Here is a 230,686-nt window from a genome sequence, read left to right as displayed (position 1 = left end):
AAATTATTACCGAATATTATCGTTTGGAAGAAGAAGACAACTATTACAGCATTCTTCCAACTGCTACGCAGTATGCAAGAAATGCGGTGTTTAGCGGACTTACGCCTTTAGAAATGGAGCGACGCTTTCCTGATCAATGGCTGAACGACAACGACGAAGGCGGAAAAAACATGCACGAAGAGGTATTTCTGGCAGATCAAATCAAACGCGTTTTCAGAAAAGATATCAAACATTCGTACACCAAAATTCTTACGCACGAACAAAGCAAAGATGTTCTCGAAAACTTGAACAATTTGATGAACAATGATCTTAATGTATTGGTGTACAACTTCGTTGATATGTTGTCTCATGCACGCACCGATATGGCCATGATCCGTGAATTAGCAAACGACGATGCCGCGTACCGTTCCTTGACATTGTCGTGGTTTGAGCATTCGCCGTTGTTGGATGTGCTAAAATGGTTGGCGCAGCAAAATGTGCGTGTTATTGTCACTACGGATCACGGTACAATCCGCGTAAAAAAACCAAGCAAAATCGTCGGCGACCGCAACACAAACACCAATTTACGTTATAAACAAGGTAAGAACTTAAACTACCAAGAGAAAGACGTTTTTGTGGTAAAAAACCCGCATGATGCGCAGTTGCCAAAGCTCAACATCAGTTCGGTGTATACTTTTGCGAAAGAAGATGCCTATTTCGTTTATCCAAACAACTATAATCAATTTGTGCATCATTTCTACGGCACGTTTCAGCACGGTGGTATATCGCTGGAAGAAATGGTAATCCCTTTCGCGGTCTACAGTCCGAAATAGCTAAATTTGCACATGGAATATTTGGTAGAAAACTTGTCCGAATTGGGTCGAACTGCCGACGAAATCGTCGAACAGATCAGGAAAGATCGCGTAATATTATTCTACGGCGACATGGGCGCGGGCAAAACCACGCTGATAAAAGAAATTTGTCGCGCGCTCGGTGTTTCAGACAATACATCGAGCCCTACATTTTCCATCGTCAACGAATATGACAGCGAAAATGGTTCGATTTACCATTTCGATTTCTACCGTCTTCGCGATGAGCAAGAAGCTTTTGATTTGGGATATGAAGAATATTTATATTCGGGAAATTATTGCTTTATTGAGTGGCCCGATAAGATTTCTAACTTATTACCAACAAATTACCGCAGCATTCGCATTGAAATACGCGCTCCGGAAAGCCGGAATATAACATTGATTTAAGATTTTTTAACTTTTTTTTGTTTTCGCTGCAACCTCTGTTGCAACTGTGCCGTCTTGTCTATATAAAACCAAGAAAATTGAAACTGACGAATATTGACATCATTTGGGACGGCTGCAAAAAGCAGGAGCGAAAAGCGCAAGCTTCCCTTTATCAATATTTCTCGTCGAAGATGTTTTCAGTTTGCTTGCGTTATGCGAAAGATCATTTGGAAGCGGAGGATATTATGCAACAAGGTTTTGTGAAAGTTTTTACCAAATACGAACTGTTTGAAGGTGCCGGCTCATTGGAAGGCTGGATCAGACGCATCATGGTGAACACGGCTATTGAATTCTATCGCAAACGCAAAACGGTTTTTATGGATTTGGAAGAACAGCACAGTTCGCTAGCAATGGTTAGTAGCTATCACGCCGACCAAACTGGATATAAAGATTTGATGCAGTTGGTTAATGAGCTTCCAATCAATTATCGTACGGTGTTCAACCTGTATGCGATTGAAGGTTTTTCGCACAAAGAAATCGCCGAAAACCTTTCCATTACGGAAACGAATTCCAAATCACAGCTTTCGAGGGCAAGAAGCTGGTTGAAAGAACGCTTAGTTCAGTTAGATAAAATGAGTTTATAGGAGAAGGAGGAATGGATATGAAAGAGCAGGATATTGACAAATTATTTCGGGAAGGATTGGAAAATCACCCAAGCGAACCAAGTACAGCGCTTTGGGACAAAATTGCGAAGCAATTGGATGAAGAACAAACTCCAGTTCACACATTGCCGAAAGAAAAAAATGGCCATTGGTGGCGCTACGCAACGGCAGCATGTGCACTGATTGCCGTTGGACTGTTTGCATATCTTCGTCAAGAAAACATCAAGCATTCGGAATCAACCAAACATATTGCGCAAGTAAGTTCAATAGAAAATATTTCCTCAGAAGATTCAGAAAGTACAACCGCAGGTAACGTATTAAAAGAGGACAAGTTGGCTGATGATGCGAGCGAAAGCGAAGTTAAAGGACCTAAAATCATTGCGACATTTGATCAACAAGAAGATGTACGTATTATGGCAAGCACAATTTCACCACGAAACGACGTAAAGAAAGTGCTAGTATCAGAACCTGCTCTAGCGGAGGAATTAGTAAATACGGAACCCGTAGAAATACCAACCGTACGGTCAGCGCAAATGACACAACTCGCTTCCGTGGACATGCCAACGCGCTACGTGACTGAGGTTGATCCCATCAAACCGATTATCGAACCGTTCGAGGAGGAGGAAGACATGATGATCGCAGGCACAGTTCGCAAAGCGACGTCGCAAGTATTCAAAAAGATTATTAACGTAGTAAGCGAAAACACCACCGGCCAAATAGCGAAAGATATATTTGTCACGAAAGATGAAGAGGGGTCGCTAAGGCTGGAAGTAGGCAACCTATTTGCTAAAAACCGCACGAAGAAACGCAGATAAAATAAGACAACATAATCATATCATCCAGATGAAAACATACCTACATAAATTCGTTACCGGAGCAGCTCTGGTATTCGCAATCGGCACAACAACCCACGCTCAAACGCAAGACACGATAGAAACGCAAAACGATTCTACCAAAAAAGTGAGCGTTGATAATTTCACCTTAGGAAAAAGCGACAGCAACGACGATAAGAAAAAAATTAAATATCCACGCGTATTTGGTGGCATCACATTCTCCCGAGTAGATTGGGGATTCTCCCGACCAATGGATAACGGGAGCTTCACATTCACCGGGGAAAATCAATTCCTGTCCTACGGCAGAGCCTCCAACTTCGGCTTCGATGTAGCTCAATTTGGAGTGCGCTTGAATGATAATTTCAAGATTTATACCGCAGCTGGTGTCGAATGGAACTATATGCGCTTAAAAAACAATGTCCTGTTAAATCAAGACGAAACTCCGCTCAATTATACCATAATGGATCCGAGCGTAGCGACATACAAGAAGAATGTTTTAACGTCCACTTACTTACGTGTTCCAATCGCTTTCGAATGGCGTAGCAAAAAGATCAGCGGTAAAGATCGCGTTCATATCGTGGCAGGCCCTATGTTAGGTATATTGTTGAAAGGTTCGCAACGCCTTCGCAGCGATCAATTAGGCAAACAAAGCTTTCGCGACACGTATAATTTACAATCCTTTCAGTACGGTGCCCATTTGCGTGTAGGATTCGGAGATATTGGCATATTTGCTAAATATTACATGAACGACATGTTTGAGCAATCTCCAAATCAGAAAGGCGTCAGAAATTTTGCCTTCGGTCTGACCTTAATCAATTAGTCGAACGCTTTCCTCAATCAAAACCGTATTTTTGTGCCGGAAACATAAACGTTTCCGGCATTTTAGTTTTATGAAAACAGCTTCTTCCTGTCAATTCGTTCCTCAAGATGTGCAGCAGCACGGTTTACCGCTCATTCATGTGCAAGACGTTTCGTGCGTTTTTGAAGGTAAAGAAGATGTAAAAGCGGTCGACAACGTAAGTACCGGGATAGAAGAAAATAAGATCACTGCAATTATCGGCGCGTCTGGCTCTGGGAAAAGTACATTGTTAAAACTAATTTATGGCTTAATTGAACCATCGACCGGCGAAGTGCGCTATCGCGGTTGGTTAGTTCCGACGAGGAAAGACAAATTGATACCCGGACATGATGCCATGAAAATGGTTTCCCAAAGTTTCGATGATTTGAATTTGTATGCCAAAGTTTGGGATAACGTTGCTTCGCAATTATCCAACATCAATCTCACTTACAAAAAAGAGAAGACGGAAGAAACGCTTCAGAAACTTCAAATCTCGCACCTTGCTCAAAAACGTGTTGCCGATTTAAGCGGCGGTGAACGACAACGCGTTGCCATATCGCGCGCTTTGGTCAATGACCCGGAAGTATTGTTGATGGATGAACCTTTCAACCAAGTAGACGCTGCGTTTCGCGATGCGTTGCAACATGACATTAAGCAAATTGTAGCAGAAACCGGATTGACAGTAATTTTAGTTTCGCACGATCCTGCGGAAGTTTTGGCAATGGCCGATCGTTTAATTGTAATGAAAGATGGACAGATTATCGACCAAGGAGAGCCGAAGCAGGTTTATTTCCATCCACAGCATGCTTATACAGCGCAATTGCTGGCTAAAAGCAACATTCTATCCAAAGAAGAAGCCGAAGTTTTAGGAGTTACTTTAGAAAACAAGACGGAAACTGCACAGATTGCCGTTCATCAAGAAGATGTTTCTTTGAATAAAAGTGATAATTCATCATTCCGAATATTGGACATCAAGTTCCGTGGGATGCATTATGAATACATTGCCGGAAATGACGATGTGAGCGTTCGAGCAGTACATTTTGGCAAACCAAATATGGCCATTGGCGATTCCGTAGATATACAAATCGGTCGGCATATCTCATTCAAAGCATAAACGAAATAATGTTTTATCTGCACATACCTTTCTGCAAACAAGCTTGTCATTATTGCGATTTTCATTTTAGCACCAGATTGCAAGATAAAGCACAAATGGTAGAAGCTCTGCTGCAAGAAATTACATTGCGCGCAGATTATCTGGAAGATAAAAATGTTCCATCCATTTACTTTGGCGGAGGAACACCATCTTTGTTGGATGCTTCAGATATCGATCGAATCATCCAACAAATTGCCAAGCACTTCAACATTGCCGCGAATGCAGAAATCACATTAGAAGCTAATCCGGACGACGTCAACCCCAAGAAAATTTTTGAATTGCGCACTACGCCGATCAACCGATTTAGTATTGGCATACAATCTTTTTTTGAAGAAGATCTTCGTTGGATGAATCGAGCGCACAATGCAGACGAAGCCAACGCGGTTATCAAGCGCGTCCAAGATGCCGGTTACTTCAATTTAACTTGTGATCTTATCTACGGATATCCGCTTCTAAGCAATGAAAAATGGGACAGCAACATCCAAACGCTTCTCAATTATGGCATTCCGCATATATCGGCCTACGCCATGACGGTGGAAGAACGAACCGCGTTGCATCACCAAATTTCAAAAGGGAAATCAAAACCGATGGACGAAGCGCAAAGTGCAGATCAGATGGCGATGCTTATTTCGAAACTTCGTGAAAACGGATTTGAGCATTACGAGATTTCTAATTTCGCGAAAGATGGTCATTACGCGAAGCATAATACCAGTTATTGGAATGGCACGCATTATTTAGGAATCGGCCCATCGGCGCATTCCTTCAATGGAGTTTCGAGGTCGTGGAATAAGAGTAATAATACATTGTATATGCGCGGGATCGCGGATGGTGAACCCGTTTTGGAAACGGAAGTGCTATCGATTGAAGATCGCATGAACGAATATATCATGACGAGCTTACGTACGATGTGGGGAATACAGCTACCACGCGTAATTGAGCTTTTCGGCGAGGGGACGGCATCCTATATGTTGGCACAAAGTGAGCCATTCATCCGCACCGGAAATATCATTCACGAAAATAACACGTTGCGATTGTCGGCAAGCGGCATTCAGCTCGCCGACCGCATCAGTAGCGAATTGTTTATGGTTTCATGATTTTTGTTGTTGGAGGAAGGTTTAGAAGTGGATAATGTTAAGATAGGTTGATAAACCTTATCGCGAACCTGATTGATGAAGGAGTGGCCGCGCCATCTTGTGTTTTGCAAACTTCTAAAATAGTCTGACGATCAAGTTGTTGTACCTCCGCATGATGACGAAATTGGTTTCTGTCTAGAAATCTTTACGAATCAACGCCTTTATAACTTTACGCCATAACAATTTTACCCCTCAACAACTTATCACACCCCATCTCGCAAATGCCCCTGCAAGGTTTGCTGCTTCAACGACAATCGCTTATTCGCTTTATATACTTTTACCGCAGATAAGAAGTACACCAATAGCAGGGGACCAAAAACCAATCCCAATAAACCAAAAAGCGGAATACCAATAATAACGCCGACAACCGTGATGATTGGATGAATATCCCCCAGTCGCTTCGCGATGATAAAGCGAAGCACATTATCAATATTGATTACGAGTCCAAAGCCCCATATCAACAATCCGATTGGTTGCCATGTTAAACCTTGCGAAAACATGATTATTGCGGCTGGAACAAAAATTAACGGTGGTCCAAGTAATGGGATAAAAGATAGAATAGCGGTAATTACGCCCCAAAAGAATGGATCGGAAGCTCCGAATATGTAGAACCCAATAGTGAGGCAAGCGCCTTGAACTAAGGCAATCAGCGTTTGCCCGATCACATTGGCATAAGTAACATTCTTAAATTCTTCCGCAAAAATGGCTGCACTGCCCTCATCAAAAGGAAGGTAGAATCTTAAGCCTTGCTCAAAGCCCTTATATCCTACAAAAAGAAAATACAGAATAAAGTACATGACTGTAATCTCTAAAAACAAATTTGCAGCCCCGCCAAGGGTGTTTGTAAGTAATCCTCCCACATAAGAGGTACTCGATTCCAATTGCTTTTCTATAAAATCCGGCTGCCCAAGTTTATCTCCAGCAAACTCTTTCACTGCAGTTACAAGGTTATTGATCCATTCAGGATTTTGTTGTAACTCAATAGCTTTGGTGAAAAGCATCTTACCGATACCATAAAACGGTAAAACGATTATAAATATGGAAAGTATGATAATAGTTATAGCAGAAACTGCTTTGGGCCAGCACCACTTTTCGATAAAAAATATATTTAGCTTTCTGAATAACGTGTACATAAGCATCGTCCCGAGAAATGCCCCAAATAACCCGCGAGTGGCGTACAAAATGATACCACCAAGCACTAGAACAATAATAAGGATGATGATATTTCGTTCCTTTTGAGAGAAAACTGGGTTATCCATGTCAAGCTAAAATTATGATTTGATACCGCTAAAACAGTTTTTTAAAATTTTGGTTTTCGTTTATTCAAAAATGCGTCAACGCCTTCTTTAAAATCTGGCGTGCCGAAACCATCCCCAAATGCCTGCATTTCTGTGGAAAATCCATCCTCCGATTTACTCAAACCTGCATTAACAGCTTTAATAGCTGCGGCAATCGCATTCGAAGATTTACCGTACATCTTTTCTAGCAACTCCATCGCTTTAGAAATAAGATCAGTTTGTTCCACAACATAGTTCACCAATCCCCAGTTTAAAGCATCCTGCGCATGGATCATTTCCCCCGTGAGAATCATTTCCATTGCTTTCCCTTTTCCTACCAGCTGTGCCAAACGTTGCGTCCCACCATAACCGGGTATCAAACCCAAAGAAACTTCCGGTAAACCTAATTTAGCCTGTTGATTCGCGACACGAAAATGACAGGCTAAGGCAAGTTCCAACCCGCCACCTAATGCAAAACCATTTATAGCTGCAATCACGGGTTTAGGAAATGCTTCGATACGATTCATCACGCCATGTCCCCATTTAGCCAACGCCAAACCTTCTTCTTGACTGTAATGCATGAACTCTTTAATATCCGCACCAGCAACGAAAGCCTTTTCTCCAGCTCCTGTAATGATCACGCCGCGAACGCTTTCATCGTTCAACAGTTCGTTCTGAAAAGCGTGATCGATATCTTCTAACGTTTCCCGGTTTAATGCATTTAGATTTTTCGGACGGTTAATCTCCAGTAAAGCGGTGTGATCGTTTACCTGGATTTGAATGTTGTTATACATAACTAAAAGGTTTTTAGAAGTTGACAGATAGCGAAACGCGATAACGATCGCGACTAATATCCGGATAATTCCGATGCGTCAAACGCCTCACATATTCTACACGAAGAATGCGCAATATATTGTCGATACCGACAGAAGCTTCCCAATATGGATTTCCATACAGGCTACGCGTTAGCGGAAGCCCATCTTGGTTAACATCAAATTCCAGCACGCGATTACTCCGCGCCGGATCATTTTGGGCGCTCATTCTGCCATAAAACATTTGTGCGCCCCAAATCTCCCGAAGCTTCAAGCGCTTCAACAACGGAATCTTATTAAAGATAAAACCATTCAGCGCATGCTGGAAGCCAAACTTGACATATTGATCTGCTGCAAACTCCATGCTGTTCATCAAATCGTATCTAATTTCGTGCCGACCTTCGAGCAAAGGCTGCACTACATTGGGCATATGTAAAAGCGTATAAGGTAACACGCCCCAGATTTTTCCGCCCGTAAGCGTCATATCGGCGAAACCAAATTGGTTTAAGAAAAATCTTTTGGACGCCGAAGCTTTTAGCATATCGTAATCGTATGGCGCATCCCAAAAACCTTTTATTCCTTTGTTGTATTGGAGCGTAAAAACTGGATGGCGTTCAATGACAGTACTTCGAGTTAAGTTTCGATAATAGAATTTCTCATACGGCGCCCAGCGTAACTCTACCTGTGCATCGTTGGTATTGATATCTCGAACTGCCACAAGTGGATCGCCGGAATTTCTCAATACGAAATCGCCAACGGTACGTCGTTTTGTATGCGTGAAAGCAGTAGAAAGTGATACATGATTGCCAAATTCAACCACATGTTTTAACCGATAAGCGTCGGTCATAAACCATTTAGTTGGTCTATTTTTCCGAAACGATTGGAAAAAACTATCGCCGCGAAGAAAGCTCGGCTGGCGGCCCGGATCAAGAATATCGTGTTGAATGGACGCTTCTACGTAATGCGCCGGAAAAGTGGCAATGTTCTCTCCATCCAGCGAAACCGCTGTACTCAAATAATATTTAAGTTCTTGATCGCGCGATCCATACGCAAGATAACCTTCCATATACATCTTCTCGGACAGCATGGGCGTTGTACGTCCCCCGAGCCGAACTCGGCTACCTTCGATGTTATTTTGACTATAGGTATATTCCAACGGACCGAGTTCCACTTCATTCAAACTATAATAACCTTGCGCAATTAAATATCCGAGCGCTAAGGTAGATCGAAAAGCTTTGCTATCCTGCAACCGAACGAAGTTCTCGTACGTATTGCGCTCGAAAACAGACAAAGGGACAGGACGGTTGGGAATAAATCTGCCATTCGCTTCAGGCAAAACTTCTATCGGCGCACCGTTAAAAACACCGTCCTCAATTTCACTTTGCAAATCGTAATTGTCATGAATACTGATTCGCTCTCCATACATAGTTTGGTTACGACTTGATCCAAACGACACACCCACGCGTGTGCTATCCAACAACATAGCTCCGCCGTCATAACGCGAAAAATCAAACTGAATATCCATTCCCCGAATCCAATTGATATTGGCAGATGGACCGAGATGCAAAGAAGCTTGCTTCACAGCATAGCGACCATCTAAAGCAACCTGAAGCTTTCCACTAAACAGTAAATCCTTTTCGTTGCGAGGCACAAATTCCAGCTCCACGAAACTTCCTTGTTCGTTCGTAATCGTATCAACGATATAATATTTGTAGTACACTTTTCCGTTGTCGGCAATTGGACTCAGGATTAATTTATCCAACATGAAAACACTTTCATCGTAGATATCAACCTGTTGAAAGATATAATTAATGTAAGATTGGATATTTGGATTGTTGACGTACCTCGGATCTAACTCCGTTTTGACTTGATGTTCAATACGCTTTTTCGAACGCGATGGATTGGTTTGGTTATAAACCTTCGCTAGATTTTCTTCTTGATAAATCCCGAGCAACTTATGTCCGGGAAGTGTAATTGAGTCCAAATGATCAACAGGGAAACTTGCTAAGGAGAGCGTGCGTTTTAGCGCGTTGGGCGGATCCACCACACCGATTTTAAGCTTGTCATATTGATCAAATTGTAATCGAGCCGTTCCTTTTAACCTGTTTTGAGATTTGTATGAGATAACGGAATCAATCAGTTCCACCGCAGCATTGCCTCGGTTTCTGTACTTCCGACGCACTTCGATAGAAACGCCACCAATGACCGTTCCCTGAGTTTCTAAGGAAATCAAATTCGGTGAATGTTCTTCAATGGTAGTTTTTACCGTCCCATATCCTATCAAACTAACTTCGATATCTGCTTGCGGGCGATCGAAGACAAGAACAAACTTACCCTCTGAATTGGAAGAAGTGCCAACATTACTTCCCACGACGTAGACGGAAGCGCCACGAAGTGGAATGCCTGTATCACCATCCTTAATGAAACCTTGAATCCGATGTTGACCGATTGCGGTCGATGCAAATAAGAACGTTAGTAAAGCAAGGTATATATATTGAATCGCTAAAGCCCCGTTAGTCATGTTACTGATGTACTCACACGTATAAAGATACAATTTGTTCGCAGAGTAAACCCATCGATGGTAAAAAACTTAACAAAAGCTCGCACGATAGATCCACGATCCTTCGCTTTCTTTCTACAAAAGATTAATCATAATATCTGGATAAACACCAATGACAAACGTCAACAATACCGAAATAGCGAAAACGATTTGAAAATTGAGCGGCACGCTGATGGCTGCTTGCTCCGATTTCATATCATTCGATTTGAAGTACATATGCACAACCACCCTCAAATAGTAGAAAACTCCGATAACCGCATTTATCGCAGCGAGAACTAGTAAAGTAGTATGGTAACTTTCCATCGCTCGCCCAAACATCATAAATTTTCCAACAAAACCGGCGGTTAATGGAATTCCCGCTAACGACAACATAGCTATCGTCACGACAAAAGCTAGAAAAGGATTTCTTTTGCCCAAACCGTTGAACGATTCAAATTGATCCGTTCCGACTTGCCGTTTCACTAACATCAACGCAGCGAAAGCCACCACCGAAGCTAAGGAATACGCAAAACCGTAAGTCAGAATTGCCGAGGCAGACATACTGCCGATCGACAGAATCGCGAAGAGCATATACCCAGCGTGTGCAATGCTGGAATACGCAAGCATCCGTTTGAAACTAGATTGAACCAATGCCGAAATATTTCCGACAAACAACGTTACAATCACAATCGTCAGTAACACCGGTTCCCAGAATCCATCCAACGGCACCAAAACGGTAGCGAACAAACGTAAAAATCCTGCGAAGGAAGCAACTTTTACTACGGTACTCATGTATGCTGTAATTAAAATGGGCGAACCTTCATAGACATCGGGCGTCCAAAAATGAAAGGGCGCTGCGCCAATTTTAAAACACAAGCCCACCAAGAGCAATAATATTCCTCCGAAGAACAATGGCGATATTTCTTGATCCGGCGTATTTCGTACGTAAAGCTGAAGCTGGCTCAAATCGAAGCTTCCGGTTGCTCCGTAAAGTAAGGTAATTCCAAACAGCAAAAATCCGGTGGAAAACGCACCCATGATAAAATATTTCAGTGCGGCTTCATTGGATGCACGGTCGCGTTTGCGAATTCCGGCAAGGATGTATAACGCGACCGACATTACCTCAATACCGATAAATAGAATGGCGAAATTATGGTAGGCACAAACCAAAAGCGCGCCCACTAACGAAAAGATGATCAACGCATAATATTCCGCGACGTGCTCACTAATCGCTTTGAAATATGCCTTCGACAAGGATAGGACTAATCCTGTTACGACAATGCAAAGCACGGAAAAGGCGATCGCATATCGATCGAAGAATACCATTCCGCTATATTGCGGTGTAGCGATTTTGCTCCACCCGAACAGTTCAAAACCCAAAGCTGCGGCCAACCCCAATAACGCAACGGGCAGCAAAGCTTTTTTCGCATTGTAAAGTCCCAAATACAACAGCAAGATGGCAAGTAAAGAAAGCGTGATAATTGCACCCATAATCAAATTTCGTATTTAGCTAAGCTGTTCTAAGAGTAAACTGTTGAATTAATTCTATTACGCTTGGTTCGGATAAACGCAGTAAATAGTTAGGGAAAACGCCAATAAACAAAATAGCTGCGACAAGTAATCCCAAAAGAAAAACGCTTCCTAACTTGATATCCACAACATTTTCGTTGGAGGCGCTGACTTCGCCAAGCATTGCTTTTTGGTAAAATCTTAACATATAAACTGCTCCCAAAATCAAGGTTAATCCACCAAAAACTGCATACCAAACCCCATACTGCCCAGCACCAAACAATCCTTTCAACAACAAAAACTCACCTACAAAACCGTGTGTAAGCGGTAAGCCGACTGCTCCCATTACAATAATCAAAAGCGCAATGGCTAATTTTGGCATTCGCGAAGCAAGACCTCCTAGTTCTTTCAAACTTCTTGTTCCGACTTGTCGTTCTATCAAATCAATGGCAAAAAATAACCCCACGGCTGAAATTCCGTGATTTACCATTTGTATCATCGCTCCCTGCATACCTTCGGCATTCAATGCAAACACACCGCCAGCGATTAATCCTACGTGTGCAATGGAAGAATATGCGATCAATCGCTTTGCATCATCTTGCTTAAAAGCAATAATAGAAGCGTAAACAATGCCGATTATACATAATATCATAGCTAAAGTGCCGTAAGCCGATACACCAAACGGCGCAATGGGGAGAAGCCAACGCAACAAACCGAAGATTCCCATTTTCAGCATAATTCCCGACAATAACATCGTTCCTGCGGCTGGCGCTTGTGTGTACGTATCCGGTTGCCAAGTATGAAAAGGAATAATAGGAATTTTAATGGCGAAAGCCAGAAAGAACGCCCAAAACAACCAGCGTTGCGCATCTTCACTCAAATTCAAACTGGCGAATGTAGCCCACTCGAAACTCTTATTTGGTGTTTGCTGATAGAGATACAAGATGCCAATTAGCATGAGAATACTTCCGGCAAATGTGTAAATGAAAAATTTTAGGTTCGTCGCAATGCGATCTCCGCTACCCCAAAGTGCGCAAATAAAATAAATCGGAATTAAAGCAATTTCCCAACCTACGTAAAACGCAAAAGCATCCAGCGCCATGAAAACTAACAGCAAACCTACCTGCATAAAAGAAATCAATGCATAGAAATTTCCTTTGAAACGCTTTCGATCGACCGTTGCAATGATAAACGGAATCAGACCATTGGTCAACAAAACTAATGGCAAACTAATACCATCCAATCCAATATGGAATTGTACACGCAACCGTTCCATCCAAACCCATACTTGTTCAAATTGCATTCCGCCTTGCGGATCGAAGCGTAACAAAAAGGGGATGGTTAAAGCCAAAGTCAATAGCGATGAACCCAACGCAATCCACTTAGCTATCGATGAGCGAACAAATGCCAAAAGTACGGCTGCGATTAAAGGAAAAAGTAACAGCAAAAATAGGTTGTCCATGGATTCTTAGGTTATCTTTCTATTAATTGCACAATAAAACCATAAAGCATAATTCCGGCGACGCCGAGCACCATCATAAACAAATAAAATCCTACGTAGCCCGTTTGCAACTGACGAATCGCTCTACCGGCAGACAGAAATGTTTGCCCAACCCCGTTTACCAAGCCGTCAACGCCCTTTCTATCTATCTGCTTGAACACATTTGAAATAGATTGAAATGGTCGAACTACAATGAAATGATAAAATTCGTCGATGTATAATTTGTTGTACGATAAGCGATATAACAAACCGCTATTCGCGGAAGTTGCTTCTGAAGAACGAGGTGATGTGGATTTTCCGTAGCGCATGTAAGCAAAGACCGCCATGCCGACCGCCGCGACGGTAGAAACGCCCATCAACACATATTCTGTACTATGTTCCATGTGAAATGGTTTAGAAACAGCCGCGGAATCCGCAAAAACTGGATCTAAGAAACTCGCCAGCCAATGGTTTCCATGCAATGCTTCCGGAATATTCAGCAATCCGCCGACGACGGATAATATTGCTAAAACAACCAAAGCAGTTGTCATTGGCCACGGCGATTCATGCAAATGATTTTTCTGCTCTTCGCTTCCGCGAAACGTTCCTGAAAAAGTCATAAAAAGCAGCCGAAACATATAAAATGCGGTCATCAGTGCGCCAAGCAATCCCAATCCCCAATACAGCGGATTTTGAAAAAACGCGTGCGCTAAAATTTCGTCTTTAGAGAAAAAGCCGGAAAACGGTGGAATACCCGCTATGGCGATCGTTCCAAGCAACATCGTACCAAAAGTTATTGGCAATGTCTTTCTCAGTCCGCCCATTTGTCGCATATCTTGCTCATCGCTCATGGCATGGATCACCGATCCCGCTCCGAGAAATAATAGCGCTTTGAAAAAAGCGTGCGTAAGAACATGGAAAAATGCTCCAGTAAAAGCACCAACTCCAAGTCCCAAAAACATATAACCCAATTGGGAAACGGTAGAATATGCCAATACTTTTTTGATATCATTTTGCGTAAGCGCGATAAATGCGGCGATTAAAGCTGTTGCAACGCCAATGATGGCAATCACCTGCATCGTGACAGGGGACAAGGTGAACATGATATTCGAACGCGCAATCATATAAATTCCGGCAGTTACCATCGTTGCCGCGTGGATTAATGCGGATACGGGCGTTGGCCCTGCCATCGCATCCGGCAACCAGGTGAATAGCGGAATCTGTGCAGATTTACCTGTGGCAGCAACGAAAAGTAACATTGTGATCACCAACAAAGTAGCATCCCCCGAAATCATCGTTTTAGCTTGCCCCAATACGCCATCAAATTCCAACGTACCAAACGTGGCGATCATAAAAAACAGCGCAATCAGGAATCCCAAATCTCCAATCCGATTCATCACGAAGGCTTTCTTCGCTGCTTTCGCATAATTCACATTCTTATACCAAAATCCAATCAACAAATACGAGCACAATCCGACACCTTCCCAACCAATAAACATCACCAAATAATTGGATCCCAATACCAGCAACAACATGAAAAAGATAAATAGATTGAGGTAGCTAAAATATTTGGCAAAACCTGGATCGGATTTCATGTAAGCGGTCGAATACAAATGAATCAGGAAACCAATTCCAGTGATGATTAACAACATGATCGCACTCAGTGGATCAATCAAGAAACGCAACGAAACTTGAAAGTCCGCTACCGAAAACCATGTAAACAAATCTTGCACGATGATCCCAGAATCTCCCATCGATCGACTGGCGTGAACATCTGAAAAAAGCAAACAGCTTGCAATGAAAGCCGCAAGAACGGAACCGCATCCAATCGCAGCTACGGCAAAACGAGGTAATATATTTCGTAGCGCGCCGATAATCGCAAAGCCAAGCAACGGGAGTAAAGGCACTATCCAAATCAGTTCGTTCATAAGCGGTTTATATTGTTCAAAGCAAATTAATTCTCGGTCAGTTCAATGCTGTGGGTTAAGTGCTTTTACTAAAGCCGGAGTTTCGTAAAAGATTCAATATCTATTGATTTTGTATTTCTATATACCATAATCACGATGGCTAATCCGATAGCAACCTCCGCAGCAGCTAATGCCATAATGAAAAACACGAATACTTGTCCAGCGGGATCGCCTCGATAAGCGGAGAATGCGGCCAACAACAGATTCACCGAGTTCAACATCAGCTCAATCGACATCATGATGATGATTACGTTTCTTCGTGTTAACACACCAATTACGCCGATCGCGAAAATGGTGCTGCAAAAAATCAGGTAATGTTGCAAAGGAATTCCCTGCAATTGCGCCATCATATTATCCATGTTGCTTTTTCACTCCTTTCTCGTGCTTAGCCAGCAGGACAGCGCCCACCATGGCAGTTAATAATAAAATGGACGACAACTCGAACGGTAACAAAAACTCACCAAACAGCACTTTTCCTAAATTCTCCACCAAACCAATATTTTCGTGCGGCTTGATAAACGCATCGCCTTGTTCTACGGCTCGAAAAGCGCCGAGAAAAGTCGCCAACAAACACATACCCGCAATGGCGCCCATCACCTTGACTAATGGTGATTTCATCGGTTCGACATCCTTATTCAAATTGAGTAACATCAATACGAAGAGAAACAAAACCATGATGGCTCCCATATATACAATGAAATTGACTACCGCCAAAAACTGCGCATTCAGCATAATGTAATGCACGGTGAACGTGAAAAAAGTGATCACCAAATACAAAACGCTATGCACTGGATTCTTCGTGAAAATCGTCATCAGCGAAAAGATGACCGATAGAAATGCTACCAAATAAAAGAAAGACATCGGCTAGGTAATTTGATTGTTAGCAAGTTTTGTAATATCGAATTTGGGTTCCACCAATTTATCTTTGCCGTAAATAAAATCCTTACGCAAATAATCAGCAGTCACGTGTGGACCATCCAAATAAATGGCTTCTTTCGGACAAGCTTCTTCGCAAAGTCCACAGAAAATACAGCGTAACATGTTGATCTCATAAACCGAAGCATATTTCTCCTCGCGGTACAAATGCTCTTCGCCTTTCGTACGCTCTGCAGATGTCATCGTGATCGCTTCTGCAGGACAAGATAAAGCGCAAAGTCCGCAGGCTGTACAACGTTCACGCCCTTGCTCATCGCGTTTTAATGAATGCTGTCCGCGAAAGTTCTTTGAATACGGACGGATTTCCTCCGGATATTTTACCGTTGGTATTTTCTTAAAGAAATGGCGCAAGGTAATGGACAATCCCTTTCCAATGGCAGGCAAATAAATGCGCTCCCAAAAATTCATGGGCTTTTGCTCCAATACTTTTTTCCTATTTGATAACGACTGCATACTCGAAGCTCCTTTCTAAAAAAACGTATCCTTAATCAGTATAATAATTCCGGTTAACACGATGTTGGCGATGGCCAATGGAATTAACTTCTTCCAACCCAAACGCATCAACTGATCGTAGCGGAAGCGCGGCAATGTCCATCTGATCCACATAAAGAAAAAGATGAACGCAAATATTTTGGCGAAGAACACGAACACACCGATGATAGTGATCCAGTTTTCGGAAAGTCCAAGATCGTACATGAATGGAAAATTGTAGCCTCCGAAATAAAGCGCAGACATAAGCGCCGAAGAAACAAACATATTGATGTATTCGGAAAACATATACAATCCCAATTTCATGGAAGAATATTCCGTGTGATAACCACCTACCAACTCCGTTTCACACTCGGGCAAATCGAATGGCACGCGATTACATTCTGCAAACGCACAAACAATGAAGATTAAAAATCCCAAAGGTTGCGCCCAAATATTCCAATTGACAAAGCCGGATTGTTGCGCAACGATTTCTCCGATGGATAACGTGCCCGTAACCATCAGCAAAGCAATCAGCGATAATCCCAAACCGATCTCGTAGCTAATACTTTGCGACGCAGCGCGGATAGCGCCCATCAAGGAGAACTTATTGTTAGATGCCCATCCGCCCAGCATAATGCCGTAAACGCCTAAAGCAATAACGCCAAAAATGTATAGCACGCCGATATTCACATCTGCAACTTGCAGCGTAACGATCGTATCGCCGAAGGTCAAATTTTGTCCCCACGGAATGACAGCGGAGCTGATGCAAGCCGTAATGATGGCGATTACCGGTCCGATAATGAATAAGCCTTTGTGCGCTCCTGCCGGAATAATTTCTTCTTTGAAGAAAAACTTCCCACCATCAGCCAATGGCTGCAGCAAACCGAAAACACCAGCGCGGTCGGGACCGTGTCGATCCTGCATGAATCCGGCAATTTTTCGCTCTGCCAACGTGGAATACATCGCAATCACGAGCGTGATGGTGAACACCGCCACGACCAATATTAATTTTTCTAAAAGAAAAGCTGTCTCCATCATATCGGCTTACTTAAGTTTCTCTGTTCTTGCCAATTGTTCCCAATTCGCTTCGCGCAATGTCGGACTATCTTTGATCACCGGAGGCGGAATAAACTGCGTATAATGATTGGACGCAATGACCGATTCCTGGCTGATTTTCGTTGGATCTTCCAAAGTCCAATCGTCGGTTTTCTTCTTATCAAATCGACAGGTGTTGCAGATAAAATCTTCCACCTCATCATATTCATCTTTCCGAGCAGTAACACGCAATACATCGCCACCTTTGTACCATAAAGTCACCTTTCCAGAACAAGATGGACAATCACGATGTGCGTTCACCGGCTTGGTAAACCAAACTCGATTCTTGAAACGGAATGTTTTGTCAGTCAGCGCACCAACTGGACAAACATCAATCACATTTCCTATATAATCGTTGTCCAATGCATTTTCAATGAACGTCGAAATCTCCGCATGATCGCCTCGATATAAAATGCCGTGCTCCCGATTGTCGGTCAATTGGTTGGCGACATAAACGCAGCGATAACATAAAATACAACGATTCATGTGCAGTTGAATCTGATCGCCAATATCAATACGTTCGAATGTTCGACGGGGAAAGGCATAACGCGTTTGTTCCGATCCGTGTTCGTAACCCAAATCCTGCAACTTGCATTCTCCTGCTTGATCACAAACCGGACAATCCAAAGGATGGTTAATCAACAACATTTCTACCACGCTCTTTCTGGCATCCACCACATCAGGGGAAGTGATATTTTGCACTTCCATGCCGTCCATCACAGTCGTTCGGCACGAAGCGACCAATTTCGGCATGGGGCGAGGGTCCTTTTCAGAACCTTTCGTTACCTTCACTAGGCAAGTACGACATTTTCCGCCACTGCCTTCCAACTTCGAATAATAGCACATAGCAGGCGGCACAATATCTCCACCAATTTGTCGAGCAGCGTTTAAGATCGTTGTTCCCGGATCGACATCGACCGAGATACCATCTATACTTACTTTAAATTTTTGAATTTCTTCTGCCATCACCGTTTGCTTTGCTTTATTACTCCGTTACGACTTCTAAAGGATCTGCGTAATGCGCCAATCCGTAATTGCTATGTTGCGCAATTTGCGCATGGTTGACATGCCATTCAAATTCATCTCTGAAATGTCGAATCGCTGCCGCAACCGGCCAGGCTGCCGCATCGCCCAACGGGCAAATTGTATTTCCTTCAATCTTTCGTTGAATATCCCACAATAAATCAATATCCTCCATACGACCTTGTCCGTGCTCAATGTTATAAAGCACTTTTTCCATCCAACCCGTACCTTCGCGACAAGGCGAACATTGTCCGCAACTTTCGTGGCGATAGAAACGCGTAAAATTCAACGTGTTTCTGACGATGCATTGATCTTCATCAAACGCAATAAATCCGCCTGATCCCATCATCGTACCCGATTGGAATCCCCCTTCGGAAAGCGATTCGTAGGTCATCAATCTGGCGTCGCCGTTTAACGTCTTCAAGATTAAGTTCGCTGGAAGAATGGGTACGGATGAACCTCCGGCAACAACAGCTTTTAGTTTTTTACCTCCGGCAATTCCTCCACAGTATTCATCGGAATAGATGAATTCCTCCACCGGCAATCCCAATTCAATTTCGTACACACCAGGTTTTACTAAATTTCCGCTCGCAGAAATCAGCTTCGTACCTGTACTTCTTTCGATCCCGATCTTTGCATATTCTTCGCCACCGTCGTTGATTATCGGTACCGTTGCCGCAATGGATTCCACATTGTTCACCACGGTCGGGCAACCATATAATCCAGCTATCGCCGGAAACGGTGGCTTTATACGCGGATTGCCGCGCTTACCTTCCAACGATTCCAATAATGCAGTTTCTTCACCGCAGATGTATGCACCGCCACCCGGCTGAACATACAGCTCCAAATCAAAGCCGGAACCCAGAATATTTTTACCCAAATAGCCAGCAGCTTTTGCTTCGGCAATGGCTTTCTCTAATATTCGAATTTGAGGCATCATCTCGCCACGTACGTAAATGAAGGAAGTATTTGCGCCCAACGCAAAGCTGGAAACGATCATTCCTTCTATCAATGCGTGCGGAATGTGCGTCATTAGATAACGGTCTTTAAAAGTTCCTGGCTCGGATTCATCGGCGTTGCAAACCAAGTAACGTGGCACGCCTTCCGGCTTCGCCAAGAAGCTCCATTTCATTCCCGTCGGAAATCCCGCTCCGCCTCGTCCGCGTAAACCGGATTTTTTCACTTCCTCCACCACATCATCCGGACTCATCGCTTTCAATGCCTTTTCCACAGCTCGATATCCGCCCTGCGCTTTGTAAACCGAATAGCTTTGGATACCCGGCACGTCAATATGTGTTAGCAATAGCTTTCGTCCCATCGTATTAATCCTTAGTTTGTGCTTCGTTGCGAAGATTCCCTATTAATTCATCTAAGCTTTCCGTTGTTAATTTCTCGTAAAACGTGTAGCTAGGGCCAATCTGCAAGACAGGGCCGAACCCGCAGGCAGCTAGACATTCTACGCCTCGCCACGAGAACAATCCGTCAGCAGAAACTTCTCCTTCCTTAACGCCCAATCGATTTTCCAAATGATCCATGATCTTTTCTGCACCAACCAAGCAGCAAGGCCCCGTTCTGCACACTTCTAACATATATTTGCCTTGAGGCTGTAGGAAAAACATCGTGTAAAATGTAGCTACTTCGTAAACCTCAATCGACTGAATGCCTAAATAAGCGGCAACTTTATCCATGGCATCTACGCTCAACCAACCGAAAACGGCCTGCACTTCATGCAAAACCGGCAGCAGCGCTGATTTTTGCCGACCTTCCGGATAGCGCGACACGATTTCGCCAAACTTGCTGAGCAGCTCCGGTGAAAAATCCACGATCATATTTTCTTTAACGCTAAGCATCTAATTCTCCCGCAATTACGTTTAAACTACTCATGTTAATAATGGCATCAGAAATCAGCATTCCACTGCTCATCGGCGCGAACATCTGATAATTGATGAAAGACGGCCGACGGAAATGCAAACGATACGGCGTGCGACCACCATCGTGGATTAGATAAAATCCCAATTCTCCGTTGGCTCCCTCCACCGCATGATATACCTCCGACTTTGGTGTTTCCCACTCACCCATCACAATTTTAAAGTGATAGATTAAGGCTTCCATATTTGTGTAAACCTGTTCTTTCGGTGGAAGGTAAAACTCGGGGACATCCGCGTGGAAAATTCCTTTGGGCTCTCCTTTAATCTTTTCTAAAGCTTGTCCGATGATGCGCATGGATTGCCACATCTCCTCATTGCGGACCATAAAGCGATCGTACACATCACCGTTTGTTCCTACCGGAATATCAAATTCAAATTCTTCGTACGAACAATAAGGCGACATAACCCGCACATCATAATCCACTCCTGTGGCACGAAGAATCGGGCCGCTCCAGCTATAATTCAGCGCTTGCTCCGGCGTGACAGCAGCCACATTTGAAGTTCGTTCGATAAAGATTCTATTACGCGTAAACAAGGATTGGAACTCTGTTAACACCGGTGGGAATCGCTTAAGAAACTCCTCAATTTTAGCGAAAGCGATCTTGTTAAAATCCCGTTCAAAGCCACCAATGCGTCCAATGTTCGTGGTTAAACGTGCGCCACAGATTTCTTCAAATATTTCATATATAAATTCACGCTCTTGCATGACATAAAGGAACCCCGAAAACGCTCCCGTATCTACTCCCAAAATACCATTACAAATAATATGGTCGGCAATACGAGCGAGCTCCATCACGATAACGCGCATATACTGCACACGTTTTGGAATCTCGATTTCTAACAACTTTTCCACCGTCATGTGCCAGCCCATGTTATTGATGGGCGCAGAACAGTAGTTCAATCGATCTGTTAACGGGGTAATTTGGTAGAAAGGACGATGTTCGGCAATTTTTTCAAAAGCACGATGTATATAGCCAATGGTGGAAACGCCGCTTATGATGCGCTCACCGTCGATTTGGAGCACATTTTGAAACACACCATGCGTGGCAGGGTGCGTAGGTCCGAGGTTGAGCGTGGTTAACTCTTCTTCGGGATCGTGTTCTCCAAAGACTGGGCTATTGGAGGTCAATTCAGTGATCGGCTTGCTCATACGTTATCGCTTCATAATAAATGGACGCTAGCGCCCGAAGTAAAAATCTCTCTTATCTACCCGATTAGGATCTTCCAAAGGATATTCCCTTCGCATTGGGAACACTTCCAGCTCATCCATATTCAGGATTCTTCGCAAATCAGGATGGCCTTCAAATTGAATTCCGAAAAAATCATACGTTTCTCTCTCCATCCAATTCGCTCCAGCCCACAGAACCGTAGCCGATGGTATTTTCGGATCGGCAACCAAAATATTTGCCTTTATTCGTATCCGGACATTTTCCAGCAAATTATGCAAATGGTAAACCACAGAAAATGTATTCTCCCCTTCCGGATAATGCACTGCCGTGATATCCGTTAAATAGGTAAATCCAAGTTGTTCTTTGGCAAAACCCAACACGTCGATAATCGTCGTAGCACCAGTGTAGAAGGTCAATAAACCATAGGGCTCCGTCGGATGGATAATTCCATCCCCAAATCGTTCCTTCAGCTGGCTTAATATATGTTGATTATCCATGTTATCCGTTTTCTGTGGGTATGCCGTATCGCTCTAGCAACGCTTTGTATTCCGGCGTATTTCTGCGGTTCAACGATTCATTTTTCACAATATCCTGTAATCGCATAACACCATCAAGAATAGCTTCCGGCCGCGGAGGACATCCGGGCACGTAAACATCCACTGGAATGATTTCATCTATTCCTTGTAATACCGAATAGGTATCGAAAATTCCGCCGCTTGATGCGCAAGCTCCAACAGCAATCACCCACCGTGGCTCGGCCATTTGTATGTAAACCTGCCTTAATACCGGCGCCATCTTCTTAGCGATTGTTCCCATCACCAACAGCATATCCGCCTGACGAGGCGAAAAGCTCGGACGCTCAGCACCGAATCTGGCCAAATCATAGGTTGATCCCATCGTCGCCATGAATTCAATTCCGCAGCACGATGTAGCAAACGGCAGAGGCCATAAAGAATTAGCTCTTGCCAATCCGACCGCTTTATCCAAAGTAGTAGCAAAAAATCCAGAACCTTCCACGCCAGGTGGCCGATCCGCTAATGTTATCTGACTCATCGTTTAAACTCCTTCCAGCATTTCAAATATTGTCAATCGCCTTTCGCGATAGCCAACATGAAACTATAATCGATTGGGCTTATTCCCAATCGAGTGCTTTCTTTTTAATGATATAAATAAAGCCAAGCAGTAATAAGCCCATGAATATGAACATCTCAATTAAGCCTTCCCAACCCATAGCCCGGAAATTAACCGCCCATGGATACATGAATATGACCTCGATATCGAAAATCACGAACAAAATCGCTACTAAAAAATACTTGATGGAAAATGGTTGCCGAGCATTACCTACCACTTCAACACCAGATTCGAAAGCCGTAAGCTTATCCGATGTACGAACTTTGGGTCCGAGCAAATGCGTGCCAATAATGGTGACAACGCCGAAGCCGGTAGCGACAGCGAGTTGTATCAAAATAGGGACATAGTCAAATGGCGTGTTTTCCATTGGCAATCCTGTATTTATAATCGGGTTAGAATTATCTTATCTTCTCTATACCAAATATATAAAAATAAAGCGCAAAAAAAAAGGGCTGATTTAAATATCAGCCCTTTTCGGATTTTTTTGCTTTTAAAGCTTACATCTGACTAACGAAAGCGTTTGCTGTTTCGTTTTCAGGATCGATTTCCAATGATTTCTCAAAGTAACCTTTTGCTTTAGCCATATCGCCTTTGAAGTACGTGTGGTAACCTAAATAGTTATAAGCATCTACCAAGTATCCTTTTTGCGTATCTTCCAATTCAGTTTCTGCAGTCAACAAAGTAACTAACTCCTCAAATGTAGGAACGAATAAACCTTGGTGTTCCTCAGGATTGAACTGTAAGTTATCCAATGCTAACTCGGAAAGACCTTTGAAGTAGATTGCGTTGATTTTATATTTCTCAATAGCCTCTTTTTTCGTAGAACCAATTACAATATCAAAAGCTTTGATTGCTTTTTCCAAGTATGGTCTTGCTTTCTCTAAGTTTGCTAAACCTTTATCTTCCGGCTCGCCGCCTTCTCCGATGTACAATTTAGAACCTTCTGTATATGCAGTAGTACCTAAATAGTAGTTTGAATCGAAGTAGTAATCAGATTCTGGGTTTGCAGCTGGAATAGCGAAGATCTTCATAGCGATATCTTGCTCACCGTCTTGGTATTTCGCGAAAGCTGTTTCAGCAATTTCGGAATCCAAATCCTCGTCTTCACCTTGTTTTTCAACCGCCTTTTTCAATAACTCTGTACCTTTTGCTTCGTCACCAGTAGAAACTGCGGACAAACCTGCGATTAAATAATCTCGGCCGATCAAACGCGTTTCTTCTACTTCTGCAAACAACTTGTTCATCGCCTCTGTTGCTTTTGCGTAATCTTTATCCTGCAAGAAAGCGATGTAACCAATATAACGGTATACTTTTGGATCAACTCCCGGGATTGCAGTTAAACGCTCAGCGACCGTTTTCAACTCTTCGTAGTTACCCGTGTATACCAAGAAATCGGCATAACGAACTTGCGCATCGATCGATTGGTCACCAGAAACTTCCAAGTATTTCTTGTAAGCATCCATACCTTTTTGGTTGATCTCACGATAGTCTTCTTCCGCTGCTTTCAACGAAGAATAGTAGTAAGTTTCCGCCAATTCACGATAAAGTGGAGCATACGTAGGGTTTTCAGCGATTAAGTTATTCAAATCTTCTAGAACCACATCGTAAGCTTGTGCCCAACGTGAAATTACAGCTTGTCCGATTTTCGGTGCAATTAAACTTTCATCTAAGCTTAATGCATCACGGTAGCTGATATATGCTTGGTTACTTTCTCGCAAGCCAGCATACGCATCACCCATTGCGTTAGGAATCATTGGATCCTTTTCGTTTTTCGCTTTAGCTTGTGTTAAATACTCAAGCGCTTTTGTGTAATCCGGTTTAGGCGCAGCGATGTACGCGCGACCTGCGAAATACAATGGCAAATAATCCTTCTTGCCTAAGTTAGAAGTTGCTTGTGTAAATTTGCTTTCTGCAGCAGAAGAATCTCCTTTTTGCAAATCCACGGCACCAAGACCAACATTATTCAAAACATCCTTAGGATTGCTCTGCGCTCCTTGTTGAAAAACAATCTGCGCTGAATCCACCTTATCATTCACCAAATGAATTTGACCTAGATAAAAGTAGTTTTCGGCATCCTTAGGCTTTTTTTGAATCAATTCTTGCAATATGCCTTTTGCTTTATCATATTGCTCCACTTGCATTGCTTCCTGTGCATCTTTCAACTTTTGTGCACTGGCACTGCCTGCAACACCGGCCATTAACAGTCCTAAAAATAATTGTCTCTTTGTCATAATCTATTTCTAATTCTTGTTGTTTACGTATTAAAAATTTGCTTCATCACGAATAATCAACTCACGTCCAGGCATCGTAGCCGGAAGAAGTCCGTATTTAAGTACAACGCGTTGACCTCGATCTCCGGTAAGGAAGGCAGAAAAGCCAATTCCTAAGCCCATGTTCGGTTGGTAATTCAATACATATACCTCTTGTTTTAGCGGATATGTATCGTCTCCCAATGTCGTTTGCGTTGGACGATAAGCCGCTTCGTTCGCTGACTTGCTGACGCTCAATATACGAATTTTATCTTTGGCTTTTAATGAGTCTCTCATCGCCAGATATTGATTGTATGATAAAACGCCAATGCCCTTCTTATTGTTTGCTAAAGCAGTCAGCACTTCTTTCGCAGAGCGCAATTCGCTCACATTCGTGCCACTGACCTTATTAACGTTACTTACTTCTTGCAAAGTACGTATCGTACTCGAATTAATATTATCTACCAATAATTTTTGTTCTCCTTTTTCAGAACCATTTAGCAAATTGCTTATTCTATCGAAATTGATCGTAGAATCCGAAACACTGCTGGATACCGCAAAAACTACCGCATCGAAAGCAATTGGAAAAATCTTCGGTTTAATCGAGCGTTGCTCAAAACCTTTTGCTTCTTCCGCCGTCAATTTACGCTTTAAGATAGCAACCTGACCTTCGCCACGCAATAAACGATTAATCGCAGGACGTTCGAGGTCGGTAATTAATTCCACTTGAGAATTTGTGTACGATGATTTGAACACATCCATTTGTTGATTCAACAAATCAGTAACCGTCTCGTCAGCAATCACCGTCATATTCCCGGTAAGAATATCATTGCTCGTTGCATCGTTCGCTTGTCCATTTCCATCGGAGCTATTGCCACAAGATGAAAGGATGCCAACAGCGCATGCACACATAATCAATATATTCAAATATTTTGCCATCTATTATATAAGATTAGAAAAATAAAAAAAGGATTAATATTAATTCTTAAAATTATTCGACCAAAGCCTAGCAAATCGTAAAAATGAATAAACGATCAGCAAACCTCCGAATAGCTTTCTATAGGTAGGTGCGATTTGCATGGGAAGTTCCTCCCAAAAGATAACTACTAGCCCAAGTGCGAAATAAAACACGAACATGGCCAGTCCTAAAATAGACAGAAATCGCTGTGTGGGCGATTTCCGTCTGTAATTTGATATACGTCGATTGTCCGACATTTCTCTTGTATTATAATTATTGTTGTAAGTTCAACGAGATAGGCAATCTATACTGAACACGTACCGGACGACCATTTTGAATACCTGGTTTCCATTTTTTCGAACGTTTCAATAAGTTCACACCCGCTTGACCAGTACCATATCCAAGATCTTTCAACACCTTGATATCTGTTAATGAACCGTCTTTCTCTACTACGAAAGTCAATTCTACAGCACCTTTTACTCCGGCATCAATCGCTCCTGATGGATATTGGAAGCTCGTTTCTACATACTTACGGAATGCTGCCATACCTCCTGGGTACTCAGGCTCCACAGCCACAGATGTAAAGATCTTATTTGGATCTGCATCTCCATCTGGGTCACCTTTTGTACTACCTGTAATAGCACCTTCCACTTTTTTCGGACCGAATTCTCCTGTTGGCACACCAGATGCTCCTGGCGTTCCTTTCAATGTTAAACGAGCTGGAGTAGCATTTTTCTCTTTAATTTCTTCCTGAGAAACTACCTCTTCTTTAACATCTCTGGAATCAACAACTTTTGGTTCCGGGAAACGAATCAAATCCTCTGCAGGTGGCTCTTCCGCAATTTTTTGCGGCGGAGTTTCCTCGATTTCAAGAGGCTCTTCTTCCTCTTCCTCTTCAGGTTCAGGGATTTCCAAATCCTCCAGTGTTACCTCTGTATATTCTACTACCTCTTCCGGTTGCCCTTCTGGAAAGTAGCTAAATCCGAATACCTTTGGTGCGCTGATAATCGCTACAATCACAACTACTGCCAGCAAACCGATATTGGTTGCTTTGGAAGCGTTCTTGCGTAGTTCGTACGCGCCGTACTCTTTGTTTCTGTTCTCGAAGACGACATCTAGCCATTCATTCTTGAACAAATCTAATTTAGATCCAAACATATCTTTCTATTTATTCGGGATTAGTTCTCGTTATAGACTTGGTTCGATTTAAGCACTTCAACTTCTTCTGCTTTAATCTTCGAAATCATAAAACGTTTCACATCCACGATTTTCATTTCATCTAAAATATCGACGAGATTCCGTTGTACAGATCGATCGCTTGGACGAATTACTACGATTAGATCCTTTCCACCCGATGCTTTAGGCACTTGCGCCTTTTTCTCGATCAACACTTTACGGATGCCTTCCGCGCTGTAGTCGATCACTGTTGGAGGTGTAATTGGACTGGCTAACTGACCGTAGTACCATACTATCTTGTTATCAGAACCTAACAACAAAGTGATAGAACGGTTATCTGCGATTTCGATCTCCGGATTTTGCTCGTTTTGATCTTTGTTCTTGTCCGGCATAGCTACATCCATCGCCTGAGGCGTATTTAGGGATGTGGTCAACATGAAGAACGTGATCAATAAGAACGCTAGATCCACCATGGCGGTCAAATCGACCCGTCCACCGTTTTTCTTTGATCTTACTTTGCCGCCTTTTTTGCCGCCGCCGGAATCTTGATTTAATTCTGCCATTTTCCTATTTTCTTATTCCGCTCTTAAACCCGTAATAAAACTAAACTTGTTTTGTTTTTGGTTTCTAAGCGACTCAATGATCAAATTCATTACTGCGTACTTTTCTTCCGCATCTGCTTTGATAGCTACCTGCATCGGACCTGGATTCACGAAGTTTTTATCTTCTGCTTCACGATCACGATTGATTTTAACCGTAGCTAAACGCGCCTGCTGCACCCAGTGGTAAAGTTCATTGGACACATTCTCTGTAGAATCTACAGGAATTCCTGGCTGAACGTCTACTTTCTGTTGTTCTTTCGGTAACGATAGCAACTGTCTCAAGTTACGAATCGGCACACCGAAATCCTCAGAAGCAGCAAACTTCTCATATTCTTCTTCAGAAAAATTGACGCTATACTTGGCACTCATGTTCTTCAGAGTCTCGCGACGAACCGCCGGAGTTTTTAGTCCGAAGAAGATTTTACCACCGTCACCCACTGTGATCATACCAATGTTGTCACCAACAAGTTTTTCTTTCACAGTAGAAGCTGGAGTATCCACTTCCAAAGTTTCTGGTTGACGAGCCGTGGCTGTCAATACGAAGAAAGTAAGAAGTAGGAAAGCCACATCACACATGGCCGTCATATCAATGACGGTACTTGCTCTTTTTACTTTTGCTTTTGCCATTTCTTTTCTTCTTTAAAATTACTTACTCAACCCGCTACATATATATGATGCTCTATTATCTTCGATTCCATAAAAGAATGTGAAAATAATTCGATCATATCTTACTTATGGTTTGCAGCGTAAGTTTGAACGATAGAGAAACCAGCCTCATCGATCGAGTAAGTCAATGTATCGATTTTAGAAGTCAAGATGTTATAGAAAATGATCGCGATAGTAGATGTACCGATACCAGTTGCTGTATTGATTAGGGCCTCAGAGATACCATTCGCCAATTTAGCTGAATCTGGAGTACCACCTGTTGCTAATGCAGAGAAGGCCTTGATCATACCTGTTACTGTACCCAATAGACCAGATAATGTACCGATAGATACCAACGTAGCGATAACAGTTAAGTTTTTCTCCAACATTGGCATTTCTAATGTAGTAGCTTCTTCGATTTCTTTTTGGATCGCTAATACTGATTTTTCTGCGTCTAATCCTGGATTAGCTTGAACATCTTTGTATTTCAATAAACCAGCTTTGATTACGTTTGCTACAGAACCTTTTTGTTTATCACACTCAGCGATTGCTGCGTCGATGTTTTGTGCTCTAAGTAAGCCTTGTACTTTACGTACGAAGTTACCAACGTTTCCTGTACCGGAAGCTTTACCGATAACGATGAAGCGCTCAATAGAGAATACCCATACCATAAGGAATAAACCAAGGAGAACAGGTACGATAACCCCAGCGTGATAAACCATACCATAATAGTTACCAGGCAAAGGTTGGTTTGCTGGATCATTATCAACGAAGTTGCTAGGAGCCCCCATTACAAATTGATAAACCAAATAACCAATTACCAAACATATGATAATCGCTAAACTTGCAAATAGATTACCCGAATTTCCGCCTTCTTGTTTAGCAGCGGTTGTTGTTTTTGGTGCGTTTGCCATTTTTACTAATTTTTAGATTTTACTGTTGTTAATTATTATAGTTTAATTCAAAATTTTCGTGTGAAACAAGCTAAATTTTGAGCTTCCTTCAAAACAAATATACTATTTTATGATAAAAATAAAATTTCTGTCATAGAATTCCATGAAATCACTTCCGTTTGTCCGTTGCGAAATATTTCAGCAGATCTCTTTCCGTATTCAATCATATTTCAACAACCAAAATAGACCGATTTTGATTTTGGTTTTGCAATGAAAGGCAAATTTTTTCGGTTATGCAAATTATCAAATTATTAAATATAAAAAATAAGTAAGTGTTTACTCAGTTGTTCTGCACTTTCTAATCACGTGCTATCTATAACGTTAGATAGAAAATACTATTGTGTTTAAACAAATATAATTAGCCACCAAAGCCTTTAACTTTGTAGTTATCAGCGGTTAATAAATCGATCACTTTTTGTTTGAAGTCACCTTGTATCAGAATTTCTCCATCTTTTACGCCTCCTCCCACGCCACATCGCTGTTTTAATTTCTTTGCAAGCGCTTCCAAATCCGTTTCAAGGCCTTTGTAACCTTGAACAACCGTTACTACCTTTCCTTTCCTCGCCTTTTTATCTAATCCAACACGCAATTGTTGCTGTTGATTGGGTAAGGTTTCCTGCGCAGCGAGCTCGCCGAATGGCGTATAGTTAAAATCATCCGCCGTAGAATAAACCACACCATCGTATAATTGTTTCTTCTGCTTAGCCATATATTATATACTAACAAATTATCTTTAAAGATTTCTCCTTTACCGAAAAATGCAACGGTGACTCCAAGTTTAATGGTTCGCCATCGACATGCACCGGACCAACCTCGTCCGAATCGATACTAACTTCCCTACCGGGAATGATTTCCACATACTCAGATTGATCTACCGACTTATTAAATAAATGGAAAACCATCATAGGTAATAAGTACAGTGGAAATTTATGTACAATACACACATCAATCAATCCATCGGTTACCGACGCATTTGGCGCGATATACGCGTTATTACCATATTGCGGCGAATTGGCCACACTAATCATAAATGCTTCCCTATCGTACGATTTACCATCAATTTGCAATCGATACTTCTTCGCTCTATAGGATCCTAAGAGATTCATCACTGTTCGTAGGTATCCAATAGGCCCACGGATGGTATCTGTTGCAAACTTATCACTCACGGAAGCGTCAAATCCTACACCGGCCACGTTAAAAAAGAAACGCCCGTTAACCATCCCCGTATCTACGGTCATCATATCGAAGCGATTGATGCGACGGATAGCGCCTGCTTCATGCAATGGGATACCCAAATATAGCGCTAAGCCGTTTCCCGAACCTTCCGGAATGATTCCAAGCGGCGTATCGGTTCCAGCCAATGCAGAACCGATTTCGTTGATTGTTCCATCGCCACCGACCGCAACCACCACATCATATGCATTTGCAATGGCTTGCTTCGCCAAATCATACGCGTGACCAGCATGATCAGTTTGTTGAAACGTAGGTTCAAATTTATTGAGATCCAACGTATCTAAAATCTGCTTCTTAAAAGCCGTCTTACGCTTTCCACCAGAAATAGGGTTGATAACAAACAGAATCTTCTTTTTCGCGTTCATTGTCGATAATTACGAATCATAAAGATAAGCGATTTTTATTGCCATCATAATCAATAATTCGAACGAATCCGAATTTGGATTTCACAAATACAATAAAGAGTCGTAGTTTTGCCCCAACAAAAAAGTGGATTGATTTGTGTTTTTATCCCGTCCGGGATAGACAAAGAGATTGCAACCACAGAAAAAAAGTGCTAAAACCATTCATGTAAATGCTTTAACACATTGTTTGCATTCTCCACAAATCGTTGATTATTTAAAGTTAAGTAAACTTATGGGATATTTTTTTACATCCGAATCTGTTTCGGAAGGACACCCAGACAAAATTGCCGATCAGATATCAGATGCTTTAATCGACAACTTTCTTGCCTGGGATCAGGATGCTAAGGTCGCAATAGAAACGCTGGTAACTACCGGTCAAGTTATATTAGCAGGTGAAGTGAAGTCGAATATTTACTTGGATGTGCAGAAGATTACTCGCCAAGTTATACAACGCATTGGCTACACCAAATCGGAGTACATGTTTGAGGCAAATTCTTGTGGCGTACTTTCAGCGATTCACGAGCAATCGAGCGAAATTAATCAAGGTGTAGAACGCCAAAGTAAGCAAGACCAGGGTGCGGGCGACCAGGGAATTATGTTTGGTTACGCGAGTAACGAGACAGAAAACTATATGCCTTTGGCACTGGATTTATCGCATCGCTTGTTGTATGAGTTAGCGGAATTGCGTCGTGAGAATAAAGAAATCACCTATTTACGCCCTGACGCAAAAGCGCAGGTAACGTTGGAATATGACGACAACAACAAACCCCTACGCATTGACACCATCGTTGTTTCGACACAACACGATGATTTTGATGCTGATGAGCAAGCGATGCAACAACGTATCAAAAAAGACATTGTGGAGATTTTGATTCCACGTGTTCAAGCGCAGCTTAAAGCGGAGTTACAACCGTTGTTTAATAACGACATTAAATACCACATCAATCCAACCGGAAAGTTTGTGATTGGTGGCCCGCATGGTGATACCGGATTAACAGGACGAAAAATCATCGTAGATACGTATGGCGGAAAAGGTGCGCACGGTGGCGGCGCATTCTCCGGAAAAGATCCATCAAAAGTAGATCGTTCGGCGGCTTACGCGACGCGGCATATTGCAAAAAACCTAGTTGCCGCTGGAGTTGCTGACGAAATTTTGGTGCAAATTTCGTATGCGATTGGTGTGAAAGATCCAATGGGAATCTACGTAAATACGTACGGCACAAGTAAGGTTTCCATTTCTGACGGCGAGATTGCTAAAAAGATTGCCGAGTTGTTCGATATGACTCCTTATGGCATCGAAACGCGCCTAGGATTACGCAATCCGATTTACTTGGAAACAGCTGCGTATGGGCACATGGGACGTACACCTGTTACAATTTCCAAAACTTTTGAGAACAGCATGGGCGAAACAAAAACCGTGGAGGTCGATTTGTTTACTTGGGAGAAACTAGATTACGAAGATAAAGTAAAAGCTGCTTTTGGTTTGTAGAAACTACTGGTAGGATAAAATAAGAAAGGCTTTACCGATGTGGTAAAGCCTTTCTTATTTTATAAGGTTGTGAAATAAAAACATATTTTGCCCTCGAGCCGGGCTGGCTCCTTCTTTTTTTCCGAAAAAAAGAAGGCAAAAAACTCGTCGCTGATCGTATTGGCACAACGTCCGTGCATCCCACTGCTATTGCCAATCCGATAAGGCGACCATGGCTGTATATGGAAGGTTTCCGCCAAACTATGCCGCCGAATCAAAATCTACAAACTTGCTGACGACGTTGCTGCTTGACGATTTACTTTCTTCACCAAACCTTGCAATACATTGCCTGGACCAACTTCTACGAAGTTTTCTGCGCCATCTGCTAACATATTTTCTACCGTTTGCGTCCAACGTACCGCACCTGTCAATTGTGCAATTAAATTCGCTTTGATCTCCGCAGGGTCAGTATATGCTTTTGCATCCACGTTTTGATAGATTGGACAAATTGGCGCTTGGATATTGGTAGCTTCGATCGCTTTCTGCAACTCCAATTTAGCAGGCTCCATCAATGGCGAGTGAAATGCTCCACCTACGTTCAATTTTAATGCGCGCTTTGCGCCAGCTTCTGTCAACAACACGCATGCTTTATCAATTCCTTCTATCGATCCGGAAATCACCAGTTGTCCCGGACAATTATAGTTTGCTGGCACAACCACATCCTCAATTTCCGAACAGATACGCTCTACAACCTGATCTTCCAATCCCAAGATCGCTGCCATCGTCGATGGCTGTAATTCGCAAGCTGCTTGCATCGCATTGGCACGCTGAGAAACCAATAACAAACCATCTTCGAACGATAATGCACCCGCTGCTACCAACGCCGAGAATTCACCTAAGGAATGTCCAGCAACCATCGAAGGTTGGAAACTATCGCCCAAGGATTTTGCTAATAATACGGAATGCAAAAATATCGCAGGTTGAGTTACCTTCGTTTGTTTCAAATCTTCATCCGTTCCGGAGAACATCAAATCTGTAATGCGAAAACCTAAAAGTTCGTTCGCCTTTTCAAATAATGCTTTCGTGCTTTCGTCGTGTTGGTACAACTCCTGTCCCATTCCCACAAATTGGGCACCCTGACCCGGAAAAATATATGCTGTCTTCATACTAAAATTAATTTATCATCATCTATATCAAACATCGCCTACGCGACGATTGATTCGGAGCTGGAAAGTTACCAATCCAAGCTAAAGTTCTAAAGCAAATTGTTCATTTTAATCTTCCGGAAAGAAGGAAAGCGAGCTCATTCGGTTCTCGGCAAACAAGTCGGATGCAATTTCGTGCACATCCGTTGTTGAGACAGCATCGATCTTATGAAACACATCCTCCAGCGTGATAATTGCTCCATAATCCAGAATGTTTTTAGTTTCTGCGATAATTACGCTCATACGATTTTCTTCTGCAAGTGCGATTTGCCCTTTAAACTTGTGCTTCGCCTTGTTCAACGTTGCTTCGGAGATAGGTTTGATCATTAGCTTATCTAACTCCTTTCGAACCAAACGTTTTGCGCGCGCCATTTTCTCTTCATCCGTTCCTAGGTAGATACTGAATATTCCGGTATCTGCATACATAACATAACTGGATTCGATGGTATATGCAATCCCGTGTTTCTCGCGAATCGACAGGTTCAAAATCGAACTCATCCCGATACCGCCCAGCATATTGTTCAGCAACATTAACGCAGTTTTGCGAGAATCATGGATTCCAAACGCGGGAATACCAAGCGCGTAATGCACCTGATTGATTGGTTTATGCACCACACGGTGAATAGGGCTCGGCAATTCGGGCAGCGAAGAATTCTTCGGACGCTTTTCGCGAAGCGGAAAGGTAAATAATTTACCCACCATACGTTCGATTTCCTTCGGGGTATAATCCCCGGAAATCCCAATAGCTATATCTTCCGCCGTATAATTCTGCGCAATGAAATCTTGAACATCCTGCCGACTGATCGACAGTAAATCCTTTTCTAAGCCTAAAATATTATGTCCTAAACCAGTTCCTGCAAACAATAGATCGTCAAAATCATCCATGATAGATTCTTCCGGACTATCTAAATACGAAGCCATTTCATCTAAAATAACACCTTTTTCTTTGGTCATTTCCGATTCCGGAAACGTTGAATGAAAGGTAATATCTTCAAACAAATCCAGCGCACGATTTAAATAAGGCTTCAATACGGATGCGTGAATGCAAGTATATTCTTTAGTGGTGTAGGCATTTAGATCACCACCGACGGATTCCAATCTGTTCAAAATTTGATTGGTATTGCGTCGATCTGTTTGCTTGAAGAGCAAATGCTCAATGAAATGCGCCATGCCAAATTTGCCATCTTGCTCATCGCGGGATCCTACGTTGACAATCAAACAGGTATGCGTAATGGTCGACGCTTGTCGATTCAACAACACACGAATCCCGTTTTCCAATCGTATTAAATGATAACCCATACTTTGCTTTGCTAAGAAGTGCTTGCAAATGTACGATTATAAATACATTTGGCGACACGGATTACATGCGCGGACGACGCATACCCCCTGGGAAACTGTTATTTTCTTCTGGGGCGCCTAAAGCGAACTTTTGGAAGCGGAATGTGAACGACAGCAAGAAATAACGGGCTAAACGATTCGACTGTGTGTCGGTAATAATTTCGCCAACCGAACGATTCAAATTAATTTGTTGATTCAAAATATCAAATCCCTGCAAACGCAACGCTCCGCGCTGACCTTTTAGAAAACGATGTTCTACGTAGCTGTTGATGATAAATGGATTTGCATTATTTGCGTAACCGCTATTGAAAGATTTTGATAAATCCGCGCCGAAAATCGTATTTGGACCCAGATTTACGGAACCAATCAATGATGGTGCAATTGTCGTAATATTAGGTGCTGCAAATTCCGGCAGGGAAGCATTCGTAATATTATAGGTAAAACGTACGCCGGGATTGATCTCCAGATTCTCTGATGGTGTATAGCGGAAGAACAAACTCTGTGTAAGGATAATGTTGTTTGCAATATTCTTGCGGTAATCGTTAATAGTAGCCAGAGAATCCGTTGCCAAATAAGAAACGTTTTTATTGTAGTTCGCGCCACCCATATACATAATGTTATAGGTTTTGTCCTTGATGGATCTGCCGAAATGGTAGAATGTATTCACACTGTAAACAGGATCCGTTTCATTAATGTAATCCACATTTTGGTATATTCCTTCTCCCGGACGATTAAAGCGCTTGTTTAAAGAAACGATGCGATCGTTTACCAATTCTCCGCGAAGCACGGCGAAGAAGGTTTTTCCTTTTTGGAAATCACCCGAGCGCACACGGAATTGCAACTGATGTCTGAACTCCGGATCGAGATTTGGATTACCAGTCGTCGTCATTAAATTTCTGGTCACTTCGAAAGGTAAAATCTGCGTAACGGTTGGCTCGGTTGCTCTACCCGAATAATTAACCGTAATGTTCGATTGTCTGGAAAACTTGTATTCGAAACGAGCAATCGGAATAAAATTGAAGTTTCTACGATTGATAATTGCTTGATCGTTCATGCTGAACGCATCGCCATTCAGCAAAGATGGCTGAACCGCCGCTCCAAATGAATACTTCACCTTTTCGTTTTCGAACATATAACTCGCGCCAGCGCGATGCGTAGTGAAGGAATAATCGTACGCGTAATTGTAATTGGAGCCCGGCAAACCATCGATTGGATTGTTTTCTCGATCGATTGCCCGCTGCTGATCGGTGTTATCGTAATCACTTTTGTTGAAATCGTAAGTAATCTCGATCTTGCTTTTATCGGTCAATGGTTCTGTGTACGAGAATGCCGCTCCGCCATTTCGACTTTTGTTCTGCACATCTTGGATAACCTGTTGATAGACTTCCGTTGCCGGCACCGATTGGTTTGTTGGATCGTACACTGCCCGATCCAAAGCTTCTTGCAACTCCCGATCGGTTACCGAATTATCAATATTAAAATTCACGAAGAAATTTCTTCCACGATCGTTCAGCTTTCTGTTATACAAACCCGAAAAATTATAGCGCGGCGCACTCGAATTGGACAGCGTGGTTTGCAACTGATTGTTATCCAATAAAGAATCGCGAAACAAAATGGAGGTAGCTAGATTGTTGGTTTCATTATTATTGAACCCAAACTGAGGCGTTAGTTTGATGTAATCTTTCGGACTGATGTTCCATTCGATATTCGTTTCAAAACGGTGGTTAGCACGAACATTATTATTGTCTGATGTAATTTCTTCGGTTTGATTTAGGCCAATGTAATCCCGAAATGTATTCGAAATGGTATTATTATCGTTATGCTCGAACGAATAACTTCCGTAAACTTTTAGCTTATCGCTAAAATCGTGTCGGATATTCACGCCGATAGATCCCGTTTTGGTAATACCTTCTTGGTTATTGCCAAACATACCAGCTCCAGGCCGTCCGGCTCCTCCAGCACGCATCCGCGCACCACCGCCCATCGTTTGGAAATCAAATAGGGAAGCATTTAGATTGTTCAAGTTTCCCAGTACGGATACCTGCGATTTGTTCGTCATGCCCATCACCATAGCCGTGGTTTGAAAACGATCTTCCGTACCACCGCCGACCCGCAAAGTGGTCATCCATCCGCTATTGTATTTTGGATCGATCTGAATATTGAGCACCTTTTCTGAATCGCCTGAACGATTCCCTGTAATATTGGCCATATCTCCATAGTCATCCACAACTTGAATCTTATCGATGATATTTGCCGGAAGATTCTTGGTCGCCGTCTTCACATCTCCACCAAAAAAATCCTTGCCGTTGATTCGTACGCGCGTTACCGCTTCTCCTTGCGCAGTGACGTTTCCATCTTTATCCACTTCCACACCTTGCAACCTCTTCAATGCATCTTCCGCGACAGCTCCTTCGCGCAATTTCAAACCCTGGGCTGAGTATTCAACTGTATCTCCTTTCACTTGCACCGTTAATACACCAGACACCACTACTTCTTCAATCAGATTGTCGTTGACATCCAAAACGAAACTTGGAATAAACATCTTATCCTGTCCAGCTGGAAAATCAAAATCTTTGACATACGTGTCAAATCCTAAGCTGCTCACCGTGATTTTAAAGCGCTGTGCTTTCACTTGACCAAAACTGTAAATTCCGGCGGGAGATGAAGTAATTTCCATGGAATCCTGATCGGATGTCAGTTTTACAGTTGCCCCAGAAATAGGTCGTGATTCAGTATCGCGCAACATACCTTGCACGGTTTTGCCCGCTTGTCCGTAAGCGAATGATCCAAACAGCAAAGAGATGCTGACGTAAATGATCTTGAATGGAGATATCATAAAATATTTTCTTCTTATCGTATTGGTAGTTGGTCTACTACCCAAATTTCTGTTTTGCCCGAATACGGTGATTTTGGCACTCTGCTAGTCGGCATCCGGCGGTTTGCGTAGGGATTCTGCGCGGAAGATTGCCGCGCCATTACTTTCTGCATGTGCGTCCAACGATTTTGTATGCCGACTTGAATAGCAACGGGATTATTTTTTGTCTCCAGATGCTTTAATGGAATGACCGATTCGTAAATCAATTGATCCTGCTCGTTCATTTTTACGATCGCTCGGATGCCGTAGTTATTGTTCAACGACAACAGGCCATTGACGATTCTAGGAAATGCTTTTACGCCGAAACCACGCGTACGTTTTAGCAATTCATCGCGCACATAAGTTGATGAAAGTTCCCTTTCTTCCGTCAATGCTCGGATCGTCTCCGCATCTGGCACCGGAAAAAGCAGCTGCATGCCATCCTTTTTCTTACCATCCGCATTGATCATTACCGAAATACCATGTACGGCAGCTTCCAATTGCAATTCTGGATTCGAAATGCTCACCACGACATACAGGTTTTCGTGATCGTGCCCAATAGCGTACGACCAAATCGGATTAGTTGGATCTATTTCCTGCAAAGCAGAAGTCGGCCAATCGGACAATTGTCCGTCGGCTTCAATATGGATATTCTGAATAAATGATGGTGCGCTCATTTTCTTCTGAGCAACAACGCAACCAGCTAATAAAATCAGTATGGCACTTGCTACAAACCTCTTCATGGTGTACTTGCAGTAATTATTGCACAAAAGAATGCATTCCTAATGTAAATAAGTGTAAATAGGATTCTATCACATAGAAGTTACATAAATCCGTAGCTTTGCGGGGCATGAAAGAAGGAACGATAAAGCTATTATCTTATTATCAGCAGGAACTGCGCGAAGCAGGCTGCGATGAAGCAGGAAGAGGATGTTTGGCGGGGCCGGTTTTTGCTGCGGCGGTTGTTTTTCCGTTGGATTACTACAACCCGATTCTGAACGATTCGAAAAAGCTTTCCGAAAAGAAGCGCATGGCATTGCGTCCGATTATTGAGCAGGAAGCGCTGGATTTTGCTGTTGCTTCCGTATCCGCCGAAGAAATTGATAAAATTAATATCCATCAGGCTTCCTATTTGGCCATGCACCGCGCTTTGGATCAACTCCATATTCCGGCAGATTACCTGATTATCGATGGAAACAAATTTGTGCCCTATCAAACCGTGCCTTATACCTGCGTGGTAAAAGGCGATGGAAAATATCTTTCGATTGCGGCAGCTTCTATTTTGGCAAAAACCTATCGCGATGAGTACATGGATAATTTAGCGTTGGAATATCCAGAATACGATTGGTTGAGCAACAAAGGTTATCCAACCGTTAAGCATCGGAAGGCGATTATGGAATTGGGGATTACGCCACATCATAGAAAAACCTTCAGAGTAACCGATCCGCAGCTTCGATTATTCTAAAGGTTTTTATAATCTGCTTCGTCGTAAAGCGAAGCGAAATTTATTTTGTTTCTATTTGCCTACCGGATGTGCTTTCGGCGTATTTTGCTTTTTTCTGTATTGGAAGAATAGCGCAGCGCCAATTCCCAAAACCATCAGCACAGAGAATATCAAAGATAATGTTGTGCTGATCTTCATCGATTGCGGAGCGAACACAAATTCTACGGTATGATTTCCGCCTGGAAGTTGCAATGCTCTTAACAAATAATCGGCACGAATAATTGGCACTTCTTCCCCATCCACGTATGCTTTCCAACCTTTATCGTAATAAACCTCCGAGAACACCGCGAATGCATCGCGCGGAGCGGTGTATTCATAACGCATCGTATCTGGATGGTAGGAAACCAAATTGATATCGGAATTGCTACTATTGCCCAACTGCGTCGCTTTGATTTTATCTTCAAAAGCTTTGCTTACGAACGCTTCTTTACGCGGATTGAAGCTATCCAAAGCATTCATTTCCTCGTTATCATCTTTTACGATCGTGATTTTATCAACAAACCAAGCATTTCCGGCAGCAGAACTGCGGCGTTGAATACGCTCCGAGCCTGATTTTTGATCTTGCGTAATGACATAGCGCACGTTGAACATATCCAACACGTCTTCGTTGATCGCACCATTAAATTGATGTTCCAAAATTTCTTGGAAACGCATCAGCTTCGCAGCATGATAACCGCCCAAGCTTTTGTGGTAATAGGATTGGCGTGCATCTTGGAAAGGACTGGTCGACAAATCGAATACACGGTACGATGGATCTTTATCCATTAAGATCAAATCATCCACTTCACGTTTCGGCATGTGATCTTGTACCGCCGTTGGCGACATGAAAGAATCATTATTTAAATAACGTTTATCTACGGTCCAAAGATCCGCCAACGTCACCAAACCAACTACCGCCAACATAACAGTTAACGAAGCCTTTTTCTTCACGAAGAACCAAATTGCTCCAAATGTTAGCACAACGATCAGCAAGGAGCGCCACGCATCTGCACTAGCAATCGCAGCACGATCTTTTAATAAAGCGTTTACCAATTCATTACCCATGGCAGCATCGCCAACTTGCTGTTGATAGGTTGCTACCAATTGTTGGTGCGTAGATGAACGGAAATTCAAGAACAAATCCGGGATTAATGCGACCAACAAACATAATGCAGCGACCGAACCACCCACATACAGTAATTTCTTATCTAGGTTTTTCACTTCGGTTGGTCGACTTATCAACTGATCCACGGCCATAATCGCCAATATTGGAATCAACACGGAAGGAATAACTAAAATCGATTCTACTGCACGGAACTTGTTGTACATCGGGAAATAATCGAAGAACAAATCCGAAATAAATGGCAGATGCTTACCGAATGCTAAAAAAATGGTCAAAACGGTTGCTGAAACTAACCACCATTTGTATTTATTTTGAACGATAACAATACCTAGGATAAACAAAAAGATAATTCCAGCACCGAAGTACCACGGACCAGATGTGAACATCTTCTCACCCCAATACGTTTGCATCGACTGTGCAAATTGTGCCGCTTGCTCGTCCGTTGCGTTTAAGCTTTTAACGAATTTCGCGACATGCGAATCGCCGTCCAACACACCACCGGAACGTCCGCCGTAAGCATTTGGAATCAATAATGTTAAGTTTTCGCCAACACCTTGCGACCAGCCATAAGCATATTCCTTACTCAAACCCGAATCAGAGCTTCCTCCTTGTTCCGTGCTGGTGATATTTGCCTTACCGCGCGTTGTTAACTTGCTATATTCGTAGGTAGGGAATAGCACGGTGGCATTCACCATCACCGCCACTAAAACGGCACCTAACTGTACCGCAGAGTTTTGCACAAACTTCTTGACTTGCTTGTCGCGAATCGCATAGTACAATTCAAAACCTACAAGCACCAACAAGGCGATAAACAAATAGTAAGTAACCTGAATATGGTTGGTGCGGATTTCCAATGCCATGAAGAGCGCGAGCAACGATCCTCCCCAAAGCCAAGAACCCCGATAACATAAAATAATCGAACCTATAATTGGCGCCATATAAGCTATGGCGTATGCTTTATTCATGTGTCCGGCCTCAATATAAATCATATTGTAGGAGGAGAATGCCAAAGCAACCGCACCGACGGCGGCAAGCCAAGGTTTCACGCGAAGTACGCTGAACAGAAAATAACCGCCCAATAAGTACAACAGTAGAATGTCTGACGGTGGAGGAAATACCGCGCGTAAGGCTTTAGAAATGTATGTAGTTACGTTCGCTTCGTGACCTAACCAAATTTGGTAAACAGGCATTCCGCCGAACATAGAGTTTGTCCAAAGTGGCGCATCGCCGTCCTTCTCTTTGAAATCGAACATCTCCTTTTGTCCGCCTGCCGCTTGCACAACATCAGATTGCGCCAATGTTTTACCTTGCCAAACTGGCGTAAAATAGAAAAATACGAGTACGATTAATATTGCTATAATTGTGAGGTGGGAGGCATTCTCCTTAAACCAAGTCTTCATGCGCACTTTTGGATTAAATACTGATTAAGCGTCAAAAATATAGAAATAATTTAAAATACAAGGAAGTATTTCCCGCTATTCCCCTTTCCGAATCAGACGCATAATATCCGACATTTCGCCAAATAGTACCAATAAATCATCTGCTTGCAACACCGTACTCGACTTCGCAATGCCGGACGCTTCCCGCTTTATAGTTAGTCGGCCGTCTTCCATCATTTCCTGATCGCGCAATGTGGTCAACACAATTACCTTAAACTGATTTGTCAAGTTTGCTTCTTGTAGTGAGCGGCCAACGTACTTTGGTGGCACTTTAGTTTCTATAATACTGTATTTGTCAGACACCTTAAACGAATCAACAATATCCATATTGTCCAAACGCATGGCTAATCGATGTGCTGTTTCCTCTTCCGGCATCACGTATTCGGCAATATCCATGGCTTCCAAAACCGTTTTCTGTAAATCCGAAATTATACGGCCGATTATACGTTTCACGTGGAGCTGCTTCAGCAACGCTGTCGTTAACAAAGAAGCGCCACCATCTTCGCCGATCGCAACAATGACCGCATCACAGTCTTTTAACGGGAGCGAACGAACTGATTCTCGATCGGTAGTATCCATACAGATGGTATGTGTAACACGGTCTTTCAGCTGCTCGACGAGTGTTAAATTTACATCTACGCCAATTACTTCGTGTCCCATTTCCGTAAGCTGCACCGCCAACGATCTGCCGAAATGGCCTAATCCTAACACAATATATTTCATATGTAAGTTTTTTGTTTTTTAATGGCACTATCAAATGCGAAGACTATCATCGTTCGGGTTTGTGTTTTGCAATCCCGGACATTTCGTTAAAACATCATTTTCTCTGAAGGATATATATAACTTTTCTTGGTCGAGTCCTTAATAAATGCGACAAGCAAGGTCAGCATACCAACTCGGCCGACGAACATTGTCGTCATCACCACCATCTTCCCTGCTGTACTCAAATCTGGCGTGATTCCCAAACTTAATCCGGAAGTTGTATACGCGGAGATCGATTCAAAAAGCAATGCTGTCGTGTCTAAATTTCCGTCGGTAACATTAAGGAAAATGAAACAAAGTAGGATGCTTAATATCGATAATAAGATAATTGCAAAAGCTTTGCTAACCGACTCCGGCAAAATTCTTCGTCCAAATATCTCAATGGATTCCTTGCCTCTGGCCAAGGCGACGATATTTAATAAGGCCAACGCAACGGAAGTCACTTTAACGCCACCTCCAGTTGATCCCGGTGATGATCCGACCCACATTAATGTAACTGCCATAATTAATGTCGGCATGGATAGCATGCCTACGCCCACCGTTTCAAATCCAGCCGTTCGTGAAGAATTGGCCATAAAAAATGCCGTCGTCAATTTACCGGAAAAGGATGAGTCCGCCGCCAACGTATTATTATATTCAAGCAGAAAGAAAGACACTGTTGCTAGAGCAATAATAATCGCGTTACAATAAATGACAAATTTGTAAGAAAAAGAAAAGTTGTGCGCTTTGTATTTTACGCGGCGGCGATGAAAAAAACGATCTACGCCAGCGTGCCACGTTTTGATCAGGTAGGTATAAAAGTTGTGTATAGCACCAAACCCCAACGTTCCGCAGATAAACATGCTGGATAATGCCAGCTGGAAACCATAATTAAACCGATAAACATTCGCACCCATTCCGCCTTCGATGAGCGTGAAACCCGAGTTGCAGAAGCCTGATATAGCATGGAAGACCGCAAAAAACAAGCGCTGCCCTACATGTTCGAAATTCGCGCCGTCCAATGCGAAGAACAACATTATGGCCCCAATAGCTTCCAGCAAAAAAGTCATGAAGATAATCATCAACAATGTCCGAATCACTTCGTTAAGCTTGTTTTCGCCAAGTACTTCACCGAACATGAGCTGGTTTTTGAAAGAAAATCCACCCGAGAAAAAATAGCCGAAGAAACCAGTAAACGTCATGATTCCTAAACCGCCAATTTGAATCAGCAACAAAACTACGAGCTGACCAAAGAATGTAAATTCGGAAGCAATATTGGTCACCTGCAAACCCGTAATACAGACAGCGCTTGTTGACATAAAGAATGCATCGATAAAATCTAAAGGTGCTTCGATGGAGGTTTGTGGCAACATCAATAAAACGGTACCCAAAAGAATCAACGCCAGAAAGCTGATGACAAAGAAAATGGTGGGATTAAAATATAATTTATCTAAAAACAGGCTGTTTTTAGATAGTTGAATCAGGAAAACCAAGGCAACGCCAAGAAATATCCATTCGTCGCGGACAAAGAAATAATCCATGCCTTCCCAGCCGATGTGCCGCGCAAACAACACCAAAAGCATATAAAGGCAAACAAACATGCCCGAATAGCTGGATCCATCAAAACGCTTTTTTACCAAAAATGCGCCGATCGTGCGCAACATTTCGACAGCAAATAAAATGTAGAAAATAACGGTTCCGGCTTGCCGCATGAAGTACGTCAAATCCGTGGCTCGCACAAAACCGACGTGCAACAAAATGAGCACAACGCCAAACATGCTGGTGTAAAACTGGATGCGATCCAGTAGTTGCACTTTGTGCTTCAGTAAATAGGGAACAGCACCAAACATAACTTTGCGGAAAAGCGCCGAAAATTATACGCCGTTACTAGCCGTCAGGATAACAGGTTTTCCTCCAGTCACTAAAATGGTATGTTCGTGCTGTGCCATATAACCACCTTTGTTGCCGACCATTGTCCAACCATCTTTCAGCGTGATAGCTTCCGAAGAATCCGTGGAAATAAACGTTTCAATCGCTACCGTTGTGTTCTTTTTGAAGCGTTCCCGATTGAATCGATCACGGAAATTAGCGATTTCATGTGGCGCTTCGTGCAAACTGCGTCCAACGCCATGTCCGGTCAAGTTCTTAATAACGCGATAGCCACGCTTTTTCGCTTCGCTTTCCATCCATTCACCCACATCTGCGATGCGAACGCCACCGCTGATGCGTGAGATGGCACCATGCAATATCTCACGTGAAGCAATCAATAGGTTATCGTATTCCGATGCAACGTTCCCAACGACAAAGGAGCTTCCATTATCTGACCAAAAACCATTCAGCTCCGCTGAAACATCAATATTAATAAGCTGTCCTTCCTCGAGAATTCTTGTTTCGGAAGGAATACCATGACAAAATTCGTTGTCCACGCTGATGCAAGTAAAGCCCGGAAATCCATAGGTTTTGTAGGGCGCCGAAGCTGCCCCAAAAGATTCCAATATATCGCGACCATAGTCGTCCAGCGTTTTTGTTGACATACCGGGCTTCGCAAAAGCCACCATTTCTTTAAGCGTGTGGGCAACCACCTCGCTTATTTTCTTCATCCCTTCCAGTTCTTGCTCGTTTGTGATCGACATATTTAATCTTTCGCTTTTTCTTTCTTACTTTTCTTTTTGGAGGATTTTTCCTGTTTGTCTTTATTGTCCTTCTTATCCTTTTTGCTAAAAAGATTTTTGACAAATCCTCCCGTCTGCTGTGCAGCTTCCTTCGTCTGTTCGGCAACACGTTGGGTGCGCATCCCAGCCTTCGTTAGCTTAGCCTCACGCTCGGCGCTAATCCCTGCTGTCTGCTTGATACCATCCAACAAGCTTTGCCAAAGCGTTTTCCAAAACGAGTGCTGCGGATCTCGCTTATATTTAACATAAGCTTTATGGTAAACCTCATTAGCATCGGGGTTGCTATCATTGATAAGTACCTGATTGACCAAGAAAGAAACAATTCGCTTGTGCCATCTTTTACCATTTTCGTCCTCTCGACTCAAAAGGCTTATTTTAAGATCATCATAGTCAAACCGGAAATCTCCCCAATTTCGATAATCTGTTCCAGCCATGTCAAAGGTAATCTTTCTAATATTTCCCGAAGAAATTTCCACATTTAACAAAGGCGTCAGGATACGATTAAACGCTGTTGCTTTTGTAGGACCGAGACTTCCTTTATACGTATGCGCTCCGTTTTTGCTTAGCATATCGAACCCGAAAATCACATGTAAATTACCGGCATTCATAATCCGCGCATGGAGATCAGCACGCATGAACTTATCATTCTGTAATGTGGCGCTATCATTGGTTACATTCGTAATAATTCCGCGTGCACCATCGAAAGTAATAACACCCTCTTTGTCGAATTTTTTGCTGAATTCCCCATAAAGTACGTTTACTCCATCCAAACGCACGGTATCAATCAACAGGTTTTGCTTTAATTTCATAATCTGCTGATGCGGAGCCTTTCCGATTTTTGTACCCGGACGAGGTGGATAGCGCTTGTCCATATAAAGCGAAACGGATCCGCGTTGCAAGTGCGCATTGCGTGCGCGGATTTTGTTATTTTCAATTAGCTGCACGAAGTCCAAACCATCTAGCTTGATGGAATCCAATTTTAGATCTGCCATCGTAACGTTTTGTCCTTTTTGTTTGAAAAACGCTGATTTACTCATTTTTGGCGCGAAAGAAACCTTGCTAATCACAAGGTTTTGCTTGCGCGAATTGACTTTCAATCGATCGAATTTTGCGCGATAAAATCCGTCGGGAAGATCGTATTCGAAGCCCGGCAAATCCACGTCAATTTCGCTGGTATAAAACAAGCGCGTGGAATCTTTATCGGATTTCTCGTCAATACGAACATCCGCAATACGCAATTGGATACTATCCAATCCCATAACCGATTTTTTGCCATCAGCGATCTTGGTGTGCGTAAACTTAATATTGCTGAAATTAATTTGATCGACTTTGATGGATGAAAGATCTTCTTTGATTTGCTCGTACAACGTTTTTGGTTCTTCGTTGCTGACCGTATCATTGTAAGCATGATGCTCACTGATGAGATGTATTTTGGGCGATGCCAATTCTAGGGACTTTACGCTCAAACCTTTACCCAAAATCGCATTCAACACATTAACACGACGTACTTTCAGCTCGTCCAAAACAATGTAGAAACGGTTGTTGGGTGCTTTCTTGGTTGCTACCAAGTTCTCGTAAACCGCACTATCGGCTACCAAACGAGCCTTTTTTAATGTCACGTTTCCAAGCAGCAAATTTAGGTCTAGAGCGTCATACTCTAGCGTGTAAAGGCTGTCCGAAGAAGTGTAAATTACTTCCTTCAATTTCTTTTCAATAATAGGCTTGTAATTGTTGCTTAAGTACCAAGCAGCGATCGACAGCAGCAACAGCAATCCTCCAAGGATGCCGAGTATCCATTTCCAAATAGGTTTCATCATTCGTCTCCGATCAAATATGCCATAAATTCTTCTCTTTAACAAAGAAGAACAACCTATGTTTTGGCATTACATTTTCTTTTATAAATGCTTAGTGCCTAGAATCTTCGTTATGATACATACTGAGGTAACTTTCATAACGGGATAGTTCAATATCGCCCTCTTCAACAGCATCGATAATTGCGCAACCCGGCTCGTTGACATGGCGGCAATTATTGAAACGACACTGGTTTAAGCGCTCACGCATTTCTGGGAAGAAGTGCGACAATTCCTGTGGCTCGATATCCACAATGCCCAACTCGCGAATTCCTGGGGTATCGATCAGGTTTCCACCGAACGGTAATGGTAACATTTCCGCAAACGTGGTAGTATGCTTTCCTTTGTCGGACCAAGAAGAAATCTGTCCGGTTTTTAAGCTTACGTTGGGAATCAACGCATTGATTAAGGTCGATTTTCCAACACCGGAATGTCCTGAAACCAAGGTAATTTTATCTTGCAGCATTGCTCTCAGTTCATCCAAACCTGTTTGCTCTAGTGCGGAAACGCTTAAGCAGGTGTAACCAATGTTGGTGTAAACGGATTGATATTCTTGTAGGATTTCTAAACCTTCGTCGCTAAACAAATCCAGTTTATTGAACACCAACACGGCCGGAATGCTATAAGCTTCCGCCGTCACCAAGAAACGATCAATAAAGCCCATAGATGTTGGTGGAGAAGCCAACGTGACAACGAGCAGCGCTAAATCCAAATTAGCACCAATGATTTGGGTCTGTTTGGATAAATTAATGGAACGACGAATGATATAGTTTCTACGCGGTTCTAAAGTCGTGATAACCGCCACGCCTTCTTCCTGCTCCAGCTCAATCGTGACGCGATCACCAACGGCAATAGGATTCGTGGTTTTAATTCCTTTGGTTCTAAACTTCCCTTTAATACGGCACTCGTACCGCTGCTGATCATCTCCTAGCACCTGATACCAACTTCCCGTCGATTTAGTGACCAATCCTGCTATGCTGCCGCGACTCATTCTTTTCTGCTCTCCGTTTGCTATAAAACACAAATCTACGAAAAGCGACGATACCGCGAGCACCAACCATGCAAAAGCCCGATCCGCTAAAAAATAAAAAAGTATATTTGCTACACATCGATTTACAACTATTTTGGCATGAGCAATCCGAAAAACAACGATAAAAAATTATTCCTTTTGGACGGTATGGCATTGATTTATCGCGCCTATTTTGCGTTGAATAAAGCACCGCGATTAACTTCTTACGGGTTAAATACTGGTGCAATTATGGGATTCACCAACACCTTGTTGGACGTGCTCAAAAATCAACAGCCGTCGCACATTGCCGTTGTTTTCGATACCGACGCACCGACGCAACGTCATATTGATTTCGAAAGCTACAAAGCACATCGCGAAAAAATGCCGGAAGATTTATCCGCAGCCATTCCATACATCTTCCGCCTGATTGAAGGTTTCGATATTCCGATCATCACCAAAGATGGATACGAAGCCGACGATATTATCGGAACGCTGGCCAAGAAAGCGGAACAAAAAGGTTACACTGTATATTGTATGACGCCCGACAAAGATTTCGGACAATTGGTTTCGGAAAACATCTTTATTTATAAACCTGCGCGCATGGGCAACGGTGCAGAAACGCTCGGTGTACCGGAAATTTTAGAAAAATGGGAAATCAAAAATGTGCTGCAAGTTATTGACATTCTTGGCTTATGGGGTGATGCAGTAGATAATATTCCGGGAATTCCGGGAATTGGGGAAAAGACAGCAAAAAAATTGATCCAAGAATATGATAGCATCGAAGGATTGATTTCAAATACGGATAAGCTAAAAGGTAAACAGAAAGAAAATGTCGAGAATTTTGCGGAGCAGGGATTGATTTCGAAAAAGTTAGCTACCATATTGCTTGACGTGCCGGTGGATTTGGAGGAAGATAAACTAATCTACGACAAGCCAAACAAGGAACTGCTAGAACCACTATTTTCGGAATTGGAATTCCGCACGTTGGGTAAACGCGTTTTTGGCGAAGATTTTACCATTACCGATGCCAACGGGACGAAAAGTTCTGGACAAATGGATTTATTTCAAACAGATAAATCTGGTTTCCCCGATATGCCAAAGGCGGATGATTTGCCAAAAGCACCAGAACACAGCATCAACACCATCAAGCACGATTATCAGCTCGTGGATACGGAGGAAAAACAGTCCGAATTGATTAAGCTTTTGGAAAAAGCTGAAGAATTTGCTTTCGATACGGAATCCACTAGCTTAGATGCGCTGACCGCAGAAATCGTCGGCATGTCGTTCGCCTTGCAGAAAAACGTAGCTTATTATGTTACGACGCCAGCGAATCGCGATGAAGCGCTAGCAATTTTAGAGAAATTCCGCGCGGTTCTGGAAAATCCAAATATTACCAAAATCGGTCAAAACATTAAATACGATATCCTTCTGCTATCGCAATATGGCATCCAGCTTCAAGGAGAATTGTTCGATACGATGTTAGCACATTATCTTATTGATCCAGACACACGCCACGGAATGGATGTTTTAGCAGAAACCTATTTGGGTTACACGCCGGTTTCTATTACCGAACTGATTGGACCGAAAGGCAAAAAGCAAGGCACCATGCGCGATGTAGAATTGGAGCAAATTAAGGAGTACGCTAGCGAAGACGCCGATATTACATTGCAATTAAAAGAAATATTTCAACCACTACTGGAAGAAAGCGCTACCGAAAGGCTAGCGAAAGAAGTAGAATTCCCGTTGGTTTATGTGCTTTCTGCAATTGAAAGAAATGGTGTAAAAATCGATACCGATGCGCTGAAAGCTATATCCACCAATCTCGAAAAAGATATCGCTCGTTTAGAAAAGTCGATCTACGAAAAGGCGGGCGTAACGTTCAATATTGCGTCGCCGAAACAGCTTGGCGAAGTACTTTTTGACAAGCTAAAGCTTGATCCAAAGGCGAAGAAAACCAAAACGGGACAATATAAAACCGGCGAAGATGTCCTGCTAGCGTTAGCGGATAAATCGGATATCGTGCAGGAAATTCTAGATTTCCGCCAGATGCAAAAACTGAAATCGACCTACGTTGATGCACTTCCAGCATTAATCAACAAGGAAACCGGGCTCATTCACACTTCATACAACCAAGCGGTTGCGGCCACAGGACGTTTGAGCTCTACCAATCCGAACCTACAGAATATTCCAATTCGTACCGAGCGCGGCCGCGAAGTGCGCAAAGCATTTATTCCGCGCGACAAAAATCATGTTTTGCTTTCGGCCGATTATTCACAAATTGAGCTTCGCTTAATGGCGGAATTAAGTAAGGATAAAAATATGATCGAAGCTTTTCAGCAAAACTTAGATATTCACCGCGCAACAGCAGCGCGTGTTTACGGCTTAGAACTGGACGAAGTAACATCCGATCAACGTCGTAACGCGAAGGCAGTCAACTTCGGAATTATTTATGGTCAATCGGCCTTCGGCTTATCTCAAAACCTAAATATTTCCAGAAAAGAAGCTGCGGAAATTATCGATCAATATTTCACACAATACAGTGGAATCCGCGATTACATGTCGCAGACGATCGAAAGCGCGAAAGAAAACGGTTACGTGGAAACAATTCTAAAACGCAGACGTTATCTACGCGATATCAATTCAGCAAATATGACTGTTCGTGGTTTCGCAGAGCGAAATGCCATCAATGCGCCGATTCAAGGTTCTGCAGCAGATATGATCAAAGTGGCTATGATCCACATTCATCAAGATATTGTAGAAAAGCAATTGAAAGGCAAAATGATTATGCAGGTGCATGATGAATTGGTGTTCGACGTACCAAAAGAGGAAGTCGGAGCGTTTAAAGAAATCATCAGTCACCGCATGAAAACGGCTATCAAAATGGAAATTCCATTGGAAGTAGAAATCGGCGAGGGCAGTAATTGGTTAGAAGCGCATTAAACTCAATAAACACAACATCTAAATAGGAATTTCAAACCACGCACTACATGTTGTCAAAAAAGTACTTTAAGACGTTTTTCGGTTCGTTCATAATTGCTGTATTAGCGATCTGCACGAACGTTGCTTTCGCGCAGGATTCCACGAGGAACGTTTTCTTTGAAAAAATAAATGATACGGAATCTCGATTCTTTTTCGACCAGAACTATTATCTAGTCGATAAAAATTGTGAATTCAAATCGATAGAACGCGTTGCAAAATTTGACAAAATTAATAATCATTTCGAAGGTAACTTCGTGGATGTTGCAGCCGATGGCAGAAGATTGCTGACCGGTAGTTATGCAAATGGATTGAAAGATGGAAGGTTCGTTGCTTACCATCCTAATCAACAGATTAAGTGGGAAGTAACATTCAAAGAGAATAAGCCGACTGGTTTTTGGAACTACTATTACCCCGACGGACGGCCATTGTTAAGCGTTTCTTTTCACGATTCGACATCAGCACGCATCGTTTCCCTTTGGGACGAACGTGGAAAATTGCGTGTAAAACAGGGAAATGGGAAGTATGATTTCAGAAATCCCATTGACGGATATTCCCAATATGGATTTTCTTTCTATTCCATGCGAGGAAAAATAAAAGACGGCGTCCCCGATGGCGCTTGGCAAGTATATTTCGAAAATCCGCAAGCGAAGCAATCGGAATACGCCGCAGACGAAACCTATCGCGATGGGATTTTCTTGATTGGTAACAATTATTTCGAGGATGCGGAATACACAGCGCCCATATTTTCCATTTTGCCTTACGATACATTCTATCGAGCGGATGCCTTGGTTTTCAAACCTTGTACATTTGACGACTTTGCCGGTTTTACCTATTATTTATCTGAATATTTCAAAGCTGCATTCCAAGCTGTTCGCGTTAACACACCAGTGAATAATGATTTTGCTTTCGAAGTTTTGGTTCGAAAAGATGGATCTGCTAGACGAGCGAAAGTTATTAGCGAATTGCCTGAAGAAATTCATAATGGATTTCAACGCGTCGTTCAATCTATTGAGTATTTCATACCTTCATTTAAAGATGGCGATTATATCGATGATCAATTGACCGTTCGCGGAAAAGTTTTGTCGGGAGCAGACGGACAGCTCTTATTTCAAACGAATCGCATAGAACGTAAATTCGAACAAGATAAATAAGACAAAAAGATTACTTTTGCGGGTATTAATCATTTTAGCATCATGAAATTTCATAAGGAAGGGTACACGAGTTTAGCATTAGTATTATTATTCTGCTTCGCTATCAATGCGATTGCCGACTTTTACGACGCGCCAACTTATGTGAAATGGTTCTTGTATGCATTATCTGCTTTCTTATTTATTACGATTTTACAATTCTTTCGTAGTCCAAACCGCAGTATCATTCAGGATGCTGGCACGGTGCTTTGTCCAGCCGATGGAAAAGTGGTCGTTATTGAAGAAACAGAAGAAAACGAATATTTTAAAGACAAACGTTTGCAGGTTTCTATCTTCATGTCGCCTGTAAATGTGCATATTAACCGTAGTCCAATATCTGGAATCGTATCCTTTTTCAAATATCATCCAGGAAAGTTTTTAGTAGCTTGGCATCCGAAATCTTCTACGGATAACGAGCGTACTACGATTGTTGTTAAGCAGGAAAACGGTACGGAAGTACTATTTCGTCAAATTGCCGGCGCATTGGCTCGACGTATCGTATGGTATGTGAAAGAAAATGATGCGGTAGAACAAGGTGCTGAATTCGGATTTATCAAGTTCGGATCACGTGTCGATCTATTTTTACCTTTAGGTACGCAGATTGATGTTAAAATTGGAGACAAGGTAGTTGGTGGAAAGACCACAATTGCTCGCCTTTAACAATTTCTTAATACACAAGCTGTATCTTTGAAGTCATAAACTGAAAACCTAATGACTTTTAGACAAATATCCTTCTACATTTCTGCTTGTTTTGCATTAGTCGTTTTTGGGATATTGCTATTCTTCCTGCAGGAGTGGAAGCGTGCCGCAATGGCTGGTGCGGTATTTTTCGTTGTCAGCTATCTAATAATTAGTACCATTCTAGAAAAAACGATCAATGATCGGATCCATAACTTATATAAGTTAATCACCAATCTAAAACTGGGTAAAGACCTCAAAGAAGCATTAGGGCCATACCGTCCTGAAAATCCCATCGCGGAGGCCGAACAGGAAGTTTCCGCTTGGGCAAACCAAAAGATATCGGAGATCGGCCGACTAAAAGACCAAGCGAAATTCCGCAAAGAATTTCTCTCCAATACACTACACGAGTTTAAAACCCCGCTTTTTGCAGTCCAGGGCTATATTGAATCGTTGCAAGACGGCATGCTGGAGGATGACCCCGCAATGGCTATGAATTTCTTGACTAAAGCGTCGCGAAACATTGATCGGCTAAGTTATTTAATCAATGATTTGGATGAAATTGGCAAGTTGGAATCCGGAGCCGTGGTACTCAATATCGAACGGTTTGATATTAATGATTTGATCAATGATACCATCGAATATTTAGAAGATAGATCTTCAACTGCTAATATTAAGCTGAAAATGGCCAACAAAACCACGCAGCAAATTTTTGTGAAAGCGGACAAGAAAAAGATTCAGCAGGTGTTAATCAACTTGGTTGAAAATTCTATTAAGTATGGAAAAAGTGGTGGAACCACTACAATTCGCACTAGTCCTCTTTTCGAACAAATATTGGTAGAAGTTACGGACAATGGCCATGGCATCGAAGAAAAGAATCTCGCGCGCGTGTTCGAACGCTTTTACCGAACGGATAAAAGTCGCTCTAGAGATATCGGTGGTTCCGGATTAGGTTTGTCTATTGTGAAACACATCGTGGAAGCACATCAGCAAAGTGTTCACGTACGTAGTACGGAGGGTATTGGCACAACGTTTTCATTTACACTGCAAAAAGCAAAAACAGCTGCAGGATAAAAAGAAGTAAACTTAACATTAACTTAACATTAGCAACATACTTTTGTAAGCTCAAAACATATTATATTATGGCATTAGGTAATATCTTCAATTTTTTCGTTCCAAAGGACAAAAAATTCTTTCCTCTTTTCGAACAAGCAGGTTCTAACCTGATCGAAATGGCTAAAGTGCTTAACGAAGCAGTAAACACTACTGATGAGGTAAAGCGCAAAGAATTGACAAAACGAATCGAAGACCTAGAACATCGCGGCGACGACATTACGCACCAAATTCACTTAGAATTAGGGAAAAATTTTATCACACCATTCGACCGCGAGGACATTCACTCTTTGGCAAGTTCATTAGATGACGTTGCGGATTATATACATGGTGCATCCAACCGCATGGATATGTATAAGGTAACACAGCCAACTCAAGCTATGAAAGAATTGGCGGAGCTATTGGTAGAGGCTACCGAGCACGTAGCTAAAGCTGTTTATGAACTGAAAGATATCAAAAACATCCGAAACATTACCGATTCCTGCGTTCGTATCAACAGCGTGGAGAACAAAGCGGATTATATTTTTGAAAAAGCAGTAGCAGAACTTTTCGAGTTTGAAAAAGATGCTATCATCTTAATCAAACACAAGGAAGTATTATCTTCTATGGAGACCGCTACAGATAAATGTGAGGATGTATCCAATGTACTGGAAAGTATATTGGTTAAAAACGCATAATACATATGATTACAACACTATTAGTCGTCGTTGTCATATTGGCTATTGCATTTGATTACATCAATGGCTTTCATGATGCAGCGAACTCGATCGCAACAATTGTTTCTACCAAGGTATTAACACCATTTGTTGCTGTACTTTGGGCTGCCCTATTTAACTTTGCAGCTTACTTCTATTTTACCGATCATAAGGTGGCAAACACCATTGCGAAAACGGTATTAGAAGAATATATCACGCTAGAAGTAATCTTCGCTGGCTTGGTAGCAGCTATTGCTTGGAATTTATTTACATGGTATTATGGTATCCCATCTAGCTCATCTCACACATTGATTGGAGGATTCGCAGGCTCAGGAATGGCATACGCCGTAATTCAAGGCATCAATCCGTTAGAAGCGATCAACTTAGGAGCAACTGTTAAAATCATTTCCTTTATCGTATTGGCCCCTGTCATAGGTATGACAATCTCGATTATCATCACATTGATTATTATAAATCTAGCGAGGAAATCACGTCCGGCTGTTGCAGAAAAATGGTTTAAAATATTCCAACTGATTTCTTCTGGCGCATTAAGTTTCGCACATGGGGGTAATGATGCGCAGAAAGTAATGGGTATTATTGCTACGGCGTTAATTGCACAGAATGTTATTGGTAGTTTCGAGGAGATGCCAGAGTGGGTTCCTTTATCGTGTTACGTAGCTATTGCAGCCGGAACAATGAGTGGAGGTTGGAAGATTGTTAAAACAATGGGAACAAAGATTACGAAGGTAACTCCGTTGGAAGGTGTGAGTGCTGAAAGTGCTGGTGCATTAACACTAGGGATTACCGAGCATTTCGGAATTCCTGCGTCTACTACCCATACCATTACTGGTGCGATTATCGGAGTAGGTGTCGTAAAGCGTGTTTCGGCAGTTCGCTGGGGAGTTACAATCAGTTTGCTTTGGGCGTGGGTATTAACGATCCCAGTAAGCGCCGTTCTTGGTGGCATAACATTTGCAATCATACATTATATCGTGTAGTTAGTATAGTGGATTCATTTATACTATCTATGGGGAAATATTTTTTGGCTAAAATTTGGAAAGATGATTAGGAATACCGTATTTTTACGCCAAAGCACCGATTGTAAACGAATTAGTGCACATTTTGCTAAGGATAAAAAAGTTGGCATCATTGTTGTACAAGTGTTGGGCAATTGGGATTAAAAAGAAACAATTTAAAAATTCAATAACCTTAAAAACAAGAGTATGAACTATTCTACAATTAAAAAAACAGCTGTTGCAGCTTCTCTAGTAGCCGCTTTCGGTTTTGCTGAGGTTGCACAAGCTCAACAACCAACTGTATTCGGTGGAAGATCTCAATACAGAACTTGGTCTATCGGTGTACACGGTGGTATCACTGCTCCTAACGTATTAACTGGTGGTTCTAACGCTTTCGGTCAGAAAGTTGGATACTTCCAAAATAAAGTAGGTGAGTACTATGGTTTAACTATTCGCAAGCAATTCTCTCACCTATTCGGTTTAGAATTGGAAGGTAACCGTGGTCGTATCAAAACTTACAACCACAATGTATCAGGTCCTGCTTCTGAGAACCAATTCGGTGCTCAATCTGCAGAGGTTAACGTTGACTGGTCTGGTAGCTTAAACGGTGTTTTCCAATTGGGAACTATCGATTTCTTGAGAAGAGAAAATGCAGTTAACTTCTTCGCGAAAGTTGGTTTCGGTGTATTGGCTTCAAATCCTGTACAATACGGAAACAATGAGTTCACTGGAACTCCAGTTTGGAATAACGAAGGAAACTGGGGTTCTGAGATCTTCGGAGACAGAACTGCTACTGGTGACCGCAAAAACAAATTAACTGGTTTTATCCCAGTTGGTGTTGGTGCTAAATTCAAATTATCTGAAGTTGTTGCCTTGAACTTAGGTTACACAATGAACTTCACGGATGATAACAGATTCTACGGACCAGCTAGAACTGACTACAAAGGACGTTTCTCTACTGTAACTGGTGGTTTAGAGTTCACTCTAGGATCACGCGACAAAGAAAACTTAACTTTTGCTAACCCAGTTGCTGCTCTTTACGATGAGTTGAAAGACAACACTTTGAGAAACGAAGTTGAGGCATTGAAACAACGCGTATCTACTTTAGAAGGTACTGTTGACCTATTGAGCAAAGACTCTGATGGTGACGGTGTATCTGACAAATTCGATAAATGTCCTAACACTCCTGCTGGTGAGCAAGTTGATGGTGCTGGATGTCCTATCAAATTCCCTGAGCCTCAAGTTGTAAACAACGTAGCAACTGGTTCTTACGCAGCTCCGATTCAATTCGAATTCGATAGCTCTGTTTTGAAAACTGAATCTTACTCTACATTAGATAGATTAGCTAAAGAATTGCGTGATAACAATGGTTCTGTAACTTTAGATGGTTACGCTTCTGCAGAAGGTAGTGAGGCTTATAACCAAAACCTTTCTCAAGACCGTGCTAACGCAGTAAAACAATACTTAGTAAACGCTGGTGTTGCTGCTGCTAAAGTTTCAGCTAACGGTAAAGGTGAGTCTAACCCAGTAGCATCTAATGATACTGAAGCTGGACGTGTTCAAAACCGTCGTGTTGAGATCAAAAAATAATTAACGCTTAGCGTTGATTATCAACATAAGAAAAGCCGACTCTATCGAGTCGGCTTTTTCGTGTTTAATGATATCGCCTGTTAAACAATAGCACTGATTTGTAGTCCAATGTGTAAATGTGGAAAACAATAAGGTAAAATTAAATGGCAAAAGGTTTATCTTCATTAAAGAAATAGCCGCTATTGGCATTTATCAACCATAAGGAGATACGGTACTATGGAAGAAAATTTCGATTTTGGTTCTCCAGAAGAACAGAAGCATTCGGTAGACAGGTACGAAGAAATGCTTCGCAATGAAGACCAGTATTTCTTTGACACAGTCGCATTTGAGGGCATTATTGAATACTACATCGGCAAGAATGATCCAGTGAAGGCATTGCAGGTAGCCGAATTTGCACTCAATCAGCATCCTTTTGAAACAAACTTTTTCATTCGGAAAGCGCAGTTATTGTTAAGCATGCAACAACTTTCGCTTGCATTGGAAGCGTTAGAAAAAGCAGAACTGCTCGAACCATCGGAAGCGGAGATCTATTTAATAAAAGGGGCGGTTTACGCTTCGTTAGGAGATCAAGATGAAGCGGAACTCAACTTTTACCGCGCATTGGATTTAAGCGATAGCAAGGATGACATTTATTTCCAGATTGGACAAATGCATCAATCCAATAACGATCTAACGAAAGCGATTCAATTTTTTAAGAAAACGCTCAGCTTAAATAACGAAAATTCCGACGCGCTTTACGCTATCGCGGAATGTTATGATCGTTTGGATCGTTTGGAGGAGAGCATCGCTTTCTATCACAAATACATTGACAGCGATCCATATTCTTATGTTGCTTGGTACAACTTGGGAAATGCATTACATCATTTAGGCAAATTTGAAGAAGCGATTGACGCTTACGATTACGCCATCTTGATTCAGGAAAACTTTTCTCCGGCATATCTAGACAAAGGCAACGCATTAGTGAACTTGGAGCGATATCGCGAAGCTATCGAGGTATTCAAACATACATTTGAGTTTGAAAGTCCGCGCGCTGAAACATTCTGTGCAATTGGCGAGTGTTATGAAAAGCTCGATAAGATGACCAAAGCGCGGGAATACTACGAAAAGTCGGTAAAATTGGATGCTATGCACGCCGACGCTTGGTTTGGCATCGGCGTCACGCTGGATTCGGAAACGCGCTATTTTGAGTCATTGTACTACTATAAAAAAGCACTTGAAATTGACGACGAAAATCCAGATTATTGGTTTGCAATTGCAGATGCACGCTACAAGTTACATCAAATCGAAGAATCCGAATTCGCATACTCTAAAGTTGTTGAACTTAATCCAACTGACGCAGAAGCATGGCTAGATTATTCATCGCTTTTGTTTGAACAAGGTAAGTTGGATGAAGCCATCGAAGCCATGGCGGAAGGCATCAAATGCAATCCAGATGACGCCTTATTGTATTACCGCACAGTAGCTTATTTAATTGCAAAAGGAAATCTGAACGAAGCCTTGAACTTCTTGGATATCGCCCTAACGAAAGATCCAGACAAAGCGTATGTGATTTTCGAATACTTACCACAATTGCAAGGAAATCAAGTTATTTTGGATTTGATTAAGAAATACACCGGATAGCAAAATATTTAGATGAAGAAACTCGGACTGATTGGATTCCCATTGGGGCATTCATTCTCCAAAAAATATTATGTGCAAAAAATGGCCGAGGAAGCCATTGAAGGAGTCGATTACGACCTTTATCCTATTGAGAATATTACCCATTTTCCCAATTTGTATTTGGATTCGGAAAATGGATTATCCGGCTGCAACGTTACCATTCCGTACAAACAAGCCGTTATCTCTTATTTGGATGAATTATCTGAAGAAGCGCAGTTCATTGGCGCGGTAAACTGTATTACCATCGAAAGAAAAGGTGACGGAAGCTCGTTCTTGAAAGGGTATAACACCGATGCATTTGGCTTCGAACAATCTTTGCTTCCATTGCTAAAACCCACATTACATACACATGCTTTAGTGCTTGGAAACGGCGGCGCTGCAAAGGCCGTATTATTTGTGTTGAAGAAGCTCGGAATACATACGCAATTGGTTAGCAGAATAGCATCCGTTGACGCAATAGCTTACGAGGAAATCACTCCAGAAATAATCGCGAAACACCGATTGATTGTGAATTGCACGCCATTGGGTACATTTCCAAATGTCGACGTTTGCCCGCCTATTCCATATTCTGCGATCACTTCCGATCATTACTTATACGATTTGATCTATAATCCGGATGAGACGTTGTTTCTGAAGAAAGGACACAAACAGGGCGCAGCAACCAAAAATGGATATGAAATGCTGGTGCTTCAAGCTGACAAAAATTGGGCGATTTGGCTCGCGGAAAATAATTCCTATTTTTGAAGATGATAGCAATCCAGTCGCTGACTTACAATCCGTATCAAGAGAACACATATATCGTTTACAATGAGCAGAAAGAATGCATTATTGTAGATCCCGGAATGCATAATACGCAAGAAGAAAAACATTTTTTGCAGTTTATTCAAGATAATGACTTCACGCCTGTCGCTTTGTTAAACACACATTGCCACGTTGATCATGTGCTTGGTAACAAGTTTATTTACGACACCTACGGATTTTTGGCTCAATTTCATGAAGATGAAATACCTGTTTTGCTAGAAGTACAGAATTATGCGCCGCAAATGGGCTTCCATTATACAGCAGCGCCAATTGCAGAAACATTTCTTAAAGACGGCGACTTCATTACCTTCGGCGATGAGCAATTGGAGGTAATATTAGCTCCCGGACATGCTCCAGGACATATTTGTTTCTATTCCGCTTCTCATAACTTTTTGATAGGCGGCGACGTATTGTTCCGAAATAGTATTGGCCGGACAGATCTACCTGGCGGAAATCATCAACAACTTCTAGATAGCATCGCTCAACGCTTGTATACATTACCAGACGAAACCATAGTTTATCCCGGCCACGGACCAAGCACCACGATCGGGTTCGAAAAGAATAGCAATCCTTTTGTAAGAGGTTAAAAACAAATGAAGCTTCCACTGTTCTTTGCCGGGAGATATTTATTCTCCAAAAAATCCGTTAACGCGATCAATATTATCTCTTCGATAAGTGTGATTGGCGTTTTGGTAAGCAGTGCAGCTTTAGTGATTGTGCTTTCTTTCTACAATGGAATGGAGCAATTCATTCTGTCGCAATACAGTGTTTTTTCACCTGATTTACGGATTGATCCCGAAGCTGGAAAAGTATTCGATGCAAACGGAGAAACGTTTAAAAAGATCCGAAAAGATCAAGCTATCAAATCCTACAGCGAAATTCTGGAAGACCGTATCCTCGTTCAATATGGCAATCAGCAATTCGTGGGACGAATAAAGGGCATAGAACAAGAGAGCTTGCATACACAGATTACCGAGGATATGTTGCTATTCGGTGATTACAAGGTGCAAGCAGACAGCGTTAATTATGCGATCATTGGCGCGCAAGTTCAGGCAAATCTTCAGATATCATACAAAGAATTTGATAACTCGATTGCGCTCTACATTCCGAAAAAAACTATTAATCCGCAGCGAAGCAATTTGAATCCAATGGATGAAATCAACGTGCGTCGGATCAACCCAACCGGCGTTCTAAAATTTCAGCCCGGATTTGACGATTTAGTAATCACATCGTTGGATTTCGCAAAGGATTTGTTAAGCGAACCCTCAAAAATTTCAGCAGTAGAATTGTATCTCGAAGATCCAAATGCAGTTAATCAGGTTCAACGAAGGTTGCAAAAAGAATTAGGAGAAGATTTTATCGTAAAAGATCGTCAGCAGCAAAACCCAACACTTTATAAGACGGTCAGTTCGGAGAAATGGATTGTCTTCTTTATTGTCACAATTATTGGCGTTATAGCGATTTTCAATATCATTGGATCACTTACTATGTTGGTGATAGACAAAAAGAAAGATATTCAAATATTGAAAAGCTTCGGTGCGGATGCAAACTTAATTCAGCGGATTTTTTTCTTTGAAGGTGTGCTGATTGCTTTATTGGGTAGCGTGATCGGTATTGGAATTGGGATCACGTTCTGTCTCCTACAAATGCAATATGGAATTGTTAGAACAGGCGGACAAACTTTGTTTGATGCGTATCCGGTAGAAGTGCGTTATATGGACTTTGTATTGATTTTCTTTACCGTTATGCTGACATCCGTTATTATATCGTACGCCGCGTCGAAGGTAAGCATCAAAAAGTTCGGTTCAGTAAATATTCACGAAGAATAAACAAATGACACCTCAATCGCACATTTCGTTTTGCGATTCCTAGATTTTCTACGCAGAAATATTGAACAAATATGATTAGTATTTCAACCGCTGGCGACTGAAATCGCCTCGTTTGATTTGGTTGATTAATTGTCCCCAAGCAAACGGATTTAAAAATGGGGTTGTAGCATTTTGACGCATTCCACGATTGTACATTTGCACATCATTCATACGGTTATTAAAACTACCAATCTCCTCCGCACGTCGTGGCAAAATGTTGGATAGTGCCGCTAAAGCTTCTGGAGACAGATTTCTTCGCGCATTCAATAGCTCATCAGTTCCTTCACCCAACGACAAAAAGGCAGCGGTAAATTCTTCCACACTTGCCCAAGGCAAAGGAGGTCCGACAGTTACAATAGGAAGCTCTTCTACCAAACTTTCCATTTCTACGCTGACACTATATTTATCGCCAGAAACATTCGGGATCGTAATTTCAAATGGCTTGTAGCCAATAGATGAAAACTTAATCAGATCACCTTTGTGCGCTACAAATGTGAAATAACCTTCATGATTTGCGATAAAAAGCTGATCACCAAAGCTAGAATTGATGATGGTTACATAAGGCACTTCTATTTCCGTTCCAGTCGCAGTGATAACGCCCGAAAATTGTACAATTTCTTTTTTTTGCGCGAACGCTTGTTGCACACCAGAAAGCATGCACATAAAAAGGATGATGTAGGAAATACCTCTAGTCATAAGCACAAAAATAAACAAACGCCGAAATAGGCGCTGTTAAAATGTGTTAACCTGAAATTATATCGGATTGACTATAATTGATTGGGTGTGATTGCATTGGGATCATTCATATCCGTCAAGTTAATTGCTTCCACAGATACAATTTCCGGAACCGCCTTTTTAATTGCTTGCTCCAAACCCGCTTTAAACGTCATGATACTCATCGCGCAATTAGCACATGTACCCAACAATTTCAGTTTAACAACGTTATCCGGAGTAATTTCTTCGATGCTAACATTTCCACCATCCGTTTCCAGATATGGACGAATAGTATCTAATGCTTGCTCAACTCTTTCTTGTAATGTCATTTACTCTAAATTATTAAAATACGGGATAAAGGTAATCAATATTATTCAAATCGTTTGGGGTTCGCCTGATATTTAAACACTGCAATGACTAAACAATTATCGGAGTTAAAGAATGTTAAATGCGTGATTCCTAAACGCTTCCTAGCATATATTAAATTACCTTAGTTTCGAAAAATAAATTGATTATTCGTACGGATTAAAGTATCTTTGCAAAATGTTTTCACATAAACGTATTTGGGTTTTCGCTTGTGGATTGGCCGCGGTGTTGAGTTTAGGCGCTTGTAAAAGTCGCTTTGAAAAGTTGCGTGCTAGTAACAATATTCAAAACAAATACTTGGAAGCAGTGAAGTATTATGAGGCTGGAAAGTACACGAAAGCTTCGATTCTGTTTACGGACTTGTTGACGCGTTACCGTGCTAGCGCAGAGGCGGAAGATTTGAACTATTATACGGCATACACATCCTACCGTATGAAAGATTATATTTCTGCGCGTTTTCACTTCAAAAATTTTGCACAGAATTATCCAAACAGCGCTCGTGCCGAAGAATGTCGCTTCATGTCGGCATATTGCTTTTATTTGGATTCCCCGCGTACTAATTTAGATCAGGAAAACACGTACAAAGCGATTGACGAGATGCAGCTTTTCGTGAATCTTTATCCGCAATCGGAACGTACGGAGGAAGCAAATGATTTGATCCAAAAGCTTCGCGATAAATTGGAGAAGAAATCTTTCGACAACGCGAAATTGTATTACAATATGGGGCAGCCTGCAGATTACCGCGCCGCTGTTATCGCTTTTGAAAGTATGTTGCGCGAATTTCCTGACACGAAATATGCGGAAGAAGCAGAATACTTGATCGTAAGATCACAATATATGTTCGCTGAAAATAGCGCTTTCTTCCGTCAGGAAGAACGTTATAATGATGCCATTGATTTCTACCAAAGTTTCGTTCAAAACTACCCGGAAAGCAAATACGTTAAAGAATTAGATGTATTGCGCCGTAGCGCTGAACGCAAAATTCTTCTAGCGGTAAAACAAACGGATCAAATGAATGAAGCTCGAAAGCAACATGAGGAAGAGCTTGGTATTTCGGGTGCTGCAGGAGCGGCAAATGGTACTGCAACCAACGGTGAACAAACACAACAATAACTAGAAAATCTTTTTGAACTATGAGTCATAACCCTACTAACGTCCCTAATTCTACAGTAACGCGCGATTTGCGTGAGTTGGATCACGGCACAGACAATATTTATGAATCTATCGTGATTATGAGCAAACGCGCTAATCAGATTTCGGTAGATATCAAGGAGGAATTGAGCGGTAAATTGGCAGAATTTGCTACAAGCAGCGACAATTTAGAAGAAGTGTTCGAAAATAGAGAGCAAATCGAAATCTCTAAACATTACGAACGTCTTCCTAAGCCGAGCTTAATCGCTGTTGATGATTTCTTACACGATAAAGTTTATTTCAGAAATCCAGCTAAGGAGCAGGATTAATCATCCATGTCCTTGCTAAGCAAGCATATTATTTTGGGCGTATGCGGCAGTATTGCCGCATACAAATCAGCCCTACTCATCCGCTTACTCGTACAGGCAGGAGCTAAGGTTCAAGTCATTATGACGCCTGACTCGACCGAGTTTATTACACCCCTTACCCTTTCTACGCTATCAAAACAACCAGTTCTCGTCGATTACTTCGACAAGAAAACAGGAAGTTGGAACAACCATGTTCAACTGGGATTGGATGCGGATTTCATGGTTATTGCTCCCGCATCTGCTAATACCTTGGCTAAGTTGGCCAATGGTCTTTGCGACAACCTACTTACAGCTACTTATCTTTCTGCAAAATGTCCGGTTTACATTGCTCCGGCAATGGATTTGGATATGTGGAAACATCCATCGACACAACGTAACATCGATCTATTAAAATCGTATGGAAACAGCATTATCCCTCCGGGAAATGGCGAATTGGCGAGCGGTTTATCGGGTGAAGGGAGATTAGCGGAACCAGAAGAAATCGTCGCGTATTTGTTAGATAAGTGGAATGGCGCGAGCGAAGCGAAACCGTTAATCGGTAAAAAAGCTTTAGTAACGGCTGGCCCAACCTATGAAGCGATTGATCCTGTTCGATTTATTGGGAACCATTCGAGCGGAAAAATGGGTTATGCGATAGCGAATCGCCTACATAAACTTGGTGCAGAGGTTACTTTAGTTTCAGGCCCTTCGCACGAAACAGTCCCGAATGGAGTTACTATCGTTCGAGTTACATCAGCAGAAGAAATGCTAAACGCTTGTTTATCGTCATTTTCCGAAAGTGATATCGCCGTCATGAGCGCAGCAGTTGCAGATTACACGCCCGCAGAATATGCCGACCAAAAGATCAAAAAGAATGATGATGCGTTGAGTATTTCCTTAAAACGCACGACAGACATTTTAGCAACTTTAGGTCAGCAGAAAAAAGTACACCAAACACTTGTTGGATTCGCGTTGGAAACGAACAATGAATTGGAAAACGCGCAAAGTAAATTACAGCGCAAGAATTTGGATTTTATCGTTTTAAATTCCATGAAAGATGCTGGCGCTGGTTTTTCAACAAATACCAACCTGATTACGATTATTCACCGAAATGGTGAAACGCAACATTTTGACTTAAAAAGTAAAGATGAGGTAGCAAAAGACATTTGTCAGCAAATCCTGCTACATCAGGAGTCTTTGTAAACCGAGTGGATTAACCACTTTGTATCAATTTCAATATTGACTGCGTCGTCGTACATCCTAGCAGAGACGAGATAGCGCCTTGTCAATCCAAAGAGCTTCTTTGCGATCCCGAGGAGCGAGTGGTGCAGCAATCTCACGACTTCTCAATTCAACGACTTACAACTTAACACATTCACAACTCAACAACTTTACCTCCTAACAAAGAAACCTTACAAATTAGCGATCCGTAATTCCTTCGGATAATAGTTGTTAATACGATTTGGCAATGCTTTTACCCAACCTAAATTGATGCCTTCGTAACGCACCAATAACCAACCCGTTTTACCAGAATTATTAACCGCTGCGTCCAAATTGTCTTTTCGCAAATACTGCAAAGCGCTTTCTAAATCAACGTCGATTGCAGGAATATCTTTACGCACGTGCATGCTCAGCGCAAGATCATGCGATGGAATCAATTCACGACCAGTCCATTTGCCGACGGCAGTTCCTGCATTTTTTAGATATAAAACTCTTTGCAAAGCTTCCAACTCCAACGCGTATGCTTTCGGGAAGGCGTGCAGCTGATCTTGATGCAGAAAGGCATACAATCCTTCATCATTGATCCATTTCTGCAACTCGTCTTTCGGCGCAGCATTCTTTTCCGTCTTAATTCTTTTTCGATTGAAACTGGATTGATCTGCCTTCTTTTGAAGGATGGCAAAGAAAAATCCTTCACCTTTTATTTCATGCGGATAAAACCGAAATGTTTGTGCATTTGATTTTGGCGTTTGGCTGCGAGTGATTTTCCATTCAGCTCGAACATCCAAATCAATGCCCTTCATGTCAAACTCTTCAGACAGCCAATCCACGATTTCTTCATTTTCTTCTCGGGAATAAGAGCAAGTGGAGTAAAACAGATAGCCGTCCGTTTTTAAAGCCTCAATAGAATCTGCCAGTATCCGCTTTTGTCTTTCCGCGCAAAGCTTCACATTGGCTTCCGACCATTCGTCGATCGCATCGTGATCTTTCCGAAACATGCCCGATCCAGAACAAGGCGCATCGACCACCATCAAATCAAAAAATCCAGGCAAACGACCAAAAGAAACGGGATCATTATTTGTTACTACAACATTCGCTCCGCCCCATTTCATCATGTTTTCTGCCAAGATATTTGCTCGCGATTTGATGATTTCATTGGACACCAACAAAGAATCGTCGGAAAGATAGGATTGTAGCAACGTGGACTTTCCGCCTGGCGCTGCGCACATATCTAAAGCGATTAGTGCTTTCTTATCAAGCTGTAACTGCTGAATCGCATAAGCCAAAAACATCGAACTCGCTTCCTGCGAATAATACGCTCCTGCGTGGTAAAGCGGATCCAAGGTATAAACTGGACGTTTTTTCAGAAAATATCCTCGATCGCACCACGGAATTGATTCGGCTTGCGGAAATAGGGCTTGTGGATTTTTAAGTTTTGCCGGATTAATTCGAACTGAAGAAATCTTTTGTTCTTGCTCGTGAACCTGCAAGAAGGCTTGCATATTAAACTCAGGCTCTTTGTTCAGACGCTCGATTAATGCGTTGGGCAGAAAGTTGCTCATACATCAAAGTTAGGGTAAAAAAATGCAAATCGTAAATATTGGATTATCTTTGAAAGATGAAGGATTTCAAGAAATATTATATTGTTGCCGCTACGCCGGATGAAGTTTATCTAGCGCTTACAACGGAAACTACGATTCGCTTGTGGACGGGAGATTTCGTACAAATCGATCCAAAACCCGAAGGCGAATTTTCCTTTTGGGACGGTGCGATCACAGGCAAGTTTATCAGTTTAGATCCCGGCCAAAAAATTGTGCAAGAATGGTATTTTGGGGAACAAGAACAACCTTCTATCGTCACAATGAAATTGCATGCGCATAAAAAAGGAACATCTTTCGAAGTGCAACACGTGAATATTCCCGAGGAAGCTTATGATGAGATCGTCGAAGGTTGGAATGATGTATATATGCAAAGCCTGATTGAATTTTACGACGATGAGGATGCTATTTAGCGTCGTTTAAGGTTTCATAGATCGCATCTTGAATTCTGCTTCGAATATTCAAATCATATAGCTTGTTAGATACATCAGGGTAGACGCGATTTGACAGGAAGATGTAAACAAGTTGATGCTTCGGATCGATCCAAAGGCATGTTCCAGTGAAACCCGTGTGCCCGTAAACTGATTCGTTGGCAAAACGCGATGGATAAGCTTTGCTAGCATCCAAATCATACCGATCGAAGCCCAAACCGCGACGACTGCTTTTCGATTGTCGAGAAGTGAACAAATCGACCGTCGCCGGATTAAAATAGCGCACTCCGCCATATGTTCCGCGATTTAATAACATTTGCCCGTAAATCGCTAGATCAGTCGCGGAAGCGAATAATCCGGCATGGCCGGCAACGCCGTTGGCCATCGCAGCACCTTGATCGTGCACAAATCCTTGGATCAATTCCTTCCGAAAAACGGTATCGTTTTCTGTCGGTACTATTTTGGTTTTCGGAAAGCGTTTCCTAGGATTGTAACCAATGGTTTGCATACCAATTCGCTTGTAAAGCCAATCCTCCAAATACACATCAATCGGTTTTCCAGTTACTGTTTCCGCCACTTCCTTCATCGCATACATGCTGATATCCGAATACACATATTGTCCCGCGTTACGAATTGGCGACGCCAACATACGCGGCCACATAATATTTTCGTAGTAACCGTTCTTCAAAAATGCCTGATCAGCCAGTTGAACTTGATGTGTGGATGATCGAGTGCGCGAAATATCCCCAGTTTTCAAAGCTCGATAAAAAGGAATATATGGTTCGAATCCGCCTTCGTGCAGTAACACTGTTCTCAAAGTTGTTTTTGCCTTGTTTGTGTTTTTCGCTGCCGGAAGATAGAACCCCAACGTACTATCCAATTGGATTTTATGTTGTTCATACAAATGCATGATCAACGGTGTCGTCGCAGAAATTTTGGAAACCGAAGCGAGATCGAAAATATCATCCTTATCGGTTCTTTCTTTGTTATCGTAGGTATGAAAACCATATGATTTTTCCAGCAGCACGCGCCCACTTTTCACCACCATAACCACTAATCCGGGTGTAGCGTGCTCATTAATCGCCTCATTGGCAACAGCATCAATTTTCCGCGTCATTTTACTGATATCCAACCCGATCGGTTGCTCATTTCCATCCGCATATTGCAATCGCGTTTGCGAACGTTTATTGGATCCTTGCGTAATGGCCATTCCGCCAAAAACCGACATCGCTAAATCTCGTTGTGCAATCGAATTGGTGTTTTGGTTCTTCAGGTAAATCATGTTGGATGTCAATCCTGCCGAAAAGCCAAATCGCGAATCGCCCAATTCACAAAAGATCACTTTTTTACCTTTCGATGCAGCATTTCGCATTCGCTCCCAAAAATCCGCTTTAAATTCTGCGCGTTCACCAATGATAATCAAAACGTTAGTATTTGAAATGCCTTTTCGATAATTGGACAAATCATACGACGACACAGGCGCATAGCGCGAAATCTGTTCCTGGAAAGCAGCATATTTTTTTTGTGAGGTACTAATCAGAGCTATTTTTGCATCCCCCAAATCGGCAATCGGCAAAAAATTATCCTTGTCAGCAATCAACTCCGTTCGATTAACGAAATATGCAGAAGATTGCGCCATAACGGATTGGGCATAAGCAAATAGTGCGCAAAGGATTAAAAATTTTGTCTTCATAGCTAAATCGATTTGAATAATTTTCGTGGCTTACTCGACTGATGCAACAACAAGATAAGCATATTGTGTGGCTTTCTGCACATTGCATATCAGGTCGTTTTTGGCTAAATTTGATGTAATGCCTGAATCCATTGAAAATAAAACGGTCTTTTCCTTACTCGAGGTTTCTCGTAGTATACAGAAGACAATTAGCGAGCGCTATCAAAGTTTGTATTGGATCAAGGCCGAGATCAACAAGCTTAACCATTATACCCATTCCGGACATTGTTATCCCGAACTCGTTGAAAAGCAAAACGGCAAAATTGTTGCGGAAATGCGTTCTATTTTATGGAAAAGCGATTTCAACCGAATCAATAAGCAATTCATAGAACTCCTTCAGGAACCGTTGCGCGATGGAATTACGGTACTTTTTCAAGCTGGAGTTTCCTACGATCCGATGTATGGATTCAGTTTACGCATTGTAGACATTGATCCGGCGTTCGTTTTGGGCGAATTGGAAAAAGAGAAAAAAGAAAGTATTCGAAAATTGCACGACGAGGGCATTTTCTACCAAAATAAGCAATTGCCTATAGCGCGCTTGCCCAAACGATTAGCCATTATCTCCGTAGAAACCAGCAAGGGCTTGTCGGATTTCTATCAAATAATCCAAAGAAATCCGTGGGGTTATCGTTTGGAAACCACCTTGTTTCCAGCGCTTTTACAGGGCGACAAATCTATTGCTTCGATCATTCGGCAGCTGGCAAACATTGCGGAACGTGCAGATGGTTACGATGCTGTTGCGATTATCCGTGGCGGTGGAGGAGAAGTTGGGCTTTCCAGTTACAACAATTATCAATTGGCGAAGGCGATTTGCATTTTTCCACTGCCTGTTCTAACCGGAATCGGGCATTCGACCAATGAAACCGTTTCCGAATTGGTGTCGTTTAAAAATGCGATCACGCCGAGCGAACTGGCGGATTTTCTATTGCAACGTTTTCACGATTTTGCCGTTCCGGTAGATCGCCTTCAAGAACGATTGGTCAAAGCGGCACAACACCATTTTGATCGAGAAAATCAGAAACTGCAACAATTCGGACAGCTTTTAAGTTGGAAAAGTGAAGGCTATTTACAACGTTATCAGCAACTGCTGACTGACTTCCAACAGCGCGTGCAACGATCTAGCCATCAGGTTATCAACCACCAAAAAATAACGTTGCAACATTTGGAAAAACTAGTGCAACTTTCCGATCCGAAGCATTTATTACAGCGTGGGTTTAGCATCACGCGCATTAATGGGAAAGCTATAAAAGGAACAGCTGCACTTAAAATTGGCGATATCATACAAACGGAGCTATTGGATGGTGGCATAAGTAGCACCATAAACGACATAACAGATGGAAAATAATTATACCTACGAAGATGCCTTCGCGGAGCTACAGCGGATCGTTTCCGACATGGAATCGGGCGAAATTGATATTGATACCTTATCCGAAAAAATAAAACGCGCTTCGGAATTGATCAATATTTGTAAAGCAAAACTTACGCATACAGAAGCAGAAGTACAAATACTGCTTGCAAACTTAAGTTCCGAACAGCCAAGTGATTCCGACGAGGAACCAACTGCCGATTTTGAGGACGACGAACAAGAAGACGACGACGAGTAAAAGCAAAAATTAGGGAGTTTTTGCGTAATTTTGCAACCTATGCAAAAGAAGTCCACATACGACGCACAATCCCATATTTTAATCAAAGGCGCTCGGGTTAACAACCTGAAAAACATTGATGTTGATATTCCAAAAAACAAGCTGGTAGTGATTACTGGCATGTCGGGTTCGGGAAAATCATCGTTGGCATTTGATACATTGTATGCCGAAGGGCAGCGTCGTTACGTAGAAAGTTTGTCGTCGTACGCTCGACAGTTTATGGGGCGGATGAACAAACCGGAGGTGGATTACATCAAAGGCATCGCGCCAGCGATCGCCATTGAGCAAAAAGTAATCACCAGCAATCCACGTTCTACGGTAGGAACTTCTACAGAAATTTATGATTACTTAAAGTTGCTTTTCGCTCGGATCGGAAGGACTTATTCGCCCGTTTCTGGCAAGGAAGTAACAAAAGATTCGGTGTCTTCCATTGTTTCGGACTTAACGCAACATCCTCAAGATAGCACGTTTACGATCTTCTGTCCACTCATTCCGTTAAATGGTAGAAAACTGAAAGAAGAACTTTCTTTGCTTTTGCAGAAAGGCTTTGTGCGCGTTTACTACAAAGAAGAAATGCAAAAAATCGAAGCGATGTTGGAAGACAGCAGCATAAAAAATGCTTCGTTTAGCGCGGAAGATGTGGAAATCGTGATCGATCGCATTCGATGGGATGGGGAAGAGGACACGATCAACAGAATGGCGGATTCCATACAGACTGCTTTCTTCGAAGGAAAGGGGAGCTGTTCGGTAGATATCGACGGTTCACGTGAAACATATTCTGACAAGTTCGAATTGGATGGCATCACATTCGAAGAACCTTCTCCCAATTTTTTCAGTTTCAATAATCCGTATGGCGCTTGCAAACGCTGTGAAGGTTATGGAAAAGTAATTGGAATCGATCCGGACTTGGTCGTTCCCGATAAAAGTAAATCGGTTTACGATGGAGCTATTGCACCTTGGCGTGGAGAAAAAATGGGCACTTGGCTAGATAAATTAGTCAAGACAGCTATCAAGTTTGATTTTCCCATTCATCGTTCCTATAATGAGCTAACGAAAGCACAACAGCAGCTTTTGTGGACGGGAAATAAATATTTTCAAGGATTGAATGATTTCTTCAAGGAATTAGAAGAGCAAACCTATAAAATTCAATATCGCGTGATGCTATCGCGTTACCGCGGAAAAACAGATTGTCCGGAATGTCATGGTTCTCGGTTGCGCAAAGATGCTACTTATGTAAAAATCAACGGCGCATCCATTACCGATATCGTATTGTTGCCGATTGATGAAGCTTTGGCTTTCTTCAACGGGTTAACATTGACTGAACAAGAACAAAAAATTGCAAAACGTTTGTTGGCAGAAATTAGCAATCGCGTGCAATTCCTCTGCGACGTCGGTTTACGATATTTAACGCTTAATCGCTTAAGCAATACATTATCCGGAGGAGAATCACAACGGATTAATTTGGCTACTTCTTTAGGCAGTTCCTTAGTTGGTTCGATCTACGTGCTGGATGAGCCGAGCATTGGTTTACATCCGCGTGATACGCAACGATTAATTGGTGTATTGAAATCGCTTCGCGATGTCGGCAATACGGTCATCGTTGTAGAACATGAGCAGGAGATGATGGAAGCGGCTGATTACCTTATTGACATTGGTCCGGAAGCCGGAATTAATGGTGGTGAATTGGTTTTTGCAGGAAACTACGAGCAGATCATACAAGACAAAAACAGCTTAACCGGGAAATATTTAGGTGGAACGATGGGAATTTCTGTTCCCAAATCGCGCCGAAAATGGTCCGATTCTATTCGCGTTTTGGGTGCTCGCGAAAATAACTTACGGGGCATTCAAGTGGATTTTCCATTAAACGTATTTACGGTGGTAACTGGAGTTTCCGGTTCCGGAAAAACATCGCTAGTAAAACGCATTTTATATCCAGCGCTTCAAAAAGTTTTAGGGAATTATACGGGAGAACAAACGGGTTTATTCGATGGCATCGAAGGTAGTACCGACCGCATCGAACAAGTGGAAATGGTCGATCAAAATCCGATCGGACGTTCTTCGCGCTCCAATCCAGTTACTTATGTGAAAGCTTGGGACGAAATTCGGGCACTTTATGCCAATTTACCTGCTGCGAAAGCGGGCGGATTGAAACCGGCAGCATTCTCTTTTAACGTGGAAGGCGGGCGTTGCGATGTTTGTCAGGGCGACGGCGAAGTAAAGATCGAGATGCAATTTATGGCAGATATCGTATTGCCGTGTGAAGCTTGTGGCGGAAAGCGCTTCAAGCAACATGTGCTGGATGTGCGCTATAAAGAGAAAGACGTTTCCGAAATTCTCGACTTGAGCATTGATGAAGCATTGGTGTTCTTTGCCGATCAGCCGAAGATTTTGGCGAAGCTACAACCTTTGCAGGATGTTGGTTTGGGTTATGTGAAATTGGGGCAGTCTTCAAGCACGTTATCGGGAGGTGAAGCGCAGCGTATCAAACTGGCATCCTTCCTGATTAAAGGAAGCAATCAGAAAAAAACGATGTTCATCTTTGATGAGCCGACCACAGGATTGCATTTTCATGATATCCAGAAGCTTTTGAAATCATTTGATGCATTGATCGCGTTGGGCAATACGATCTTGGTGATCGAACACAATATGGATATGATCAAATCGGCAGATTGGGTGATTGATATTGGTCCGGAAGGCGGACAACTCGGTGGACAATTGGTCTTCGCAGGAACGCCGGAGAAGTTGGCAGAATGTAAAGAATCGTACACAGGACAGTTTCTAAAAGACCATTTGCCAAAGGCATAAACGTCTATAGCCGTTTAGAGCAATAAATTTTTTGTAAATTTGTTTACATTATAGATCAGGCACGCAGATATGCTTTCGAAGAAAACTAAATATGCCATCAAGGCACTCATGCTTTTGGGAAGAAATTACGGGAAAGATCCGATGCAAATCATCAAGATTGCAGAGGAAGAACGCATCCCAAAAAAATTCTTAGAGCAAATCTTGTTGGAGATGCGAAATGCAGGTATGTTGTACTCCAAGAAAGGTGCAGGCGGCGGTTATAGTTTAAATAAAGCGCCCGAGGATATTTACCTTTCTCAGGTAATGCGACTGATCGATGGTCCAATCGCTTTGTTGCCTTGCGTGAGTTTGAACTTCTATCGTTCTTGCGAAGAATGTTTAGAAGAGCGCGTTTGTGGTATTCGCGATACATTTATGGATGTGCGAAATGCCATGCTACAAATCTTAAATGATACGAGTATCGCTGCTTTAATCAATAAAGAGAAAGAGTTGGACTTAGATACGCCTGACGAAATCGTACCTAAAGAGCAAAAGTAATTAGCGAAGCGTTTACCGATTTATAGTTCTTGCATCAACTGCTCGAATGCCATTCCTCGCGAACCTTTTAGTAAAATAAAACAATCTTTAAGTTTTTGCGAAGCTAAAAAAGCTTTAGCTTCCGATGTGCTGGCAAAAAAATAATTCGCTTCAGCTCCCTCAACAGCAATATCTTTCTGCTGATAAAACGCTTTCCCGACGAACAGACGTACTGGTGCATCTATTTGTGAAGCACGCTGAATCAACTTTTGATGCTCTGTAGCACTTTCGTCGCCCATTTCAAACATATCTCCCAAAATCAGCACCTTACGTTCGGCCGTAACCACTTCCATATTATCCAATGCAGCCGCCATACTGCTCGCGTTCGCATTATAGAAGTCGGCAATAACTGTATTGTTTTCCGTTTTGGCAACCTGCGAACGATTATTTTGTGGTTGATAAGCTTCTAAACCGCTATTGATTTGTTCCGGCGATAAGCCTAATGTCAAACCGATAGCAACCGCAGCAAGTATGTTTTCCGTGTTATACGATCCGGTAAGTTGCGTTTTTATTGCAGAGTAAGTTCCTCGATTCACGCGCCACTCAATTTGTAAATAGGGATCAGCCGCAATTAATTGTCCATTGACATCACAATCTTCCGAGAATCCGTAACGCAAAACTTGTTGGAAGTTTTTGCCTTTGGTCATGCCGACCAAATGTGGATTATCTGATTGGATGAATAATGTCCCATCATGCTCAGCCAAGTAGGTGTACAATTCGCCTTTGGCTGTTTTTACACCTTCGAACGATCCGAAACCTTCCAAATGTGCTTTGCCTACGTTGGTAATCAACCCTAAAGTTGGTTGCGCCAAACCACTCAACATGGCAATTTCACCAACATGATTTGCTCCCATTTCAATAATCGCCACTTCCACCGAAGAATCTATGCTCAGCAGCGTGAGCGGCACGCCGATGTGATTATTTAGGTTGCCTTTAGTAGCTAATGTTTGGTATTTCTGAGAAAGAACAGCATAAATCAATTCCTTCGTCGTCGTTTTACCATTCGTTCCCGTTATGCCGATTACCGGAATATGCAGTTGCTGACGGTGGTGCTTCGCCAATTCTTGCAACGCAGTCAATACATCTTCCACCAAAATATACTTCTCGCTTACTTCGGCATATTCCTTTTCGTCGATCACGACATATGCCGCGCCGGCTTCCAAAGCTTGCTTCGCGAATGCATTTCCATTAAAATTTGCGCCTTTCAATGCAAAGAAAATACTGTTGGGAGCAATGTTGCGTGTATCCGTACTGATTTTCGGAAATTGCTGAAAAATGGAATAAAGTTTTTCGATTTGCATGTTCGGCATTTGTTTGAACCAAAAATACAGAAAAATATGATCTCGCCTAAGCTTGAAAAATTTCTGCAATCATGCATCGCGCACTACCACCACCATACTTTTCAATCGTGTACAACGGCGATTGAACAATATCTCCATATTCCGATAGTTGCTCCTTTTGTTTTTCCGTGAAATGCTTGAATGCCTGTTCGCTCATGACGATCAATGATTGTTCTCCATTTTTACTGCGCAAGGCAAGGATATTTCCGCAAAAGTGATTCATCTGATCTTCGGTAATCGCCATGATTTCACGACCGCTCGACCGCAATGATTCTTCTACCAATTCACGCTGATTTTTATCTTTAATGCTATCTAGACAAATTACCGCAAACTGATCCGCAATAGCCATCATCACATTGGTATGATAAATAGGCAAGGGCTCACCATCCACATTTTGCAAAGCTTCAAACACAAGAGATTTATAACCTAAATCTTCACAAAAGCGATCTACCAGTGTTTGCGTAGCTCGTGGAGATAGTGAACAATATGCAATTTTATTGACTCGATCTAAGACCAAAACGCCCGTTCCTTCTAAAAACAACTGTTGTTCCTCGTAAATCGAATAATCGATAATCCGCTCGAACTCAATGCGCAATTTTTGAAGCTCGCCGAGCACATTGAGCTTTCGCTCTCGCCTGCGATTTTCTGCAAACATCGGATAAAGCACCGCTTTGCTTCCATGAAATGAAATAACATTGTTTGGAAAAATGCTATCCGGTGTGTCAAGTTCTCCTGAATCTTGCACAACGATTACGCGAATACCGTTGTTTTCCAATGCTTCAACAAAAGCATTGAACTCCGTCAGTGCCAATTCCTGCGTATTATTGGCCGTGTCTTCCTCGGTTTGAAAATAATTATTTACGGCAGTATCCTCATTCTTTCTGAAATGGGATGGCTTTACCATCAAAATGGTGTCGGTTGATTGTCTCATAGGTTTACTCGCGATAAAGTGGCAACGTAGAACAGCGCAATAATCCTTCCTGTTTTCCAATTTCGTGGTAAGGAATTTCCTCGACTTGAAATCCTTGCTCGCGAAGCCAAAGGTTCAATCTCGTAAAGCGCTGTTCGGAAACAACAACCTCGGGAGAAATAGAAAAGACATTGCTATACATTTGGTACATCTCCTCGGCGGTGATCCGAAACAAATTTTCTTCTCCAAATAAATCGACCAAATAACGGCATTCCTCCTGATCTCTAAATCCACCTTCGAAGATGATAGCTTTATCGTATCCAACAGGCTGAAAACAACAGTCTAAATGCAATGCGTTGGCTCGCGCATCCGTCATGGATTTGATTAAATCGAAGGATTTCACTTTTTTATTCGGGAAGAGTTCACGCATGAAATCGATAGCTTGCAGGTTTGTTCGCGCGGTATTCAATTCGCTGTAATCATCGCCGGAATATGTTCCGATAAACAGATGATCATTCCAAACTAGCACATCGCCACCTTCCACATGCACTTCTTCCGGTGGAAAGATGACTTTCGCCGGATCGATTTGCTCAACGATATGTTGGATAGCAGTCCACTCATCTGCCCGATCGGGTAGAATATTGGCTTTGATAAATAGATCGTCGACCGCAAAACCTATGTCTCGCGTAAAAATCTGATTCATGTTTTCCACCAACTCCGGCCGCAAAACCTGCACATCGTGTCTTTCAAGCACAGCACGAAAAGCCTCCATTTCAGACACCATATCCGCTTCTTTCGGATAAGTTCCTGCTTTGATGTGTTCCAAGGATTTTGGATCGTATGCTTCATCCTGTGTTGGCGTTGCGCCGTTGGAAACGGCCGTTCCCAAGATGACAGATTTTAATTTACTGGTTTCGTTTCGGACAGATATTTTCATCATAACAGCTCCTTGTAAAGGTTCGGGTTCCATCTAAATTTAAGGAAATTTATTGGGAGTTATTGGAATTGGGTCTACCATACGTGGGATCAATCGGTTGCGTTAATTATCTAATAATTTCTTTAGAACGAACGAGGATGCAAAGATCGATTTAACTTTCTATTCGGGCGATGTTTTGTTTCTGATATAATGAACAGTTTGATCTAACCAATCTGCTCCAAAAGCGTCCAACGGAATCTCCGGCTGTATGCCGACGTTTTCGTAAGCAAGGTGTTTTTTCAAACCCTTCATATCCGTCGGGTAAAAAACGAAACGACCGCTAGGCAAAGTGATTTCCTTGCCATAATTACTTCCGTAGGTCAGCATTCCGCGCGTAGTTTCTCCAAGCGAGACGACATTCTTCTTTCCTTTAAGCGCTAAGATAAATTGTTCCGCATTGCTAACCGTACTGCTATTTTGCAGGATGAATAGTTGTCCGCTATATTGCTTTAAAAAAGCCAGAAATTGCTTCGATGTTTTGTATCCACCTCCACTATTGCCTCGAAGATCGACAATAAGATTTTGTGCAGTTATTTCCGAACGAACATTACTTAAAAACCGCGTAGCGATGCCAATATTTCTATAGTTGGATTTAAAGCTACCCAACCTTAAATACCCTATTTCTTCGCCCAACTTTCGGTACTCGTAATCTTCTTTTCCAAAATGTTTGGGTGCATAGGCCTTCTCAGATACCTTCACGTAACTAGAATTGCCTAATTTACCATTTATCAGTCTCACTCCTCGATTTAGATAAAATACGAAAGGAGGATTCGTTAAATGGATAACATCTGAAGCTCCATCCTTACCTTTCATCAAAATTAGTTCTAATTGACCAGATCGCTTATTTCGAAAATGGTATATGCTTTCATCTTTAATGACACATAAAAACGTATCCTTTTTTAACCGATGGATATAAATGCCCTCTAATTCATCATCATTATTCGTCGCGTAATTTCGAATTAATTCAGAACGATTGGAATCAATACTTGGATACTGAAATTCAAGATTTGATCCCGGCTTAACCCAAAAACCTAAATGGTTGTCTTTAATCGGATAAATTAATTGCGCCAATTTTTTATAAGCTTCCAAATCATCGGCTGTTTGAAGTTCTTTCCGAAGTTTTAAATAAAGCTTACGATATGATCTACTTCCCTTCAATTGAGCTTTGTAGGAAGGCATTTTCCGAATTTCCTTATACAGAAAATCTAAATCGCTAACGTTGTCCGCTTCCTGCGCCGAAAGATTGACTATTGCAACGAAACAAAAGATGATGGTTAATAACACATTCAGCATTGATAAGATATAATTTCCTCAAAAAAACACATATTTGTCTTTGATAACTCCATTTATGTGCAAATTATTCTAAAAATTCTTTTTCGTCATCTTTCAAAATTTTCAAAAGAAAAACGAGTTGCCATGGCACAACGCTCTATTTTTTCTTGTCGCTTGTACAGATTTCGCACTTATGAGCCTATTCTTCTCTATTGATGCACTGGAGGATTTTTTAAAAGGCACCGATTTACCCAAGGGAGGCGGAAAAAGCAGATTTACCGCAATATTTGCTTTGATCTCAATCATAGTTTGGTACACATTTTCATTCATTCTAGTGCACAAGATGAAGGTTTCTAAGATAGATGGAACGAGCCCATATTTCAGTTATGTCCCGAGCAAAAGAGCTAAGATCGTAGTTTATTCTATAATTGCGATCACGCTATTCAGTCCAATAATTATAGTAACTCTATTAACAAATAAATAATGGCGCATTTTTCCTGTAAAAAATCTTTTAGAGAATGATGCTCAAACTGTATAAACTCCCCAGCAAAACCTGCTCTATAGAATTACTTATCATTATGTGATTCTTTATTTAAATGTCCTGAGTCATAAAACACCTAGCCCCGATTTGATTACAAGCTTCAGGGATTTGCAAACATTCCAGCGATTCACTTTCCTGAAATTTGAATCATGGAAAAGAAACACATTTTACTAGGTCAACAAGGTTTGGCTGTGCCTCCGATCGGATTGGGCTGCATGGGCATGACCGGGTTCGAAGATGGACATATGTACGGACCGGCAGATGAACAAGAAGCGATCGCTACGATACATCGATCATTGGAATTGGGCGGCAATTTTTTGGATACCGCCGATCTTTACGGTCCATTCAAAAACGAGCAGCTTATCGCGAAAGCAATAGAAGGAAAACGTGATCAATACATTTTAGCAACCAAATTCGGTTGGGAAATCGACGACAATGATAAAGTAACTTGGGCGATCAATGGTAAAAAGGAATACGTTAAAAAATCATTAGAGCGTTCGTTGAAGAATCTTAAGACCGATTTCATTGATTTGTATTACCTACATCGTCTTGACAAAAGTACGCCGATTGAGGAAACGGTAGAAGCAATGGCGGAACTAGTCAAAGAAGGAAAAGTTGGTTATATCGGCTTGTCGGAAGTTTCTCCTGAAACCGTGAAACGCGCGCACGCGATCCATCCAATAAGTGCTGTTCAAAGCGAATATTCCTTGTTTGAGAGAACGGTGGAAGAGCGTGGATTATTGACAACTCTTAAAGAGTTGGGCATTGGTTTCGTGGCATATTCCCCGTTGGGACGTGGATTTCTATCAGGTGACATTAAAAGCGTAAACGATTTGCCGGAAAAGGACTTTCGCCGAGCAATACCGCGCTTTCAAGGCGATATGTTCAACAAGAATCTTGAGTTGGTGAAAGCTATTGAGAAAATGGCTGCCGAAAAGAATATCACATCATCGCAATTAGCGTTAGCTTGGATCGTCAGCAAAGGTATCGTACCAATTCCCGGCACAAAACGCAGAAAATATTTGGAGCAAAATCTTGCCGCAGCTGACGTTAAATTATCCGAATCCGATCTTGCCTTGTTGGAAAGTATTGTGCCTTTGGGCACCGACACTGGAGCGCCGTACGACGAATTCAGTATGGGACTAATTGATTAAATTTGTTTATGAACTCCATCAATTCTATATCCGAATTTCACAAGCTGCTGTCTTTGCCGGAGCCAAACCATCCGCTCGTGAGCGTTATCAATTTAGAAGATAGTGTCTTTTCCGAATCGGATATTTGGAAGAGTTTTGTCAACCGATTTTACTGTGTGGCACTCAAGCGCGATGCAAAAGGTAAAATCAGGTATGGGCAGCAACATTATGATTACGATAAAGGTGTTCTGAGTTTTACAGCACCTAATCAAGTACAACAACTGGATCTGCAAACCATGGAATGCGGATCCGGTTATTTGCTAATTTTTCATCCGGATTTTCTACTGCAACATGCGCTAGCGAACAGCATTCATCAATATGGCTTCTTTGATTATGCCGTTCATGAAGCGCTGCATTTATCCGCGGAGGAAGAAGCCGATTTGATTGAAATTCTTCACAAGATTGACAAGGAATGTCGACATATTGACAAGCATACGCAGGATATTATTTTGACGCATATTGAAAGCTTATTAAAATACTCTGATCGATTCTATGAACGTCAATTTTTTACCCGAAAAGGAAATAATTCGGCATTGCTCGAACGATTCGAACAATTGATTGATAATTACTTCAAAAGTGATGTGAAAGCATTATTAACCGTTCAGTACATCGCATCAGAAATGAATCTTTCACCGAATTACTTAAGTGATATGCTTCGTGTACACACCGGTCAAAATACCCAGCAACACATTCACGAAAAATTGATCGCGAAAGCGAAAGAAAAACTATCTACCACGAATCTTTCGATCAGCGAAATTGCTTACGCGCTCGGCTTCGAGCATGCGCAATCGTTCAGCACTTTGTTTAAAAAGAAAACTAGTTTATCGCCATTAGCATTTCGTCAGGCTTTTAACTAACCAAAGCAGATCATTGTTTCTTTTGTAGATTCACTTGATCGCTGCGTATTTTCAAGTTTTCCTGTTGCGCACTTGTCCCTAACAAACCAGCTGAAAAGATGCTCAAATAGTTACGTACAACAAATGACAGAGGTCACTCTTTTTTCGCGAATAAAAATCGTATTTTTGCGGTCGAAAACGCTAGGTAAAACAGGTGTTTCAAAAAACTGCTAACTGAGCAGGTTTATAGATGTGTAAAAGAACAAGTTAAGCGCAAACATGAGCAACATATTTTACAGTGAAAAATTTGAAGATCGTCACAATGGGCCACGTGCTACAGAAGTAGACGAGATGTTACAATTTTTAGGGGTTTCTTCTTTGGATGAATTGATCGAACAGACCGTTCCGGCGCCGATCGTTCGACCAGACATGAAGCTACCGAAAGCCCTTAGCGAAGTCGCGTATCTAGAGCGTGTGAAAAATATTGCTGAGAAAAATAAAGTTTTCAAATCTTTCATCGGGCAAGGTTACTATAATGTCGTTCTTCCAGGTGTTATTCAGCGTAACGTTTTTGAAAATCCAGGATGGTACACGCAGTATACACCGTATCAGGCGGAAATTGCACAAGGTCGTTTGCAAGCATTGCTAAACTTCCAAACCATGGTTTCTGACCTAACCGGAATGGAAATCGTGAACGCCTCGTTATTGGACGAAGCGACTGCTGCGGCAGAAGCGATGTTCATGTTGTACAGCGCACGCAAAAACAAACAAGCAAATACATTCTTAGTTAGCGAGGATATATTCCCTCAAACGCTGGACGTTTTGCGCACACGCGCAACGCCATTTGGCATTGAAATTCGCGTAACGAATGTGACTACGGAAAGCTTAACAGAAGATATTTTTGCTTTATTGCTTCAATATCCTGCGGCATCAGGTGCTGTAAGCGATTACAAAGCTTTGGTCGAAGCTGCTGCGGAAAAAAACATTACCACTGCGGTTGCTGCGGACTTACTTTCATTAGCGCTGTTAACTCCTCCGGGAGAATGGGGAGCTGATGTCGTTGTGGGTAACAGCCAACGTTTCGGCGTACCGATGGGCTTCGGTGGTCCACACGCAGCATATTTTGCTACGAAAGACGCTTTCAAACGTTCTATTCCAGGTCGTATTATCGGTGTAACTTCCGACGCAAGTGGAAAATATGCTCTTCGTATGGCATTGCAAACGCGCGAACAGCACATTCGTCGTGATAAAGCTTCCTCGAATATCTGTACAGCGCAAGCACTTTTGGCGATCATGGCTTCTTTCTACGCTGTTTACCATGGTCCGAAAGGAATTAAAAATATCGCTTCGCGTATTCACGATCTAACGCGTTTGGCAGATCAAGCGATTCAAAGCTTAGGATATGTACAAACGAATGAATCGTACTTTGATACATTGCGTTTTCACGTTGCAGGACAAGCTGGTAATTTGAAAAGCGAAGCGTTGAACAACGAGTTGAACTTCTTCTACGAAGAAGAATTTGTCAGCCTTTCTATCGACGAAACAACCACTTTCGAAGACATTAAAACGATCGTCAAGGTATTTGCGAAAATCAAAGGTTTGTCGGTTAACGAGGTGGATTTAGATCCATTCGTTGATCAATTGACTGACGTGATTCCATCTGATTTAGTTCGTCAATCAGCATATTTAACGCATCCAATCTTTAATAGCTACCATTCTGAAAGTGAAATGTTACGCTACATCAAATCATTGGAAGCAAAAGATCTTTCGCTTTGTCATTCGATGATTCCGTTGGGATCATGTACGATGAAATTGAATGCTACCTCAGAAATGATTCCGGTTACTTGGGCGCGTTTCGGCAGCTTACATCCATTTGCGCCAGCGGATCAAACTTCTGGATATATGCAATTGTTGGATGAGTTGAATCAATGGTTGGCAGAAATTACAGGTTTTGCTAAAATGTCCTTCCAACCGAATTCAGGCGCTCAAGGTGAATATGCTGGATTGATGGTTATTCAAGCTTATTTGGAAAGCAAAGGACAAGCGCACCGCAACATTTGTTTGATTCCCGCTTCGGCACACGGAACAAACCCAGCTTCGGCTTCGATGGCTGGATTAAAAGTTGTTGTTGTAAAATGTGATGAGCGCGGAAATATCGATGTGGCAGATTTGAAAGCGAAAGCAGAAGAACACAGCGATAATTTGCATTCTTTGATGGTGACTTATCCGTCAACGCACGGCGTGTTCGAAGAGCCTATTATCGAAATCTGTAAAATCATCCACGAGCACGGCGGACAAGTTTATATGGACGGCGCAAACATGAACGCACAAGTTGGATTGACTAGCCCGGGCTTTATTGGCGCAGATGTTTGTCACTTAAACTTGCACAAAACATTCTGTATTCCTCACGGCGGTGGTGGTCCTGGTATGGGCCCGATCGGCGTTGCCGAACATTTGGTGCCATTCTTACCAAATCATACGGTTGTTCCCGTTTCTGGCAAAGAAGGAATCAGCGCTGTTTCTGCAGCTCCTTTCGGGTCGACTTCCATCTTAGTTATTCCTCACGCATACATCGCGATGATGGGTGGCGACGGATTAACGACAGCAACTAAAACGGCTATTCTAAATGCAAACTACATCAAAGCGCGTTTGGAAGGCCACTATCCAGTATTATACGCTGGTGCAAACGGCCGTTGTGCGCACGAAATGATTTTGGATTGTCGTGGCTTTAAAAATATAGGCATTGAGGTTGCAGATATCGCAAAACGCTTGATGGACTACAGTTTCCACGCACCAACTGTTTCTTTCCCGGTTGCGGGCACTTTGATGGTTGAGCCGACTGAATCAGAATCAAAAGCCGAGTTAGACCGTTTCTGCGATGCATTGATTGCTATTCGTCAGGAAATTGCTGCGGTAGAAGCTGGAGAAGTGGATGCTAAAAACAACTTGTTGAAAAATGCACCGCACACCGCGCAGGTGGTTATCGACGATGCATGGGAAAGACCATACAGCCGTCAAGAAGCTGCTTACCCATTAGCATACTTACGTGAGAACAAATTTTGGCCTTCGGTTAGCCGCGTGAACGAATCGCAAGGTGACCGTACATTAATCTGTTCTTGTCCTCCAATTGAGGCGTACGAAGAAGTCGAAGCATAAGCTGAGGTTTATCGTTATATTGAAAAATGGGTTTGCTTTTCGGCAAACCCATTTTTTATGGTTTCATGTGAAACCACTACTTTTCAAACTTTTCTTGATAAAAGTTTGGCAAACCACGAAGTGCTCAGCGAAGCTAAATCAAGACTGGGGAAAGGAAAGTTTTCAACCAGAATTTATACGATTAAGAAATTCCGTCATTCCGAACCCTAGAATCGAAGTGTGAAGCAATCCAATGACATCACGAAATTACAACCATATCAACACCAGCAATTAGGTTGCCGCGTCGTTCCTCCTCGCAATGACGGCTTTAGTGCCGTGATTATAAAAAAAACAGCTTTACTAATCAACAACTTCACAGCTTTACAAACCTATTAACCTCATCCATATCAACTCCAATAATTAGACTACCGCGTCGTTCCTCCTCGCAATGACGGCTTTAGTGCCGTGATTATAAAAAAACAGCTACGCAAATCAACAACCTCAAGCTTATCAACTCCATAAACTCTCATTAACCTTATAAACTTCCCAACATCTTCACGTACTAACCCAATCCACAATAAAATCCCTACTTTTGCAGCATGGCTTCGGGAAAACTTTATTTGATACCAGTACCATTGGCAGAAGGTGCGGAAAAAGCATCTTACACGATCTTACATCAGGATATTATCCAATCCGTAGACGAATATATTGTGGAAAATGAGAAAACAGCTCGTCGCTTTTTAAAGCAGGCTGGAATTAAAACTCCGCAAAGCGATTTAGTTATTCATGACTATGGAAAGCACGTCAGAGATAAAGTAAACTACAATGAACTTTTCCAAAATTTGATAGCTGGAAAAGATGTTGGTTTGATGTCCGACGCAGGCTGTCCTGGCGTTGCAGATCCAGGCGCTGTAATTGTCGCAGAAGCTCATAAACGTGGTATCCACGTTTGCCCTTTAGTCGGACCAAGTTCTATTCTGCTTGCTTTGATGGCATCCGGATTTAATGGTCAGCAGTTTACATTCTGGGGCTATCTGCCGATCGATAAAGCTGCGCGAAGCCAAAAGATCAAAAGTTTGGAATCAGCGTCAGCGAAAGAACACGTCAGCCAAATCTTTATCGAAACACCTTTCCGTAATAATCAATTGCTGGAAGAGCTGCTTCGCACCTGCAAACCAACAACGAAGATTTGCGTAGCATGTAACCTGACCGCGGATGATGAATTGATTATTTCCCAAACTGTGGAACATTGGAAGCGCCGAAAACCGATTGACATCCACAAAAAACCAACTATTTTTCTGTTATATGCTTCTTAATATGCGTACATTTAAAAAGATCGTCTAAATAGTATAGCAACAACATTACATAAATAGCAAAGAATGTCCGAATTATCTCCTGAGTTAATGGCCGAAATGCAGCGCCTGACCATATACGTGATGCTGACAATTCTCGGCGTCTGGATATGGTTTGCGTATAGCGTCCGCCAAACATTACTGACAATTAAATCGGAAAATCGCTCCATGCTACCCAATCAAGCGTGGTTTTTGGCTGTACCGCTATTCAATATTTTTTGGAACTTCGAAGTTGCGAAACGGTTATCGTATTCCTTCAACAATGAATTCTTCGACCGCAAAGTTGCTGTGGAAGAAATGCCAAGTTTGAATGTAGGAAATCGATATGCTTGGTCGTTTTTAATTTATAATATTCCCTTTTTCCCGGACTTCATTCGGTTGTTGGCATTCATTCTTTGCCTCACTTATTTTATATCTTATTGGTACAAAATTTCACAATTCAAGAATTTGATTTTAGATCACGAAACGTGGAAAATGGACAAGCTAAATAAGAAAACAGATGACAATTAAGGAATTAACAAACTATTTAGAGCAAATCGCTCCATTGAGTTACCAAGAATCGTATGACAACTCTGGCTTGATTGTAGGAAACTCAAATGACGAAGTTCACCGCGCATTAATTTCTTTAGATTGCACGGAAGATGTCGTCGATGAAGCGATTGCAAAAGGTTGTGACATTATTATTTCACATCATCCCATCGTTTTCAAAGGTTTGAAACGATTTACGGGAAGCAATTACGTGGAGCGGACGGTAATGAAAGCGATTCAAAATGGCATCGCATTATACGCCATCCACACAAATTTAGACAATGTTTTAGGTGGCGTAAATTCGAAGATTGCTGAAAAGTTAGGTTTGGAAAGCGTTTCTATACTTTCTCCCAAGAAAGGGATCCTTAAGAAGCTTGCCGTTTTTGTTCCACGGACGCATGTTGAGGAAGTTCGGCAAGCTATATTTGATGCAGGTGCCGGTCATGTAGGCGAGTATGACGAGTGCAGTTACAATACAGCCGGTTACGGAACGTTCCGTCCGCTAGAAAATGCAAACCCAACGATTGGTGAAGTTGGCGCGCAAGAGCGCGTGGAGGAAACGAAGATTGAAGTTGTTTATCCAGCTTATCGCGAGCGTCAAATTTTAGTGGCCATGTTTTCAGCGCATCCATACGAAGAAGTCGCTTATGATATCATCGCTTTAGAGAATCTTGTTTCGAGCATTGGCGCTGGCGCCATTGGAAATCTTCCAGAAGCGATGAATCCGAAAGCATTTTTGGGTTACCTGAAAGATCGATTGAACGTGCAAGTGATTCGTCATACACATTTGCTTGATAAACCTATTCAACGCATAGCGGTTTGTGGCGGTTCCGGCGGTCAATTTTTACGCGAAGCGAAACAATCTGGCGCAGATGTATTTATAACGGCGGACTATAAATACCACGAGTTTTTCGATGCCGAAGATGATCTTATTATTGCGGACATTGGGCACTACGAAAGTGAACAATTTACGCAGGAATTATTGTTGGAAATAATTCAGAAAAAATTTGCTAACTTTGCTGTCCTGTTGACTGAAACAGAGACAAATCCGATAAAGTACTTTATTTAATGGAACAAACTGTAGAACAAAAACTAAAAGCTTTATGGGCATGGCAATCGATCCATACCAAAGTTGATAAAATTCGCCAGGTTAGGGGAGAACTGCCTATCGAGGTTGCTGATCTTGAAGATGAAATTGCCGGTTTGGAAACACGCAACGAAAAAATTCGTAGCGAGTTGGACGAATTGGAAGATTCTATTGTATCGCGTAAAAATATGATCAAAGATGCGCAAGCAGCGATCAAAAAATACGAAGCGCAACTAAACGAAGTAAAAAACAATCGTGAGTACGATGCAATCACGAAAGAAATCGAGCTACAAGGCTTAGAAATCCAAGTTTGTGAAAAACGCATTCGCGAAGCAGAATACGAAATCAACAACAAAACCGAGCTTTACGAAACTACCGAAGGCAACGTGAACTACAGCAAAGGGGAGTTGGATGTGAAGAAACAAGAATTGGAGAACATCACTTCTGAAACTCAAAAAGAAGAAGATGGCCTTTTAAAACAAGCAGAAGCTTCCGAGAGTAACATCGAAGAGCGTTTGTTGAAAGTTTCTAATAAATTGCGCAACTCGTTCCGTAATGGTTTAGCAATCGTTTCTATCGATCGCGATGCTTGTTCAGGTTGTCACAACAAAATTCCTGCGCAAATGCAGTCAGAAATCAGACAACGCAAGAAAATATTGGTATGCGAACACTGTGGTCGTATCCTTGTTGACGAAGAAATCGCTTCGGAAGAAGCGTAGTCAAAAACACTCATTTTTTTAAAAGTCCTCAATTTTCCCTTGAGGACTTTTTCTTTTTGTAGTAACCCCACTACAAAAAAAAATACTCTCCATTATTTGGTGTTTAAACACCTAAAATTCAGCTATGTTTGCGCGTCATAAAGGATATACTGTTATGTATTCTTTGAATAAACAATTAAAATAATGGCAACACCAAACCGCCTTGACTACATCGCACCTAAAGTAGATGTGATGATTATTGAGCTCGATTACAGCATAGCCGCTGGTTCAGTAAAAGTAGATGTTTACCCAACGTCCGATCAGGACATGCAACACGTTTGGGAAGACTCTATCGAAGATCAACAAGAAGTTTATTGGTAAAAGATCAATGTCAACTATTATGAAAATTAGAATTCATATTTACTTCGCACTTCTTTCTTCATTGCTTATCGCCTGCGATAAAAACTATCTTCAGGAGAATACATCAATTAATATCAATATTATCGGCTTAGAACTTTTTGAAGAAAACCTAAACAACCAAAATAATAATACCACAGCGCATCGTTCTGCAACAAGCGACCCAAAACTGATCAATTTAAGCAGCACTACCCTGGAGATTCCGTGGGGTGAAGGATTAGGCGTTTCATTAACTCTATCTCCGACCGGACAAGGAAGTGATTATCATTCCAACGTTCGCAATACAACTACAGAACAGAGGGCTTCGACTGCGTCTGAAACACATCCTTCCGTATCTAAACTAGAAAATGGAATCAAATATCGCTTATTAATATATGATGCCGAAGAGACTAAAATGATTGACACCATTTTCACGGTGGGTCAGGCCTCGAATAACATCTCCACGCTAAATGGCGGGGAAACATACACTTTTGTTTTATACTCTATAATGAGCAAGGAAAACGTTCCATCTGCTCCATCAAACAAACTTTCGGCGTCCCTATTTGATAACATATCTGGTGATATGGATTTCATCTATTTCAAAAAAACGATTACACTGGAGTCAGGGAGAAACGATCTGAATGCGGTGATGAAACATCAATTTAGTCAAATCACTACCAATATTAATGCTACCGAAATCGGACAAGTGCAAAAGGTTTTGGCAAGAATAAGCGATCATTATGTAAATCCTAAAATAGCGGTTTCAACTGGACAAGTAGCGGATTATGGGACTAAAGCATTTAACGGAAAACTCCTACCGTTCCCATTGGAGCCGAGCTCAAACGCTACAAGCAACCCTGTGATCATCTGTAATAATGGATCTAGTGCTAGTACGTTGACCCTAGACGAAATTACTATAAATGGCATCACTAAGCGCGGAATTAGTATTCCAAACATTCCATTGACGCCGGGCGTTAAATACACCTTAACTCTTAACGTAAAGACATTTACTCCAGATGAGGATCCGGGTATCGAATTAGGGAATACCATTTATGCTCCTGGAAATCTGTTGTACGACTGGGAAACCGACACCTATCGCTTTTCAGGATCTGGTCGAGGTAGCTATTGGTTCAAAGACTACATCAAAGCTAGAAGAACAGATTTAGATAGTAAAGGCTGGGGGGAGAATAATCAGCGGCCACGATTTGAGCTCAACGGCGGATCTGGTGATCCGTGTACAAAGGTGTCACCGGAAAATAGTTGGCGTCTGCCAAATAGATCCGAAATGGAAAATATTCGCACGGCGACTGAGCCACAAGCAAAAGGTCATCCCGGGCCAAATGTATATGCCCCACTACGTTACGTAGAAGAAAATTATGAAGGCACGGGTAGGCATGGAATGTTTTTCGGAACACAGGTAAAGCCGAATCAAGCGGAGAATTATCTATTTATATCGTTTGAAGGAATATACAATGACAATAGTAATCCCAACGATGTAAACACCACCGCTTGGTATATGTTAAAAAATGGAAATGCTTTTGAAAGTATGCAGATTGGACCAAATATTTATACGTTCGGTTTTCAACCACTTGACGACAATGTAGCGCTTTCGATTAGGTGTGTGAAAGCAGATTAAAAACTGACATAGTGACCAAAAGTTTCTGAAATTTGGGAACAGGAAAAACAAATAATTATCTAGCATGCTGCCTAACGGAATTAGTTGGGCGCATGTATAGATTCTGCTAAAAGCTGAACAGCATCCTCCAAACTACAGTCTTTCAATACGACATCCTTTTTACCGTCTAATAGGTAAAAGGTAGGCGAAGCCTTTAGGTCGTATAGATTGTGCCCGATAATCGACTTATCGAGATTGATGCCATTTACGCAATAGCTAGGAATATATGGCTGATATTCTTCCCAAGATTTCTGATCGGCTGTAGCATATATAGCTAAGATGGCCACATCACCACGCTCCACCCATGATTTCACCTCGGGAGTAGCATGCAATTTATCGATAGCGTCCGCACATCCTCCACAGCCTGGCTCATAGAAAAACAATAGCGTAGGAATCTCGATTTGGCTATACAAATCATTTTTCGTTCCGTCTGGCGTTTGATAGGAAAAATTTGCCGCTTTAGATCCCGGATTGTTTCTTTTCAACAAATTCAATCTTTCCGAAAATCTCGCCCGCTCATACTCTTCAAATAAATTCGATTTGGAAACAAATGCTAACACAGGAAAGTAAAGCATTTCATTGTACATTGGCGAATTCGGATCGTACAGGTATCTTTCAAAATTGTCTAATAGGTATTTTAATGCAGTCGGCGTCTTGGAAGCTCTATCGAACGTATTGTTAATCGCTTCCACATAATTGGAATATTCGCTTCGTTGCGCAAGATCTAAAAAGTCGACAACAGCCTGCTCGCCGACATCTGGTGTTTGAAAGTTGGTCGTATCGCTAAAATCGTACGCTTCCCAGTAATTTAAAATTGTTGGAACCTGGTCACTTTCTTTTGCACGCTCACCGCAACCCATCAATGAAGTAGCCAGTACAAAAATCCAAACGATAGCCGATTTTACCATAATATGCTGTTAGGCAATCAATAATTATCTATTTCCAAATAATGAGGCAAATAAGCCACCCTTCTTTCCATACCCGCTTTTTTGCACTCCCCGTAAGTTGTATAAAACGGAAACAATGTCTTTCTCTCCATGCCGCATGGCGACGATAGCTTTATAAATAGAACCCCAATCTGGTAGCCCGCCCAAATTCCGATCATCAATGAATAAATCAGCAGTCAATTTACGAGATGCGGTACTGATTTCTTCTTCTGGAAAATTAGCATTGTGCGCGTAGAAAGTCAATCCTTTCGAAGCACAATAGTCGATGGCTTCCTGAAGTAATTCACCCTCACGCACGGTCCACAAAATTAACGTATGTCTCTCCTGATGAAGCTTTAGCAAAACTTCGATCGCAAAAGGAATAGGTTTACCAATCTTAGGGTAACGATGCTCGACAATTGTTCCATCAAAATCGACTGCTATGATCATGTTTTAATCTTTCGGTTCGAACAAATATAGCATTTTCTGCACGCTGTTAAATCGTTGGCGCTTCTCTCCGCACGCAACGTACATTCATAAACCAGGATTGAATCAAACTTCCTCCCAACGCACCGATTGATAAAATGCTTACTGCACTAGGAGATACGTCGTTGTGAGGACCGTAAAGTGCTGAGTTTGGAACCCGAAAAGCGTTATAATAGTATGCTCCCAAATTAACAAGACTTCCTTCGATTACTCGAGAATTTGACCAGAGATAAACTTGAGTGCCTCTTCCAATAGGTGTTCCTTGAATCCTAACAAGCTGTCCCAGCAATTCAATTTGTGTACCATAGCCATTCATGTTAAAACGAAGCCTATTCGTCCCGTAAGGATCAACGGTTCCCTCTGCGGTGTATTCCAAATAACCCAAAGATGACTGCGGAACAACATGATAAGTAGCCAACGATGAGGGCGTCGTTGTTAATGCGACCGGAGAAGCGCCTAATGTATTGAAGTCATTTATATTGGCCTGTCTCCAAATGCTCAGCCCATCCCTAGGGCGGGAAGTTGGATAGACTTGCGAACATGGATCATCGTTTACGCCATACCAAAAAGGGGAATTTGATCGAAATGGAAAAAAGGATTCCCGAGAATCATCGTGCCGCGTAGTACTTCTAAAGCGATGTGGTTCGTTGGATATTGGCACACCTTGCGGAGTTGATTTATAGTACAAATTACTCCTTGCCCAGGCCACATTCCCTATACGCAAGGCAGATTCAATTAAATCTATTTTGGCATTGTAGGTTTGTCCTGAATTGATCTGCACGTTGGGAAAGCTAAATGTTTGGTTGACGTTTGAGAATATCCGCGTTATATTAGCATCCTCCATCCAAGTGGTAATGGATCTAAGCTGTACACCGACTGCATTTACATTTACAGGTGTCGCAGAATACAGGTACAAAACCTTTCGATTCAGTGCGTTATCCGCAGCATTTTTGAAACGGCTTAGTGAAAATTGTGCCGGCAAGGTATAAGCCTGCGACGAAATAATCGCAGAATCTCTTAATCGAAATCGACCTCTTGTAAATCCTAACTGAGAAGGGTTGACAATGCTTACATTCAGATCTCTGATGCTGTCGGCAAATAATCCGCGCGTATCTACCTCTACCGCAAGGCGAGCCACTTTATGGTTAAAGTTAATACGAAGGGGGTGTACGCCCGCCGTGGAAATGGTAACTCTACCTGTTGCGTAGATAAATTCAGAATTCTCTCCTGTGGTCACGTCGGCATTACTGCTTAAGTCCGTTAGTGGAGGAATATCTGCTGTCGAGTTGTAGGAATAAGCAACCCATCGATAAGTATCTCCACGAACGACATCAATTTGTTGTGTGGTATCCGTAGGAGAGCTCGTTGAAGACCTAAGCATTTTTTGACGCCAAAACACTTCGCCTTGTGCGCCGATTTTATACAGCACAAGCCTAAATTTAACTCCGACCGGCATAGGCTTTGATACTGCAGCCTTCGAATCATTTATTCTCTTTGCGCTAGCTAATGCACGCACCCCAGACTCCGTCGCTTGCTCAGGCAACACCGAAGTAATCGCATCAAATGCTTTACCTTCTGCATATTCCTGACTAATCGCATCGTTCATCGAATTATTAACTGATTTAGATAGTCCTGCCTTATGAAACTCAGCAGATGCACGAGCAATCGGTTCCGCATCAGTAAGCGAATTCTCGCTAATGCCGACTTGCACAGTTAGCATCGTAATGTTTTCCGGATGAACTTCTTCTGTAGAAGACCGCTTTTGACATCCGAATATCATTGGCACAAATAACAAATAGGTGGCTAAGCGCGATGGATTCCTACCAACTCGACGCAAAATGAACATATTTTCCATGACATTATTTCTTAATTGATTTACAAGTCAAAAGATTCATAATGCTCTGCGCGGATCTCCCACTCGGTAATGGTAGGCTGGTTAGCCATATCGTTACTTGGAGATACGGTGGCTGAGGATGCCGCAATTGGATGCTCAATCTCTACATAGCATACGTGTAGAATTGGCGGAACGTAGGTACACAATTCATTTCTCATAAAAGGTAAATTAGCAAACACTATCAATTCAGAATTATATCAAATGGAATGAAATAACTCTAATCACAATTCCTCATAGGTGTGTCAAACATCTGTTAATATGCATGTTACAACATTTAACGCGCATGACAGTAGCATTTAAAAATAGATAGATAACAAAACATCATCAAGAAAATATATGCGTAAATTTGAAAATTTGACAAATGTTTACCAATAGTTAACAACATTCATTTTACAAGGAAAAATTGTTTGCGAAAAAGCAAAATAGCCGAATAAAAATACACGGTCGCGATGCGGATATATCGAATTATTAAATACTTACGCACATAAACACGGGTTTACAATACTATTATTTAATAGAAAATAACTAGCTTGTAAATAATCCAGAGAGCGCTGCAAAAAAGATGCATACTCACATTTAAAATTATGCGATGTAGCTTAGCATCTACAAATAGTACATAAATAGAAGCGGAAGATCTTTGCTTCTGCTGGACTTTGTAATTTTGCTTTAGGATATCGCTGTCACCGCCTTATATTTGTGCTGACATAAATACTCAAAAGATCGTTTGCAAGGAACGTAACTTAAAATGAAGATACTCGTAGTCGTCACAGCATTTATGGTCGCCTTTGTGCTAGGTCGTATGTTGCTACCATATGTGTTGTTGGTTAGTTACAGAAAACGACTATTCGACCCAATAGACATCCGTAAAACACATACACAACTGGTTTCCCGTTTAGGCGGAGTGACTTTTGTTCCTATACAGTGTGTTTTGATGGTCATGACACTTATTTTATGTTACAAGAATGGATTAGTCGATTTTAACTTGGAGGTGTTTGAGATTTATCCTATGATCATGGGGCTTGTTTGCGGCTTAGTTGTCCTCTTCATTGTTGGAATATCTGACGATCTAATCGGAGTAAGTCCGCGCACTAAGCTGTACATGCAAATTTTGGTTGCAGGCTTTTTGCCGCTATCCGGAGTGTGGATAAACGATTTCTATGGTGTCTTTTTCATCACACAAATTCCTTTTTGGGTAGGCATTCCGCTTACCGTTTTCGTTACCGTTTTAATAATCAATGCCATTAATCTGATCGACGGTATTGACGGCTTATGTTCAGGATTGGTTTTGGTAGGATGCCTCGTGTTAGGAACACTATTTATGATAGATAATGCTTGGCTACACGCGTTATTTGCTTTTATCACCGCTGGCTTACTATTGCCCTTTTTTCACTACAATGTATTTGGAATTTCTCGCAAAAGGCGTAAAATCTTCATGGGTGATGCTGGAAGTTTAACTTTAGGGCTTTCCATGTCTTTCCTAGCCGTAAGCTACGCCATGAATAATGAACACATCAAACCTTTCTCTGAAGGCGCTGTCGTTGTAGCATTTACCGTCTTATTTGTTCCCGTTATGGACGTAGCGCGTGTAATGATGGTAAGAATTCGATTGGGTACTCCATTATTTAAACCTGACCGAAGTCATATACATCACAAACTACTAGATACGGGCATGTCGCACCAAAAAGCCATGATAACCATTATATCGCTTGCCGGCTTTTTTTGTATATTTAATGCAGTGGCCGTGCAACTGATTAGCAACAATATTGTATTAGCTGCAGATTTAGTCTTGTGGGGCATATTTCACACAATCGTCGACAAGGCGATCAAAAGAAAGGAATCGCCTCAGGTTGAGTCTAGCTATAAGAAAAACAATGAAACAAATCGTGTAGCAACAGATCGTTTGAAGTGAGTTCAAGCATGAAAATAAAACAGTTTAATTAACCTTTCTGAATGAAAATTGCAATTATTGGAGGATCAGGCTTCGTCGGAACAAACTTGTTAAACCTTTTGAGTAAGGATCAAGATTTTACGACTATAAACATCGATATCAATCCGAGTGTCGTTCATTCCGAGCTTACCGTAGTGGGCGATGTGCTCAATCAGCCTTCTTTAGAAAAAAACTTGGCGGGTGTAGATGCTGTAGTTTTGTTAGCGGCGGAGCACCGAGATGATGTATCTCCGATTTCGCTTTATTATGATGTAAATGTGCAGGGTATGCGTAATGTATTGCAAGCCATGCATAGCCAAGGTGTTAAACGAATTATTTTCACAAGTTCTGTCGCCATCTATGGTTTGGATAAAGATAATCCGGGCGAAAGCTTTCCAGCCGATCCATTCAATCATTATGGAAAAAGCAAATGGCAAGCCGAACAGGTGCTGCAAGACTGGTATAAAGACCATTCGGACTGGTCAATTCGCGTTGTGCGGCCAACAGTCGTTTTTGGGGAAGGGAACCGGGGAAATGTGTACAATTTGCTCAAACAAATTGCCTCAGGAAGATTTATGCTAATCGGCAAAGGAAATAATCAAAAATCCATGTCGTACATTGGAAATATAGCGGCATTCTTGCGCTATCTAACAACAGACGTACAACCGGGTGTAGAAATCTTTAATTACGTTGATAAGCCTGATTTTACGACTAAAGACTTAGTGCGCCAAACTAGCGCCGTACTTGGCAAAAAAATCCCTACTACAAGCATCCCATATTGGTTGGGAATGTTGGGCGGATATGGGTTTGACGTACTTGCTTTTCTAACCAGAAGAAAATTGAGCATCAGTTCGGTTCGTGTTAAGAAGTTCTGCGCGGTAACAAAATACGATTCAACGAAGGCCATGAATTCGGGCTTTAAACCGCCATATACCATGCAAGAAGGATTGCAAAGAACGCTTTCATCAGAGTTCGGAAAATAAATTATCATAAGTACTATTTTAATAGCATGTTCAAAGCTTTCATCCGCAAATACTTTAAAAACTTCACTTACTTTTATCAGTATTTGCGGCATCGTATTTTCGTAGTCATTCTGTTGACCTTTCTTTTTGGCGCAATGGATGGACTTGGCTTGAGCATGTTCTTACCCTTATTTCAGATCGCCGCAAACAAGGAAAGTGGAGAGGCAACAGCAGCAGTAGAGGATAATTTTTTGACGAACTTCTTTACTAGCGTAGGTATCGAATTCTCGTTGCTCAATATGCTTATTCTTATGGTAGCCTTTTTCTCGTTTAAGGGTTTGTTTTATTACATCAAATCCATCAACGATGCTAAAGTTTCGCGGTACTTTATCGTTTCTACGCGTAAAAATCTACTAGAGAAATTTTCGCGCTTATCCTTCCGTTATTTTATTAAGTCTGACGTTGGCGCTATTCAAAACTTGATGACCAACGAGATTAACAACTTATTGTATGCTTTTCGTGATTATCTAATTATTATCCAAAAAGGGGTGATGGTTATTGTGTACATGATCTTCGCATTCGCTATGAACGCGGAATTCGCCATATTGATTATTTTGGGAGGTTTGCTCTTCAACTTTATTTTTCAGTGGCTTTATAAAATTACCATGTCTGCATCGAGAAAGCTCGTAAAAGAAAGTAACAATTACCAAGGCACTATCATACAGCTGGTATCCAATTTTAAGTACTTGAAAGCGACGGGTTTTGTAAGAGATTACGCGAAACGGGTAACGGGAAATATCGAATCTATTGAATCGGTCAACTACCGTTTGGCAAAAATTGGATCTGTGACCGGGGCAATCCGCGAACCAATATTGATTTTCGTGGTTGCCTCAGTTATATTGCTTCAGGTTTACGTTCGAGATAGCGCATTGAGCACAATTATCGTCAGTTTACTTTTCTTCTATCGCGCACTTACTAATGTGACCGATCTACAAGCACAATACAACTATTTCTTGGGCAAAGTGGGAACAATGGAAAACGTCGCTTCCTTTTCAAAAGATTTAGACGCCAATCGTGAAGTCAATGGAAAGGTAAATTACGAAAAACTACATTCGAGCCTTTCGTTTCAAAACGTAACTTTTGCCTATGGTGATCACCACATCATAAAAGGTATCAATTTAGATATTGCAAAAAATCAAACTGTTGCTTTAGTAGGCGAATCTGGCAGTGGAAAATCTACTATGGTAAATATCCTCGCGGGCCTATTAAATACAAACGGTGGCAAATATTACATCAATGGCGAAAGCTTAGAAAACTTAGATAAATATTCGTTTCAAAAACGGGTTGGCTATATATCTCAAGATACGGTAATATTTAATGCCAGCATATATAATAATGTAACGCTATGGGCAGAGAAAACGCCGGAAAATCTGAAACGTTTTGAGGATGCCATACATCGTGCGCACTTAGCTACGTTCGTGGGTGCGCTGCCCGATAAGTCGGACACATTGCTGGGCAACAATGGAATAAACCTAAGTGGTGGACAAAAACAACGTGTTTCGATCGCTCGTGAATTGTTTAAAGAGGTCGATATTCTTATTTTAGATGAGGCTACCTCGGCGCTAGATTCTGAAACGGAAAAGATAATTCAGGAAAATATTGATGCTCTAAAAGGACAGTTTACTATTATCATTATCGCTCACCGTTTGGCAACGGTTAGAAATGCTGATAAGGTGGTGCTAATGAGCGATGGACAAATTATAGGCAGCGGCGATTTTGAAGAACTGAAAAATTCGTCGTTGAAATTTAAAAAAATGGTGCAACTGCAGGAGTTGTAGGGCTAATTCTTAAACTATTCAAAGGCACAATCAATGTTATCAATTATTATCTCTTCATATAACGCTCAATATTTCGAAGCTTTAGAAAAGAATATATCGAAAACTTGTGGGATTCCCTACGAGATCATAAAAATTCATAATCCTGGCATCTATGGTATTTGTGAAGCTTACAATATTGGGGCAGATAAATCTTCTTTTGAAAATTTAGTGTTCTGCCATGAAGATATAGATTTTTTCACAAACGACTGGGGTAAAATTCTTTTGGAGGAACTTGAATTGCCAAATTGTGGTATTATTGGTTTAGCGGGTGCAAAATATTATCCTAATGCACCGATAGGGTATTGGCAACTGAACACTCAGTCTATGTACAATATCGTTCAAGTTGCTAACGGCAAATCATATCATTACAAAATTAATCAATCGCAACCTGTGGAAGTGTTAGATGGCGTCCTACTAGCAGTGAAAAAGGAAAATTTTTCTAAGTTTAGGTTTAACCAAAACCTTATTGGGTTTCACGCGTATGAAATTGACCTTTCTTGGCGCGCTAGCCAAAGTCTTACAAACTATGTTACCAGCAGAATAACTGTTAAACACTATTCCAATGGGAACCCTGATAAAAATTGGTTTTTATCGCTTTTAGATTTCTCGAATGACCGTCCAGATAGAATACAATATACAGAGATTAACAATAGGCTTGAGGGGTTTGCGTTATACATCTTTTCCCTAAACACTAAGAAACATTTTCCCTCGAAAAGAGATCAAATAAAATTATTGTATAAATATTTTTCCTTTCGATACTTGGGAGTTGTCGGGATTTTTTCATTTATCAAACACTATATCTACCGCACAGCTAGTAACTAAAATAACAGAATATGACCAAAATTAAACCATTAGCTTTCTACTTGCCACAGTATCATCCGATTCCAGAAAACGACAAGTGGTGGGGAAAAGGCTTTACGGAATGGACAAATGTTACTAAAGCTAAACCTCTTTTTTCAGGACACATACAACCTAATCTTCCCGCAGATCTTGGCTTTTATGATTTAAGAGTCTCGGAAGCTCGAGAACAACAGGCTAAAATAGCTAAGGAGTATGGCGTTTACGGCTTCGTCTATTATCACTATTGGTTTGGAAATGGTAAACAGTTGCTCGAAACAGTAGCTAATGAAGTGTTATCTACTAAGAGCCCGAATTTTCCATTCTGCTTTTGCTGGGCGAACGAGAGTTGGACCGGAGTTTGGCATGGATTAAAGGATAAATCTTTAATTAAACAAACTTATCCTAGTGATGAAGATCTGCAAAAACATTATGACTACCTGATAAACTTCTTTCGGGACGATAGGTACATCAAAGTTGAGAACAAACCACTTTTCATAATTTACGATCCGATCGACCTTCACGAACATGGCGACAAATATTTAGAAAAATTAAATAAGCTTGCTCGCAATGATGGTTTTGATGGAATTTATCTAGTAGCAAGCAACCGAAACGAAGACGAGATTGGCTACAAAAAGATGCTTTATGATGGCAAAATATCCCACGCGTTTAACAAATCTTGGGGACGACATCTAGCAAAGACACCAAATATATTTAAGAGACTTATTAGAAAAGCTACTATGACAGTTTTTAAAAATTTTCGAAAACCACAAATAGTAGATGGAAAGAAAATTTTTGCAGAGATGAATTTTGTGAAAGCAGACGTGGAGACCTATCCGATGGTACTCCCAAATTGGGACAATACGCCAAGGAGCGGTATAAACGGGAATGTTATAAAAAATGCTACACCAGAAACCCTCTATCTACAACTGGATAAAGCTAAAAATTTTTTGAAAGAAAGTGAGTTGAAGGAAAATTTTTTGTTTATTAAATCATGGAATGAGTGGGCAGAAGGAAACATTCTGGAACCAAATAGACAACATGGTTTAAAATTTCTAGAAACTCTCCAACAATTTTTATCTAAAGATTAGCTTTTACTAAAATTATTGCTTGCAAGAACTTCGTTGTCATATTGGAATTAGTAAAGATTCCTAATCAATCGTATCTAAATCTTTTAAAAAGTGAACTTTGATATATCAATAATCATCCCAATCCACAATTCAGAATCCTTTTTGGAGGCATGTTTAGAATCTGTAAAGAATCAATCTTATCAGGATTATGAAGTATTATTAATCGACGATGGATCTCAAGATCGCTCCGCTGATATCTGCTCAAGTTATGTCGATAAAGACGAACGATTTAAATACTTTCATCAGAAGAACATGGGTGTGAGTTCAGCGAGGAATCTGGGAATAAAACTATGTAAAGGAGACTACATCGTTTTTATAGATAGTGATGATAGGGTTGAGCGTGTTTATTTGGAGAAGCTTGTTTTGGAAATGTCCTTTCAGAAGGTAGACATGGTTATGCAGTCTTACATTAAACAAGACGACTATGGGGATTGGTCTAAGATTTCTTACAAGAAAGTCGGATACTTCAAGCATGAAGATGCCAAAAACTGGATAGAAAGTTTAATGTCAATCCACACGGGTCCATTTCCGAAATTATTTAAGGCGGAAACGATAAAAAATAATGCTATACTATTTAGAAAAGATATCAATTTTGCGGAAGATTTGATATTCTTATTAGAATTTATGGAATTTGCAACAAGTGGTATTTACGTTTCTGATGTTAGCAATTACTATTATAATAATACACCAAATTCTTTGGGGAACAAATACAAATCGTCCCCTATGAAGCTATTCTATACGCCTTTGCGAGAACTTTTGTTGATTTACCAGAGATCGCTTTACCAATCGAACATTAAAAATCTCCAGTTAGGATCAAGTTTACATCGAAAAACGGTTGATATCTATATGTTTTGGTACAACAATCTTTATGACTCATCATCCTTTAGCGAGCGATATTTTGCTATGAGAGTCTTCCGAAAATTAAATCTTCACATTTTTTTGACTCAAATAAATTCAAAAAATCCGCTTCGTAAATTATACTATCGCCTTTTCGCAGCTAATTTTGTTGGATTAGCATGTTTTGTCGACAACGTCAGGTTTCTACTAGAAAGCCAATTATTTAGGAACAAAAAGCCAACTTTAATCGCGAAGTCACATAGGCAAAAATCGATTTGATCTACATCTGGAATGTTTTAACTTTTTGGCCGCATAATTCCAACTATGAATAACGATTAATTAAGACCTAAATGAACCTATATCAAAAATTTTTGAACAAAATTGACTGGTTATACAATACCTACATGTCATCCAAGACTAAAAATATGGATGGCATACATATAGCTTCATTCGAGGAAACGATAAAATCAGTTGTTAGTGATGGATCGTCATTAACTAGATTCGGGGATGGCGAATTTTCGCTTATGTTGAATGGAGAGTTTCTTCTCCAAAGAGAACGGTCGCTACATTTTCAAAGGGCTGACGTGAAGTTAAAGAACAGACTTCGGGAGATCTTAACTCGAGAGTCTTATGATAATCTCAATATTAAAGTTGCTATTCCAAATGGGTTTATAGTGGATAATAGAACGTTATTAACTGAAACCGCAGCAAGATTTTGGAACGACTTTTTACAAGAAAATGGGTATAAAATTTACAACATTTTGGACAAAAACTATATATATTCGGATGCATCCATCACTCGGTTTTATATGGATTATTGCGATAAAAGTAATAGAACCATCTCGAATAAAGTGAAAAATTTAAGGTTGATTTGGGAAAATACAGATGTTCTTTTTGTTGAGGGAAAAGGCAGTAAGCTGGGGCTTAACAACAATCTATTTGACAATGTTAAATCTATTAATAGAATATTATGCCCCAATAGCGACGCCTTTGACAAATACGAAGAAATCTTTGAAGCCACCAAAAAATTTGGGAGAGACAAACTGATTCTTATTGCATTAGGCCCAACTGCAACGGTTTTGGCCTACGATTTAGCGGTTTGCGGCTTCAGAGCGATAGACCTTGGTCATATTGACATTGAATATGAGTGGTTCAAAATGGGCGCCGATAATAAAATCAGTATTTCGGGAAAGGTGGCGATGGAGGCGGTAGATCCATTACCAAATGACATCTTCGATTTGGACGACACCGACGACTATCAACTGGAAGTACTACAAACAATTGATTAAATAGCTGCAATGATTAAAGTTTTACACGTTGTTACTAGGTTAAATGTTGGCGGATTAACAACTTTTTTGATGAATTACTATAAGCATATAGATCGATCAAGAATAAAATTTGATTTTGTAGCTATAGACACTGGTCAGAAGCATGCATACCACGATCAGTTTGAAAAATTTGGGGGAAAGGTATTTTACATGCCAAGCCAATTTGTTCAACGAGGGACTTTCTTTGTCAAGCTATTGAGGAATGGAAATTATTCCGTAGTTCACTGTCATATAGAAGTGCAATCTGGTATCTATTTACTTTTGGCAAAATTGACAGGTGTTCCTGTGCGCATTTCACACGCCCATTGGTCAAGGGAAAATAATGGGTTTCAAAATAGAGTTCTTAAATTTCTTCTAAATCGTGTAGTTACACTTCGCGCAGGAGCAAGTAATATCGCTATTGAGGCTGTTGTAGGTAAAGACTACTCGACGAACTCGAGAGTCATTCACAATGCGGTAGATTTAGAACATTTCAAGTTTGACGAATCCGTAAGAAAGCATTACAGGAAAAGCTTTAATTTTGGGGACAATATTATCATTGGATTCGTAGGCAGATTGACTCATCAAAAAAACATTCTATTTATAATTGAGATTTTAAATACGTTGGTGAAACAGCGCGATGACATACGCCTTTTAGTTGTAGGCGATGGAGAAGATGGAAGCTTGTTTAAGAAAGAAATCGAGGATCGGGATCTTGCTCCATTCATATATTGGTTAAGGGAGCGAAGTGATATTAATGAATTAATGAATGCAATGGATATCTTATTATTGCCCTCCCACTATGAAGGGCTGCCGTTAGTAGCAGTTGAAGCTCAGGCAGCATCTCTGCACGTTATCGCATCTGAAAATGTTACTCGGCAAGTAAATTTGTCCTCTTTTATTTCGTATGAACCTATTGACATTGGTAGCGAATTTCTTTGGTCGAAAGCAATTGAGTCCATAGGTAAGGATTACTTGCGTCATTCGACAACAGATGTGCTAACAAAAGCAGGATTTAACATAAAAGAAGAAGCTAAAAATCTGCTTAATTTATATGAAAATTTGGTTAACGGTTCTTAACCTGAAAAAACCATTTTTTTTTTATTTGAGAAGCTTTCTACTAGTACAATAAAATACTCGATGAAATTTTTGCAATGTTTAAGAGGTATGCCTTTTATCTGCCGTACGATTCTATGACACCATAATACGATATAAAATGGGACTCAATCTAAAATATATTAAACAAAAGATGAAATTTTACTGCAATTTTTTGCGGGAAAAGACACCTGCATTTATTGGATTGAACCTTATCTCGTGGGGCAATATTCCAGTCAACCGACCATCTACCGTTCCGAAAACGATTTGGTGCTATTGGCATGATCAATCTATTGATTCTCCAACTGTTCAACATTGCATCGAAAGAATGAAAGAGATAAACACAGGGTATAAGGTTATTCTGCTTAACTGGATTTCAGTTAAAAATTATATAAAAGATTTGCCTGAGGGTTTGCAACAATTACAACCTGCACACATTTCAGATTATGTTCGGCTGCTCCTCCTAGAAAGATTTGGTGGGATCTATCTTGATGCCAGTACGTTAATTACACGTAAATTGGACTGGGTAGTTCGCGAATTGGAGAGCTCACAATCTGAAGTTATGTGTTACTATACGGATTTGAATACGGTAGATAAAAGCTACCCGATGATTGAAAATTGGTTTTTAGCGGCAATTCCTAACTCACTATTCATTCAAGATTGGCTTAGAGAATATGAAAAGTGTGTTTTGAGCGATTCGCCTTTAGAGTACTATAGCAACTATTTGAACGAATATTCGTTCCGTTTCTCGCTGAACCCAGCCTATCATATGTGTTACATGTCATCGCAGATCATTATGCGAAATAAACAATCCTACCGCCTTCGCTTAGCTTGCGCGGAGGACGATGGTTTTTTGTATTCTTTAAAAATAAAAGCAAAATGGAGCGACGTATCTATGTCGGAGATTTTACTGATGAACAAGTTTCCGAAAAGTTTACCTAACATGATCAAGATAGTCAACGATAGCCGCCGAAAGCTTGATGACTGTATCAAATCTGGCCTATATCGAAAGTACAGCATATTAGGTAGGATCTGCGATAAAACGTCAAAACAGCATTAAAATAATGAAAGCTGAAGCTCAATTGGCTGAATTGCCGATCGTCATTTCTTTTAACCAGTCGTACATCGTTCCTGCGGCGGTGGTGATCTCGTCCACATTAGATCACCTAAACTCAAATGCGGAAGTGTTATTTTTTTGTTTACTTTCTGAGGACTTGACCGCGTTAGAGAAACAATACATAAGCGAGCTTGGGAACGCTCGTACAACGTTTGTTTTCCACGTTGTCAGTTCATCTTTGTTAGCGAATGTAGATGTGGACCTCAGATATGGGCTTGCCGCATATTACCGAATTTTTCTTCCAGAAATTCTAAATGACTATAAAAAGGTTATTTATTTGGATTGCGATATCGTTGTGCGGAATGATTTGGCCAAAGTATATCACACGATAAAATTAGATGAGCATTATTTAGCCGCAGTATTTGAGGCAATGCTCCCGTTCCAGGTGGCACATTTAGAAGAAATCGGTTGTCCAACAAATAAATATTTCAATTCCGGATTCTTAATCATGAATCTTGAAAAAATGCGCCAAGAAAACGTATCTAGGAAGCTGCTTGGTATTATACAGAGTAGAAAGCTAGAGTTTCCTGATCAGGATGCATTAAACATCATTTGTTCGCACAAAACAATTGGTCTGCCACCTTTTTTTAATAGCATTAGAACATTTTGGTTGCCGCAATATAAGTCAGCATTTCTCAATCTTTATAAGGAAGAAGACTGGAAAGCTGTTCAGGAACATGGGACAGTACATTACACGGGATCTAAACCATGGAATAGCTTCACCATTGAATTTGACGTGTGGTGGAACTATTTCGATCGATTACCTAAAAATGTGAAACAGTATTTTCCCTTTGAGCAAAAATGGCATTTGTTATCGAAGATATATAGGACGCATATGGGTAAACTCATGATTGATGGATCAAGAAGTGTATTCCGTTATTTCAGAAAAAATGGAGAATAGACACGCATACCTGATTCTATCGCACGATAATTTTTCCGTGCTGCAAGCATTGATTTCAGCTTTGGACGATGCTAGAAACGACATCTATATACATTTTGACAAGAAAGTTGCACATCTTCCAACTTTGCAAGTCGCTAATTCTCAAATAATCATCTTAGAAAACCGAATAGATGTACGTTGGGGGCACACAAATATGCTCGAAGCAGAGTTTAATCTTCTTCAATCTGCCATAAGAAAAAATCCGCACTACACACATTACCATATCATCTCAGGAACGCATCTTCCTTTACAAACAAAAGATAATCTCCATTCATTTTTCGAGAAATCGGATATTTCACTTTTCATGAAAATGGAAACCAGTGAAAAGGAGATTGATTTAAAACTTCGCAACTTCAACTTATTTATTAAAAACTTCGCATCGTCGAATGCGACAAAAAAAAGAATAACGCAACTCTTATGGCTTGCCATGATAAAAACACAAAAATGGCTTCATATAAAACGTCATTCCAAAAGTTCTTTTGTAAAAACGTCTCAATGGTGCAGTTTAACCCAGGAAGCTGTGGAGACACTGATTAAAAACCAAGCCAAAATCGCAAGTAAATACCGCTGGACATTTTGTGCTGACGAGTTTTTTGTAGCATCTTCCATTAAGGATTATCTTGGAGCAGAAAAAATATCCTATATCGATAACATGCTGAAATGTGAGTTCGAAGGAACGAGCCCCAAAATTTATACTCTTAAAGACTGGAGCGAATTAAAACAATCGAACTTTCTTTTCGCAAGAAAATTTAGTGAGAACCATTTAGATATTGTAGAAAAAATAACATCTAATCTGATCAAAACCGAACATTACAAACATGGATAAACATATAGTTCCCATCGCTTTTTGTTTCGACGACAATTTAATCATGCCAGCTGGTGTTTGTATTACTTCATTGTTAGAGAATGCGAAAGAAGACACGTTTTATGATATATACATATTGCATGACGACACCTGCAAATATCCTAAAAGCGGATACTTGGAACGGTTGAAACAAAACTATAGTAACTTTCAACTTCAATACCGAAACGTGGGGAATATGTTCCAAAATGCGTTCGAAATCCGTGGTATAACCAAAGCTGCCTATTTTAGATTACTATTGCCAGACGTTGTAACCGAATACGAAAGAATGCTTTACTTCGACGTGGACATCATTTTTAGAAGTGATTTAAGTGAGATTTATGAGAGAACCATTTTAAACGATAATTACGTTGCTGGGGTATCGACTCCGCATTCTGATATCGCTTCGTACATCCAAGACGTGGCGCAAATGCAGGTCGACAAGTATATTTGTTCAGGGAGCATCATTATGAACTTAAAAAAAATGCGTGAAGATAATCTTGTCTCAAGGTTTAAAAATGAAGCAACTAAAGACTGGAAATACCAAGACCAAGATATTCTAAATATGGTATGTAAAGATCGTATTGAAATTTTACCTCCGTGGTTTGGAATGGTTGGAACTATCCATCAAATACTGGCGGACAAGAATCAAACATATTACGATCAAAAAGACGTGCAACAAGCTTTAACGCACGGAATATTGCATTATAATGGTGGAAAACCTTGGAATGAATTCTGCTATAATTTCGATATCTGGTGGGAATATTATCGTAAATCAGTCTTTTTTGACCATATATTCTATCACAATTTTTATCATCGAAAGATGTTTGCTCTCGATGCTTTACCGCTAATGAAGCGTGTAAAATTGCTGGCTAAATATTTTGTGTACGGTACTTACAAAGATAATCGGTCTAACTAGATGATGAAACACGCCTACCTAATTCTTGCGCACAATCAATTTGAAGTTTTGGAGTTTCTAGTAACCGCTTTGGATGACACGCGAAATGATATCTACATTCACTTTGATGCAAAGGTTAAAACCCTGCCTAAGGTGCATGTTAATAAGGCGGGATTATACATTTTGGAGGACAGAACGGATGTTCGTTGGGGAGATATAAGCGTCGTGGAAGCAGAATTGAAGTTATTTGAAAAGGCTCAACAAATTCAAAATTATAGCTATTACCATTTGCTATCCGGGGTAGATATACCGTTAAAATCTCAAGATTACATACATCAATTTTTCGCGAAACATCGTGGAAAAGAGTTTATTGGTTATTCGAAAGGCGATTCGAGCGATCATATAGAAAGAAAGGTGCGGCGCTATCATGCTTTTCCAAGAGATTTTCGCCCATCAAATAGTGCTGGTAACTTGATTAAAAAATCAATTCGCTTTGCCGCGCTTCGATTACAGTTTTTGCTTGGAATCAAGCGAAATCAAAACATAAATTTTAAAAAAGGAACACAGTGGATAAGTTTAACGAATTCATTTGTTTCATATCTATTATCTCAAAAAATAGATATACTAAAGATTTATAAGAATACTTTTTGTGCAGATGAAATTGTTGTGCAAACCGTATGCTGGAATTCTAAATTTAGAGAAGCAATTTTTAATACAGACGATGAAGCATTGGGTAGCCAACGAATGATTCGATGGATTAACAATCAAATCTACGACTGGGAATTGGAAGATTTGAACATTCTTCAATCCTCGAATTTGCTCTTTGCGCGCAAGTTCAATAACCGTGATACGCAATTACTGGAACAACTTACTAACCATATAAGTAATTAACGATGATGGATTCTACGTTGTTGAACGCAAGACAGTCTGAGGTGATAGATATGCTTCGATTTCCGTTAACCCTGTTAGTAGTGTTTATCCATATGTTGCCATTTCAACAGCAAGAACTAACTTCAACACTATCTTTCGACAACCTTTATGTATTCACTACGGAGTTAGTTTCGCATCATATTGGCCGAGTAGCTGTACCATCCTTCTTTCTATTCTCTGGTTATTTTTTATTTATTCAAATCAAAAGTTGGTCTTTGAAAGTCTATTCATCCCTATTAAAAAAACGAGCGAGAACGATACTTGTTCCATACCTGATGTGGAACCTGGTAGCCATTCTTGCTATAGTATTTAAAAACCTAACATTCGAGTACATTAATCTTGGCAGCGATGGTGGAATAGAAGGATTAAAAAAAGCTTCCTTATTTGATATATTCTGGATTACTCCTGTGAATTTTCCATTGTGGTATCTTCGCGATTTAATTGTCATGATTTTATTATCTCCTGTTATCTTTTACTTTTTAAAATACCTGGGGAAGATTGGTTTAGCTGCTTTATTTTTTATTTACATAACTCGGATCGAATCGGATATACCCGGTATAAGTTCAACAGCTTTATTCTTTTTCGGCTTGGGTTCCTATTTCGGTATATACAAAATTAACATGCTAAATTGGTCAATTAATATTGGAAAATGGGCACTATCATTCGCATTTATCTTTCTTCTTATCGCAACATACTACACGGCGCAAGACCAGAATGAGTTTTGGATTCGACTTTATGCCGTTTTTGCGACTGCCGGATTGCTATATTTGGGAAATAAGATTTACGACAAGCCCCATCTTAGAACGAGACTTCTTCAACTTGCAGAAGTTTGTCTTTTCATCTATGTCACGCATCTCATTTATATTCTGAACTGGCTAAAGGGTGGTTTAGAAAAACTTTCCAGCGTAATAACTGGACCTATTTTATTAATCGCCTATTTTGCCATCCCTTTTATTTGTGTGCTCATCATCATAGCTTTATACAAAATGGCAAAACAATATATTCCAAAAGCGTTAGGTATTAGTTTAGGTAATAGAAATTATGCGTAGTAAACAACCCATCGTTAGCATTATAATTCCATTTTACAATGCAAAAAATACACTTGCATTCTGTCTTAAAAGCCTGTCTGACGTTAGCTATAAGAACCTACAATTTATATTTATAGATGATTGTAGTGTAGATAATGGCGCTACACAAGTGGAGGAATTTCTAGCTAAGCAATCAAAAGATAAATCATCGATTTTGATAAGGCATAGCGTCAATATGGGTGTAGCATCTGCACGTAACACAGGGCTGGATCATGCAATTGGCGAATACATACTCTATGTAGATGCGGATGACAAGCTTGCCGCAAACGCCATAGGAAAATTGGTGGATTGTGCATTAACAAATCACGCGGATATCGTGGGTTTCAATTGGTATTTAGAATTTGAAACCAACAAACGTAAAATGCCACAGCCTAAATTTCAATCGCCTCGAGAAGCGCTGGAAAATATGATAAATGGCACGATGCGTTGGAATCTTTGGATTTTTCTAGTTAAGCGTGCGTTGTATGAAGATAACAACATTCGATTTCTTCCGGGAATGAATATGGGAGAAGATCTGATGGTCATGATTAAACTCTTCGCTTCTGCAGAGAATGTGGTCTATGCCGATAAGTATTTTTATCATTATCGACAATCTAATAAGGAATCGTTGACCAAGACCTATTCCGAGGCACATATGCAGCAAGTTTCAGAAAATTTAAATGAAGCGATCGAGTTTTTGAAAGATACTATATATTGGAACGATTTAGCTAAATTTACTCATTATCTGAAATTAAATATAAAACTACCTTTGTTGATCTCGCCAAAATATGCCTCTTATCGACGGTGGCTTACATGGTTCTCCGAATCAAATCGTTATGCAGGAAAAAATCCGAATATATCTTGGAGAACGCGCATGCTCGAACACTGTGCATATAGGCGTTACTTCTTTGCTATCAAACTTTATTATTACGTTGTGATTCGTGTTGTATATGGTATTATTTATAAATAATTAACTATGTTCCGAATTCTGATATATATTGCTTTAGGTGTACTCACGAGCTTCTACGTTTTTCCATTCAGTTTTACATTTATTCCGCAAACGCTGAATACTAAAATTTTGGTTGGTATGCTTGGCGGGGCAATGATGGTATACAACACTATTAAAAAAGAAAAAATTACATTGACGTCCGGCATTTTAGGTGCGATCGCTTTCTCATTTCTTTTTTCCTTAATTTGTTTTATCGCGGCAGATACCAATAGTACAAATGATTATGCTTATGCGACATACACACTAAGTTTAACGATTTGGTTTTTTGGGGCTTACGGTTTATGTAGTTTATATAGGTCTATCCATAGGGAAGTTAATTTTCGCATACTTACTTTCTACGTAGCATCCGTTTGTGCTGGTCAATGTATTATCGCTTTGGCGATCGATAACATCCCTTCTTTTCAGGTTTTTGTAGATTCTTTCGTCGCAATCGATAAAGATTTTTTTGACGAAATAGATCGATTATATGGTATTGGCGCAGCATTAGATCCGGCTGGTGTTCGTTTTTCTGTTGCCTTGATTATGATAGCAGCTGTTCTGAACCACGATCTAAAAACAAGGGCAAACACTTCTTATATATTGTTCTTATTAATATCATTTTTTATTATTACGGTAGTAGGAAATATCATTTCTAGAACCACTATTCTTGGTTTAGCATGTGCTAGTACATATTTTTTGTTTTCGTCTGGTGTCTTTAAAACTAAAATTTCTCAAGAAGCCGTTAAACTCGCAGCGTTGTTCTTTGTTTTTTTAATCCTTGCTGCTACGATAAGCACCTATCTATATCAAACTAATGAAGCATTTCATAATTATATGCGTTTTGCATTTGAAGGCTTTTTTAATTGGGTAGAACAAGGTGAGTGGCGAACAGATTCCACAGATAAATTGAACCGAACTATGTGGATCTGGCCTGAAGATTTTAAAACATGGATGATTGGTAGCGGTTTATTCGATGGATTCTTCTATGGAACCGATATCGGTTATTGCCGATTTATTTTGTATTGCGGCTTGATAGGTTTCAGCGTTTTTGCTACCTTCTTCGTTTATCTTCCACTTTATTTCGCTCGCGGAACGCCAAAATTAACTTTTATGTTCTTGCTGTTGATGGCATTAAGTTTTATGATTTGGGTAAAAGTGGCTACAGATATTTTTCAATTCTATGCGTTGTTTTTCTGTCTAGATCGGTTTTTAGATAATAAGGGGTTTTATCAAAATAGAGCGTATGAAAATCGCGTATTGCGTCCTCGGTACGTTTAATTCTGGTGGAATGGAACGGGTTTTGGCCAACAAAGCCAACTACCTCGTGCAGCGTGGTTATGAGGTTACTATCATAACCACAGACCAAAAAGGTCGAAAGCCATATTTTGCCTTAAATAGTCGTATTCAGCAAATCGACCTCGGCCTCAACTATACTGATGATTTAAAGTTTAACGTTTATACCAAGATTTTCCGTTATCTGGAGAAACAAAAAGCCCACAAAAGGAAATTAAAAGAATTTCTGATGGATCTAAAATATGATATCGTAATCTCCCTTTTCGATCATGATGCTACGATCTTGCCGAAAATAAAAGACGGAAGCAAAAAGATATTAGAAATTCATTTCTCCCGGTTTAAACGTTTGCAATATCAACGAAAGGGGCTGTTAGGGTTTTCAGATAAGATTAGAAGCCAGCGAGATCTGAAGTTGGCAAGGAAGTATGATAAATTTGTCGTGCTAACCGAAGAGGACAAAAGTTATTGGGTAAACGTTCCAAACATTTTGGTAATCGCGAATGCGAATAGTTTCGTACCCGAACGCCAAGCTTCATTAACAAATAAACAAGTTATGGCTGTAGGTCGTCACGATGCACAAAAGAATTTTTCTGACTTGATTAAGGCTTGGAAAATCGTGGCAAAACAGGCGCCAGATTGGACGCTGAAAATATATGGGCATGGACCACAACAGCAGCTTTTGATAAATCAAATTACGGAGTTAGAATTAAAGGATAGCCTAGTGCTTCACCCACCAGTTTCGGATATAGAAACTGCTTATTTGAACAGTTCCATCCTAGCTATGACGTCGAGATACGAAGGTTTGCCGATGGCTCTCTTGGAAGCACAAGCTTGTGGATTACCTATGGTTTCCTATGCTTGTAAATGTGGCCCGAGCGATATTATTCAGGATGGAATAAATGGATTTTTGTTAACCGAAAACGACATTGACGGGATGGCCAAGAAGTTGCTACTTCTTATACGAGATTTCGAACTTCGGGTAACGCTTGGAAGCAATGCGTTTAGACTGTCCCAAAATTTTAGCGAAGATAAAGTAATGAGTAAGTGGATCAATTTGTTCAACGATGTGCTAACATCAAAAACGGATAATCAAGTATTACTAGCCAATTAACTATGAAAAAGACGATCGTAGTTTCCGCGGTAAACTTGGTAGAAGCTGGTACATTAACTATACTTCGAGACTGCTTGTCTTATCTGTCGACTTTAGCTCGCGATCCTGCTTATCGGATAGTTGCAATCGTCCACGACAAAGATTTGGCGTATTTTGAACACATTGAATACATAGAAACGCGCTGGCCGAAGAAGCGTTGGATTAATCGTCTCTGGTACGAATATGTAAGCTTGAAACGTATATCTAAACAGATAGGATTAATTGATTTATGGCTTTCCTTACATGATACAACTCCGAGCGTAACCGCAAAACGAAGAGCAGTGTACTGCCACAATACATACGCATTTTATAAACGTAAAATGCACGATTGGGTGTTTTCTCCAAAAATTGCGATGATTTCCTTTTTTACGAAATGGATTTACCGCACAAACATTCAAAAAAACACTTTTTTAGTAGTACAGCAAGCTTGGTTTCGAAAGGCTATGGCTGATATGTTTGAGTACGACGAGCAACGTATTATCCTCGCTCCACCAAAGCACGAAATAACCGTACCTACAAGCTTACCAGCAGAAGAATCGGATCATATATTTCACTTTGTGTATGCGGCTTCACCGAATAGTCACAAAAACTTCGAAACCCTACTCGGTGCTGCTGCGTATTTGGAAAGCAAAGGCATTACAAATTTCTTGGTGCATATAACGGTAAACGGCACGGAAAATGCCTATGCAAATTGGTTGTACAAGAAATGGGCACATCTCAAATCGGTCGACTTTCACGGTTTTGTCGACCGTGAAAGTCTGTTTAAGCTATATAGAAAAAGCGATTGTTTGGTTTACCCTTCGAAAATAGAAAGCTGGGGATTGCCCATTTCGGAGTTTGCTTTATATGGTAAACCGATGTTGCTTGCGGACCTTCCTTATGCGCATGAGACGGCTTCAGGACATCAAAAAACAGCATTTTTTGAACCTGAAAATACGGTTATGCTAGCCAAGAGAATGGAAGAATTGATTCTCGAAGATACACGCGCATTAAAATCAGTAGAATCCCAAGAATTGCTTGAACCATTTGCACCTAATTGGCAGGTATTATTTAAAAAACTTTTAAATGAGTAAACCACTTAGAGTATTACAAGTCGGGAAATTTTATCCTATTCGTGGTGGGGTTGAGAAAGTGATGTACGATCTTACCATGGGATTATCTCGCAGAGAAATCCATTGCGATATGCTGTGTGCTAGCACAGAAAATTATACTGGTGGGGATGTCGTTCTAAATGCTTTCGGTAGAGTGATTGTAGTTCCGACTCAAATTAAATTGGCGGCCACCATGCTCGCTCCGCAGATGATTTTCAAGCTTCGAAAGATAGCCAAGAGCTACGATATCATACATATTCATCATCCAGATCCGATGGCATGTCTGTCGTTATTTCTATCTGGATTTTCCGGACAAGTGATTTTGCATTGGCACAGCGATATTGTTAAACAAAAGAAGCTATTGATGCTGTATAAGCCCTTGCAAGATTGGCTAATTCGTCGAGCCAATATCATTATCGGAACTTCTCCCGTATATGTGCAAGAGTCGCCTTTTTTGAAAAAAGTACAGCACAAGACAACTTACGTACCAATCGGGATAGAAGCATTAAACCCCGATAAAAAGATTTCTAATTCGCTTAGGAAGAAATACGGCGATAAGAAAATCGTATTTGCTTTAGGGCGACTTGTAGAATACAAAGGTTATACGCATTTAATTAAAGCGATGAGCTTGCTTGATGATTCGTATCAATTGATCATTGGCGGGAAAGGCCCGTTAAAGGAAGATTTGACTAGATTGATTTCTGATTTGAATGTAGAACATCGCGTAGAACTGATCAATTATATATCTGACGAGGAAGTAGCAAGCTACTACGACATTTCTACTCTTTTTTGCCTAAGTTCCACGCAAAAGACAGAAGCTTTTGCTATTGTACAAATTGAGGCCATGTCCTTAGGAAAACCGGTCGTTTGCGCGCATATTGATGGTTCTGGAGTAAGTTGGGTAAACGCGCATGATAAATCCGGTATGGTTGTGGAAAAAGAAAATGCCAATGCATTGGCGGGTGCAATACGAATGATTACTAATGATCAATCGAACTTCGACCGGCTGAGTCGTGGTGCAAAAGATCGATTTAATTCATTGTTTACCGAGGAGGCGATGATAAAGAATACTTTGGAAATTTATAAAAAATTGAGACAGCGCGCTGAATGAAAAGTTGTAGCTAACCGCCTACAAATAATCGCAATTAATCGCCTCTTTTTTACGGTTCATTCGGGTATTTGCTTGTAAAAAATTAGCTTTGTTTAACTTTCGAGACCACTGAAATAATGAATAACACGGGTATAAAAACCATTCCCAACGAATTATTTTTTGAACACGTGATGTCATTGTTGGAAGAAGGGAAAGCGGTAAAGTTCGCGTTGCGCGGTGAGAGTATGAGACCTTTTTTAAAACAAAATGATCTCATAACGGTCAAGCCGATCCGAGAAGTTTCTTTGAAGAAAGGACATATCGTATTAGCGCAATGGAACGCAAAGTTTGTTCTACATCGAATAATACGACTCGAACAAAAAAAGATTTATTTGGCTGGCGACGGCAACCTTTCTCAGATCGAAGAAGTGTCCGAAAATGATGTGATTGCCTTTTTAAGCGAGGTAACTAGAGACGGTCGATCTATCGATTTGTACTCGAAATCAGCATTATTTTATGCTAGTGTATGGTTGCGGTTGCGGTTTTTTCGAAAAGTTTGGCACAAGCTGTTTGGAAGTAAGATATATAAAAGATGAGATTGAGAAAGGAATTGAGATTAAGAAAAGTAGGAAAAGATTATATCATTGTAGAACCGGGCCAAGATAAGGTAGATATGGTAAAGGTATTTACGCTAAATGAATCAGCCGCCTGGCTCTGGGAGCAAGTAGAAGGTGATAATTTTTCCCGCGACGATCTTACCAAGCTCCTATTAGAAAAATATGATGTGGCGCCGGAGAAAGCGTCGGAAGATGTAGAATCGTTAATAGCAGTTTTTCATACTCAAAACTTTTTAGAAGAAAGGGAATAGTCTGCTGTGAAGTCACGCCAAGTATTTTTATCACTTTTAAAGTCTGGATTGTGGAACAGTGCGGTTTCCGATCTACACAATTTCCCTTTGACGGACGTACAATGGCAGGATATTTACATCAAATCTCTGAACCATACCGTAGAAGGTTTGATATATCTAGGTGTCACCAATCTGCCATCGGAATTCATGCCTCCAAGAGCGATATTGCTTCCATGGATCGCTCGCGTTTCCAAGATAGAACAACGCCATGCGTGGATGAACGATAGGGTATCTGAGCAACTTTCTTTTTTTCGATCGCATGGTTTAGATCCGTTTTTACTCAAGGGACAAGGTGTTGGAAGATGTTATGAAAACCCGGAATTACGACTTGCGGGTGATATTGATTGGTGCTTCCCTAATAAAAACGATTATGATAAAGCTAAAAAGGTTTTAACAGAAAGTGGTTTAGATGTGGAAGCTACTGCAGGCTACAGTTCACAAACCATTTGGAGCGGCGCAGAAGTGGAGTTGCACCAACGCATGATTGATATACATAATCCTTTTAAAGATCGGTTTGTAAAAAACTTGATCAATGCACAGGAACCGATAAAGTTTACTGCAGATAATCAACAAATAGACTGGAAATTGCCTTCTCCATTGTTAACACATGTATCCGTTTCTATACACATTTTGAAACATTTACTTTCTTATGGAATAGGACTAAGACAATGGTGCGATGCTGTGCGTATTTGTTATACTTTTTCGGCAGAAATAAACGGATCAAAGTTGCGAGAAGTGTATCGCAAACTCGGTGTGTTAAAGTTTATCAATGTTTATCACGGTGTTTTGGTAAACTATCTAGGCCTACCGGCAGAATATCTGCCATTTCCTTATGATAGACATGCATTTACAGACACGCTTATACATGACGTTTGGGAAGCCGGTAATTTTGGCTTCTCGTTGGAGAAACATGTCGGCGCTGAAGCGAAAAATAGTGGAAAACGAAAAGAAGCGAAACAACGAATTTGGAACAGCTTCGTCAAATATTTGCCCTTCGCACCTGCAGAAGCGCTGTCTTTTCCGTTGGTACAATTTTATTCAAGATTCAACCAATAACAACAGCAGATATGAACAATTTATTCATAAAAAATATCCGCTGGGTAAGCGAATTTGTCTCAGATCGAAAGTTTAATATGTCTTTATTCTTCGTGCATGGGGTTGTAGGTATTGCTTGTTTGCTATCATTTTTGTTTTGGTCTAAAACAACGCTCGATTCAGCAACGAATAGCGAGATTGGAAATTTGGAAGAAGAATCCGAATTTAAACTAGCGGAAGGTCGACCAACTTCGGCATTAGATCAAGCGACCTCCAAAAAATTGATTTCGCAATTACTTTGTGTAGGGAAAAATAAATTTGTGATATTTGTTATGCATGATTTGAAACTAGCCTTTCGTTGCGAACAATCAATCTACCTACAGTAATAGATTTTCAATGAAAAAAAACGAACACACCGCTTGGAAAAGATAACTTCTACATGGTATGCTATTGCTGGTTCCTACTTAGAAATCCAGTGTTCAACGGAGTTTGATTTAGGTAGACTCTTGCCGAGCTTTGCTGATTTTAAGTTAGGCGATGATGCTGTTGTGAAAGGACACCCAATTACGCAAGTAATTGTGACGAAACAAGCTTTTGGAAGATCTTCGAAGGATGCGAAGCTATTAAGCGATATTTCCATTGTATGGGGAAATCGCTTCAAATTTTTTGAGCTTCCTGATGTGTTTGTTACTACAGTAGCAGGTACCTCGAAACAGGAGACTTGGTTTATGGAGAGCGAGAAGGATTTTTCAAAATCTACCATTTATTGGATTGATGATAAGGAAATTTCCGGGGAACTACTTAGCTGGATGATTATGGTCACGTTTGCTCAGTCAGCAGTATTTCATAACACCATCCTTGTACACGCATCTGTGATAGAAAGAGATGGAAAAGGTTATGCATTTTTAGGAAAAAGTGGTACAGGAAAAAGTACGCATAGTAGAATGTGGCAAGCATCTATCCACGGAGCAGAGTTATTAAACGACGATAATCCTGCGGTAAAAATTGAGTCGGATGGATCTGTTAAAATCTATGGAACTCCATGGAGTGGGAAGACTCCTTGTTATCGGAATATGGTTGTAGATCTACAAGCATTAGTACGCTTGAAACAAGCTCCGATAAATCAAATGGAATGGAAATCTGGACAGCAGGCTTTCTTAACACTCTTACCGAGTTGTTCTGCTATACGATGGAATCAAGAGATCTTCGCCAATATGGCAGATATTGTTCAAAACATATCAACAGAAATTCCTGTTGGCGAGCTGTCTTGTTTGCCGAATGGAGAAGCTGCAAAACTTTGTCTAAGTGAAATTGAAAATATAAAATAACAACTTTATGAAAAAACTTTTATTCCTTTTACCAGTAGCTGCCTTTCTACTACTTCACTCATGTATTGTTTCTAAGAAAGTTGTTTATGTTAAAGACATGCAAGAAGGTGTGGATTATCCCGTTGCTGATGCACCTCCAATACGTATTCAAAAAAACGATCGATTGAGCATTACAGTTAGTTCGAAGAATGCAGAACTCGCTGCGCCATTCAATTTGGATATTGGAAGTTATGGATTAGATGCGGCAGGATCCGCTCGTTTAAACGCTTCTGGTCAAACGAATAACACATTCTTGGTCGATAACTATGGTAAAATTGACTATCCAATTATTGGAAAGCTGGATATGGAAGGATTGACTTTGGACGGTGCAAGAGATTTGATTTGGGAAAGTTTAGTAAATCGCAAACTTATATCCGAACCAATCGTCAAAGTAGAATTGATCAATGTAAAAATTACCATGATGGGCGAGGTAGGTTCCATCGGCATTCTAAACATTCCTGATACCAGAGTAACGATATTGGACGCATTGGCACTTTCTGGAGGTTTAACGCCTAACGCGGTGCCGAATTTGGTAAACGTAATTCGGGAGGAGAATGGCATACGTAAAATGTACACGAATGATATACAATCTACTGATCTTTTCAACGCGCCCACATTTTACCTACAGCAAAACGACATTGTTTACGTGCCACCACGAGGTCCAATACCCTCAGCTAGAGAAACATCTACACTTCAGTATCTAGGCTTAATCACAGGTCTAACAGGAACAATCATTTCCATATTAATATTAACTCGATAGATTTTTAATTTCATGGTCAATCATACGAACACACAAAATCTAATAGAAGAAGAAGAAAAGTCAATCAATGTATTGGATTTAACGAAATATCTTTTCTTGCACTGGAAATGGTTTTTATTATCGGTGCTATTTTTCGGAGGATTATATTATTATCAATACAGCAAAACGCCTTTTGTATATAGTAAATCGGCAGTATTGATGATAAAAACGCCTCAAAATAGTAATGCTACAGCACGGTTTACACGTTCTTCTATGGCAAATACGGTTAGTGTCGCCACCGAGATTTTGCAACTACGTTCAAAAGAGTTGATGCGCCAATCCATTGATGCTATTCAGGCAGATGTAAGCTACTATAAGACCGTAGGCCTGCGTAATGTAGAATTGTACAACGATGCTCCCATCAAAGTGCTTTTTTCGAACATTAATCCCGAATCAAGTAGATCATTTACTATTATACCAAAGGATGCATCTTCTGTAGAATTGCATACGTTAGATGAAGGTCATGAACAGAAAAAAAGTATAATACCACTAAATAAATTGGTAAAAACGACTATTGGAGAAGTAACTATCCTACCTACCAATAACTATCGAAAAAATGAAATTGGTCAAGAAATCCACGTTTCTAAAATTCCTCGCGAATCGATGGTTAGCTATTTTCTTTCCAATATAAAAATCAGCCAAATTGAAGAAGATGCTAGTTTATTACGGTTTACCCTAGAAGATTATTCTCCAAAACGCGCCACTGATTTAATTACTACGCTCGTTGATTTGTATAATTTGCAAACCATTGACGAAAAAAATCGAATAGCTGTCAGTACAGAGAACTTCATACGTGAACGTCTTAGCTTGATCGAAGGCGATCTAGGTGCAGTGGAAAAAGATCTCGAGCGCATGAAGGTGGCCAATCAAGGTATGGATGTCAACCAAGCAACGGGTATGTACATCTCTGAAAGCCGACAGTATCTAAGCGCAGGACGTGACTTAGAAACTCAATTAGGTCTGGCGGAGATGATGCGCGACTACATCCAAAATGCCGAAGGACTTATCCCGACAAATATGGGCTTAGTAGATTTAAATATTGATCAATATGTTAATGATTACAATTCGGCATTATTGCGGAAGAATCGTCTTTTGGAAGGGAATAATGAAAATAACCCAATCGTACGCGAGATAGACCAATATTTAGCACTAAATAAAAGTAATATTGAGCGTGCGGTAAACAATGCCATTTCTGGATTAAAAGTTCGTATTCAAAATTCTCAGAAAGATATGAACACAGCGCTTAAAGGTGCGACATCTATGCCCGCAAAACAGCGTCAGGTGCTTGGCGTAGAAAGAAATCAACGTGTAAAAGAAGAACTGTATATTCTATTCTTAAATAAGCGTGAAGAAAATGCACTTAATCAGGCTTTGGCAGACGATAATCTTCGTGTCGTAGATCCTGCATCTGGTAGCGATGCTCCTATAGCTCCAAACAAAATCCGCAAGCTAGCCATTGGGGTAGGTATAGGTTTGGCCATTCCAACCGCAGTATTGCTTCTTATTTTATTCTTAAATACTTCGGTAAGAGACCGTAAAGATATCGAAAAAGCTTTATCGGCGCCATTCTTGGGTGAAATACCATATTCGAAACGCAATAAGAAAGATGTTCACGTAGTGGTCAGAGAACAAGCTACCGACCCGGTAACAGAAACTTTTCGTATACTTCGTACCAATATCGATTTCATGTCAACTGGCAGAAGTAAACAAGTAATCACACTAACATCTTTAAGCGAAGGAGTAGGTAAAACATTTTGTGCTATCAATTTAGCAGCCAGCTTAAGCTTTCTGAAGAAACGTGTTATTTTGCTGGATTTAGACTTACGTAAAGGTACGTTAAGTGAGAAAATAAATGCCACTAAGCCAAAAGGGATTAGTCATTATCTATCGGATTCGAGCGTATCTATCGAAGATATCATTTATGAGAATGAAATTTCTGGGTCCGTAGATGTAATTCCAATTGGTGTAATCGCTCCGAACCCTGTGGAGTTGCTTTTGAGTGAACGATTAGAAACCCTAATACAGCAACTAAAAAACACATACGACTACATTGTAATCGATAATGTTCCTATCGGCGTCGTTGCAGATGCATCTATCATAAACCGAATTTCTGAGTTGACTATATTTGTGGTACGAGCGGGAAAAATGGATAGACGTCAACTACCAGAAATAGAGAATATTTATAAACAAAAACAGCTTAATAATATGGCGGTTGTTCTTAATGGTATTCGGAAAGGTAGCGCTGGATATGGCTACGGATATGGTTATGGTTATGGCTACGGATATGGCTATGGAAAGAAAAAATAATTGCTAAATTAGCAGTATATAACTGTACGACATATGATTAGTCAGATAACAGCAGATGTGAAAATATCGGTAGAATCGATTTATCAGCCAGAATATTCCAATCCAGACAATTTTCATTTTATGTTTGCCTACCGGATCACGATAGAAAATCAGGGTAGCGATACACTACAATTAGTCAGACGTCATTGGGACATATTTGATACTATTGGAGAGCACAAGCAGGTTGATGGCGAAGGCGTAGTAGGCGAACAGCCGATTTTAGAACCTGGTCAAATCCATCAATATGCTTCCGGTTGTAATCTTCGAAGTGACATGGGTTATATGGTCGGGCACTACGAAATGCAACGGCTAATCGACGGAGCAGCAATTGAAGTCATCATTCCACGTTTTAACCTTATTGCGAATTTTCGATTGAACTAAATACGAATGCTAATAGGGTAGGGGGAGCAAATCCTTTTAACACTATATTGACGATTTATTATGTACTTTTGTTGATTGGATAGATACGTCAACAAAAATGTCACAAGCATTAATTCTAGGCGCTAGCGGATTGGTTGGTTTGCATACCACCAAATATCTCTTAGCGGATAATTCCTTTGATAAAATATATGCAGTCAGTCGCCATGGAATTCCCATTCAGCATGAGCGACTGATCCAGATTAAGGCGGATTTTGATACTATAGATAGTCCAATTCGAGATCTTCAAATCGACCATCTCTTCTCTTGTCTTGGATCCACAAAAAGTAAGACACCTAATAAAGAAGATTATAAAAAAGTGGATCACGATTACCCGATCAAAGTCGCTCGCATTCTGAAAGAAAATGGTCTACATTCAGCTTCTATTGTTTCTGCTTTAGGTGCCAATAAGGATAGTATGACATTTTATATGCGACTGAAAGCCATGACTGAACAATCGTTCGAAGAACTTGGTCTCGATCAATTATTCATTATGCAGCCATCATTAATTGTTGGTAATCGAAAAGAAAAGCGACTTGCGGAAAAATTTGCTTCCATTCTATTTAATATTATAAATCCTTTATTATTAGGAGATTACAAGAAATATAGAAGTATAAAAGGATCAGTAATCGCCCGTGCGCTAGTCGAAACTACAAAATTAGATGGTAAAGGAATTTTCCGATTTAACACCCAAGAAATCAAAGAATTAACGTGAGTATAATCAGTACTGAAAAATTAAGCCATTCGTTTCACGATCGCCACTTATTTAATGATCTCCACTTTGGCATGCAGTCTGGAGAACGCATCGCACTTGTTGGAATTAATGGTACCGGTAAATCCACCCTACTTAAAATATTGTCGGGTATTATTCAACCCGATCAGGGAACAGTCGTTACGGAACGAGGTATTCGAGTTGGCTATCTCCCTCAGGAGCCTGACTTTTCTAATCTCAATTCGGTTGAGGATTTCATATACAGCGCTGATAATAAGCAACAGCAACTTATCAAAGAGTATGAGGAGGTATTGAAAAACGATCCTTCTAATGTAGAAAGGATAAACGAGTTAACGGATGAGTTGACGGCATTAAATGTTTGGGAATACGAGTACGCTATAAAAACTATCCTTAACCGTCTGCAGATACACGATTTTAAGAAAGAGATTTCCTCTTTATCCGGAGGGCAGCAGAAACGTTTGGCCTTAGCTAAGCTTCTTATAGACGAACCAGATGTTTACATTCTTGATGAGCCTACTAACCATTTGGACATCGAAACAATCGAGTGGCTAGAAAAACTACTGACTTCAGGAAATAAGACGGTATTACTGGTTTCACACGATAGATACTTCTTGGATCAGGTTTGTCAAGAAATTAGAGAATTAGACAGAGGAAAAGTTTACCAGTATAAAGGTAATTATGCAAATTTTCTGGAAAAGAAAGCTGAACGATTTCAATCCGAAGTAGCGAGCGCAGACAAGGCAAAAAACCTTTGGCGTAAAGAATTGGAATGGATGCGGAGGCAACCTCAAGCTCGAGGTACGAAGTCTAAGTCACGTATTGAAGCATTCTATGATCTAGAAAACAAATCTAAAGGTCCAGCTACCAATCAAAAGTTGGAATTAAAGATCCAAACCTCGAGACAAGGATCAAAAATTTTAGAAATTGAGAATGCGGTAAAATCGTTTGACGGAAATGAAATCGTTTCCAACTTTTCTTATGTTTTTAAGAAAGGGGATAGAATCGGTCTTGCTGGAAGAAATGGAACAGGTAAATCTACCTTTTTGAACTTACTGACAAATTCCATTTCTCCAGATCATGGTCGTATCGATATTGGTGAAACTACTATCATAGGTTATTACAAACAGGGAGGTTTAGATTTTACCGATAACCAACGAGTGATAGACGTAGTCAAAGATATAGCAGAACATATTGACATGGGAAAAGATGGTATCATCACGGCTTCCCAACTTCTAACTTTGTTTCTGTTTCCGCCGGAGAAACAATTTGGTCTAGTATCAAAACTAAGTGGAGGAGAACGCAAACGCCTTCAATTGATGCGAATCCTGATGCTCAATCCGAATTTCCTGATATTGGATGAACCATCCAATGATTTGGACATGGATACGTTAAATGTATTGGAAGATTTTCTCGATAAATTTAAAGGCGTATTGGTTTTGGTTACACACGATCGCTATTTACTAGATAAATTGACCGATCAACTATTTATCTTTGACGGATCTGGCGAGATTCAAATATACAACGGGAATTATGCAGATTTCAAAATTGAGCAATCAGAAATAGAAGCTAGCAAAAATCAAAAAGGGTCGAAAAAGGATTCTACACCGACACCTGTTTCTGAAGTCAAGTCGAAACCAAAAATATCGTACAAAGAAAAATTGGAGTTAGATGGTTTAGATAACCTTATTTCTGATCTAGAAACTAAGATCAATATGCTAACAGAAAAACTTAATAACACTTCGGACCACAAAGAATTATCTGATATAGCGACAGAAATAGATAACATAAAATCAGAACTTGATCAGAAAACAGAACGTTGGCTGGAATTATCAGAATTAATTTAGGGTTTCACGTGAAACATACGTAGAGGTTTCACGTGAAACATAATAAAAGAATATGTTTAATAAATATAATGTAATCGTAGTCGGTGCTGGACATGCGGGATGCGAAGCGGCTGCAGTAGCAGCTAATATGGGTTCAAGCACTTTACTTATTACTATGAATATGGGGGTGATTGCCCAAATGAGCTGTAATCCCGCAATAGGTGGTGTAGCAAAAGGGCAAATCGTACGTGAAATAGACGCGATGGGCGGATATACTGGAATCATCGCCGATAAATCAACTATTCAATTCCGTATGCTCAATAGATCGAAAGGACCAGCAATGTGGAGTCCTAGATCACAAAACGATCGTATGCGTTTTGCGGAAGAATGGAGATGGCAATTAGAGGATATCCCGAACTTAGACATCTGGCAAGACACGGTTAAAGAACTAATAGTAGAAGGAGATCGAGTTAGAGGTGTCATAACATCGCTAGGAATAAAGATAGAATCCGACGCTGTTGTATTAACAAACGGCACATTTCTTAATGGAAAAATACATATTGGTGAAAAGACGTTTGGCGGAGGAAGAACAGGGGAGAAAGCAGCGACAGGTTTGACGGAACAACTTGTTTCATTAGGCTTCGACGCCGGACGAATGAAGACTGGAACGCCGCCGAGAATAGACGGCCGAAGCCTTAATTATTCCAAAATGGAAGAGCAGTGGGGGGATGAAAATCCAGGGCGTTTTTCTTATAGCGACGTAGAACGTAATATGCAACAACGCTGCTGCTGGATTACTTATACGAATCCTGAGGTTCATGAAATTTTAAAAACCGGCTTTGAACAATCTCCCATGTTTACTGGTAGAATAAAAGGCTTGGGGCCACGATACTGTCCTTCCATCGAGGATAAGATAAACCGCTTCTCAGAGCGAGATCGCCACCAAATATTCGTTGAGCCGGAAGGATTTCGTACGGTCGAAATCTATGTTAATGGTTTCTCCACTTCATTACCTGAAGATGTTCAATTAAAAGCTTTGCAATTGATCCCAGGTTTTGAAACTGCGAAAATGTACAGACCTGGCTACGCGATCGAATATGATTATTTTCCGCCGATGCAATTAGATTTGACTTTAGAAACACAACGCATTAAACACTTATTCTTCGCCGGACAAATCAATGGAACTACGGGATACGAGGAAGCGGCTGCCCAAGGATTCATCGCTGGAATAAACGCACATCAACGTATCAATGATGAACACGAATTAATCCTAAAAAGATCTGAATCTTATATTGGTGTTTTGATTGACGACTTAGTTACCAAAGGAACGGATGAGCCCTATCGTATGTTTACCTCGAGAGCAGAACACCGATTATTGCTACGTCAGGATAACGCAGATATCAGGCTAACACCAATAGCTTACAAGCTTGGTTTGGTAGGGGAGGAACGTATGAATCGTGTAGAAAATAAAATTACTGGTTCAGATAAGATAGTTGAGTTTTTGAAAAATACGAGTACTACTCCGGAAGTCATGAATGATGCCATGATCAATTGGGGTTCAACTGCAATAAACCAAAAAACACGACTACATAATATTTTAAGTCGGCCGCAAGTGAATTTAAATGAGCTAGCTCAAGTTGATAGAAACCTGCGATCATTTCTAAATGATTTCGATGTCGAAACTATTGAACAGGCGGAAATAAAAGTGAAGTACGATAGCTATTTTGAGAAAGAGATGGAGATCGTGAAAAAGATGAAAAAAATGGAGGATAAAGAAATACAACCTGACTTTAATTACAATTCCATTACCTCCCTATCTACTGAAGCTAGACAAAAACTTTTAGCTATTAAGCCCAGAACATTAGGTCAGGCATCCCGGATATCCGGTGTATCACCAGCAGATATAAGTATTTTAATGGTACATATAAACTAAATAATTGATAATCAATTATTTAATAATAATCAATATAACGTATTATTTTTAGAATTATGACTACGGAGTCCAAAATAAATCAAAGTTCCTTAAAACGCTTAAAAAGCGTATTAAAAGACAATGTAGCATTATGGTTGTTATTAATAATCGTTTCTCTAAGTTTTCAGCAATGCGCTAACATGAGCCGACCTACTGGAGGCCCTAAGGACTCCTTGCCGCCAAAGGTGCTAGCAGAATTGCCGGCAAACTTTTCAACGAACTTCGATGCAGAACGAATTACAATTACCTTTGATGAATTTGTAAAAACCACTAATCAACAAAAAGAGTTTAGTGTATCGCCAGATTTAGAGCGATCTCCGATATATAAAATACGTAAGCGTAATCTTATCATCGATCTACCAGACAGCCTAGAGGAAAATACTACGTACACGATTAATCTAGGTAAAGGATTAGTAGATTTCAACGAAGGAAACCCAATTCTTAATTACACGTACGTATTCTCTACCGGACCGGAATTGGATTCGTTATCGGTATCAGGCAGCGTTACGAATGGCTACACACAAGGATTTGACAAGGAAAAGGATAAAGACATCAACGTTATTCTTATTCCAACTAGTCGAGATTCCATCTTTGGTAAGAAAAAAGCAAGTATTTTCACCACTGTCGATACCTCGGGTAACTTCAAATTACAAAATTTAAAAGAGGATACCTATCGCATTTATGCCATAAAGGAACAAAATAATGATCGAATCTATAACGCTCCCGAAGAGTGGATTGGATTTTTGCTGGACAGCATCGTGCTTAATAGGGACATATCAGGAATTAAATTGGAACTTAGCAACGGACGGCCAAATAGGTATAGAACGTTGGATCGAAAGATAGAAAGCAGTGGCGTTTTGCTTATGACATTTAATCAGTCGTTGGACGAGCCTAGCATCCGAGTGCTCGATCCGGTCGTTTTAAACGATGAAATTATAAGTAGATACGCTAAGACACAGGATTCCGTGCGATTATATCTTCCTAATTTAGACTTCGATTCACTAAAACTAGAGATAGCAGACAGCAGAGGTATACTAGACACCACTTTGATTAGAAAACCAAGAAATTTGAAATTGGAACGCAGTATTGCTCCTAAATTCAACATAACAAACAAGGTGGATCGCGTCAAACATATCGAAATTACTGCAGCCACTCCGTTCGCAAACATGGATAAGAGCAAAGTCATTTTAATTGAAGACTCAATCCCGCGACGAAATTTCCAATTGCAAGCAGATAGTATAAATCCTGAAATGTTCCATATTCGCTATAATTGGCGGCCAAAACGCGATTATGAATTGAAATTGGAAGAAGGGGCAATGATAGGATTTTTCGAAGAAGTAAATGAAGAGGAATCTATCAAATTTACGATGAATGAAGCAGATAGCTACGGCGATATTTATCTTACTTTTAATGGACTAGATACTGCTCAGCAATACGTTGTGGAACTAATCTCGGAAGATAAAACAAAGACCTTTCAATCGAAGATTCTCCCGAATAGTCATAAAATGCCCTATACGAAATATCCGACCGGAAAATTCTCGATTCGACTGATTTGGGATAAAAATAGAAATGGAAAATGGGATCCTGCTGATGTTTGGACTCTACGTAAACAAGAACCTATTTGGTACTTGAATAGAACATTTACGATTCGTGCTAATTGGGAACAAAATGAGACGATAGACGTGGAGTTTATAGAAAATTAGTTCTACTCTTGTTCCTTAAACCATGAGCTATATAAAACGTAGTTATGGGGCAGCTTATCCAACAGCGCTAACTGCTCATCCGTCAGTGGCTTAATCTTTTTGGCTGGGACGCCAGCATACAAATAGCCCGATTCGCAAACGGTATTTTCTAAAACTACGGCGCCCGCTGCGATGATCACTTTGCTTTGCAGTACTGCCCGATCCATCACAATCGCACCCATTCCAACTAACACATAATCGTGGATTGTGCAGCCATGGACAATCGCATTATGCCCAATGTTCACGTAAGATCCGATATCAGTACCATTTCTTTCATACGTTCCATGAATGGTTACATTATCCTGAATATTGCTATAATCGCCAATCTTGATGTAGTTCACGTCACCACGTACAACGGCATTAAACCAAACAGAGCAATTCGATCCGATGCTCACATTTCCTACTATGGTACAATTTGGAGCTAGAAACGTATCTAAAGCAATTTGTGGCACAGATTCACCAACAGGTAGAATGATAGCTGACATAACGAATATTTAGTAAATAGTATCTTGCAAATGATCGGCGTGATTTGGATAATCTGTCGTGTAATGTAAACCACGGCTTTCTTTCCGCGCCATGGCCGATTTAACCACCAAATAAGCTACCTGAATAACATTTCTGAGTTCACAAAGTTTTACAGACAACCTGGTATTCTTATAGAAAGATTCCGTTTCATCATGCAACAAACCCAAACGTCGCATCGCTCGATCCAAGCGAAAATCGGAACGTACAATACCCACATAATCACTCATCAGTTTCTGTGTTTCTCGTAGATTATGCGTTACCAAGATATCTTCGTTCGACAACACCGTATTGGTATCATCCCAGGCTGGAATATCCCTGCGATATTCTAAGTTGTGAAACTTAGATTCCACATCTTTAAATATACGATGTGCATAAACTGCAGCTTCTAACAAAGAATTGGAAGCCAATCTGTTAGCACCATGCAAACCTGTTGAAGAACATTCGCCACAAGCATATAATTGCTTTATACTCGTCGCACCATGCTTGTCAACCAATATTCCACCACATAAATAATGCGCAGCAGGAGATACTGGAATAAAGTCCGTGCACATATCGACACCAATCTTCAAGCATTGTTCATAGATATTTGGAAAGTGTGCCAATATATCTTCACGATTGCGGTGTGTAATATCTAAATACACATATTCCAATCCCGACTTCTTCATTTCTACATCGATCGCGCGCGCAACAATATCTCGTGGAGCCAAAGATCCACGCTCGTCGTAATCTTCCATGAACGACGTTCCGTCTGCACGACGCAAAATACCGCCAAAACCTCGAACGGCTTCCGATATCAAAAATGCAGGATAAACTGCAGGATTAAACAATGCAGTAGGATGGAACTGGATGAACTCCATATTTCGCACCTTTCCTTTCGCACGATATACCATAGCAATACCATCACCTGTAGCAATGGTTGGATTGGTCGTACTCGAATAAACATGTCCCGCACCGCCGGTTGCCATCAATGTGGACTTAGACAAAAACTTCTCGACCAACCCTGTTGCCGTGTTTAAAGCATATATACCATAGCATTCTATATCTGATGAACGTTTATCCACATGTTTACCAACATGATGTTGAGTAATCAAATCGACGGCAAAATAATGCGTAAGAATAGTAATGTTTGGATGCGCATGAACACGTTCTAAAAGCGCCCTTTCTATCTCATAACCAGTAATATCCTTGTAATGTAGAATAGGATGTGCAGAATGTCCACCTTCTTTCGCTAGATCATATCCGCCGGAAGCTTCCTTATCGAAACTCGTACCATATGCAATAAGCTCAGCGATCCGCTCAGGACCTTCTTCGATAACATGTTGGACCACAGCGGGATCACACAACCCATCGCCGGCAGTGTGTGTATCTTTTATATGATTTGCAAAGCTATCCGATTCATCGATAACTACTGCAACACCACCTTGTGCGTACTTCGTATTCGATTCATCCTCATTGGATTTCGTAATTATTAACACTTTTCCCAACGATGCCGCCTTCAAAGCAAAACTTAAACCGGCAATTCCGGAACCCACCACCAAAAAATCAGAATAATGCTCAGACATGCGTAAAGTATATAACGAATAGGTGAACAAATTAACAAATAATGTGGATAACCTGTATAAAAACCGTGGAGCCAAAAGGAAAACTTTATTTTATTCCACAATGTGAGGGGAAAACAACTAATTTGTGGAAAGATATTACGGCAATATTCCGACAATATTAACAAATTGTAAACAGTAAAAAATTCACAAGGAATCATGGAAAAAATAAAAGGCGTAAAAATACATACTTGATAATCAGCATAAATCCATTTTTCAAATTGTGGATAACCTGTGTAAAAACTAAATTATCTATACGATCAAAAGAAAAATAAAACGGTTTATCCCCATTATCCACACACTAATAAACAATAAGATCATTTTATATAAAATCCTTTATTAATTATTGAAAAAAGGGAATGTGGATTTCGTTTCATTTTGTTTCTTTACTTTTGTGATGTTTCCTTGTCAGAGGATGTATAACCACAGAGAAGATAAATGAATAATACTTTCGATACGGTTTTGGAAGCTAAGGGATACATTGATATTCCTGTAGATCCATCGCTTGATCTTATCGATGAAATCAAGCGTTTGAAAGCCGAAAAAAATGCGGTAATTCTGGCTCATTACTATCAAGAAGGTGAGATTCAAGATATTGCTGATTATATTGGCGATAGTTTGGGGCTATCGCAGCAAGCGGCAAAAACCGAAGCAGATGTCATCGTATTTGCCGGTGTCCATTTCATGGCGGAAACAGCGAAAATTCTTTCTCCACAAAAGAAGGTACTTCTTCCGGATTTGAAAGCAGGATGTTCATTATCAGATAGTTGTCCACCTCATTTATTTGCTAAATTCAAAGAGCTTTATCCGGATCATTTGGTGATCACTTATGTGAATTGTACAGCGGAGCTAAAAGCATTATCCGATATTGTTTGTACCTCAAGCAATGCGGTGCAGATCGTCGAAAGCTTACCAGCTGATCAAAAAATCATTTTTGGTCCCGATAGGAATTTAGGTGCTTATGTGAAGAAAAAAACCGGTCGGGATTTGGTGATGTGGAATGGTGCCTGCATGGTTCATGAAATCTTCTCGCAAGATAGAATCAATCAGCTGAAAGCAGAATTCCCGCATGCGAAATTTATCGCTCATCCGGAATGCGAAGACCATATTTTGGCTACAGCAGATTACATCGGGTCAACTTCCGGAATGTTGAAATATACCATCGAAGATGCAGCAACTACATATATTGTAGCTACAGAATCGGGTATCTTACATCAAATGCAAAAAGCAAGTCCAAGTAAAACCTTTATTCCGGCTCCGCCGAATAATATGTGTGCCTGCAATGATTGTCCACACATGAAGTTGAATACCTTGGAAAAATTATATAATTGCTTGTATTACGAGCAACCGGAAATTAATCTTCCGGAAGATGTGATCCGCAGAGCACAAAAACCTATTGAGCGTATGTTGGAAATATCAGAACGATTAGGATTGTAAATCAATCCATTAAATTTTAGTTTATGTTTGATAATAGCGAAAAAACGGATATAAAAGAGCTGGGTGAATTTGGTTTGATTGATCACCTTACCCAAGCTGTAAAATTAACGCAAGCTTCCACGGTAAAAGGTATTGGTGACGATGCCGCCGTATTAGATTTTACGGGTAAAAAGACTCTGATTTCCACTGATTTATTGTTGGAAAATATTCATTTCGATCTACGTTATGTTCCGTTGAAACACCTTGGATATAAAGCCGTTCAAGTTAATTTGAGTGATATTTATGCTATGAATGGAACGGCTACTCAAATTACTTTTTCCATTGGAATGTCTTCAAAATTTCCCTTGGAAGCTGTAGAAGAAATTTACGAAGGTGCGTTGATTGCTTGCAACAAATACAATGTGGATTTGATCGGCGGCGATACATCGGCGAGCAGTCAGGGATTGGTGCTTTCGGTAACCAGTATTGGTTATGCCGACGAAGAAGCGGTAACCTATCGTTCGGGAGCGAAAGAGGGCGATTTATTATGCGTTTCTGGCGATTTAGGTGGCGCTTATGTGGGTTTACAGTTGTTGGAACGTGAAAAGCAAATTTTCTTAGAGAATCCGAGCATTCAACCTGATTTGGAAGGAAAGGATTATATCGTAGAACGTCAATTAAAACCGGATGCTCGTGGCGATGTGGTGGAATTGCTCCGTCAATTGGAGATCAAACCAAGTTCCATGATCGACGTATCTGATGGTTTGGCATCGGAGATTTTACATATCGCGAAGCAATCTAACGTTGGGTGTACCGTTTATGAAGATAAATTACCTATCGATCCAATGACTTACGAAACTGCTCGAGAATTTGGGTTGGATCCTACAGTTTGCGCGTTGAGCGGTGGCGAGGATTATGAACTATTATTCACCATTCCACAATCAGATTACGATAAAGTAAAAAATCAATTGGATATCACGGTTATTGGCCACATGACGGAAGCCTCTGCTGGTTGTCACATGGTTTCGAAGTCCGGAAAAGTTCATCCTTTGCAAGCACAAGGATGGAATGCTTTTAAGTAGATAATAAGCTGTCCTTATAGGTAGGAACAAAGTGGCAATCTAAAGTCAAATTGCTGGTTCGTAAAGTTGTTGCGACGTTAATTTGCCAAGTTGAAACTTAAAACGTCCTTGCGAGGAAGCATGACGAAGCAATCTAAAGTTAAGTTGCTGGTTCGTAAAGTCGTTGTGACATATAATGCGATTAGATTACTTCAGCCTCGTTCCTTAGCTTCGTAATGACGAAATTTTTGCTGACCTTGCTAGTAAGTATGACGAAGCAATCTCAAGCTTAAAGATAAATCATTCTCAATTCTCATTGACGAAATTAAGCCGCTAATTTCCTAAGGAATACCGCTGGATCGAGCTAGGTCCGCCCTAATATTCCGACTGCGGCCATCTGGGCGGAAGCAAATCCGTTAAGAACAAAAATCTGTCTGAGCAAAGCGAGTTTATTTTTGTTTAGGATTTCTTTTGGGCAGATAGCAGTAAGGAATATAGGCTTGATTTTGCCAAACTTTTATCAAGAAAAGTTTGAAGTATCTTCATCGAATACATCAAAAAGCTACAACTCGATCCGGATATTTTCGGCTTGAGTGTAGCTTCTTAACTCGGCTTGATGTACTAATAAAGTTAAATATATTATCAATAACCTTACGTCTGCAATACACCCACATTATAACGATCTATCGTTGGATTTTGATTCGCAGCTTCAATGCCCATAGAAATAATCTTACGCGTATCTTTTGGATCAATAACACCATCTACCCAAAGTCGAGCAGCGGCATAATATGGACTCAATTGCTTTTTATAACTATTCTCAATCTGCGTTAGTAAAGCTTCTTTTTCCTCTTCACTCAACGCTTTATTTTGAGCTTTCAATGAAGCTTCCTGTATTTGCAGCAACGTTTTTCCGGCAGATGCGCCGCTCATAACTGCCATCTGTGCCGTCGGCCAAGCATAAATCAATCGAGGATCATAAGCCTTTCCACACATCGCGTAATTCCCGGCGCCATAGCTATTTCCAACGACGAATGTAAATTTAGGTACCACCGAGTTTGCCATTGCATTGACCATTTTAGCACCATCTTTAATAATTCCGCCTTGCTCGGAACGCGATCCAACCATAAATCCGGTAACATCTTGGAAGAAAACTAACGGTATTTTCTGTTGATTACAATTCATAATAAAACGCGCAGCTTTATCTGCAGAATCTGAATAGATTACGCCGCCCATCTGCATTTCGGTAGCGTTTCCTGGTTTCTTCGCTTTCACAACCTGACGTTGATTAGCCACAATTCCAACCGCCCAACCATCGATTCGCGCCAGCGCACAAATAATCGTTTTGCCGTAATCTTTTTTGTATTCTTCCAAGCTCCCTTCATCCACGATACATTTCAAAACCTCGTTCATATCGTAGGTTTTCAGTCGATCCTCTGGGAAGTATTCATAAAGAAAATCACTTTTGTGTGCTGGCGAGACCGGATCTATTCTAGAGAAATGTGCTTTATCGTTGTGACCAAATTTTCCAATGATTCCACGAATCGCTGCTAGGCAACTTTCATCGTCCGGATATTTATTATCCGTAACGCCCGATATTTCGCAATGCGTAACCGCTCCACCCAAACTTTCATTATCGATTACTTCGCCGATGGATGATTTTACCAAGTATGATCCCGCTAAGAAAACAGAACCTGTTCCTTCCACGATCAGTGCATAATCCGACATGATTGGTAAGTAAGCACCACCCGCAACGCAAGATCCCATAATGGCAGAAATCTGCGGAATTCCCATAGCAGAAATTTTTGCATTGTTTCTAAATATCCTGCCGAAATGCTCTTTATCCGGAAATATTTCATCTTGCATAGGTAGATAAACGCCGGCGGAATCAACTAAATAGATGATCGGTAGGTGATTTTCCATCGCAATTTCTTGCGCCCGCAAGCTTTTCTTGCCACTAATAGGGAACCATGCTCCCGCTTTTACCGTAGCATCATTTGAAACCACAACACAAAGACGGCCCTCTACGTAACCAAGCACGACAACGACACCTCCATTTGGACAACCACCGTGTTCGGGATACATATCATCGCCAGCAAAGCTTCCAACTTCTATATATTCGCTATCAGCATCCAATAATATTACCACGCGTTCCCAAGCAGTTAATTTGCCATTTGCTTTATGTTTCTCGATCTTCTTAATTCCGCCACCAAGGCGTAATTGTTCACTCTTTTTTCGTAGTTCAGACAATATCTTTTCCATATATCAGTCTATTTAGGAATGCTAGTTTACAATGGGTTGCAAAAATTTAATTCTATAAATATCATAAAATTTAATTTGTTTTTTACAATATTTGTATAGTATTCTTCTTACCAGAGATAAACTTAAACAAAATTTTATGATGAATTATTCGGTTGACACAGAACAATTACGAATGGTTAGAGAGAGCGCCCGCGATTTCGCACAAACGTACATCAAACCATACATTATGGCTTGGGATGAGCCGCAAATATTTCCGATAGATCTTTTTAAAAAACTGGGTGAGTATGGGTTCATGGGCATCTTAGTTCCTGAGAAATATAATGGTGCGGGATTGAGTTATCAAGAATATATTACCATTCTAGATGAGATTTCTAAAGTATGCGGATCAATCGGATTATCCGTTGCCGCACACAATTCTTTATGTACAAATCATATTCTTTCTTTCGCCAACGATGAGCAGAAAGAAAAATATTTACCCAAATTGGCAACGGGAGAATGTATTGGTGCCTGGGGATTAACCGAAACGGGATCAGGATCGGATGCTGGTGGTTTATCTACCGTTGGTGTCGAGGATGGAGATTACTATATAATCAATGGGAATAAAACTTTTATCACACATGCGATTTCGGGGGACGTAGCGGTGGTCATGGTTCGTACTGGCGAAAAAGGGGATAAGCGCGGTGTTTCCGCTTTTATCATAGAAAAAGGAACGCCTGGTTTTACTGCGGGACAAAAAATGGATAAGTTGGGAATGCGCGCTTCGGAAACCGCCAGTTTGTTTTTCGACAACTGCCGCGTACATAAAAGCCAGATGATCGGTGAGAAAGGAACTGGGTTTGTTCAGGCGTTGAAATTGCTGGACGGTGGGCGTATATCTATTGCAGCGCTTTCACTAGGTATTGCTCGCGGAGCCTATGAATGTGCATTGCGTTACGCACAGGAGCGGGAACAGTTTAATAAGCCCATTTTTGAATTTCAAGATGTATCGTTCAAGTTAGCCGATATGGCTACGGAAATCAAGGCTTCGGAGCTTTTAGTTCGCCATGCCGGTCATTTGAAAGATTTGGGTGAGAATGTAACTAAAGCTGGTGCGATGGCGAAGTTGTATGCTTCCGAAGCAGCTGTAAAGGTGTCGAACGAGAGCGTACAAATTCACGGTGGATATGGTTTTACCAAAGATTTTGCTGCAGAAAAGTTCTTTCGTGATGCTAAGTTATGTACCATTGGAGAAGGAACCAGTGCAATCCAGAAAATGGTAATTGCACGAGAAATTAAAAAAGATGTCATTTAAAGATATAGAAATTGTCGACTGTTTCCGTGATGCTATTCAAGGACTTCATCAGCCAATTGCCACGCAAAAGAAGATTGATTATGTCAACCTTCTTTTGGCTAGTGGTCGGTTCAGCTGTTTGGATATAGGAAGTTTTGTGTCGCCAAAAGCTGTTCCGCAGATGGCAGATACGGCCGATGTGCTTGCCGGAATTGTAAAATCCGGTAGTACAAAGTTATCCGTTGTCGTAGCGAATGAGCGCGGAGCGGAAGCGGCATTAGCGCAAGAGAAAGTGGATTTTCTTGGTTATCCGTTTTCTATTTCCGAAACTTTTCAGAAAAGAAATACGAATGCTGATTTAAAGGAATCTTTCGAACGTGTTCAACGGATGCAAAACCGTGTAGCAGCGAGCGATAAGGAACTAATCGTGTATATTTCTATGGCATTCGGAAATCCATACGAAGATGCATGGGATAAGCAAATGGTTGTTTATTGGTTGGATCAATTAAAATCCATCGGTGTCGCTCGTTTTTCCTTGGCAGATACCACAGGTGAAGCTACGCCAGACAGCATTACGGCAGTATTACAGGAAGTTGCCGCTTACGATCCTTCGCTAAATCCAAGTTTGCATTTGCATAGCCGATTGGATAGTGCGCTGTCTAAAATAGATGCCGCCTATCGTGCAGGATGTCGAAAATTTGAAGGTGCTATTTTAGGTTATGGCGGATGCCCTTTTGCACAAGATAATTTGGTTGGAAATATTCCGACAGAGCTTTTGTTGTTGCATTTTGAAGAAAGTTCTACTGAAGAACTGCAACCTATTATTACCGCATTTAAGGATTTGATTGCGGATTAAACCAATATTTTTGGAGATGATGTATCATTTTATAAAACTTCGAAAAGAAAGCCATATCGCTTATTTGACTCTGGCAAGAGCAGAAAAACGCAATGCTTTCACCCCAACTACGGTAAACGAAGTAGCACATGCCGTGCAGGAAATTAATTCGGATGATGATATCAAGGTCGTTCTTCTGGAAGCGGAAGGTCCGGTTTTTTGTGCCGGAATGGATTTAAAAACTTTTCGCGATGAAAGCTTGGACGTCCGAAATAATGCGATTACCTACCAAAATATTTCTTTAGGAGAAGTATTCTCTCAATTGCACAAACCATCGGTTGCTATTTTAAATGGTGATGTGGTGGCTGGTGGATTTCTTTACGTTCTTGGTTGTACTTATGTTTTTGCGAAGCCGGAAGTTCGATTTCGTTTGCCGGAATTAGATTTAGGAATCTTCCCTTTTCAAGTGATGGCCAGTTTGTTAAAAGTGATGCCCGAAAAGAAAGTGTTGCAGCTATGCTTGAATACGGATTACTTTTCAGTAGATGAAGCGATAAACTTGGGAATTGTTGATGGCTTATTGGACGCGGAAAAAATAGAAGCGCTTTTAAATAGATTCGGTAAAGCAAATACTAATGTATTAAAAGCTGGATTTGAATCTGTGCGCAATTTACCTGATTTACCAACAAACGAGCAGTACAGCTATTTAAAACAAGTTTTGGAGAGATTGAGGTAATCTCGTGAAATTGGGTAAAGTTGTAAAGTCGTTGGGCTGTATGATCGCTTTAATCTAATTGTTCAGATTAACCATTTCTTCTTACTGTAAACGAATTATATCCTAACCCGATTTCTATTGCTAATAAGTCCTGTTGCAACATCTCCAAAATAGCAAGAAACTGATAAACAAAATGTACTTTGTTTTCAGCCTGTTTGGCAATTGCCGCAAAATCCAATTGTTCATTAATCGCTATTAACTTAGCGATAGCTGATTTCTGTTGTTCAATCGTGTATGGATACTGTACAATAGTATGCTTAATTTCTTCCGGCCGTTTGATTGGGTTTAAGCGAACGCGTTCATAAGCCATCATTAGTTCATACAAATCCAACGTTTTCAGGTCATCCTCTTGTTCTCCACCAGAGTTAACCGCATGTATATCAGATTGAATATTTCCACGTTGAAAAACTAAGGAGCGTTGATATTCTAAAACTCGTAAATCTTCACAAGCTTCTTTGAACTGCTTATACAAAACTAGTTTTTGGATCAAATCTTCGCGTAGATCCGATCCATCTTCTCCGTCGGAATCGCTAGGTCGAGGAAGCAGCATTTTCGATTTGATTCGCATGAATGTAGAAGCTACAAATATAAATTCGCTAGCAACCTCCATATTCAGCGACTGCAACTGCTGAATGTAACGTAGGAACTCATCCGTAATTTGGGAAATCGGGATGTCGTGAATATTCAGCTCATCACGTTCGATAAAAAATAATAATAGGTCAAATGGACCTTGAAAAAGATCGAGCTTAATTTCGTAACCAGCATCTGTCATAGAGCTTCAAAATTACAATTATTTCGAATGAACTGATTCGAAGTTCGGAAACATTTATTTGGGTATATTGTTAATAAGTTTGTTACTTTGTAAACTACGTTGAACATTTTTCACGCTATGGACATGGAGATAGGGGCTAAGCTAAAAGATATTATATTTCCTGCTGATTTACGCAAGTTAGAAGAGTCTGACCTTCAAGAGGTTTGCGCTGATTTGAGGCAATATATTATTGATATGGTTTCTGTCAATGGCGGCCACTTTGCTGCTAGTTTAGGCGTTGTTGAATTAACGGTAGCGTTACATTACGCATTGAATACACCGTATGATCAAATTGTTTTTGATGTCGGTCATCAAGCTTACGGTCACAAAATCTTAACTGGACGTAGAGAAAATTTTCATACCAATCGTCTAATTGGTGGACTTTCAGGTTTTCCGAAAAGATCAGAAAGTGAATATGACGCTTTTGGCGTTGGTCACTCATCCACCTCGATTTCTGCTGCTCTCGGTATGGCAGTTGCTTCCGCATATAAAGGCGAACACGATCGTCAGCACGTAGCTATTATTGGTGATGGTGCGTTGACGGGTGGAATGGCGTTCGAAGCGCTAAACCATGCCGGAATAGAGAAATCGAATGTATTAGTTATCCTTAATGATAACTGTATGTCAATCGATCCCAACGTAGGTGCGCTGAAAGATTATTTGACAAACATTACCACGTCAAAAAGCTATAACCGTTTTCGCGACGATTTAGTCCATGTGTTGGCCAAAATATCCAAAAACGGTCCAAATGCATACGGATGGGCGAAGAAGCTACAACAAACTATTAAAGGAACGTTGTGGGAAAATGCCAATCTATTTGAATCGTTGAATTTTAGATATTTTGGTCCCGTTGATGGCCATGATGTTAATAAATTGGCGAAAACGATCGAAGATCTTAAACATATTCCCGGACCGAAATTGTTACATGCCGTAACGGTTAAAGGTAAAGGATATGCATTAGCCGAAAAAGATCAAACAAAATGGCATGCGCCAGGTCTTTTCGATAAAATTACTGGAGAAATCAAGAAATCGGTTTCCGATAAGCCACAAGCACCAAAATACCAAGATGTTTTCGGACATACTTTGGTAGAATTAGCGGAATCTAATAAATCCATAATGGGAATTACGCCGGCGATGCCGAGTGGTTCTTCTATGAATATTATGATGAAAGCGATGCCTGAACGGGCATTTGACGTAGGTATTGCTGAACAGCATGCTGTTACCTTCAGTGCTGGTTTAGCAACGCAAGGTTTGGTACCTTTCTGTAATATCTATTCTTCATTTATGCAACGCGCGTTTGATCAGGTAATCCATGATGTTGCTTTGCAAAAGCTAAACGTAGTGTTATGCTTGGATCGAGCTGGATTAGTTGGTGCAGATGGCCCTACGCATCATGGTGCGTATGACATCGCATATATGCGCTGTATTCCTAATATGATCGTTGCATCTCCGATGAATGAGGAAGAACTGCGTAACATGATGTTTACTGCACAGTTGCCTGATAAAGGACCTTTCAGCATTCGTTATCCGCGTGGAAAAGGTGTAATGCCGGATTGGCGCAAACCTTTCCAAGAATTGGCAATCGGAAAAGGACATAAAATTTGCGATGGGGAAGATGTCGCTGTTTTAAGTTTTGGTCACGTGGGCAATGAAGTGGTCAAAGCGTTTCAACAATTAAACCAAGAAGGGATTTACCCAGCGCACTACGATATGCGATTCGCTAAGCCATTAGATGAAGAGCTTTTGCATGAAGTATTTAAAAACTTCAAGAAGGTAATTACGGTAGAAGATGGCTGTTTGGTAGGTGGATTCGGATCAGCTATTTTGGAATTCATGTCAGAAAGCGATTATCAAGCTCAAGTCGTCCGTTTAGGTATTCCTGATACCATAGTGGAACACGGTGAACAAGAAGAATTGTGGCAAATTTGTGGCTACGATGCATCTTCTATTATTTCTCAAATAAATAAACTCACAACTGGCCACAAAACACAAACTTTGGTCGGATAATTGCTCCTTATTTTTTCTAACGAACTGATTTAGACGGATAAATTTTGTCGGAATGGCTGTGCGCTATTTTAAGGCCAAAGTTTTCCACATCGTTAAGTTTATCAACCTATAAAGTAGAAAAATTACATTTGATATTCGTTAAAATTAAATGCTGTTAATAACTAATTTTTGCTGTATAATTTAGCATCAAACACGTTTAAATTTTAACATAAGTTATTGATATTCAGATGTTAAATGTTTTTTTATCTTTTTAGTTTTTTAGCTCAATAAATTTTGTCATCTTCGTTGTACTAGAAAGTTTTAAACAGCTTTTTTGTCAAACATTGGTTTTCAAGTTATTAACAATTTACGAATGGAAAAAACGTGTACAAGTGTATGGAACAACTGTCTTCAAGTAATAAAAGACAACATTCCTGCGCAAAGTTTCAAAACCTGGTTCGAGCCTGTTAAGGCCATGCGTCTTGAAGAAAACGTTTTAACTATTCAAGTACCTAGCTTGTTTTTCTACGAATGGTTGGAGGAGCATTATGTGGGAATACTACGTAAGACAGTAAAAAAGTTTTTAGGCGAGCAAGGACGTTTAGAATACAATATCGTTGTCGAGAAATCTTCAACGAGTATCCCTTTTACTACTAACATTCCATCCAATGGAAATGGTGCTGAAGGAAAGAATCAATCTATTCCTGTTCCTGTTGCATTAAACAAAAACATCAAGAATCCTTTCGTGATTCCCGGATTGAAAAAATTGCAGGTTGATCCGCAATTAAATCAGAATTACACTTTCGAGAACTTTATCGAAGGAGAATGTAATCGTTTAGCACGCTCTGCAGGTTATGCCGTTGCAAATAAGCCGGGAGGAACGTCTTTCAATCCATTAATGGTTTATGGCGATGTAGGTTTGGGTAAAACGCATTTGGTGCAAGCGATCGGAAATGAGATAAAGAAGAATTTACCAGATAAGTTGGTAATTTATGTTTCTTGCGAGAAGTTTTGCCAGCAGTTTGTGGATTCCCTGAAGAATAACACGATTAACGATTTCGTTAATTTCTATCAAGCAATGGATGTAATCATCATGGATGATGTCCACAACTTTGCTGGAAAGGAAAAAACACAAGATATTTTCTTCCATATTTTCAATCATTTACATCAATCAGGCAAACAGATTATTCTTACTTCTGACAAACCGCCAAAAGATTTATCAGGCTTGGAAGAGCGTTTATTGAGTCGTTTCAAATGGGGACTTTCAGCGGATATTCAAATTCCTGATTTGGAAACGCGTATGGCGATTCTGAAGAAGAAAATGTATTCTGATGGTATCGAATTGCCTGAAAGTGTGGTAGAATTCGTAGCGAATCAAATCGATAATTCGGTGCGTGAGCTTGAAGGTGCGATGGTTTCTTTATTAGCGCAATCAACATTAAACAAAAAGGAGATCGACTTAAACTTGGCCAAATCCATGTTGAAGAACTTCGTGAAGAATACTACGAAGGAGATTTCTATGGATTATATTCAAAAATTGGTTTGCGAATATTTCGAGGTACCTGTTGAAATGGTGAAATCGAAAGTTAGAAAACGCGAGATCGTTCAAGCACGTCAAATTTCCATGTATTTGGCTAAAGCGCACACGAAATCGTCTTTAAAGTCAATCGGAAATTTCTTCGGCGGACGCGATCACTCGACCGTTATCTATGCTTGCCAAACAGTGGAGGATTTAATCGAAACAGATAAGAAATTCAAGACATACGTGCAGGACATTCAGAAAAAGCTGAAAGCTTCCTAAGCTAAAGGGCATTACATTATATTACAGGTGCCGAGGTGGAAACCTTGGCGCCCTTTTTATTTTTAATAAATATTACTATTTTGTATTAAATTTGAATGCAACCGATTGCATTAAGCTCCTAACACCTATTGAAATATGTTAAAAAATACGCGAAACATGCTGTTGTTGGCTGGTATGGGATTGTGCTTAACCCTATCTCCGACCTCTGCCCAAACGTTTAAGTATAAAAATGCGAAGCTAAGTACGGCCGAACGAACAGCCGATTTACTAAGCCACATGACTTTGGAAGAGAAAGTCGGCCAATTACTTTGTCCGCTTGGTTGGGAAATGTACACCAAGGATGGTAACAAGGTCACTTATTCGCAGAAATACAAAGAACTGTTGGATAAGCAACACGTGGGTATGTTTTGGGCAGTATTTCGTGCCGATCCATGGACGAAAAAAACGTTGGAAACGGGTTTGACACCTGAGCTTGCAGCTGAAGCTGCAAATGCCATGCAACGTTACGCTGTGGAAAAAACGCGTTTAGGTATTCCGGTCTTCATCGCGGAAGAAGCGCCACACGGTCATATGGCTATCGGTACAACGGTATTTCCGACGGGAATTGGTATGGCTTCCACATGGAATCCACTGTTGCAACGCGAGGTTTCCGCGGTTTCTGCCAAAGAAGTGCGCTTGCAAGGCGGACATATTGGTTACGGGCCGGTGCTTGATTTATCTCGTGAACCAAGATGGTCGCGCGTCGAGGAAACGTACGGCGAAGATCCCGTTCTTAGCGGAGCGATGGGAGAAGCAGCGGCTCACGGCGGTGGGAAAGGTGATCTTAGCAATCCGTATGCAATGATTTCTACAATTAAACACTTTATCGCGTACGGCATTCCGGAAGGCGGACATAATGGTAACAGCGCCATTGTTGGTCCACGCGAATTGCATGAAACTTTTCTACCACCATTTTTACAAACGGTGCAAGGTGGAGCACTATCCGTGATGACCGCTTATAATTCTATCGACGGAATTCCTTGTACATCAAATGGCTACTTGTTGACCGATATTTTGCGCGATGATTGGGGATTTAACGGATTTGTAGTTTCCGATTTGGGTAGTATTGACGGTATTCACTTCAATCATGGCGTGGCAAGCAGCTTACAAGAAGCAGGTACTATGGCTTTGGATGCGGGAGTAGATGTTGATTTGGGAGCAAAACCTTTTGCAGAATTGATTAACGCGGTTAAGGCCGGTACAATAACCGAAACTAAGGTAGATAGTGCAGTTGCTCGTGTGTTGCGTTTGAAGTTTGATATGGGACTTTTTGAAAATCCATACACCAAACCTTCACAAGCTAAAAAGGAAGTGCGTAGCGCGCAACATTTGGATTTATCGCGAAAAGCGGCACAAGAATCGATCGTTTTGTTGGAGAATAAAAACAACGCTTTGCCATTTTCTAAATCCATCAAGAAGATTGCTGTAATCGGACCGAATGCTAACACACCATATAATCAGTTGGGAGATTATACTGCGCCGCAAGCGCGTGAATCCGTAAGTACGGTATTGGATGGAATTAAAGCGAAAGCGCCGAATGCGGAGGTTATTTATGCGAAGGGAACAGCAATTCGCGATACGGCGCAATCAGATATCGAAGCCGCGGTAGCTGCGGCGATGCAATCGGATGTAGCTATTGTTGTGGTTGGCGGATCAAGCGCTCGTGATTTCGAAACGAAATACATTGAAACCGGAGCAGCGGTTGCCGATGAAACTTCTTTAAGCGATATGGAGAGTGGCGAAGGTTTCGATCGCTCTACATTGGATTTGATGGGCGATCAGATGAAATTACTGAAAGCGATTAAAGCGACGGGTAAGCCGATAATCGTTATATATATACAAGGCCGTCCGTTGAATATGAACTGGGCTCAAGAAAATGCAGATGCACTGTTGACAGCATGGTATCCCGGAGGTGAAGGTGGAAATGCGATTGCGGATGTATTATTTGGTGATTATAATCCGGGAGGAAAATTACCAATTTCCGTTCCTCGATCGGTAGGACAATTGCCCGTCTATTACAATAGAAAAGTGCCTAAAGGACATGATTATATTGAATCAAGCATATCGCCGTTATACTCATTTGGTTACGGAAAGAGCTATTCTACTTTCGAATACAGAGACCTTTCCATCAAGGAAAACGGCGAAGCCGGATTTGAGGTAAGCTTCGAAGTGAAAAACACGAGTAAATTGGATGGCGATGAAGTTGCCCAACTTTACATTCGCGACGAGTTCGCATCGACGGTACAACCGATTAAACAATTGAAAAAGTTTGAGCGCATCAATTTGAGAGCCGGAGAATCGAAACAAGTGAAATTCACATTGCGACCAATCGATTTATCTATTGTTAATCCGCAAATGGAGCGCGAGATGGAAGCCGGAAGTTTTAATATTATGGTCGGCGGATCATCCGATGATATTAAGTTGAATCAAAAGATTGAAGTAAAACAAAGCAAAATGTTGCCGTTATACGCTAAATCTTCTGACTAATCGAAGAATCTTTTTTAGCATTTGAATTTTATAAAAACGGTGTGGGGACGAAATTCCACACCGTTTTTACGTTTAATCTAAACCTTTAAAACCTGATTTATCCAAAGATCGCTTTGTCGTACTCGCGCGCGATGACGAGAACTCGACGTCCTTGCGAACCTGAGGAATGAGTGGTCGCGCCAATTTCACAACTTTACGAATCATCGAATTCACAACAAGAAGCAAACCTTCTCAACGCTATAAACGAAAAACGGCATGAAAGTCAAATTTCACACCGTTTCGTTAAGTAAACTAAAATTATTTGCGTTTTCCGCGTGGACGATTGCCTTTTTCTGCCCTTGCTTCCATTTTATTTAAGCGTTCTTCTTTTAGCTCGGCATATTTTTGTTTCTGCGTATCATCGAGAATCGCCGATATTTTACTATCCGTCAATTCATGGCGAGCTTTCCTATCTGCTCGAAGTTGCGAACGATCTTGTCCTGCCGCTTTAAATGCCGCTTGCTGTTCTTGGGCTTGGCTCAGTATCCAAACATGAATAGAATCCTTTTGCTCCGGTTTCAGACTCAACTCTTTTTCCAATTTTTCCACTTGTGCTTTTGCTCTAGCTTCCGGATCTTTTTGAAAACCGCCACGTTGTTGTGCGCTTGCTATGTTCACACCTGCAATCAGCGCTACTAAAATCATAAATTGTTTCATAATAACCTCCTGTTGTTTCTGCTAATTTGAGGAGGAAAATCGATGATTTCCGAAAACAAACAGTTTTTAACTTCTGTTAATGTTCATTAACGTTATTGTCCTGCAAAGTGTTAATTATAACTTTTCGAAGCGATTGTTCCTGATCGAAAGCGAATTGGATAGGAATGTAGAAGGAAGGAATATTTGGAAGTTGATTAATAGCCAAACGTTGTGCATCCTTTTCCGTGGTAATCAAGATAGTTTCTCCAAGGTTTGATTGCTCCTGAAAGGTTTTCCGTATTTGTTGGTAATCGGAATCTGTGAAATGATGGTGATCTGAAAACGCCAAGATTTTAACTTGTGGCGACATTTTTTCCAAGTATTCGATTAAAGGCTTCGGATTCGCAATTCCTGTTACCAGGATAAGGCGCATATCGCTGAAATCGAACTTTCTGTCTGTTTCATCGGATATGCAAACCGCTTCTCCATAAGATATGCTGGCAAAGTAAATCGGCGCATTTGTGTATTTGCGTAGGCGTTTAGTGATAATATCTCGATCACTTTCGGATGCATCGGAAGGCGTTTTTGTTACGACGATTGCATGAGCCCGTTTTGCTTGTGGCAATAAATCCCGAAAATTTCCAGTCGGTAATGGCAACATGAAGTCGGAGAACGAAGCGTATTCGAATAATAAAATATTGCATTTCGCTTTCACGCGACGATGCTGAAAAGCATCATCTAGAAGAATCAAATCATGATTCGCAGATAATTGCTCCATGCCGATTCGTCGATCCTCGGATACAGCGACCGTTAAATGTGGAAATTTGCGTTTAAACTGAAGTGGTTCGTCGCCGGTTTGCGTAGCATCATCTTCTACTTCTACATAACGAAAACCCTTTGTTTTCCTACCGTAACCGCGACTCAGCGTAGCGATCCGATAATCCGCACCGAACCATCGAACCAAACATTCAATCATCGGAGTTTTTCCTGTTCCACCTACAGCCAGATTTCCGACAACGATACTAGAAATTGGATAAATTTTACTTTTGAAAATCTGCCAATCGTATAGCTTATTTCTCAGCCAAACCGCCATGGCGTATATAGCGGTAATCGGTAACAAAAGCCATCGCAATAACCGGATCATGGCGATGTTACAATTTTCAACCCAATATCTGTAACGCCTTTTAATCGCTGATCTTCCATCAAATGACGAATGGAAAAATGATAGGTTCCAGTGTCTGGAAAAGAATAATTTTTCTGAATGCTGTGTACGTTGTGATATAGATTTCCTGCAGATTTGCCTGTCCAGCGTCCGTCTGGTTTTGTCAGTTGTAAGGCTGCATTATAAGTCGTATCTAATCCCGATTCATGTTGTTCACGCAGATCGAAGACCAAACTCGTGTACGGATAAAAATTGTTGTGGCGGACATCAACCAGCAGGTGGTATTTTTGTTTCGCATCTTGAATATGAACGTCAAACTGGGCCAAACTATCGCGTTCCCAATAATTATCTTTTACAGGGCTATGCTGATCGAATACTACGTTCTTATCGCAGGAACACAGCAATGCGCTTACCAAAAAGACGATTGAAGGCCATATTGCTTGAGCCCGCTTTAACATATTATTCCGGCTTGTCGTTGTTTTTGCGTTCGCCACGATTTCGATTATTAAATCGTCGTTTCGGCTTTGGCTTATTTGCACCTTCTGGCAAATCGCCGCTCGCCTGTTTTGGACGTGTTTGCTCCGCTTTTTGCGAATTATCGGCGTTATTTCTATTTTCCTTATTATGCTGACGAGTAGGTTTCGGACCTCGATTATCTCTGCTTTCGCGGTTTTCCGTCGGTCTATTGCCTGCTTCTGCAGTTGGCTTGCCGGAAGAGGTTTTCTTTTTCGGACGACGTTTTTTCTTGTTACGATCGTCCAAACGCGTTAAGCTGTCCTGACCAACTACGTTTTCGTAATCGTAGTTAATTGGTTTTGCTTTCGTTTCTTCTGGCTCGACATAAACTAATTCTGCAGGTTTTTGTCCGCCTTTGTTCATTTGCACAAACTCACGCACCTTGTCCACCGTTAAGGGAATCCAATTTTCAGCTTTCGGATAAGAAAACCACATTGTCTTTTTGAAAATGTCGGTTTTCTGCAGATACGCCATGCCGATTTCCGTATCGATACGATCAATATCCGTAGGAATATCCTTCAGAGCATCCATGTAGCTGTCCAATTCGTAATTCAAGCAACATTTCAACTTACCGCATTGCCCAGCTAGTTTAAGCGTATTCAACGAAAGATTTTGATAACGAGCGGCAGATGTGGAAACGGTTTTAAAGTCCGTCAACCACGTGGAACAACACAATTCTCGTCCACAAGATCCAATACCACCTAATCGACTTGCTTCCTGGCGCATACCGATTTGGCGCATTTCAATACGAATGCGGAATGATTCCGCCATGCGCTTAATTAGTTCGCGGAAATCGACGCGCCCTTCAGCCGTATAATAAAAAGTAGCTTTGGTTTTGTCGCCCTGATAATCCACGTCAGAAATCTTCATGGATAAGCCCAAATCCAAGGCGAGCTTACGCGCGCGGTGCATGGTTTCCCATTCCAATTCCTTTGCTGCATTGTATTTTTCGACATCCTTTTCGTTGGCTTTGCGGTAGATTTTCTTTACCACATCTTCCATCTTTACACGGTTCTTTTTAAGCTGTAAGCGCACCAATTCTCCAGTAAGCGATACATGGCCAATATCATATCCGCCAGTAGATGGCTCTACAGCCACCATTTCGCCCATCTCCAAGTAAAGGTTTTCCGTGTTCACAAAAAACTCCTTTTTTGAGCCTTTAAAGCGAACTTCTACAATGTCAAACGGTTTATAATTAGATGGCAGATCCATGTCGGTCAGCCAGTCGTAAACATCCAATTTATTGCATCCGCTGGTCATGCACGTGCCGTTGTTATTACAACCAGCAGGCACTGTACCCAGAGTTTTGCTTCCGCAACCTCCGCCGGATGAGCAACTTCCACATCCCATATGTCTATATATATATTGAGTCCGCCTCAGGGCGGAACGTTTTGTATTTGAACAATAAAACTAGCTGCAAAGATAAGTCTAAAAACAAGATTTTAGCATTCGCGTTTCGCTCTACGGCGTAATGCGTCTTCTCTAATAAGTTTACGGCAGCAGTTAACTGTTCTAAAGTAAATATCTCACTAAATTTAGTAATAAAATCCAATTCTTTGTCCTGCAGGAAGATCAAACTATCCAAGCCCTGCGATTTCAGTACAATTTGGCGCATCATGCCAATGGTGTACAATAGGAAATTCTTTTGGTTCTCCCGGCCTAATTTTGGAAAATCTACATCGGATAGCTGAATCAATTTCAATCCGGTATCCGTAACAACTAATCGAAGCCACTGGATCATGAGATCGAAAAAAGCATTACTGTCGCTATGTAGCAGTTCCATTGCCGATTGAATGTTGCCATCTGCCAAAAAGGAAATTTCTCCCGCTTTTAACGGATCGACGCCTTTTTCCTCCATTAGATATCGGCCGATTTCCTCATGCGAAAGTTTATGCACCTTCACCAGTTGTGTTCGCGAAATGATGGTATTCAAAATGCGATCTTGATTTTCGGCAACAAGTAGAAACAATGTCTTTTCAGGTGGCTCCTCAATCAATTTTAGCAACGCGTTTCCCTGTGTATCCAAATATTCCGGAAGCCACATAATCAGCACCTTGTATTCGGATTCAAAGGCCTTTAAGCTGAGCTTCTTGATGATATCATGAACCTCAGCGATATTGATATTTGCCTGTTTATTTTGAGCATCAAACTGTGCGCGCCAACTGTTCATGCCCAAATACGGATTCTCTGTCAAGGCTTTTCGCCAAGCATCGATATAGTGAACAGCGACCTCGCCGGATGATTTGGCAAAGAATGGATAAGAAAAATGTAAATCGGGATGAATCAACTTTTCGTACTTGCGACAAGAAGGGCAAACGCCGCAACTGTCAGTAGGTTGTTTATCTTCGCAATTCACAAATTGTGCGTATGCGATGGCCAAAGCCAACGATCCAGAACCTTCCGGACCAAGAAATAATTGGGCATGACTAACCCTATTATCTTGCACCGTTCGGACGAGATGTTGTTTGATATTGTCGTGACCTATTATATTTTGAAAACGCATAGCCTATTCCCACAAAAGTAACTAAAAAACCTTGGAAGAAAGTTGGAATCTTTTTGTATTATTGCAGTATAAAAAGCCAGCACACAAATGAGGTTTATCGTATCCACATCCACTTTATTAAAGCAATTACAAGCGATTAGCGGAGCATCCAGCAGTAGCACAGTATTGCCGATTTTAGAGAACTTCTTGTTTGAAATTAAAGACAACGAATTGACTATTTCGGCAACGGACTTGCAGACCAGCATGGTTACGTCTTTGCAAATCGAAGCGAAAGAAGAAGGTCGTGTGGCTATGCCATCGAAGATTTTGATCGAAACGTTGAAAACACTTCCGGATCAACCGGTAGCGTTTTCGGTAGATACCACAACGTTGGCGATAGAAATTAGTGCAGGCGACGGAAAATATAAATTGAGCGGAGAAAATGCGGATGATTTTCCTAAAATCCCGGTAGTAGATAATATTTCTACGGTTAATATTGGCGCGCCTATTTTAGCGGAAGCGATCAGCAAAACTATTTTCGCGGTAAGCAGCGACGAGCTAAGACCAGCTATGTCAGGTGTTTATGTGCAATTGGCAGAGCAGTCCATTACGTTTGTTTCTACCGATGCGCACAAACTGGTTCGCTACCGTCGTACGGATGTTGGAGCAGAAAAGCCCACTTCCTTAATTTTGCCTAAAAAAGCATTGAACTTGTTGAAATCTTCTTTACCATCTGAAGACATCAACGTTTCCATAGAATACAACAATACAAACGCTTTCTTCCAATTTGGCCACGTTTCATTAATCTGCCGATTGATTGATGAGCGCTATCCGGATTACGAGGCGGTAATTCCGCAGGTAAATCCGAATAAGTTAACCGTTGAGCGTGCAAGTTTCTTAAATTCTTTGCGTCGTGTTGTGATTTTTGCGAATAAAACAACCCATCAGGTTCGTTTGAAAATTTCCGGTAGTGAATTACACATCTCGGCAGAGGATTTGGATTTTTCTAACGAAGCACACGAGCGATTGAGTTGCCAATACGAAGGCGATGATATGGAAATCGGATTCAACGCACGTTTCTTAGTAGAAATGTTGAATAACTTAAGTTCAGAAGAAATTACGCTGGAAATGAGTACGCCAAATCGCGCAGGCTTATTGTTCCCGGCTATCAAAGAAGACAACGAAGATATTCTTATGCTGGTTATGCCAGTGATGTTGAACAATAACTAATCCGCAGGATCTTGGATTTTTTTTATGCGATCATAGATTTCATCCTTCACATTGATGATCATCTGATAGAGCTTATCGCTAGATATGAATATTGGGTTTATGCTATTCTCTTTCTCATCATTTTTGTAGAAACAGGTTTAGTAATTATGCCGCTTCTTCCCGGCGATTCCTTATTATTTGCTGTCGGTATGTTCGCCGCTCAAGGACAATTGAACATTTACCTTTGTTTAGGTCTTTTGTTCGTCGCTGCGGTCTTAGGAGATGCTTGTAACTATTTGATCGGTCGATATTTCGGAGATCGATTCATCCGGATGCGATTGTTTAATAAGCAATTGGTGAAAGATGAATATATTCAGAAAACCAATGAGTTTTATGAAAAACATGGTCCTCAAACCATTATCATCGCACGATTTGTTCCCATCGTAAGAACGTTTGCTCCATTTGTAGCAGGAATCGGACATATGAACTACGGACGTTTCTTTACCTATAATGTGGTTGGAGGTTTCGTTTGGGTGTTCGGAATTACCTTAATCGGATTTTTCTTAGGAAACATTCCTTGGGTTGCAGATAACTTTGAAAAGGTTGTTTTCGGCATCATTCTAGTATCTGTTTTACCGATCATTTTCGGATTCTTAAAAGAGCGCGCAATTGCGAGGAAAGCTCAAGTTTAGAAGTTTCGCAGAGCAACTTCTGGTAATTGTATTATGCATATTTCGCCAACGGAATATTGTAAACTATTATTCCTGTAGGTTTTCTTACCTTTGCATATGATAAAATCCATGACTGGCTACGGCACCGGCTTAGCGGAGAACCAATCTGTTAAATACACCGTAGAAATAAAATCCCTTAATTCGAAGTTTTTAGAGCTTAGCCTACGCTTGCCCAAACATGTTTCCGACAAAGAATTGGCATTGCGTGCAGAAAGCGGCAAGCAGATTGAGCGCGGAAAAGTCAACATTACTGTGATTGCTGAATACGCCGATCAAACCGCGAAATCTTCCGTAATCAACGAAACTTTATTCAACAAATATTACACGCAACTTCGCGAACTGGCTGAAAAGGTAGGCGATAAGAATTCCAACCTATTGGAATTGGCTTTGCAAATGCCGGAAGTAGTTGGTGCTAAAGAAGAGGAAACGGACGAAGAAGAAGTAAAAATCCTTTTTCAGGCATTCTACAAAGCGTTGGAACAATTTAATCAATTCCGATTGGATGAAGGGCAGGTTTTGAGTGCGGATTTGAAGCAACGCGTGGAAGATATCATGGCATTTCAAACGGAGGTAGAAAAAGTGGATGGTGATCGTATTCCACTTATTCGTGAGCGCATAGCACAATACACGGAAGCTGCAGTCGGCAAGGAAAACGTGGATATGAATCGCTTCGAACAGGAATTGATTTACTACATTGACAAATTGGATATCACGGAAGAGAAAGTGCGTTTGAGAAGTCATTGTTCTTATTTTCTGGAAGCATTGCAATCGCCGAATCCAAGCGGAAAGAAATTGGGCTTCATCTCGCAAGAAATGGGACGTGAGATCAATACCTTAGGATCGAAAGCGAACAATGCAAATATTCAACAGATCGTTGTTCGGATGAAGGAAGAATTGGAGAAGATCAAAGAGCAACTTTTAAACGTATTATAGCGCATGAGCGGCAAACTTATCATATTTTCTGCTCCATCCGGTGCAGGCAAAACAACCATAGTAAGGCATTTGCTGGGCAAATATCCGCAGGATTTGGCTTTTTCTATTTCTGCAAGCACACGTGCACCGCGTGGAAAGGAAGTAGATGGGGAGGATTATTACTTTATCTCGAAGGAAGATTTCTTACATAAAATTGCGCATCACCAATTCATCGAATTTGAGGAGGTTTATTCGGGCACATTCTATGGAACGTTGCGTTCGGAAGTAGAACGTATCTGGGCGGAGGGAAAGCACGTAATTTTCGATATTGATGTGGTTGGCGGATTACGATTAAAATCAAAGTTTCCAGAGCAAGCGCTCGCTATTTTTGTAAACCCACCATCCTTAGAAGTTCTTAAAGAGCGTTTGTCTGGCCGTGGAACAGATAGCGAAGAAAAGTTAAAGGAACGCTTCGCAAAAGCAGCACATGAATTATCGTTTGCAGACAAGTTCGATGTGATTCTGAATAATTTTGATTTGGAAGAAGCTTGTCAGGAAGCGGAAAACTTAGTGATTCCTTTCATCAAAAAATAAACGCAACATGGGCAAGCACATCGGTTTGTTCTTTGGTTCTTTCAATCCCATTCATGTTGGCCATCTGATTATTGGTAATTACATGGCTAATTATACGGAATTGGACGAAGTTTGGTTTGTGGTTTCCCCGCAAAATCCATTCAAAGAAAAGAAGAGTTTAGCGAACATGTACGATCGTTTGGAAATGGCCAACTTAGCGATCGGCGATGCGGATCGTCTTCGTACTTCCGACATAGAATTTAGCTTACCACAACCATCCTATACGATCGATACGCTGACCTATCTACAAGAGCGCTATCCCGAATATGAATTCGCATTAATCATGGGTGGCGACAATCTCGCGGGTTTGAAGAAATGGAAGAACGCCGATATTATTTTGCGTGATTATCGCATTTTCGTTTATCCGCGTCCGGGATATCCTGTCGATTCGGAATTAGTGAATCATCCGTCCGTTACCATTACGGAAACACCAAATATGGAATTGTCATCCACCGCAATTCGCAAAGCCGTAAAATCAGGGAAAAGTATTCAATTTCAAACACCCGATGCGGTGATTGATTTTATTGATAAGAAGGGTTTGTATAGTATTTAGATGAGCGCTTCGTGGTTTGCCAAACTTTTATCAAGAAAAGTTTGAAATACGGCCGATTTTACAAATAGAGATATTTCATATAAATATTATACAAGATAGCTTTCTCGTGATCTGTCCACGTGGTAGAATTTGCATTTTGCGGAATATAGTGGCGTTTAAAACCTTTAATTGCAGCATCTAAATTTTTGATATCATATCCGATTACACGGAGGGCAACGCGCACATCTAAATCAACCGGTGCTGGCGCCAAAGGCATATCATACCAAAATCCAAAACCGGCTTTAGCTAATCGATCCCATGGAAAATTTGCTGGATCGGGCTTACGTGTCGGCGCGAAATCCATGTGTCCAATGAAGTTGGCTTGCGGAATTTTGTATGTCGTTTTAAGCTTCGTCAACAACTGAATTAATGCATTAATCTGTGCATCCGTCCACGGATCCGTCGTTCCATTATTATCGAGTTCGATTCCGATCGAAGATGAATTCAAATCCGTGTCATTTCCCCAAATTCCAGCACCTGCATGATGCGCACGGAAATAATCGTTGACCATTTGGACGATTTTTCCATTGCGGCCGACAACGTAATGCGCGCTAACTTGAGTACGTTCAAGCTGGAACGTTCGTACGGTTTCGTCGACCGATTTTTGTGCGGTATGATGAATCATGACATAATTCGGTTTCCGAATGCCAAAGTTCACGGATGCGATCCATTCCTTGTCGATTACTGGGATTTTGTCCCATTGATTTTCGGCAGGTTGTGCTATAATGGTTTCGCCAAAAGCTTTCGCTTTTTGTTCATATGTTTTTTCGGACGCAGCGTGTTTTCCACCGCCACAGCCAGTCAAAAGCGAAGCTAATAATAAGAAGGAAGCGAAAGCAAATGATCTGTTCATGAACATGCGGATTAAATTTGCGTTAAAAGAAGCAAAAACCTTACCGAGCATTAATCCGGAAACAAACCAAGATCGATTCTTTCTAGATTTCTTGTTACATTCGTTGTATGATAACAGATAGGCCGCTTATTCTAGTCGTCAATGACGATGGTATTACCGCACCGGGCATCAAGGTGCTGATCGAGGAAATGCAACATCTTGGTGAAGTCGTTGTGGTTGCGCCGGATGGTCCGCAATCGGGAATGGGGCACGCCATTACAATCGGTAAACCACTTCGTTTGGACAAAGTGGAACTTTATCCGGATGTTGAGATGTATAAATGCTCGGGCACGCCGGTAGATTGTGTGAAGTTGGCGGTCAATCGTGTTTTCAAAGGGCGCAAACCAGATTTATGTGTTTCCGGGATTAACCATGGATTGAATAATTCCATCAATGTGCTGTACTCGGGAACCATGTCGGCTGCGGTAGAAGGCGCTATTGAAGGCATTCCGTCGATTGGTTTTTCGCTGGACGATTTTTCTTATGATGCGAATTTCAACCATTGCCGACCTTATGTGCGTAGTATAGCGGCGCAGGTGTTGCAAAATGGATTGCCAAAGCATTCGTTATTGAATGTTAACTTCCCGAATGATAGTTTCGATTTGCAGGGAATTAAAATCTGTCGCCAAGCAGGCGGACGTTGGGTGGAGGAATTTGATGAAAGGTTAGATCCGCATGGACGCGATTATTTTTGGTTGACCGGTAAATTCCAGTTGGAAGATCGCGGGGAAGACACGGATGTTCACGCGCTTCAGCACGGTTATGTTTCGGTCGTACCTACGCAATTCGATATGACAGCACATCATGTTATTCCGGAATTGAATTCTTGGAGTTTTGATATTCCGAACGATTAAGCTGCCACGATGAAAAGAAATCCCTTTGTGTTTGGTTTGCTGTTCGGATTGGTGCTTCCGATTTTGGCGCATGTTCTCACCAAAAACACCCATATCGTCGATGATATCATGCCGCAGAAACCGCTAGGATTATATGTTTTGGCGGTAACCGGGAATATGATTGGTGTTTGGTATAGCTATCGTAATCAACATCAGGAAATAGGAATGGGCGTTGTTTTAGCCTCATTCCTAAGTATGTTGTTGGCGGTAATTACGAAAGTTGTCGTACTATAAGGTCGCCGAAAATTAAACTTTTAACGTTTTCACGTCCTTCGTATCGAAACCTTCTACGTCAATGATGTACTTGTTGGTAATCAAGAAGTCGAATAAAGGTTTTGCATCCGCGGAAACCGGCATGTTTCGCGTATTTATAATCGCATGATCTTTTCCCTGTAAGTATGGATAAGCGTACAACTTCACATTCTTGCTGAACAACCCGGAAATGTAGGACAACAATTCGTTGGTGTAGTTTTCCTTCTGGTAATTGTCCGAATTGAAGATCGTTTTCAAGTTGGAAATATTGGTAGCGATACCAATATTTTTTGGCTTAAACTGATTTAGGAATTCCGCTAAATAGTTGTTACGTTGAAAGTTCGACAACAGAATGGTATTTCCTGTTGCACACAATTCTTCCGCACGTTTTGCAAAGTAATCCAAATCCTCATCAGATAAATTGATTTCTTCATCTAAGGCATTACTCATCAGTACCTCGATAATGACGACCAAGCTTTCGTCTGTAGCATTCGTGTGTCGCTTGAATTGTTCTACTGCGCTATTGAATAGATCGAAGTTTGGCAACGATTTCTGACGATATTTCGTCCGCAGAATCATGATATCCTTTTTGTACAAGAAATCCTTCACCTGAGCCGCTTTACCGTCAACACGAAAGATAGCCGCTTTAGAGAATCCTTTAGCAATAAGGTATAAGTTGATCAAACGCTCGTTGACCTTGTCAAAAACTGGTCCGGCTACCTTTACCAAATCGATCTCGACGGATCCGGTCGGTAGATTATCGACCAAGGATTCGATTAGCGTTTGAATATCATCGCGGTAATAATAAGCTGCAAAAACCAAGTTTACACCGATAATTCCAAGCACCTTTTGTTGCAGGGTATTATCGCTATCTAGCAAACGGATATGGATAATAACGTCATTTGGTGGGCCGTCTACTTCGTGTTGGAAACGAATACCAATCCATCCATGTGGATCATTGGTTTTGCTGTAGTTTAAGGTAGTTACGGTGTTGGCAAAGGCGAAAAATAGGCGATTATCATATTTGTCGCCGTGCAAACGCTCTTCCAGCAACGCGAATTCCCGACTGATCATTTTCGTAAGTCGCGTGCGGCTTACATAACGACCAGATTCTTCTGCGCCATAAATGGCGTCAGAGAATGCCATATCGTAAGCCGACATGGTTTTTGCAATCGTGCCAGATGCCGCTCCTGCTTCGAAAAAGTTTCGGGCAACTTCTTGTCCGGCGCCGATTTCGGCAAACGTGCCATAGAATTCTGGAGTGAGGTTAATTTTTAACGCTTTTCGCCTGGTTTCGTATATTTCTCTACCCATGCGGCAAAGTTAAAAATTCTTACGTGCTAAAAACAAGAATTTCTAAAGCTTATCGTTTTAATAGGTTTGTACTAAAGCAAACCTTCGTGGTGCAAGGCATAGAATAATGCAGAACTGTGCAACGCTTGGCCAATACCGTTTTTCAGCAACAAATCCTTTGCTTCTTCAAGCGATAGCAAGACAACTTCAATATCTTCCGATTCGTCTAAGCTTTGTTCAGCCACTTTTCGGCCGCCTTTTAAAACATACGTATAAGTAATGTTTCCACTCGTCGCTGGGTTGGCATATAGCTGAGATACTTCGGTCGCTTCATCGAATTCGTAACCCGTTTCCTCCATCATTTCACGACGTGCGGCGATCTCCGGCTCTTCTCCATCTTCTACTACGCCGGCAGGAAGTTCTAGCAAGATTTTTTCTGCACCATGTCGATATTGACGAGCGAACAAGATTTGATTGTCTTCGGTAAAGCCAACCATATTTACCCATTTTGGATATTCCAAGATGTAATACTCATCCTTGACAACACCATTGGGAAGCTGCACTTGGTCGACCCGTAAGGTCGCCCAAGGCCGCTTAATGATGTATTTGGAGTTAAGAACTTTCCAATTTTCTATCATTTCTTGATCTTTTTTATTGAGATAGCTTAATCTTTAACGATGTCCGCCATGATTTTAGTAACCTTATTTTCTAAATCAGACGATGTTTTTTCATAGCCAGAAATATCTATCAATGGCGTTTTTACCGAACAATAAAACTTGATTTTTGGTTCGGTACCGGATGGACGTGCGGAAATCACATCGCCGTCTACCGTGATGAATTGCAAGACATCTGATTTTGGAAGATTGATTGGTGATGTACTACCGTCTGCGGGCTTTGTAGTTATTGATGCTTGGTAATCACGCACTTCTTTTACCTCAATTCCGCCTAAGCTGATTGGTAAATTTGCACGAAGGTCTGCCATCATTTGTTGAATTTCTTCCGCTCCTGCTTTTCCTTTTTTTGTCAGGGAAATCAATTTTTCTTTATAGAATCCGTACGTGGTGTAAAGTTCCGTAAGTACTTCAAACAAGGATTTTCCACGGCTTTTGAAGTAAGCAGCCATTTCCGCGATGAATGCGCAAGAATTTACGGCATCTTTATCGCGAACTAAATCGCCGACAAGGAAACCATAGCTTTCTTCACCACCGACTAAATATTTTTCTTGACCTTCTAATTTGGTCATGATCTCACCGATAAACTTAAATCCGGTTAAGGTTTCGTGTGTTTTTACCGAGAAGCTTTCGGCGATATCGGAGATTAAGTTTGTTGTTACGATGGTTTTTACCACGTAGTCGTTAGATTTTAATTCTCCTTTCTCTTCGCGAGCAGAAAGCACGTAGTAAGCTAATAAGCTACCAATCTGATTTCCATTCAAAAGCTGAATCTTTCCATCTAAGTTTTTAACGGCTAATCCCACACGATCGGCATCAGGATCGGTTGCCATGACGATATCGGAATCCAATTCTTGTCCTTTTTTCATCGCAATGGACATCGCTTCTTCTTCTTCCGGATTCGGATAAACTACCGTCGGGAAGTTTCCGTTCGGTTCCGCTTGTTCGTCTACAACCGTGACGTTTTCAAATCCCCAAGCCTTTAATAGTTTTGGAACCAATGTAATTCCAGTTCCGTGAATCGGAGAAAATACGATCTTTAAATCTTTTTGAGCTGCGACGATATCGGGATTGATACTTAAGGCTTTGTTTTGATCGATATAAATCTGATCAAAATCCTCTTTTACAAGATGCACATTTTCGGCTTTGCGCTCGAATTGAATATCGCGTACAGATTGAATAGCATTGACCTCTTCAATCACGTTTTTATCATGCGGAGCAACCAATTGTCCGCCATCGTTCCAGTATGCTTTGTATCCGTTGTATTCTTTCGGATTGTGCGATGCGGTTAACATCACACCGGACTGACAACCAAAATGTCGTACTGCGAAAGATAGCATTGGCGTCGGACGCAACTCTTCGAAAAGATATACTTCGATATCATTCGCGGAGAATACATCAGCCACTAAATGACCTAGTTTTTGAGAATTATTACGGCTATCGTAAGATACGGCAACTTTTAATGCCTGATTCGGGAATTGCTTTTTCAGATAATTCGCCAAACCTTGCGTAGCCTGCCCGATCGTGTATTTATTGATGCGGTTAGAACCCACACCCATGATACCGCGCAATCCGCCCGTCCCAAATTCTAATGCTTTGTAGAACGAGTCAACTAGTTCTGTTTCCTGATTGGTATCGATTAGCTGTTTGACGGCAGCTACAGTTTCGGCATCGTATTCTTCGCTTAACCAGCGATCCACCCGGGATTGGGTAGCAAGATCAATTGTAGACATATAAAAATTCGTTATGGATTCAATATACTAATATAACTTTTACGCGGGATAAAACACAGCGTAAATGTGGAGTTTAAGCGCCGCAATCTGCGTATCCGCGATCTAAAATAGTGACGTACCAACTGTTATCAATCTGTTTCACGTGAAAAATTAACGGTGTCTTGGTTGTTAGTACGACGCGGTAGCTATCTTTTTCTGCGAGTTCTATCTGCGCCTCGTAATCTGGATCGAGCTCAACATCGTCAAATTCTTTCAAACTGACGGCAATTGGCCCTAGAAAATTAGTTTGCGTTGTTAAATCTATAATTAAGCCTTCCTTACTCCACTTTTCTAGCGAACAATCGAAAGTAGGTGCTACATCGTATTCAACCGAGTAATTGTTTTCCGCGCTAGCGTATGGATAGTAGGAGGGAATAGGTTTATTAAAATCTAAAACGGAAACTTTTTCAAACCAATCCATAGCGCCCGGCCGATGAATAATCATCAATCCGGCATCGGTATTAATGAAGCTTTTAATTTTCGCGTTATCTCGTTCATTGTACGCTTTAATGAAAGCGATTACCATATCGGCGATATATTTACGATCTGCGCTATCGGCAACTCCGGAGGAGGGTTCGTTTACTAGCAAACTAGAGTCGGATACAGGGTCGGTTTCATCCTGCTTTTTACTGTTGTTGCACGATACGGCTATCCCGATAAGGCAGATGCTGAGGATAGTCAAAAGCTTGTGTTGCATTTTATTTGTTGTTTTTCCGGATTGATTGTTCGATGTGATCCCACATATCGGGAGATATTGCTTCCAAGCCATTGAATTGCCCGGCTCCTTGCAACCATTCTCCACCATCAATAGTAACCACCTCGCCATTGATGTATTGCGCGAAATCTGACAACAAAAACGCGGCCAAATTTGCCAATTCTTGATGGTCACCGACTCGTTTCAATGGAACGCGTTTCTCAAAACTGAAATCTTCCGCCAAATCGCCAGGAAGCAAACGCTCCCATGCGCCTTTTGTTGGGAAAGGTCCAGGCGCAATGGCGTTGTTCCGTATTCCATATTTACCCCATTCTACGGCCAAGGATCGCGTTAAAGCCAACACGCCGCCTTTCGCAACGGCCGAAGGTACAACATAACCTGAGCCAGTAAACGCGTATGTGGTTATAATGTTCAGCACGCTGGCTGCTTGCTTCTTTTCAATCCACTTTTTGCCAAAAGTTAGGGTACAATTCGTCGTACCTTTTAGTACGATGTCGATAATCGTGGAGAAGGCGTTGGCAGATAGTCGTTCGGTAGGAGAGATGAAATTTCCAGCGGCATTATTAAGTAATGCGTCTACGCCTCCAAATGCTTTTTCGGCACTATCCCAAAGCGCTTCCACTTCTTCAATATTTCTAATATCACAGCTCACCGGAAGCACTTTTCCTCCCGTTTTCTCGCTAATTTCTCGTGCAGCTTCTTTCAAAACGGGCATTTTTCTGCTTGATATAACCACGTTTGCACCAAGCTCTGAAAAATAAGTGGACATGGCTTTCCCCAATCCGCTTCCTCCGCCGGTTACTACAATTGTTTTTCCTTTCAACGCGTCGTCGCGTAAAGCTCCTTGTACAGACATATTATTTCTTTTTTGCTGTTAGATTATCGATAATGGTTTTAAGAATGGCTCTTGTTGATGGGCGCCACCATTGCTCCAACATTTGATCGATGGTTTCCGCTTTGTTAGCCGACAGGCTTTTAAGGACGTCTTTGCGTGTATTAACCTTCGTTCGTTGCCAAGCATTCTTCTCGAATTGTGCGTACTTTTTCACATGTCGAACGGCCGTTCGCTGTATTTTATCCAGTGCAACGACCTCATCAACTAATCCAACTTGAAGCGCTTCTTGTGGGCTGAGCAGTTTTCCTTCCAAAAGGAATCGTGCTGCATTTGCTTGTCCGATCCAAAAGCTATACAAATCGAAAATGCCTTGTGGCACGATGATGCCTACTGGAACTTCGTTCAATCCAATAATATATTCACCTTCCGCCATAATGCGCACATCTGCGGCTAGCGCCATCACACATCCTCCGGCCGGACTGTGACCGGAGATCGCGGCGGCAAAAGGTTTCGGAAAAGATACTAAACCGTGCAACAGATCAATAAAGGCATGCCAAAAGGTTTTCATCTGCTCCTCATCATAACTATATAGCGTAATCAAATCCAATCCGGAGGTGAAAAATCCTTCGTGCCCGGTCAGCACAACGCCTTCAATCGCGGGATCGTTGGCAGCTTCGCTAAATGTTTGCGCTATTTCCTGCAACATTTCCAGATGCATTGCATTGCTTTTGCCTCGGTGGAGGATAATATGCAACAGGTGGTCGTCGTGATGTGTCTTTAAAAATTCGCTCATGATGAAAAGTTTATAATGCTAGTTCGCTACAACAATCAACCCAAACGGAAAATTTCTTAGAAAATTTTATGCTAACGAACGTTAAAATCGAGAATTTGTCGACCAATACGGCCATTCAAATCAATTCCTTCAATAATTACGCGGTATCTTCCAGACTCATCCGAAGTAAAAAAATCGAAAGAAGCTTTTCCGTTTTCATCGCTGGCTAGAAACGGTTCCCAATGAATTGTGGTACGTAAATCGTTGGAGAAACCTTCGTCAACAGGCGCTTCGTAAGTTGGTTTGTAGAAAGTTTTTGGTGCAGAAAGCCCTTTTGCGGTCAATGAAAGAATTCCTTTCGGAATATAGTTCATTCTTCCTTCTGATCCTCTTTTTGAGGTAATGATTATCAAACCATTTGATCCAAACTGGCCGTAAACGGCGGTATAATTTACGTTTCGCAGAATTTCTATGCTGGCAACATCCTGCACCGAGATGGACGACAACATATCGCCCTCCACATACATGCCGTCCCAAACAATTTGCATCGGCGCACGGCTTCTTGTGTTATACGGTATTCCGCCTTGAAAGTAAACGCCTGCAAAGCGACCGTTTAAAGCCATATCCAGCGTGCTAAATTTTTCTAATTCTTCCCAAGTCAAGCTTTGATCGGCATTTCCGGGACCGTTTAAGTTTCTCGAATATTCCGGCACTTTCTGTTGTTTTCGGGTGACAACAACCTCGTCGATATCAATGGTTTTCGACATCAAACCCTTTTGCTCCAATTGATTAAAGAAGCGTTTAGAAGCGATAAGTTCATCTAAATATAATGTGTTTAGGTCATTTTGGGTTCCGTAGGCGGAATGAATCGCAGGCGGTATAAATTCTTCCAAGGTGATGTCAATGTTGTTCTTCCCTTTTTGATTTTTGGCAGATATCATAAACTTGGCGCTATCCGCGAAAAGCAAATCTTTGAACTCGAAATAACCATCTTCGGAACTGATGGTATCCAAAAAGCTGGTAAAGTCATCGGTTGAAATCAATTGTACTTCCGATAGCGGCGCCGCGGCCTTTCGTCCGATCTTTTTGGTATAGCCTTTTATGCTCAAACCTTGCTCCGCCTCAAATAGTTTTTCTCTATTTTGATCATCGCTCTGATTCCAATCGTATTTTCTCCAACCTTGGGTAAGGAGAAGTTTGTCTAAATCGGCTAATTTCACAACGCGATCGCCAGCCGAAAAATAGTATCCTGGTTGTTCAATAAAACCTTGTAAATCGCTCTCCACCAACAGCGCGCTTAATATATTGGATTGGTAATCTGCAGTATCACGTAGTTTAGAGAGATTTATGACGGATGCCGAAAGCGCAGATTGGCGTGTGCTATCTTTTTCATTTCCTACCAAAAGGCTGACGTCCACCTTTTCGCGCAGTCCGTACGAGTTTTGATTAGCAGTTGTATTCAGTGATAACAAATCTTGCACGTGTTCGATGTATATCGGACGTTCAAGCAACGGTTTCATCGATTCATCCAACACGGTGATGGTGGAAATTCCGGAAGGAATATTTTCTTTTGGAATGCTGAAAACAAGGTTCTTGCGTGCGGCACTTTGTTTGGAGGCATAAAACGGATTTCCGAGATGATGAAGCACGACAAATATTGGCTTGTCGCTCATGCGATCTTCCGAAAGATTTACCTGAACAAATAGCTTATCCGCATTATTATTGTTCGTGATTAAAGATAACCCTTGAGCATGAATGACGGGAACTTCTACGATTTCCGCTTGGCCATCGTCCGACGTGGCGCGAAATTCATAGTTTTCGTTGGCTAGAGGGAAAAATGATGTGCTTCCCATGCCGAGGTGATTGGTTTTTGCAGAACCGACCACTTCCTGCTTTGCATTTAAGATTTCTAGCGTTGTTATCGCACCAAGCCCATTCGACCCCAGTGCTTTAAAACCGATATTGTTCAGTTCGCCAGCCAAAATATATCCACCTTCCGGCAAAATCTGTACAACAATTTTCGGCTTGATCGCTGCGGTATGAATAACCTTTGTAACGGGTCTTTTGTCTGGGCTCGTAAAGGTTAAGATGAGGTCCTTTCCTTGATTTTTCTCCGTCACTTTTACCAATAGTAAGCCTGTTTCATCGGTGCGTTCACTTCCTTTTTGGACAATTTCTCCGCCGTCGCTCACTTCGAATCGAACCGATGTTTTGGGAACTGCATTTCCTTGTACAGTTTCAAGTTGGATCGCCACAAACGATCCTTTTTCGTTGGTTATTAGATCGGTTTTCGTCAATATATTATCCGTCCGTCCATTCGTAATGACCAAAGGTTTCTCGTAGAAATAGTCCGTAGAATCGTTCCGCATCCAGTTCGTATAAGCGCGCAAACGATAAGTTCCTTCGATTAGGGTATCCGCCAACACCAAATTTCCTGATCCCAATCCATAGCCCAACTGGATACGTTGATCCATAACAATTCGGTTTTTCGGATCGATGAGCTCGATGTAATTTATTCCGCTAAGCGTTGATAGAAAATTGTTAATGCCAATGGTATTGTAGGTTTTGTACCAAACGGTCTCTCCCGCTGTGTAATTGTTGCGGTCGGTCTGCACGTAAATCTTTTCTTGTTGATTTGCTGCAGCATGTTGAGATGATTTTTCTAACCGTTCTTCGATGCTTTGGGCGCAGGCAAATCCAACCCAAAAGAACACGGCAATGGTGTGCAAATACTTTAACATAATAATTGGCGAACTATTTATCCGCAAGCTACGAAAATATCGTCAGCCCATCAATATGTTAATGCACCAAGAATGTGTGAATCGTATTCGCGTTATTTCGCTAATTTTCTGCTGGTTTGTTTTCTTCAAACAGCCATCGCATAGCATCGTAATTTCCAACTAACGAAATAGTGCCATGCGTTTCATTTTTATACAATTGATGTCGGAAATGAGGTGATTTTAGCTCCTCTAAGATCGCTTTGAAATCTTGAATCGGTTGCCACATATCATAAACAGCCTTTTCCTTTGGTTTTTCGGCAGTAGCCTGAGAAACAAATAACTTTTTATCTTTCAGTAAATTTCGGTCGGCAAGTAAGGCATTTTTGGTTTTGTTGATCATGAAATTATTGTCCCACCACAAACTTGGATCTTGCGCAACGTACGCCTCAAAATAATCTGAATGATGCAATAAAGTATGAATAGTAAATAATCCACCGAGTGAATGCCCTACCAAAATTTCATAATTTTTTGTTCGGAAGTTATTGTTAATGTATGGTTTCAGTTCCTCCTGAATGAATTGCAAAAAGCGATCCGCACCGCCGCTGGTTTCGAACACAAACTTGCTAGAATCTTTTGGATGTTGCATCAAAAAGTTTGTCGGCGTGAGATCGCGGGTACGGTCGGTGTTTTTAATGCTGACCACAATCATTTCTGGTACTTTTCCATACAGTGGTCCTGCTAAATGATCGAGCATGGTTGAGAAGCTGTTGAAGTTGTATTCTGCATCCAACAGATACACGACTGGATAGCTTGTTTGTTTTGCTGTTTCATTTTGATAGGAAACAGGTAGGTGAACGAAAACAGTTCTTTCTTCATTTAAAAACGTGGACGAAAGCTTATGTATTTCGCCGATTACGATTTGATTTTGCATTTCAGTTTCCTTAGATAATTCGCTTTGTGCAAATCCTACACTCAGCGATAAAATGAAGACTGGTATTAGACAATAAAGGCGTTTTAGCTTATTCATCCGTTATTCTTTTTACTAACGGCAAAGGTAGCGGTTTCCTGAGTATCCTTGTCTGTATTTCGGTTGTAAATGTAAAAGGAAAACCCAAACAGAAGGGATTATTTTGCTGTCCAATAAAATATTCCTAATATTGCGACTATAAAATCACTAACTAGTCATCCTTATGCCATCACGCCAAACAGCGGGAAGTTTTATATATGCCGTAATCCTATTTTTTATCGTTTCGGTTCCCGTTCATTGTTTCTCACAATTAAAACAACGATCACAAAATTTTTTCGTGAAAGCTCCCGAGGAAATCTACCTAGGAGCAGTAATTGATGCAAAACGATTTAATGAACCAGCTCACGAAATCTTTAATATCATTGATGACGAAATCGCCGTAAGTTTTTTAGGAATTCTAATAAAATCCTTTAAAGTTCAGGTAGGCCGGGCGAATTTAGATAAAATCGTGAAAGCCAAGTTGGATAGCGTGGGTAATAAGCCTTTTGAACAAAACCTCGGATTCACTTTCAACGTAGCGGAGCTCGAAGATTACATTGCCATAGATCGCTATTTTGGGCAAACGTAGATAAAGACGGCTGGTTTGGTATTAAAGCAAATCAGAAGCAACCAAAAACATTATTGGCAGTGGATATGCGAAAAACTTCTTTTAATCTGGTTATGGATGTGCCTTATAGTGGAAAGTTTAAATTCAACAAGGATGAGCGGGAGATTGAAAACATGGAAAGTTTGATCTACGTAAATACCTTGTCTTTTGGGCGGCGGATATTTGCTTTGGTGGAATCAGAATTGGACGTAAGTATCGTTCGGCCTGCAATTACTAAACTAGCTCAGCAGAAAGACATAACAGAAGAAGATGCCGCAGTAATTGCTAACTGCAAATTCAGCATAGCCAATTTAACGGGCGAAGAGTTGGCTGTTGACTCTGAAAACCCTTTGAAAGTAGCAAAGGATTTTGTCGGACAAAATATTACCACCCAGCATTATGGCGTTCCGATTGGGTTCACTGCATCTTACATTCATAATAACGGCGGATTTGAAAATCAATTCGACTAAGATTACTGGCATTTAATTATTGTCCTTCTTAGGTACCTTCGCACCTTCCTTTTTCGCTTGCGAAAGTCCGATGGCAATAGCTTGTTTATCCGAAGTTACCTTCTTGCCTGATCCAGTTTTTAATGTTCCTCGTTTTTTCTCATGCATCGCTTGCTCAACCTTTTCGCTTGCCTTCTTTGAATATTTTGCCATGATATTTCGATCAAATTGTAATACGACCGCCAGCGACGGGAATAGTGGCTCCTGCAATATAGCTGGCATCTTCTGAGGCCAAGAATACAAATGCGGGTGCTACTTCCGAAGGTTGTCCAGCTCGCTTCATTGGCGTGTTTTTTCCAAACTCCTCATGTTCAGGTAGTGTAGACGGGATTAATGGTGTCCAAATTGGACCTGGCGCAACAGCATTTACCCGGATTCCCTTTCCATCTTCTAACAATATTTGACTCAGATTAGCAGTGAAGTTTTGAATAGCACCTTTCGTTGCTGCGTAAGGTAGAAGCATTTCATTAGGCGAATAGGCATTTACCGAAGTGGTATTAATAATGCTGCTCCCGGGTTTTAAATGAGGTTCTGCCGCTTTGCATAGATAAAACATCGCTGTTATATTCGTCCTAAATGTGCGATCCCATTCCTCCGATGATATCTCGTCCATTGATTCTCTCCCCATTTGAAAGGCCGCGTTATTGACCAAAATATCCAATCCTCCAAATTCTTTTACGGCAGTTTCCACAATAAATTTGCAATGTTCTTCATCTTGGATATCCCCCTTTATTAATATCGCTTTCTTTCCTGCTTGCTCCACATAAGACGCAGTTAAATTAGCGTCTTGGTCTTCGGAATCGTCTAGATAGCTAATCAAAACATCCGCGCCTTCCCGCGCAAATGCTATGGCTACAGCACGACCGATGCCGGAATCTCCGCCCGTAATAATTGCCCTTTTTCCAGTTAGCTTGCCGCTTCCTTTATATGACTCTTCGCCATGATCAGCTTGCGGAATCAGCTTTCCTTCTACGCCGGGGGCATTTTGATCTTGTTTCGGAAATGGTGGTTTTGGGTGTTTTTCGGCTGGGTTATTTGGTGATTCTTCCATAGTAAGTCGTCTTAATGAGTTAATAAACGATGAGATAATACCGAGTTTTAAATAGCAGCTACAAAACTATTTTATGATTGTCGAAAGCTAATTTTCCAGCTTACCGTAGCGCTAAAATTAGTTCTGACGGGTTGAGTTATTCCTTTTTCTTCGGAATCTTCTCGTTGGGATCGTTCGGCATATCATTCAATTGCTCTTCAGCCGAATCAACTCCAGCTTCCGCGTCTTTATCTTGTTTCTTTTCTTTATTCTTTCTAACGACAGAGGTCAATTCTTTGTAGGTGTTATCTTTATCCTCTTTCTTTAATCCTCTATCTGCTGTTTCTACTTTCGTTGCCATGCCATCTTATGTATAAGTTCATAGTAAGAAGTAGGAAAACGCTTAAGTTGTTTGTTTTTAATTGATTATTTATTTGATCAAAATAGAAATATGTGCTTTGCACGACTTGCTGGGAACTATATTAAAAAAGCGTAAGTATTGTTGGCTTGGTTATTAGGAAACACGCTCAGCAGGAAGACCTAAAAGAAAAGGATACTACGGTAATTGCTAGCTATACATTCAGTATAGCTTATTTAACGGGTAAAAATTTGGCTGTCAATTCGGAAAGTCCTTTGAACAAAGCGATGAATGTCCTACAGTTAATAGTATGATGACAGAAATATATAAATACCTCATGCTATAGTTTATAGGTCTTCGTATGGCTTAGAAGTTTCCTCACTGGATAAGATAGTTATTTTTCAGGTAGTTTGTTAAAACTATTATATGAAAGGATTTAGATACTATCTGCTAGTTGACTATCTTTGTTAGATGAATATTCTAATCGTTGGATCGGGTGGTCGTGAATCTGCCCTTGCATATAAAATCTCCCAAAGCGCTAAGCTAAATCAACTATTTATTGCTCCCGGAAATGCGGGAACGATTCAATACGGTCAAAATGTTCCGTTGAAAGTCACTGATTTTGAAGGAATCGCTGCATTTTCTTTGGAAAATGAGATAGATATGGTTATTGTTGGTCCGGAAGAGCCGTTAGTAAAAGGTATTCATGATTATTTTCTTTCTAGAGAAGATCTAAAGCATATTCCCGTAATTGGGCCGCAGAGAGAAGGCGCACAATTAGAAGGTTCGAAAGATTTCTCTAAGCAGTTTATGGCGCGCCATGGCGTTCCAACTGCCGCTTCAAAATCTTTCGATAAAGCAAGCTTAGCAGATGGTTTGACGTATTTAGAATATCAGTCACTACCGATTGTACTAAAAGCAGATGGATTGGCTGCCGGGAAAGGTGTGCTGATCTGCGAAACATTATCGAGCGCTAAAGAAGAATTGACAGCCATGTTAGCAGACGCGAAGTTTGGCGATGCGAGCAATGTCGTCGTTATTGAAGAGTTTTTGAGCGGGATAGAATTATCTGTGTTCGTATTGACGGATGGTGAATCGTACAAAGTATTGCCGGCTGCGAAAGATTATAAACGCATTGGCGAAGGTGATACCGGGTTGAATACAGGCGGAATGGGTTCCATTTCTCCAGTACCATTTGCTGACGAAGCTTTTCTTAGTAAAGTGGATGAACGTGTGATCAAACCAACGATCAATGGTTTGAAAAAAGATGGTATTCCTTACAAAGGATTTATTTTCATCGGATTGATGAATGTTGGTGGCGATCCTTATGTGATTGAATACAACGTGCGCTTAGGTGATCCAGAAACGGAATCTGTGCTTCCGCGGATAGAGTCGGATTTGTTGGATTTGTTTGAAGGAGTTGCCGAAGGCAACCTTTCGGAAAGATCTTTTTCGGTAAGTCCAAAAACAGCGGTAACTGTAATGATGGTTTCCGGTGGATATCCGGGCGATTACGAATCTGGAAAGGTCATTAGCAACATCGAAAATGTAAAAGAATCGATTGTTTTCCATGCAGGTACGAAGCTTTCGGATGACGGACAAGTTGTTACTGCGGGCGGACGCGTAATTGCGGTAACGACTTTGCAAGACGATTTGTTTTCGGCATTGCAGCAAGCAACTGCGGACGCTGGCCGGGTGTTCTATGAAGGAAAATACTTCCGTACCGACATCGGATTTGATATAATTTAAATAGAATATTCTCACTATTAGCGAGTTGCTTTTTTGATGTAAAAAATATTTTGGCAAATTCTAGAAAGCCCTTATATTTGCATCACCAAAACGGCATGGCCCGTTCGTCTAGGGGTTAGGACGCCAGATTTTCATTCTGGAAACAGGGGTTCGATTCCCCTACGGGCTACTGAAAAAGCTTGCATATTATGCAAGCTTTTTTTATTTACCGATCCATTAAAACTTCATCAGTTAAAAGGTTTCGAAAAAGCTATTTAGCTTTTCAGTTCGGAAGTGTAGATGATAATTTTAACTTGATCGACTGCACGTAAGCGGATGGAGTCGTTCCGGTGATCGCTTTGAAAGCTGTGCTGAACTTACTATTGTCCGAAAACCCTGCTAAACTAGCCAGCTTTGTCATCTTGTAATCCAATAGCTGCGGCTCCTGCTTGAACTTCTTCAAGATATAATTTATTCGACAGCTCTGTAAATATGTATAATAGTCCATGCCACGATGCTTACGAATAATGTAGGATATGTAGCGCTGATTGGTTCCTAAAACACCAGCTATATCGGCACGCGTCATGTTCTTTCTGAGGTAAAAATGTTTTTCTTCTTGCGCCTCAAGTAAATCTAACAGGCGATTTTCTGTTTCTTCCGATATGGGTAACTCAGATTTTTCCGAATGCTCAACCCTTTGAACCTCTTTGATGGGCGTTAGCATAGCGTTTGTTGTTTGAGCATCAAGGTTGGTAACGGGATCTGAAGTAGTATGTGCTGCGCTAGAGGGGTTGTCTCTATTGTTGCTATTGGAAGAGAGGATTGCCTTTGCTCTTAAAACCTCTGATGAGCGCAAGTACTCTGCCTCAAAAGGGTGTTCTGATTTAATTGACTTAGTCGTATGTGTATTTTCCTTCTTTCGAAAAATGAACAGCTGAAGGAACAATATTAAAATTACTGCAACTAGCGTTAGATTTACGATGAGAATAACTTGATTTTGACTAGATAGTGAATCTGTAGATTTATCCAATTTATAGAACAATTCATCATAAACATAAGTTGCATGTTCTGTCATGGTTTCTTTAACCAATCCCAACTCGCGTTCATATAAGCGAGCTTTTCTAAATTCATTTTTTTGCCAATAATACGATGCATAGGCATCTAGGTAAGAACTTTTTAAGCCATTAGCGCCAAATTTTTTCAAGTAAGGCTCTGCTAGTAGGAGTTGATGTTGCGCGCTATCGAGTTGTTGATCATCTAGAGCTACTTTCGCGCGAGCAACATATAAATAAGGTTTAAGGTTATCGTTGTTTTCACCTAACAGCTTTAGTGCCGAGGAGAATGTAGAATCGGCTTCAAGCAGATTGCCAAGATGGAGATAATAATTGCCCAGCAAATAGTCATTCTTTGCAGCTAACGCTCTACTGCGTTTATCGGACGCAGGTACCAGAGCGCACTGCCGTAAACAATCTTCGAAGAACTTCATTCCAGCGTCATAGCGGTTTTGACTAAACGCATGCGCTATTTTTTCTTGAGTAATACGCGTTTTTAAAAAGTGGTATTCCGGATCTTCCTTTTGGTGTTCGTTTAGCTTTTCTGCGTTTTTTAAGTGTTTTGACGCGAATGAATGCAGGCCAAGTTCACGGTAAGTGCTTGCCAAAAATAGGTCGCTATAAGCTTGCCATGAGATATGAAAAATGGATTTTGCTATTTCCGTAGCTCTTTCCGCGTAAAAGATGGAGCTATCAATTGCTCCTGTAATTTTATGCTTCTCCGCCAAAAGTAAATGGTCCTGAATTTTCTCTTCATCATTCTCGACATTTGAAACGAGTTGGTCGGCGCGGTCGAGGCCACGGGAGGATGTCGATATTTCGGCAAAAGCCAGTTCCGAGTCGATATTAAAACTATCGTACTTTGCAGAGGCGGCGTTTATACTCCCAATAAAGAATAGTAGGAGTGCTATGCATTTATTCATATCTAATCATTATGATAAGATGCTCTAGCTTAGAGAAGTAGAAAGAAATATCAGTATTTCGTTTTCAATCTCGCGCCAACTAATAAGGCGCGTTAATTGGATCTTAGCACGAGTATAGATAAATACACGATGCATAATAGAAAAATCAAACCTACTGACGCAGTTATATATGGGTGAACAGGTTTTAATGATGTTTTTTTCAGTGCGAAATACAGCTTTCCTCTTTTTGATGACTCAAAGTCTTGCAGCGCTTGCAAGTCGTTAATCTCTACCACAACGTCTTTTGCTTTTGTCAACTCACTACGCAAGCGCATCAATGCATATTGCGTAGTGAGTAAGCTTACCTCATTCCCTTCAAAGTTATACCTTGAAAGAAATCTATTCATGGCGACATCCAAACCTTCTTCCAATATTAGCGGAGCATCCGGACATTGGGTGGCAATTAGTTGATCTAAGTCTCGCTCTATTTTGTCTAGTGCATAAAAAACTTTTCTTGAATCGTAAACAGGTAATTGCATGGAAATAGTTATTGAGTTAGCGTATCATCAGGGATCAGCAAGCTCATTATTGTCCACGTAGTAACCTCTGTCGTTATCATCCCCATCTACCAATCGGCGTACCCCACTTGTTTTTTTGGCTTGGGCCTGATACAATTCTTCGTAATCTTTCGTATAGTGGTTATCTGGCACTACATGGATATCAAATATGAGTTCCTCACTCTCCTTTGCAAAATTACCATATAATGTAATATAGTGCTTCACATATCCAATATTTTTTGCGCTGTTGTAAGTTAATGATAGTGCGCGTTCTTTTCCCGGCGGAATGCTAAAGAGTTTATCGCCGCCATTAATTTCTAAACATCCGCAACTAGGAATGATATCCGTTACCAATAGCGGGTTCTCACCTGTGTTCTTTATCTGGAAAGAGATCTGCTTTTTTTGTCCCGCAAGAATTGGGAAATAATGGCGATCATTATCCATGATTTGTGCGGTAGTTTTCTTCTCCGCAATATTCATACACGACGCCAGCAATACAATGCTGGCTATCATGTAACCCAATTTAAATCGATTTATATTCATCATATTATCTTTTGACCTTCGCTTAAAATGAAACATTAACCTGGAAGTAAGCATTGTATAAATTTCTGAAAGCATTTTCTGAAACCTCGGTGTCTCGGCGGAAATTGTACCAGCTACCGATAATGGACGCGTGCACGTTACGGGTCAAAGAGCGGCCAATACCCGCGCCCACCATGGTATTAAACACGTTAAAACTGTTGGTTAACTGGTAATCTATCAGATCGACATCAGGCGAGTTACCTACGCTACTCAACACCATCAAGTAATTTTTAGGGTTGTTCATGAAATATTGTCCTCGGAAAAACACACTGTATAGGTAATTGCTGTTCAAAGCAAAGTTGCTCAGTTTGGCAGATAACCGAAAGTCTTCGAGTTCTTTAGTTGCTCCAATATTGAGATTGTATAGGTGGTCACCCGAAAAGAAATATCGATGTCCAATTCCCAGTTCACCTTCCCAAGTTGGTTTCCATTGATAGAATGCTGCGGCATTTACCATCGTTTTAGCGAAGAAATTGTTGGATAATCCGACATCAAATTTAGTGGAGAATTTTTCTGTCCATGGTTTCGTCCATTCCACCTGTCCCTGAATGCCTTTGCCTTGTTCGCGACCCGCATAATTTACCCGCGCAGCATAAATTCCTTTCTTACCGATCCGTGTATATTCCGCAGAGGAGATGGACGTCACGGTATAATCTTCCCCAAAACGTGCTCTTAGGTGTGAAATGCCAAAAACGTTTTGGTAAGATCGTTGACTCAAATAGGTAAGGTGTTGCTTGAAATCATTAACCTCCAAAGGACTAGGCTCATAGAACTGCTGATAAACGTAAGCAGAATCGTATTGTTTAAGGCCTTCGTATGCCAATCCTTTCAGGTAAAGTAGTTCCTTATTTTTAGGATCATAATGTAGCGTAGTGTCTAGGTGCTCCAGTGCTAATGAGTGCTCTTTATTGTCGATTAAATCTTGCGCATAGGTTTCTGTAATGCCCACAAAAGTATTTTGCAACGGAAGATGATAAGGACGCTGCTGAAGATTCTGATGCAGCAATTTCCAGACATCTGCCCGCTGAGCAGGGTCTTGTCCCAAAGCTTCTGCAAGTTTCATCTGAAAATTGATATCATTAGGATGATAGGATTGAGCTTCTTTCGCTATATCCAGCATCGCCATATAATCTTTTCTTTGGTAGTGGTTATTGATCAAATAAAGTAAGGCTAGCTTATTTTTCGGATCTATTTCTAACCAGCTTTTCAAACTCTCTTTTGCTTCGTCTAACTCGTAGTTATCATTTTGATTTTTTATAATAACTGTCATCAGTTCTCCGAATCCGCTTACATACCGATCGCGATCTTCGCTTGGAACATTTTTTAGGGCCTTTTGGTAGGACGCAACAGCTTGTTCGTTGTTACCCAGCTTTGCATACAAATCCGCTTTCTTCACTTCTAAATCCGGATTGTTGGGGTCGTCTAAAAGCATTTCATCCAGTGTTGATATCGCTTGTGCTAAGCGGTTGTCACTTACGTAAGCGTTATACAGACCCTGTCTAGCAACGCGGTAGCTCTCTTTATCGCTGCTATTTTTCAAGATTTCTTTCCAATGCGCTATTGCACCCGAATATTGCCCATCCTGCATATCATTTTTTGCACGTTGCAACTGAATTGCTAGCATAGACTCCCTTAGGTCGCTATCATTTGGGTATTTTGCGGCAAGCGTTTCGGTCAATGTATTCACCTTTCCCTGATTATCCATCCGCTTGTACAGCATCAGTTCTTGAAGCTCCAATTCCTTACGGTTTCCAGCAGAGCGCCTGTGCCGCAACAATATTTGCAGCGCTTCCTCATATTGTTGCTTAGCGATTAAATCGTTAAAGACAATCGAATAGGCTTCTTTGTTGCCCGGAGATGTTTGCAGGATTTTGCCGTACAATGTGGTAGGTTCATTGTTGCGGGCCTGTCTGGCAGCATCAAGTAAAATGTAATTGTATTGGCTTTTCCATGCCGAATTTCTACCTTTGGATTGTTCGTCCAAGTATTTAAGAATTTCCGGATAGCGCTGCTGGTGTTCTAGAATAGCAATTTTTTTCTGCGCGAAAGCAGAATTTGCTGGGAAAGTATTGATTCCTCGTTCGGTAACGGTTAATGCATTTCCATAATCACCCGCCTTAATATAGCTATCGATTAATGATAGATAAGAATCTGGGTGTTTTGGTTGCTCCTCAATAGATGCCTTTGACAATTCGATGGATGCATCCAATTTTCCTTGTTTGTATAGCGATTGCGCTTGCTGTGTAGCAGCATAAGCCAAATCCTTTTGTATCTGTTCGTCTTCTGGATAGATTTGTGCCATACGTTTCAATAATCTATCCGCCTCCACTTGATTGTCGAGACCGCGATAAAGCTCAATCTTTCTCCTCCATAAATCCTTACCATAAGGATTTGCTTCTAAAAGTTCATTGATATAGCAGATCGCGCTAGAATAACGTTTGGTTTGCGTTTCCACCGTAATCAACATTTGTTTTGTTTCCACATTATTTGGGGCATCAGCCAAAGATTTTACCAATTCGTACCTTGCTTTATTATAATCACGACGATGTAAATAGTACTTACCTATTAACATACGCATATCGGAGTCATTTGGATTTTTTTCCAACTGTTGTTGTGCTTTTGCTTTACCCTCGTCCCATTTATTATTTTGATACAATTTATTAATAGAGAGTACTGTTTTGATGTGCTCTTCGGCAGGTGTTGTATTTTGTGCTACCAATTTTTCGGGTACACTAATGGCAAATATTAGTGCTCCGAAAAGCAGAGCACAGGTATGTTTGTAGCGCATATTATATGGTTTTTGCTTTACTGTTAGGGGAGAAACCTTTTCGGGTCATTTTTCCCCACTTGAAATCTTTTTTGACGATATATTGGATGTATCCACGAAGTGTAAATACCACAACTAACGGATGATACAATACAGCTTCGAATGCTGATACGAAAACGATTTTCGCATATTCAGAAAAGTTTTTGTACCATTTCTTCAGCAAGAGATCGACGGAAACTGTTAAGATCGACACGGATAATCCTACGAGGTAGGCGTATGATAACATCAACCAAAATGTGTCGTAATTGACTTTATCGGTAATAACCAATGAAAGGAGAAATACTAAACCACAAATCTCGATAATAGGTGCTAAAAATTCGAATAGCAAGATGTATGGCATCACGACGAATCCTAAGCGACCGTATTTCGGATTGAAAAGGAACTTTCTATGATCAATGATGAATTGTAGCATACCGCGACCCCATCGAGTTCTTTGACGGTTAAGCACGCGTAAGCTCGGAGGTCCTTCTGTCCAGCAACAGGTATATGGGCACTGAACAATGCGGTACTTGCGTTTATTCTCGCGCATATAGGCAATCATTCTGACCGTCATGTCCATATCTTCTGCATGAGAAGCCGAGTCAAATCCACCGCTATTGATAACTACATTTTTATCAAATAGTCCAAATCCGCCAGATACATTTGGGATAACGTTAGCCAAGGATAAGCCCATTTTTGCAACTAGATATGAACGTAGATATTCTACTTCCTGAAACAATGGAATGAAGTCCGATGGCGGGCGAACGCGCTCGATCTTTCCGTTCTTGATTTCACAGCCGTTCACCATCCGCATCGTCGCGCCAACGGCGATTACATGCTCTTCCGAACTCAATACTGGTAAAATTACTTTAGTCAAGGTATCAGGAGCGAGGATACAATCAATATCGGTATTGATAAAATAATCGTAAGCCGCAACATTTACTCCAGCGTTCATCGCGTCGGCCTTCGTACCTCCGTTTTCCTTGTCAACAACAACCAGTTTGCTAAATTCTGGATTCGTCGATTTTAAAATACGCTTCACATTCTTACAGTACACTTTGTACACGTAATAGTAAGGCACTTCTTTAAGCTCAAATTTCTCGATCATCAAATCCAGCGTCTTGTCCTTACTACCATCGTTGACAATAACAACCTCAAACTTGGGATAGTCAAGATTAAGCAACGAACGAACACTATCTTCGATAATAACTTCCTCATTATAAGCAGGTGCTACAATAGATATACCAGGCGCTTCTTGTGGAAATTTTTTCAAATAATCTTCCTCATGCTGGGCATATCGGTGTCTGTAACGCACGGTATTGATGTAGCTCATTACCATCAAGAGCAAGTAAAATAATACCAGCCCGGTGGCGTAGAAATAAATTAGGTATTGAAAGAAATACGTCATAACAATTTTAAAAAGTTAACAATGAATTTTCAGCGAATACCTGATTGATAATCGTCTCTTCTTCGACTCCGCCTTCTGCGCTTAAGCGGTTTAGGGCTTGCTTGCCTTCCTCTCCATATTGCTTAATAGCGCGAACGATCGTGATTTTGAAATAGTTGTCCTCGGTGTTCTCATAACTTTCCAGCAGGAACTGAAGCGAGTTATCACTTTTGATGATTCCAAGTGTTTCGATGATTGCCTGCCGAACTCTATTGGATTCCAAGACGTAGCGAACCATTAAAGTAGGTACAGCGGCGTCATAACCGAGTGTTCCAAGTGTGTAAACGATTTGAGCACGCACTTTTCGGTTTTCGTGTACATCGAGCAAGCGAACTAAATTTGGCGCACATTCTTGCTGATTGAAGAAGCCGATCTCGCGAATGATGAATGCGATATATTTATTGTTTTTCGATGTTGTAATCCATCTTAGCAAATTTGGTAAACCGCCTTCTTTTGAACGTTTGACTAAAGATGCGTGCAATCTTACCTTATCGAGCTGATCAAACGACTCGTCGAAGTTTTCCTCCATAAACCGAAAAGGATGATAATCCTCCTGGTCGGTATAGATGCTCCGCGCCGCTTTTCTCAGATGCTTGTCACTATGGTAAATCGATTTAGATAATAGACCAACGTTTAAACCGGCATCTAATGAAGCCATTTTTTGCAAAGCTACTTTGCGCTTGATGCTGTCGCCCGCTTTGATCCTTTTCTCCCAAAATTGAGCTAAACCAAACACTTCTAAACAATGACGATAGTTGGTAAAGTTCAGGCTATCATCATCCTTGATCTGTTCTCTAACTGCAATGAGCACGTCCGTAATGATCTCCCGCTGCCAATTTTCTGACTTGTTAGCTGTAAAATCAAGTAGTTGTTGCACGGCTGCTACCGAGTATGTTTTTTCTTGCGTGATGATATAATGAAACTTCTCCTTATAGCGCGTTTCCATGCGCTCATACCGTTTTTCGTAACGGTAAATGCGATATCCAATCCTAAGTAATCGAATGATACCAAAAATGACTAAGGCAGAAAGAAAAATGACCATCACCAAAGTCATTCTAAAAACGAAAGGGTATCCATTGTACATCGAGTATAAGTAACTCATGTAGTACATGTAATAATCTGTGTTCATATTGTATTAATTTTTGAATTCCCAAAACTCATACATTGGAAATAATAATGTGTCTTGTTTTCAACCTTAAATCCTAGCCAAGCAATTTGATACATTTGATTTTTCCGTGAAACGAAAGTTTAAAATGTTGAAATACAGCTTTTTGTGCTTTTGTTTTTCGTATGCTTTTATTGTTCGTTTATCTAAACCAATTGATGATTTTTGAGATATTGCTTGCGAAATTCATGCGGTGAACAAGCGTATATTGAAAAGAAATTTCGGTAAAATGAAGATCGGGATTTGAACCCCGACACGGCGCTCAGTCCATCGATCGTATAGTTAAAGTCATCTTGTTTAAGTTCATCAGCAGCAAAAGTGATTCGTTGCACATTGATAAAACCATTTACGCTTTCGTCATATATCTCCTTAATAATTGCGGAAACATGATAGCGCGGTATGTTTAGCAATTTGATTAATCGATCGGCATTCATATCTGGATCCAGATAAAGTTGTTTGTCTATAAAGTCCTTCAACTCCAAGTGGTATTTCTGATATTGGTCGTTGCTAAACTTGTAATGAGAATGTGGGTTGAGCAGTATTTCTTCGGAATTTTTTTTCGCGTTATTAACAGCAATTGTACTTAACGATATAGATCTTGCTGTGGAGATTTTGAGCTTTAGGACTAATGCAGATGTGGTCGTGAATAGAATAAATATGTAAATGATCGAATAAAGATATTGTGCATTTACGGACGTCATGTTGTCATGTGAATAGCTTATAAAGACAAAAAGAAGTATTAAAGAGGATGCGGGAAATAAAATGGTAAAACTTTTAATCCGCAACATTACTGCTGGTCGCAATGCATTGTCATAAAGTTTAATAGCAATCAAAAGGAAGTGGGTAAAATATAGTTCTAAGCCAATTACCTGAATAACGAAGGTGTAACTGTCTGCATATTTGTATCGCCACTCGGGGATAACTAGTAGTCCTACATAACTAGCTAACGCCAATACAAATGGGACAAAGTTTATTGCATGTTTCCAATTAATAGACATATTCATACTCATCCTGAAAATCAGGTAGTAGCACGGACTGTAAAGAAGAGTTAATAAAAGAGGTGCAACAAAATAGATCCCTATAGGATTAAAAAGATAGAGGCTGAGCAAGCTGCTGGCGTGCAATAATAAAATCGATAAAAGAAGTTTAAATGTTTTTTTTACTTTAAGATTTCGTAGCTTCTTTACTAAGAAAAAACCCAAATAAATTATAAGTAGCAAAGCTACTGCGAGCATTATATTAATAGACATAGTTGCTTTTCAATAGAGTATCGAATGGTCAAAGAACCTAATCAAGTCATTCGAAAGTTTTGACATCCGGCTCAAAGTTTAGATACTTTGATGCCATTTTCTAGCGCAGTAGAAGATGCCAGTAGAATGCTACCCCTTGCCCAAAAAGAATGCCAGCAAGGGAATATTTTTTCGGACATTTCGATATTGTAGTTGAATTCCGACAATAAAAAATTCTTCATTTTTATTGTCGGAAATTTCCTTTAATAAGTATTTTAAACGAGTTTTAACAAAGGATTGAATTTTTAAACAAACACACGATGCTGTTCCAAGTGGCTGTTAAAAAATACGTTATATAGATAGCTGATTCATTTATTATTCAGGAAACGAAATGAATTGCGGAGAATTTTCAGCTATTGATTTTGATGAATAACACAAACTATAGTCAGATCTAGCTTTGGAACTTAAAATATGTTAAAACAGCAATCGAGAATATCTTCCAAATTTCGATCGTTGCTGATTTAAGTGTTCTCAAGATAAAATTTTGCAATCCGCTTACGGGAGAATTGTAATGCGATTGCACTTGCCAGGTGGTACATCGTTTTAAAATAACTATTGGTTGATGTCTACAGTAAGATATTGTCGAAGCCACTATCAAATTTTAACACAAGATGTATCTACTTATTATTATCATTTTGATAATAATTGTCTACATTTATTTGTTTTTTAATACTTGAAAGCGCGAATAAGTTGAATAATCGTTGGGCGGAGTTGGCGGATAGTGAACTTGTGGTTTTGATCAACAAGGGAGATAGCCGTGCGTTCGACGAGCTTTTTCTCCGACATAAGCGAACATTGTATCGCCACGCATATCGAATGATTCCTGACACGGAATTGTGCAATGATATTTTGCAAGATGTCTTTCTGAGCCTATGGGCAAAGCGTGGGAAATGGAAATTGCAAACCACACCATTAGCATATTTGTATCATGCGATTCGCAACAAGATCCTCGATCATATTAGTCATGAAAAAGTTGTCGCTCGATACATGGATGAATTGATCGATTTCGGTAAGCAAGGTCAATGTTTTACTGAGGATTATCTGCTCGAGCGAGAACTTTTAGCACTCATCGAAGAAAAGAAAGCTGATTTGCCCAAACGAACTAAGGAAATCTTCGAACTAAACAAAGAACAGCATCTAACTTATAAAGAAATAGCAGATAAATTAGCTATTTCAGAGCATACTGCCAAGAAACAGGTGCATAATGCGTTGCGGTATTTGCGCGCGAAACTCACTTTATTGCTCTTTTTTACTTTTTTGTTGTTTTTTCTGCTTTTTTAGTACTCCCTTTCTCGGCCTTTCCCGTCATATCAGTAACTAGCCGCCAGCAATGACGGAAACACCTACCTGATATGAATAAGGAAGAAATCGAGCAATTGCTCAAACGATACCGCAATGGCGAGACGTTAAGCGAATCAGAAATGCGCTGGATGCACAGTTTCTACTTGTATAAAGCAAAACGCTCGAAGCACATTGTTGATGATCTGACACTTCAGGAAAATCTATCGATCGTCGAATCAGCTATTAAAAGTAGAACCGCCCGCTCAAATAAGTTTAGAAGAATTTACCAGATTACGGCTGCTGCTGCATCCTTGCTAGCCATTCTTTCCTTTGGATATTATTTGGCTATTGGCGGTTTCCGTCAGGAAAGCGAATTGACATTAGCGAATGGACAAATGAGGCAGATCGTTTTAGAAGATGGGACCAAAATTATGCTGAATGCATCCAGTAAGTTGATTTACCCAAAATCATTTGCGGATGCAGAAAATCGGGAAGTAACACTGATCGGTGAAGCATTTTTTGATGTGGCAAAAAATTTAGAAAAGCCATTCTTAATTCACACGCCGCGGATGGAGATTCGCGTGCTTGGTACGGCGTTTAACGTACGCGATTACAAGGAAGATAAGGATGCGGAAACTTCCCTAGTTCGAGGTAAAGTAGAAATCTGGAAATCGGACAGCGAAGACAAAAAGTTTGTCCTAAGTCCAAAACAGAAATTTGTTTTACATGAAGAAACTCATCCGCAGAACGACCAAAACTCCTTCGCGAAGAAAAAGGTTCATGTCGCGGTAAATATCCAACCTTTTCATATTTCAGAACAAGATGGAAATGCGGTGGAAACGGAATGGATGGTCAAACGGGTGACGATCAAAGATGAAACGCTATCGCAAATTGCGCTTCGCTTGGAGCGAATGTATGGCGTTAAAATCACCATTCATAACAAGCAAGCGGCAGGGCAGACTTATTCAGCAACCTTCGACGACGAAAAAATTGACGATGTGCTAAAGGCGCTGCAAATGGTAACGCCTTTTAAATATCAAAGAAACGATAACGGCCACATAGAAATCAACTAGCAACAACAAGCAATACCAGTACCCCAAACAACATTATGAATATAAAACTACCTAAACTGACGAAAACGGCGAGGCTCGCTCTGCTGTTTTCCTGTCTCAGCACGCTCGATGTGTCGGGATTCGCCTATTCTCAAACGGAAAAAATAGATATCTCTATTCGAGGAGGCAAACTAGAAGACGTCTTTAATACGATCAATGCGAATAGCAAGTATAAGATGTTTTTCAGCAAAAATATGTTGCCGAACAAAACGGTAAATGTCGTGGGCAAACAACTTTCGGTAAAAGAAGTTCTGGGTCGATCGCTGCAAGGCAGTAACCTAACGTGGCAACTGATGGACAATGATATTATCGCTATTAAGCAGCAAGCCAATCAGCAGACGCGCGTTAGTGGACAAGTGGTCAATGAAAATGGTGATCCATTGGCTGGCGTGTCGATCCTTATCAAGGATTATCGAAAATTGGACTACCGCAATGTTCAAACAAGTACGGCAACAGATGCAAACGGTATTTGGGGCATGCTTGTGCCGAATGCCGACGTGACTTTAGTTTTTTCTTTTTTAGGCTATCAAAATGTGGAAGTTAGTGCGAAGCAATTGATAGGAAATTCCGAGCCAATTCGCTTACAACCGGAGAAAGGAAGCTTGGAGGAAGTTGTTGTGATCGGTTATGGAACAACCACGCGCCGACTAAATACTGGTTCGGTGGCTTCCATTACGGCAAAAGATATCGAAACGCAACCTGTAGGTAACCCACTTGCTGCATTGTCCGGTCGGATGGCGGGCGTTTTGATCGCGCAAAATAATGGTGTACCGGGGAGTGCGGTGCAAATTCAGATTCGAAATCAGGCTTCTTTGAGCGGTACGACCTCCGGATCTATCCCGCTTTATGTGATAGACGGTGTACCATTCACAAACTTTAATGGCGGTGCACCGGCAACAGATAACTTAAATTCCTTTGGAATTTCTGGTGCTTCCGGCGGACTGAGTCCGTTCGGTATGATTAATCCAGCCGATATCGAACGTATTGATGTGTTGAAAGATGCGGATGCAACGGCCATTTACGGTAGTCGCGGCGCGAACGGTGTAGTTTTAATCACCACGAAGAAAGGAAAATCGGGACGTACGCGTGTTGGCGTTAATTTCAATACCGGGATTACGGAAGTAAATCGATTTATTCCGATGTTAGGTTTAGAAGATTATTTATCATTACGTCGAGAAGCTTTTGCGAATGACGGCGTCACGCCTACTGCCGCTAATGCACCCGATCTCACCGTTTGGGATCAAAACGCTTCGACGGATTGGCAACGCAAATTGATTGGTAATACGGGCCAAATCACAGATGTCCAAGGTAACCTTTCTGGAGGAAATGAATACACGCGCTTCTTTTTCAATTCGGGTTACCGTAAAGAAAGCACCGTTTTCTATGGTGAAAGTGGCAATAATCGATTTACATCGCGCTTGAACTTAGATCATAGTTCGGCAGATAAGAAATTCAATGCTGCGTTGTCCGTAAGTTATGCCAATGATCAGTCGAACATGCCGACATCCGATGTCACTTCGCTTTACAATTTGCCACCGAACTATCCGATCTACAACGAAGACGGTACGTATTTTTGGTTGCCATCATCTTTTCAAATGAATAACCCCATCGCGATGTTGGATCGAAAATATATTGGCAAAACCAATAACTTGATCTCGAATGCCAATTTAACGTACAAGATTTTGCCGGGATTAACCGCAAAGACTAACTTTGGTTATACCATTACGCAGTTGACTCAGAATAATCAAACACCGTCGACCAGCGTAAACAATACGAACGCCAACGCAACGCGAACCAATTTATTCGGTGTATCTTCTTTCTCGAATACCAAAGCGCAAAACTGGATTATTGAGCCAACATTAGATTATGTGAAGAACATCGGGCAAGGTAAACTGACCGCTTTAGTGGGAACAAGTTTCCAACAAAATTCATCTGCTTCGCAAAGTGTCAACGGAACAAATTACAGTAATGATGCATTGCTGGGAGCTATCAATGCCGCCGGAATGCTAACTGCGAACAACAATTTGGTTTACTATAAATACAACGCACTATTCGGAAAAGTAAATTACGAGTGGAATGAGAAGTACTTGTTTAATGGTACATTTCGTCGTGATGGATCATCCCGATTCGGGCCTAAAAATCGCTTCGGTAATTTTGGTGCAGTAGGTTTGGGTTGGGTATTCTCGAAAGAGGATTTCGTAGCAAACAACGTCGATTTCCTGAGTTTTGGTAAAATCCGGGGAAGTTTCGGTACTACCGGGAACGACCAAATATCCAATTACCTTTATCTGCAATTGTACTCTCCAACTACGCCGTATTTAGGAAATGCGACAATGAATTTAGTTACGCTTCCCAACGAGTTTATTCAATGGGAAACAACCCAGAAGTTAGAATTTGCGATGGATCTGGGTTTTTTGAAAGACCGGATTTTGCTAACAGCAAATTACTTTAGAAATCGATCTGGCAATCAAATTACAAACGCCGCTATGCCAACACAAGTTGGGTATAATAGTTATGCGACAAACCTTCCCGCAGTTATACAAAATACAGGATTAGAATTAGAATTAAATGCTACTAATATTACTACTCCGGAATTTACTTGGAAAACCTCAGCCAACTTCACTTTCTACCAAAACAAACTGTTAGAATTCCCCAATTTGGAGCGATCATTTTATGCAAGCAGTTACATCGTTGGCGAGCAAATTAATCTAATTCGCCTTTATAATTATTTAGGAGTCGATCAAGCAACAGGACAAGCTAGATACGAAGATCGTAATGGCGACGGAGTGATTACGCCGGATGACCGTTATGTAGCGGATATAGGCACGCCTTTTTACGGAGGTTTTAATAATACGTTTTCTTACAAGGGATTTGAGTTAGGTGTGTTTTTTCAATTTAACCACCGCTTTGGCGTAACTAAAATTTTGAATACGAGGCCGGGCGCGATGATCAATCAAAATGATTATTGGTTAGGTCGTTGGACACCGGAAAACGATCAGTCGGACATTCCTGGAGCAACAGCAAATCCTGGTTCTTCAATATATAATTCTTACAATCAATATACTAACTCAAATGCGATGTATGGAGATGCATCCTACATCAAGTTACGCTCGGTTAACTTGTCCTATCAACTTCCAACCAGCTGGATATCTAAAGCTAGAATGTCGAATTGTAGTGTATTTGTGCAAGGACAAAACCTTTTTACTTGGGCTAAAAACAAATATGTACTAGATACAGAAACCACTGTGCAAGGTGGTCCATCGGGATTAGGAACGGGAACAATAGCGCAAGTTCTGCCTCCGTTGCGAACGATTGTTTTTGGATTTAACTGTCAATTTTAATAGCTATCATGAAAAAGATTATCAATATATATACACTGGCAGTAGCATTTATTTCAACGTCGATGCTATCTACATCCTGCGAAAAATTCGTGGAATTAGGGGCGCCGCCAACGCAAGTTTTGCTAGAAGATGCATTCCGTACCGATGCGTCTGCTAGGAGTGTAGTCCTTGGATTATACGTTTCGACAGTAAATAGTAATATTTCGGGAACAACTACCTTCTATGCTGGAATGTCGGCCGATGATTTACAATATAATGGTTCTGACGCGAGCTTAGCGGAATTTGCGAATAATGGCTTGCTGAACACCAATAGTTACGTGAACAATTTGTGGGCAAGCTTATATCAACTTATCAAGAACACGAATAATAGCGTGGTGGGTTTGGAACGCTCGAATACGCTTACGCCAGCTGTAAAAGATCAATTGCTCGGCGAAGCCAAATTCATGCGTGCTTATGCATATTTACAACTCGTCAATCTATACGGAGCAGTTCCATTGCATTTGAAAAGTGATTTAGACGTATTTGAGGAAGTCGATTTGGAAAGATCTGCCGTTGACCAAGTGTATAATCAAATTGTCGTTGATCTAACAGATGCAGAAAACAAACTGGCAACCGCTTATGAAGGCACTTTCCGAGCGCGTGTAAACAAACATGCGGCGAGTGCATTGCTCGCTCGCGTTTATCTTTATTTGGGAGATTACGAAAAAGCCGAAACCTTCTCCTCGAAGGTATTAGCTTCGAGTGAATATAGCTTGCCCGCTCCGACATCAAACTTCATCAACGATAGCAGAGAAACTATTTTTCAGTTAGCTAACCTAACTGGCTTTACCACTTTTGGCGCAAATTACATTACAGCGCCAACAATTTCTCCGATTTATTCCTTACCTGCGCGCGTATTCAATAGTTTCGAAACTGCGCCTAATGTGGATCTGCGCAAGACAAATTGGGTCGCTCCAAAAATGGTTTCCGGAACGCAATATTATGCAATCACAAAGTACAAAGTTTCTGCTGGAACAGGTAATGAGTATCATGTGGTTTTGCGCTTGGCCGAACAATATTTGATTCGCGCCGAAGCGAGAGCAAATCGTAACAATTTAAGTGGTTCAAAGGCAGATGTAGACGCCGTGCGCACTCGAGCAGGGCTTACAGGAATTAGCAACGATTTGACGCAAACGCAGATGCTGGCGGCTATTGAAACGGAAAGATTGCATGAATTTTTCGGAGAATATGCGCATCGCTGGATGGATCTGAAGCGAACGAACCGAGCAACAGCTATCCTGTCGCCGATCAAACCTAACTGGCAAACAACGGATATATTGTTCCCGATTCCCAACGCACAGATTTTGATTAACGGGAAGCTAACGCAAAATCCTGGATACGAAGATTAATAGAAAACCTAAATGTTAAATAAAAGGATATGAAAAAGTATTTATCAGTGGCGTTCTTGCTGACAGCTAGCTGGAGTTATGCGCAGCAGAATACGCCAAATTTGTTTCAACAAAATCGGGAGATTTTAGAAAACGGAACGCTTGTACAAAAAGATTCTTTGGCCGATGCGGTGTATAGTGGAGTGAAGAATTACAAAACGGAAGAGGAATATCGCGTGGCGATCAATATGCTCCGAACGTTATCTCAAGAGGAAAAGATGGAGTCGGTCAGCAAAATAGCTAAAAAGAAGTTTCCAAAAGGAAGCTTGACAAGGGATGCTTTTATAACAGATGTTTTCTACAATGCGGAAGGCAGCGAGGCTAAAGAAAAGGCCTATAATGAGGTAATCAAAAAGTGGCCCGTAAAAAAATTCTCGGGAGAAGAATTGACCTATGATTATGTATTAGCAAACTTGGCGGGAGCGTTTGCCAAAGAAGGGGACGCAGAGAAAGCAACCCAATATTTAGGAAAAATGCAGGAACGTTTTTGGCGAGGAAATGGCTATCTACCTGTTGGTCAAACGCTGTTGGCTGCAGGAGATACGACTGCCGCAGCGCCATTACTGAAAGTTGCGATGGAGGACGCTTATTATTATATCAGTCTGCCGGAAGAGCAAAAAGACAATAAAGCACGCTTCGCTTCTATGGGATACGCGAGTTCTATGTCCGCTTACATTGGTATTTTGGTCAATCGTGGTTCTTACGCGGAAGCTTTAGATCTAATTGAGAAAGCTATGACAGTTGCTCCTGAGCAAGCCGACGGATTATCCAATGTGTATTACAAATCGCTTATGGGAACAGGGCGAAAATTGGAAGCGTACAATATACTATCTAAGCTGTATGCAAAAGGGCAATTCAACGTAGAGGATGATTTAAAGAAGGTTTACACGGATTTGAATGGTTCGATGAAAGGATATGAGCGCTTTAATGCTGGATTGAAAAATGAGCTTACCAAATCGATACAAGAGCACATTAAAGAAATGACAGTCTACAAGCCCGCTCCATCTTTCGAATTGCTAAACCTACAAGGCGAAAAAGTAAGCTTGGCAAGCTTGAAAGGAAAAGTAGTCGTTCTAGATTTTTGGGCAACCTGGTGTCAACCATGCATTCGTTCTTTCCCAGGTATGCAGGCAGCTCAGGAAATGTACAAAGATGATTCGAATGTGCAATTTTTATTCATTAATACGTGGGAACGGGATAAAGAATACAAAAAGAATGTGGTGTCTTTTATAGAAAGAAACAACTATCCATTTGAGGTCTTGTACGATGATCAGAAAGATCCGCAAACCGGTCAAGTGATGGCGGCGAAATTTGGTGTGCAGGGAATTCCTGCAAAATTCATCATTGACGCTGAGGGAAACATCCGTTACTTCTTAACTGGTTCAACACCTAATGTGGATTATATTAAAATGGAGATGAAGGAATTAATTGAGTCTGCTAAACGACCGTACATACAATCTACGAAATCTTAAATTTATAATACTATATTAAAATATGGGGGACAATACTATTGTCTCCCATTTTTGTTGGAGTTTAATGTAAGTTCTGTCGATTTTATACGCTAACATATCCATCTCAAAGATCACTTAGGCATCCATCACGAACATGCCTGAGTTATGGTATTAAATGTTTTTCCTCTCCATATTTATACGAATCCCTCGGAAATAAAGGTGCTATGTCAAGGTGAAACTAGATATTTGCGATTTACACGAGGTCGACAGATGAAAACCGCAGTTTAATTTGGGTATAAACCGCAAATATTTAGTTTTTCGGATATTCAGTCAGTAATATTTTAGTTGTAATTCGTTTTTAGCTGTCTGTATGTGAAATTTTTCGAATTATTTTTAAAATAATATTTTATTATTGCAAATAATTCACAATTGCTATTAATCTCGGAGGAAATACGAAGCTTCTTTTGCTGAATGGATACATGCAATGTTTTTCTTTGCCAAGGACATTTGCTAACACTAACAAAACACACACTTAATAATTACTATGAAACAAAAACTACTCAGTTTAGTTTTCACGTGGCTGCTCCTGATTGGGATTGGTTACGCGCAAAATCGAACAATCTCCGGAAACGTGGTATCATCGCGTACTGGACAGCCTCTAGCTGGTGCTACTGTTCAAGCAACAGGCGGCAATGCAGGCACTCAAACTAACGCTCAAGGAAAATTTGCTCTCGACGTTCCTACCGGAACAAGCACATTGACGGTAAATTTTATCGGTATGCAAGAACTTATTTTCCCGATTGGTTCTGAGGATGTGGTCAATATCCAACTCAACGATGAAGATCAGAGTGTTGGAGAAGTTGTTGTCACCGCGCTAGGTGTACAAAGAACTAGAAATTCACTGGGGTACAGCGTTCAAGCAATAAAGGGCGAGGACTTGACCATGGTTCGCCAACCCGACTTAAACACTGCTTTAGCTGGTAAAATCGCTGGTGTTCAGGTGCAATCTGGATCAGGCGCTGCATTTGGAACGTCTTCTATTCGTATTCGTGGTATTAACTCTTTATCTGGAGGCAACCCAATTTACGTAGTTGATGGAATGATCACTGAGGCGGAAGCAGTTAACATGGATGACGTCGCAGATTTGACCGTGCTAAAAGGTCCAGCTGCTACTGCGCTTTACGGTCAACGTGGTTCGGAAGGTGCCGTAGTTATCAAAACATTAGGCGGACGTACGCGTGACGGAATCGGCGTAAATGTCAATCAGGCAACATCATTTGAATCTGTTTATTTGTTGCCGAAATATCAAAATGAATATGCGGGCGGTTATTCGCAAGATTGGTCCACATACGAATACAATGCAAGCACACATCCAGATTACTTAGCTCCTTTTGATGGCGTAAATATCCTTAATTACGGTGCGGATGAAAGCTGGGGTCCTCGCATGGACGGAACGATGTACATGCCATTTTATGGTTGGGATCCATCACATCCACAGTTTGGCCAGCTGACTGCATTAGTTCCTCAGCCAAACAACATTCGTGATTTTTACAATACAGGTGTAAGTGCGAATACCAATGTTGCGTTTGATAAAGCTGGTGATGATTACCAAACACGTTTTTCGTACACGAATGTTTCTCGTACTGGTATTGTTCCGAACAGCAAATTGGGTCGTAACTGGTTATCAACCAATTCTTCGTTAAACTTAACAGATAAGTTGACGGTATCTACGAACTTGAATTTCCAACACGAAGTGTACAATAATCGTCCTGCTGATGGATACAGTTCTCAAACCACAGGATCGTTCAACCAATGGTTTCAGCGCCAAATCGATATGAAAACTTTGCGTGACTATAAACGTCCGGATGGAACCTTCAGAAGCTGGAATATCATCAGCCCGACCAATCCTAACCCGGCATATTGGGATAATCCATACACCGAAGTTTACGAGAACACGCGGTATGACACTTTTCAAAGGATCTACGGTAATTTAACGGCAAATTATCAATTCACGAATTCTTTAAGTGCTGCGGTTATCGCGCGAGGAAATTTTCTGCAATCGGAAGAAACATCTCGAATCGCTAGTGGAACTTTGCAACAGGACAACTACACACAAAATCTCAACAATCAAAATGAGATGAATTACGTTGGAACGATTGCGTTTAAAGAGCAATATGGTGACTTCAGTGTGGATGCTGCTGCTTTTGGTGAACTTCGTCGTAACCAACGTCGTTTTACAAACGCGGCGACTGCAGGTGGTTTAGCTGTCCCGGGTCTGTATACATTAGCAGCATCTATTGACAGGCCAACTGTCGATACGCGATATTTTGATCAAAGGGTCAATTCCTTATACGCTTATGCTGCAGTAGGTTATCAAGATTTCTTGTATGTTGAAGGTAACATTCGGAATGACTGGTCTTCTACACTTCCACAAAACAACAATTCGTTCTTGTATGGAGGGGTGTCGACATCATTCATCTTTAGCCATTTTATACAACCTAACGAATTCTTCTCTTTTGGTAAATTGAGAGCTTCATTTGCAAAGGTGGGTACAGATACAGATCCTTATCAAATTTATCAAACTTATAGCATAAGACCTGCGTACGGTAGCAACCCTCTTTTGACTGTTCCGGATATCATTCCAAACCAAAGTTTGTTACCAACACTTTCTACATCATACGAAATTGGTACAGAGATGCGCTTCTTCAACAGCCGTTTATTGTTTGACTTCAATTACTACACACGTAGTGCTACCAATCAAATTCTTAATCTACCAGTATCAGGAACAAGTGGCTTTGCACAGAGTCTGATTAATGCCGGACAGATTGACAATCATGGTTATGAGTTTACATTGGGAGGAACTCCAATCCGCAATACCAATTTCAAATGGGATTTAAATGCAAACATCGGTATCAACAGAAACAAAGTAGTTCGCTTGGATGAGCAAGTAAGCAACCTACAAATTGAGTTGGACGATACGCCATCTTCATTTGGGTTTGTCGGTTCTCCATTGATTACCTTGAACGCATACGAAGGTCAAGCATATGGACAATTAATCGGCCAAGGTATTTTAAAAGATGGTAATGGAAATCGTCTAGTAGGTGAAGACGGTTATTATCTACGCGAAGAGAATGCAAACTTAGGTAGTATAATTCCAGACTTCACTGGAGGTTTGACATCTTCATTCTCGTATAAAAACATTAGAGCAGGATTTTCTATCGACTTCCAAAAAGGCGGTAAATATATGTCGACGTCTTCTATGTTCGGTCACTACAGCGGTATCTTGGAGCAAACAGCTGGTCTGAACGAGAATGGTATTCCTCGTCGTGATCCTGTAGAAAATGGAGGTGGAACTTTGTTGCCAGGAGTTAAAGAAGACGGATCACTTAATGACATATTCGTTGACACACAAAATCTGTACGAAAATGATATGTTCTCGCTTTGGGAAGAATGGGTTTACGACCGCAGCTTCGTGAAATTGAGAGAGGTAAGCATCGGTTACGATTTTCCGTCAACGATGTTTAGAAATACGCCATTCAAAACTGCGTCTTTCTCGCTGATAGCTACAAATCCATGGTTGATTTACGCTAAAAACAGAAATGTTGACCCATCTATTTTGGAAACTTCATGGTTTGAAGGCGGACAGCTTCCAAGTACACGTTCATGGGGTTTCAGCCTTCGCTTAGGATTATAATAGAGGAATTTAAAAGATTAACAAGCTAAAGACCATGAAACAATATATAAAACATTTGGGTGCATGCATAATAGCGGCTTCGCTATTAAGTAGCTGTACCAAGAATTTTGAAACAATAAATACCAGTCCAAACGATGCTTTGACTCCAAATACCACGTTGCTGTTATCAAATGCAATACGGTCAATAGGTAGTCCGACTGAAGGAATTTCCGGTTTTGCAAAGGATTTGTATCCGCAGTATATGGCGGAGATTCAATACACGAGTGAGTCTCGTTTCCAAAATACTATTTATAATTTCTATCCAATCTATAATGCTCCATTGCAAGATCTACAAACGATCATTGCATTGAATAACGACCCAGAAGCTTCTACGCAAGCTTATGTGACGGATGGTGGTGACAAAGACAGTCAGATTGGTGTTGCGCGTGTGTTAAAGGCGTTCTATTTTATGCACATGACGGATCGTTGGGGAATGATTCCTTATACGGAAGCATTGCAGGGACGTGAAAACTTGACACCAGCTTATGACGCACAAGAGGCGGTATACAACGGCATTTTTACGGAACTGACTGAAGCAGCTCAACAACTTGCGGAAGGTGGTTCTATCAATGGCGACATATTATTTGGTGGTGACGTCTCCTTATGGGCTAAATGGGCAAACACATTGCGCATGGCTGCTGCATTACATATTCGCAAAGTGAACCCCAGCAAGGCTAGAACAGAATTTTTGGCGGCGTACGAAGCCGGAGCGATAACGTCTAATGCAGACAACGCCATATTCCGCTATCTAAATGATGCGAATAATCAGAGTCCGTTGTATAATAACTATGTTGTAGGAGCGCGAGTGGATTACGCTGTAAGTGAATACATGATTGAACAACTACAAGCTTACAACGATCCTAGGTTGCCGATTTATGCTAATCCGCTACAAAACGGTACATATAGAGGCATGCCTTACGGACTGATTCAAGGACAAACATCTGCATATAACAGAGAAAATGTTTCATTGATTGGTGATCGTTTCACAGCCCAGAATGCGCAACTTCCTCTGACAACCTATGCACAAACGGAATTTATGTTAGCGGAGGCTGCATTTTTGGGATGGATCACGGATGCCCCAACGCACTACTTAAACGGTATTCGTGCTGCCTTTGAGCAATTGGAGTTGCCGAACGCGGAAACAGAGTATGCTTCCTACGTAGCTCAGCCTTTAGTTGCTTACAGCGCAACGAATGGTCTAGAGCGCATTATTACCCAGAAGTGGTTTGCCAATTATATGGCGAATGGCTACGAATCTTGGACAGATTGGCGCCGTACAGGTTTCCCAGTGCTTGACCCAGGTCCAGCTCCGTTAAACACAAATGGTGGATTGCCTCGCAGACAGGCATATACTACGGAAGAAGCAGGAAGAAATGGGGAGAGCTACCGCGCTGCAATTAGTCAGCAAGGTGCAGATGCACTTACCACACGTGTTTGGTGGGATGTTGAAGATTAATTGATCTTTCCTTAAAACAACTTTTTACAATCCCTAAGCGATTCGCTTAGGGATTTTTTTCTCGGTATTACTTTAAAAGTAAAGTATCTGTCAAACTCAAAGCTTTACCCTCAAATTCTACAAAACAGTTATTTTGCCGAGATTTTGAATTACAAGCTTGTTTGTTTTCAGGAGTATCCTCGTGTGTGTAAAGACGAAAACCAAGTTTTCCTCCGATTTTATCATAAGAAATTACATTTTCTTACACTAAGATATCTCTAGGAAAAACGAATGCTCCTGCAATGTGATCTGTGCGTTGAATTTTAATAACGTAATAATCAAACGGATCATTGTTATCAAACGGAATTGTTTTTCCCAAATCGTCTCTTTTCCACAGCGCAACAAATTGCCCAATCTTCTTAGGCATAATCTTGGATTGTCTAAAACAGATTTGATGGTCTCCTACGATAAAACTACAACCCTGGTATTGTTTAGATTCGAGGTCTATCTCAAAATTGATCATACTCGCTTTTCAAAAATTTGATCAAATAGATTTTTCAAACAGAGATCCTCCATTACGATGCACTAAATGTGATGGGACAGTTAGATAAAACGTATTATTGTTGACTTAACAACTTTCTGTAATGAGCGGGGGAAAAGTTTGTAATTCGTTTGAAAGAAACGGAGAAGGAGGAGGGCGCGGCGTATCCCAGTTGGAAAGCGATCTCTTTGAATGTATACTTGTTTTCTGCAATTAGCTGTTTCGCTTCCTGCATTTTCAAATTTGTGGCATACTCGAAAATACCCATGTGAAACAGGTGTTTAAATCCTTTCTTCAATTTAAATTCATTTATGCCGAATTCTTTGGATAAATTCTCAATCGTGTAAAACTTGTCGAGATTACCTGCGATGAAAGAAGCAATGTTTTGTAGCTTTTGTTCTTCATCAGCGCGCAAAACGACATCGTCTTTCGGCTTGTTAGGGTATTGTGCGTGTACGATTTGAAATAGCATACCGAGCAGAAGAAAGATTTTGCCCTTCATAAAGTATTCTTTGCTGACATCATCTAACTCAGCATTTTTCAATTCCGAAAGCAATTGTGCTATTTCTGGCGTTATGAGAACTCCGTTAGGGAAGAGGTGTGCATGACGATCTGCGAGTACATCCTCTACAAAATCTTTGACAAACGAATGGGTACTAATCCATTCTTGAAAATGAGAAAGCTCTAAATAAATATCCAAATGATGATAATGCTGATTTTTTTCCATCGGAACTTTGATCGAGCAACCTTTGGGTACGTAATGAATATAGCAATGATAGGGTTGGTATTGTTGAATGCGCCCATCAATGGAGTCGGTTACCATGTTTGGTCCTAAGAAAAAGCTAATTTCCACATAAGCGCTAGCTTCCACAACGCTACTCAGTTGAAAGTCTTCGCGATATAGCTGATGGTATTCCCGAATCGCTAATTTTTCGGACCCATAGATATAAATCGTTTTGAAATCCCCCACGTCGTTGCGTAAGGATTTTTCCGATTTTGTGTTTTCTTCTGTGCCGTTTAAAGACCAAATATGATCATCATAAAAGAAGTCGTTGACTTCTCGCTCCTGCGTTTCTTTCATCGCGTGTTGCTCCCGTATTCTAAAGCTTTTATACCGATTTCGATATAATCGAATATCCGCATTGCCTACTTTTGCCAAAATTAATTAAACTAATTCTAAATAATAAGGATGGAAATATATAATTGGTTCTTAAGCAGCAAAATCCGAGGATTTTTTGGTGGATTGATTTTGGCTATGTTGCTTCCCGGCCTCTTGTTTGCGCAGGAAACCGGAGATGTAAAAGGAAAAGTAACCTCGAAAGAAGGCTTTGCATTAGCTGGTGTTCAAGTTGTTATAGAAAAAACGGATAAAAAAACGGTGACGGATGAGTTCGGTAATTACACACTCAATAATGTGTTAGTAGGTGAACAAGAGGTGACCGTAACGTTTCGTCAATTTTCTAATACTAAAACGATTTATGTAACAAATGCCGCTGTTTCCCAAGCTGATTTTGTAGTACAAGTGGGACATGATGAAATCGAATCGGTATTAGTATCTGCTAATCGTAGAAATGTGCCTTCTTCTACATTAAGATTATCTGAGAATTTGCTAGTAACACCACAGAACATAATAGTTGTCGATAAGGGACTACTTAACGATCAAATGATTTTCTCTACCGCCGAAGGTTTTACGCGTAATGTGAGCGGCGCGAGAACTATTTACCATCAAGAAGAAGCAAGCGCAGGGATCGCGGTACGTGGGTATTCAGCTTCTAACCTGAGAAACGGAATGGACGTGAGTGGGAGTTTCGGTCCACTTCGTGAAGATATGGCTTTTGTAGAGCGTATAGAATTTGTAAAAGGTCCTGCCGGATTTATGATGGGAAATACCCAACCTGGAGGTTTTTATAATATCGTTACTAAGAAGCCAAAAGGTGATGATGCGGTCAATTCTGCCCGATTGAGTCTTGGAAGCTTTGGGTTATTTAGAGCTGAGGTTGACGTTGACGGAAAAATGTCTAAAGACGGCAAGTTATTAGGTCGTTTCAACGTAATGGGTACCAAAAAAGGCTCTCACGTTTTGTATGCGAGTAATGAGCAGTTTGTTGTCAATCCGTCTATTAAATATATTCTTTCTGATAAAACGGATTTCACCGCAGAGTACATTTTTTCGCAAAATGCTTTTACGGGCGGATTCTCTAAATATGCCTACGGAATAAATAACTTTAAAGAATTGCCTAGAGAATTTAATTTTTCTGACCCGATTCTAGATCCAACGGTGGTTCGCGAACAAAATGTATTCGGTACAGTGAACCATTATTTCTCCGATAACTGGATGTTGACAGGTCAATTCGGATATATTAATTCGCAAATGCAAGGAGAATCTTTGTATGCAGCTTTCAATACGTTGAAACCAAACGGCGATGTTAAAAGAAATCTATCTGTCGGTGATGCGATGAATACCTCAACGGTCGGGCAGATCTTTGTAAAAGGTAAATTCAACATAGGTGATGTACAAAATAATATCTTAACCGGATTGGATATGGGGACGAAATCATACGTTGCAGATTGGACAATTGTTGATACAATACCAGGGACGTTTAATATATATAACCCAGTTTACGGACAAGTAAGAAAATCAGATCTTCCAGAATATGATAGAAGTCGATCTTTGCGCGAACGTGGAGCGATGTATTTGACAGAATACAGCTATTACTCTATGCATTTCCAAGACGAAGCACATTTCTTGAATGACAAACTTCGTATCGGTGCTGGATTGCGCTATACCACGACAACACGTACGAGTGCTGCGTCAAACGGCGCGCGTGTAAACAACAGTGCTTTGACGCCAAGGTTCAGCATAACGGGATTAATTACGCCAACATTTACAGCCTTTGCATTGTATGACCAGACATTTCAAGAACAAACCGGTATCCGGAGAGATAATGGTAATCCTGCCGATCCATCAAGGGGAACTAGTAAAGAGTTGGGTTTGAAAAAAACGTGGTTTAATGGAAATCTTTTTGCTGGTTTGACGGCTTATCACTTAACGCGCACTAATATAACGACTAACGCTGGACCAGATTTTCCGGGTTTTATCGATCAGGCAGGAGAAGCGACATCCAAAGGAATTGAAGTAGATGTAAATGGTCGCATTTCGCCTTCATTCAATGTAATGTTCAACTATGCTTACACAGATGCTAGGATTACAAAAGATAATGATCCTGCTCGTGTTGGTATGATGCTTTATGGTAACGCAGAGCACATCACGAATGCGTGGTTGCATTACAATTTGGTAAATGGGCCTTTACAAGGTTTAGGTTTTTCTGCGGGATATGAATACCATGCTAAACGAGCAGCTTGGCCATCTACAAAAGAAAAATATCTACCAGATGATTTGTTTTCTGTAGATCTTGGAGCTTCCTTTAAGCGTGACAACTATCACCTTGCATTAGTGGTTAACAACGTATTGGATCGTTATAATTATACTGGATTCTTTCCTGGTGCATGGGGTTATTCTCACTATGGATGGAGAGCATTGCCGCCAAGAGGATTTCGCTTAACTTTCGGATATACATTTTAGAAAATATGATTACCACGAGCTGTTTGCTTTTCTTTACAGGATTTGTGGTTTGGATGAGTACATCCAAGCGTTTGGTATGGCCGGATAAACCGGCCATATTGCTACAATTGCAACGCGTGCGATTCAGCAAAACGCTTGGAAGTATTCTTTTTCTTGCTGCGGCCGCTTTGTGTATACAAACGTTAGGTTGGGCAAGTGGCCTTTTTGCTACCATTGTAATTTTGATGACTATGGCGAGCGTTTGCGTGTTGTTCTTTCCTTTATCTTGGCTGAAAGCACAATACGTAGCAATCATTTATTTGATCTGTCTTTTATTCGAAGTACTCTAGTTATGCCTGCAAACAAAAAATATTTGACTAAGTCGGGTTGGCTTCGATTAAATAAGATCATAATCGGCTCGCTTGGCGGCTATGCAGTCATGTTTAGTTTTCACCTGCTGATGACCGTATTTTTCCCGAAGGAAAATGTAGTAGCTACCGCGTTTTTTACCGGCTATGTAGCTTGGGCCTTGCTGCTTTTGTGGGCTTTCGTCGCTAAATCTGTTTGGCGAGTTTGGATCGTTTATTTGGTTTGCATCGCCGTATTTTCCGGACTTTACTTTCTTCTTCGCGCATAATATTTATGGATCCTAGAAAATACAATATCTACTTTCATACGCATACAATCAGCGGAATTATCATCGCGGCTTTATTGTATGTCATATTTTTTGCGGGATCTTTTTCTTTCTTTAAAGATAGCATCAGCGCATGGCAAAAAGGAGAAATGAATCATTCAGCGTGGCAAGCTGATTATAGTTATGTGTTGGATTCTTTGTCGAAAAAACATGATCTGCGCGGACGAGATTTTGATTTCTATGTACTAAATGGTGGACACGGAGCATACATAAATATGTCGGTTTCGAAAGATTCGACCATCAGCAAACCCAAACCTGCTGGAGATGCTACCAAGCGTGGAAGGCGAGGCGGAGGCGATGAAGATTCTGCATATTTTCTTTATTTCTTCGCCAATCGCGAAGCGAGTAGTTACGCGCAAGGATATGATATGGGCGAGTTCTTTTACCGCTTACATTTCTTGGCACCGCTCAATCAAATTCCTATCCGAATCGGCACGCCTTTCGGTTATTTGTTAGCCGGTGTAGTTTCTTTTCTATTTCTATTCGCGCTGATTACAGGATTATTCTTGCACTGGGATAAGATCAAAACTAACTTTTTCCTGTTTCGACCTTGGAGCAAATGGAAAACTGTTTGGACAGATATGCACACCGTATTGGGCGTAATTGGATTCCCTTTCCAATTGATCTTCGCTATTACGGGCGTAATCCTTATCGTAAATTTTGCACTCACTACGCCTTTTGCTAAAGTGCTATATGATGGAAAGCAGGAACAATTATTCGAAGACTTGCAGTACAACCGAACAATAGATGTTCCGTACAGCTATTCGGCGCTGAACAGTAAATTCGACCTGAATGATTTCATTGCGGAATGGCAGCAAAAGTGGGGGAGCAGCAAAATTTCTAGAATACACATCCGGAACTTCAACGATCAGAACATGCAGGTGGTTTTGGAATCGAAACCTCATCCAACGCAAAGTTTTGCAGGTTCGGGATTTGTCAGACAGGAAATTGCAACGGGCAAAGTTTTGGAATCTAAATCACCAATTAACGAAGGGAACTACATTGATGGCGTACGCAGCTTAATCTACCATTTGCACTTCGGCGACTTTGGTGGCACACCGCTTCGTTTAGTGTTCTTTGTATTAGGACTAATGGGATGTGTTGTCATCATCTCGGGAATCATGATTTGGCTAGTAGCTAGAAATAAGAATAATATTCCATTATATAAACGAAGATTCAATTTTTGGGCAAGCAACGTATTCTTGTCGGCTTGTTTGGCGATGCTCCCTGTGACAGCGTTTACATTTATTATGGTGAAAATACTTCCCGAGGTTAATCAGCCGATTATCTATCGCACATATTTCTATAGTTGGCTAGTTTTGGGATTAGCTTTGGTGGCTTTGAGAAATCCCTCGAAAGTCAATCTTTACTCTTTGCTACTATCCGGTTTGCTGTGTTTGGCAGTGCCAATAGTCAATGGTGCGCAAACCGGACTCTGGCTTTGGAACACTTGGCGAATCGAAGGAAATGGCATTTTCCTAATTGATATGCTGTTCGTTATTTTGGGCATATGTTTCTTGTTCGCGTTCTTCGAAGTACGTCGTCAAGGTAAACCTTTCGAGGTGTTGCTAGGAAAAGGAAAATAATATTACCCGAAACTGGAAATTGCTCGAGAACGGATTTCTTCTACATTCAAGCCTGCCATTTTCAACTTTTCGGATGCTTGCTTTTCGATTAAATCTTTCAGTAAAATAAAGGTTTCGTCAAAAGCGACGTGTTTGCCGATAACAAAAGAAAGATCGTATTCGATTTCTTCCCAAGTAGCGATGTCGGCATGGTTGTGTTGCAACTGGACTTCGAGCTTATCAATAGCGTTTGCCACTTTTGCTTCGAATGTTTGTTTTTCCTCAAACTCAAAAAAGAGATCGTAAATTTCTTGTCCATTCGCTTTACTTAGCATTTCTCGAATCCGATTGATTGCCAACTCCTCGCGCTGCTGTTTTAATATCCGCAATTCCGGATTACGTATCTGATCCAAAACGGATACATCACCTGCTTCGGCCTCCACTAAGTCGTGAATAACAATCATCTTCAGCAAACGAGATAAATCAACTTTCTCATCCAAAAGTGGTTCTAACAAAATCGCCATCAAAGACATTCGCCAAGTATGTTCTGCCACGCTTTCTTGTCTTCCATTGGATAGCCAGCTGTGGCGAAGCTCAAATTTTAATCTTTCTGCCAATTGCAGAACTTCTAAAACGGCAGTTAGTTGTTGTGTTTTAATTTCGGAATTCATTTGTAAACGCATTAGCTTAAATGATAGGCAAATGTAGATAAAATGTGATGATTCTAGGAGTTATTAGTATTGACAATAAAACGTATCCAACAAGATCTTGGAGTGTTTCTGTTCAAAAATTATTGTATGAGTTTAATCTGTTTTTTTTGTGAAGTGTCTGTTTAACTGTATTTTAGTTTTATAAAAAACTAACCACTAGAATGCGACATTTTTATTTTTGCTTAGGAATATTCCTACTTTCCAACAATCTATCAGCGCAGCATATTGACATACGTACTGATACAAAAAGTGCGGAAGCGATTATTTCTCTATTAGATCGCTCTCCGGATATGGTCTCCAACGATGAATTAATTCGAATTTCGAAATTACCAGGAAATCAACATCTCATTGAGAAAGTCAAAGGATCAACCGGGGCGGGAAGCGATGTATTCATTTCAACTTTAAAGGAATTAATAGAGACAGGCGATATTGAGGGGGATGATAAATATCAATGGAAATTTGTAAAACAATCGCTTCCGAAAATTCGAGGATTGCTTCAAAAAGTCAATTCATCTGGAGAAAATTTAAGTGACGACATCGCCAGCCGCATCAAAATGTATACGCCGGATAAAATTAGTTTAAAAGCACAAGCTTATTTCATCGTTGGAGGTGATGCCCTAGGTTTCACATTGGATGGAGAGTCTTTCCATGTTGCACTTCAGAATATCGGTGATGATTATGAAGGATTAAAAGTTTTGATGATGCACGAATTGTATCATAATATACAAAATGAAGGGCTTAATCTGCGTGAGCGCATACTTGGAGAAAAACCGAGTTACAATGAAAAGGCGACCTATGCACTATTGTACGAATTGTGGTCTGAGGGTTTAGCTAATTTCGTAGGAGATTACACTAAAATTGAACAACCAGGCGAATTTGCGCGGAGCCAAATCGCAGTGTATGAGAAAAACGATAAGCGTAATCGCTCCAACTTTTATTTGTTTGAAACCCTACTATACCGGGCGTTTCACGACCCGAAAGTGAGTTATGGACAGCTCTACAATATTGGCTTCACTACAGAGTTTGATGAAGTTTTTTATGCTGTCGGCTACGAAATGGCGAAACAATTAGTATCTGTTTATGGGAATCAGGTAGTAAAGGATTTAGTACTTCAAGATCCTGTTCGATTTGTAAGTCGTTATATTGAGTTATACCAGCAAAATCCATCCATGAAATTGGTTCCTTTAAGTAAAGAAACCGAAGATTTGATCTCGAAAATGCTTACTTGGGAGAATCGAATTTAGCGTCTAAATAGAAAAGCCTTCCAATTTTTTTGAAAGGCTCCATTTCCTTGACCGATAAAAATTAATCAGTCATCGCTTCACCGGACTTTCTAAATATAAAGTTTCCGTAGATATGTCTTCTTGCGAAACGGCTTGGGGAGTCGGAGTTTACCATCTTAACGTAGGTGTTTTTTGGAACACCGATGTATTCAAACATTTGTCCGTTCAGATGTTGCACTTTAAGAATTGATTTCTCTAAATAGAAATCGTGGATATTCGATTTGGTGATCGTTTCTGTGTATTCTTCTTTATATTTTTCTTGTGTTTCAGCATGTATGCTTACTAGGAAATGATAGGCCTCAATAACCGTTTTGCTTTTCTCTTCCGCTTCGTTTTTCGCTTCCTCGTTGTCGACAAACTTATCAGGATGCGTATCCTTCATCGCATTTCTATATATGGTTTTAAGCTCTCTTAGCGTCACATTTTTGTCTACGCCTAATAGGTTCCTATAATCTGCAATTTTTTTCATCGCGGTATTCGTTTGAAATGCAAAGGTAAGACAATTTCATTTCAGAAGTGGCGCTCTTCTCAAAATTGATCGAATGGTATAGTTTACTCCATACACAAGTTAAATCGATCATCGTTCGCATCATGGAAATTTTTATAAAACCTCGATTGATACTATTTGGTAAAAAATTGAGCTAAAAAGTCAATTTTTTCCTATTGCGATTGAAGACTTTTGGAAAGTCGTTTGAACCGCGACTCCGATTATAAACAGTTAGTTAACCTATGTCTACAATGATGGATATATACCTGCCAGTGATGAGGCACGTACCTTCCGCCTAAATTGTTAATCATGATGAATAAATGCTACTTTATTCTTGTCGTTTTGTTGGCAAGCCTAAGTCCCTATCGGGCATCCATTGCGCTCGCGCAATCCCAAAGCATCCAAATTTCTGGTACTGTAACTTCCGAAGATGGAAATCCCGTCGAAGCAGCGACCGTACGCGTGAAAGGAACAGATCGTGCGACCTCTACCAATGTGGACGGGCGCTACACAATCGAACTGCCCACCTCCGGAGCTACTACATTGGTATTCAACTCTACCGGCTATGCGATGCAAGAAGTACCTATCCAAAACCGTACTTCGATCAATGTAACCTTATCTACCGATGTACATGGTATGGATGAGGTTGTTGTGGTAGGTTATGGATCCATGCGTAAGAAAGATCTTACCGGAGCGGTCACACAAATACGACCGGATGCTATTGCGGATGAAAATCCGAGAACTGTGCAAGACATCCTGCGGGGAACGCCTGGTGTACGCGTCGACTTTGATCCACGGGCAAAAGGCGGAGGTGGTTTGCAGATTCGCGGTCAACGCTCCGTGTATGATGCCGGAGGACATAATAGTCCATTGTTGATTTTAGATGGAATGATCTATTATGGAGAACTTTCTGAGATTAATCCAGACGATATTGAGCAGATGGATATCCTGAAAGATGCTTCGGCAGCGGCGGTATACGGTGCTCAGGCTGCAAGCGGCGTTATTATCATTACTACAAAAAAAGGAAAACCCGGCAAACCGGTAGTGAATTTCCGTTCGAATATTGGTACATCGACCTTAGCTACCTATCGCGAGCTATTTAATCAGGATGAGTATCTGAAACACCGCGAAGATTGGTTAACAAAAAACACCTATGGGATTAATCCGAATACAGGCGCTTATGAAGCGTATCGTACTGGCACATTTGCAAATCGTCCCGGATATTTCATGCGTCCGGATAGATTGCCTGCGGATGTCTCCGCCGATACATGGCGAGCGTACACCACAAATACCGCTGGTGAATCGGATATGGCGATTTGGGGTAGACGTTTAGGATTTCAGGGGAATGCATTGCAGAATTTCTTTGACGGCAAATTTACGGATTGGTCCGATCGCGTGTTTCGTACAGGTTTTGACCAGGATTATAATGGAAGTGTGAGTGGTGCCGGCGATAGAGTAAACTATTACTTGTCCATGGGCTACATGAAAAATCAAGGCGTAGTTGTTACGGACAATTATCGTGCGGTACGTGCCAATATGAAGATTGATGCGAAAGTGACCAATTGGTTTGAGTTGGGCGCAAATGTTAATTTCCAAAATCGATCTGATGGGAATATCGATATTGATCAGCCAGCAGCCTTGAGAAATAGCCCGTATGCCGATTATGCGGATGCGGATGGCAATCCTCAACAGTTTCCGTTGAGTGGCGAGTTTAGCCAACGCGGGTATAATTACGACTTTTTGAGGAACTACATGGAGTTGGAAAAGGGATTTACTACATTAAACTCTATTCTCCAAGCGCGCCTGAAATTACCATTCAATATCAATTACTCGTTCAACGCATCACCGCGTTTCGAATTCTTCCACGACCGTTATTTTATGTCTGCGGAATTGCCAGGATCAAATCCTAGAAATCGTGGGGTAAATCGTCAACAAGCACAACGATTTGATTGGTCGATCAACAACATCTTGAATTGGGAGTACGAATTCAATGAGAAACATCGCATCAATGCCACTTTCGTGTATGAAGCGGAGGATCGCAAATCATGGAGCGATGTGATCAATGCAAGAAATATTCAACCAACGGATGATTTGGGTTTCCACAACACAGGAAATGGAACGAAGGAAGATAGCAGTTTTTCTAGCCATGATACCCGTCAAACAGCAGATGGTATGCTTGGACGCTTGCATTATGTGTACGATGATCGTTACCTCGTCACGGCATCTTTGCGGAGAGATGGTTATTCTGGTTTTGGAGCATCTAATCCACATGCCTATTTCCCTTCGGCGGCAGTAGCGTGGAACTTCACGAACGAAAGTTTCTTCCGTTGGAAAGATGTGGTAGATAATGGTAAGCTTCGCCTTTCTTATGGTGAAAATGGTAACCGGGCGTTGGAAGATCCAAACTTAGCGCTATCTAATCTTTACGGAGGAAGCGGGCACATGCAAGGTTACATCAATGCTGCGGGAGATTTAGCGTTGTATCGCTATTTGATGGCACAGCGGTTGGCAAATCCGGCTTTGCAATGGGAGAAAACAGCATCATGGAATTTGGGTTTGGAATTTTCGATGTTCAACAATCGCTTGTCGACCACCATGGAATATTATAACATGAGCACGACCGATATGATTATGCAACAGCGCTTACCGACGTTTATCGGATTTGATCGTATCGCAACAAACTTGGGAGAAGTGACGAATAAGGGCTTCGAGCTTACCGTTAATACGGTAAATATTCAACGCGAAAATTTCCGTTGGTCTACCAATTTCGGTATGTCGTACAACAAAAATCGTATCAAGCATTTGTATAATCAATACGAAGATATTATCGGCCCTGATGGAAGCGTAATTAGTCGTACGGAAATCAACGATATTCCAAACGGTTGGTTTATTGGTCAGCCCATTGATGCTATTTGGGATTATAACGTAACTGGTATCTGGCAAACCAGTGAATACGATGAAGCGGTTCGTCACGGACAATTGCCAGGTGATCCGAAAGTGGCCAACAACTATACTGCTGATGATGTCACCAATGCAAATGGAACAGTGAGGCCTGTTTACACCGATATGGATAAAGAATTCTTAGGTCGTGAGGTTGCACCATTCCAGTGGTCACTTCGTAGTGATTTCACCTTTTGGAAAAACTTTAGCGCATCTTTTAATCTTTACGCATACACCGGACATAAAAGGCTGGAAGGCATTTATCTGAACAATGACGATAATGGTGGCCACATGACTTACGGTTTAGCCAATATGGCGCGTAAAGAATATTGGACGCCGGACAATCCAACTAATGAATATGGAAGGATAGAAGCTGCTGGGCCGATTGGTGCTGGTGGTGTGCGCAAATTGTACAACCGTTCATTCGTTCGCTTGGAAAATATTTCCATTGGTTACACGCTGCCGAAACGCTGGACCTCCAATGTGGAACTAAGCACAGTTAAGTTCTTTGGAGCTGTGCGTAATGTGGCGGTTTGGTCACCCGGATGGGAGTACGGCGACCCAGAAACCCAAGACACAGGTAGCTGGGCACCTCGCCTTTACACGTTTGGTCTAAACCTAGTTTTCTAACCTTAAAAAATACGTTATCATGAAAAATATATATCAGCGATCGACTCGTATTTCAAAAATTATCTACTCCGTAATGGGCGGCGTTTTGCTACTCAGCGGATGTTCTAAAGATTTCTTAAAACCTAATCCGCTATCGGTTTTCCAGCCGGAAACGGTGTATACAACGGAGGCGGGAATTATGGCCACGATGGCGATTTGTGATCGGCACATGAAACTGTATTGGGCGAATAGTCACAATGAAATGTTGACTATGGGAACCGAATACATTTTCTCCGAGTTAATGGTTTCCGGTGCTACTGACAAACGTACGATGCTCGCCGACGTAGCAAATATGTTGACTCCTACGAGCGAAACAGTTCACCAGAACTTGGATCGGACAAACAGTATTTGGTATATGTGGGACGAAACCTACAAAGGAATTTCCTATGCAAATACCATATTAAAATATGTGGATCAGGTGGAAGGGTTAGACGAAAATGTACGTAACTCGTATAAGGGAAGAGCGTATTTTCACCGCGCCTTTCGTTACATGAATTTAGTATTTCAATTTGGAGACGTTCCCTTGGTTACGACCTTGGTGGATGGACCAAAGTTGAACTACAAAAGCACCGAGCGCGAAGCAATTTTAAAGATGTTGGTGAAGGATATGGAATTCGCGGTTGAGTGGGTTCCAACGCAAGCGCAAACAAATTTAATTGGTTTGGTAAATAAAGGGGCCTGCAGGATGCTATTAGCAAAGCTATATCTAGCAACTGGTGAATATGCCAAAGCAAAAGAGCAAACCGATATTATCATCGAACAGTCGGGATATTCTTTGATGACCGCTCCATTCGGAACGTTTAATCCTGGCGGTGAAGCGCGTACTTGGCCGATCACTCGTAATGTGATCTGGGATTTGCATCGTGCCGAAAACAAATTGATCGCATCGAATCGCGAGGTGATTATGGGGATTCCAAATCGTGGATCCGACGCAGAATCCTTCGTGCAGATGCTAACGATGCGCGTGTTATATCCGTTCGTTTTCGATAACCGCGTGCAAGCTCCAGATGGCCGTCAGGCATTATTGAACATTCGACGGAACAGCGGTGATTATAATCCCATGTACGATTACATGCGCGCATTCGGTCGCGGTATTACCACATTTCGTCCAACCTATTTTCAAACACACGCACTGTGGAATGTGAACGGTGTGGTTGATGCTACCGATCTTCGCCACAGCTCCAGCTCTGGAAATTGGATGCGTATGGAAGATTATAAAGTGAACAACAAAGCTTCGCTGCAGTTCGGTCAAAATTTAACACTATTTCACCCAACAACAGGCAGATTGCTTTGCAGTGATACCATTCGCCGTTGGTTTGATGTGCCGCATTATAAGTTTTTCTTGAACGATCCGGTTGGCGAAGCGAATATTGTCGGTTCGGATGGTCTTCGCGGAGCAACGAACGGTGGAATTGCAGATTGGTATTTATATCGCTTGGCGGAAGCTCATCTACTTCGTGCAGAAGCAAAATTTTATTTAAATCCAGCTGATGGAACTATTAAGGACGATTTGAACATCATTCGCCAACGTGCGCAGTGTACACAGTTATACCAAGGTACGGTAACGATCGGCGATATCATGAATGAGCGAGCACGTGAGTTGTATTGGGAAGAATGGCGTAATGTGGAGTTGAAGCGCGTTTCCCTGTGTCTTGCGCGAAGCGGAAGAGCGGATGAGTGGGGAAATACGTATAGTTTGGAAACGTTCGACAAGCAATCCGGAACGGATGCGAGCGGAGGAAGCTATTGGTATCAGCGTATTAACCGATTAAGTATGTACAACAAGGGTCCAATTCAGGTAAATGCAACTGGAAATGCAAATCCAAACTACACCATGGATAAGAAAAACATGTACTGGCCTATTCCTTACGCGGCGATAACTGCGAACACGCGTGGCACATTGAGTCAAAACTTTGGTTACGATGGCTACAATGCCGGCGTTGAAAAATGGAAAACTTGGGAAGAAGCAGTGGCTGACGAAAGCAAAACAGAATAGGCAAAGGATTATTGGTGGTTAATTTGTGATGGGCTTCTGCCGGCAATACAAACGCTGGCAGGAGCCTTTTTTCGTTAGTCAAAACAGATAAGAAACGATTGATCGTTCGCGCAGGAAATTTTTATAATTATTAGCTAACTTTGCTCGCTCGATAATAATTAGTTTCTCAACGTGTTTTGTTATGTGCCGTACGTTTATTCTCCTGCTTTCCCTTTTTGCTGCGGTCAACGCTTCTGCTCAGCAACCTATTGACTCCCTTAAGTCCATTGTAGACTCGACGCTAGCGGAAAAGCCTAAATTTCAACAACAGCCGGGTTTAGCACTAGCAGCATCCAAAATATTTTTCTCAGAAAAGCCTTGGTCTATAAGTGGTTTTGGTGAGTTTAACTACGTTCCGGTGCAACAAAATGTGTCTGCCGATTTAGGTGATTTGGAATTGTACTATTCAGGTCTATATCGCTACGCGACGTTCTTCGGTTATCGGTTAAGCGATAAGTTCATTTGGAATTCGGAATTTCAAATCGAATTCCTACATGATCGCGATGGAAATTCCAAACATGAAATTGTACTTGAAGCCTTTGTGGATTATCTATTTGCGGATTATTTGAAGGCGAGGTTGGGATTTTACCCTTTAACGATTGGTTACGTCAATAATAACGATGAACCAGTAATGTTTTATTCGGTCAATCGTTCGGAAGTGGAGCGCTTGATTACCCCGTCGACATGGATTGAGTTCGGAACCATGTTTTATGGCAATATTTCCAAAGATTGGAGCTATGCTTTGGGTTTCTCGCAAGGATTAAATAGCCGTCATTTTCTAGGTGGAAGTTGGATTCGACAAGGACGAGAAATCCGATTAGATGTTCCGAAATCCATCGCGGTTAATCCGCAGATCAATTATCATGGCGTGTCCAATCTGACCCTTTCGGCTTCTGGTTACTACGGCAATTCGGGACAAGGTGAAAAGGTAGCAGTAAACGGACAAGATGAAGAAATTAAAGGGCGGATCAACCTGACAACCGCTTACGCAAAGTACGATTGGCGCAACTTTCGCTTGATCGCGCTAGGAACTTATGGAACACTTGGAGACACGGAAAAAATCTACCAGCAAACAGAACAAGAGAATGCGGGCTCAGGACAAGTGCTTGGAAGAAGAACCTATGGCTATCTATTCGAATTGGGAAACGATATTCTGCCTTATCTGCGAAAAGGAGATAGCTCGACGAAACAGCGCAAAAGCTCGTTCTTGTTCGACCCTGAAGAAATGAAATTGAGTTTATTTGGTCGCTACGAACGGCTGAATACACATCGTGGGGTTCAACAATCATTGATGGCGTTGCCGAGAACAGAAAGCAACATGCGAATTACCACATTGGGCGTTAATTTCAACACGAGAGAAAATATTGTGCTGAAAGCCAATTATCAATACCGGAAAAGTTTATCGATGGAAAATGGAAAGCCGGTTAGCAACATCGTTGAAACCGGCTTAGGATTTATTTTTTGACCAATTTGTACGCAACTACGCTATTGCTGTTGAAAGTCGGTACGTATAAGGTTTTCTTGGCTGGATCATAACCTAAATCCGCGGTATTCATCTTTCCACGCGTATCCAAAAGTTGCTCCAATGATCCGTCAGCTCCCAAATAGTAGATCAATCCCGGCCAACAAGTAATCAAGAAATCATCGTTTCCAACGGGCTCAATACCGTCACCATTTTCTTCCAACTTATCTGTGATTACCGTTTTGTTTTTCTGTTGATCCACTTTCCACAATTCCTTTCCTGCCAAAACATATAGGAAATCGCCAATGGATTTTAGGCCATTTACGTTGTTAACGCCATCGAGGTATAACGACGGTTGATCGTTTTCGATTACATGAACTTTATGCTCTCGGGAATCCGAAACGAAAATTCGACCTTTGGCATCCGCCGTTACATCGTTCAAAAATTTGGAATCTGCGATCGCAATTTTCTTCAGCACTTTGCCTTTCTTGATGTCTATTACCACCACATCAGTAATGTCGGCCACGTATAGCAAGTTGCCATGTTGTGCCATTCCTTTAGGCGCATTCAATCCTTCAATCCAAGTAGCGTTCTTTAGACTTCCGTCGCTATTCAGCACCGCTACGCCGCCTTTTCCGTCTTTTTCGGTACCGCTTCCATCAATTAAGGAAACGTATAATTGTTTGGCATTAGCAGTTGGAAGCACAGATTCCGGAACGGGAAGTTGCTCGTTGGATTCCCACAATTTTTCTAATTGATGTTGCGCATGAGCAGAATAACTGCAAAGCGATAATGCAAGAATGGCTAGGGTATTTTTCATAGCTGTGTGTTTATAGATGTCTGTAATTTATCAAAAAAAGGGAAGAATGTCAAAGGTTTAGCGCGCTTTGCGTATCTTTGCCTTTGTGAAAGATAATGTAAAATTGGTGGATATCAGAAGTTTGAGTGTGGATCAGTTAAAGCTGAAACTCACGGAGATGGGGGAACAGGCATTTCGCGCAAAGCAAATCTATGAATGGCTTTGGCAAAAATCCTGCACATCGTTCGATGAGATGAGCAACCTGAGCAAAGCACTTCGTGAAAACTTGAAAAGCCATTTTACCATCAATGCTGCGCAAGTTCGTCAATCTCAAATCAGTACCGACAAAACCATAAAAAGCACGTTTACGCTTTATGATGGTAATGTCATCGAAGGCGTGCTAATTCCAGCCGATTCCCGGATGACGGCCTGCGTGAGTTCGCAAGTAGGATGTAGCTTAACCTGTAAATTCTGTGCGACCGGTTATATGGATCGCAAGCGGAACCTTAATGCCGACGAAATTTACGATCAGGTGGTGCTTATTGCTAAGCAAGCGGAAGATCATTACCAACAACCATTATCCAACATCGTCTACATGGGAATGGGCGAACCGTTGTTGAATTATGCCAATATGATGAAATCGGTCGAACGTATTACGTCACCGACCGGTCTTAATATGGCTGCGAAGCGAATTACCGTAAGTACTGCGGGTATTGCGAAGATGATTAAGAAGTTGGGTGATGACGAAGTTCGTTTCAACTTAGCACTTTCTCTGCATGCTGCAAACGACGAGAAACGCAATGATATTATGCCGATCAACGAGCAGAACTCATTGAAATCATTGGCAGAAGCATTGAAATACTATTATGCGAAGACCAAAAATCCGGTTACGTTCGAATACATTGTTTTCCACAATTTCAATGACGAAATCACGGATGCCAAAGAATTGGCCAAATTCTGTAAGCATATCCCGTGTAAGGTGAATATCATCGAATATAACCCAATTGCTTTGGCAGATTTTGTGAATGCGGAAGCGGATAAGATTGATGTATTTGCGGATTATTTGCGTTCGCAAGGCGTGATTACCAACGTGCGTCGTAGTCGCGGAAAAGATATTGACGCGGCCTGCGGTCAGCTGGCTATTAAAGATAAAACCGCCGAGGAAGTTTCTTAAGCACGCTTTTTCCTTCCTTGTCGGTGCTAACCAATTCCAACTATGAAGATGGATGTAGCAAAATATTGGCAAGGATTAATTCATCTGCTGTTTCCACAGAAATGCGCGGGTTGTGAAGAGGTGCTCGCTCAGCAAGAAGAAGTCATCTGTTCGCATTGCTTACTCCACCTGCCCAAAACCGATCATCACCTTGATCCGGAGAACCAAACCGCAAAGCAATTATGGGGAAAAGCACCCTTAAACGGTGCGGCGTCCATGTTGTATGTGTCTAAGTCGTCGAGCGTACAGCGTATGCTGCATCAACTAAAGTACGGCGGACAGCGCGAAGTAGGATTGTTGTTCGGTAATATGTTTGGAAAACTGTTGGTCGGAACATCCATCATCGAAAATGCTGATCTTATCGTACCCATTCCGCTTCATCCAAAAAAACTTCGGATTCGCGGTTACAATCAATCAGAATATTTCGCGAAAGGATTGAGCGAATCGCTCAATATTCCATATCGTACAGATTTACTTCTGCGCGTGGTGTACTCCACGTCACAAACCCAAAAATCTAGAGACGAACGTTATGATAATGTTTCTGACGTGTTTAAACTTGGCGAAGGTGGGAATACGAAATATTACAATCATATTTTGCTGGTGGATGATGTGGTAACCACTGGCGCAACTTTAGCATCTGCCGCAAATCAATTACTTCACGATTTAGACACGAAGGTTTCTGTGCTCACCATCGCGCGAGCATAAGATACAATAATTAGAAACGCTTGCGATAGAAGAGTAAGTACGCAAATAACGCCATGCCAATTCCGACGAAATCAGCAAAAATATCCCACCAATCTGCCTGGCGTGTGCTTGTAAAATAATATTGAGCAAATTCTGTAAAAAAAGCAAAAGATCCTGTTCCGAGCAATACCCAAAAAGCACTTAAATACTTTCGAGCCATGCCTTTGGTGTAAGCTACTGCTCCATAAAGAAACAACGCGGTTAATAAAAAGAAACATCCGCAATGTGCCAGTTTATCGAATCCTTCAAAAAGTGGAATTGGGGTAGACCCGGGCGATTTAAGCATTAAATACAACATACAAATGCTCCACAAGAATGCCCAAGAATAGCTAAGGATAAAACGCATAGACGTAAAAGTCGGGTTTATCGCGTAAAGATAAAAGTGCTTTAACGCTTTTTGTAGGTTTTTACAACACCTTACTAAATAGCAGGAATACGGCATTTAAAATTAATTTAGCTGATAACCAATGGTTTGTAAAAAAAATATGAAAATAAATAGTACTATGCATTGCAAAGTACTGGCTAAAGGATATATCTTTGTATTACTATGATCGCTGAAAACACACAAGTGCAGATGAGAAAAGGTATACTGGAATATTGTATACTCTCCATCATATCTCGGAATGAGATATATGCATCGGACATCATTGCAGAGTTGAAGAAAGCGCAACTTTTGATTGTGGAAGGAACGCTTTATCCTTTGCTAACCAGATTGAAGAATAACGGCTTATTGAGTTATAACTGGAAAGAATCGACTTCTGGACCACCGCGTAAATACTATGAAATCACGGATGAAGGTCGGGAAGTGCTCAAGAAATTGGACATCACCTGGAAGGAATTACTTTTTGCCGTTGAAACTTCCCTAGAACATCGAACCATTTAAAACAACAATTGATAAAAACCTTAAAGTCATGAATAAGACTATAATTATAAACATCAACAGTATCGTCTTCCATATCGAAGAGGACGCTTATGAAATGTTGCGATCGTACATGATTGACATCAAGCGCCATTTTGGTCGATCGGAGGAAAGCAAAGAAATCTTAGAGGACATAGAAAATCGCATTGCGGAAATGTTTTCCGAACGCATTCATTCTGGCAGAAAGGAAGTAATTGGCGTGGAGGACGTTAATCAGGTGATCGGGCAGATGGGGCGCGTTAGCGATTTCGAGGCAGGCATTTTAGGCGATGATGAGGCGGAGTCGAGTGGTTTTGGTGGTGAAGCTGTGGAGGAAAGCGAGCCGCGTAAGCATTTTGAAGAGGAAGAAGCGGAGCCGAAGGCAACAGCTGGAAGCGCATCGTATTTTGCGAAAAAGTTGATGCGTGATCCAGATGATAAGATATTGGGAGGTGTTGCTAGCGGATTGGGACATTATTTCGGCATCGAATCGAAATGGGTGCGCGTGATCTTCTTAAGCTTCTTTCTATTAGGAGGTTCCGGTGCGATGTTGTATATCGTTTTGTGGTTAGTCATGCCACAGGCTGGAAGTCGTGCAGATCGTATGGCTATGCGTGGCGAAGCACCGAACTTGGAAAACTTCAAGAAATCTTATGAAAAGGAGTTGGAGGATTATCCCGGACAACAATCTACTTCGAGAAGCGATGGCGAACGTGTCGTAAGAAATGTAGAAAGTGTAATTGGTGGTATTTTTAGAATGATTGGGCGGATTTTAGGGGTATTCACACTGATTATTTTAGGGATGAATCTGTTGGGATTATTCATCTTTTTTGTATTCAATGCATTGAATCTGATGGGATATGAAAACCCAATTATGTTCCCACCGTTGATGTTAATTGATCCGGTAGATTCATATCCAGCATTACTTGCGGGGTTCTTTGGAATGATAATTCCATTCGTTGCTTTCTTCTATTGGATGTTACGTTTGCTTTTCCGAGCTCCCAAAATGAATAACTACGCATCTTTGACTATGCTAACGATTTGGGGGTTATCGATCGTCGCAATCATTTACTTTTGCATCTCCGCATCTCAGAATTTCCGAGAGACTAGCACTGTTAAGGTAGATAAGCAACTTCAATCTTTCAAAACATATGTGTTATCTGAACGCGATGTGCGCGTGATCGACGCCTCAAGTGAAGATTTCGATAATGGAAGGATTAATGCTATTGAAGATGGATTAAGTTTGCGTGATGATTTAAGCATCAGCATTGAGCCATTAGATTCTTTAGAGAAACCTTTCGTTCAATATCACTATGCTGCGAAAGGGAAGACATTCAAACAAGCTTCTGACAATGCTTCTGATATTCTTTACAAGATTACCCAAAATTCCGAAAATCTGGTGTTTGATAGCCATTTTCTATTTAGCCCTGAAAAACAAGTCTATCGTGACCAAAGAGTCGATATTAAATTATTCTTTCCAGTAGGTACTAAAGTTACTGTAATGAACAACTTGGATTACAAGGTTAGAGGCAGCATTTCTATTAGAGATTGCTATCCTGATATCAACAATAAATCGACGGAATGGGTGATGACAAAGAACGGGTTGAAATGCGCGACAACGCCACCACCAAGCGAGGAAGAAAAAAATGATGAGGAATCTGTAACTTCTGAAGGCTAATTAGCGTCTAACCTATAGCATAAAACAAACTACATCTTACTACCAATGATTAGAATACTATTTATAGTTGCCTGGACAGTTATTGCCCTAATAAATCAAGCTTTCGCACAGCAACCAGCCGTTCATTTGCATGGCGTGGTGCACAACGATCAGCAAGAACCCATCGAGGGCGCAACGGTTTATTTAATGACCGCTTCTTCGAAAGTTATCGTGAAATCCGCGCAAACCAATCAGCAAGGAGAATATACCATGAGCAATGTGCCGAATGGCACGTATTACTTAGAAATTGCGTCGATAGGTTATAACGCTTTGCAATCCGAGCCGTTCGAATTTTCGGGGAAAGCGATCGCGATGCCCGAAATGGTTTTAAGCACGGAAAGTCAATCCATCGAAACGGTTGCGGTTACCGGACAAACGCCACTTATACGCAGTTCGAATGGAAAACTGATTTTGGATGTAGAAAACTCCACGTTGGCAGCGGGGAATAATGCGTTGGAAGTATTAAAACGGGCTCCGGGTGTGACCATTGATAAGGATGAAAACATTCTGTTGATGGGGCGCGAGGGCATTAACGTCACCATTGACGGTCGCCAAACTTTTATGACTGGCGAGCAGTTGGCGTCCTTTCTGAAATCTGTAGACGGCGGACAAATCAAAAATATCGAGGTTGCAACGACACGTAGTGCGAAAGAAGATGCAGAAGGATCTTCCGGCAGCATCAACATCGTATTGAAGAAAAACAGAATTGAAGGATTCAACGGAACGTTGGTCGGAAGCTTAGCGCAAGGCCATTACACCCGCGGAAATACTTCAGCTAGTTTAAATTATAGAAAAGATAACACGACGGTTTTCGGAACATATTCCTACATGAATAATAAGCGCTTGTTTGACTTGGATATTCGTCGGGTTGTTGGCGAAGAAAATCCGACCGAGTTCAATCAGACGGCCAATATGTACCAGTTAGATCGGACGCATACCTATCGTTTTGGTATAGAACAAAAAACTTCGGAAAAGAACACGATGTTGTTGCAATTTTCAGCAAATAATATGGCTGAAAATGAGGATAATATTAGCACGACATTGATGGGAAGACCAAGGTTAGCTATAGATGAAGCACCGGATTCTTTGTTGAACTCTACGAGTATTGGACGAGCAAACTTTAATCGTTATTCCCTAAACTTCAACAATACATTTCTAACAGATACGTCCGGAGGAAAATTAGTTTTCGATGCGGATTTGAGTCGCTTCAGAAACAAGAATAATATCAATTACGAATACATTATGCGCGATTCGCGAGGCGATTTGTTGTATGATCCGGAATTGGAACGTACTCGTACGCCGGTGGATATTGATATTTATGTGGCAAAATTGGATTATAGTAAACCACTCAGCAAAAAGGATCGGTTCGAAACGGGTTTAAAATATAGTAACGTGCGTTCGGATAATGATTTGCAATTTGAGCATTTCGTAAATAACCAATGGCAAGATTATGAAGGTCGCCCAAATCATTTTATTTACACCGAGCAAATCGCTGCCGCGTATGCTGACTATAGCCGGGAAATGGATAAGTGGTCGATTAAAGCGGGTTTACGTGGAGAATTAACCATCTCCGATGGCGAATCTAGAACGATGAACAGCATTGTGAATAGAAAATATTTCGATTTGTTTCCGTCCGCCAGCGTTACCAGAACAATCAATGAGGATAATATTCTTTCATTAAGCTATGCGAAGAAGATTTCTCGCCCGAACTATCGCCATTTGAATCCGTTCGAATATTTCATTGATCGTTTTACGTTCATGCGCGGAAATCCTTATTTGCAACCGCAATACACGCACGGTTTATCCTTAAATTATACGTGGAAAAAGATGTTCAACTTTACCGTTGGATCGGATATAACAAACGATGCAATGACCGAAAGTATGGGACAGGATGAAGAGACCAAACGCTCGTGGGTAATCCGCGAAAATTTGGGTAAGCAAGTGAATAGCTATATTAACATCAATACACCATATCGCGTGGGTAACTTCTGGTCGATGAATAATAATATGACTTTGGTACATATGTATTTCAAAGGTCCAATTGCTGGTTCCTTTGTTGATCAAGGCGGATTCATGTTTCAGTTGAACAACATGAATAACTTTAAAATCAGCAAACGATTCTCGGCGGAAACCTCGTTGGATTATACATCACCATTTGTGTATAATATCTATAAAATCGAAAGCAACTGGGCGTTGGATTTGGGCGTGAGTTACAACTTCAAAGATGAGCGCAGTACATTGAAATTAGCAGCCACCGATATTTTTAGAACATCACAGAATAATATAAGTACGCGTTTCGGTGTGTTTGATTCGGATATCCGACAATACAATGATAGAAGAACGGTTCGCGTTACGTATACGTTCCGTTTCGGAAATTTGAAGCAAAATATTCGGAAGTCGGATAGCAGCAACGACGAAAGAAATCGCGCGCAATAATAGAAATTGCCGCGTTGAAAATCCTCTCCATTTCGGAGGGGATTTTTTGTTTACCGCGCGAAAACCTATTATCTTCGAAAGATGAGGTTAAAAAGTATTGCCATATTCTGCGCTTCAAGTCCAGGATTTGATTCGGTTTGGATGGATAGTGCGAAACAAGTCGGCGCGCATTTCGCGAAGGAAGAAATTACACTTGTTTACGGCGGTGGAAAAGTGGGTTTGATGGGTGCGGTAGCCGATGCTGCTTTGGAACAAGGTGGTCAGGTTGTTGGTGTGATTCCCGATTTCTTGCAAGCAAAAGAAGTGGGCCATCGCGGATTGACGGAACTTTTCGTGGTGGATAATATGCACGAACGGAAAATGAAAATGAACACGCTATGCGAAGGTGTTATCGCGTTGCCTGGCGGATTCGGAACGTTGGAAGAACTTTTTGAGATGATTACTTGGGGACAGTTGGGTTTACATACGAAGCCAGTTGGCATTCTGAATGTAAATGGTTTTTATGATCACTTGGTTGTTTTTATCGATCAAATGGTCGTTTCAGGATTGCTGAAAGCAGAAAATCGCGATATGTTATTGGTTTCTGATAACATCGAAGATTTGTTGGCGAAGATGAATGCTTACGAAGCACCAACGGTTACGAAATGGTTAGATAAAAAGGAAGATGCTTAATCCTGCAGTTGGCGTTGCGGTAAAAATGTCTGCAGAATATAACCCAAAATAATTACACCGGCGCAGCCAATAAGATTGAGCCAAAGAAAAGCAATGGCGTCCAATCGCCAAATGTAAATAACGATTACTTCGGTGAGCAAAGCAGCAATAAAAACAGCTTTGCCGCCGATTTTTTTGATATAGAAAGCGACTAAAAAGATCCCTAAAATCGTCCCGTAGAACAGCGATCCCAAGATATTTACAGCTTCTAACAAATTACCAACACGATTCGCATACAAGGCGATAATCACGGTAAATATGCCCCAAAACAAGGTTGTAAAACGCGATATGCTCAAATAGGTTTTATCATTACCGGATTTGCGAACAAAGCGTTTGATAATGTCAATCACGGTTGTGGACGACAAAGAATTGATCGCGCTCGCTGTAGCGCCCATCGATGCCAAGAAAATAATAGCGATCAACAAACCCACCAATCCTTTTGGGAAAACATCTTTCACGAATGACAAAAACACATAATTATTATCATTCGTGTCGGCTTTTGGGTCATTTTGTTGGAGCAAATCAATCGTTTTTGCACGTAATGCATCGGCCGTTTCATTGTGCGCTTTCAGCGAAGCGGCGTGTTTATCTTCCGATTGCCGATCTCCCGAATTCATCGCAGTCACCAACGCTTCCACATCCTTCGCTTTTTCCGCTTTCAGCGTTTCATGTTGCGCAATGAGCGACTGATAAGATGCTGCGTGGCTGGAAGATTCTAGTTTCTTAATTTCGGCTTGATTGAAAAACAACGGTGGCGAATTGTATTGATAATACGCAAAAACCAACACGCCAATCAGTAGAATGCAAAACTGCATCGGAATTTTCAATACGCCATTCATCAACAACCCCATTCGGCTCTCCCGAACCGACGATCCGGTCAGATAACGCCCAACTTGACTTTGATCCGTTCCGAAATACGATAATTGCAAAAAGAATCCGCCAATCAATCCTGTCCAAACGGTGTACTGATTATTGAGGTCGAAGCTGAAATCGATGGCATTCGTCTTCCCTGATTTTCCGGCAATTTGCAACGCTTCCACGAAACCAATTTTTTCCGGCAAGAAATGAACCACCAATACGCCAGCCAGCAATAATCCTCCGAAGATGATGGACATTTGTAGCAATTGCGTGTAAGAAACGGCCTTCGTTCCACCATAAACGGTGTACGTAACTACGAGCGAGCCAATTCCCAATGTGGTTAGCGTCAGATCAATCTCGAAAATCGTAGACAGAATAACGGCAGGAGCGAAGATGGTGATTCCGGTGGAGATGCCACGCTGGATAAGGAAGAGAATCGCAGTAAGCACGCGCGTATTCACGTCAAAACGTTTCTCCAAAAACTCATAAGCGGTGTAAACTTTGAGTTTATGAAAAATCGGAACAAAGGTAATGCAGAGCACAATCATGGCCAGCGGAAGGCCAAAATAGAATTGCACGAAACTCATTCCAGAGGAATACGCCAATCCAGGCGCTGAAAGAAACGTAATGGCGCTGGCTTGCGTGGCCATTACGGAAAAGCCGACGTTATACCAAGGAAGTTCTCGGTCGCCGAGCATATAGCCGTCGATGTTTTGCACATGTCGGCTTTTGTAAATTCCGTAACTTACAATGCCCAATAACGTAAGAATGAGCACTATCCAATCGAACGTGCTCATTCAAAATATCGGGTAAATAAATACATCAATGCAATGTTGACGACAAGCCACAACGCAACGAGCCAGTAAAATTGTCGCCAGCTACGAATAAAGGACGGTAATCCCTTATCGGTCACTTGGTTTGTGAGGAATGATAAACTTAACGAAGAGGCTCGCGAAGATTAATCCACCGATTGCCCCCGTCAATAAGCTTAATGGATTGCCTGAAGCTGCAAAAGAAATGATTGCCGCCATAACAGCTCCAATTAAATATAGGGAGTTTGTTAAGGTTGATTTTTCGTTTTTTGTATTTTCCATGATTGTTATAAATGCTAACGTATGTTGTTATTGTTCTTCTCTAGCCAGCAAATTTACAAATAATCTGTAAGCTCCCGGAACTCCGGCAGGTAATTGTCTGAAAAATGCTAACGAAGTGTATACAAATTTACCTTTTCCATGTTTTGCAATCAACAAAGATCCGTCGTGAGCAGGCTCATTTTTGTCGTGCATGGATAGCGGTTTTCGATAAACAACGTCTGTTTGCTCGGCAAAATATAATCCGCGCTCCTGAATCCAACCATCGAAATCAACCTGTTCAATCCTATTCGGATTTTGAAGTGCGGGATCGTTCGGAAGCAAGAAAGAGACCTTTGCATCTTCTTCGGTAACGCGTGCGCGCGTAACCTGAAATGGTTTCGGGCCGATCGTAGCACCGTTGATGCCGCTGTTTACGTTGTATTGAACGAGCACGGTTCCACCGTTTTCTGCGAAGCGCAATAACGCTGGTGTGTAATCTGTCAGGTTCCTCTGCACATTGAAGGCGCGAACGCCAATAACGATAGCATCATATTGTTCGGTGCTTAAGTTCGCAATTTGCTGTGCAGTGATTAAGTCCACCGCAACGCCAATCGCTTTTAATGATTCAGGCACGCGATCTCCCGCGCCCGGTAAATAAGCAACGCGTTTGATAGGAACATGAATGTCTAAATTTAGCGCTTTGATGCTGAGCTTCGGAAACCAAGCTTGTGCAGGAATGTGATCGTAGGCGATAGAACGGTATGTTCGAACCGTGTCATTTTCAGTTGTAAACGTGATTTCATTTGCCTTGCTATTTCCCGCATTGCCAGTTGATTTTACCATGAAAGTTTGCGTGATGGATTTGGTATCTCCGAAACGTAGTTCGACGGTCTTCGGACTGATATCCAATCCGGTCGGAGCGTTTGCGACTACCGTTGCACTGTTCGATTTGGAATGATTGGTAAATGTTACTTCAAGTTTTTCTTCATCCAATTCAGGTCGAAGCAAAACCGAAGTTTGCGATGTGGAAGCGGTGATCGAAGGCAAAATCTGTAGTTGATTGTGCACTTCTCCACGTACCGGATCGACATAGCGATATGTGATCGGCTGCTGAAGAGGAATCTGCAATCCGTCGATGTTGACTATTACTTTTGTGCTGGGGAAATCCCGACTTTCCGGTGCGTTAAAGTCGGATTCTTCTACATCAAATTTGCCCAACGTGTACGGTTTTCGTAACCAGTAAGGCTGTGTTATCTGTTGCGTAGCAAAATCGTATTGCTGGCGAATAGTTTGGTTGAATGGTAAAGAAATGTTTACTGATTCGCCGTTAATGCTTTGCACGGTTGCCTGTACATTTGGATTCCGAACGATAAATTCTTGATTTACTGTTGTGGATTCATTAACAGCCGCCGTTGGCTGTTGCGTGACATTTTCCCAATGAAATCCGGAACAAGCTAAAATCAAATCTTCGATTTCCCGGCTCTTTATTGCTTTCCAATGTGCGTCGTCAATTTGCTGTATGTGCTTATGCAGCGCGACGAGTTTCGGAATAGCGTTTTCCGGATGCTGTGCATCAAAACTTTTGTTTAGCGCTTCTATCTGCTTCGCAATTTTTGCTCCACTCGCAATGCGCGACCAGTCGGTTTTAATGCCGTCGAATAAAGTTTCCTGGGCTTCATCGCCAGCAACATGTTCGAAATATTCTACACTCGCTCCGCGCGTCGCAGCAGAACCAAATCCTTGGCTTTTGTGTTGCGAACGGCTTTCTGCCGATATTTCTCCGTAAGATGCGCCTAGCAGCGGATTATAATGTCCGGTTTCGATTTTTAGTTGATCGTCCGATGTATTATTCTGTCCGCCGAAATTCGCGGTGTTCCAAATCAAACGTTTTGCTTGCCAGATGGTGGTGCGCTCCAGCTGTTCCGGAAATTTATTCGGATCCGCGGCAGCGATGAATGCTTCGTGAGCTAAGATGGCGGATGCCTGATGATGGCCGTGTCCACCGCGCGGATCGGGTGGGAAGCGCGTGACGATAACATCCGGACGAAGCTGGCGGATAAGCCAAACGGCTTCACGTAAAGTTTCCTCCTTATTCCAGAAAGCAAATGTTTCATCAAAGGTTTTGGAGAATCCAAAATCGTAGGCAGAGCTGAAAAACTGTTTGCCACCATCGATTCGTCGTGCCGCAAGCAATTCTTGTGTGCGGATCAAACCCAGTTCTATACCGAGTTCCGTCCCGATCAAATTCTGTCCGCCATCGCCGCGTGTTAAGGAAAGATACGCGGTTTCGTACTTTTTCTCATTCGCCAACCAAGCGATTAAACGGGTGTTTTCGTCATCCGGATGCGCCGCAAAATAAAGCACCGAGCCAAGAACTTGTAGTTTCTCCAAGCCAGCTTTTATTTTGGAAGAATTTTTGGAATAAGATGTTTGGCTGATTGCCGAAAAGGAGAGTAGTGATAGAAAAATAAAGACCAGTACGCGCTGCATATACGAATTTGCATTAACAATAAAAGGAACCAAATTACTATTTGATTCCTTTTACCAACAATTAAAAATCCTTTTAAAAACCCTTGATACTAAACCTGATACTTTCCGGACTAACCAAGTTGGTAATCAGGTATCAATTTCTTTTTTATAAAAGTAGGATATTAAACTGTATTAATGAGCAATCGCTCTTCAAAAACTTTTCCACAAAAATGGAGTTACTAACAGCTTTTTGTGGAAAACGCTCCTAGCGATCAATGGAACCCATTACGCGTTGCATAAAAGAATTTACGGCATCTTTTGGCGTCTGCCCTTCTTTGATTAGCTTATCGACTTCGACTGCGCCATACATATTGGAGATCAACTCGCCAATCACGTCCAACTCTTCATCTTTCAGCGTAGAAACTTCCGTTAAAGCTTCTAACGTTTCAATGGTTTCCAATACGAAGTCCACATCGTTCTCCGCAATGAAATTCGTCAGGTGCTTAATTACTGGTAACTTCATTTAACAAATCTACTAAGCCATCAATTTTGTTTGTTTGCACTTGGTTTACCAATTTTCCGTTGCTGAACGCCGCGAAAGTAGGTAGGTTATCTACGTTGGCCAATTTTCTGGATTCTGGAAATTTTTCCGCATCTACAATGACGAAAGCTACATTTTCGTTCTCGCCAGACAACTTTTTGAACTTCGGTTTCATAATACGGCAGTTGCCACACCATGAAGCTGAAAACTGAACCAAAACGGTATCGTTGCTGTTTATTACTTCTTGTAAATTGTCGGTATCTAATTCTTGTAACATAATATCTAAATCTAAAGGGTACAAAAATGGCCGACTAAAAGGTGTTACTGTATGCAGAAACGTGTTTTAGTCGGCCTTGATTTTAACTCGTTCGGCCGAATGGCGAATGGTATTAGTTGCTCGCCAAGTAAGAAGCTACGCCATCACGTGTTGCGTTCATTGCTTCTTTACCTTCTTCCCAGTTTGCTGGACAAACCTCACCATGTTTTTGCACGTGTGTGTATGCGTCAATCAAACGGATGTATTCTTTTACATTACGTCCTAATGGCATATCGTTTACCGACTCGTGGAATACTTTTCCAGTTTCGTCGATCAAGTAAGTTGCACGGTAAGTAACCGCAGAACCTTCCACCAATGTTCCGTATTCTGGGTGCTCCACTTCGTTCATTTCTAAGATGCCTAAAACGCTAGATAAGTTGCGGTTTGTGTCTGCAATAATTGGGTACTCAACACCTTCGATACCGCCGTTATCTTTTGCTGTGTTCAACCATGCAAAGTGCACTTCGTTGGTGTCGCAAGATGCGCCAATAACGATTGTATTGCGTTTTTCCAATTCAGCAACTTCTGCTTGGAAAGCGTGCAATTCTGTAGGGCAAACGAAAGTGAAATCTTTCGGATACCAGAATAAAAGTACTTTTTTGTTTTCTTGTTGTGCTTTTTCAAACACGTTCAAGGAGATGTAATCCCCCATATAATCGATTGCGTCTACTGTAATGTTCGGGAAGTTTTTACCTACAAAGCTCATAGTTAATCTATTTTGTTTTCTTAATAATTTTCGTTGCACAAAAGTACGTATAAATACCGCTGTAACCACATCGAATTTATCAATATCATATCGAGAACATCTATAGTTTGTGGGACAAGTTATTGCTAAGCGCTATCGCGTAGAATTTTATCGGTTCACTTGATATTGGTGGCAATTTTTCAAATCTTTGTAACTACTCTTGGCCCCGTAGTTCAACGGATAGAATAGGTGTTTCCTAAACATTAGATAGCAGTTCGATTCTGCTCGGGGCTACAAATTTTTAAAGAAATCGTGATTTACTTCGATTTAAACGCGATCTTCAAAAATCCTCATACATCGTTAAAATACAGTTCGCAAAAAGCGATAAAACATCGAGATTTTAAGAATTTCTTTCACTGTCCAGGATTCTAAAGATTTCTCTCAACATAGTTACTTCACAATAAACATTGCTTCTAGCATATCTTTTACTTTAGGAAATAAATCTTGATATGCGTTTCTATTTTCTTCTGGTATATCGTCAATCGAAGTTGACATAATGTACAGGATTGATTCATTAATATTTAATGCTTGACAAATCTTATCTAAGGTTTGCTGAGTAGGTCTTTTTTTTCCTAGCTCAATTTGCGATAAAGAAGTTTGCGTAATTCCTGCTATTGAGGAAAGCTCTATTTGACTATAATTAGCAGATTGTCTAAGTTGTTTAATAGTTTTTCCAATATTCATTTTAAGTATCCTTAAACAGTTTATATAGAATAACGGTAATGTCAGCTATCCTTTTGCCGACTTCCCATTTGTCTGTTTTTTTAGATTTATTATTGAAATCATCTTCTTTAGAAGATTCTACAATTTTTTTTAATATCAACAATTCCTCTCTAATATCTTTTGGCACTCTCTTTTTAGAAAGAAGGTTGTTTAATGAGTCTAGTATTATATTTTTCATGAATGGCTAATTTATTTTTAACTGAAATAGATAACTTAATAAGTTTATATGCAGGAAATAAATTAGTACCAGATTCATCATCATTATTAATGAAAAGAGTAGTAGAAACGAATAGCTTGATATTTGCCCTGAAATCAATGATGTAATTTTTTAGGCTTTGTACTTTACATCTATATTTTATACAGTAAAGATTTTGGAGTTTTCTTTTTATTGACTTTTTAAGATTTTTAGAATTTTTGAATGCATAGTAATCACGAAGAATTTTGTCTTGATAGAATGAGAAAAACATAGAATCTTCAAGCTCGTACAGAAATTCGTAACGGTCTAAATAATCTACTTTCTCGTAAGCATCCTCTAAAATTCTAATTTCAGAATTTAAAAGAATCCAATTCTTTGCGACCTCGTTATCAATCATGAAATACCCTATTTATTACCCAAAGTTACTAATATATTTTTATATAATACTAATTAGTTATTTAATGAGTATAGCTTAAGCAATGCAATGACCCGCCAAATTGAGATAGCAAATCACAATTAACAGATTCAACCTTGTATCCCGCATGCTCGTAGATTTCCCTGTTGGCTTGATTGTAGAAGATTGTTTCTCTTTTAGTAGGCAAACTATATTGGGGAAGTATAACAGTATCATTCAGTATTAAATTATTAATGTAGATCCCTTTTGATACTGAATAGCAACCGCTTCGTTTTTTCTTTTTACAGTTACATCTAATGTTTTGATCTACTGGTCTGTCAAAAACCCGTATGGTTTCAAGCCCACTATTTTGGACCTGAGAGACTAACTCTTCCAAATAGACATTGTCTTCTTGAAGGAACGCCATATTGGGATATTTACTTATCGCGAGTGTTTTCTTGTTAATAAATGACGCATACCCATCAACATGTCCAATTACATCTTCTTTTTGGCGGGGTATAATCACAGGTTTCACATCGAGATAGTCTTCAATAATTCTTTCAATGTAGTAGCGATTAAATGTTGGATTATCTTCAATAACCTTCGATGTTAATAGTCCATACTCCCCGTTGCTAACTAAATTTCCACCATCCCATATCAATGGAATATCAATTATAGCATTATCCATAAATGTGGTTATAACTTCTCTTGAAAGCGTATTTATTTTCTTGAAGTAGCTCCATCTATACCGATAATCGCAATACATTGGAAAATAAATAGGCTTTACCAATTTATTACCATTGATAAAGCTAAGCAGTCCCTTAGCCAAATTTCATCCCAATCTTTAATAATGATTGTTTCGATCTTTCTGTCATTGTCTAACTTTTGATATATGGTAGCCTTACCTGTTTTTGGTAAGGCTACCAAACAAATAAATGAAAAATTTAAGTTCGGTGATTACCCAGCATTTTGCAAAGAATATGATGGTTATAATACCTTAAAAGAAATGTTGCAACAAGTTGAATCTCTACACAAAGAATTACTTACGTATTCGAGCTCTCAAATTCGTAACAAAAACCTTCAGGCAGATTTAGTGATCAAGGAGTTGTTTCTTGCCGCAAAAGTTTTAGATATTTCGGCCGACCTTTATGAAAAGGCAAAGCGAAGAGTTGTTTTAGGGAATCCGCCTGGCAAGAATGGTAGTTATGGTGACGCGATTAATTGGGAAATAATATTATACAACTCTGATCTTTTTGACGACTTACATATTGTTGCGAATGATAAAGATTATTTTTCCATATTAGATAAGCAAGCGATAAATCCATTTCTAGAGCTTGAATATACTGAACATACAATTGGAGAAATCACATGCTATAGATCTTTAACTTCGTTTTTCAAGGCAAAATATCCAAAGTTGTCTCTACAGGTAGAGCAAGAAAAGGATGAAATAATATCAAACCTTGTAAATAGTCAAAATTTTGCAACCACCAGAAGGGAATTAGAAAGACTGAAAAAATATGATATGTACTCATCTCAGCAAGCGTCAAATCTTATCGTAGCGTGCTTAGAAAACTCACAAATAAGCAGGATTCTAGGTGACGAAGATATAAAACTTCAGATTTCGGAATTTGTGTTTAAGCATTCGTATTTATTAGACGAGGAAACTTTAACTTATTACAATCAGGAGTGGAATGAAAGATTTCCTGATGACCTATATAGTCCAAATCCGCTCGAGGATCATTGGCCTTTCTAGAGAAATATATAATCTTGCAGACGAATAATGGATATTATTTTTTGGTAAGAATAAAATAGAAGTCGAGAATATTTGAGATGTTACTCGTTATAATATGAATGAGAATGAAGATGCTAAAATACAGCCCAACAATGCCCGCGTATGTGGGACATTGTTGAGAGAAGAAAAAAGGGTATAACAAGTTAAAAAGCAATAACAGACTTTCTATGAAAATGAGGTAAGACATTTTGATTAACAAACTTTTATACAGACTGACTTCAGAGCCGTATAGTGTCACGCCCTTGAGATACTGAAATTTAATCTCTTCGATGTTTGAGTTATTAGCTGAAATTAAGAGTGTAAAAATTGCAACAGTAAATCCTACCAGTAAGCTTAAAGTGCTAATCGAGTTATCGATGAATTTTTCCATATACCAGAATATATTAACACCTAATCTACAAATAATCGATCCTGTTAAAAGGATTGCAATTGAGAAGCTCGTTACCAGTGATGGAAGCTTCGTGATTTTAAAATATTCTAATACTATTAATATCCACATCTACTCTAATTCCTCGCTTAGATATTTAAGAATCGTGATAATTTCAGTTGATATAACCTCGCCAGTAGTTGGATTGAGGGAGACAGACTCTGTGCTAATTTTTTCGATAAAGGACGTGTCAATCACGACCTTGCCATCGCTTTCATTAGTTCCTTCAACTCTGACCTTCGATATCTTCTCATCTGTAGAAAAGGCATTAAAAAAATCAAGTGCCGTTTCTTTAATGTTTTCTTGTTTCTTTGCTCGCGTAGTCAATTCTACGTCTCTCTGTAATGATATTCTTCTATTTGAAAAGTTCAAGCAATCGCTTCCTAAAAGTTGCTTATCAAAGTATACCTTTGCTATTTTAACCCTTTTAAGAGCATTTACTTCATCGATAAAATTGTCTTTTGCAATTTTATAAAATACTATAGAATAGCCTTTCTTTTTTCCGATCGATTCTACATACTTTTTTGTAAACCTATCAATGTATTCTACTATCTGATTAGTGCTGATACCATGTCCGTTGGTTTCTACCAAGAGAAAGACTTCATCCAAAGTAATTTTTATCAAAAAATGTGTTTTTTCGACCTCGCCTTCCGTAATAGTTTTTGGACTTTTTCTCTCAAGACCTGTTTTACTATCAATTAAACTCGGTCTGAATGAGTGTCTTGCACTTTTAAAAAATCCTGTGACTATATTTTTGTCAATGTCTAATGATGAAAGAAAACAAAATCGATCACCTTTCAGGTTAAACATTTTATCTAACGTTTTTAATTTATTTACATGTTCTAGTGTATTCGTTATATCATGAAAAGGGGATTCATCCTTATCAGCTCGCCACACACGTTTTATCAAAGTATTGTATGTAATCTTTCTGTCTTTTTCTGCCGCCATTAGGTTAGTTGGTTTTTGTTCTTAAAAATAAGAAATATCATACAGAATCTCATACAATTTTATCTCATGTCATAAATTATTATTTGACTTAAGCTATGAATTCTTAAAATCCATTGAAGCCATAAAATTTTAGCATTTCCTAACACTATATTACCAGTAGAAAATCATTATAGAAAAGTGAATTCTGCTCGGGGCTACAAATTTTTAAAGAAATCGTGATTTACTTCGATTTAAACGCGATCTTCAAAAATCCTCATACATCGTTAAAATATAGTTCGCAAAAAGCTTCAAGTCATCAAGAGTTTGAGAATTTTTTTTCATTATTCAAGATGCTCAAGATTCCCTTCGATATTCAAGAGGTAAAACTATGGCAGGGTAGCTAGCTAGGATAAGATTACACCGCAACTTATAAAGCATGGGGCGGATTTCGATGTGTTTCTAGAGTATACTTGAGTGTTGACCTCCTAAAACATGACTATTAGGATAAATAAGGTCCGCTATCTTAACGAACCGAAATACATGGCCTACATGAAATTTTTGAAATTTTACAAGATAAGTAAACCAGCAAGCGTACCCTGATTAAGAAGCTTGCCGGTTTAACCATTTTATTTCATCGATGAACACTGAAATGCTAATCAATGGAAATGCTATACGGGTATCGCGTCGAGTAATTTATAAAACATAATGTCTGCATCACTAGTCTTCAGATCTACGAACGAAGGTCAAAATGATAAAGTTATTACCATACCTATGCATTTCTTAGCGTGCAACACAGTTGTCTTTTCTATCGGCGACAAATAGAGATAGGTTCTATTTATTTAGCGTTTTTACCATCTCTATCTTCGTAGAAATTTCACTTACTATTTTCTCAATGTCACTTCCACTTCCAGCAGTTTGGAATCGGATGTATCCCTCTTTATCAATGATGATTTTATTAGGAATTCCTTCCACGCCATAGGCTTTTGTTATAGATGAATTTGCGTCAACCATTTCGTCAAATAATACGTTGAATGTATAACCATTCTGTTTTATAAAAGATTTGACCTGATCCATGTAATTTTCACCTCTCTCCCAACAATCAATAAAGAGAAACTCCACTTCCGGATCATTTTTATAACGATCTACCGCCGCCTGCATGCCTGGAAAGGAGCGGATGCATGGTTGACACCATGTTGCCCAAAAATCTAGCACGACTACTTTTCCTTTTAGATTCGACAACTTCACTACTTTTCCTTCCATGTTTTTCAGTGAAAAATCTGCTGCAGGCTTTTTAACCATCTCATCCCTATATTTTGTTTTTGAGGCCGCCTGATCGACTGGTTTAATCATATCCGGTGAGGGCGGAGTTACCTGGCTATCCAAAAATGATACGCTATTTCCGTTGTTGGATACACCTGCTCGAAGATTTTCTAATAATTTCGACAGGGACTCTACTGGGATAGTATTTTTTAAGACCATTTGCACACTTTTCCCTGGATCGTTGTATTGTATCGTCTTTGTACTAGAAACGGTACCTGCGATATTGCCATATCCATCTAATACTGGCCCGCCACTAGCACCTGCTGCATAATCTGCCGATATGGCCATTACGTCATATAGTTTGTTGTTTTGCGGATGATTATTTTGATCTTGAAATTTGGCGTTGACAATCCCCTTAGTAAAAAAGTAATACATGCCTCTCGGGTGCCCTAGTACGTAGACATCTTCTCCGATAGATGCTCCACCAGACAGCCCCAGAGCAGGGAATCTTTCGCCATTCGTTGCTAGTTTTAAAATCGCGAGATCATCCAGTTCTGATATGGCGAGCACTTTCTCGACGGGATAGCTACGTCCATCATAAAGTCG

201 protein-coding genes and 2 tRNA genes (2 of these 203 only partly in view) are annotated in these 230,686 nt (G+C 40.8%); 110 read left to right on the top strand and 93 right to left on the bottom strand.

Going from position 1 to position 230,686, the window contains the following annotated elements; all coding sequences use genetic code 11:
- From porX to hemW, 7 genes are all read left to right on the top strand, one after another.
- Window positions 1–812, top strand: partial view of a T9SS response regulator signal transducer PorX gene (porX, locus tag ACFSQ3_RS05575; protein WP_380868284.1) — the 3' portion only. 742 nt of this gene lie to the left of the window's left edge; only the last 812 of its 1,554 coding nucleotides appear in the window; the start codon falls outside the window, past its left edge; the stop codon is at window positions 810–812.
- Between the two features lie 12 nt (window positions 813–824).
- Window positions 825–1,235, top strand: a complete 411-nt coding sequence (tsaE, locus tag ACFSQ3_RS05570; protein WP_380868283.1) for a tRNA (adenosine(37)-N6)-threonylcarbamoyltransferase complex ATPase subunit type 1 TsaE — start codon at window positions 825–827, stop codon at window positions 1,233–1,235.
- A gap of 77 nt (window positions 1,236–1,312) precedes the next feature.
- Complete coding sequence (locus tag ACFSQ3_RS05565; protein WP_380868282.1) at window positions 1,313–1,858, top strand: RNA polymerase sigma factor; 546 nt, start codon at window positions 1,313–1,315, stop codon at window positions 1,856–1,858.
- A gap of 17 nt (window positions 1,859–1,875) precedes the next feature.
- Complete coding sequence (locus tag ACFSQ3_RS05560; RefSeq protein ID WP_380868280.1) at window positions 1,876–2,691, top strand: hypothetical protein; 816 nt, start codon at window positions 1,876–1,878, stop codon at window positions 2,689–2,691.
- A gap of 28 nt (window positions 2,692–2,719) precedes the next feature.
- A complete protein-coding gene (locus ACFSQ3_RS05555; RefSeq protein ID WP_380868278.1) occupies window positions 2,720–3,529 on the top strand; it encodes an outer membrane beta-barrel protein in 810 nt (269 codons plus the stop codon).
- 70 nt (window positions 3,530–3,599) lie between these two features.
- On the top strand, window positions 3,600–4,661 hold the full coding sequence (locus ACFSQ3_RS05550) for an ABC transporter ATP-binding protein (RefSeq protein ID WP_380868277.1): 1,062 nt from the start codon (window positions 3,600–3,602) through the stop codon (window positions 4,659–4,661).
- A gap of 8 nt (window positions 4,662–4,669) precedes the next feature.
- Window positions 4,670–5,794: a radical SAM family heme chaperone HemW gene (gene hemW, locus ACFSQ3_RS05545; protein ID WP_380868275.1), complete on the top strand. Its 1,125-nt coding sequence runs from the start codon at window positions 4,670–4,672 to the stop codon at window positions 5,792–5,794.
- Between the two features lie 242 nt (window positions 5,795–6,036).
- Here the strand turns inward: hemW and ACFSQ3_RS05540 are convergent, their stop codons facing one another.
- The 25 genes from ACFSQ3_RS05540 to ACFSQ3_RS05420 form a co-directional block, all read right to left on the bottom strand.
- A complete protein-coding gene (locus ACFSQ3_RS05540) occupies window positions 6,037–7,092 on the bottom strand; it encodes an AI-2E family transporter (protein WP_380868273.1) in 1,056 nt (351 codons plus the stop codon).
- Between the two features lie 41 nt (window positions 7,093–7,133).
- Window positions 7,134–7,904, bottom strand: a complete 771-nt coding sequence (locus tag ACFSQ3_RS05535; RefSeq protein ID WP_380868271.1) for an enoyl-CoA hydratase/isomerase family protein — start codon at window positions 7,902–7,904, stop codon at window positions 7,134–7,136.
- 13 nt (window positions 7,905–7,917) lie between these two features.
- Window positions 7,918–10,443, bottom strand: coding sequence for a DUF5686 family protein (locus ACFSQ3_RS05530; RefSeq protein ID WP_380868270.1), 2,526 nt, complete (start codon window positions 10,441–10,443; stop codon window positions 7,918–7,920).
- A 114-nt stretch (window positions 10,444–10,557) separates the two neighbouring features.
- Window positions 10,558–11,952, bottom strand: a complete 1,395-nt coding sequence (locus ACFSQ3_RS05525) for an NADH-quinone oxidoreductase subunit N (RefSeq protein WP_380868268.1) — start codon at window positions 11,950–11,952, stop codon at window positions 10,558–10,560.
- A 19-nt stretch (window positions 11,953–11,971) separates the two neighbouring features.
- A complete protein-coding gene (locus tag ACFSQ3_RS05520; RefSeq protein ID WP_380868267.1) occupies window positions 11,972–13,432 on the bottom strand; it encodes a complex I subunit 4 family protein in 1,461 nt (486 codons plus the stop codon).
- 11 nt (window positions 13,433–13,443) lie between these two features.
- Window positions 13,444–15,378 carry an NADH-quinone oxidoreductase subunit L gene (nuoL, locus tag ACFSQ3_RS05515; RefSeq protein ID WP_380868265.1) on the bottom strand — a complete coding sequence of 645 codons (1,935 nt, stop codon included), beginning with the start codon at window positions 15,376–15,378 and terminating at the stop codon, window positions 13,444–13,446.
- Between the two features lie 68 nt (window positions 15,379–15,446).
- A complete protein-coding gene (gene nuoK / locus ACFSQ3_RS05510; protein WP_380868263.1) occupies window positions 15,447–15,776 on the bottom strand; it encodes an NADH-quinone oxidoreductase subunit NuoK in 330 nt (109 codons plus the stop codon).
- The gene (locus tag ACFSQ3_RS05505) at window positions 15,769–16,278 is read right to left on the bottom strand and encodes an NADH-quinone oxidoreductase subunit J family protein (RefSeq protein WP_380868261.1); all 510 of its coding nucleotides are present in this window, start codon (window positions 16,276–16,278) and stop codon (window positions 15,769–15,771) included. The genes nuoK and ACFSQ3_RS05505 overlap by 8 nt, the downstream gene beginning before the upstream one ends.
- Window positions 16,279–16,281: 3 nt before the next feature.
- Complete coding sequence (locus ACFSQ3_RS05500; RefSeq protein ID WP_380868259.1) at window positions 16,282–16,806, bottom strand: NuoI/complex I 23 kDa subunit family protein; 525 nt, start codon at window positions 16,804–16,806, stop codon at window positions 16,282–16,284.
- A 15-nt stretch (window positions 16,807–16,821) separates the two neighbouring features.
- Window positions 16,822–17,859 (bottom strand): NADH-quinone oxidoreductase subunit NuoH, encoded by a 1,038-nt coding sequence (nuoH, locus tag ACFSQ3_RS05495; RefSeq protein ID WP_380868479.1) that lies wholly within the window; start codon window positions 17,857–17,859, stop codon window positions 16,822–16,824.
- Window positions 17,860–17,868: 9 nt separating this feature from the next.
- Entirely contained in the window at window positions 17,869–18,885 is a 1,017-nt protein-coding gene (locus ACFSQ3_RS05490) for a 2Fe-2S iron-sulfur cluster-binding protein (RefSeq protein WP_380868257.1), read from the bottom strand.
- A gap of 19 nt (window positions 18,886–18,904) precedes the next feature.
- The gene (nuoF, locus tag ACFSQ3_RS05485; RefSeq protein ID WP_380868255.1) at window positions 18,905–20,260 is read right to left on the bottom strand and encodes an NADH-quinone oxidoreductase subunit NuoF; all 1,356 of its coding nucleotides are present in this window, start codon (window positions 20,258–20,260) and stop codon (window positions 18,905–18,907) included.
- 4 nt (window positions 20,261–20,264) lie between these two features.
- Window positions 20,265–20,792 (bottom strand): NADH-quinone oxidoreductase subunit NuoE family protein, encoded by a 528-nt coding sequence (locus tag ACFSQ3_RS05480; protein WP_380868254.1) that lies wholly within the window; start codon window positions 20,790–20,792, stop codon window positions 20,265–20,267.
- Window positions 20,785–22,020: an NADH-quinone oxidoreductase subunit D gene (locus ACFSQ3_RS05475; RefSeq protein WP_380868252.1), complete on the bottom strand. Its 1,236-nt coding sequence runs from the start codon at window positions 22,018–22,020 to the stop codon at window positions 20,785–20,787. The genes ACFSQ3_RS05480 and ACFSQ3_RS05475 overlap by 8 nt, the downstream gene beginning before the upstream one ends.
- 27 nt (window positions 22,021–22,047) lie before the next feature.
- The gene (locus tag ACFSQ3_RS05470; protein WP_380868251.1) at window positions 22,048–22,536 is read right to left on the bottom strand and encodes an NADH-quinone oxidoreductase subunit C; all 489 of its coding nucleotides are present in this window, start codon (window positions 22,534–22,536) and stop codon (window positions 22,048–22,050) included.
- A gap of 1 nt (window position 22,537) precedes the next feature.
- Window positions 22,538–23,092, bottom strand: a complete 555-nt coding sequence (locus tag ACFSQ3_RS05465) for an NADH-quinone oxidoreductase subunit B (RefSeq protein ID WP_380868249.1) — start codon at window positions 23,090–23,092, stop codon at window positions 22,538–22,540.
- Window positions 23,093–23,171: 79 nt separating this feature from the next.
- Window positions 23,172–23,537 carry an NADH-quinone oxidoreductase subunit A gene (locus ACFSQ3_RS05460; RefSeq protein WP_380868247.1) on the bottom strand — a complete coding sequence of 122 codons (366 nt, stop codon included), beginning with the start codon at window positions 23,535–23,537 and terminating at the stop codon, window positions 23,172–23,174.
- Window positions 23,538–23,667: 130 nt separating this feature from the next.
- Window positions 23,668–25,401 (bottom strand): tetratricopeptide repeat protein, encoded by a 1,734-nt coding sequence (locus tag ACFSQ3_RS05455; protein WP_380868245.1) that lies wholly within the window; start codon window positions 25,399–25,401, stop codon window positions 23,668–23,670.
- A 30-nt stretch (window positions 25,402–25,431) separates the two neighbouring features.
- Window positions 25,432–26,358, bottom strand: a complete 927-nt coding sequence (locus ACFSQ3_RS05450; RefSeq protein ID WP_380868243.1) for a substrate-binding domain-containing protein — start codon at window positions 26,356–26,358, stop codon at window positions 25,432–25,434.
- A gap of 292 nt (window positions 26,359–26,650) precedes the next feature.
- Complete coding sequence (locus ACFSQ3_RS05445) at window positions 26,651–27,535, bottom strand: energy transducer TonB (protein WP_380868241.1); 885 nt, start codon at window positions 27,533–27,535, stop codon at window positions 26,651–26,653.
- A gap of 20 nt (window positions 27,536–27,555) precedes the next feature.
- A complete protein-coding gene (locus tag ACFSQ3_RS05440) occupies window positions 27,556–28,116 on the bottom strand; it encodes an ExbD/TolR family protein (protein WP_380868239.1) in 561 nt (186 codons plus the stop codon).
- 12 nt (window positions 28,117–28,128) lie between these two features.
- Window positions 28,129–28,782 (bottom strand): ExbD/TolR family protein, encoded by a 654-nt coding sequence (locus ACFSQ3_RS05435; RefSeq protein ID WP_380868237.1) that lies wholly within the window; start codon window positions 28,780–28,782, stop codon window positions 28,129–28,131.
- Between the two features lie 101 nt (window positions 28,783–28,883).
- Entirely contained in the window at window positions 28,884–29,714 is an 831-nt protein-coding gene (locus tag ACFSQ3_RS05430) for a MotA/TolQ/ExbB proton channel family protein (protein ID WP_380868236.1), read from the bottom strand.
- A gap of 397 nt (window positions 29,715–30,111) precedes the next feature.
- Complete coding sequence (locus ACFSQ3_RS05425; protein WP_380868234.1) at window positions 30,112–30,462, bottom strand: translation initiation factor; 351 nt, start codon at window positions 30,460–30,462, stop codon at window positions 30,112–30,114.
- Between the two features lie 10 nt (window positions 30,463–30,472).
- Window positions 30,473–31,351, bottom strand: coding sequence for a diacylglycerol/lipid kinase family protein (locus tag ACFSQ3_RS05420; protein WP_380868232.1), 879 nt, complete (start codon window positions 31,349–31,351; stop codon window positions 30,473–30,475).
- Between the two features lie 271 nt (window positions 31,352–31,622).
- On the opposite strand from ACFSQ3_RS05420, the gene metK reads away from it, so the two are divergent.
- Window positions 31,623–32,879, top strand: a complete 1,257-nt coding sequence (gene metK / locus ACFSQ3_RS05415; protein ID WP_380868230.1) for a methionine adenosyltransferase — start codon at window positions 31,623–31,625, stop codon at window positions 32,877–32,879.
- Between the two features lie 260 nt (window positions 32,880–33,139).
- On the opposite strand, the gene fabD is transcribed toward metK, so the two are convergent.
- The 4 genes from fabD to ACFSQ3_RS05395 form a co-directional block, all read right to left on the bottom strand.
- Window positions 33,140–34,024 (bottom strand): ACP S-malonyltransferase, encoded by an 885-nt coding sequence (gene fabD, locus ACFSQ3_RS05410; RefSeq protein WP_380868229.1) that lies wholly within the window; start codon window positions 34,022–34,024, stop codon window positions 33,140–33,142.
- Window positions 34,025–34,132: 108 nt separating this feature from the next.
- Window positions 34,133–35,362, bottom strand: a complete 1,230-nt coding sequence (locus tag ACFSQ3_RS05405; RefSeq protein WP_380868227.1) for a M16 family metallopeptidase — start codon at window positions 35,360–35,362, stop codon at window positions 34,133–34,135.
- Between the two features lie 61 nt (window positions 35,363–35,423).
- Window positions 35,424–38,237, bottom strand: a complete 2,814-nt coding sequence (locus ACFSQ3_RS05400) for an outer membrane beta-barrel protein (RefSeq protein ID WP_380868225.1) — start codon at window positions 38,235–38,237, stop codon at window positions 35,424–35,426.
- A gap of 14 nt (window positions 38,238–38,251) precedes the next feature.
- Window positions 38,252–38,998: a hypothetical protein gene (locus ACFSQ3_RS05395; RefSeq protein WP_380868223.1), complete on the bottom strand. Its 747-nt coding sequence runs from the start codon at window positions 38,996–38,998 to the stop codon at window positions 38,252–38,254.
- A 107-nt stretch (window positions 38,999–39,105) separates the two neighbouring features.
- Here ACFSQ3_RS05395 and ACFSQ3_RS05390 point away from each other — a divergent pair, with 107 nt between their 5' ends.
- Window positions 39,106–39,720: a ribonuclease HII gene (locus tag ACFSQ3_RS05390; RefSeq protein WP_380868221.1), complete on the top strand. Its 615-nt coding sequence runs from the start codon at window positions 39,106–39,108 to the stop codon at window positions 39,718–39,720.
- A gap of 51 nt (window positions 39,721–39,771) precedes the next feature.
- Here ACFSQ3_RS05390 and ACFSQ3_RS05385 read toward each other — a convergent pair whose 3' ends face one another.
- From ACFSQ3_RS05385 to rsgA, 6 genes are all read right to left on the bottom strand, one after another.
- Window positions 39,772–42,261, bottom strand: coding sequence for a YfhO family protein (locus ACFSQ3_RS05385; RefSeq protein ID WP_380868220.1), 2,490 nt, complete (start codon window positions 42,259–42,261; stop codon window positions 39,772–39,774).
- Window positions 42,262–42,336: 75 nt separating this feature from the next.
- Window positions 42,337–43,023: a potassium channel family protein gene (locus ACFSQ3_RS05380; protein WP_380868218.1), complete on the bottom strand. Its 687-nt coding sequence runs from the start codon at window positions 43,021–43,023 to the stop codon at window positions 42,337–42,339.
- 86 nt (window positions 43,024–43,109) lie between these two features.
- Window positions 43,110–44,891 (bottom strand): TrkH family potassium uptake protein, encoded by a 1,782-nt coding sequence (locus ACFSQ3_RS05375; RefSeq protein ID WP_380868216.1) that lies wholly within the window; start codon window positions 44,889–44,891, stop codon window positions 43,110–43,112.
- A gap of 24 nt (window positions 44,892–44,915) precedes the next feature.
- The gene (gene map, locus ACFSQ3_RS05370) at window positions 44,916–45,674 is read right to left on the bottom strand and encodes a type I methionyl aminopeptidase (protein WP_380868214.1); all 759 of its coding nucleotides are present in this window, start codon (window positions 45,672–45,674) and stop codon (window positions 44,916–44,918) included.
- Between the two features lie 2 nt (window positions 45,675–45,676).
- Window positions 45,677–47,530: a hypothetical protein gene (locus tag ACFSQ3_RS05365; protein WP_380868212.1), complete on the bottom strand. Its 1,854-nt coding sequence runs from the start codon at window positions 47,528–47,530 to the stop codon at window positions 45,677–45,679.
- A gap of 88 nt (window positions 47,531–47,618) precedes the next feature.
- Window positions 47,619–48,539: a ribosome small subunit-dependent GTPase A gene (rsgA, locus tag ACFSQ3_RS05360; protein ID WP_380868477.1), complete on the bottom strand. Its 921-nt coding sequence runs from the start codon at window positions 48,537–48,539 to the stop codon at window positions 47,619–47,621.
- 153 nt (window positions 48,540–48,692) lie between these two features.
- Between rsgA and polA the strand changes: the two genes are divergently transcribed.
- The 11 genes from polA (at window position 48,693) to ACFSQ3_RS05305 (ending at window position 62,119) form a co-directional block, all read left to right on the top strand.
- Entirely contained in the window at window positions 48,693–51,512 is a 2,820-nt protein-coding gene (gene polA / locus ACFSQ3_RS05355) for a DNA polymerase I (protein ID WP_380868210.1), read from the top strand.
- A gap of 47 nt (window positions 51,513–51,559) precedes the next feature.
- Entirely contained in the window at window positions 51,560–52,702 is a 1,143-nt protein-coding gene (locus ACFSQ3_RS05350) for a toxin-antitoxin system YwqK family antitoxin (protein WP_380868208.1), read from the top strand.
- Between the two features lie 42 nt (window positions 52,703–52,744).
- The gene (locus ACFSQ3_RS05345; RefSeq protein WP_380868206.1) at window positions 52,745–53,398 is read left to right on the top strand and encodes a phosphatidylserine decarboxylase family protein; all 654 of its coding nucleotides are present in this window, start codon (window positions 52,745–52,747) and stop codon (window positions 53,396–53,398) included.
- Window positions 53,399–53,449: 51 nt separating this feature from the next.
- Entirely contained in the window at window positions 53,450–54,490 is a 1,041-nt protein-coding gene (locus ACFSQ3_RS05340; RefSeq protein WP_380868204.1) for a sensor histidine kinase, read from the top strand.
- A gap of 68 nt (window positions 54,491–54,558) precedes the next feature.
- A complete protein-coding gene (locus tag ACFSQ3_RS05335) occupies window positions 54,559–55,206 on the top strand; it encodes a DUF47 domain-containing protein (protein WP_380868202.1) in 648 nt (215 codons plus the stop codon).
- A 5-nt stretch (window positions 55,207–55,211) separates the two neighbouring features.
- Window positions 55,212–56,222 (top strand): inorganic phosphate transporter, encoded by a 1,011-nt coding sequence (locus tag ACFSQ3_RS05330; protein WP_380868200.1) that lies wholly within the window; start codon window positions 55,212–55,214, stop codon window positions 56,220–56,222.
- A 225-nt stretch (window positions 56,223–56,447) separates the two neighbouring features.
- Window positions 56,448–57,830, top strand: coding sequence for an OmpA family protein (locus tag ACFSQ3_RS05325; RefSeq protein WP_380868198.1), 1,383 nt, complete (start codon window positions 56,448–56,450; stop codon window positions 57,828–57,830).
- A 216-nt stretch (window positions 57,831–58,046) separates the two neighbouring features.
- A complete protein-coding gene (locus tag ACFSQ3_RS05320) occupies window positions 58,047–59,450 on the top strand; it encodes a tetratricopeptide repeat protein (protein ID WP_380868197.1) in 1,404 nt (467 codons plus the stop codon).
- Window positions 59,451–59,462: 12 nt separating this feature from the next.
- Entirely contained in the window at window positions 59,463–60,233 is a 771-nt protein-coding gene (locus ACFSQ3_RS05315) for a shikimate dehydrogenase family protein (RefSeq protein WP_380868195.1), read from the top strand.
- Window positions 60,234–60,235: 2 nt separating this feature from the next.
- Complete coding sequence (locus ACFSQ3_RS05310; RefSeq protein WP_380868193.1) at window positions 60,236–60,877, top strand: MBL fold metallo-hydrolase; 642 nt, start codon at window positions 60,236–60,238, stop codon at window positions 60,875–60,877.
- Between the two features lie 6 nt (window positions 60,878–60,883).
- Window positions 60,884–62,119 carry an FtsX-like permease family protein gene (locus tag ACFSQ3_RS05305; RefSeq protein ID WP_380868191.1) on the top strand — a complete coding sequence of 412 codons (1,236 nt, stop codon included), beginning with the start codon at window positions 60,884–60,886 and terminating at the stop codon, window positions 62,117–62,119.
- 75 nt (window positions 62,120–62,194) lie between these two features.
- Here ACFSQ3_RS05305 and ACFSQ3_RS05300 read toward each other — a convergent pair whose 3' ends face one another.
- Complete coding sequence (locus tag ACFSQ3_RS05300; protein ID WP_380868190.1) at window positions 62,195–62,854, bottom strand: hypothetical protein; 660 nt, start codon at window positions 62,852–62,854, stop codon at window positions 62,195–62,197.
- Window positions 62,855–62,925: 71 nt separating this feature from the next.
- Window positions 62,926–63,201: a NifU family protein gene (locus ACFSQ3_RS05295; RefSeq protein WP_380868188.1), complete on the bottom strand. Its 276-nt coding sequence runs from the start codon at window positions 63,199–63,201 to the stop codon at window positions 62,926–62,928.
- A gap of 214 nt (window positions 63,202–63,415) precedes the next feature.
- On the opposite strand from ACFSQ3_RS05295, the gene ACFSQ3_RS05290 reads away from it, so the two are divergent.
- From ACFSQ3_RS05290 to coaBC, 3 genes are read left to right on the top strand one after another with little or no spacing between them, the layout of a single operon-like run.
- Window positions 63,416–64,351 carry an outer membrane protein assembly factor BamD gene (locus tag ACFSQ3_RS05290; RefSeq protein WP_380868186.1) on the top strand — a complete coding sequence of 312 codons (936 nt, stop codon included), beginning with the start codon at window positions 63,416–63,418 and terminating at the stop codon, window positions 64,349–64,351.
- Window positions 64,352–64,371: 20 nt separating this feature from the next.
- Window positions 64,372–64,698, top strand: coding sequence for a DNA-directed RNA polymerase subunit omega (locus tag ACFSQ3_RS05285; RefSeq protein ID WP_380868185.1), 327 nt, complete (start codon window positions 64,372–64,374; stop codon window positions 64,696–64,698).
- Window positions 64,699–64,704: 6 nt separating this feature from the next.
- Complete coding sequence (coaBC, locus tag ACFSQ3_RS05280) at window positions 64,705–65,919, top strand: bifunctional phosphopantothenoylcysteine decarboxylase/phosphopantothenate--cysteine ligase CoaBC (protein WP_380868183.1); 1,215 nt, start codon at window positions 64,705–64,707, stop codon at window positions 65,917–65,919.
- Between the two features lie 209 nt (window positions 65,920–66,128).
- Here coaBC and ACFSQ3_RS05275 read toward each other — a convergent pair whose 3' ends face one another.
- Entirely contained in the window at window positions 66,129–67,499 is a 1,371-nt protein-coding gene (locus ACFSQ3_RS05275; protein ID WP_380868181.1) for a methyltransferase RsmF C-terminal domain-like protein, read from the bottom strand.
- A gap of 56 nt (window positions 67,500–67,555) precedes the next feature.
- Here ACFSQ3_RS05275 and ACFSQ3_RS05270 point away from each other — a divergent pair, with 56 nt between their 5' ends.
- Window positions 67,556–67,948, top strand: coding sequence for an SRPBCC domain-containing protein (locus tag ACFSQ3_RS05270; protein WP_380868179.1), 393 nt, complete (start codon window positions 67,556–67,558; stop codon window positions 67,946–67,948).
- Here the strand turns inward: ACFSQ3_RS05270 and ACFSQ3_RS05265 are convergent.
- On the bottom strand, window positions 67,941–69,659 hold the full coding sequence (locus tag ACFSQ3_RS05265; RefSeq protein ID WP_380868177.1) for a serine hydrolase domain-containing protein: 1,719 nt from the start codon (window positions 69,657–69,659) through the stop codon (window positions 67,941–67,943). The two genes, ACFSQ3_RS05270 and ACFSQ3_RS05265, sit on opposite strands and share 8 nt — an antisense overlap.
- Before the next feature lie 118 nt (window positions 69,660–69,777).
- Between ACFSQ3_RS05265 and xseA the strand changes: the two genes are divergently transcribed.
- From xseA to ACFSQ3_RS05245, 4 genes are all read left to right on the top strand, one after another.
- Window positions 69,778–71,043: an exodeoxyribonuclease VII large subunit gene (gene xseA, locus ACFSQ3_RS05260; protein ID WP_380868175.1), complete on the top strand. Its 1,266-nt coding sequence runs from the start codon at window positions 69,778–69,780 to the stop codon at window positions 71,041–71,043.
- A complete protein-coding gene (xseB, locus tag ACFSQ3_RS05255) occupies window positions 71,033–71,302 on the top strand; it encodes an exodeoxyribonuclease VII small subunit (RefSeq protein ID WP_380868173.1) in 270 nt (89 codons plus the stop codon). The genes xseA and xseB overlap by 11 nt, the downstream gene beginning before the upstream one ends.
- Before the next feature lie 39 nt (window positions 71,303–71,341).
- Window positions 71,342–74,146, top strand: a complete 2,805-nt coding sequence (gene uvrA, locus ACFSQ3_RS05250) for an excinuclease ABC subunit UvrA (RefSeq protein ID WP_380868171.1) — start codon at window positions 71,342–71,344, stop codon at window positions 74,144–74,146.
- A gap of 69 nt (window positions 74,147–74,215) precedes the next feature.
- Window positions 74,216–74,683 (top strand): RrF2 family transcriptional regulator, encoded by a 468-nt coding sequence (locus ACFSQ3_RS05245; RefSeq protein ID WP_380868170.1) that lies wholly within the window; start codon window positions 74,216–74,218, stop codon window positions 74,681–74,683.
- Window positions 74,684–74,703: 20 nt separating this feature from the next.
- Here ACFSQ3_RS05245 and ACFSQ3_RS05240 read toward each other — a convergent pair whose 3' ends face one another.
- The 4 genes from ACFSQ3_RS05240 to ACFSQ3_RS05225 form a co-directional block, all read right to left on the bottom strand.
- Complete coding sequence (locus ACFSQ3_RS05240) at window positions 74,704–76,023, bottom strand: UDP-N-acetylmuramoyl-tripeptide--D-alanyl-D-alanine ligase (protein ID WP_380868168.1); 1,320 nt, start codon at window positions 76,021–76,023, stop codon at window positions 74,704–74,706.
- Between the two features lie 46 nt (window positions 76,024–76,069).
- On the bottom strand, window positions 76,070–76,993 hold the full coding sequence (gene ctlX / locus ACFSQ3_RS05235; RefSeq protein ID WP_380868167.1) for a citrulline utilization hydrolase CtlX: 924 nt from the start codon (window positions 76,991–76,993) through the stop codon (window positions 76,070–76,072).
- A 4-nt stretch (window positions 76,994–76,997) separates the two neighbouring features.
- The gene (locus ACFSQ3_RS05230; RefSeq protein WP_380868165.1) at window positions 76,998–77,912 is read right to left on the bottom strand and encodes a dimethylarginine dimethylaminohydrolase family protein; all 915 of its coding nucleotides are present in this window, start codon (window positions 77,910–77,912) and stop codon (window positions 76,998–77,000) included.
- Window positions 77,913–78,068: 156 nt separating this feature from the next.
- Window positions 78,069–79,241: a S41 family peptidase gene (locus ACFSQ3_RS05225; protein WP_380868163.1), complete on the bottom strand. Its 1,173-nt coding sequence runs from the start codon at window positions 79,239–79,241 to the stop codon at window positions 78,069–78,071.
- Between the two features lie 669 nt (window positions 79,242–79,910).
- On the opposite strand from ACFSQ3_RS05225, the gene ACFSQ3_RS05220 reads away from it, so the two are divergent.
- From ACFSQ3_RS05220 to ACFSQ3_RS05180, 9 genes are all read left to right on the top strand, one after another.
- Window positions 79,911–80,915, top strand: coding sequence for an aldo/keto reductase (locus ACFSQ3_RS05220; protein ID WP_380868161.1), 1,005 nt, complete (start codon window positions 79,911–79,913; stop codon window positions 80,913–80,915).
- Window positions 80,916–80,923: 8 nt separating this feature from the next.
- Window positions 80,924–81,811, top strand: coding sequence for a helix-turn-helix domain-containing protein (locus tag ACFSQ3_RS05215; RefSeq protein ID WP_380868159.1), 888 nt, complete (start codon window positions 80,924–80,926; stop codon window positions 81,809–81,811).
- Between the two features lie 258 nt (window positions 81,812–82,069).
- Entirely contained in the window at window positions 82,070–84,946 is a 2,877-nt protein-coding gene (gene gcvP, locus ACFSQ3_RS05210) for an aminomethyl-transferring glycine dehydrogenase (protein ID WP_380868158.1), read from the top strand.
- A 578-nt stretch (window positions 84,947–85,524) separates the two neighbouring features.
- Window positions 85,525–86,241, top strand: coding sequence for an SAM-dependent methyltransferase (locus ACFSQ3_RS05205; RefSeq protein WP_380868156.1), 717 nt, complete (start codon window positions 85,525–85,527; stop codon window positions 86,239–86,241).
- 63 nt (window positions 86,242–86,304) lie between these two features.
- The gene (locus tag ACFSQ3_RS05200; protein ID WP_380868155.1) at window positions 86,305–86,787 is read left to right on the top strand and encodes a hypothetical protein; all 483 of its coding nucleotides are present in this window, start codon (window positions 86,305–86,307) and stop codon (window positions 86,785–86,787) included.
- Complete coding sequence (locus ACFSQ3_RS05195; protein ID WP_380868153.1) at window positions 86,777–87,874, top strand: Nif3-like dinuclear metal center hexameric protein; 1,098 nt, start codon at window positions 86,777–86,779, stop codon at window positions 87,872–87,874. Before ACFSQ3_RS05200 ends, ACFSQ3_RS05195 begins: the two co-directional genes overlap by 11 nt.
- Entirely contained in the window at window positions 87,874–88,611 is a 738-nt protein-coding gene (locus ACFSQ3_RS05190; protein WP_380868151.1) for a zinc ribbon domain-containing protein, read from the top strand. Before ACFSQ3_RS05195 ends, ACFSQ3_RS05190 begins: the two co-directional genes overlap by 1 nt.
- 183 nt (window positions 88,612–88,794) lie before the next feature.
- Window positions 88,795–88,971, top strand: a complete 177-nt coding sequence (locus tag ACFSQ3_RS05185) for a hypothetical protein (RefSeq protein ID WP_380868149.1) — start codon at window positions 88,795–88,797, stop codon at window positions 88,969–88,971.
- 19 nt (window positions 88,972–88,990) lie between these two features.
- Window positions 88,991–90,622, top strand: a complete 1,632-nt coding sequence (locus ACFSQ3_RS05180) for a hypothetical protein (RefSeq protein WP_380868147.1) — start codon at window positions 88,991–88,993, stop codon at window positions 90,620–90,622.
- Between the two features lie 80 nt (window positions 90,623–90,702).
- Here ACFSQ3_RS05180 and ACFSQ3_RS05175 read toward each other — a convergent pair whose 3' ends face one another.
- The 4 genes from ACFSQ3_RS05175 to ACFSQ3_RS05160 are packed head-to-tail and all read right to left on the bottom strand — an operon-like array spanning window position 90,703 to window position 94,125.
- Window positions 90,703–91,569: a DUF5106 domain-containing protein gene (locus ACFSQ3_RS05175; RefSeq protein WP_380868145.1), complete on the bottom strand. Its 867-nt coding sequence runs from the start codon at window positions 91,567–91,569 to the stop codon at window positions 90,703–90,705.
- 24 nt (window positions 91,570–91,593) lie between these two features.
- The gene (locus tag ACFSQ3_RS05170) at window positions 91,594–92,037 is read right to left on the bottom strand and encodes a BT0820 family HAD-type phosphatase (RefSeq protein ID WP_380868143.1); all 444 of its coding nucleotides are present in this window, start codon (window positions 92,035–92,037) and stop codon (window positions 91,594–91,596) included.
- Between the two features lie 46 nt (window positions 92,038–92,083).
- Complete coding sequence (locus ACFSQ3_RS05165; protein ID WP_380868141.1) at window positions 92,084–93,928, bottom strand: hypothetical protein; 1,845 nt, start codon at window positions 93,926–93,928, stop codon at window positions 92,084–92,086.
- A gap of 20 nt (window positions 93,929–93,948) precedes the next feature.
- On the bottom strand, window positions 93,949–94,125 hold the full coding sequence (locus ACFSQ3_RS05160; RefSeq protein ID WP_380868139.1) for a hypothetical protein: 177 nt from the start codon (window positions 94,123–94,125) through the stop codon (window positions 93,949–93,951).
- Window positions 94,126–94,712: 587 nt separating this feature from the next.
- On the opposite strand from ACFSQ3_RS05160, the gene ACFSQ3_RS05155 reads away from it, so the two are divergent.
- The 31 genes from ACFSQ3_RS05155 to ACFSQ3_RS05005 all read left to right on the top strand — a co-directional run bounded on the left by ACFSQ3_RS05155 (window position 94,713) and on the right by ACFSQ3_RS05005 (window position 128,446).
- Window positions 94,713–95,876 (top strand): MraY family glycosyltransferase, encoded by a 1,164-nt coding sequence (locus ACFSQ3_RS05155; protein WP_380868137.1) that lies wholly within the window; start codon window positions 94,713–94,715, stop codon window positions 95,874–95,876.
- Between the two features lie 41 nt (window positions 95,877–95,917).
- The gene (locus tag ACFSQ3_RS05150) at window positions 95,918–96,877 is read left to right on the top strand and encodes an NAD-dependent epimerase/dehydratase family protein (RefSeq protein WP_380868135.1); all 960 of its coding nucleotides are present in this window, start codon (window positions 95,918–95,920) and stop codon (window positions 96,875–96,877) included.
- A 26-nt stretch (window positions 96,878–96,903) separates the two neighbouring features.
- Entirely contained in the window at window positions 96,904–98,694 is a 1,791-nt protein-coding gene (locus ACFSQ3_RS05145) for an ABC transporter ATP-binding protein (protein WP_380868133.1), read from the top strand.
- Between the two features lie 33 nt (window positions 98,695–98,727).
- Window positions 98,728–99,555 (top strand): glycosyltransferase, encoded by an 828-nt coding sequence (locus tag ACFSQ3_RS05140; RefSeq protein WP_380868131.1) that lies wholly within the window; start codon window positions 98,728–98,730, stop codon window positions 99,553–99,555.
- A gap of 11 nt (window positions 99,556–99,566) precedes the next feature.
- Window positions 99,567–100,661 (top strand): glycosyltransferase WbsX family protein, encoded by a 1,095-nt coding sequence (locus tag ACFSQ3_RS05135; protein WP_380868130.1) that lies wholly within the window; start codon window positions 99,567–99,569, stop codon window positions 100,659–100,661.
- A 90-nt stretch (window positions 100,662–100,751) separates the two neighbouring features.
- Window positions 100,752–101,816, top strand: coding sequence for a glycosyltransferase family 2 protein (locus ACFSQ3_RS05130; protein ID WP_380868129.1), 1,065 nt, complete (start codon window positions 100,752–100,754; stop codon window positions 101,814–101,816).
- A 125-nt stretch (window positions 101,817–101,941) separates the two neighbouring features.
- Window positions 101,942–102,826 carry a GT-D fold domain-containing glycosyltransferase gene (locus tag ACFSQ3_RS05125; RefSeq protein WP_380868127.1) on the top strand — a complete coding sequence of 295 codons (885 nt, stop codon included), beginning with the start codon at window positions 101,942–101,944 and terminating at the stop codon, window positions 102,824–102,826.
- 9 nt (window positions 102,827–102,835) lie between these two features.
- Entirely contained in the window at window positions 102,836–103,924 is a 1,089-nt protein-coding gene (locus ACFSQ3_RS05120; protein WP_380868126.1) for a glycosyltransferase, read from the top strand.
- Between the two features lie 169 nt (window positions 103,925–104,093).
- Window positions 104,094–104,999 carry a glycosyltransferase family 32 protein gene (locus ACFSQ3_RS05115; protein ID WP_380868124.1) on the top strand — a complete coding sequence of 302 codons (906 nt, stop codon included), beginning with the start codon at window positions 104,094–104,096 and terminating at the stop codon, window positions 104,997–104,999.
- A 4-nt stretch (window positions 105,000–105,003) separates the two neighbouring features.
- Window positions 105,004–105,957: a glycosyltransferase family 8 protein gene (locus tag ACFSQ3_RS05110; RefSeq protein WP_380868122.1), complete on the top strand. Its 954-nt coding sequence runs from the start codon at window positions 105,004–105,006 to the stop codon at window positions 105,955–105,957.
- Entirely contained in the window at window positions 105,911–106,822 is a 912-nt protein-coding gene (locus tag ACFSQ3_RS05105) for a beta-1,6-N-acetylglucosaminyltransferase (RefSeq protein ID WP_380868121.1), read from the top strand. The genes ACFSQ3_RS05110 and ACFSQ3_RS05105 overlap by 47 nt, the downstream gene beginning before the upstream one ends.
- Window positions 106,815–107,756, top strand: coding sequence for a glycosyltransferase family 8 protein (locus ACFSQ3_RS05100; RefSeq protein ID WP_380868119.1), 942 nt, complete (start codon window positions 106,815–106,817; stop codon window positions 107,754–107,756). Before ACFSQ3_RS05105 ends, ACFSQ3_RS05100 begins: the two co-directional genes overlap by 8 nt.
- Window positions 107,757–108,626, top strand: coding sequence for a beta-1,6-N-acetylglucosaminyltransferase (locus tag ACFSQ3_RS05095; protein WP_380868117.1), 870 nt, complete (start codon window positions 107,757–107,759; stop codon window positions 108,624–108,626).
- A gap of 2 nt (window positions 108,627–108,628) precedes the next feature.
- Window positions 108,629–109,714 carry an acyltransferase family protein gene (locus ACFSQ3_RS05090; RefSeq protein WP_380868116.1) on the top strand — a complete coding sequence of 362 codons (1,086 nt, stop codon included), beginning with the start codon at window positions 108,629–108,631 and terminating at the stop codon, window positions 109,712–109,714.
- On the top strand, window positions 109,707–110,702 hold the full coding sequence (locus ACFSQ3_RS05085; protein ID WP_380868114.1) for a glycosyltransferase family 2 protein: 996 nt from the start codon (window positions 109,707–109,709) through the stop codon (window positions 110,700–110,702). The genes ACFSQ3_RS05090 and ACFSQ3_RS05085 overlap by 8 nt, the downstream gene beginning before the upstream one ends.
- A gap of 6 nt (window positions 110,703–110,708) precedes the next feature.
- Window positions 110,709–111,998, top strand: coding sequence for a hypothetical protein (locus ACFSQ3_RS05080; protein WP_380868113.1), 1,290 nt, complete (start codon window positions 110,709–110,711; stop codon window positions 111,996–111,998).
- Window positions 111,964–113,124: a glycosyltransferase family 4 protein gene (locus tag ACFSQ3_RS05075; RefSeq protein WP_380868111.1), complete on the top strand. Its 1,161-nt coding sequence runs from the start codon at window positions 111,964–111,966 to the stop codon at window positions 113,122–113,124. Before ACFSQ3_RS05080 ends, ACFSQ3_RS05075 begins: the two co-directional genes overlap by 35 nt.
- Before the next feature lie 2 nt (window positions 113,125–113,126).
- Window positions 113,127–114,236, top strand: a complete 1,110-nt coding sequence (locus ACFSQ3_RS05070) for a glycosyltransferase (RefSeq protein WP_380868109.1) — start codon at window positions 113,127–113,129, stop codon at window positions 114,234–114,236.
- Entirely contained in the window at window positions 114,229–115,365 is a 1,137-nt protein-coding gene (locus tag ACFSQ3_RS05065; RefSeq protein ID WP_380868107.1) for a glycosyltransferase, read from the top strand. The genes ACFSQ3_RS05070 and ACFSQ3_RS05065 overlap by 8 nt, the downstream gene beginning before the upstream one ends.
- A gap of 116 nt (window positions 115,366–115,481) precedes the next feature.
- Entirely contained in the window at window positions 115,482–115,940 is a 459-nt protein-coding gene (locus ACFSQ3_RS05060) for a S24 family peptidase (RefSeq protein ID WP_380868105.1), read from the top strand.
- Window positions 115,937–116,212, top strand: a complete 276-nt coding sequence (locus tag ACFSQ3_RS05055) for a PqqD family protein (protein ID WP_380868104.1) — start codon at window positions 115,937–115,939, stop codon at window positions 116,210–116,212. Before ACFSQ3_RS05060 ends, ACFSQ3_RS05055 begins: the two co-directional genes overlap by 4 nt.
- A gap of 6 nt (window positions 116,213–116,218) precedes the next feature.
- On the top strand, window positions 116,219–117,307 hold the full coding sequence (locus ACFSQ3_RS05050; RefSeq protein WP_380868102.1) for a nucleotidyltransferase family protein: 1,089 nt from the start codon (window positions 116,219–116,221) through the stop codon (window positions 117,305–117,307).
- A gap of 11 nt (window positions 117,308–117,318) precedes the next feature.
- Window positions 117,319–117,672, top strand: coding sequence for a hypothetical protein (locus ACFSQ3_RS05045; protein WP_380868100.1), 354 nt, complete (start codon window positions 117,319–117,321; stop codon window positions 117,670–117,672).
- 33 nt (window positions 117,673–117,705) lie between these two features.
- Window positions 117,706–118,614: a hypothetical protein gene (locus ACFSQ3_RS05040; protein WP_380868098.1), complete on the top strand. Its 909-nt coding sequence runs from the start codon at window positions 117,706–117,708 to the stop codon at window positions 118,612–118,614.
- 7 nt (window positions 118,615–118,621) lie between these two features.
- Window positions 118,622–119,413 carry a polysaccharide biosynthesis/export family protein gene (locus ACFSQ3_RS05035; RefSeq protein ID WP_380868096.1) on the top strand — a complete coding sequence of 264 codons (792 nt, stop codon included), beginning with the start codon at window positions 118,622–118,624 and terminating at the stop codon, window positions 119,411–119,413.
- Window positions 119,414–119,425: 12 nt separating this feature from the next.
- Window positions 119,426–121,759: a GumC family protein gene (locus tag ACFSQ3_RS05030; RefSeq protein ID WP_380868095.1), complete on the top strand. Its 2,334-nt coding sequence runs from the start codon at window positions 119,426–119,428 to the stop codon at window positions 121,757–121,759.
- Window positions 121,760–121,792: 33 nt separating this feature from the next.
- Window positions 121,793–122,179 carry a Co2+/Mg2+ efflux protein ApaG gene (apaG, locus tag ACFSQ3_RS05025; RefSeq protein ID WP_380868093.1) on the top strand — a complete coding sequence of 129 codons (387 nt, stop codon included), beginning with the start codon at window positions 121,793–121,795 and terminating at the stop codon, window positions 122,177–122,179.
- Window positions 122,180–122,276: 97 nt separating this feature from the next.
- A complete protein-coding gene (locus ACFSQ3_RS05020) occupies window positions 122,277–122,930 on the top strand; it encodes an NAD-dependent epimerase/dehydratase family protein (protein ID WP_380868091.1) in 654 nt (217 codons plus the stop codon).
- On the top strand, window positions 122,927–124,792 hold the full coding sequence (locus tag ACFSQ3_RS05015) for an ABC-F family ATP-binding cassette domain-containing protein (protein WP_380868089.1): 1,866 nt from the start codon (window positions 122,927–122,929) through the stop codon (window positions 124,790–124,792). The genes ACFSQ3_RS05020 and ACFSQ3_RS05015 overlap by 4 nt, the downstream gene beginning before the upstream one ends.
- 52 nt (window positions 124,793–124,844) lie before the next feature.
- Entirely contained in the window at window positions 124,845–126,704 is a 1,860-nt protein-coding gene (gene mnmG / locus ACFSQ3_RS05010; protein ID WP_380868087.1) for a tRNA uridine-5-carboxymethylaminomethyl(34) synthesis enzyme MnmG, read from the top strand.
- A gap of 179 nt (window positions 126,705–126,883) precedes the next feature.
- Entirely contained in the window at window positions 126,884–128,446 is a 1,563-nt protein-coding gene (locus ACFSQ3_RS05005; protein WP_380868085.1) for an Ig-like domain-containing protein, read from the top strand.
- A gap of 2 nt (window positions 128,447–128,448) precedes the next feature.
- Here the strand turns inward: ACFSQ3_RS05005 and ACFSQ3_RS05000 are convergent, their stop codons facing one another.
- Both ACFSQ3_RS05000 and nadB read right to left on the bottom strand, forming a co-directional pair.
- Window positions 128,449–128,970, bottom strand: a complete 522-nt coding sequence (locus ACFSQ3_RS05000; RefSeq protein ID WP_380868084.1) for a gamma carbonic anhydrase family protein — start codon at window positions 128,968–128,970, stop codon at window positions 128,449–128,451.
- 9 nt (window positions 128,971–128,979) lie between these two features.
- A complete protein-coding gene (gene nadB, locus ACFSQ3_RS04995; RefSeq protein ID WP_380868082.1) occupies window positions 128,980–130,572 on the bottom strand; it encodes an L-aspartate oxidase in 1,593 nt (530 codons plus the stop codon).
- 474 nt (window positions 130,573–131,046) lie between these two features.
- Between nadB and nadA the strand changes: the two genes are divergently transcribed.
- The gene (gene nadA / locus ACFSQ3_RS04990; protein ID WP_380868081.1) at window positions 131,047–132,045 is read left to right on the top strand and encodes a quinolinate synthase NadA; all 999 of its coding nucleotides are present in this window, start codon (window positions 131,047–131,049) and stop codon (window positions 132,043–132,045) included.
- A 23-nt stretch (window positions 132,046–132,068) separates the two neighbouring features.
- A complete protein-coding gene (gene thiL / locus ACFSQ3_RS04985) occupies window positions 132,069–133,106 on the top strand; it encodes a thiamine-phosphate kinase (protein WP_380868080.1) in 1,038 nt (345 codons plus the stop codon).
- 630 nt (window positions 133,107–133,736) lie between these two features.
- Here the strand turns inward: thiL and ACFSQ3_RS04980 are convergent.
- On the bottom strand, window positions 133,737–135,344 hold the full coding sequence (locus ACFSQ3_RS04980) for an acyl-CoA carboxylase subunit beta (RefSeq protein WP_380868078.1): 1,608 nt from the start codon (window positions 135,342–135,344) through the stop codon (window positions 133,737–133,739).
- A 139-nt stretch (window positions 135,345–135,483) separates the two neighbouring features.
- On the opposite strand from ACFSQ3_RS04980, the gene ACFSQ3_RS04975 reads away from it, so the two are divergent.
- The 3 genes from ACFSQ3_RS04975 to ACFSQ3_RS04965 are packed head-to-tail and all read left to right on the top strand — an operon-like array spanning window position 135,484 to window position 138,185.
- A complete protein-coding gene (locus tag ACFSQ3_RS04975; RefSeq protein ID WP_380868475.1) occupies window positions 135,484–136,635 on the top strand; it encodes an acyl-CoA dehydrogenase family protein in 1,152 nt (383 codons plus the stop codon).
- The gene (locus tag ACFSQ3_RS04970) at window positions 136,625–137,470 is read left to right on the top strand and encodes a hydroxymethylglutaryl-CoA lyase (protein WP_380868076.1); all 846 of its coding nucleotides are present in this window, start codon (window positions 136,625–136,627) and stop codon (window positions 137,468–137,470) included. Before ACFSQ3_RS04975 ends, ACFSQ3_RS04970 begins: the two co-directional genes overlap by 11 nt.
- A gap of 16 nt (window positions 137,471–137,486) precedes the next feature.
- Entirely contained in the window at window positions 137,487–138,185 is a 699-nt protein-coding gene (locus tag ACFSQ3_RS04965; RefSeq protein WP_380868075.1) for an enoyl-CoA hydratase/isomerase family protein, read from the top strand.
- A 67-nt stretch (window positions 138,186–138,252) separates the two neighbouring features.
- Here ACFSQ3_RS04965 and ACFSQ3_RS04960 read toward each other — a convergent pair whose 3' ends face one another.
- Entirely contained in the window at window positions 138,253–138,996 is a 744-nt protein-coding gene (locus tag ACFSQ3_RS04960) for a segregation and condensation protein A (RefSeq protein ID WP_380868073.1), read from the bottom strand.
- 117 nt (window positions 138,997–139,113) lie between these two features.
- On the opposite strand from ACFSQ3_RS04960, the gene dxs reads away from it, so the two are divergent.
- From dxs to ACFSQ3_RS04945, 3 genes are all read left to right on the top strand, one after another.
- The gene (dxs, locus tag ACFSQ3_RS04955; protein ID WP_380868071.1) at window positions 139,114–141,042 is read left to right on the top strand and encodes a 1-deoxy-D-xylulose-5-phosphate synthase; all 1,929 of its coding nucleotides are present in this window, start codon (window positions 139,114–139,116) and stop codon (window positions 141,040–141,042) included.
- A gap of 352 nt (window positions 141,043–141,394) precedes the next feature.
- Window positions 141,395–142,822 (top strand): chromosomal replication initiator protein DnaA, encoded by a 1,428-nt coding sequence (gene dnaA / locus ACFSQ3_RS04950; protein ID WP_380868069.1) that lies wholly within the window; start codon window positions 141,395–141,397, stop codon window positions 142,820–142,822.
- A 135-nt stretch (window positions 142,823–142,957) separates the two neighbouring features.
- Window positions 142,958–145,348, top strand: a complete 2,391-nt coding sequence (locus ACFSQ3_RS04945) for a glycoside hydrolase family 3 N-terminal domain-containing protein (protein ID WP_380868068.1) — start codon at window positions 142,958–142,960, stop codon at window positions 145,346–145,348.
- A gap of 72 nt (window positions 145,349–145,420) precedes the next feature.
- On the opposite strand, the gene ACFSQ3_RS04940 is transcribed toward ACFSQ3_RS04945, so the two are convergent.
- The 6 genes from ACFSQ3_RS04940 to ACFSQ3_RS04915 form a co-directional block, all read right to left on the bottom strand.
- Window positions 145,421–145,552 (bottom strand): hypothetical protein, encoded by a 132-nt coding sequence (locus tag ACFSQ3_RS04940; RefSeq protein ID WP_380868066.1) that lies wholly within the window; start codon window positions 145,550–145,552, stop codon window positions 145,421–145,423.
- 93 nt (window positions 145,553–145,645) lie between these two features.
- The gene (locus ACFSQ3_RS04935; protein WP_380868064.1) at window positions 145,646–146,044 is read right to left on the bottom strand and encodes a hypothetical protein; all 399 of its coding nucleotides are present in this window, start codon (window positions 146,042–146,044) and stop codon (window positions 145,646–145,648) included.
- A gap of 76 nt (window positions 146,045–146,120) precedes the next feature.
- Window positions 146,121–147,167: a tetraacyldisaccharide 4'-kinase gene (gene lpxK / locus ACFSQ3_RS04930; protein WP_380868062.1), complete on the bottom strand. Its 1,047-nt coding sequence runs from the start codon at window positions 147,165–147,167 to the stop codon at window positions 146,121–146,123.
- Window positions 147,164–147,643, bottom strand: coding sequence for a gliding motility lipoprotein GldH (locus tag ACFSQ3_RS04925; RefSeq protein ID WP_380868060.1), 480 nt, complete (start codon window positions 147,641–147,643; stop codon window positions 147,164–147,166). The genes lpxK and ACFSQ3_RS04925 overlap by 4 nt, the downstream gene beginning before the upstream one ends.
- 1 nt (window position 147,644) lies before the next feature.
- Window positions 147,645–149,051, bottom strand: coding sequence for a PSP1 domain-containing protein (locus ACFSQ3_RS04920; protein WP_380868055.1), 1,407 nt, complete (start codon window positions 149,049–149,051; stop codon window positions 147,645–147,647).
- Between the two features lie 4 nt (window positions 149,052–149,055).
- A complete protein-coding gene (locus ACFSQ3_RS04915; protein ID WP_380868053.1) occupies window positions 149,056–150,204 on the bottom strand; it encodes a DNA polymerase III subunit in 1,149 nt (382 codons plus the stop codon).
- Window positions 150,205–150,291: 87 nt separating this feature from the next.
- On the opposite strand from ACFSQ3_RS04915, the gene dnaN reads away from it, so the two are divergent.
- The 5 genes from dnaN to nadD all read left to right on the top strand — a co-directional run bounded on the left by dnaN (window position 150,292) and on the right by nadD (window position 154,221).
- Window positions 150,292–151,413, top strand: coding sequence for a DNA polymerase III subunit beta (gene dnaN, locus ACFSQ3_RS04910; protein ID WP_380868052.1), 1,122 nt, complete (start codon window positions 150,292–150,294; stop codon window positions 151,411–151,413).
- An 11-nt stretch (window positions 151,414–151,424) separates the two neighbouring features.
- Window positions 151,425–152,084 carry a DedA family protein gene (locus ACFSQ3_RS04905; RefSeq protein ID WP_380868051.1) on the top strand — a complete coding sequence of 220 codons (660 nt, stop codon included), beginning with the start codon at window positions 151,425–151,427 and terminating at the stop codon, window positions 152,082–152,084.
- A 96-nt stretch (window positions 152,085–152,180) separates the two neighbouring features.
- Complete coding sequence (locus ACFSQ3_RS04900) at window positions 152,181–153,056, top strand: YicC/YloC family endoribonuclease (protein WP_380868049.1); 876 nt, start codon at window positions 152,181–152,183, stop codon at window positions 153,054–153,056.
- Between the two features lie 3 nt (window positions 153,057–153,059).
- Window positions 153,060–153,629, top strand: a complete 570-nt coding sequence (gene gmk / locus ACFSQ3_RS04895; RefSeq protein WP_380868047.1) for a guanylate kinase — start codon at window positions 153,060–153,062, stop codon at window positions 153,627–153,629.
- Between the two features lie 7 nt (window positions 153,630–153,636).
- Window positions 153,637–154,221, top strand: a complete 585-nt coding sequence (nadD, locus tag ACFSQ3_RS04890; RefSeq protein WP_380868046.1) for a nicotinate (nicotinamide) nucleotide adenylyltransferase — start codon at window positions 153,637–153,639, stop codon at window positions 154,219–154,221.
- A 58-nt stretch (window positions 154,222–154,279) separates the two neighbouring features.
- Here the strand turns inward: nadD and ACFSQ3_RS04885 are convergent, their stop codons facing one another.
- The gene (locus tag ACFSQ3_RS04885) at window positions 154,280–155,113 is read right to left on the bottom strand and encodes an N-acetylmuramoyl-L-alanine amidase (protein WP_380868044.1); all 834 of its coding nucleotides are present in this window, start codon (window positions 155,111–155,113) and stop codon (window positions 154,280–154,282) included.
- Between the two features lie 107 nt (window positions 155,114–155,220).
- On the opposite strand from ACFSQ3_RS04885, the gene surE reads away from it, so the two are divergent.
- Together surE and ACFSQ3_RS04875 are read left to right on the top strand one after the other, a co-directional pair.
- A complete protein-coding gene (gene surE / locus ACFSQ3_RS04880) occupies window positions 155,221–156,006 on the top strand; it encodes a 5'/3'-nucleotidase SurE (RefSeq protein ID WP_380868043.1) in 786 nt (261 codons plus the stop codon).
- Between the two features lie 9 nt (window positions 156,007–156,015).
- Complete coding sequence (locus tag ACFSQ3_RS04875) at window positions 156,016–156,279, top strand: hypothetical protein (protein ID WP_380868041.1); 264 nt, start codon at window positions 156,016–156,018, stop codon at window positions 156,277–156,279.
- A gap of 12 nt (window positions 156,280–156,291) precedes the next feature.
- On the opposite strand, the gene ACFSQ3_RS04870 is transcribed toward ACFSQ3_RS04875, so the two are convergent.
- From ACFSQ3_RS04870 to ACFSQ3_RS04835, 8 genes are all read right to left on the bottom strand, one after another.
- On the bottom strand, window positions 156,292–157,611 hold the full coding sequence (locus ACFSQ3_RS04870) for a nicotinamide mononucleotide adenylyltransferase (protein WP_380868039.1): 1,320 nt from the start codon (window positions 157,609–157,611) through the stop codon (window positions 156,292–156,294).
- Between the two features lie 71 nt (window positions 157,612–157,682).
- Window positions 157,683–158,228 carry an NUDIX hydrolase gene (locus ACFSQ3_RS04865; RefSeq protein WP_380868037.1) on the bottom strand — a complete coding sequence of 182 codons (546 nt, stop codon included), beginning with the start codon at window positions 158,226–158,228 and terminating at the stop codon, window positions 157,683–157,685.
- A 26-nt stretch (window positions 158,229–158,254) separates the two neighbouring features.
- Window positions 158,255–159,994, bottom strand: coding sequence for a phospho-sugar mutase (locus ACFSQ3_RS04860; protein WP_380868035.1), 1,740 nt, complete (start codon window positions 159,992–159,994; stop codon window positions 158,255–158,257).
- A 73-nt stretch (window positions 159,995–160,067) separates the two neighbouring features.
- Window positions 160,068–160,730, bottom strand: coding sequence for a hypothetical protein (locus tag ACFSQ3_RS04855; RefSeq protein WP_380868033.1), 663 nt, complete (start codon window positions 160,728–160,730; stop codon window positions 160,068–160,070).
- 1 nt (window position 160,731) lies between these two features.
- Complete coding sequence (locus ACFSQ3_RS04850) at window positions 160,732–161,604, bottom strand: SDR family oxidoreductase (protein WP_380868031.1); 873 nt, start codon at window positions 161,602–161,604, stop codon at window positions 160,732–160,734.
- Window position 161,605: 1 nt separating this feature from the next.
- The gene (locus ACFSQ3_RS04845) at window positions 161,606–162,376 is read right to left on the bottom strand and encodes an enoyl-CoA hydratase/isomerase family protein (protein ID WP_380868029.1); all 771 of its coding nucleotides are present in this window, start codon (window positions 162,374–162,376) and stop codon (window positions 161,606–161,608) included.
- A gap of 71 nt (window positions 162,377–162,447) precedes the next feature.
- On the bottom strand, window positions 162,448–165,096 hold the full coding sequence (locus tag ACFSQ3_RS04840) for a hypothetical protein (RefSeq protein WP_380868027.1): 2,649 nt from the start codon (window positions 165,094–165,096) through the stop codon (window positions 162,448–162,450).
- Between the two features lie 100 nt (window positions 165,097–165,196).
- Complete coding sequence (locus tag ACFSQ3_RS04835) at window positions 165,197–166,102, bottom strand: alpha/beta hydrolase (RefSeq protein WP_380868025.1); 906 nt, start codon at window positions 166,100–166,102, stop codon at window positions 165,197–165,199.
- A 163-nt stretch (window positions 166,103–166,265) separates the two neighbouring features.
- Between ACFSQ3_RS04835 and ACFSQ3_RS04830 the strand changes: the two genes are divergently transcribed.
- Window positions 166,266–166,670 (top strand): hypothetical protein, encoded by a 405-nt coding sequence (locus ACFSQ3_RS04830; RefSeq protein ID WP_380868023.1) that lies wholly within the window; start codon window positions 166,266–166,268, stop codon window positions 166,668–166,670.
- A gap of 65 nt (window positions 166,671–166,735) precedes the next feature.
- Complete coding sequence (locus ACFSQ3_RS04825) at window positions 166,736–167,158, top strand: hypothetical protein (RefSeq protein WP_380868021.1); 423 nt, start codon at window positions 166,736–166,738, stop codon at window positions 167,156–167,158.
- Window positions 167,159–167,170: 12 nt separating this feature from the next.
- On the opposite strand, the gene ACFSQ3_RS04820 is transcribed toward ACFSQ3_RS04825, so the two are convergent.
- The 3 genes from ACFSQ3_RS04820 to ACFSQ3_RS04810 all read right to left on the bottom strand — a co-directional run bounded on the left by ACFSQ3_RS04820 (window position 167,171) and on the right by ACFSQ3_RS04810 (window position 168,588).
- Window positions 167,171–167,350, bottom strand: a complete 180-nt coding sequence (locus ACFSQ3_RS04820) for a DUF6496 domain-containing protein (RefSeq protein WP_380868019.1) — start codon at window positions 167,348–167,350, stop codon at window positions 167,171–167,173.
- 10 nt (window positions 167,351–167,360) lie between these two features.
- On the bottom strand, window positions 167,361–168,248 hold the full coding sequence (locus ACFSQ3_RS04815; RefSeq protein ID WP_380868017.1) for an SDR family oxidoreductase: 888 nt from the start codon (window positions 168,246–168,248) through the stop codon (window positions 167,361–167,363).
- Window positions 168,249–168,384: 136 nt separating this feature from the next.
- Complete coding sequence (locus ACFSQ3_RS04810) at window positions 168,385–168,588, bottom strand: hypothetical protein (RefSeq protein WP_380868016.1); 204 nt, start codon at window positions 168,586–168,588, stop codon at window positions 168,385–168,387.
- A gap of 468 nt (window positions 168,589–169,056) precedes the next feature.
- Here ACFSQ3_RS04810 and purD point away from each other — a divergent pair, with 468 nt between their 5' ends.
- Window positions 169,057–170,334: a phosphoribosylamine--glycine ligase gene (purD, locus tag ACFSQ3_RS04805; RefSeq protein ID WP_380868014.1), complete on the top strand. Its 1,278-nt coding sequence runs from the start codon at window positions 169,057–169,059 to the stop codon at window positions 170,332–170,334.
- Window positions 170,335–170,431: 97 nt separating this feature from the next.
- Window positions 170,432–170,503 (top strand) — tRNA-Glu (locus ACFSQ3_RS04800).
- A 93-nt stretch (window positions 170,504–170,596) separates the two neighbouring features.
- Here ACFSQ3_RS04800 and ACFSQ3_RS04795 read toward each other — a convergent pair.
- From ACFSQ3_RS04795 to ACFSQ3_RS04765, 7 genes are all read right to left on the bottom strand, one after another.
- Complete coding sequence (locus tag ACFSQ3_RS04795) at window positions 170,597–172,288, bottom strand: helix-turn-helix domain-containing protein (protein WP_380868012.1); 1,692 nt, start codon at window positions 172,286–172,288, stop codon at window positions 170,597–170,599.
- A 92-nt stretch (window positions 172,289–172,380) separates the two neighbouring features.
- On the bottom strand, window positions 172,381–172,806 hold the full coding sequence (locus tag ACFSQ3_RS04790; protein ID WP_380868011.1) for a hypothetical protein: 426 nt from the start codon (window positions 172,804–172,806) through the stop codon (window positions 172,381–172,383).
- Between the two features lie 27 nt (window positions 172,807–172,833).
- Complete coding sequence (locus tag ACFSQ3_RS04785; RefSeq protein ID WP_380868009.1) at window positions 172,834–173,370, bottom strand: DUF1573 domain-containing protein; 537 nt, start codon at window positions 173,368–173,370, stop codon at window positions 172,834–172,836.
- 19 nt (window positions 173,371–173,389) lie between these two features.
- The gene (locus tag ACFSQ3_RS04780) at window positions 173,390–176,194 is read right to left on the bottom strand and encodes a tetratricopeptide repeat protein (protein ID WP_380868008.1); all 2,805 of its coding nucleotides are present in this window, start codon (window positions 176,192–176,194) and stop codon (window positions 173,390–173,392) included.
- A 1-nt stretch (window position 176,195) separates the two neighbouring features.
- A complete protein-coding gene (locus ACFSQ3_RS04775) occupies window positions 176,196–177,620 on the bottom strand; it encodes a glycosyltransferase family 2 protein (RefSeq protein WP_380868006.1) in 1,425 nt (474 codons plus the stop codon).
- 7 nt (window positions 177,621–177,627) lie between these two features.
- A complete protein-coding gene (locus ACFSQ3_RS04770) occupies window positions 177,628–178,788 on the bottom strand; it encodes a HEAT repeat domain-containing protein (protein WP_380868004.1) in 1,161 nt (386 codons plus the stop codon).
- Between the two features lie 182 nt (window positions 178,789–178,970).
- Entirely contained in the window at window positions 178,971–179,822 is an 852-nt protein-coding gene (locus ACFSQ3_RS04765; protein ID WP_380868003.1) for a helix-turn-helix domain-containing protein, read from the bottom strand.
- A gap of 981 nt (window positions 179,823–180,803) precedes the next feature.
- Here ACFSQ3_RS04765 and ACFSQ3_RS04760 point away from each other — a divergent pair.
- The 7 genes from ACFSQ3_RS04760 (at window position 180,804) to ACFSQ3_RS04730 (ending at window position 193,914) form a co-directional block, all read left to right on the top strand.
- Window positions 180,804–181,394 carry an RNA polymerase sigma factor gene (locus ACFSQ3_RS04760; protein WP_380868001.1) on the top strand — a complete coding sequence of 197 codons (591 nt, stop codon included), beginning with the start codon at window positions 180,804–180,806 and terminating at the stop codon, window positions 181,392–181,394.
- A gap of 71 nt (window positions 181,395–181,465) precedes the next feature.
- A complete protein-coding gene (locus tag ACFSQ3_RS04755) occupies window positions 181,466–182,467 on the top strand; it encodes a FecR family protein (protein WP_380867999.1) in 1,002 nt (333 codons plus the stop codon).
- 35 nt (window positions 182,468–182,502) lie between these two features.
- The gene (locus ACFSQ3_RS04750; RefSeq protein ID WP_380867998.1) at window positions 182,503–185,847 is read left to right on the top strand and encodes a SusC/RagA family TonB-linked outer membrane protein; all 3,345 of its coding nucleotides are present in this window, start codon (window positions 182,503–182,505) and stop codon (window positions 185,845–185,847) included.
- Between the two features lie 8 nt (window positions 185,848–185,855).
- A complete protein-coding gene (locus tag ACFSQ3_RS04745; RefSeq protein ID WP_380867997.1) occupies window positions 185,856–187,235 on the top strand; it encodes a RagB/SusD family nutrient uptake outer membrane protein in 1,380 nt (459 codons plus the stop codon).
- Between the two features lie 29 nt (window positions 187,236–187,264).
- The gene (locus ACFSQ3_RS04740; RefSeq protein WP_380867995.1) at window positions 187,265–188,746 is read left to right on the top strand and encodes a redoxin domain-containing protein; all 1,482 of its coding nucleotides are present in this window, start codon (window positions 187,265–187,267) and stop codon (window positions 188,744–188,746) included.
- A 523-nt stretch (window positions 188,747–189,269) separates the two neighbouring features.
- Window positions 189,270–192,419, top strand: a complete 3,150-nt coding sequence (locus ACFSQ3_RS04735; protein ID WP_380867993.1) for a SusC/RagA family TonB-linked outer membrane protein — start codon at window positions 189,270–189,272, stop codon at window positions 192,417–192,419.
- A 34-nt stretch (window positions 192,420–192,453) separates the two neighbouring features.
- Window positions 192,454–193,914: a SusD/RagB family nutrient-binding outer membrane lipoprotein gene (locus ACFSQ3_RS04730; RefSeq protein ID WP_380867991.1), complete on the top strand. Its 1,461-nt coding sequence runs from the start codon at window positions 192,454–192,456 to the stop codon at window positions 193,912–193,914.
- Between the two features lie 241 nt (window positions 193,915–194,155).
- On the opposite strand, the gene ACFSQ3_RS04725 is transcribed toward ACFSQ3_RS04730, so the two are convergent.
- Together ACFSQ3_RS04725 and ACFSQ3_RS04720 are read right to left on the bottom strand one after the other, a co-directional pair.
- Complete coding sequence (locus ACFSQ3_RS04725) at window positions 194,156–194,416, bottom strand: MepB family protein (RefSeq protein ID WP_380867990.1); 261 nt, start codon at window positions 194,414–194,416, stop codon at window positions 194,156–194,158.
- Window positions 194,417–194,510: 94 nt separating this feature from the next.
- Window positions 194,511–195,515: a helix-turn-helix domain-containing protein gene (locus ACFSQ3_RS04720; RefSeq protein ID WP_380867988.1), complete on the bottom strand. Its 1,005-nt coding sequence runs from the start codon at window positions 195,513–195,515 to the stop codon at window positions 194,511–194,513.
- 108 nt (window positions 195,516–195,623) lie between these two features.
- Between ACFSQ3_RS04720 and ACFSQ3_RS04715 the strand changes: the two genes are divergently transcribed.
- Genes ACFSQ3_RS04715 through ACFSQ3_RS04700 form a run of 4 tightly spaced genes read left to right on the top strand, consistent with a single transcriptional unit; the run spans window position 195,624 to window position 200,276 of the window.
- Entirely contained in the window at window positions 195,624–198,017 is a 2,394-nt protein-coding gene (locus tag ACFSQ3_RS04715; RefSeq protein ID WP_380867986.1) for a carboxypeptidase regulatory-like domain-containing protein, read from the top strand.
- 5 nt (window positions 198,018–198,022) lie between these two features.
- On the top strand, window positions 198,023–198,346 hold the full coding sequence (locus ACFSQ3_RS04710) for a hypothetical protein (protein WP_380867984.1): 324 nt from the start codon (window positions 198,023–198,025) through the stop codon (window positions 198,344–198,346).
- Between the two features lie 2 nt (window positions 198,347–198,348).
- The gene (locus ACFSQ3_RS04705; protein ID WP_380867983.1) at window positions 198,349–198,633 is read left to right on the top strand and encodes a hypothetical protein; all 285 of its coding nucleotides are present in this window, start codon (window positions 198,349–198,351) and stop codon (window positions 198,631–198,633) included.
- Between the two features lie 5 nt (window positions 198,634–198,638).
- A complete protein-coding gene (locus tag ACFSQ3_RS04700; protein WP_380867981.1) occupies window positions 198,639–200,276 on the top strand; it encodes a PepSY-associated TM helix domain-containing protein in 1,638 nt (545 codons plus the stop codon).
- Window positions 200,277–200,278: 2 nt separating this feature from the next.
- On the opposite strand, the gene ACFSQ3_RS04695 is transcribed toward ACFSQ3_RS04700, so the two are convergent.
- Window positions 200,279–200,926 carry an HD domain-containing protein gene (locus ACFSQ3_RS04695; protein ID WP_380867980.1) on the bottom strand — a complete coding sequence of 216 codons (648 nt, stop codon included), beginning with the start codon at window positions 200,924–200,926 and terminating at the stop codon, window positions 200,279–200,281.
- Between the two features lie 200 nt (window positions 200,927–201,126).
- Here ACFSQ3_RS04695 and ACFSQ3_RS04690 point away from each other — a divergent pair, with 200 nt between their 5' ends.
- On the top strand, window positions 201,127–202,209 hold the full coding sequence (locus ACFSQ3_RS04690) for a DUF5700 domain-containing putative Zn-dependent protease (RefSeq protein ID WP_380867979.1): 1,083 nt from the start codon (window positions 201,127–201,129) through the stop codon (window positions 202,207–202,209).
- A gap of 61 nt (window positions 202,210–202,270) precedes the next feature.
- On the opposite strand, the gene ACFSQ3_RS04685 is transcribed toward ACFSQ3_RS04690, so the two are convergent.
- On the bottom strand, window positions 202,271–202,717 hold the full coding sequence (locus ACFSQ3_RS04685; protein ID WP_380867977.1) for a KTSC domain-containing protein: 447 nt from the start codon (window positions 202,715–202,717) through the stop codon (window positions 202,271–202,273).
- 327 nt (window positions 202,718–203,044) lie between these two features.
- On the opposite strand from ACFSQ3_RS04685, the gene ACFSQ3_RS04680 reads away from it, so the two are divergent.
- From ACFSQ3_RS04680 to ACFSQ3_RS04670, 3 genes are all read left to right on the top strand, one after another.
- Window positions 203,045–206,305: a SusC/RagA family TonB-linked outer membrane protein gene (locus ACFSQ3_RS04680; protein ID WP_380867975.1), complete on the top strand. Its 3,261-nt coding sequence runs from the start codon at window positions 203,045–203,047 to the stop codon at window positions 206,303–206,305.
- Between the two features lie 19 nt (window positions 206,306–206,324).
- A complete protein-coding gene (locus ACFSQ3_RS04675) occupies window positions 206,325–208,340 on the top strand; it encodes a RagB/SusD family nutrient uptake outer membrane protein (protein WP_380867973.1) in 2,016 nt (671 codons plus the stop codon).
- A gap of 181 nt (window positions 208,341–208,521) precedes the next feature.
- Complete coding sequence (locus tag ACFSQ3_RS04670) at window positions 208,522–209,844, top strand: hypothetical protein (protein WP_380867971.1); 1,323 nt, start codon at window positions 208,522–208,524, stop codon at window positions 209,842–209,844.
- On the opposite strand, the gene ACFSQ3_RS04665 is transcribed toward ACFSQ3_RS04670, so the two are convergent.
- Window positions 209,834–210,661 carry an SMP-30/gluconolactonase/LRE family protein gene (locus ACFSQ3_RS04665; RefSeq protein WP_380867970.1) on the bottom strand — a complete coding sequence of 276 codons (828 nt, stop codon included), beginning with the start codon at window positions 210,659–210,661 and terminating at the stop codon, window positions 209,834–209,836. The genes ACFSQ3_RS04670 and ACFSQ3_RS04665 overlap by 11 nt on opposite strands.
- Before the next feature lie 85 nt (window positions 210,662–210,746).
- On the opposite strand from ACFSQ3_RS04665, the gene rlmN reads away from it, so the two are divergent.
- On the top strand, window positions 210,747–211,814 hold the full coding sequence (gene rlmN / locus ACFSQ3_RS04660; RefSeq protein WP_380867968.1) for a 23S rRNA (adenine(2503)-C(2))-methyltransferase RlmN: 1,068 nt from the start codon (window positions 210,747–210,749) through the stop codon (window positions 211,812–211,814).
- Window positions 211,815–211,856: 42 nt separating this feature from the next.
- On the top strand, window positions 211,857–212,558 hold the full coding sequence (locus ACFSQ3_RS04655; protein WP_380867966.1) for a ComF family protein: 702 nt from the start codon (window positions 211,857–211,859) through the stop codon (window positions 212,556–212,558).
- 10 nt (window positions 212,559–212,568) lie between these two features.
- Here the strand turns inward: ACFSQ3_RS04655 and ACFSQ3_RS04650 are convergent, their stop codons facing one another.
- Entirely contained in the window at window positions 212,569–212,943 is a 375-nt protein-coding gene (locus ACFSQ3_RS04650) for a VanZ family protein (protein ID WP_380867964.1), read from the bottom strand.
- A 201-nt stretch (window positions 212,944–213,144) separates the two neighbouring features.
- On the opposite strand from ACFSQ3_RS04650, the gene ACFSQ3_RS04645 reads away from it, so the two are divergent.
- From ACFSQ3_RS04645 to ACFSQ3_RS04630, 4 genes are all read left to right on the top strand, one after another.
- Complete coding sequence (locus ACFSQ3_RS04645; RefSeq protein WP_380867963.1) at window positions 213,145–213,480, top strand: PadR family transcriptional regulator; 336 nt, start codon at window positions 213,145–213,147, stop codon at window positions 213,478–213,480.
- Between the two features lie 28 nt (window positions 213,481–213,508).
- Entirely contained in the window at window positions 213,509–215,173 is a 1,665-nt protein-coding gene (locus ACFSQ3_RS04640; RefSeq protein WP_380867961.1) for a PspC domain-containing protein, read from the top strand.
- 45 nt (window positions 215,174–215,218) lie between these two features.
- On the top strand, window positions 215,219–217,648 hold the full coding sequence (locus tag ACFSQ3_RS04635) for an outer membrane beta-barrel protein (protein WP_380867959.1): 2,430 nt from the start codon (window positions 215,219–215,221) through the stop codon (window positions 217,646–217,648).
- Window positions 217,649–217,729: 81 nt separating this feature from the next.
- Window positions 217,730–218,320: an LOG family protein gene (locus ACFSQ3_RS04630; RefSeq protein ID WP_380867958.1), complete on the top strand. Its 591-nt coding sequence runs from the start codon at window positions 217,730–217,732 to the stop codon at window positions 218,318–218,320.
- On the opposite strand, the gene ACFSQ3_RS04625 is transcribed toward ACFSQ3_RS04630, so the two are convergent.
- The 6 genes from ACFSQ3_RS04625 to ACFSQ3_RS04600 all read right to left on the bottom strand — a co-directional run bounded on the left by ACFSQ3_RS04625 (window position 218,317) and on the right by ACFSQ3_RS04600 (window position 224,322).
- Window positions 218,317–220,014 (bottom strand): sodium:solute symporter, encoded by a 1,698-nt coding sequence (locus tag ACFSQ3_RS04625; protein ID WP_380867956.1) that lies wholly within the window; start codon window positions 220,012–220,014, stop codon window positions 218,317–218,319. The two genes, ACFSQ3_RS04630 and ACFSQ3_RS04625, sit on opposite strands and share 4 nt — an antisense overlap.
- A gap of 105 nt (window positions 220,015–220,119) precedes the next feature.
- Window positions 220,120–220,311 carry a hypothetical protein gene (locus ACFSQ3_RS04620; RefSeq protein WP_380867955.1) on the bottom strand — a complete coding sequence of 64 codons (192 nt, stop codon included), beginning with the start codon at window positions 220,309–220,311 and terminating at the stop codon, window positions 220,120–220,122.
- A gap of 27 nt (window positions 220,312–220,338) precedes the next feature.
- Complete coding sequence (locus ACFSQ3_RS04615) at window positions 220,339–222,780, bottom strand: PIG-L family deacetylase (RefSeq protein ID WP_380867953.1); 2,442 nt, start codon at window positions 222,778–222,780, stop codon at window positions 220,339–220,341.
- Window positions 222,781–223,024: 244 nt separating this feature from the next.
- Entirely contained in the window at window positions 223,025–223,282 is a 258-nt protein-coding gene (locus ACFSQ3_RS04610; protein ID WP_380867952.1) for a DUF6952 family protein, read from the bottom strand.
- The gene (locus tag ACFSQ3_RS04605) at window positions 223,263–223,577 is read right to left on the bottom strand and encodes a thioredoxin family protein (protein WP_380867950.1); all 315 of its coding nucleotides are present in this window, start codon (window positions 223,575–223,577) and stop codon (window positions 223,263–223,265) included. The genes ACFSQ3_RS04610 and ACFSQ3_RS04605 overlap by 20 nt, the downstream gene beginning before the upstream one ends.
- A gap of 112 nt (window positions 223,578–223,689) precedes the next feature.
- Window positions 223,690–224,322, bottom strand: coding sequence for a peroxiredoxin (locus ACFSQ3_RS04600; protein ID WP_380867949.1), 633 nt, complete (start codon window positions 224,320–224,322; stop codon window positions 223,690–223,692).
- Window positions 224,323–224,523: 201 nt separating this feature from the next.
- Here ACFSQ3_RS04600 and ACFSQ3_RS04595 point away from each other — a divergent pair.
- A tRNA-Arg gene (locus tag ACFSQ3_RS04595) sits at window positions 224,524–224,595 on the top strand.
- Between the two features lie 156 nt (window positions 224,596–224,751).
- Here the strand turns inward: ACFSQ3_RS04595 and ACFSQ3_RS04590 are convergent.
- From ACFSQ3_RS04590 to ACFSQ3_RS04580, 3 genes are all read right to left on the bottom strand, one after another.
- On the bottom strand, window positions 224,752–225,045 hold the full coding sequence (locus ACFSQ3_RS04590) for a helix-turn-helix domain-containing protein (protein WP_380867947.1): 294 nt from the start codon (window positions 225,043–225,045) through the stop codon (window positions 224,752–224,754).
- A 173-nt stretch (window positions 225,046–225,218) separates the two neighbouring features.
- On the bottom strand, window positions 225,219–225,677 hold the full coding sequence (locus tag ACFSQ3_RS04585; RefSeq protein ID WP_380867945.1) for a hypothetical protein: 459 nt from the start codon (window positions 225,675–225,677) through the stop codon (window positions 225,219–225,221).
- 61 nt (window positions 225,678–225,738) lie between these two features.
- On the bottom strand, window positions 225,739–226,503 hold the full coding sequence (locus ACFSQ3_RS04580; protein WP_380867944.1) for an agmatine deiminase family protein: 765 nt from the start codon (window positions 226,501–226,503) through the stop codon (window positions 225,739–225,741).
- A gap of 63 nt (window positions 226,504–226,566) precedes the next feature.
- On the opposite strand from ACFSQ3_RS04580, the gene ACFSQ3_RS04575 reads away from it, so the two are divergent.
- Entirely contained in the window at window positions 226,567–227,427 is an 861-nt protein-coding gene (locus tag ACFSQ3_RS04575; protein ID WP_380867942.1) for a hypothetical protein, read from the top strand.
- 538 nt (window positions 227,428–227,965) lie between these two features.
- On the opposite strand, the gene ACFSQ3_RS04570 is transcribed toward ACFSQ3_RS04575, so the two are convergent.
- Window positions 227,966–228,841, bottom strand: a complete 876-nt coding sequence (locus ACFSQ3_RS04570; RefSeq protein ID WP_380867941.1) for a hypothetical protein — start codon at window positions 228,839–228,841, stop codon at window positions 227,966–227,968.
- Between the two features lie 810 nt (window positions 228,842–229,651).
- Window positions 229,652–230,686 carry the 3' portion of a trypsin-like peptidase domain-containing protein gene (locus tag ACFSQ3_RS04565; protein WP_380867939.1) on the bottom strand. It continues 441 nt past the right edge of the window, so 1,035 of the gene's 1,476 nt are visible here — the last part of the coding sequence; its start codon lies beyond the right edge, outside the window; it ends in the stop codon at window positions 229,652–229,654.

This window comes from Sphingobacterium corticis, assembly GCF_042684745.1.
GTDB lineage: Bacteria > Bacteroidota > Bacteroidia > Sphingobacteriales > Sphingobacteriaceae > Sphingobacterium > Sphingobacterium corticis.
The sequence above is the reverse complement of the archived record's forward strand: the minus strand, read 5'-3'. Positions and strand labels throughout refer to the sequence as shown.

Coding starts and splice junctions, on each gene's coding strand:
- tsaE (WP_380868283.1), top strand. CDS start 825: ATGGAATATTTGGTAGAAAACTTGTCCGAATTGGGTCGAACTGCCGAC.
- ACFSQ3_RS05560 (WP_380868280.1), top strand. CDS start 1,876: ATGAAAGAGCAGGATATTGACAAATTATTTCGGGAAGGATTGGAAAAT.
- ACFSQ3_RS05555 (WP_380868278.1), top strand. CDS start 2,720: ATGAAAACATACCTACATAAATTCGTTACCGGAGCAGCTCTGGTATTC.
- ACFSQ3_RS05550 (WP_380868277.1), top strand. CDS start 3,600: ATGAAAACAGCTTCTTCCTGTCAATTCGTTCCTCAAGATGTGCAGCAG.
- hemW (WP_380868275.1), top strand. CDS start 4,670: ATGTTTTATCTGCACATACCTTTCTGCAAACAAGCTTGTCATTATTGC.
- ACFSQ3_RS05540 (WP_380868273.1), bottom strand. CDS start 7,092: ATGGATAACCCAGTTTTCTCTCAAAAGGAACGAAATATCATCATCCTT.
- ACFSQ3_RS05535 (WP_380868271.1), bottom strand. CDS start 7,904: ATGTATAACAACATTCAAATCCAGGTAAACGATCACACCGCTTTACTG.
- ACFSQ3_RS05530 (WP_380868270.1), bottom strand. CDS start 10,443: ATGACTAACGGGGCTTTAGCGATTCAATATATATACCTTGCTTTACTA.
- ACFSQ3_RS05525 (WP_380868268.1), bottom strand. CDS start 11,952: ATGGGTGCAATTATCACGCTTTCTTTACTTGCCATCTTGCTGTTGTAT.
- ACFSQ3_RS05520 (WP_380868267.1), bottom strand. CDS start 13,432: ATGGACAACCTATTTTTGCTGTTACTTTTTCCTTTAATCGCAGCCGTA.
- nuoL (WP_380868265.1), bottom strand. CDS start 15,378: ATGAACGAACTGATTTGGATAGTGCCTTTACTCCCGTTGCTTGGCTTT.
- nuoK (WP_380868263.1), bottom strand. CDS start 15,776: ATGGATAATATGATGGCGCAATTGCAGGGAATTCCTTTGCAACATTAC.
- ACFSQ3_RS05505 (WP_380868261.1), bottom strand. CDS start 16,278: ATGTCTTTCTTTTATTTGGTAGCATTTCTATCGGTCATCTTTTCGCTG.
- ACFSQ3_RS05500 (WP_380868259.1), bottom strand. CDS start 16,806: ATGCAGTCGTTATCAAATAGGAAAAAAGTATTGGAGCAAAAGCCCATG.
- nuoH (WP_380868479.1), bottom strand. CDS start 17,859: ATGGAGACAGCTTTTCTTTTAGAAAAATTAATATTGGTCGTGGCGGTG.
- ACFSQ3_RS05490 (WP_380868257.1), bottom strand. CDS start 18,885: ATGGCAGAAGAAATTCAAAAATTTAAAGTAAGTATAGATGGTATCTCG.
- nuoF (WP_380868255.1), bottom strand. CDS start 20,260: ATGGGACGAAAGCTATTGCTAACACATATTGACGTGCCGGGTATCCAA.
- ACFSQ3_RS05480 (WP_380868254.1), bottom strand. CDS start 20,792: ATGCTTAGCGTTAAAGAAAATATGATCGTGGATTTTTCACCGGAGCTG.
- ACFSQ3_RS05475 (WP_380868252.1), bottom strand. CDS start 22,020: ATGAGCAAGCCGATCACTGAATTGACCTCCAATAGCCCAGTCTTTGGA.
- ACFSQ3_RS05470 (WP_380868251.1), bottom strand. CDS start 22,536: ATGGATAATCAACATATATTAAGCCAGCTGAAGGAACGATTTGGGGAT.
- ACFSQ3_RS05465 (WP_380868249.1), bottom strand. CDS start 23,092: ATGAGTCAGATAACATTAGCGGATCGGCCACCTGGCGTGGAAGGTTCT.
- ACFSQ3_RS05460 (WP_380868247.1), bottom strand. CDS start 23,537: ATGGAAAACACGCCATTTGACTATGTCCCTATTTTGATACAACTCGCT.
- ACFSQ3_RS05455 (WP_380868245.1), bottom strand. CDS start 25,401: ATGACAAAGAGACAATTATTTTTAGGACTGTTAATGGCCGGTGTTGCA.
- ACFSQ3_RS05450 (WP_380868243.1), bottom strand. CDS start 26,358: ATGGCAAAATATTTGAATATATTGATTATGTGTGCATGCGCTGTTGGC.
- ACFSQ3_RS05445 (WP_380868241.1), bottom strand. CDS start 27,535: ATGTTTGGATCTAAATTAGATTTGTTCAAGAATGAATGGCTAGATGTC.
- ACFSQ3_RS05440 (WP_380868239.1), bottom strand. CDS start 28,116: ATGGCAGAATTAAATCAAGATTCCGGCGGCGGCAAAAAAGGCGGCAAA.
- ACFSQ3_RS05435 (WP_380868237.1), bottom strand. CDS start 28,782: ATGGCAAAAGCAAAAGTAAAAAGAGCAAGTACCGTCATTGATATGACG.
- ACFSQ3_RS05430 (WP_380868236.1), bottom strand. CDS start 29,714: ATGGCAAACGCACCAAAAACAACAACCGCTGCTAAACAAGAAGGCGGA.
- ACFSQ3_RS05425 (WP_380868234.1), bottom strand. CDS start 30,462: ATGGCTAAGCAGAAGAAACAATTATACGATGGTGTGGTTTATTCTACG.
- ACFSQ3_RS05420 (WP_380868232.1), bottom strand. CDS start 31,351: ATGAACGCGAAAAAGAAGATTCTGTTTGTTATCAACCCTATTTCTGGT.
- metK (WP_380868230.1), top strand. CDS start 31,623: ATGGGATATTTTTTTACATCCGAATCTGTTTCGGAAGGACACCCAGAC.
- fabD (WP_380868229.1), bottom strand. CDS start 34,024: ATGAAGACAGCATATATTTTTCCGGGTCAGGGTGCCCAATTTGTGGGA.
- ACFSQ3_RS05405 (WP_380868227.1), bottom strand. CDS start 35,362: ATGGGTTATCATTTAATACGATTGGAAAACGGGATTCGTGTGTTGTTG.
- ACFSQ3_RS05400 (WP_380868225.1), bottom strand. CDS start 38,237: ATGATATCTCCATTCAAGATCATTTACGTCAGCATCTCTTTGCTGTTT.
- ACFSQ3_RS05395 (WP_380868223.1), bottom strand. CDS start 38,998: ATGAAGAGGTTTGTAGCAAGTGCCATACTGATTTTATTAGCTGGTTGC.
- ACFSQ3_RS05390 (WP_380868221.1), top strand. CDS start 39,106: ATGAAAGAAGGAACGATAAAGCTATTATCTTATTATCAGCAGGAACTG.
- ACFSQ3_RS05385 (WP_380868220.1), bottom strand. CDS start 42,261: ATGAAGACTTGGTTTAAGGAGAATGCCTCCCACCTCACAATTATAGCA.
- ACFSQ3_RS05380 (WP_380868218.1), bottom strand. CDS start 43,023: ATGAAATATATTGTGTTAGGATTAGGCCATTTCGGCAGATCGTTGGCG.
- ACFSQ3_RS05375 (WP_380868216.1), bottom strand. CDS start 44,891: ATGTTTGGTGCTGTTCCCTATTTACTGAAGCACAAAGTGCAACTACTG.
- map (WP_380868214.1), bottom strand. CDS start 45,674: ATGTCGATCACAAACGAGCAAGAACTGGAAGGGATGAAGAAAATAAGC.
- ACFSQ3_RS05365 (WP_380868212.1), bottom strand. CDS start 47,530: ATGATGAAACCTATTTGGAAATGGATACTCGGCATCCTTGGAGGATTG.
- polA (WP_380868210.1), top strand. CDS start 48,693: ATGAGCAATCCGAAAAACAACGATAAAAAATTATTCCTTTTGGACGGT.
- ACFSQ3_RS05350 (WP_380868208.1), top strand. CDS start 51,560: ATGTTGTCAAAAAAGTACTTTAAGACGTTTTTCGGTTCGTTCATAATT.
- ACFSQ3_RS05345 (WP_380868206.1), top strand. CDS start 52,745: ATGAAATTTCATAAGGAAGGGTACACGAGTTTAGCATTAGTATTATTA.
- ACFSQ3_RS05340 (WP_380868204.1), top strand. CDS start 53,450: ATGACTTTTAGACAAATATCCTTCTACATTTCTGCTTGTTTTGCATTA.
- ACFSQ3_RS05335 (WP_380868202.1), top strand. CDS start 54,559: ATGGCATTAGGTAATATCTTCAATTTTTTCGTTCCAAAGGACAAAAAA.
- ACFSQ3_RS05330 (WP_380868200.1), top strand. CDS start 55,212: ATGATTACAACACTATTAGTCGTCGTTGTCATATTGGCTATTGCATTT.
- ACFSQ3_RS05325 (WP_380868198.1), top strand. CDS start 56,448: ATGAACTATTCTACAATTAAAAAAACAGCTGTTGCAGCTTCTCTAGTA.
- ACFSQ3_RS05320 (WP_380868197.1), top strand. CDS start 58,047: ATGGAAGAAAATTTCGATTTTGGTTCTCCAGAAGAACAGAAGCATTCG.
- ACFSQ3_RS05315 (WP_380868195.1), top strand. CDS start 59,463: ATGAAGAAACTCGGACTGATTGGATTCCCATTGGGGCATTCATTCTCC.
- ACFSQ3_RS05310 (WP_380868193.1), top strand. CDS start 60,236: ATGATAGCAATCCAGTCGCTGACTTACAATCCGTATCAAGAGAACACA.
- ACFSQ3_RS05305 (WP_380868191.1), top strand. CDS start 60,884: ATGAAGCTTCCACTGTTCTTTGCCGGGAGATATTTATTCTCCAAAAAA.
- ACFSQ3_RS05300 (WP_380868190.1), bottom strand. CDS start 62,854: ATGACTAGAGGTATTTCCTACATCATCCTTTTTATGTGCATGCTTTCT.
- ACFSQ3_RS05295 (WP_380868188.1), bottom strand. CDS start 63,201: ATGACATTACAAGAAAGAGTTGAGCAAGCATTAGATACTATTCGTCCA.
- ACFSQ3_RS05290 (WP_380868186.1), top strand. CDS start 63,416: ATGTTTTCACATAAACGTATTTGGGTTTTCGCTTGTGGATTGGCCGCG.
- ACFSQ3_RS05285 (WP_380868185.1), top strand. CDS start 64,372: ATGAGTCATAACCCTACTAACGTCCCTAATTCTACAGTAACGCGCGAT.
- coaBC (WP_380868183.1), top strand. CDS start 64,705: ATGTCCTTGCTAAGCAAGCATATTATTTTGGGCGTATGCGGCAGTATT.
- ACFSQ3_RS05275 (WP_380868181.1), bottom strand. CDS start 67,499: ATGAGCAACTTTCTGCCCAACGCATTAATCGAGCGTCTGAACAAAGAG.
- ACFSQ3_RS05270 (WP_380868179.1), top strand. CDS start 67,556: ATGAAGGATTTCAAGAAATATTATATTGTTGCCGCTACGCCGGATGAA.
- ACFSQ3_RS05265 (WP_380868177.1), bottom strand. CDS start 69,659: ATGAAGACAAAATTTTTAATCCTTTGCGCACTATTTGCTTATGCCCAA.
- xseA (WP_380868175.1), top strand. CDS start 69,778: ATGCCTGAATCCATTGAAAATAAAACGGTCTTTTCCTTACTCGAGGTT.
- xseB (WP_380868173.1), top strand. CDS start 71,033: ATGGAAAATAATTATACCTACGAAGATGCCTTCGCGGAGCTACAGCGG.
- uvrA (WP_380868171.1), top strand. CDS start 71,342: ATGCAAAAGAAGTCCACATACGACGCACAATCCCATATTTTAATCAAA.
- ACFSQ3_RS05245 (WP_380868170.1), top strand. CDS start 74,216: ATGCTTTCGAAGAAAACTAAATATGCCATCAAGGCACTCATGCTTTTG.
- ACFSQ3_RS05240 (WP_380868168.1), bottom strand. CDS start 76,023: ATGCAAATCGAAAAACTTTATTCCATTTTTCAGCAATTTCCGAAAATC.
- ctlX (WP_380868167.1), bottom strand. CDS start 76,993: ATGAGACAATCAACCGACACCATTTTGATGGTAAAGCCATCCCATTTC.
- ACFSQ3_RS05230 (WP_380868165.1), bottom strand. CDS start 77,912: ATGATGAAAATATCTGTCCGAAACGAAACCAGTAAATTAAAATCTGTC.
- ACFSQ3_RS05225 (WP_380868163.1), bottom strand. CDS start 79,241: ATGCTGAATGTGTTATTAACCATCATCTTTTGTTTCGTTGCAATAGTC.
- ACFSQ3_RS05220 (WP_380868161.1), top strand. CDS start 79,911: ATGGAAAAGAAACACATTTTACTAGGTCAACAAGGTTTGGCTGTGCCT.
- ACFSQ3_RS05215 (WP_380868159.1), top strand. CDS start 80,924: ATGAACTCCATCAATTCTATATCCGAATTTCACAAGCTGCTGTCTTTG.
- gcvP (WP_380868158.1), top strand. CDS start 82,070: ATGAGCAACATATTTTACAGTGAAAAATTTGAAGATCGTCACAATGGG.
- ACFSQ3_RS05205 (WP_380868156.1), top strand. CDS start 85,525: ATGGCTTCGGGAAAACTTTATTTGATACCAGTACCATTGGCAGAAGGT.
- ACFSQ3_RS05200 (WP_380868155.1), top strand. CDS start 86,305: ATGTCCGAATTATCTCCTGAGTTAATGGCCGAAATGCAGCGCCTGACC.
- ACFSQ3_RS05195 (WP_380868153.1), top strand. CDS start 86,777: ATGACAATTAAGGAATTAACAAACTATTTAGAGCAAATCGCTCCATTG.
- ACFSQ3_RS05190 (WP_380868151.1), top strand. CDS start 87,874: ATGGAACAAACTGTAGAACAAAAACTAAAAGCTTTATGGGCATGGCAA.
- ACFSQ3_RS05185 (WP_380868149.1), top strand. CDS start 88,795: ATGGCAACACCAAACCGCCTTGACTACATCGCACCTAAAGTAGATGTG.
- ACFSQ3_RS05180 (WP_380868147.1), top strand. CDS start 88,991: ATGAAAATTAGAATTCATATTTACTTCGCACTTCTTTCTTCATTGCTT.
- ACFSQ3_RS05175 (WP_380868145.1), bottom strand. CDS start 91,569: ATGGTAAAATCGGCTATCGTTTGGATTTTTGTACTGGCTACTTCATTG.
- ACFSQ3_RS05170 (WP_380868143.1), bottom strand. CDS start 92,037: ATGATCATAGCAGTCGATTTTGATGGAACAATTGTCGAGCATCGTTAC.
- ACFSQ3_RS05165 (WP_380868141.1), bottom strand. CDS start 93,928: ATGGAAAATATGTTCATTTTGCGTCGAGTTGGTAGGAATCCATCGCGC.
- ACFSQ3_RS05160 (WP_380868139.1), bottom strand. CDS start 94,125: ATGAGAAATGAATTGTGTACCTACGTTCCGCCAATTCTACACGTATGC.
- ACFSQ3_RS05155 (WP_380868137.1), top strand. CDS start 94,713: ATGAAGATACTCGTAGTCGTCACAGCATTTATGGTCGCCTTTGTGCTA.
- ACFSQ3_RS05150 (WP_380868135.1), top strand. CDS start 95,918: ATGAAAATTGCAATTATTGGAGGATCAGGCTTCGTCGGAACAAACTTG.
- ACFSQ3_RS05145 (WP_380868133.1), top strand. CDS start 96,904: ATGTTCAAAGCTTTCATCCGCAAATACTTTAAAAACTTCACTTACTTT.
- ACFSQ3_RS05140 (WP_380868131.1), top strand. CDS start 98,728: ATGTTATCAATTATTATCTCTTCATATAACGCTCAATATTTCGAAGCT.
- ACFSQ3_RS05135 (WP_380868130.1), top strand. CDS start 99,567: ATGACCAAAATTAAACCATTAGCTTTCTACTTGCCACAGTATCATCCG.
- ACFSQ3_RS05125 (WP_380868127.1), top strand. CDS start 101,942: ATGTCATCCAAGACTAAAAATATGGATGGCATACATATAGCTTCATTC.
- ACFSQ3_RS05120 (WP_380868126.1), top strand. CDS start 102,836: ATGATTAAAGTTTTACACGTTGTTACTAGGTTAAATGTTGGCGGATTA.
- ACFSQ3_RS05115 (WP_380868124.1), top strand. CDS start 104,094: ATGAAATTTTACTGCAATTTTTTGCGGGAAAAGACACCTGCATTTATT.
- ACFSQ3_RS05110 (WP_380868122.1), top strand. CDS start 105,004: ATGAAAGCTGAAGCTCAATTGGCTGAATTGCCGATCGTCATTTCTTTT.
- ACFSQ3_RS05105 (WP_380868121.1), top strand. CDS start 105,911: ATGGATCAAGAAGTGTATTCCGTTATTTCAGAAAAAATGGAGAATAGA.
- ACFSQ3_RS05100 (WP_380868119.1), top strand. CDS start 106,815: ATGGATAAACATATAGTTCCCATCGCTTTTTGTTTCGACGACAATTTA.
- ACFSQ3_RS05095 (WP_380868117.1), top strand. CDS start 107,757: ATGATGAAACACGCCTACCTAATTCTTGCGCACAATCAATTTGAAGTT.
- ACFSQ3_RS05090 (WP_380868116.1), top strand. CDS start 108,629: ATGATGGATTCTACGTTGTTGAACGCAAGACAGTCTGAGGTGATAGAT.
- ACFSQ3_RS05085 (WP_380868114.1), top strand. CDS start 109,707: ATGCGTAGTAAACAACCCATCGTTAGCATTATAATTCCATTTTACAAT.
- ACFSQ3_RS05080 (WP_380868113.1), top strand. CDS start 110,709: ATGTTCCGAATTCTGATATATATTGCTTTAGGTGTACTCACGAGCTTC.
- ACFSQ3_RS05075 (WP_380868111.1), top strand. CDS start 111,964: ATGAAAATCGCGTATTGCGTCCTCGGTACGTTTAATTCTGGTGGAATG.
- ACFSQ3_RS05070 (WP_380868109.1), top strand. CDS start 113,127: ATGAAAAAGACGATCGTAGTTTCCGCGGTAAACTTGGTAGAAGCTGGT.
- ACFSQ3_RS05065 (WP_380868107.1), top strand. CDS start 114,229: ATGAGTAAACCACTTAGAGTATTACAAGTCGGGAAATTTTATCCTATT.
- ACFSQ3_RS05060 (WP_380868105.1), top strand. CDS start 115,482: ATGAATAACACGGGTATAAAAACCATTCCCAACGAATTATTTTTTGAA.
- ACFSQ3_RS05055 (WP_380868104.1), top strand. CDS start 115,937: ATGAGATTGAGAAAGGAATTGAGATTAAGAAAAGTAGGAAAAGATTAT.
- ACFSQ3_RS05045 (WP_380868100.1), top strand. CDS start 117,319: ATGAACAATTTATTCATAAAAAATATCCGCTGGGTAAGCGAATTTGTC.
- ACFSQ3_RS05035 (WP_380868096.1), top strand. CDS start 118,622: ATGAAAAAACTTTTATTCCTTTTACCAGTAGCTGCCTTTCTACTACTT.
- ACFSQ3_RS05030 (WP_380868095.1), top strand. CDS start 119,426: ATGGTCAATCATACGAACACACAAAATCTAATAGAAGAAGAAGAAAAG.
- apaG (WP_380868093.1), top strand. CDS start 121,793: ATGATTAGTCAGATAACAGCAGATGTGAAAATATCGGTAGAATCGATT.
- ACFSQ3_RS05020 (WP_380868091.1), top strand. CDS start 122,277: ATGTCACAAGCATTAATTCTAGGCGCTAGCGGATTGGTTGGTTTGCAT.
- mnmG (WP_380868087.1), top strand. CDS start 124,845: ATGTTTAATAAATATAATGTAATCGTAGTCGGTGCTGGACATGCGGGA.
- ACFSQ3_RS05005 (WP_380868085.1), top strand. CDS start 126,884: ATGAGCCGACCTACTGGAGGCCCTAAGGACTCCTTGCCGCCAAAGGTG.
- ACFSQ3_RS05000 (WP_380868084.1), bottom strand. CDS start 128,970: ATGTCAGCTATCATTCTACCTGTTGGTGAATCTGTGCCACAAATTGCT.
- nadB (WP_380868082.1), bottom strand. CDS start 130,572: ATGTCTGAGCATTATTCTGATTTTTTGGTGGTGGGTTCCGGAATTGCC.
- nadA (WP_380868081.1), top strand. CDS start 131,047: ATGAATAATACTTTCGATACGGTTTTGGAAGCTAAGGGATACATTGAT.
- thiL (WP_380868080.1), top strand. CDS start 132,069: ATGTTTGATAATAGCGAAAAAACGGATATAAAAGAGCTGGGTGAATTT.
- ACFSQ3_RS04980 (WP_380868078.1), bottom strand. CDS start 135,344: ATGGAAAAGATATTGTCTGAACTACGAAAAAAGAGTGAACAATTACGC.
- ACFSQ3_RS04975 (WP_380868475.1), top strand. CDS start 135,484: ATGAATTATTCGGTTGACACAGAACAATTACGAATGGTTAGAGAGAGC.
- ACFSQ3_RS04970 (WP_380868076.1), top strand. CDS start 136,625: ATGTCATTTAAAGATATAGAAATTGTCGACTGTTTCCGTGATGCTATT.
- ACFSQ3_RS04965 (WP_380868075.1), top strand. CDS start 137,487: ATGATGTATCATTTTATAAAACTTCGAAAAGAAAGCCATATCGCTTAT.
- ACFSQ3_RS04960 (WP_380868073.1), bottom strand. CDS start 138,996: ATGACAGATGCTGGTTACGAAATTAAGCTCGATCTTTTTCAAGGTCCA.
- dxs (WP_380868071.1), top strand. CDS start 139,114: ATGGACATGGAGATAGGGGCTAAGCTAAAAGATATTATATTTCCTGCT.
- dnaA (WP_380868069.1), top strand. CDS start 141,395: ATGGAAAAAACGTGTACAAGTGTATGGAACAACTGTCTTCAAGTAATA.
- ACFSQ3_RS04945 (WP_380868068.1), top strand. CDS start 142,958: ATGTTAAAAAATACGCGAAACATGCTGTTGTTGGCTGGTATGGGATTG.
- ACFSQ3_RS04940 (WP_380868066.1), bottom strand. CDS start 145,552: ATGATTCGTAAAGTTGTGAAATTGGCGCGACCACTCATTCCTCAGGTT.
- ACFSQ3_RS04935 (WP_380868064.1), bottom strand. CDS start 146,044: ATGAAACAATTTATGATTTTAGTAGCGCTGATTGCAGGTGTGAACATA.
- lpxK (WP_380868062.1), bottom strand. CDS start 147,167: ATGATCCGGTTATTGCGATGGCTTTTGTTACCGATTACCGCTATATAC.
- ACFSQ3_RS04925 (WP_380868060.1), bottom strand. CDS start 147,643: ATGTTAAAGCGGGCTCAAGCAATATGGCCTTCAATCGTCTTTTTGGTA.
- ACFSQ3_RS04920 (WP_380868055.1), bottom strand. CDS start 149,051: ATGGGATGTGGAAGTTGCTCATCCGGCGGAGGTTGCGGAAGCAAAACT.
- ACFSQ3_RS04915 (WP_380868053.1), bottom strand. CDS start 150,204: ATGCGTTTTCAAAATATAATAGGTCACGACAATATCAAACAACATCTC.
- dnaN (WP_380868052.1), top strand. CDS start 150,292: ATGAGGTTTATCGTATCCACATCCACTTTATTAAAGCAATTACAAGCG.
- ACFSQ3_RS04900 (WP_380868049.1), top strand. CDS start 152,181: ATGATAAAATCCATGACTGGCTACGGCACCGGCTTAGCGGAGAACCAA.
- gmk (WP_380868047.1), top strand. CDS start 153,060: ATGAGCGGCAAACTTATCATATTTTCTGCTCCATCCGGTGCAGGCAAA.
- nadD (WP_380868046.1), top strand. CDS start 153,637: ATGGGCAAGCACATCGGTTTGTTCTTTGGTTCTTTCAATCCCATTCAT.
- ACFSQ3_RS04885 (WP_380868044.1), bottom strand. CDS start 155,113: ATGAACAGATCATTTGCTTTCGCTTCCTTCTTATTATTAGCTTCGCTT.
- surE (WP_380868043.1), top strand. CDS start 155,221: ATGATAACAGATAGGCCGCTTATTCTAGTCGTCAATGACGATGGTATT.
- ACFSQ3_RS04875 (WP_380868041.1), top strand. CDS start 156,016: ATGAAAAGAAATCCCTTTGTGTTTGGTTTGCTGTTCGGATTGGTGCTT.
- ACFSQ3_RS04870 (WP_380868039.1), bottom strand. CDS start 157,611: ATGGGTAGAGAAATATACGAAACCAGGCGAAAAGCGTTAAAAATTAAC.
- ACFSQ3_RS04865 (WP_380868037.1), bottom strand. CDS start 158,228: ATGATAGAAAATTGGAAAGTTCTTAACTCCAAATACATCATTAAGCGG.
- ACFSQ3_RS04860 (WP_380868035.1), bottom strand. CDS start 159,994: ATGTCTACAATTGATCTTGCTACCCAATCCCGGGTGGATCGCTGGTTA.
- ACFSQ3_RS04855 (WP_380868033.1), bottom strand. CDS start 160,730: ATGCAACACAAGCTTTTGACTATCCTCAGCATCTGCCTTATCGGGATA.
- ACFSQ3_RS04850 (WP_380868031.1), bottom strand. CDS start 161,604: ATGTCTGTACAAGGAGCTTTACGCGACGACGCGTTGAAAGGAAAAACA.
- ACFSQ3_RS04845 (WP_380868029.1), bottom strand. CDS start 162,376: ATGAGCGAATTTTTAAAGACACATCACGACGACCACCTGTTGCATATT.
- ACFSQ3_RS04840 (WP_380868027.1), bottom strand. CDS start 165,096: ATGTTAAAGTATTTGCACACCATTGCCGTGTTCTTTTGGGTTGGATTT.
- ACFSQ3_RS04835 (WP_380868025.1), bottom strand. CDS start 166,102: ATGAATAAGCTAAAACGCCTTTATTGTCTAATACCAGTCTTCATTTTA.
- ACFSQ3_RS04830 (WP_380868023.1), top strand. CDS start 166,266: ATGCCATCACGCCAAACAGCGGGAAGTTTTATATATGCCGTAATCCTA.
- ACFSQ3_RS04825 (WP_380868021.1), top strand. CDS start 166,736: ATGCGAAAAACTTCTTTTAATCTGGTTATGGATGTGCCTTATAGTGGA.
- ACFSQ3_RS04820 (WP_380868019.1), bottom strand. CDS start 167,350: ATGGCAAAATATTCAAAGAAGGCAAGCGAAAAGGTTGAGCAAGCGATG.
- ACFSQ3_RS04815 (WP_380868017.1), bottom strand. CDS start 168,248: ATGGAAGAATCACCAAATAACCCAGCCGAAAAACACCCAAAACCACCA.
- ACFSQ3_RS04810 (WP_380868016.1), bottom strand. CDS start 168,588: ATGGCAACGAAAGTAGAAACAGCAGATAGAGGATTAAAGAAAGAGGAT.
- purD (WP_380868014.1), top strand. CDS start 169,057: ATGAATATTCTAATCGTTGGATCGGGTGGTCGTGAATCTGCCCTTGCA.
- ACFSQ3_RS04795 (WP_380868012.1), bottom strand. CDS start 172,288: ATGAATAAATGCATAGCACTCCTACTATTCTTTATTGGGAGTATAAAC.
- ACFSQ3_RS04790 (WP_380868011.1), bottom strand. CDS start 172,806: ATGCAATTACCTGTTTACGATTCAAGAAAAGTTTTTTATGCACTAGAC.
- ACFSQ3_RS04785 (WP_380868009.1), bottom strand. CDS start 173,370: ATGATGAATATAAATCGATTTAAATTGGGTTACATGATAGCCAGCATT.
- ACFSQ3_RS04780 (WP_380868008.1), bottom strand. CDS start 176,194: ATGCGCTACAAACATACCTGTGCTCTGCTTTTCGGAGCACTAATATTT.
- ACFSQ3_RS04775 (WP_380868006.1), bottom strand. CDS start 177,620: ATGACGTATTTCTTTCAATACCTAATTTATTTCTACGCCACCGGGCTG.
- ACFSQ3_RS04770 (WP_380868004.1), bottom strand. CDS start 178,788: ATGAACACAGATTATTACATGTACTACATGAGTTACTTATACTCGATG.
- ACFSQ3_RS04765 (WP_380868003.1), bottom strand. CDS start 179,822: ATGTCTATTAATTGGAAACATGCAATAAACTTTGTCCCATTTGTATTG.
- ACFSQ3_RS04755 (WP_380867999.1), top strand. CDS start 181,466: ATGAATAAGGAAGAAATCGAGCAATTGCTCAAACGATACCGCAATGGC.
- ACFSQ3_RS04750 (WP_380867998.1), top strand. CDS start 182,503: ATGAATATAAAACTACCTAAACTGACGAAAACGGCGAGGCTCGCTCTG.
- ACFSQ3_RS04745 (WP_380867997.1), top strand. CDS start 185,856: ATGAAAAAGATTATCAATATATATACACTGGCAGTAGCATTTATTTCA.
- ACFSQ3_RS04740 (WP_380867995.1), top strand. CDS start 187,265: ATGAAAAAGTATTTATCAGTGGCGTTCTTGCTGACAGCTAGCTGGAGT.
- ACFSQ3_RS04735 (WP_380867993.1), top strand. CDS start 189,270: ATGAAACAAAAACTACTCAGTTTAGTTTTCACGTGGCTGCTCCTGATT.
- ACFSQ3_RS04730 (WP_380867991.1), top strand. CDS start 192,454: ATGAAACAATATATAAAACATTTGGGTGCATGCATAATAGCGGCTTCG.
- ACFSQ3_RS04725 (WP_380867990.1), bottom strand. CDS start 194,416: ATGATCAATTTTGAGATAGACCTCGAATCTAAACAATACCAGGGTTGT.
- ACFSQ3_RS04720 (WP_380867988.1), bottom strand. CDS start 195,515: ATGAAAGAAACGCAGGAGCGAGAAGTCAACGACTTCTTTTATGATGAT.
- ACFSQ3_RS04715 (WP_380867986.1), top strand. CDS start 195,624: ATGGAAATATATAATTGGTTCTTAAGCAGCAAAATCCGAGGATTTTTT.
- ACFSQ3_RS04710 (WP_380867984.1), top strand. CDS start 198,023: ATGATTACCACGAGCTGTTTGCTTTTCTTTACAGGATTTGTGGTTTGG.
- ACFSQ3_RS04705 (WP_380867983.1), top strand. CDS start 198,349: ATGCCTGCAAACAAAAAATATTTGACTAAGTCGGGTTGGCTTCGATTA.
- ACFSQ3_RS04700 (WP_380867981.1), top strand. CDS start 198,639: ATGGATCCTAGAAAATACAATATCTACTTTCATACGCATACAATCAGC.
- ACFSQ3_RS04695 (WP_380867980.1), bottom strand. CDS start 200,926: ATGAATTCCGAAATTAAAACACAACAACTAACTGCCGTTTTAGAAGTT.
- ACFSQ3_RS04690 (WP_380867979.1), top strand. CDS start 201,127: ATGCGACATTTTTATTTTTGCTTAGGAATATTCCTACTTTCCAACAAT.
- ACFSQ3_RS04685 (WP_380867977.1), bottom strand. CDS start 202,717: ATGAAAAAAATTGCAGATTATAGGAACCTATTAGGCGTAGACAAAAAT.
- ACFSQ3_RS04680 (WP_380867975.1), top strand. CDS start 203,045: ATGATGAATAAATGCTACTTTATTCTTGTCGTTTTGTTGGCAAGCCTA.
- ACFSQ3_RS04675 (WP_380867973.1), top strand. CDS start 206,325: ATGAAAAATATATATCAGCGATCGACTCGTATTTCAAAAATTATCTAC.
- ACFSQ3_RS04670 (WP_380867971.1), top strand. CDS start 208,522: ATGTGCCGTACGTTTATTCTCCTGCTTTCCCTTTTTGCTGCGGTCAAC.
- ACFSQ3_RS04665 (WP_380867970.1), bottom strand. CDS start 210,661: ATGAAAAATACCCTAGCCATTCTTGCATTATCGCTTTGCAGTTATTCT.
- ACFSQ3_RS04655 (WP_380867966.1), top strand. CDS start 211,857: ATGAAGATGGATGTAGCAAAATATTGGCAAGGATTAATTCATCTGCTG.
- ACFSQ3_RS04650 (WP_380867964.1), bottom strand. CDS start 212,943: ATGCGTTTTATCCTTAGCTATTCTTGGGCATTCTTGTGGAGCATTTGT.
- ACFSQ3_RS04645 (WP_380867963.1), top strand. CDS start 213,145: ATGATCGCTGAAAACACACAAGTGCAGATGAGAAAAGGTATACTGGAA.
- ACFSQ3_RS04640 (WP_380867961.1), top strand. CDS start 213,509: ATGAATAAGACTATAATTATAAACATCAACAGTATCGTCTTCCATATC.
- ACFSQ3_RS04635 (WP_380867959.1), top strand. CDS start 215,219: ATGATTAGAATACTATTTATAGTTGCCTGGACAGTTATTGCCCTAATA.
- ACFSQ3_RS04630 (WP_380867958.1), top strand. CDS start 217,730: ATGAGGTTAAAAAGTATTGCCATATTCTGCGCTTCAAGTCCAGGATTT.
- ACFSQ3_RS04625 (WP_380867956.1), bottom strand. CDS start 220,014: ATGAGCACGTTCGATTGGATAGTGCTCATTCTTACGTTATTGGGCATT.
- ACFSQ3_RS04620 (WP_380867955.1), bottom strand. CDS start 220,311: ATGGAAAATACAAAAAACGAAAAATCAACCTTAACAAACTCCCTATAT.
- ACFSQ3_RS04615 (WP_380867953.1), bottom strand. CDS start 222,780: ATGCAGCGCGTACTGGTCTTTATTTTTCTATCACTACTCTCCTTTTCG.
- ACFSQ3_RS04610 (WP_380867952.1), bottom strand. CDS start 223,282: ATGAAGTTACCAGTAATTAAGCACCTGACGAATTTCATTGCGGAGAAC.
- ACFSQ3_RS04605 (WP_380867950.1), bottom strand. CDS start 223,577: ATGTTACAAGAATTAGATACCGACAATTTACAAGAAGTAATAAACAGC.
- ACFSQ3_RS04600 (WP_380867949.1), bottom strand. CDS start 224,322: ATGAGCTTTGTAGGTAAAAACTTCCCGAACATTACAGTAGACGCAATC.
- ACFSQ3_RS04590 (WP_380867947.1), bottom strand. CDS start 225,045: ATGAATATTGGAAAAACTATTAAACAACTTAGACAATCTGCTAATTAT.
- ACFSQ3_RS04585 (WP_380867945.1), bottom strand. CDS start 225,677: ATGATTGATAACGAGGTCGCAAAGAATTGGATTCTTTTAAATTCTGAA.
- ACFSQ3_RS04575 (WP_380867942.1), top strand. CDS start 226,567: ATGGTAGCCTTACCTGTTTTTGGTAAGGCTACCAAACAAATAAATGAA.
- ACFSQ3_RS04570 (WP_380867941.1), bottom strand. CDS start 228,841: ATGGCGGCAGAAAAAGACAGAAAGATTACATACAATACTTTGATAAAA.